Origin of the sequence: Halopseudomonas oceani, assembly GCF_963677335.1 — a bacterium.
Taxonomy (GTDB): domain Bacteria; phylum Pseudomonadota; class Gammaproteobacteria; order Pseudomonadales; family Pseudomonadaceae; genus Halopseudomonas; species Halopseudomonas oceani.
In genome coordinates this window covers 1,521,373-1,752,058 of record NZ_OY781932.1, presented here as the reverse complement: position 1 = coordinate 1,752,058, position 230,686 = coordinate 1,521,373, and the positions used below count along the sequence as shown (strand labels likewise).

208 protein-coding genes, 5 tRNA genes and 2 pseudogenes (2 of these 215 running past the window's edge) are annotated in these 230,686 nt (G+C 60.2%); 73 read left to right on the top strand and 142 right to left on the bottom strand.

The genetic code is table 11. The annotated features are described in order from the left end of the window. The 4 genes from ACKPCU_RS08270 to katG form a co-directional block, all read right to left on the bottom strand. A protein-coding gene (locus tag ACKPCU_RS08270) for a TonB-dependent siderophore receptor (protein WP_321351333.1) crosses the window boundary here: on the bottom strand, positions 1–2,215 show its 5' portion. Its footprint begins 56 nt before the window's first position; the window shows 2,215 of its 2,271 coding nt (coding positions 1–2,215); it begins with the start codon at positions 2,213–2,215; its stop codon lies beyond the left edge, outside the window. Positions 2,216–2,648: 433 nt separating this feature from the next. Beyond that, positions 2,649–4,673 carry a carboxylesterase/lipase family protein gene (locus ACKPCU_RS08265; RefSeq protein ID WP_321351331.1) on the bottom strand — a complete coding sequence of 675 codons (2,025 nt, stop codon included), beginning with the start codon at positions 4,671–4,673 and terminating at the stop codon, positions 2,649–2,651. Between the two features lie 100 nt (positions 4,674–4,773). Then, the gene (locus tag ACKPCU_RS08260; protein WP_321351329.1) at positions 4,774–6,756 is read right to left on the bottom strand and encodes a carboxylesterase/lipase family protein; all 1,983 of its coding nucleotides are present in this window, start codon (positions 6,754–6,756) and stop codon (positions 4,774–4,776) included. Positions 6,757–7,230: 474 nt separating this feature from the next. Then, the gene (gene katG, locus ACKPCU_RS08255) at positions 7,231–9,441 is read right to left on the bottom strand and encodes a catalase/peroxidase HPI (protein ID WP_321351327.1); all 2,211 of its coding nucleotides are present in this window, start codon (positions 9,439–9,441) and stop codon (positions 7,231–7,233) included. A 257-nt stretch (positions 9,442–9,698) separates the two neighbouring features. Between katG and ACKPCU_RS08250 the strand changes: the two genes are divergently transcribed. Next, positions 9,699–10,133: a GNAT family N-acetyltransferase gene (locus tag ACKPCU_RS08250; RefSeq protein WP_321351325.1), complete on the top strand. Its 435-nt coding sequence runs from the start codon at positions 9,699–9,701 to the stop codon at positions 10,131–10,133. Positions 10,134–10,148: 15 nt separating this feature from the next. On the opposite strand, the gene ACKPCU_RS08245 is transcribed toward ACKPCU_RS08250, so the two are convergent. From ACKPCU_RS08245 to ACKPCU_RS08220, 6 genes are all read right to left on the bottom strand, one after another. Then, positions 10,149–10,243: transfer RNA gene (locus ACKPCU_RS08245), tRNA-Sec, on the bottom strand. A 15-nt stretch (positions 10,244–10,258) separates the two neighbouring features. Continuing rightward, positions 10,259–12,118: a selenocysteine-specific translation elongation factor gene (gene selB, locus ACKPCU_RS08240; protein WP_321351324.1), complete on the bottom strand. Its 1,860-nt coding sequence runs from the start codon at positions 12,116–12,118 to the stop codon at positions 10,259–10,261. Next, a complete protein-coding gene (selA, locus tag ACKPCU_RS08235) occupies positions 12,115–13,494 on the bottom strand; it encodes an L-seryl-tRNA(Sec) selenium transferase (protein WP_321351322.1) in 1,380 nt (459 codons plus the stop codon). The genes selB and selA overlap by 4 nt, the downstream gene beginning before the upstream one ends. A 15-nt stretch (positions 13,495–13,509) precedes the next feature. Beyond that, the gene (locus ACKPCU_RS08230; protein WP_280527924.1) at positions 13,510–14,040 is read right to left on the bottom strand and encodes a UGSC family (seleno)protein; all 531 of its coding nucleotides are present in this window, start codon (positions 14,038–14,040) and stop codon (positions 13,510–13,512) included. After that, positions 14,037–15,473 (bottom strand): thioredoxin family protein, encoded by a 1,437-nt coding sequence (locus ACKPCU_RS08225; RefSeq protein ID WP_321351319.1) that lies wholly within the window; start codon positions 15,471–15,473, stop codon positions 14,037–14,039. The genes ACKPCU_RS08230 and ACKPCU_RS08225 overlap by 4 nt, the downstream gene beginning before the upstream one ends. 126 nt (positions 15,474–15,599) lie before the next feature. Beyond that, positions 15,600–16,622: a DUF2804 domain-containing protein gene (locus tag ACKPCU_RS08220; RefSeq protein WP_321351317.1), complete on the bottom strand. Its 1,023-nt coding sequence runs from the start codon at positions 16,620–16,622 to the stop codon at positions 15,600–15,602. A 590-nt stretch (positions 16,623–17,212) separates the two neighbouring features. Here ACKPCU_RS08220 and ACKPCU_RS08215 point away from each other — a divergent pair. Further along, the gene (locus ACKPCU_RS08215) at positions 17,213–17,524 is read left to right on the top strand and encodes a GIY-YIG nuclease family protein (protein ID WP_321351315.1); all 312 of its coding nucleotides are present in this window, start codon (positions 17,213–17,215) and stop codon (positions 17,522–17,524) included. A 24-nt stretch (positions 17,525–17,548) separates the two neighbouring features. Here ACKPCU_RS08215 and ACKPCU_RS08210 read toward each other — a convergent pair whose 3' ends face one another. Together ACKPCU_RS08210 and ACKPCU_RS08205 are read right to left on the bottom strand one after the other, a co-directional pair. Next, positions 17,549–18,916, bottom strand: a complete 1,368-nt coding sequence (locus tag ACKPCU_RS08210; RefSeq protein WP_321351313.1) for a diguanylate cyclase — start codon at positions 18,914–18,916, stop codon at positions 17,549–17,551. 42 nt (positions 18,917–18,958) lie between these two features. Further along, positions 18,959–19,309 carry a DUF7693 family protein gene (locus ACKPCU_RS08205; protein ID WP_321351311.1) on the bottom strand — a complete coding sequence of 117 codons (351 nt, stop codon included), beginning with the start codon at positions 19,307–19,309 and terminating at the stop codon, positions 18,959–18,961. Positions 19,310–19,423: 114 nt separating this feature from the next. On the opposite strand from ACKPCU_RS08205, the gene ACKPCU_RS08200 reads away from it, so the two are divergent. After that, on the top strand, positions 19,424–19,960 hold the full coding sequence (locus ACKPCU_RS08200; protein ID WP_321351310.1) for a hypothetical protein: 537 nt from the start codon (positions 19,424–19,426) through the stop codon (positions 19,958–19,960). On the opposite strand, the gene ACKPCU_RS08195 is transcribed toward ACKPCU_RS08200, so the two are convergent. The 14 genes from ACKPCU_RS08195 to ACKPCU_RS08130 form a co-directional block, all read right to left on the bottom strand. Continuing rightward, entirely contained in the window at positions 19,961–20,887 is a 927-nt protein-coding gene (locus tag ACKPCU_RS08195) for an acyl-CoA dehydrogenase family protein (RefSeq protein WP_321351308.1), read from the bottom strand. A 790-nt stretch (positions 20,888–21,677) separates the two neighbouring features. After that, positions 21,678–23,576, bottom strand: coding sequence for an alpha/beta hydrolase family protein (locus ACKPCU_RS08190; protein ID WP_321351306.1), 1,899 nt, complete (start codon positions 23,574–23,576; stop codon positions 21,678–21,680). After that, positions 23,542–24,684, bottom strand: a complete 1,143-nt coding sequence (pqqE, locus tag ACKPCU_RS08185; RefSeq protein ID WP_321351304.1) for a pyrroloquinoline quinone biosynthesis protein PqqE — start codon at positions 24,682–24,684, stop codon at positions 23,542–23,544. The genes ACKPCU_RS08190 and pqqE overlap by 35 nt, the downstream gene beginning before the upstream one ends. After that, positions 24,656–24,934, bottom strand: coding sequence for a pyrroloquinoline quinone biosynthesis peptide chaperone PqqD (gene pqqD, locus ACKPCU_RS08180; RefSeq protein WP_321351303.1), 279 nt, complete (start codon positions 24,932–24,934; stop codon positions 24,656–24,658). The genes pqqE and pqqD overlap by 29 nt, the downstream gene beginning before the upstream one ends. Further along, positions 24,931–25,683, bottom strand: coding sequence for a pyrroloquinoline-quinone synthase PqqC (gene pqqC, locus ACKPCU_RS08175; protein ID WP_321351301.1), 753 nt, complete (start codon positions 25,681–25,683; stop codon positions 24,931–24,933). Before pqqC ends, pqqD begins: the two co-directional genes overlap by 4 nt. A gap of 10 nt (positions 25,684–25,693) precedes the next feature. Further along, positions 25,694–26,605 (bottom strand): pyrroloquinoline quinone biosynthesis protein PqqB, encoded by a 912-nt coding sequence (pqqB, locus tag ACKPCU_RS08170; protein ID WP_321351299.1) that lies wholly within the window; start codon positions 26,603–26,605, stop codon positions 25,694–25,696. A gap of 56 nt (positions 26,606–26,661) precedes the next feature. Continuing rightward, complete coding sequence (gene pqqA, locus ACKPCU_RS08165) at positions 26,662–26,733, bottom strand: pyrroloquinoline quinone precursor peptide PqqA (protein WP_063607997.1); 72 nt, start codon at positions 26,731–26,733, stop codon at positions 26,662–26,664. Positions 26,734–26,952: 219 nt separating this feature from the next. Beyond that, positions 26,953–27,408, bottom strand: a complete 456-nt coding sequence (locus tag ACKPCU_RS08160; protein ID WP_321351297.1) for a hypothetical protein — start codon at positions 27,406–27,408, stop codon at positions 26,953–26,955. A gap of 172 nt (positions 27,409–27,580) precedes the next feature. Further along, positions 27,581–28,117, bottom strand: a complete 537-nt coding sequence (locus ACKPCU_RS08155; RefSeq protein ID WP_321351295.1) for a hypothetical protein — start codon at positions 28,115–28,117, stop codon at positions 27,581–27,583. A gap of 1,224 nt (positions 28,118–29,341) precedes the next feature. Then, complete coding sequence (locus tag ACKPCU_RS08150; protein ID WP_321351293.1) at positions 29,342–30,109, bottom strand: hypothetical protein; 768 nt, start codon at positions 30,107–30,109, stop codon at positions 29,342–29,344. Positions 30,110–30,861: 752 nt separating this feature from the next. Then, on the bottom strand, positions 30,862–32,382 hold the full coding sequence (gene exaC / locus ACKPCU_RS08145) for an acetaldehyde dehydrogenase ExaC (RefSeq protein ID WP_096006377.1): 1,521 nt from the start codon (positions 32,380–32,382) through the stop codon (positions 30,862–30,864). A 192-nt stretch (positions 32,383–32,574) separates the two neighbouring features. After that, positions 32,575–33,216: a response regulator transcription factor gene (locus ACKPCU_RS08140; protein ID WP_321351291.1), complete on the bottom strand. Its 642-nt coding sequence runs from the start codon at positions 33,214–33,216 to the stop codon at positions 32,575–32,577. After that, positions 33,213–34,490, bottom strand: a complete 1,278-nt coding sequence (locus tag ACKPCU_RS08135; RefSeq protein WP_321351290.1) for a sensor histidine kinase — start codon at positions 34,488–34,490, stop codon at positions 33,213–33,215. Before ACKPCU_RS08135 ends, ACKPCU_RS08140 begins: the two co-directional genes overlap by 4 nt. 7 nt (positions 34,491–34,497) lie before the next feature. Then, positions 34,498–34,935: a cupredoxin domain-containing protein gene (locus ACKPCU_RS08130; RefSeq protein ID WP_321351289.1), complete on the bottom strand. Its 438-nt coding sequence runs from the start codon at positions 34,933–34,935 to the stop codon at positions 34,498–34,500. A gap of 153 nt (positions 34,936–35,088) precedes the next feature. On the opposite strand from ACKPCU_RS08130, the gene ACKPCU_RS08125 reads away from it, so the two are divergent. The 5 genes from ACKPCU_RS08125 to ACKPCU_RS08105 all read left to right on the top strand — a co-directional run bounded on the left by ACKPCU_RS08125 (position 35,089) and on the right by ACKPCU_RS08105 (position 39,662). After that, positions 35,089–36,285 (top strand): ABC transporter substrate-binding protein, encoded by a 1,197-nt coding sequence (locus ACKPCU_RS08125; protein ID WP_321351287.1) that lies wholly within the window; start codon positions 35,089–35,091, stop codon positions 36,283–36,285. 11 nt (positions 36,286–36,296) lie between these two features. Next, positions 36,297–37,271 (top strand): YVTN family beta-propeller repeat protein, encoded by a 975-nt coding sequence (locus ACKPCU_RS08120; protein WP_321351285.1) that lies wholly within the window; start codon positions 36,297–36,299, stop codon positions 37,269–37,271. After that, a complete protein-coding gene (locus tag ACKPCU_RS08115) occupies positions 37,271–38,008 on the top strand; it encodes an ABC transporter ATP-binding protein (protein WP_407651836.1) in 738 nt (245 codons plus the stop codon). Before ACKPCU_RS08120 ends, ACKPCU_RS08115 begins: the two co-directional genes overlap by 1 nt. Beyond that, complete coding sequence (locus tag ACKPCU_RS08110; RefSeq protein WP_321351284.1) at positions 38,005–38,796, top strand: ABC transporter permease; 792 nt, start codon at positions 38,005–38,007, stop codon at positions 38,794–38,796. Before ACKPCU_RS08115 ends, ACKPCU_RS08110 begins: the two co-directional genes overlap by 4 nt. Positions 38,797–38,999: 203 nt before the next feature. Next, positions 39,000–39,662, top strand: a complete 663-nt coding sequence (locus ACKPCU_RS08105) for a response regulator transcription factor (protein ID WP_083724638.1) — start codon at positions 39,000–39,002, stop codon at positions 39,660–39,662. A gap of 768 nt (positions 39,663–40,430) precedes the next feature. Here ACKPCU_RS08105 and ACKPCU_RS08100 read toward each other — a convergent pair. The 8 genes from ACKPCU_RS08100 to pedF all read right to left on the bottom strand — a co-directional run bounded on the left by ACKPCU_RS08100 (position 40,431) and on the right by pedF (position 54,516). Next, the gene (locus ACKPCU_RS08100) at positions 40,431–43,031 is read right to left on the bottom strand and encodes a NahK/ErcS family hybrid sensor histidine kinase/response regulator (protein ID WP_407651835.1); all 2,601 of its coding nucleotides are present in this window, start codon (positions 43,029–43,031) and stop codon (positions 40,431–40,433) included. Beyond that, on the bottom strand, positions 43,015–44,175 hold the full coding sequence (gene nosP / locus ACKPCU_RS08095) for a nitric oxide-sensing protein NosP (protein ID WP_321351785.1): 1,161 nt from the start codon (positions 44,173–44,175) through the stop codon (positions 43,015–43,017). The genes ACKPCU_RS08100 and nosP overlap by 17 nt, the downstream gene beginning before the upstream one ends. A 549-nt stretch (positions 44,176–44,724) precedes the next feature. Continuing rightward, positions 44,725–45,891 carry a porin gene (locus tag ACKPCU_RS08090; RefSeq protein WP_321351278.1) on the bottom strand — a complete coding sequence of 389 codons (1,167 nt, stop codon included), beginning with the start codon at positions 45,889–45,891 and terminating at the stop codon, positions 44,725–44,727. 184 nt (positions 45,892–46,075) lie between these two features. Next, the gene (locus ACKPCU_RS08085) at positions 46,076–48,652 is read right to left on the bottom strand and encodes an insulinase family protein (protein ID WP_321351275.1); all 2,577 of its coding nucleotides are present in this window, start codon (positions 48,650–48,652) and stop codon (positions 46,076–46,078) included. Positions 48,653–48,830: 178 nt separating this feature from the next. After that, complete coding sequence (locus ACKPCU_RS08080; protein WP_321351273.1) at positions 48,831–50,609, bottom strand: PQQ-dependent methanol/ethanol family dehydrogenase; 1,779 nt, start codon at positions 50,607–50,609, stop codon at positions 48,831–48,833. A gap of 198 nt (positions 50,610–50,807) precedes the next feature. After that, a complete protein-coding gene (locus ACKPCU_RS08075) occupies positions 50,808–52,826 on the bottom strand; it encodes a TonB-dependent receptor (RefSeq protein ID WP_321351271.1) in 2,019 nt (672 codons plus the stop codon). A gap of 360 nt (positions 52,827–53,186) precedes the next feature. Continuing rightward, the gene (locus tag ACKPCU_RS08070) at positions 53,187–54,074 is read right to left on the bottom strand and encodes a substrate-binding periplasmic protein (protein WP_321351269.1); all 888 of its coding nucleotides are present in this window, start codon (positions 54,072–54,074) and stop codon (positions 53,187–53,189) included. 4 nt (positions 54,075–54,078) lie between these two features. Then, positions 54,079–54,516, bottom strand: a complete 438-nt coding sequence (gene pedF / locus ACKPCU_RS08065; RefSeq protein WP_104737106.1) for a cytochrome c-550 PedF — start codon at positions 54,514–54,516, stop codon at positions 54,079–54,081. A 378-nt stretch (positions 54,517–54,894) separates the two neighbouring features. Here pedF and ACKPCU_RS08060 point away from each other — a divergent pair, with 378 nt between their 5' ends. The 3 genes from ACKPCU_RS08060 to ACKPCU_RS08050 all read left to right on the top strand — a co-directional run bounded on the left by ACKPCU_RS08060 (position 54,895) and on the right by ACKPCU_RS08050 (position 59,895). After that, positions 54,895–56,751, top strand: a complete 1,857-nt coding sequence (locus tag ACKPCU_RS08060) for a PQQ-dependent methanol/ethanol family dehydrogenase (protein ID WP_104737105.1) — start codon at positions 54,895–54,897, stop codon at positions 56,749–56,751. 47 nt (positions 56,752–56,798) lie between these two features. Beyond that, positions 56,799–57,464, top strand: a complete 666-nt coding sequence (locus tag ACKPCU_RS08055) for a pentapeptide repeat-containing protein (RefSeq protein WP_321351265.1) — start codon at positions 56,799–56,801, stop codon at positions 57,462–57,464. Between the two features lie 97 nt (positions 57,465–57,561). Further along, a complete protein-coding gene (locus ACKPCU_RS08050; protein ID WP_321351263.1) occupies positions 57,562–59,895 on the top strand; it encodes a putative bifunctional diguanylate cyclase/phosphodiesterase in 2,334 nt (777 codons plus the stop codon). A 59-nt stretch (positions 59,896–59,954) separates the two neighbouring features. Here ACKPCU_RS08050 and ACKPCU_RS08045 read toward each other — a convergent pair whose 3' ends face one another. Next, the gene (locus ACKPCU_RS08045) at positions 59,955–60,656 is read right to left on the bottom strand and encodes a Crp/Fnr family transcriptional regulator (protein WP_321351261.1); all 702 of its coding nucleotides are present in this window, start codon (positions 60,654–60,656) and stop codon (positions 59,955–59,957) included. Positions 60,657–60,757: 101 nt separating this feature from the next. Between ACKPCU_RS08045 and ACKPCU_RS08040 the strand changes: the two genes are divergently transcribed. The 4 genes from ACKPCU_RS08040 (at position 60,758) to ACKPCU_RS08025 (ending at position 64,711) form a co-directional block, all read left to right on the top strand. After that, positions 60,758–61,546, top strand: coding sequence for an SDR family oxidoreductase (locus ACKPCU_RS08040; protein ID WP_321351260.1), 789 nt, complete (start codon positions 60,758–60,760; stop codon positions 61,544–61,546). A gap of 175 nt (positions 61,547–61,721) precedes the next feature. Beyond that, the gene (locus tag ACKPCU_RS08035) at positions 61,722–62,033 is read left to right on the top strand and encodes an EthD family reductase (RefSeq protein WP_321351258.1); all 312 of its coding nucleotides are present in this window, start codon (positions 61,722–61,724) and stop codon (positions 62,031–62,033) included. Positions 62,034–62,048: 15 nt separating this feature from the next. Further along, positions 62,049–63,683 (top strand): 3-(methylthio)propionyl-CoA ligase, encoded by a 1,635-nt coding sequence (locus tag ACKPCU_RS08030; RefSeq protein ID WP_321351255.1) that lies wholly within the window; start codon positions 62,049–62,051, stop codon positions 63,681–63,683. A gap of 212 nt (positions 63,684–63,895) precedes the next feature. Beyond that, the gene (locus tag ACKPCU_RS08025) at positions 63,896–64,711 is read left to right on the top strand and encodes an enoyl-CoA hydratase/isomerase family protein (protein WP_321351252.1); all 816 of its coding nucleotides are present in this window, start codon (positions 63,896–63,898) and stop codon (positions 64,709–64,711) included. 192 nt (positions 64,712–64,903) lie between these two features. Here ACKPCU_RS08025 and ACKPCU_RS08020 read toward each other — a convergent pair whose 3' ends face one another. The 3 genes from ACKPCU_RS08020 to ACKPCU_RS08010 all read right to left on the bottom strand — a co-directional run bounded on the left by ACKPCU_RS08020 (position 64,904) and on the right by ACKPCU_RS08010 (position 66,784). After that, positions 64,904–66,109, bottom strand: coding sequence for an amidase family protein (locus ACKPCU_RS08020; protein WP_321351250.1), 1,206 nt, complete (start codon positions 66,107–66,109; stop codon positions 64,904–64,906). A gap of 115 nt (positions 66,110–66,224) precedes the next feature. Then, positions 66,225–66,365: a YgaP family membrane protein gene (locus tag ACKPCU_RS08015; RefSeq protein ID WP_321351783.1), complete on the bottom strand. Its 141-nt coding sequence runs from the start codon at positions 66,363–66,365 to the stop codon at positions 66,225–66,227. Between the two features lie 107 nt (positions 66,366–66,472). Beyond that, positions 66,473–66,784 carry an ArsR/SmtB family transcription factor gene (locus tag ACKPCU_RS08010; RefSeq protein WP_321351248.1) on the bottom strand — a complete coding sequence of 104 codons (312 nt, stop codon included), beginning with the start codon at positions 66,782–66,784 and terminating at the stop codon, positions 66,473–66,475. Positions 66,785–66,936: 152 nt separating this feature from the next. On the opposite strand from ACKPCU_RS08010, the gene ACKPCU_RS08005 reads away from it, so the two are divergent. From ACKPCU_RS08005 to ACKPCU_RS07995, 3 genes are read left to right on the top strand one after another with little or no spacing between them, the layout of a single operon-like run. Next, complete coding sequence (locus ACKPCU_RS08005; protein WP_321351245.1) at positions 66,937–67,308, top strand: carboxymuconolactone decarboxylase family protein; 372 nt, start codon at positions 66,937–66,939, stop codon at positions 67,306–67,308. Beyond that, the gene (locus ACKPCU_RS08000) at positions 67,305–67,679 is read left to right on the top strand and encodes a DsrE family protein (protein WP_321351243.1); all 375 of its coding nucleotides are present in this window, start codon (positions 67,305–67,307) and stop codon (positions 67,677–67,679) included. The genes ACKPCU_RS08005 and ACKPCU_RS08000 overlap by 4 nt, the downstream gene beginning before the upstream one ends. 23 nt (positions 67,680–67,702) lie before the next feature. After that, the gene (locus ACKPCU_RS07995; protein WP_321351241.1) at positions 67,703–68,455 is read left to right on the top strand and encodes an SDR family NAD(P)-dependent oxidoreductase; all 753 of its coding nucleotides are present in this window, start codon (positions 67,703–67,705) and stop codon (positions 68,453–68,455) included. 1,242 nt (positions 68,456–69,697) lie between these two features. Here ACKPCU_RS07995 and ACKPCU_RS07990 read toward each other — a convergent pair. The 5 genes from ACKPCU_RS07990 to dapA form a co-directional block, all read right to left on the bottom strand. Next, positions 69,698–69,787, bottom strand: a tRNA-Ser gene (locus ACKPCU_RS07990). 53 nt (positions 69,788–69,840) lie between these two features. Further along, positions 69,841–70,554, bottom strand: a complete 714-nt coding sequence (gene purC, locus ACKPCU_RS07985) for a phosphoribosylaminoimidazolesuccinocarboxamide synthase (RefSeq protein WP_104737102.1) — start codon at positions 70,552–70,554, stop codon at positions 69,841–69,843. A 36-nt stretch (positions 70,555–70,590) separates the two neighbouring features. Continuing rightward, positions 70,591–71,352, bottom strand: coding sequence for an MBL fold metallo-hydrolase (locus tag ACKPCU_RS07980; RefSeq protein ID WP_321351238.1), 762 nt, complete (start codon positions 71,350–71,352; stop codon positions 70,591–70,593). Further along, a complete protein-coding gene (gene bamC, locus ACKPCU_RS07975) occupies positions 71,330–72,484 on the bottom strand; it encodes an outer membrane protein assembly factor BamC (protein ID WP_321351235.1) in 1,155 nt (384 codons plus the stop codon). The genes ACKPCU_RS07980 and bamC overlap by 23 nt, the downstream gene beginning before the upstream one ends. Before the next feature lie 36 nt (positions 72,485–72,520). Further along, positions 72,521–73,396, bottom strand: coding sequence for a 4-hydroxy-tetrahydrodipicolinate synthase (dapA, locus tag ACKPCU_RS07970; RefSeq protein WP_321351233.1), 876 nt, complete (start codon positions 73,394–73,396; stop codon positions 72,521–72,523). A gap of 227 nt (positions 73,397–73,623) precedes the next feature. Here dapA and ACKPCU_RS07965 point away from each other — a divergent pair, with 227 nt between their 5' ends. Beyond that, positions 73,624–74,181: a glycine cleavage system transcriptional repressor gene (locus tag ACKPCU_RS07965; RefSeq protein WP_104737098.1), complete on the top strand. Its 558-nt coding sequence runs from the start codon at positions 73,624–73,626 to the stop codon at positions 74,179–74,181. Between the two features lie 18 nt (positions 74,182–74,199). Next, complete coding sequence (locus ACKPCU_RS07960; RefSeq protein ID WP_104737097.1) at positions 74,200–74,667, top strand: peroxiredoxin; 468 nt, start codon at positions 74,200–74,202, stop codon at positions 74,665–74,667. 21 nt (positions 74,668–74,688) lie between these two features. Here the strand turns inward: ACKPCU_RS07960 and ACKPCU_RS07955 are convergent, their stop codons facing one another. Then, on the bottom strand, positions 74,689–75,783 hold the full coding sequence (locus ACKPCU_RS07955) for an AI-2E family transporter (protein WP_104737096.1): 1,095 nt from the start codon (positions 75,781–75,783) through the stop codon (positions 74,689–74,691). A 6-nt stretch (positions 75,784–75,789) separates the two neighbouring features. Further along, positions 75,790–76,041: a sulfurtransferase TusA family protein gene (locus ACKPCU_RS07950; protein WP_104737095.1), complete on the bottom strand. Its 252-nt coding sequence runs from the start codon at positions 76,039–76,041 to the stop codon at positions 75,790–75,792. 99 nt (positions 76,042–76,140) lie between these two features. Here ACKPCU_RS07950 and ACKPCU_RS07945 point away from each other — a divergent pair, with 99 nt between their 5' ends. Then, positions 76,141–77,589 carry a M48 family metalloprotease gene (locus ACKPCU_RS07945; RefSeq protein WP_407651834.1) on the top strand — a complete coding sequence of 483 codons (1,449 nt, stop codon included), beginning with the start codon at positions 76,141–76,143 and terminating at the stop codon, positions 77,587–77,589. A 39-nt stretch (positions 77,590–77,628) separates the two neighbouring features. Here ACKPCU_RS07945 and nadA read toward each other — a convergent pair whose 3' ends face one another. The 15 genes from nadA to aspS all read right to left on the bottom strand — a co-directional run bounded on the left by nadA (position 77,629) and on the right by aspS (position 90,036). Further along, entirely contained in the window at positions 77,629–78,687 is a 1,059-nt protein-coding gene (nadA, locus tag ACKPCU_RS07940; RefSeq protein WP_104737203.1) for a quinolinate synthase NadA, read from the bottom strand. Positions 78,688–78,842: 155 nt separating this feature from the next. Further along, positions 78,843–78,918 (bottom strand) — tRNA-Lys (locus tag ACKPCU_RS07935). Between the two features lie 73 nt (positions 78,919–78,991). Further along, on the bottom strand, positions 78,992–79,687 hold the full coding sequence (gene queC, locus ACKPCU_RS07930; protein WP_321351228.1) for a 7-cyano-7-deazaguanine synthase QueC: 696 nt from the start codon (positions 79,685–79,687) through the stop codon (positions 78,992–78,994). An 80-nt stretch (positions 79,688–79,767) separates the two neighbouring features. Continuing rightward, positions 79,768–80,553 carry a tol-pal system protein YbgF gene (gene ybgF / locus ACKPCU_RS07925; protein WP_104737092.1) on the bottom strand — a complete coding sequence of 262 codons (786 nt, stop codon included), beginning with the start codon at positions 80,551–80,553 and terminating at the stop codon, positions 79,768–79,770. 13 nt (positions 80,554–80,566) lie between these two features. Beyond that, entirely contained in the window at positions 80,567–81,067 is a 501-nt protein-coding gene (gene pal, locus ACKPCU_RS07920) for a peptidoglycan-associated lipoprotein Pal (protein WP_088275530.1), read from the bottom strand. A 43-nt stretch (positions 81,068–81,110) separates the two neighbouring features. Beyond that, positions 81,111–82,412: a Tol-Pal system beta propeller repeat protein TolB gene (gene tolB / locus ACKPCU_RS07915; RefSeq protein ID WP_321351224.1), complete on the bottom strand. Its 1,302-nt coding sequence runs from the start codon at positions 82,410–82,412 to the stop codon at positions 81,111–81,113. Beyond that, the gene (tolA, locus tag ACKPCU_RS07910; RefSeq protein ID WP_321351222.1) at positions 82,412–83,425 is read right to left on the bottom strand and encodes a cell envelope integrity protein TolA; all 1,014 of its coding nucleotides are present in this window, start codon (positions 83,423–83,425) and stop codon (positions 82,412–82,414) included. Before tolA ends, tolB begins: the two co-directional genes overlap by 1 nt. Next, positions 83,422–83,874 (bottom strand): protein TolR, encoded by a 453-nt coding sequence (gene tolR / locus ACKPCU_RS07905; RefSeq protein ID WP_373289796.1) that lies wholly within the window; start codon positions 83,872–83,874, stop codon positions 83,422–83,424. The genes tolA and tolR overlap by 4 nt, the downstream gene beginning before the upstream one ends. A gap of 11 nt (positions 83,875–83,885) precedes the next feature. Further along, positions 83,886–84,557, bottom strand: coding sequence for a protein TolQ (tolQ, locus tag ACKPCU_RS07900; protein ID WP_104737201.1), 672 nt, complete (start codon positions 84,555–84,557; stop codon positions 83,886–83,888). Between the two features lie 55 nt (positions 84,558–84,612). Further along, complete coding sequence (gene ybgC, locus ACKPCU_RS07895) at positions 84,613–85,050, bottom strand: tol-pal system-associated acyl-CoA thioesterase (protein ID WP_088275538.1); 438 nt, start codon at positions 85,048–85,050, stop codon at positions 84,613–84,615. A gap of 60 nt (positions 85,051–85,110) precedes the next feature. After that, entirely contained in the window at positions 85,111–86,172 is a 1,062-nt protein-coding gene (gene ruvB / locus ACKPCU_RS07890) for a Holliday junction branch migration DNA helicase RuvB (protein ID WP_321351220.1), read from the bottom strand. A gap of 47 nt (positions 86,173–86,219) precedes the next feature. Beyond that, positions 86,220–86,825 carry a Holliday junction branch migration protein RuvA gene (ruvA, locus tag ACKPCU_RS07885; RefSeq protein ID WP_104737088.1) on the bottom strand — a complete coding sequence of 202 codons (606 nt, stop codon included), beginning with the start codon at positions 86,823–86,825 and terminating at the stop codon, positions 86,220–86,222. Positions 86,826–86,849: 24 nt separating this feature from the next. Beyond that, a complete protein-coding gene (gene ruvC, locus ACKPCU_RS07880) occupies positions 86,850–87,377 on the bottom strand; it encodes a crossover junction endodeoxyribonuclease RuvC (RefSeq protein ID WP_321351216.1) in 528 nt (175 codons plus the stop codon). A gap of 76 nt (positions 87,378–87,453) precedes the next feature. Continuing rightward, positions 87,454–88,200, bottom strand: a complete 747-nt coding sequence (locus tag ACKPCU_RS07875) for a YebC/PmpR family DNA-binding transcriptional regulator (RefSeq protein ID WP_321351214.1) — start codon at positions 88,198–88,200, stop codon at positions 87,454–87,456. Between the two features lie 60 nt (positions 88,201–88,260). Continuing rightward, positions 88,261–90,036 (bottom strand): aspartate--tRNA ligase, encoded by a 1,776-nt coding sequence (gene aspS, locus ACKPCU_RS07870; RefSeq protein WP_321351212.1) that lies wholly within the window; start codon positions 90,034–90,036, stop codon positions 88,261–88,263. A 252-nt stretch (positions 90,037–90,288) separates the two neighbouring features. Between aspS and ACKPCU_RS07865 the strand changes: the two genes are divergently transcribed. Next, positions 90,289–90,759, top strand: coding sequence for a Dps family protein (locus tag ACKPCU_RS07865; protein ID WP_321351210.1), 471 nt, complete (start codon positions 90,289–90,291; stop codon positions 90,757–90,759). 148 nt (positions 90,760–90,907) lie between these two features. Further along, on the top strand, positions 90,908–91,543 hold the full coding sequence (locus tag ACKPCU_RS07860; RefSeq protein WP_321351208.1) for a cold-shock protein: 636 nt from the start codon (positions 90,908–90,910) through the stop codon (positions 91,541–91,543). An 11-nt stretch (positions 91,544–91,554) separates the two neighbouring features. Here the strand turns inward: ACKPCU_RS07860 and ACKPCU_RS07855 are convergent, their stop codons facing one another. Continuing rightward, positions 91,555–91,773: a SlyX family protein gene (locus tag ACKPCU_RS07855; RefSeq protein ID WP_104737084.1), complete on the bottom strand. Its 219-nt coding sequence runs from the start codon at positions 91,771–91,773 to the stop codon at positions 91,555–91,557. Beyond that, on the bottom strand, positions 91,770–92,201 hold the full coding sequence (locus tag ACKPCU_RS07850; protein WP_321351206.1) for an HIT domain-containing protein: 432 nt from the start codon (positions 92,199–92,201) through the stop codon (positions 91,770–91,772). The genes ACKPCU_RS07855 and ACKPCU_RS07850 overlap by 4 nt, the downstream gene beginning before the upstream one ends. 269 nt (positions 92,202–92,470) lie before the next feature. On the opposite strand from ACKPCU_RS07850, the gene ACKPCU_RS07845 reads away from it, so the two are divergent. The 4 genes and pseudogenes from ACKPCU_RS07845 to ACKPCU_RS07830 all read left to right on the top strand — a co-directional run bounded on the left by ACKPCU_RS07845 (position 92,471) and on the right by ACKPCU_RS07830 (position 96,889). Further along, complete coding sequence (locus ACKPCU_RS07845) at positions 92,471–93,724, top strand: OprD family porin (protein ID WP_321351204.1); 1,254 nt, start codon at positions 92,471–92,473, stop codon at positions 93,722–93,724. Positions 93,725–93,872: 148 nt separating this feature from the next. Beyond that, positions 93,873–95,606, top strand: coding sequence for a proline--tRNA ligase (locus ACKPCU_RS07840; RefSeq protein ID WP_321351202.1), 1,734 nt, complete (start codon positions 93,873–93,875; stop codon positions 95,604–95,606). 482 nt (positions 95,607–96,088) lie between these two features. After that, a pseudogene (locus ACKPCU_RS07835) lies at positions 96,089–96,310 on the top strand (hypothetical protein); the annotation flags it as partial. A gap of 3 nt (positions 96,311–96,313) precedes the next feature. Beyond that, a complete protein-coding gene (locus ACKPCU_RS07830) occupies positions 96,314–96,889 on the top strand; it encodes a lytic transglycosylase domain-containing protein (protein WP_104737079.1) in 576 nt (191 codons plus the stop codon). A gap of 11 nt (positions 96,890–96,900) precedes the next feature. Here the strand turns inward: ACKPCU_RS07830 and ACKPCU_RS07825 are convergent, their stop codons facing one another. Genes ACKPCU_RS07825 through ACKPCU_RS07815 form a run of 3 tightly spaced genes read right to left on the bottom strand, consistent with a single transcriptional unit; the run spans position 96,901 to position 98,895 of the window. After that, on the bottom strand, positions 96,901–97,173 hold the full coding sequence (locus tag ACKPCU_RS07825) for an acylphosphatase (protein WP_321351197.1): 273 nt from the start codon (positions 97,171–97,173) through the stop codon (positions 96,901–96,903). A 13-nt stretch (positions 97,174–97,186) separates the two neighbouring features. Next, positions 97,187–97,636: a TlpA family protein disulfide reductase gene (locus tag ACKPCU_RS07820; RefSeq protein ID WP_321351195.1), complete on the bottom strand. Its 450-nt coding sequence runs from the start codon at positions 97,634–97,636 to the stop codon at positions 97,187–97,189. Beyond that, positions 97,633–98,895: a YihY family inner membrane protein gene (locus ACKPCU_RS07815; protein ID WP_321351193.1), complete on the bottom strand. Its 1,263-nt coding sequence runs from the start codon at positions 98,893–98,895 to the stop codon at positions 97,633–97,635. Before ACKPCU_RS07815 ends, ACKPCU_RS07820 begins: the two co-directional genes overlap by 4 nt. A gap of 156 nt (positions 98,896–99,051) precedes the next feature. Between ACKPCU_RS07815 and arsC the strand changes: the two genes are divergently transcribed. The 3 genes from arsC to ACKPCU_RS07800 are packed head-to-tail and all read left to right on the top strand — an operon-like array spanning position 99,052 to position 100,416. Beyond that, the gene (arsC, locus tag ACKPCU_RS07810) at positions 99,052–99,402 is read left to right on the top strand and encodes an arsenate reductase (glutaredoxin) (RefSeq protein WP_104737075.1); all 351 of its coding nucleotides are present in this window, start codon (positions 99,052–99,054) and stop codon (positions 99,400–99,402) included. After that, positions 99,399–100,016: an NAD(P)H:quinone oxidoreductase gene (wrbA, locus tag ACKPCU_RS07805; protein ID WP_104737074.1), complete on the top strand. Its 618-nt coding sequence runs from the start codon at positions 99,399–99,401 to the stop codon at positions 100,014–100,016. Before arsC ends, wrbA begins: the two co-directional genes overlap by 4 nt. Continuing rightward, positions 100,009–100,416: a DUF2069 domain-containing protein gene (locus ACKPCU_RS07800; RefSeq protein ID WP_104737073.1), complete on the top strand. Its 408-nt coding sequence runs from the start codon at positions 100,009–100,011 to the stop codon at positions 100,414–100,416. Before wrbA ends, ACKPCU_RS07800 begins: the two co-directional genes overlap by 8 nt. 35 nt (positions 100,417–100,451) lie before the next feature. Here the strand turns inward: ACKPCU_RS07800 and hda are convergent, their stop codons facing one another. Next, on the bottom strand, positions 100,452–101,165 hold the full coding sequence (gene hda / locus ACKPCU_RS07795; RefSeq protein ID WP_321351188.1) for a DnaA regulatory inactivator Hda: 714 nt from the start codon (positions 101,163–101,165) through the stop codon (positions 100,452–100,454). A 154-nt stretch (positions 101,166–101,319) separates the two neighbouring features. Then, a complete protein-coding gene (locus ACKPCU_RS07790; protein WP_321351186.1) occupies positions 101,320–102,411 on the bottom strand; it encodes a DUF2066 domain-containing protein in 1,092 nt (363 codons plus the stop codon). A gap of 264 nt (positions 102,412–102,675) precedes the next feature. Between ACKPCU_RS07790 and purM the strand changes: the two genes are divergently transcribed. Genes purM through ACKPCU_RS07775 form a run of 3 tightly spaced genes read left to right on the top strand, consistent with a single transcriptional unit; the run spans position 102,676 to position 105,182 of the window. After that, a complete protein-coding gene (purM, locus tag ACKPCU_RS07785) occupies positions 102,676–103,740 on the top strand; it encodes a phosphoribosylformylglycinamidine cyclo-ligase (RefSeq protein WP_104737070.1) in 1,065 nt (354 codons plus the stop codon). A gap of 3 nt (positions 103,741–103,743) precedes the next feature. Continuing rightward, entirely contained in the window at positions 103,744–104,403 is a 660-nt protein-coding gene (purN, locus tag ACKPCU_RS07780) for a phosphoribosylglycinamide formyltransferase (RefSeq protein WP_321351184.1), read from the top strand. Continuing rightward, on the top strand, positions 104,400–105,182 hold the full coding sequence (locus tag ACKPCU_RS07775; RefSeq protein ID WP_321351182.1) for a DUF3108 domain-containing protein: 783 nt from the start codon (positions 104,400–104,402) through the stop codon (positions 105,180–105,182). Before purN ends, ACKPCU_RS07775 begins: the two co-directional genes overlap by 4 nt. Before the next feature lie 95 nt (positions 105,183–105,277). On the opposite strand, the gene ACKPCU_RS07770 is transcribed toward ACKPCU_RS07775, so the two are convergent. From ACKPCU_RS07770 to ACKPCU_RS07720, 11 genes are all read right to left on the bottom strand, one after another. Next, positions 105,278–106,501: a 3-hydroxyacyl-CoA dehydrogenase gene (locus ACKPCU_RS07770; RefSeq protein WP_321351180.1), complete on the bottom strand. Its 1,224-nt coding sequence runs from the start codon at positions 106,499–106,501 to the stop codon at positions 105,278–105,280. Between the two features lie 176 nt (positions 106,502–106,677). After that, positions 106,678–108,015, bottom strand: a complete 1,338-nt coding sequence (locus ACKPCU_RS07765) for a tetratricopeptide repeat protein (RefSeq protein ID WP_321351178.1) — start codon at positions 108,013–108,015, stop codon at positions 106,678–106,680. Between the two features lie 111 nt (positions 108,016–108,126). Next, positions 108,127–108,600 carry a winged helix-turn-helix transcriptional regulator gene (locus tag ACKPCU_RS07760; protein ID WP_321351177.1) on the bottom strand — a complete coding sequence of 158 codons (474 nt, stop codon included), beginning with the start codon at positions 108,598–108,600 and terminating at the stop codon, positions 108,127–108,129. Between the two features lie 52 nt (positions 108,601–108,652). Then, positions 108,653–109,624: an NAD(P)H-dependent flavin oxidoreductase gene (locus ACKPCU_RS07755; protein ID WP_104737064.1), complete on the bottom strand. Its 972-nt coding sequence runs from the start codon at positions 109,622–109,624 to the stop codon at positions 108,653–108,655. 165 nt (positions 109,625–109,789) lie between these two features. Further along, positions 109,790–110,494 (bottom strand): hypothetical protein, encoded by a 705-nt coding sequence (locus tag ACKPCU_RS07750; protein ID WP_321351174.1) that lies wholly within the window; start codon positions 110,492–110,494, stop codon positions 109,790–109,792. Positions 110,495–110,625: 131 nt separating this feature from the next. Beyond that, positions 110,626–111,852, bottom strand: coding sequence for an alanine racemase (locus ACKPCU_RS07745; protein ID WP_321351172.1), 1,227 nt, complete (start codon positions 111,850–111,852; stop codon positions 110,626–110,628). Next, positions 111,849–113,141: a D-arabinono-1,4-lactone oxidase gene (locus tag ACKPCU_RS07740; RefSeq protein WP_321351170.1), complete on the bottom strand. Its 1,293-nt coding sequence runs from the start codon at positions 113,139–113,141 to the stop codon at positions 111,849–111,851. Before ACKPCU_RS07740 ends, ACKPCU_RS07745 begins: the two co-directional genes overlap by 4 nt. 245 nt (positions 113,142–113,386) lie before the next feature. Next, positions 113,387–114,289 carry a carbamate kinase gene (gene arcC, locus ACKPCU_RS07735; protein WP_321351168.1) on the bottom strand — a complete coding sequence of 301 codons (903 nt, stop codon included), beginning with the start codon at positions 114,287–114,289 and terminating at the stop codon, positions 113,387–113,389. 1 nt (position 114,290) lies between these two features. Continuing rightward, positions 114,291–115,292 carry an ornithine carbamoyltransferase gene (gene argF, locus ACKPCU_RS07730; RefSeq protein WP_321351166.1) on the bottom strand — a complete coding sequence of 334 codons (1,002 nt, stop codon included), beginning with the start codon at positions 115,290–115,292 and terminating at the stop codon, positions 114,291–114,293. Positions 115,293–115,314: 22 nt separating this feature from the next. Next, positions 115,315–116,550, bottom strand: a complete 1,236-nt coding sequence (locus tag ACKPCU_RS07725) for an arginine deiminase (protein ID WP_407651833.1) — start codon at positions 116,548–116,550, stop codon at positions 115,315–115,317. 26 nt (positions 116,551–116,576) lie between these two features. Then, positions 116,577–118,025, bottom strand: coding sequence for a YfcC family protein (locus tag ACKPCU_RS07720; RefSeq protein WP_321351161.1), 1,449 nt, complete (start codon positions 118,023–118,025; stop codon positions 116,577–116,579). 1,046 nt (positions 118,026–119,071) lie between these two features. Between ACKPCU_RS07720 and ACKPCU_RS07715 the strand changes: the two genes are divergently transcribed. The 5 genes from ACKPCU_RS07715 (at position 119,072) to ACKPCU_RS07695 (ending at position 122,691) form a co-directional block, all read left to right on the top strand. Next, positions 119,072–119,350, top strand: coding sequence for a hypothetical protein (locus ACKPCU_RS07715; RefSeq protein ID WP_321351159.1), 279 nt, complete (start codon positions 119,072–119,074; stop codon positions 119,348–119,350). Continuing rightward, positions 119,343–119,876 (top strand): helix-turn-helix transcriptional regulator, encoded by a 534-nt coding sequence (locus ACKPCU_RS07710; RefSeq protein ID WP_321351158.1) that lies wholly within the window; start codon positions 119,343–119,345, stop codon positions 119,874–119,876. Before ACKPCU_RS07715 ends, ACKPCU_RS07710 begins: the two co-directional genes overlap by 8 nt. Before the next feature lie 41 nt (positions 119,877–119,917). Beyond that, the gene (locus ACKPCU_RS07705; RefSeq protein ID WP_321351156.1) at positions 119,918–120,880 is read left to right on the top strand and encodes a DUF2806 domain-containing protein; all 963 of its coding nucleotides are present in this window, start codon (positions 119,918–119,920) and stop codon (positions 120,878–120,880) included. 340 nt (positions 120,881–121,220) lie between these two features. Continuing rightward, the gene (locus tag ACKPCU_RS07700) at positions 121,221–122,126 is read left to right on the top strand and encodes a type II secretion system protein GspD (protein WP_321351154.1); all 906 of its coding nucleotides are present in this window, start codon (positions 121,221–121,223) and stop codon (positions 122,124–122,126) included. Positions 122,127–122,274: 148 nt separating this feature from the next. After that, positions 122,275–122,691 (top strand): ribbon-helix-helix protein, CopG family, encoded by a 417-nt coding sequence (locus ACKPCU_RS07695; protein WP_321351151.1) that lies wholly within the window; start codon positions 122,275–122,277, stop codon positions 122,689–122,691. A 398-nt stretch (positions 122,692–123,089) separates the two neighbouring features. Here ACKPCU_RS07695 and ACKPCU_RS07690 read toward each other — a convergent pair. Next, positions 123,090–123,180: transfer RNA gene (locus ACKPCU_RS07690), tRNA-Ser, on the bottom strand. Positions 123,181–123,382: 202 nt separating this feature from the next. Here ACKPCU_RS07690 and ACKPCU_RS07685 point away from each other — a divergent pair. From ACKPCU_RS07685 to ACKPCU_RS07675, 3 genes are all read left to right on the top strand, one after another. Continuing rightward, entirely contained in the window at positions 123,383–124,075 is a 693-nt protein-coding gene (locus ACKPCU_RS07685; RefSeq protein WP_321351149.1) for a crotonase/enoyl-CoA hydratase family protein, read from the top strand. An 84-nt stretch (positions 124,076–124,159) separates the two neighbouring features. Then, entirely contained in the window at positions 124,160–125,227 is a 1,068-nt protein-coding gene (locus ACKPCU_RS07680) for a metal-dependent hydrolase (RefSeq protein WP_321351147.1), read from the top strand. Between the two features lie 73 nt (positions 125,228–125,300). Beyond that, on the top strand, positions 125,301–126,527 hold the full coding sequence (locus ACKPCU_RS07675; protein WP_321351145.1) for an MFS transporter: 1,227 nt from the start codon (positions 125,301–125,303) through the stop codon (positions 126,525–126,527). Here the strand turns inward: ACKPCU_RS07675 and ACKPCU_RS07670 are convergent, their stop codons facing one another. The 4 genes and pseudogenes from ACKPCU_RS07670 to ACKPCU_RS07655 all read right to left on the bottom strand — a co-directional run bounded on the left by ACKPCU_RS07670 (position 126,528) and on the right by ACKPCU_RS07655 (position 131,928). Beyond that, positions 126,528–126,857, bottom strand: coding sequence for an AzlD domain-containing protein (locus tag ACKPCU_RS07670; protein WP_321351143.1), 330 nt, complete (start codon positions 126,855–126,857; stop codon positions 126,528–126,530). Next, positions 126,844–127,575: an AzlC family ABC transporter permease gene (locus tag ACKPCU_RS07665; RefSeq protein WP_104737053.1), complete on the bottom strand. Its 732-nt coding sequence runs from the start codon at positions 127,573–127,575 to the stop codon at positions 126,844–126,846. Before ACKPCU_RS07665 ends, ACKPCU_RS07670 begins: the two co-directional genes overlap by 14 nt. 121 nt (positions 127,576–127,696) lie before the next feature. After that, positions 127,697–131,193, bottom strand: a pseudogene (locus tag ACKPCU_RS07660) (hybrid sensor histidine kinase/response regulator). An 87-nt stretch (positions 131,194–131,280) separates the two neighbouring features. Next, the gene (locus tag ACKPCU_RS07655; RefSeq protein WP_104737051.1) at positions 131,281–131,928 is read right to left on the bottom strand and encodes a response regulator; all 648 of its coding nucleotides are present in this window, start codon (positions 131,926–131,928) and stop codon (positions 131,281–131,283) included. A gap of 179 nt (positions 131,929–132,107) precedes the next feature. On the opposite strand from ACKPCU_RS07655, the gene ACKPCU_RS07650 reads away from it, so the two are divergent. Further along, positions 132,108–133,043 (top strand): DMT family transporter, encoded by a 936-nt coding sequence (locus tag ACKPCU_RS07650; protein ID WP_321351139.1) that lies wholly within the window; start codon positions 132,108–132,110, stop codon positions 133,041–133,043. On the opposite strand, the gene ACKPCU_RS07645 is transcribed toward ACKPCU_RS07650, so the two are convergent. Next, positions 133,037–133,720 carry a tRNA-uridine aminocarboxypropyltransferase gene (locus tag ACKPCU_RS07645; RefSeq protein WP_321351135.1) on the bottom strand — a complete coding sequence of 228 codons (684 nt, stop codon included), beginning with the start codon at positions 133,718–133,720 and terminating at the stop codon, positions 133,037–133,039. The genes ACKPCU_RS07650 and ACKPCU_RS07645 overlap by 7 nt on opposite strands. A 170-nt stretch (positions 133,721–133,890) precedes the next feature. Here ACKPCU_RS07645 and ACKPCU_RS07640 point away from each other — a divergent pair, with 170 nt between their 5' ends. Together ACKPCU_RS07640 and ACKPCU_RS07635 are read left to right on the top strand one after the other, a co-directional pair. Continuing rightward, positions 133,891–134,289, top strand: a complete 399-nt coding sequence (locus tag ACKPCU_RS07640; protein WP_321351132.1) for a PA3611 family quorum-sensing-regulated virulence factor — start codon at positions 133,891–133,893, stop codon at positions 134,287–134,289. Positions 134,290–134,301: 12 nt separating this feature from the next. After that, positions 134,302–135,387: an LOG family protein gene (locus ACKPCU_RS07635; protein WP_104737047.1), complete on the top strand. Its 1,086-nt coding sequence runs from the start codon at positions 134,302–134,304 to the stop codon at positions 135,385–135,387. Here ACKPCU_RS07635 and ACKPCU_RS07630 read toward each other — a convergent pair. The 3 genes from ACKPCU_RS07630 to ACKPCU_RS07620 form a co-directional block, all read right to left on the bottom strand. Beyond that, the gene (locus tag ACKPCU_RS07630) at positions 135,347–135,790 is read right to left on the bottom strand and encodes a regulatory protein RecX (RefSeq protein WP_104737046.1); all 444 of its coding nucleotides are present in this window, start codon (positions 135,788–135,790) and stop codon (positions 135,347–135,349) included. The genes ACKPCU_RS07635 and ACKPCU_RS07630 overlap by 41 nt on opposite strands. 12 nt (positions 135,791–135,802) lie before the next feature. Further along, on the bottom strand, positions 135,803–136,840 hold the full coding sequence (gene recA, locus ACKPCU_RS07625) for a recombinase RecA (protein WP_321351128.1): 1,038 nt from the start codon (positions 136,838–136,840) through the stop codon (positions 135,803–135,805). A gap of 111 nt (positions 136,841–136,951) precedes the next feature. Further along, on the bottom strand, positions 136,952–137,473 hold the full coding sequence (locus ACKPCU_RS07620) for a CinA family protein (protein WP_104737044.1): 522 nt from the start codon (positions 137,471–137,473) through the stop codon (positions 136,952–136,954). A gap of 242 nt (positions 137,474–137,715) precedes the next feature. On the opposite strand from ACKPCU_RS07620, the gene mutS reads away from it, so the two are divergent. Both mutS and fdxA read left to right on the top strand, forming a co-directional pair. Beyond that, positions 137,716–140,295, top strand: a complete 2,580-nt coding sequence (gene mutS, locus ACKPCU_RS07615; RefSeq protein ID WP_321351125.1) for a DNA mismatch repair protein MutS — start codon at positions 137,716–137,718, stop codon at positions 140,293–140,295. 145 nt (positions 140,296–140,440) lie between these two features. Beyond that, positions 140,441–140,764 carry a ferredoxin FdxA gene (fdxA, locus tag ACKPCU_RS07610; protein ID WP_104737042.1) on the top strand — a complete coding sequence of 108 codons (324 nt, stop codon included), beginning with the start codon at positions 140,441–140,443 and terminating at the stop codon, positions 140,762–140,764. Positions 140,765–141,378: 614 nt separating this feature from the next. Here fdxA and glyA read toward each other — a convergent pair. The 6 genes from glyA to ACKPCU_RS07580 all read right to left on the bottom strand — a co-directional run bounded on the left by glyA (position 141,379) and on the right by ACKPCU_RS07580 (position 147,683). Beyond that, on the bottom strand, positions 141,379–142,665 hold the full coding sequence (glyA, locus tag ACKPCU_RS07605) for a serine hydroxymethyltransferase (protein ID WP_321351122.1): 1,287 nt from the start codon (positions 142,663–142,665) through the stop codon (positions 141,379–141,381). Between the two features lie 102 nt (positions 142,666–142,767). Further along, positions 142,768–144,000 (bottom strand): aspartate aminotransferase family protein, encoded by a 1,233-nt coding sequence (locus ACKPCU_RS07600; protein WP_321351120.1) that lies wholly within the window; start codon positions 143,998–144,000, stop codon positions 142,768–142,770. After that, on the bottom strand, positions 143,976–144,911 hold the full coding sequence (gene pdxK / locus ACKPCU_RS07595; RefSeq protein WP_321351118.1) for a pyridoxine/pyridoxal/pyridoxamine kinase: 936 nt from the start codon (positions 144,909–144,911) through the stop codon (positions 143,976–143,978). Before pdxK ends, ACKPCU_RS07600 begins: the two co-directional genes overlap by 25 nt. Next, entirely contained in the window at positions 144,908–145,630 is a 723-nt protein-coding gene (locus tag ACKPCU_RS07590; protein ID WP_321351116.1) for a glutamine amidotransferase, read from the bottom strand. The genes pdxK and ACKPCU_RS07590 overlap by 4 nt, the downstream gene beginning before the upstream one ends. Continuing rightward, on the bottom strand, positions 145,627–146,442 hold the full coding sequence (locus ACKPCU_RS07585) for a YggS family pyridoxal phosphate-dependent enzyme (protein ID WP_321351114.1): 816 nt from the start codon (positions 146,440–146,442) through the stop codon (positions 145,627–145,629). The genes ACKPCU_RS07590 and ACKPCU_RS07585 overlap by 4 nt, the downstream gene beginning before the upstream one ends. Beyond that, complete coding sequence (locus ACKPCU_RS07580; protein WP_321351111.1) at positions 146,442–147,683, bottom strand: benzoate/H(+) symporter BenE family transporter; 1,242 nt, start codon at positions 147,681–147,683, stop codon at positions 146,442–146,444. Before ACKPCU_RS07580 ends, ACKPCU_RS07585 begins: the two co-directional genes overlap by 1 nt. A 107-nt stretch (positions 147,684–147,790) precedes the next feature. Between ACKPCU_RS07580 and pdxR the strand changes: the two genes are divergently transcribed. Together pdxR and ACKPCU_RS07570 are read left to right on the top strand one after the other, a co-directional pair. Further along, positions 147,791–149,287 carry a MocR-like pyridoxine biosynthesis transcription factor PdxR gene (pdxR, locus tag ACKPCU_RS07575; protein ID WP_321351110.1) on the top strand — a complete coding sequence of 499 codons (1,497 nt, stop codon included), beginning with the start codon at positions 147,791–147,793 and terminating at the stop codon, positions 149,285–149,287. 30 nt (positions 149,288–149,317) lie between these two features. Next, positions 149,318–150,514 carry an MFS transporter gene (locus tag ACKPCU_RS07570; RefSeq protein ID WP_321351108.1) on the top strand — a complete coding sequence of 399 codons (1,197 nt, stop codon included), beginning with the start codon at positions 149,318–149,320 and terminating at the stop codon, positions 150,512–150,514. Between the two features lie 211 nt (positions 150,515–150,725). On the opposite strand, the gene groL is transcribed toward ACKPCU_RS07570, so the two are convergent. The 3 genes from groL to ACKPCU_RS07555 all read right to left on the bottom strand — a co-directional run bounded on the left by groL (position 150,726) and on the right by ACKPCU_RS07555 (position 153,366). Beyond that, positions 150,726–152,369, bottom strand: coding sequence for a chaperonin GroEL (gene groL, locus ACKPCU_RS07565; protein ID WP_321351106.1), 1,644 nt, complete (start codon positions 152,367–152,369; stop codon positions 150,726–150,728). 48 nt (positions 152,370–152,417) lie between these two features. After that, positions 152,418–152,711, bottom strand: a complete 294-nt coding sequence (locus tag ACKPCU_RS07560; RefSeq protein WP_104737032.1) for a co-chaperone GroES — start codon at positions 152,709–152,711, stop codon at positions 152,418–152,420. Positions 152,712–152,916: 205 nt separating this feature from the next. After that, positions 152,917–153,366: an FxsA family protein gene (locus tag ACKPCU_RS07555; protein ID WP_321351104.1), complete on the bottom strand. Its 450-nt coding sequence runs from the start codon at positions 153,364–153,366 to the stop codon at positions 152,917–152,919. Between the two features lie 191 nt (positions 153,367–153,557). On the opposite strand from ACKPCU_RS07555, the gene ACKPCU_RS07550 reads away from it, so the two are divergent. Further along, complete coding sequence (locus ACKPCU_RS07550; RefSeq protein ID WP_104737030.1) at positions 153,558–154,316, top strand: SDR family oxidoreductase; 759 nt, start codon at positions 153,558–153,560, stop codon at positions 154,314–154,316. A 62-nt stretch (positions 154,317–154,378) separates the two neighbouring features. On the opposite strand, the gene ACKPCU_RS07545 is transcribed toward ACKPCU_RS07550, so the two are convergent. Then, a complete protein-coding gene (locus ACKPCU_RS07545; protein WP_170062987.1) occupies positions 154,379–155,395 on the bottom strand; it encodes a DUF481 domain-containing protein in 1,017 nt (338 codons plus the stop codon). A 43-nt stretch (positions 155,396–155,438) separates the two neighbouring features. On the opposite strand from ACKPCU_RS07545, the gene ACKPCU_RS07540 reads away from it, so the two are divergent. Both ACKPCU_RS07540 and ACKPCU_RS07535 read left to right on the top strand, forming a co-directional pair. Beyond that, positions 155,439–155,813, top strand: a complete 375-nt coding sequence (locus ACKPCU_RS07540) for an MGMT family protein (protein ID WP_104737028.1) — start codon at positions 155,439–155,441, stop codon at positions 155,811–155,813. Further along, positions 155,810–157,186, top strand: a complete 1,377-nt coding sequence (locus tag ACKPCU_RS07535) for an AmpG family muropeptide MFS transporter (protein WP_321351096.1) — start codon at positions 155,810–155,812, stop codon at positions 157,184–157,186. Before ACKPCU_RS07540 ends, ACKPCU_RS07535 begins: the two co-directional genes overlap by 4 nt. 58 nt (positions 157,187–157,244) lie before the next feature. Here ACKPCU_RS07535 and ACKPCU_RS07530 read toward each other — a convergent pair whose 3' ends face one another. Both ACKPCU_RS07530 and ACKPCU_RS07525 read right to left on the bottom strand, forming a co-directional pair. Next, positions 157,245–158,078, bottom strand: coding sequence for a mechanosensitive ion channel family protein (locus tag ACKPCU_RS07530; RefSeq protein ID WP_321351094.1), 834 nt, complete (start codon positions 158,076–158,078; stop codon positions 157,245–157,247). A gap of 34 nt (positions 158,079–158,112) precedes the next feature. After that, positions 158,113–158,598, bottom strand: coding sequence for a YajQ family cyclic di-GMP-binding protein (locus ACKPCU_RS07525; protein WP_321351093.1), 486 nt, complete (start codon positions 158,596–158,598; stop codon positions 158,113–158,115). Positions 158,599–158,706: 108 nt separating this feature from the next. Between ACKPCU_RS07525 and ACKPCU_RS07520 the strand changes: the two genes are divergently transcribed. From ACKPCU_RS07520 to ACKPCU_RS07510, 3 genes are all read left to right on the top strand, one after another. Continuing rightward, a complete protein-coding gene (locus ACKPCU_RS07520) occupies positions 158,707–159,663 on the top strand; it encodes a GGDEF domain-containing response regulator (protein ID WP_104737024.1) in 957 nt (318 codons plus the stop codon). 7 nt (positions 159,664–159,670) lie between these two features. Further along, the gene (locus ACKPCU_RS07515) at positions 159,671–160,576 is read left to right on the top strand and encodes a 2-dehydropantoate 2-reductase (protein ID WP_104737023.1); all 906 of its coding nucleotides are present in this window, start codon (positions 159,671–159,673) and stop codon (positions 160,574–160,576) included. 109 nt (positions 160,577–160,685) lie between these two features. After that, on the top strand, positions 160,686–161,252 hold the full coding sequence (locus ACKPCU_RS07510; protein WP_321351089.1) for a cob(I)yrinic acid a,c-diamide adenosyltransferase: 567 nt from the start codon (positions 160,686–160,688) through the stop codon (positions 161,250–161,252). An 18-nt stretch (positions 161,253–161,270) separates the two neighbouring features. Here ACKPCU_RS07510 and ACKPCU_RS07505 read toward each other — a convergent pair whose 3' ends face one another. From ACKPCU_RS07505 to ACKPCU_RS07490, 4 genes are all read right to left on the bottom strand, one after another. Beyond that, complete coding sequence (locus ACKPCU_RS07505; RefSeq protein WP_321351086.1) at positions 161,271–163,289, bottom strand: methyl-accepting chemotaxis protein; 2,019 nt, start codon at positions 163,287–163,289, stop codon at positions 161,271–161,273. A 174-nt stretch (positions 163,290–163,463) separates the two neighbouring features. Continuing rightward, positions 163,464–164,294, bottom strand: coding sequence for a regulatory signaling modulator protein AmpE (ampE, locus tag ACKPCU_RS07500; RefSeq protein WP_321351084.1), 831 nt, complete (start codon positions 164,292–164,294; stop codon positions 163,464–163,466). Further along, positions 164,294–164,863, bottom strand: coding sequence for a 1,6-anhydro-N-acetylmuramyl-L-alanine amidase AmpD (gene ampD, locus ACKPCU_RS07495; protein WP_321351083.1), 570 nt, complete (start codon positions 164,861–164,863; stop codon positions 164,294–164,296). Before ampD ends, ampE begins: the two co-directional genes overlap by 1 nt. A 61-nt stretch (positions 164,864–164,924) precedes the next feature. After that, a complete protein-coding gene (locus ACKPCU_RS07490; RefSeq protein ID WP_321351082.1) occupies positions 164,925–167,198 on the bottom strand; it encodes a DUF1631 domain-containing protein in 2,274 nt (757 codons plus the stop codon). A 487-nt stretch (positions 167,199–167,685) separates the two neighbouring features. Here ACKPCU_RS07490 and ACKPCU_RS07485 point away from each other — a divergent pair, with 487 nt between their 5' ends. Together ACKPCU_RS07485 and nadC are read left to right on the top strand one after the other, a co-directional pair. Further along, the gene (locus ACKPCU_RS07485) at positions 167,686–169,050 is read left to right on the top strand and encodes an alanine/glycine:cation symporter family protein (RefSeq protein WP_321351080.1); all 1,365 of its coding nucleotides are present in this window, start codon (positions 167,686–167,688) and stop codon (positions 169,048–169,050) included. A 93-nt stretch (positions 169,051–169,143) separates the two neighbouring features. Continuing rightward, entirely contained in the window at positions 169,144–170,004 is an 861-nt protein-coding gene (nadC, locus tag ACKPCU_RS07480) for a carboxylating nicotinate-nucleotide diphosphorylase (RefSeq protein ID WP_321351078.1), read from the top strand. 34 nt (positions 170,005–170,038) lie between these two features. Here nadC and ACKPCU_RS07475 read toward each other — a convergent pair whose 3' ends face one another. Together ACKPCU_RS07475 and tesB are read right to left on the bottom strand one after the other, a co-directional pair. Next, entirely contained in the window at positions 170,039–170,617 is a 579-nt protein-coding gene (locus ACKPCU_RS07475; protein WP_321351076.1) for an HAD family hydrolase, read from the bottom strand. A 1-nt stretch (position 170,618) separates the two neighbouring features. Beyond that, positions 170,619–171,482, bottom strand: a complete 864-nt coding sequence (tesB, locus tag ACKPCU_RS07470) for an acyl-CoA thioesterase II (RefSeq protein WP_104737014.1) — start codon at positions 171,480–171,482, stop codon at positions 170,619–170,621. A 208-nt stretch (positions 171,483–171,690) separates the two neighbouring features. Between tesB and ACKPCU_RS07465 the strand changes: the two genes are divergently transcribed. From ACKPCU_RS07465 to ACKPCU_RS07445, 5 genes are read left to right on the top strand one after another with little or no spacing between them, the layout of a single operon-like run. Beyond that, complete coding sequence (locus tag ACKPCU_RS07465; protein WP_321351073.1) at positions 171,691–172,611, top strand: histone deacetylase family protein; 921 nt, start codon at positions 171,691–171,693, stop codon at positions 172,609–172,611. 29 nt (positions 172,612–172,640) lie between these two features. Beyond that, positions 172,641–173,888, top strand: coding sequence for a TIGR03862 family flavoprotein (locus ACKPCU_RS07460; protein ID WP_321351071.1), 1,248 nt, complete (start codon positions 172,641–172,643; stop codon positions 173,886–173,888). A 37-nt stretch (positions 173,889–173,925) separates the two neighbouring features. Beyond that, positions 173,926–174,633: a CsgG/HfaB family protein gene (locus tag ACKPCU_RS07455; RefSeq protein WP_321351069.1), complete on the top strand. Its 708-nt coding sequence runs from the start codon at positions 173,926–173,928 to the stop codon at positions 174,631–174,633. Between the two features lie 18 nt (positions 174,634–174,651). Further along, positions 174,652–175,014, top strand: coding sequence for a DUF4810 domain-containing protein (locus ACKPCU_RS07450; RefSeq protein ID WP_321351067.1), 363 nt, complete (start codon positions 174,652–174,654; stop codon positions 175,012–175,014). Continuing rightward, complete coding sequence (locus ACKPCU_RS07445) at positions 175,011–175,661, top strand: DUF799 domain-containing protein (RefSeq protein ID WP_321351065.1); 651 nt, start codon at positions 175,011–175,013, stop codon at positions 175,659–175,661. Before ACKPCU_RS07450 ends, ACKPCU_RS07445 begins: the two co-directional genes overlap by 4 nt. Before the next feature lie 33 nt (positions 175,662–175,694). Here the strand turns inward: ACKPCU_RS07445 and ACKPCU_RS07440 are convergent, their stop codons facing one another. The 4 genes from ACKPCU_RS07440 to dinG all read right to left on the bottom strand — a co-directional run bounded on the left by ACKPCU_RS07440 (position 175,695) and on the right by dinG (position 180,767). Continuing rightward, on the bottom strand, positions 175,695–176,525 hold the full coding sequence (locus ACKPCU_RS07440) for an SDR family oxidoreductase (RefSeq protein ID WP_104737008.1): 831 nt from the start codon (positions 176,523–176,525) through the stop codon (positions 175,695–175,697). Between the two features lie 83 nt (positions 176,526–176,608). Next, positions 176,609–177,250 carry a pyridoxamine 5'-phosphate oxidase gene (gene pdxH, locus ACKPCU_RS07435; RefSeq protein ID WP_321351062.1) on the bottom strand — a complete coding sequence of 214 codons (642 nt, stop codon included), beginning with the start codon at positions 177,248–177,250 and terminating at the stop codon, positions 176,609–176,611. A 103-nt stretch (positions 177,251–177,353) separates the two neighbouring features. Continuing rightward, positions 177,354–178,526: a serine hydrolase domain-containing protein gene (locus ACKPCU_RS07430; protein ID WP_321351059.1), complete on the bottom strand. Its 1,173-nt coding sequence runs from the start codon at positions 178,524–178,526 to the stop codon at positions 177,354–177,356. A 105-nt stretch (positions 178,527–178,631) separates the two neighbouring features. Beyond that, positions 178,632–180,767, bottom strand: a complete 2,136-nt coding sequence (gene dinG, locus ACKPCU_RS07425; RefSeq protein WP_104737005.1) for an ATP-dependent DNA helicase DinG — start codon at positions 180,765–180,767, stop codon at positions 178,632–178,634. 124 nt (positions 180,768–180,891) lie between these two features. Here dinG and ACKPCU_RS07420 point away from each other — a divergent pair, with 124 nt between their 5' ends. Both ACKPCU_RS07420 and ACKPCU_RS07415 read left to right on the top strand, forming a co-directional pair. Continuing rightward, positions 180,892–181,377 carry a DUF6231 family protein gene (locus ACKPCU_RS07420; RefSeq protein WP_104737004.1) on the top strand — a complete coding sequence of 162 codons (486 nt, stop codon included), beginning with the start codon at positions 180,892–180,894 and terminating at the stop codon, positions 181,375–181,377. Positions 181,378–181,381: 4 nt separating this feature from the next. Continuing rightward, positions 181,382–181,861: a YchJ family protein gene (locus ACKPCU_RS07415; protein WP_321351056.1), complete on the top strand. Its 480-nt coding sequence runs from the start codon at positions 181,382–181,384 to the stop codon at positions 181,859–181,861. 38 nt (positions 181,862–181,899) lie between these two features. Here the strand turns inward: ACKPCU_RS07415 and ACKPCU_RS07410 are convergent, their stop codons facing one another. Both ACKPCU_RS07410 and ACKPCU_RS07405 read right to left on the bottom strand, forming a co-directional pair. Further along, positions 181,900–183,936: a type VI secretion system Vgr family protein gene (locus ACKPCU_RS07410; RefSeq protein ID WP_321351054.1), complete on the bottom strand. Its 2,037-nt coding sequence runs from the start codon at positions 183,934–183,936 to the stop codon at positions 181,900–181,902. A 195-nt stretch (positions 183,937–184,131) separates the two neighbouring features. After that, positions 184,132–184,722, bottom strand: a complete 591-nt coding sequence (locus tag ACKPCU_RS07405; protein ID WP_321351051.1) for a hypothetical protein — start codon at positions 184,720–184,722, stop codon at positions 184,132–184,134. A 96-nt stretch (positions 184,723–184,818) separates the two neighbouring features. Here ACKPCU_RS07405 and ACKPCU_RS07400 point away from each other — a divergent pair, with 96 nt between their 5' ends. Both ACKPCU_RS07400 and ACKPCU_RS07395 read left to right on the top strand, forming a co-directional pair. Continuing rightward, positions 184,819–185,289, top strand: coding sequence for an LEA/WHy family protein (locus tag ACKPCU_RS07400; RefSeq protein ID WP_170062986.1), 471 nt, complete (start codon positions 184,819–184,821; stop codon positions 185,287–185,289). Between the two features lie 5 nt (positions 185,290–185,294). Next, on the top strand, positions 185,295–185,735 hold the full coding sequence (locus ACKPCU_RS07395; protein ID WP_321351049.1) for a DUF2489 domain-containing protein: 441 nt from the start codon (positions 185,295–185,297) through the stop codon (positions 185,733–185,735). A 66-nt stretch (positions 185,736–185,801) separates the two neighbouring features. Here ACKPCU_RS07395 and ACKPCU_RS07390 read toward each other — a convergent pair whose 3' ends face one another. Continuing rightward, complete coding sequence (locus tag ACKPCU_RS07390) at positions 185,802–186,584, bottom strand: SDR family oxidoreductase (RefSeq protein WP_096002939.1); 783 nt, start codon at positions 186,582–186,584, stop codon at positions 185,802–185,804. A 142-nt stretch (positions 186,585–186,726) separates the two neighbouring features. Between ACKPCU_RS07390 and ACKPCU_RS07385 the strand changes: the two genes are divergently transcribed. Continuing rightward, complete coding sequence (locus tag ACKPCU_RS07385; RefSeq protein ID WP_321351046.1) at positions 186,727–187,164, top strand: hypothetical protein; 438 nt, start codon at positions 186,727–186,729, stop codon at positions 187,162–187,164. Between the two features lie 263 nt (positions 187,165–187,427). On the opposite strand, the gene dinB is transcribed toward ACKPCU_RS07385, so the two are convergent. From dinB to ACKPCU_RS07365, 4 genes are all read right to left on the bottom strand, one after another. Continuing rightward, positions 187,428–188,429, bottom strand: coding sequence for a DNA polymerase IV (gene dinB, locus ACKPCU_RS07380; protein ID WP_229744366.1), 1,002 nt, complete (start codon positions 188,427–188,429; stop codon positions 187,428–187,430). A 94-nt stretch (positions 188,430–188,523) separates the two neighbouring features. Further along, positions 188,524–189,705 carry a GGDEF domain-containing protein gene (locus tag ACKPCU_RS07375; RefSeq protein WP_321351044.1) on the bottom strand — a complete coding sequence of 394 codons (1,182 nt, stop codon included), beginning with the start codon at positions 189,703–189,705 and terminating at the stop codon, positions 188,524–188,526. A 133-nt stretch (positions 189,706–189,838) separates the two neighbouring features. Further along, entirely contained in the window at positions 189,839–190,489 is a 651-nt protein-coding gene (locus ACKPCU_RS07370) for a response regulator transcription factor (protein WP_104736995.1), read from the bottom strand. A gap of 8 nt (positions 190,490–190,497) precedes the next feature. After that, positions 190,498–191,934 carry a sensor histidine kinase gene (locus ACKPCU_RS07365; RefSeq protein ID WP_104736994.1) on the bottom strand — a complete coding sequence of 479 codons (1,437 nt, stop codon included), beginning with the start codon at positions 191,932–191,934 and terminating at the stop codon, positions 190,498–190,500. 177 nt (positions 191,935–192,111) lie between these two features. Between ACKPCU_RS07365 and ACKPCU_RS07360 the strand changes: the two genes are divergently transcribed. The 7 genes from ACKPCU_RS07360 (at position 192,112) to ACKPCU_RS07330 (ending at position 200,076) form a co-directional block, all read left to right on the top strand. Beyond that, positions 192,112–193,731, top strand: coding sequence for an acyl-CoA synthetase (locus ACKPCU_RS07360; RefSeq protein WP_321351039.1), 1,620 nt, complete (start codon positions 192,112–192,114; stop codon positions 193,729–193,731). A gap of 161 nt (positions 193,732–193,892) precedes the next feature. Beyond that, a complete protein-coding gene (locus tag ACKPCU_RS07355; RefSeq protein WP_104736992.1) occupies positions 193,893–195,269 on the top strand; it encodes a solute carrier family 23 protein in 1,377 nt (458 codons plus the stop codon). 22 nt (positions 195,270–195,291) lie between these two features. Further along, entirely contained in the window at positions 195,292–196,530 is a 1,239-nt protein-coding gene (locus ACKPCU_RS07350; protein ID WP_321351037.1) for an OprD family porin, read from the top strand. 68 nt (positions 196,531–196,598) lie between these two features. Then, entirely contained in the window at positions 196,599–197,468 is an 870-nt protein-coding gene (locus ACKPCU_RS07345) for an MBL fold metallo-hydrolase (protein ID WP_321351035.1), read from the top strand. 77 nt (positions 197,469–197,545) lie between these two features. Next, positions 197,546–197,622, top strand: a tRNA-Met gene (locus ACKPCU_RS07340). A gap of 159 nt (positions 197,623–197,781) precedes the next feature. Continuing rightward, positions 197,782–199,008, top strand: coding sequence for an MFS transporter (locus ACKPCU_RS07335; RefSeq protein WP_321351033.1), 1,227 nt, complete (start codon positions 197,782–197,784; stop codon positions 199,006–199,008). A 12-nt stretch (positions 199,009–199,020) separates the two neighbouring features. Further along, a complete protein-coding gene (locus ACKPCU_RS07330; RefSeq protein ID WP_321351031.1) occupies positions 199,021–200,076 on the top strand; it encodes an enoyl-CoA hydratase/isomerase family protein in 1,056 nt (351 codons plus the stop codon). On the opposite strand, the gene ACKPCU_RS07325 is transcribed toward ACKPCU_RS07330, so the two are convergent. The 26 genes from ACKPCU_RS07325 to rpsB all read right to left on the bottom strand — a co-directional run. After that, positions 200,067–203,171, bottom strand: a complete 3,105-nt coding sequence (locus tag ACKPCU_RS07325) for an error-prone DNA polymerase (RefSeq protein ID WP_321351777.1) — start codon at positions 203,169–203,171, stop codon at positions 200,067–200,069. The genes ACKPCU_RS07330 and ACKPCU_RS07325 overlap by 10 nt on opposite strands. Next, positions 203,147–204,556: a Y-family DNA polymerase gene (locus ACKPCU_RS07320; RefSeq protein ID WP_321351029.1), complete on the bottom strand. Its 1,410-nt coding sequence runs from the start codon at positions 204,554–204,556 to the stop codon at positions 203,147–203,149. Before ACKPCU_RS07320 ends, ACKPCU_RS07325 begins: the two co-directional genes overlap by 25 nt. A gap of 7 nt (positions 204,557–204,563) precedes the next feature. Beyond that, positions 204,564–205,175 (bottom strand): translesion DNA synthesis-associated protein ImuA, encoded by a 612-nt coding sequence (imuA, locus tag ACKPCU_RS07315; RefSeq protein ID WP_321351027.1) that lies wholly within the window; start codon positions 205,173–205,175, stop codon positions 204,564–204,566. A 266-nt stretch (positions 205,176–205,441) separates the two neighbouring features. Continuing rightward, entirely contained in the window at positions 205,442–206,140 is a 699-nt protein-coding gene (gene ispD, locus ACKPCU_RS07310; RefSeq protein WP_321351025.1) for a 2-C-methyl-D-erythritol 4-phosphate cytidylyltransferase, read from the bottom strand. Next, entirely contained in the window at positions 206,137–206,367 is a 231-nt protein-coding gene (locus ACKPCU_RS07305) for a septum formation initiator family protein (protein WP_088273905.1), read from the bottom strand. Before ACKPCU_RS07305 ends, ispD begins: the two co-directional genes overlap by 4 nt. A 98-nt stretch (positions 206,368–206,465) precedes the next feature. Further along, positions 206,466–207,755 carry a phosphopyruvate hydratase gene (gene eno / locus ACKPCU_RS07300; RefSeq protein WP_321351023.1) on the bottom strand — a complete coding sequence of 430 codons (1,290 nt, stop codon included), beginning with the start codon at positions 207,753–207,755 and terminating at the stop codon, positions 206,466–206,468. A gap of 52 nt (positions 207,756–207,807) precedes the next feature. Further along, on the bottom strand, positions 207,808–208,653 hold the full coding sequence (kdsA, locus tag ACKPCU_RS07295) for a 3-deoxy-8-phosphooctulonate synthase (protein ID WP_104736982.1): 846 nt from the start codon (positions 208,651–208,653) through the stop codon (positions 207,808–207,810). A gap of 21 nt (positions 208,654–208,674) precedes the next feature. Further along, the gene (locus ACKPCU_RS07290) at positions 208,675–210,303 is read right to left on the bottom strand and encodes a CTP synthase (protein WP_104736981.1); all 1,629 of its coding nucleotides are present in this window, start codon (positions 210,301–210,303) and stop codon (positions 208,675–208,677) included. A 131-nt stretch (positions 210,304–210,434) separates the two neighbouring features. Continuing rightward, complete coding sequence (gene tilS, locus ACKPCU_RS07285; protein WP_321351020.1) at positions 210,435–211,766, bottom strand: tRNA lysidine(34) synthetase TilS; 1,332 nt, start codon at positions 211,764–211,766, stop codon at positions 210,435–210,437. Next, complete coding sequence (gene accA / locus ACKPCU_RS07280; protein ID WP_104736979.1) at positions 211,767–212,723, bottom strand: acetyl-CoA carboxylase carboxyl transferase subunit alpha; 957 nt, start codon at positions 212,721–212,723, stop codon at positions 211,767–211,769. Positions 212,724–212,821: 98 nt separating this feature from the next. Next, positions 212,822–216,355, bottom strand: a complete 3,534-nt coding sequence (gene dnaE, locus ACKPCU_RS07275) for a DNA polymerase III subunit alpha (protein WP_321351016.1) — start codon at positions 216,353–216,355, stop codon at positions 212,822–212,824. Positions 216,356–216,459: 104 nt separating this feature from the next. Next, positions 216,460–217,050: a ribonuclease HII gene (gene rnhB / locus ACKPCU_RS07270; RefSeq protein ID WP_321351775.1), complete on the bottom strand. Its 591-nt coding sequence runs from the start codon at positions 217,048–217,050 to the stop codon at positions 216,460–216,462. Positions 217,051–217,061: 11 nt separating this feature from the next. Then, the gene (lpxB, locus tag ACKPCU_RS07265) at positions 217,062–218,243 is read right to left on the bottom strand and encodes a lipid-A-disaccharide synthase (RefSeq protein ID WP_104736977.1); all 1,182 of its coding nucleotides are present in this window, start codon (positions 218,241–218,243) and stop codon (positions 217,062–217,064) included. Position 218,244: 1 nt separating this feature from the next. Then, on the bottom strand, positions 218,245–219,021 hold the full coding sequence (gene lpxA, locus ACKPCU_RS07260; RefSeq protein ID WP_321351014.1) for an acyl-ACP--UDP-N-acetylglucosamine O-acyltransferase: 777 nt from the start codon (positions 219,019–219,021) through the stop codon (positions 218,245–218,247). Beyond that, a complete protein-coding gene (gene fabZ, locus ACKPCU_RS07255; RefSeq protein ID WP_104736975.1) occupies positions 219,018–219,455 on the bottom strand; it encodes a 3-hydroxyacyl-ACP dehydratase FabZ in 438 nt (145 codons plus the stop codon). Before fabZ ends, lpxA begins: the two co-directional genes overlap by 4 nt. Positions 219,456–219,503: 48 nt before the next feature. After that, entirely contained in the window at positions 219,504–220,565 is a 1,062-nt protein-coding gene (gene lpxD / locus ACKPCU_RS07250; RefSeq protein WP_321351011.1) for a UDP-3-O-(3-hydroxymyristoyl)glucosamine N-acyltransferase, read from the bottom strand. Beyond that, positions 220,565–221,071, bottom strand: a complete 507-nt coding sequence (locus ACKPCU_RS07245) for an OmpH/Skp family outer membrane protein (RefSeq protein ID WP_104736973.1) — start codon at positions 221,069–221,071, stop codon at positions 220,565–220,567. The genes lpxD and ACKPCU_RS07245 overlap by 1 nt, the downstream gene beginning before the upstream one ends. 44 nt (positions 221,072–221,115) lie before the next feature. Further along, a complete protein-coding gene (gene bamA / locus ACKPCU_RS07240; RefSeq protein WP_321351008.1) occupies positions 221,116–223,467 on the bottom strand; it encodes an outer membrane protein assembly factor BamA in 2,352 nt (783 codons plus the stop codon). A gap of 75 nt (positions 223,468–223,542) precedes the next feature. Next, on the bottom strand, positions 223,543–224,904 hold the full coding sequence (gene rseP / locus ACKPCU_RS07235; protein ID WP_321351006.1) for an RIP metalloprotease RseP: 1,362 nt from the start codon (positions 224,902–224,904) through the stop codon (positions 223,543–223,545). Between the two features lie 36 nt (positions 224,905–224,940). Further along, a complete protein-coding gene (gene ispC, locus ACKPCU_RS07230) occupies positions 224,941–226,128 on the bottom strand; it encodes a 1-deoxy-D-xylulose-5-phosphate reductoisomerase (protein ID WP_321351004.1) in 1,188 nt (395 codons plus the stop codon). Continuing rightward, entirely contained in the window at positions 226,125–226,940 is an 816-nt protein-coding gene (locus ACKPCU_RS07225) for a phosphatidate cytidylyltransferase (protein ID WP_104736969.1), read from the bottom strand. The genes ispC and ACKPCU_RS07225 overlap by 4 nt, the downstream gene beginning before the upstream one ends. Next, entirely contained in the window at positions 226,940–227,692 is a 753-nt protein-coding gene (uppS, locus tag ACKPCU_RS07220; protein ID WP_321351001.1) for a polyprenyl diphosphate synthase, read from the bottom strand. The genes ACKPCU_RS07225 and uppS overlap by 1 nt, the downstream gene beginning before the upstream one ends. 23 nt (positions 227,693–227,715) lie before the next feature. Continuing rightward, complete coding sequence (gene frr, locus ACKPCU_RS07215) at positions 227,716–228,273, bottom strand: ribosome recycling factor (protein ID WP_321350999.1); 558 nt, start codon at positions 228,271–228,273, stop codon at positions 227,716–227,718. A gap of 3 nt (positions 228,274–228,276) precedes the next feature. After that, positions 228,277–229,011 (bottom strand): UMP kinase, encoded by a 735-nt coding sequence (pyrH, locus tag ACKPCU_RS07210; protein ID WP_104736966.1) that lies wholly within the window; start codon positions 229,009–229,011, stop codon positions 228,277–228,279. Positions 229,012–229,197: 186 nt separating this feature from the next. Then, positions 229,198–230,067 (bottom strand): translation elongation factor Ts, encoded by an 870-nt coding sequence (gene tsf, locus ACKPCU_RS07205; protein ID WP_321350996.1) that lies wholly within the window; start codon positions 230,065–230,067, stop codon positions 229,198–229,200. A gap of 138 nt (positions 230,068–230,205) precedes the next feature. Beyond that, positions 230,206–230,686: the 3' portion of a 30S ribosomal protein S2 gene (gene rpsB, locus ACKPCU_RS07200; protein WP_321350994.1), read on the bottom strand. 257 nt of this gene lie beyond the right edge of the window; only the last 481 of its 738 coding nucleotides appear in the window; its start codon lies beyond the right edge, outside the window; it ends in the stop codon at positions 230,206–230,208.

Sequence of the window (230,686 nt, the reverse complement as noted above, 5' to 3'; positions counted from 1 at the left end):
ACATCTCAGAGGTGCAACTCGCTACGTACTTCTTGTTGCCAAGATTACTGACATTCACCGACAGCACAGCCTCATCCAATGAGGAAGACAACAGCCCCAAATCGTAGCTTGCAGCCATGTCCACCAAGGTTGTCGCTGGTACCTTGAAGGTATTGGCCGGATTGCCCCAAGTCGATCCGAGATAGCGCGCCCCCATCCCCAACTGCGCTCCCCTCAGGGGGCCAGAGGCCAATCGATAGTCCAACCATGTCGACGCGCTATGGCGTGGCGTTTGCGTCAGGCTCTTGCCTTCATAGACAGCGTCTTTGACCAGCGTATTATCCAGATAGACATAGTTGGCAAGTAGATTTAGCCCCTGGATGACCTCGGCGGTCCCCTGCAACTCCAAACCACGAGAGCGGACCTTGCCCGATTGGGTCCAGTATCCCAAGTGCTGGGTATCGGACGTTTTCACGTTGGTCTGATTGAGCTGAAATACCGCGGCGCTTAGTAAGGTGGCCGATCCGGCCGGCTGGTATTTAATGCCCAACTCGGTCTGCCTGGCTTCCGTTGGCACGAACGCACTGCCATGAAAATCACTACCCAACACCGGATCAAAGGAAGTCGCGTAGCTGATATAGGGTGCCAAGCCATTATCGAAGATATAGTTAAGGCCTACCCGCCCACTCCATTTTTTTTCACTCTGCCGGGTCTTGGTCCATTGGGTCGAGTAGCTCCGCGACTCATCATCGAGTTTGGACCAGTCGTGACGGGCGCTAAGTGTCAATCGCCATCTATCATAAGAAATCTGATCCTGAAGATAGACACCCAGACGGTTGAAATCCTGACGTACGTTGTAGGGCCAGTTGGTTTGGCTGTCAGTAAAGTCGGGAATCGTATCAGGACGGTAGTTCGTGGGATCAAAAGGGTTGAATGCAACGGGATCCATTCTATAGGAATCATTGCGGATACTTCCCCTCGCGTAGTCAATGCCTAACAGCACATGATGAGAAGTAGAGCCGAATTCGAACTTCCCGGATAGGTTGTTATCGAATTGGAAAGTGTGGGAGCTGGATGGAGCCAGGCCATAAGTCCCTTCCAACCACAAATCCCCGCCCCTGTTTTGAAAACCATAGACTGAAGTGCGCTGAATATCCGAGTTTATGTACATGTAGCGCAGGTTGCTATTTAGCTTCCAGCCGTTGCTGAAAGTATGCTCGAACAAGGAACTCACCGAGTTTTGTTTACGTGACGATCCCTGAAAATCCATATCGGAATAATTCCGCCGGCGGTCAACCTCAGGGAAGCGACTTCCATTCAAGCCCAACGCTACTGCAGGCAAACTGTTGTAGTCGGGTATCTCAGGCTCTCGAGAGTACGTCGCCAACAGAGTCCAAGAGGTGTTTTCGCCAAGGCGCAAGGTCAAGGCCGGTGCCAGATATACTCGTTTATGGCGCACATCCTCCACTTGGCCATGCGAATCAAGCCCGGTGCCCGTAAACCTGTACAGCAACGTGTCCTCGCCATTGAGAGAACCCGTACTGTCGAATCCAATCTCCCGGCGATTGAAGCTCCCTGCTTGTATGAATATTTCATGGGATGACTCCCGCTGGGGGCGGCGGCTGATCTGATTCACAACTCCGCCACCGGTGCCCTGCCCATACAAGAATGAAGATGGACCGCGCAGAACTTCGATCCGCTCGAGCGTGAACGGATCAACCTGGGTAGACCATGTGGATGCGTTGCTGATAACCCGCAGCCCATCCAGATAGTAGTCAGCGTCTATGCCGCGAATGCGTGTGAGGTCCAGCTGGCCACCAAACCCACCAAAGCGCTCACTGTTCGCCCCGGCGGTGTACCGCAATGCCTGACTAGTACTGGACGGCCGCTGCACTTCGATCTGCTGCCGCGTAACAACGGAAACCGACTGAGGGGTTTCAAGAATGGACGTTTGAGTTTTTGTACCAGTACCAGCCTCTTCCGCGACGTAACCCATGACAGGTCCAAAGTCCCCAGGTCGCGTTGTAGTCACTGTTATGGCAGGAAGCGTCGTCAGGCTCGCGTCGCTATCAGTAGCCCCCTCCGCGGTCACTTCGTGTGAAGTGGCATCGGCATAGACCGGCGCGGCGTTACCAACAACCAACCCCGCGAAGATCGCTGCGCAAGAGACAGCGTGCAAGTTCGGCCTGAATTGGCGCAAAAGTACATCGACATACGGAGACGGATGACGGGGCATACTGACCTTTCCTCTAATGACAATGTTGTAGAAGGTGATCTGCCGGATTGTAAATACCAACCGACCGTCGGTCAATGTAAATGATTGTCGTTTATGAATGCGCCCCCATGCCCCAAAGCGCGCGCGTGCAAATCTGGTTAGTGCTCCCCACCCCACAGGAAAACCGGGCAAGCGGCTCCCGTTGATTCGCCGGCAAGGAAAAAAGAAGACTCGGCAACAGCGGGCACAGCGACTGTTCAGTATCTATTGGCCGTACATCACACCTTGTTTGCCGACGGTTGACTGCCTGCAAATAACATGTGGAAACCGCCAGCGCCGGCCAGCTATCACGCTAGTCCGTAAGTAAAAAAACCGGTGCCCACCAACGCGGGCACCGGTTGAGGCCATCTGGCCAGAAGGGCTGCTCTCACAGCCCACGCACGATACAAAAGGCTCAGGGCGCCTCGGCTACCCCCGTTGTCATCGCCGCGACACCGTTGTTGCCATGCTCCATCAGGGCATCGTTTGCCAGACTGTATGGCGTCCAGGCCAGCGACTCGGTACTCGGGTCGCCAGTACGGGCGAAGTTGCTCCACTGGGTCATCAGCAAATCGGCCATGGCCATATCCTGTGCGCCCCAGCGCATGGAGGCGTAGATATCCGCTGCGTCGCCCTGGGTCCCGGTCACACCGTTGTTGTTCAGGTCACCGATCTCCGGCCGGGTATAGGTATCGGTCAATACCAACCCCAGCAGGTAGTTCTGCACCATACCGGCCGGGTAATTGAACAGGTACGGTAGCTCACAGCCATGGCAACTGCTCAGCCCCAGATCATCCCAGCCCGGCGGCACCCGGCTGAAGCGATAGATGTACTGATTCGACTGATAGTCGGCACTACGCTGCTGCAACCAGATCGGCAATGCCCCGCGTATCGTGGTGTAGTCACCATTGGTCACCCCTGCCATCAACGGTACATCGCTGGGCATGCCCTGCTGAACATTGTCGTAATAGGTGTTGGGCAGATAGTAATTATCCGAGTTGGGGCGATAGGTCTGCCGCGGGATGTCGTTATCCAGATCCGCCTTGGCAAACGCCGTCCAGGGTAACGCCCTCGCTTGCTCCAGGGTGGATACCCCAACCCGCTCGAACAGTGCCTCACCAATGGCTTCAGATACCGCCAGGGAATCGGCAGGCGAGCTGTCGGTCTCCAACGGTGCGACGCCACTCTGCACGATCGCTTTGTGGAACAGCCCAACCGCCTGCGGCGAGTTCATCAACGAATAGACCTTACCGCCGCCGCCGGACTGGCCGAAAATGGTGACATTGCCCGGGTCACCGCCAAAGGCGGCGATATTGTCGCGAATCCACTCCAGCGCCATGACCAGGTCCATCTGGCCGTAGTTGCCAGAGGCGCCATAGCCACTCTCGGCACTCAGCAACGGATGGGCAATGTAACCGAATGGCCCCAGTCGGTGATTGACGCTGACCTGCACCACGCCCTTGGTGACCAGTCCGTTGGGGTTGTTGTACTGCGGCGAGTTGGCCGACAGGATGGCGAACGAACCACCGTGGAACCAAACCATGACCGGCAGGTTGTCAGCATCCTTGGGTGCGGTGATATTGAGGTAAAGCGAGTCTTCGCTCATGCCCCCTTCATTGACCCGCTCCAGGGTGTAGTCCTGCGCTGACTGGTCCGCCCAGGACGTCGCTTCACGCACACCTTCCCACGGCTCGGCCGGCTGCGGCGGGCGCCAGCGCAACTCACCCAGCGGGGGCTTGGCATAGGGAACCCCGAGGAACTGCCAGGTCGAGGCGTTGGCTTCAAATCCGCGCAAGGTGCCGCCGGTGGTCTCGACTTCAATACGCGCGCCGGTCGAACGCTGAAAATGCGCCAGAGCGTCAGCGGTATCAACAACCGCACGAGCACGCGGATCGGTATCGGTGAACGCACCGACGTCATCCAGCCGTTCCAGCATGGCCGTCAGGCTAGCGCGGAAATCAGCACTGGGTTGGTCAAAGTCAATATTGCCAGCATTGAACGAGACTTCCTGGCGGATCTCGTGGGTGATCTGAATACCGTTATTCAGGTTGCCATCGGCATCAATGCTCTGCAGCAGAATCAGCAGATTGGTGACCCGCTGATCAGTCGCAGACTCCGCTCCGGAGACAACACTCAGCGGCGTCAATTCCGGGGCACCGACTGCCGCCCCCAACGCCAGATCGCCGATGAAGAAGCGAATGGTTTCATCCGCCTGGTAGCGGAATCCCCCCTCGGCATCGGTCTGTCCGGCAGGCGTTTTACTGCCCTCGTAATCCAGTCCGGCGACCGGACTGTCAACAAACACCCCGGTGCGCGTGGCATCACCATCAGAGCCACCGCCACCACCGCCCAGACATCCCGTCAAGGCCAGAAACAGCGGGGTCAAACCGACTCCCAGCGCGGCTACACGCGCCGGTTTACGCAGTCTTGAAATAGCCATGTGATACTCCCTGTTGCATCTTCAGCGACCACACCGGGCTGCCGTTGCAGCCGGTGGGTCGAGAACCAACCTAAGATTGTTTGCGTTATCTGCGCTGCACTCAGTCATCGCTGAGCGCGTCCCCCAGATACACCTTGGCTTCGGCACCCTCGTTCAGCTCGACATAAGGCTCGGAGGCAGCGTTGTAGGCCGGATAGCTGATCTCGCCGTCAATGCTCGGGTTACCGGTTTTGGCGAAGTTGGTCCAGATGGTCATCATGCGGTCGATCACCTCCTCGTCAGTGGCATCGAAACCAGCTGAAGCCATGATGTCTGCCGGATCACCGCGCGAGCCAGTAACGCCGTTGTTGTTCAGATCACCAATCACCAATGAGCTGCCGGTCGCCGGATCCAGTACCAGACCAAGCTGGTAATGGGTCACCACGCTATCGAGCTTGTTGAACAGATAAGCCAGCTCTGCCGCGTGATAGGCCTGCATGCCGCGGGCGCGCCAGCCTGCCGGTTGGTGGGCAAACAAGGTCGCGTACATCGGCTGGGCTTTCAGCGGAGCCATCCAGGGGAACACGTTGATAGCCGTATAGGTCGGCTCCACAGTGTCGTTGGTGTTGACGCTGAACATGAACGGCACGTCGTTATCCTGACCGGTCTCGAACAGCGCACGCTCGGATACCGGCAGGTAGTAGTTGTCGATGTTGGTGTACTCGTTACCCGTCGCAGCTGCCGCCACCTGCTGCCAGGTCGCCTCACGCATCTCGGCCAGCGAATCGACGCCCATGCGCTCCTGAATTGTCAGGCCAAGGGCCTCGCCATCGGCCAGCGTGCGGGTATCCGGACGCAGGGTGCCGCTCTGGCTGATCGCGCGATGGAACAGTCCTGCGGCCTGCGGAGACGCCATCAGCGACAGCACCTTGCGACCACCACCGGACTCGCCAAAAATGGTCACGTTATCCGGATTGCCGCCGAACGCCTCGATGTTCTCCTGAACCCATTGCAGGGCCATGATCAGGTCCATCTGACCATAGTTGCCGGAGCCGCCGTAGCTGCTCTCGGCGGTCAGCTCCGGGTGTGCCAGGTAGCCGAAGGCGCCCAGTCGGTGGTTGACCGAGACCTGCACGACGCCCTTGCTGACAACCGCTTCCGGGTTGTTGAACGGGATGGTGTTGCTGGTCAGCGCGGTGAAACCGCCGCCGTGAAACCAGACCATGACCGGCAGGTTATCGGCGTCCTTGGGAGTGGTGACGTTTAGGTAGAGCGAATCTTCACTCATACCGCCTTCACCGAAACGCTCCAGTGCCGCGTTCTGAGCCGCCTGATCGCTCCAGGCGACAGCATCGCGGACGCCCTCCCACGGCTCAGCCGGCTCCGGGGCACGCCAGCGCAGCTCACCCAGCGGCGGCTTGGCGTAGGGCACCCCAAGGAACTGCCAGGTCGTGTTGCTGGACTCGAAACCGCGCAGCTCGCCACCACTCGTGGTGACGACGATACGCTCACCGGTCGAGCGGCTGAAGTGCTCACGGGCATCGTCAGCGGCTACCACCTTGCGCGCACGCGGATCGGTATCGGAGAACGCACCGGCAGTCTCAAGATCACCGATCAGGCCAGCAATGGCCGTGCGAAAGTCGGCCACCGGCTGATCAAAATTGATACCTGCCGCCGCGAGCGAGACCTCGGCCCGAATCTCCTCGGTAATCTGGATACCGTTGTTCAGGTTGCCGTCGGCATCCAGCGACTGCAGCAGAATAAGCAAGTTGTTGACCCGCGGGTCGGATGCGTCGGTTGCCCCCTGAATAATACTCAGTGGGGTCATCATCTCAGCACCTGCCGCGGCGCCCAGCACCAGGTCACCAATTGAAAAGGTGACCGTTTCTCCTGGCTGGTAGCTGAAGTCGCCGGTGGCGCTGGTAGTGCCAGTGCGGTTGCCAGCACTGTAATCGAGACCAGCCACCGGGCTATCGACGAAGGTACCGGTGCGACTATTGTCGTCACTTCCGCCACCGCCGCCGCCAAGGCAGCCGGCCAGCGGCAGTGCCAGCACCATAAGAGAGGCGCTCAGATAGCTGAGACGCAAAGGGGATTTTGCCATACCGGGTTTCATGCAACGCTCCATTTTATTTTTGTGAGGGCGTCAGACCAGTCGTGACCTGGCAGTCACAGGTCCGATCGCAACGAGCATAGGCAAGCGGGCAAGACCGCACAACGCAAAAATGAACGATCATTCCGACCGTATCAACAGCTCATTTCGATACATAAAGCAACTCCGTCTCAGCCATCGCTAGCGCACAGACATAGCGACATCAACGCAGCAAATAAATGACTGAACATTCATTCTTTAAATAAAAACAATCACCTGCGAGCAACGCAGCTACTGCGCCAAAACAGATAAATCACCCTGAAAAGGGGGCAGATAACCGAGCGCAACGAGACAGAAAATGACGCAGGAACAGTCACACTTCTTCCTGTGAAACGGTATTCACCAGCGTGATAGGTCGGTGCAGGTAACAGACACGCCACGGGCGCCTCGCGGCGCCCGTGGGTAGGAAGGATAACCTCGACGGGATCAGGTCAGATCGAACCGGTCCGCGTTCATCACCTTGTTCCAGGCTGCGACGAAGTCAGCAACGAACTTCGCCTTGGCATCATCCTGGGCGTAGGCCTCGACCAGTGCCCGCAGTTGCGAGTTGGAACCAAATACCAGGTCCACCCGGGTACCGATCCACTTTACTGCCCCGCTCTTGCGGCAGCGTCCTTCGAACACATCCCCATCGACCGAAGTCGGGAACCAGGCGGTATCCATGTCGACCAGATTGACGAAGAAGTCATTGGTCAGCGCACCCGCGGTGCTGGTAAACACACCGTGCTTGCTAGCGCCGTGGTTGGCACCCAGAACCCGCAGACCACCGACCAGCACGGTCATCTCCGGTGCACTCAGACCCAGCAGCTGCGCCTTGTCGACCAGCATTTCCTCGTCAGAGACGGTGAACTTGGTCCGGCGGTAGTTGCGGAAGCCATCAGCCTCGGGTTTGAGCGGCTCGAAGGATTCAACATCGGTCTGCTCGTCGGTGGCATCGGTGCGGCCCGGCGCAAAGGGTACGGACACGCTGTGCCCGGCATCCTGCGCTGCCTTCTCAATGGCGGCGGCACCACCCAGCACGATCAGGTCAGCCAGCGATACCTTCTTGGCACCGGCGGCATTGAAGTCAGCCTGAATGCCTTCCAGTACCTTGAGTACCCTCGCCAGTTGCTGCGGCTGATTGGCTTCCCAGTCCTTCTGGGGCGCCAAGCGAATCCGCGCACCATTGGCGCCACCACGCTTGTCAGAGTCACGGTAGGTCGAAGCAGACGCCCAGGCGGTCGATACCAGCTCGGCTACGCTCAGGCCCGAGGCCAGCAGCTTGGCCTTCAGCGCGGTGACGTCCTGCGCCTCGATCAGCGGGTGGTCAACCGCCGGCACCGGGTCTTGCCAGAGCAGATCCTCTGCTGGCACTTCCGGCCCGAGGTAGCGCACCTTTGGCCCCATGTCGCGGTGAGTCAGCTTAAACCAGGCACGGGCGAAAGCATCGGCGAACTCTTCCGGGTTCTTGTGGAAGTGCTCGGCGATCTTGCGGTATGCCGGGTCTTCGCGCATAGCCATGTCGGCAGTCGTCATCATGATGCCAACACGTTTGGCAGCGTCCTCGGCATCCGGTGCATGGTCCTTGTCCGCCAGCCCCTTGGCCTGCCACTGATGGGCGCCGGCCGGGCTCTTGGTCAGCTCCCACTCGTAACCGAACAACACGTCGAAGTAGCCCATGTCCCACTGGGTCGGGTTTGGCGTCCAGGCGCCTTCAATGCCACTGGTGATAGCATCGCTGCCCTTGCCACTGCCGTGGCTGCTCAGCCAGCCAAAGCCCATCGCCTCGATCGGCGCCGCTTCCGGCTCCGGCCCGACACTGGCAGCATCGCCGGCGCCGTGTGCTTTACCGAAGGTATGACCGCCGGCGGTCAAGGCGACGGTTTCATAGTCGTTCATCGCCATGCGGGCAAAGGTTTCGCGAATGTCACGGGCTGATGCCAACGGATCGGGGTTGCCATCCGGACCTTCCGGGTTGACGTAAATCAGCCCCATCTGCACTGCCGCCAACGGGTTTTCCAGGTCACGGTCACCAGAGTAGCGGCTGTTCGGCTTGTCGCTGGTGGCGAGCCATTCGCTTTCGGCGCCCCAGTAGATGTCTTCTTCCGGCGCCCAAATGTCAGCGCGACCACCGCCGTAGCCAAAGGTTTTGAAGCCCATGGACTCCAGCGCCACGTTGCCGGCCAGAACGTAAAGGTCAGCCCAGGACAGCTTGTTGCCGTACTTTTTCTTCACCGGCCACAGCAGGCGGCGTGCCTTGTCGAGATTGCCGTTGTCCGGCCAGCTGTTGAGCGGCGCAAAGCGCTGATTGCCGGTAGAAGCGCCGCCACGACCGTCAGCGGTACGGTAGGTACCCGCGGCGTGCCAGGCCATGCGAATCATCAACGGCCCGTAATGCCCGTAGTCGGCCGGCCACCAGTCCTGCGAGTCGGTCATGACGGCAGCGATATCCTGCTTGACCGCCGCCAGGTCGAGCGTCTTGAACTCGGCCGCATAGTCAAAGTCACCGCCCATCGGGTCGGATTTGGGGTTGTGCTGATGCAGGATCGCCAGATTGAGCTGGTTCGGCCACCAGTCCTTGTTCATGGTGCCGCGGCCAGTCAGCCTGGTATTGGAACCATGCATCACCGGGCATCCGCCAGTCTTCTTGTCGCTCATGTCATTCTCCGCTGCAGGTATGGGTATCATGGTCATCGCAGGGCAAGCCTGGTCGAACCGGGTTGCCGTATGTCTGCCACCTGTTGACAAGTTAAGCATGCGAGACAATTTGCGCCATTAACTAAAAACAAAGGTTCTCATAGAGCAGATCTATGACTAGAAGACCGGCGCAGAGGCAGCCGGGGCTTGCGGCGCCTTGCGCCCTGGCGCTGATCAGGTAGCATCGCCGCCTCAACATTTTGCAGGGAGCACGGAAGGTGATCAGAGCCGCTAGTCAGGGCGATACGAAACAGCTTGCCGACATCTGGCTGGCCGCCTCAATCAAGGCGCATGACTTTGTCGAACCGGCCTTCTGGCAGGCACGGCTGGAGGACATGCGCACGCTCTACATTCCTGCCTCGGAGTGTTTTCTGGAGGAGCATCAAGGCCGGGTTAGCGGTTTCTGCTGTCTGGTGGACGACTGTCTGGCAGCGCTGTTTGTCGCACCTGACCGTCAGGGCCAGGGCATCGGTTCTCGACTGCTCGATGAAGCCAAGCGGCGGCGCAAGTCACTGCAGTTGACCGTCTACAAGGCCAATCACGCCAGCGTCGGCTTCTACCAAAAACAGGGTTTCAGGATCACCGCCGAGCAAGTGGACGAGCACACCGGCCATGCCGAGCTGTGCATGCGCTACGACACCCAAGGCGAATAGCTCAGAGCGGAAAGTTGGCGGAAGGACATGGGAGTCGAACCCACCAGACACGCGTTGCGCATCTCACCGGAGTTGAAGTCCGGGCGCCCCACCGGGGACGATGTCCATCCATTGCGGCGGCAGGCTCAGCCTGCCACCAGAAAACGTTGCTCACGCACGAAGCGGGTCACGCCAGCGCGGTCCAGATACTCCAGCACCTGAATGGTCAGGTTGCGGCCGATGCCCGAGGCATCACGGTACTCGGCGGCGTTAAAGCTGCCGGACGGCGAGTCTGCCACCAACTGCCGTGCGACCGCTACCAAGCCTTCCACCTGTGATGGCAGGTAATAACGGTTGGGTGCCACCGCAATCAGCTCGCCGGCGCGCTGCATGCGCTGCAAGAACGCCTTGAGTTCCCCCAACTCCATGCCTAGTGCGGTGGCCAGTTCGCCGACAATCGGCGGTCGCAGCCCGCCCGGTGCCAGCTCGGCAGCCACCCGCGCCAGCAGCTCTGCATCACCCGTCTGCAACTGCGGCCGGTGATCTGGCAAATGTAACGCCCAGGCTGTGCGTTGCAGCCGCCCCTCGGCCTGCCAGCGTTGCAGCAACTGACGCGCCACCGGCAACGGCAGTTGCAGGCAGCCAACCAGCCCAAGCTGCCCTTCCCCCGGCCCGAGCAATTCGGGATGCTGCTGATGCCAGTCGGCCAGACGCTCGGCCAGCCGCTGCCAGCGTGCTTCGCCGGCCTCGACGGTCAGCGCGACCCGATGACCGGCCGCCGCCAGCACGATCAGGCCCTCAGCCGGCAGCAATTGCTCAAGCTGGTCGGCGGACAGATTCAGTTTCAGCGCCAGTTCCGGCAGCGCCACCGCACTCTGTCGCAGCGCTGCGGCCATGACCTCACCTGGCGTGCTGGCGGCCGCCCCGGCTGACAGCCATGCCAGCCGCTGCGGATGACTGCGGCCACGGCGCATACCCTGCGGGTCCAGCACCCGGCCGCCACCCAGCGTGGTGTTGGCCGCCGGATCGCGAATAATAAAACGATCTCCCCAGACCGCCGCCGCCGGCTGCTCCAGCATCAGCTGCGCCAGGCCCGCCGTCTCATCCAGCAGCACCACCCGCACCGAATGGATCGCCGTACCCAGATGCAGTTGCAGCACGCCCCGGTGCCAACGGCTGTCGGGCAATTGTGTAAGAGAAACGTCCAGCCGGTCACTCAGCGGCAGTACCTGCTCGCTCAGCCAGTCGCCACGCTGGGGCTGTTCCGCCGACACCGCGCCACCCAGATTGAGCGCGCAGCGTTGCCCGGCTTTAACCTCAGCGACCTCACTGGAGGCCCGCTGCAAGCTGCGCACCCGCACCTCCTGCCCATGCAGCCAGAGGTTCTGGCCCACCTGCAGGCGACCACTGACCAGCGTGCCGGTCACCACACAGCCCGCCCCGGCGATGCTGAAGCGCCGGTCGATCATAAAGCGCGCCGGGCTGTCGCTTGGCCGTACCTGCCGCCGTTCGGCTTGCCCCAGCAAGGCCTGACGCAAGACGTCGATGCCCTGCCCACTGGTGCTGGAAACCCGCCATACCTCCGCATTGGGCCAGCCCGCCTCGGCCGCCAGCGCCTGAACCTGTTCGGCAACGCTTTCGCACTGCGCGTCATCGACCAGATCGCAGCGGCTGATCACCAGCGCCAGCTCGCGTACCCCCAGCAATTGCAGAATCGCCAAATGCTCGCGGGACTGCGGCATCACGCCGTCATCAGCGGCCACCACCAGCAGCGCCATATCCACCCCGGCGACGCCCGCCAGCATGGTGCCGATGAACCGCTCGTGGCCGGGCACATCGATAAACCCCAGCGGCTCGCCGGTCTCGCTCGGCAGCCAGGCGAACCCCAGCTCGATGGTCAGCCCGCGGCGTTTTTCTTCGGCCAGTCGGTCGGTGTCCACGCCAGTCAGGGCACGGATCAGCGAGGTCTTGCCATGGTCGACATGCCCGGCAGTGGCGATGATCACCCGGCCGCTCCCAGGGTGGTGCGCAGCACTGCCGGGTCTTCCAGGCAGCGGCAGTCGAGCAGCAGGCTGTCTTCAGCGATACGGCCGATCACCGGCTGCGGCAGCTGACGCAGGCGCTCGGCCAATTGGCGCAGCGCGCGGCTGCGCTCACGGCGGTTGGCGCTGGTACTGCGCAACCGCAGCGCCGCGCTGGGCAACACGTCGAGTGGCAGCGAGCCGGAGCCGATCTGGCTGCTGACCGCACACACATCTACCGCACAGCCCTCCCCTGCCCAGCGCTGCAAATCAGGCAGCAGCGCCTCGCATGTCTGCTGAATCGACTCGGCACTGCGAGTCAGCAGACGCAGGGTCGGTACCCGCTGCACCAAAGTGTCCGGGTCGGCATACAAGCGCAGCACCGCTTCCAGCGCCGCCAGGGTCAGCTTGTCGCAGCGCAATGCGCGCTTGAGCGGGCTTTTGCGGATACGCGCGATCAGGTCCGCGCGGCCAGCGATGATGCCGGCCTGCGGCCCGCCGAGCAGTTTGTCGCCACTGAAGGTGACCACGTCGACGCCTTCGGCCAGCACCTGCGCGACAACCGGTTCGGCCGGCAGCCCCAGCGCCTGCAGGTCGATCAGCGAGCCGCTGCCCAGATCGACCGCCAGCGGCACCTGATGCTCACGGGCAATCGCTGCCAGCTGCGCCTCGTTGAGCGCGGTGCTAAAGCCTTCGATGCGGTAGTTGCTGGTGTGCGCCTTGAGCAGCAGAGCGGTACGCGGGCCCACGGCTTCACTGTAGTCGCGCGGGTGGGTACGGTTGGTGGCGCCGACCTCGCGCAGCTTGCAGCCGGCGCGGGCCATGATGTCTGGCAGGCGGAAGGAGCCACCGATTTCGATCAGTTCACCGCGCGATACCACCACCTCGCGGCGATTCGCCAGTGCATTGAGCACCAGCAGCACCGCAGCGGCGTTGTTGTTGACCACGGTCGCGGCCTCCGCGCCAGTCAGGCGGCAGATCCACTGCTCGACGTGATCGTCACGGTCGCCGCGCTGGCCGCTGGCGAGATCGAACTCCAGATTGCTCGCCCCAAGCGCGACCGCGTTCATCGCCGCCACCGCTTCCGGCGGCAAGGGCGCGCGGCCCAGATTGGTATGCAGCACTGTGCCGGTCAGGTTCAGCACCGGTCGCATGGACGGCGCCAGCGTCGCCAGCAGATGCTGACGCAGCCAGTGCACCAGCGCCTCGTCGTCGCTGATCTCGCCATCGCGCCAAAGCTGCAGCACGGCACGCACACCATCAAGCACCAGTGCGCGGCCGTGATCGGCAATCAGTTGCTGCACCAGCGGCCAGGTCAGTACCCGGTCGACCGCCGGTGGTCGATTGTGGGTGGCCGTCATGCGACCACCCTTGGCTCAGTCTGCGTCGCCGCTTTGCAGCAGGCGCAGAATCTCTGCCAGCGCGCCATCGGCAAGCGCGCGCATTTCATCGTCGGTGCGATCCTGAATCGGATGCGGGACAAAGACCATGGCCGGATCAAAGCCAAGGGCTTTCGACTGCAACGCCGCGGCCTGAACAAATTCACTGGAGGCAACCCCTACTCCCGGGATCTGACGTGACTCCAGGTCTGCGATGTCATGCATACAGCACGACGTGCAAGACCCTCAGTCGGCCAGACCTTCCACCAGCAGATCCACCTCGGTGGCCATCTGCTGCTTGAGTTCGGTCGGGGCAATACGGGTGAAGGTCGGCTTGTTATAGCGCTTCACCGCAATACCCATGGCTGCCAGCTGCTCCTCAATACGATCGAGAAAGACATTGCCGCGTGGTTTGGAAATGTCGAGCAGACCGACCACCTTGCCTTCAAGGCTGGCGGGACGAGCCAGACGCGCACGCTGCGCCGGCGCCTGTTCCGCGGTCGGATCGAGCACAATGCTGTGGTTCATGACGTTACCTCACGTGTTACCGGAGACGAACCGACCGGGCCTGAAGCGGCCCAGCCGGCAATAATGGCGGAGAACAGGCCGGCGGTGCCGCCAGCCCGGACAATCAGCAGCCCGCCCGGACGGAACTTGGGCACCTGCTGATCCTTGAAACGTTCGGGGATACCTTCGGCAATGCCCCCGGCACCGGCCACCAGTTCGGCACCCGGCGCCAGCAGCAGCTTTTCGAGTTCTTCGCGTAGCCGCTGTTTCGACCAGCCGGCCTCAATAAATACCCGCGCATGCTCAGGCGAGACCACCAGCACCGCGTCACCGGCCATCGCCAGCTTGGCGTGATCCACTGTGCGCAGCGACAGCGCAAAGGAGCGGGCCAGCGATTCGGGATCACGCGACTTCTGATCGACGATCCCCTGCACACCCTCACCGGGAAACAGCGTCACTGCCGAGCGCCCGGCTTCGACACCGCGCTCCTGCGCCAGCGGCAGCCAGTCGGCGTCTTCGGCCTCGGCAAAACAGAAACTGTACTTGCCGGGGTTGCCCAGGGTTGCGCGGTCAATCTCGCCCGGCCGGCCACCGCCGACGTTGCGGATAAGCAACTGCAGCGCGCGGCCAATGGTGGCGTTGGCGCGATTGCCCTGCCCCAGCGCGTTGACGCCGGAATTCATGCCGATGGCGCGGGCGGCCGGGCCGTTGACCACAATCATCGGGCTACCAAACATGGTGGTGCAGATCAGCCCGTGCAGGCCAAATTCATCGGTCAGTGCCGCTTCCAGCGCGGCCAGCAGCACCGGCATGTACTCCGGTTTGCAGCCAGCCAGCACCGCGTTGATGGCGACTTTCTCGACCGTCACCGGCACCAGGTCCGGCGGCATCAACCCAACCACGTCGTCGGGCTGGCGGCTGGTGCCCTTGAGCATCCGCAGCACCCGCACAGGGGTCGGCGGCACCACCGGCAGGCCATCGCTCCAGCCGCGTTCGAAGCAGGCTTCCATTGGGTCTTCGGCGCTGCCCATGTCGATCTCGCGCGACTGCAGGCGAATATCGCCAAAGGCCAGTTCCAGTTCCTCGACAATCCCCGGCTCCAGCGTCTTCGAGCCGCAACCCGGGCGCATCACCGGCAGCGCCTCGCCCAGCTCAGCCAGGCCGGTCAGCTGTCGCCAGTCTTCCTTGTGCCAGCCATAAGTCCGCTCGACCTCTTCGCCATTCTCGACCCGAATCAGGGTCGGCACAAACTCGATGCCAAGGTGGAAGGAGTGTTCGAGCGTCTTGTCATACAAGGAGGACGGCAGGTCGGCGGCGTAATCGGCCGAATCCTGCGCGTAGACAGTCAGCGGCCCGGCCTGGGCAATCTCGGCCAGCAGCGGCTCGACCAGTCGACAGGTCGGGCAGTCAGCCTTGGCGACGACGATCAGGCCGTCGGGAAGTGCAGGTTTCATGGGCAGCCCTTTGAGGGTCTTGTGTCTCGTTTAGCAGACAGAATAGGCAGGCTGCCGTCCAATTCCAACCGCAGACAGGCGTCATGGATGCGCTGATTGAAGGGGTATCAATACAAGCGAAGCAGCTCACCAGCGCGCGTAATGGTCCTCCACCAGCCCCCAGGCGCCATCCAGCGTCAGCGTCTCCCCGGCAATCCGCAACTCGCCGCTGAACTGGCCGAAGTGCTGCTTGAAATTGGACGCCAGTAACAGTGCATTGAGCTTTTCCTGACGGGTACCAGCCGGCTCGAACTGCAGATCAAGCTGCCCGTCGGCCGAACGCAGCTGCCAGGGCTCAAGCGGCTTGGCGCGGTCAAATTGAAAGTCGACCATATCGACCTTGATCAGTTGATCGTCCAGCCAGATGCCGTTCTCGGTAAACCCGGTTTCGTTGACCCCGGCCGCCAGGTTAAAGCCCAGCCGCCGGCCATCTGGCAAGCGGCAGGACAAACTGCCCCAGTTCCAGAATGTTTCCCGGCGCATAAAGCCCGTGGTCCAGTCGACTGCCGCCAGCGCGCCGAGCTGGCGCAGATCAAACTGCTGCCCGCGCCAGCTGACGCTGCCGGTGCAGACCCGCGCGGCGGTCTTGCGGGTGAATACCCAGCCCGAGTACCCCGCCCGCGTACACACCGACAACGGCTGCTGGCTCGCCCCCTCGTCAATCCGCGCTTCGACGCGCGTTCCGTCGGCCAGCTCAACCAGCAAATGCCGCACGCCAGCTTCACCAGCAGCATCCACAGTGATTCGGTTGCGCCCTTTCTCGAATACCGCCCGACCACTGCCAGGCCGCGACTCGAACGTCGTGCCACGGGCCAGCGGCTGGAGAAAGCTGAACTCGTCAAAACGCCGGGTATGTGGATCAAACAGGTAGACGAAGGCACTGCTGACCAGCTTCAGATCGACAATCGCCACCCCGACGATCAGTTCCGAGCTAAGCAGGCTGATGAACTGAAACTGGTTCGCGCCAAACCGCCGCGCCAGCTGCGAACGCGGCTTGTCCATCACCGTGCGCAGGTCAAAATCGAGGTAGTTGATCTCCTCCACCCCGTCGGGGAAGAGGCCATAACGGGGCTGACCGGATGCATCGATCAGGCGGGGTAACGCGGGCATTGGCGTGCTCTCTTGTTATTGGCAGAACCGAGCTCGACGAGCTGCGTTCAGTAAAGCAGATGCTGCGTGCCAACCTATCGCATTGACGGAAAAGTGCCAGCGTAATCACTGCGGGAAAAATAGACACTGCACCAACGCCAGCACGCAACTGGACCCCCGCCTGCGCGGGGATGACGTATGGAAGCAGATTTGAATGGGATAAGAGGGCTAGTGCGCTTCAAAGCTTGCATCGGCGCACGGCAGGCCGTGCGCTGTTGAATATCACGGTTATTGCGTATTCGGCAAAACAGATGCCCGTGCCACCCCATCGCATTGACGGAAAAGTGCCAGCGTAATCACTGCGGGAAAAATAGACACTGCACCAACGCGAACACGTATCTGGATCCCCGCCTGCGCGGGGATGACGAGGTTTATATATCAGCATTTCCAAGACCACGCTCCGGAGTTGGCCAGACGTAAGCGGCATTCAGAGTGGAGCCTACCACGGTAATCCAAACCTCCCCGTCATCCCCGCGCAGGCGGGGATCCAGTCACGCGACACCATCAGCCACCACCGCGACCTGCCACCCCACCAAAAGAAAGACACCTCAATGACCAAACACCCCTGCGTCTATATCCTCGCCAGCCAACGCAACGGCACCCTGTACGTCGGCGTCACCAGCAACCTGCTCAAGCGTATCTGGGAGCACAGGAACGGCGTGGTCAGCGGCTTCACCCAGCGTTACCAAATCCATCACCTGGTGTACCTCGAACAAGCCGCCGACATGCTCAGCGCCATCATCCGCGAAAAGCAGCTGAAGCGCTGGAAACGACAATGGAAAATCAACCTGATCGAGCAGGCCAACCCCGCATGGGATGACCTCTACACCACGCTCACGGCCCCCAAGCAGACGTTACCCTGACCACCACCACTTCGGGGCAGTGGTTTATTCGACCACCAGCACGCGATTGCGGCCACTGTGCTTGGCCTGATACAGCGCATCATCGGCACGACGCATCAACTGCTGGTAGTCCGGGTGACCATTGAAACACGCCACACCAACGCTGAGGGTGACACTGATAGTACGGTCCTGAGGCAAGCGAAACACTTCCTGCTCCACACCCCGACGCAATTTCTCGGCCACGCGACGCGCGCCGTCCAGTCCGGTATCGACCAGCAGCATGAGAAACTCTTCACCGCCCAGACGGAACAGGTAGTCCCCGGCCCGGCTACTGTTGACCAGAAGCGAGGCCAACTGCTGCAGAACCCGATCCCCGGCTTCGTGACCATAGCCGTCATTGATCTGCTTGAAGTGATCGATATCCAGCGCCAGCACGGAGAACGGCGTACCGTGGCTGCGGGCATGGCTGACTTGCCGGTTCAGCACCACCGGCAGAAACTTGCGGTTGAGCAGACGGGTCAGCACATCGCGCCCGGCCTCCAGCGCGTTATTCTGCTCGAACAGGTGATCCAGATTGAAGTGAATTGACTTCACCGTTTCCCGCAGCTCGCGCAGGCGTGCGATTCGCTCTGCCGAGTCGCTGTCGAACAACGGCAGGATGACGTCGTCAATCTGCTCCATCGCATGAATGATCTGCCGGGCTTCGGGCGCGCCTTCAAATGCATGCGAGCCCTTGTGTCTGAACCACAGACCAAACTCGGAAGCGAGGATACGCGGCAGATGCTCGCCGGGCTGACCGACCGCCTGATCGAACATCAACTGATTCTCCCAGTCGAACAGCGCAGCCCGTTGGCTTTCCTTCTCGCTGGCGATGTTCTGGGTGACCGAGAACAGCCGATAGGCTTCTTCGTTACGCGAATTGCGATCATGCGAGGTGGAATAGGCGTGGCTCATAATTTCCATGGCCAGATCCACGGTATCGGACATCAATCGCGCCGCATCCAGGTGCTCGCGATCAGACAACTCGCAATCCTCCTGCAACAGCGCGATGAAGCGGTCCTTCAAACAGCGTGCGCCACGCAGCACCAGATGGACCGGGATGTCGATGCGGGCGTGCACCTCTCCAACCTTTTTCTGCTCAGCGATGATCCGCGTCAGCGCGCCCTCACTCTCGCTGTCAAACAGACCTTCCAGCCAACGGCGCATGGACTGACTCAGGCGGCCCTGAACCTGATCATGGGACAGGAACAGTGTCGCCCCCGGATCAGCCAGCATCTCGGTATAGAAGGTCTCGGTCAGGTCGACCGCGTGCCGTATGCAGAAACTCAGGACAAAACGGCGGCTCTGCTCGCTGAAGCGCTGATTCAACAGACTCCATTCTTGTGACAGCTGCTCAACGGACAAACGCGGCATGATTCGAAACCTCAAAACAACGGGTCAGCGATTGTTTCACGCTCACCTGCTGCTGTCATCCGGCGACGGCAGTTGCTCAAGCGCAGCCAGCAACTGCGCTCGCTCCCAGACACTGAGCAACTCGAGCGGATCGGTGCCGGGGCTGTCCCAGGCCTCCTGCCCAACGAAGCGGCCATCGTCCAGCTCGCAGCCCAAACAGTGATGTAGCTCGCCCGCGTCCTTGAACAACGTCACACGGTGGGCATCGATACACACCCGCACCACGCCAGTGTCCACCTCCACCCAGCGCGGGCCACGGTCCATCGTCAGCGCTCTCTGCTGCAGGGCGACATCACGAAACAGCTGGTAAATCTCACGGGCCGCAACAGCGGCAGTGGTTGAATGAACGGACATGAAAATGGATATCTCTGATGATCAGCCATAGCCCTGCCTGCTTGTGGCCGGGTGCCCTGCGCAGTAGGCTGGCTGGCAGCGCTAACGTTCGACAATGATAACAACGAGACCCTCATGAGCAACTCGATACAGACGCACCTGAAAACCGAAGTTATCGCCACCTTTGTCATCAACGCCCTGCTCAACGGTGCCATCGCCTGGGCACTGCTGCACGGCAAGACCGTGCTGAACCTGCGCGGCGAGGAAGGCATCGCGGTTGATCTGGTGATCACCGCCTTTTTGCTCTGCCTATTGCTAAGCTGGATCACCATCGCGCTACAGCGCCGCAAGGTCAGCAGCGGCCAGTTTCCAGCGGTTCCCGCAGACCGCTTCAGCGTGCTGCGCCAGATCATTCGCTACCTGCCGGACCGCCCCTTCGGTGCGGCCCTGTGCATCGGTCTGATGGCAACCCTGGTGTTCGCCGCACCCACCATCGCTCTGTTGGGGCTAGTCGGTATCGAGCAACTGAGCGTCAGCCACTACCTGATCTTCAAGACCCTGTGGGCCGGCCTGATCGCAGCGCTGACCTGTCCGCTGGCAGTGCTGTTCCCGATGTTCAAGCACAACGCGATGGCAGCACCCGCACCATTGGCTGGCGAACCCGGCAACTGATCAGCTCTTGGCTGTCAGTGCCTGCCAGGCGCGGTCGCCGCGCTTGGCACCGAACGCAGCCCACATACGCTGCACGCTCTGATCACGGGTCCAGCGCTGCCCAGCCTCATCGCCCGGTTGCTCGGCCCACTGTGCCGTGGCTTGGTTCATCAGGCTGCGCACCCACTCCGTGGCACCGGCGAGCAATACCAGGCTTTGATCGGCCCCGGCCTCGGTAGCAATCCGCTCCAGTAAGGTGATCGCCGCCAGCATCTGCCGCAGCATCGCCTGCGGCCAGTCACGGGCACGCCCTTCGCGCAGCAAATAGCCCATCAGCGCCGCACTGACGTACAGCTCCTCCAATGCGCCAAAGGGTCGGGCGTAGTCGGTCCAGCCATCACCTGGCAGCATCGCCGTGGCATCAAGCACCACGTCCTGCAACTGCATGCGCGCGGCCGGCAGCTCCGGCATAAAAGCCGCCGGATTGCGCGGGCTCATCGTGACGCCATCGGCCATCGCCGGCATGCGCACCACACTCAGCGCGCCCTGCGGCCCACCGGCCCGGCAGACCACGAAGTAGGCTTCACAATGCTCCGGCATCGGCACCCAACCCTTGTTGCCGTTGAGGCGAATACCGCCGTCGCTGTCGGCCTGCCAGAGGGTCTGCAAATCACGCGGGCTGCGAACGCCCTCCTCGCTGAGACTGAAACCATGCAACCCGCCACCGCTGATCTGCGGAAACATCGCCCGCAACGCCGCCTCGTATCCGGCACTGAAGGCCCAGGCCGCACGATCGGCCTGAAAGCCGCCCATGACCGCCAGTGCGAACGGCGGCAGCTCATCCAGCGGCAACTGCCGCCAATTGGCCAGCCAGTCATCAGCCATTTCCATCGAAGGTGCCTCAACCGGCGCCTTCAGACACCACGGCACAGGGGAAAACGCGCTCACCGGATTTCTCCTCATATCGGTTTTGTTAGCAACGCAGCGAGACTAGCATGACGCACCACCTTCTGGCGCCCAGAAGCCCCTCGCCAGGCCGCCCCAGACCCAAACCTATCCATTCAGACGTCATTCCCGCGCAGGCGGGAATCCAGGGATGAGCCAGCACCCGCAATGGATCCTCGCCTTCGCGAGGATGACGAGGTTGAAGGAGAGGCAGCAGGCGGCTAGGCACGATTAACCGCACCCATAACCTCCCACTACACCGTCATTCCCGCGAAGTCAGGAATCTAGTGATAAGCCAGCACCCGCAATGGATCCTCGCCTGCGCGAGGATGACGAGGTTGAAGGACTGGCAGCAGGCGGCTAGGCACGATTAACCGCATCCAAACCCTCCCACTACACCGTCATTCCCGCGCAGGCGGGAATCCAGGGATGAGCCAGCACCCGCAATGGATCCTCGCCTTCGCGAGGATGACGAGGTTGAAGGAGAGGCAGCAGGCGGCCAGGCACGATTAACCACACCCATAACCTCCCACTACACCGTCATTCCCGCGAAGGCGGGAATCCAGTGATGGGCCAGCACCCGCATTGGATCCTCGCCTGCGCGAGGATGACGAAATTGAAGGACTGGCAGCAGGCGGCTAGGCACGATTAACCGCACCAATAACCTCCCCACTACACCGTCATTCCCGCGAAGGCAGGAATCTAGTGATAAGCCAGTACCCGCAATGGATCCTTGCCTGCGCGAGGATGACGAAGTAATGAGGCGTGCCGGTCGCGTCAGGGGCTCTCCGCATTACAACCACGCCTGATAAAACGCCAGCTCCTCTTCCAGCACCTGCGCCAGATGCGCAGCCTGGCGAAAGCCGTGGCGTTCGTCGGCGAAGGTGACGCAGTGCACGGGCACGCCGTTGTCGTCCAGCGCAGCGACCATCTGTTCGGTCTGGCTGGGCAGCACCACCGCATCGCGCAGGCCCTGGAAGAAGATCACCGGGGTGCGGATGCGGTCGGCCTGGGCCAGAGGTGAGCGTTCCACGTAGCGTTCGGGATGAGTTTCGGGGTCGCCAATCAACCAGTCGATGTAGTCGGCTTCAAACTTGTGGGTCACCGCGCGCAGCTGCAGCGGATCACTCACACCATACAGACTGGCCGCCGCGCGGAAGCACCCTGCCCCAGCCACCAGCGAGCACAGGGTGGTGTAGCCGCCAGCGCTGGAGCCACGGATAAACACCTGCGCCGGGTTGATCCTACCCTGCTGACCGAGATAGTCGACCGCCGCCAGCACGTCTTCCACGTCGGTCACGCCCCAATTGCCCTGCAGGCGCTGGCGATAGGCGCGGCCAAATCCGGTGCTGCCGCGGTAGTTCAGATCGGCGACGGCAAAGCCGCGCTGGGTCCAGAACTGGATGCGATTATCCAGCACCGGGTAGCAGGCCGAAGTCGGCCCGCCGTGGGTGAAGATCAGCAGTGGTGGCGGCTGATCCAACTGCTGGGCGTGATTGCGCGGCGGGTAGAAGAAGCCGTGGGCACTCTCGCCACCCGTGCTCAGATACAGTAGCCGCTCGGGACGCGACAGATCGGCGGCGTCCAGCGCGCTGTCTTCGCCCAGCAGCCGGGTCAGTTCACCGGTGGCCAGTTCGATGCGCAGAATGGCCGCGGTGCAGCTGGGCGACGCGCCGATGCAATACAGCGCCTTGCCGTCGCTGCACAGGTGACGAAAGCGGCTGTAGGCGTGCGCCAGCCGCCGCTCTTCGGCGCTGACCGAATGGCGCAGCGCCAGATGGCCGTATCCGGCCTCGCTCCAGCTCAGCGCCATCCAGCCCTCCTCCAGCGGCAGCCAGGTGTTGCTGCCCTGCTGCCAGGGCGCAGGCGCGTGGTCGGCGGCAATCGCCGGTAACTTGCGCGGGCCGTCAGCCGCAACCTGCCAGGGCACCCAATAGCCACTGCGGTCAGACAGACAACACAACTGGCCGGCACGATCAAAGCGCGGTTGCTGCCATGCGTCATCCGCGCCACCAACCGACTGCACCGCCGCGACACTGCCGTCGTCGGCCAGCGTTGCCCGCATCAGCCGGGTGCGCGTCCAGCTCAGATCGGGGCGATCCCATTCGATCCAGGCCAGCTGCGTGCCGCAGTCGCTGACCTGCGGGCTGTGGTAGAAGTCAGCGCCGCTGGCAAGCAACTGGCGAGCGCCGTCCAATCCGATGGCGACCAACCGGTGCTCCACTCGCCCCGGCAGATGCGCCTCTTCAACCGCCAGCACGCGGCGGCGCGCAAGGTCGGCGCAGAGTCCGCCGTAGCGGCATTCGGGGTGATTGGTCAGGGGTTCAAGGCGCTGCCCTTCCGGGCATTGCAGATACAGCTGCTGATCGGCTTCGTTGACGAATACCAGCAGGCAGTCCGGCTCGTACTCGCCGGGCAGCACGCAGAAGCTGCCGCCGCCGTACTCATACACGCGGCTGCGTACAGAATGGCCTTGGGGGGTAATGGTGCGGGTGACGCCGTCCTGCCAACGCTGCAGCACGCTGTCACCCTGCTGCGGGCGGAAGGTCAGCCACCAGAGCGCGCCGTCGGCACAGCACAGATCGCTGTAGTCAGCGCTGGCGGCGACCGCCTGCGCTGCACTGAAGTCGCTCGGCCAGCTGCCGGGCAGGGTTGCATCAGACCTTGCAGATGATCCTCGAGGTACGTTCATTACGGAAGGTCAACTCCTCTATCCCCAGCTGGGGCTGCTCTGCTTCGGCTCTGGCCTGCAGAATCTTGTGATGGTGTGGCGACTTGCTGCACACCGGGTCCGCCTGGGTGGCATCGCCGGTCAGCAGATACGCCTGACAACGACAGCCGCCAAAGTCCTTCTCCTTTTCGTCGCAGGACCGGCACGGCTCGTTCATCCAATCATAGCCGCGAAAGCGGTTGAAGCCGAAAGAGTCATACCAGATGTGTGACAGGCTGTGCTCGGTCACGCTGGGGAAGCTGACCGGCAGCTGCCGCGCGCTGTGGCACGGCAGCGCGGTGCCGTCCGGGGTGATGGTCAGGAAGATATTGCCCCAGCCGTTCATGCAGCCCTTGGGGCGCTCTTCATAGTAATCAGGGGTGACCAGAATCAGCTTGCACGGATTGCCCTGCTCGACCAGCTTCTCGCGCCATTGGTTAGTGACCAGTTCGGCGTGATCCAGCTGCGCCTTGGTCGGCAGCAGTCCGGCGCGGTTCAGGTGCGCCCAGCCGTAGTACTGACAGGTCGCCAGCTCGACAAAATCCGCCTCCAGCGCCACGCACAGCTCGATGATGCGGTCGATCCGGTCGATGTTGTGCCGATGGGTCACGAAGTTGAGCACCATCGGGTAACCCGCCGCCTTGACCGCACGCGCCATCGCCAGCTTCTGCTCAAACGCCTTGCGCGAGCCGGCCAGCATGTTGTTTATCTCGGCATCAGAGGCCTGAAAGCTGATCTGGATATGATCCAGCCCGGCCTCGCGGAAGGCCTCGATTTTGGCCTCGGTCAGCCCCATGCCGGAGGTGATCAGGTTGGTGTAAAAACCCAGCTCACGCGCCGCGCCGATCAACTCGGCAAGGTCTTCGCGCACCAGCGGCTCACCACCGGAAAAGCCCAGCTGCGCTGCGCCCAGCGCTCGCGCCTGGGTGAACACGTCGATCCACTGAGCCGTGCTCAACTCACCTTTGTGGTTGGCAAACTCCAGCGGATTCGAACAGTACGGGCACTGCAGCGGGCAGCGGTAGGTCAGCTCGGCCAGCAGCCACAGCGGTGGCCCCTGTTCAGCGGATGTGGAGCCAGTGTTGAGCATGGGCCACCTCGATAAAGGCCAGAACGTCTTCGTCCAGTCCCGGCACATTGGGAAACTTGTCTGTCAGCGTGTCGATGATGTCGGCGACCGGCCGCTGGCCATCCACCAGCAGCAGCACTTCAGCGGCGCTCTCGTTCAGCTTGACCATGCCCTCCGGGTAGAGCAACACGTGGCTGTTCTGCACCGGCTCCCATTGCAGACGAAAGCCGGGGCGCAGCACCGGCGTGTTGTCACGCACCACCGGGGTCATAGCGCGATCCCCCGGTGCCAGACCTTGTCGGCCGTGACCGTGTGATACGGCGGGCGCTCCAGCTCGTAGGCCATGGTCATGGCGTCGAGCATGCTCCAGAGCACGTCCAGCTTGAACTGCAGAATTTCCAGCATGCGCTGTTGCGCCTCCCAGGTGGTGTAGTGATGCAGGGTAATGCGCAGGCCGTGCTCGACGTCGCGGCGGGCCTCCTTCAGGCGCTTGCGGAAATAGTCGTACCCGGTCGGATCAATCCACGGGTAATGCTGCGGCCAGCTGTCCAGCCGCGACTGGTGAATGTGCGGGGCAAACAGCTCGGTCAGCGACGAACTGGCCGCCTCCTGCCAGCTAGCCCGGCGGGCGAAGTTGACGTAGGCATCCACCGCAAAGCGCACGCCCGGCAGCACCAGTTCCTGCGACAGCAGCACCTCGCGGTCCAGCCCCACGGCCTCGCCGAGGCGCAGCCAGGCCTCGATGCCGCCCTCGCTGCCCGGCTCGCCATCGTGGTCGATGATGCGCTGAATCCACTCGCGGCGGGTGTCGCGGTCCGGGCAATTGGCCAGAATCGCCGCGTCCTTCACCGGAATGCAGACCTGGTAGTAAAAACGGTTCGCCACCCAACCCTGAATCTGTTCGCGGGTTGCGCTGCCGTCGTACATGGCAACGTGGAACGGGTGATGAATGTGGTAATAGCGGCCCTTGTCGCGCAGGGCCTGCTCGAATTCGGCAATACTCATCGGCTCGCGCTGCATGGCGGCCTCCTTACAGAACGATCTGCATACCGTCATGGGCAACCTCGATGCCATGCGCCACCAGTTCGGCGCGCTCGGCAGAGTCCTCGTCCAGGATCGGATTGGTGTTGTTGATATGAATGAGCACCTTGCGGCTGGCCGGCTGCGCATCCAGCAGCTCGATCATCCCGCCCGGCCCACTCTGCTGCAGGTGGCCCATCTCACTGCCGAGCTTGTCGCCCACGCCAGCAAAGGCCATCTCGTCGTCACGCCACAGCGTGCCGTCCACCAGCAGGCAATCGGCATCACGCATGGTCGCCAGCAGCCCTTCATCCGGCTGGCCCAGGCCCGGTGCGTAAAACAGCACCCCGCCCGTGTTGGTGTCGCGCACCAGCAGGCCGATGTTATCGCCGGGGTGCGGGTCGTTGCGGTGCGGCGAATACGGCGGCGCCGCACTGCGCAGCGGAATCGGCAAAAACTCCAGCGCCGGGCAAGCCGGAATGCGGAACGGCTCGCCCAGGCCAATGCGCCGGCGCTGCAGGCCACCGTTCCAATGGCTCAGCATCGGGAACAGCGGGAAGCCGGTCTGCAGATCCTCATGGACCATATCGGTACACCAGACCTCGTGCGGGCAACCCTCACGCAGGGTCAGCAGCCCGGTCACGTGGTCAATCTGGCTGTCCATCAGCACAATCGCCCGGATCGCCGTATCACGCACCGCCCGCGCCGGTTGCAGCACAGGCGTCTGCTCCAGCTGGGTGCGAATGTCGGGGGAAGCGTTGCAGAGAATCCAGTTCACCCCGTCATCCGACAAGGCAATGGAAGATTGGGTACGCGCTTTCGCGTTCAGCGTGCCACGGCGCAGGCCGTCGCAGTTGCGGCAGTTACAGTTCCACTGCGGAAAACCACCGCCAGCAGCTGAACCAAGTATCTGTACATGCATGGGATATGTCCTCGGCCAGCGTGCCTAAACGCCCCGGAAACCGGGGCGCCCGGTACTCAGCGGTTGGCAAAGTACATGGTGACTTCAAAGCCAATGCGCAGGTCGGTATAGCTGGGTTTAGTCCACATGGGTCGATCCTCTTGTTATTGCGTGGGTTTACAGCGTCGGCAGGAACCGACGGACTCAGTTAAACACCGGGATCGGGGGGTACGAATGATACTTTGGGAGTAGATTTGGTCGTGATTTGGTTGGTGTGTGGGGCTTGCAACGCATCGCTCCGGGAGGAACGCCAGAGTACACCAAACCAGCCAACGACAATGACGTAGGCGTCCGGCCGTCAGGATTGCTCAGCGGATTATTCGATCACGGTGACAAGCTGCAACTCCCGCCTCACAAGCGTCAGTTGAGGTAACAGGCGCATCAACCTTTTGAAAAGTAAAACTACCGCAGCTCGCAATGGTGCAGCCATCCGGCAGGTAGGCCTCAAGTAGCCTGCGAACTCGCCGTTCGGCCAGATTAATCGTCCACGTATACACCGGAAAACGATGGTGATCTGAAATCGCGAAGGTACCGAAATCGTAAAGGTACCCGCCCTCCACCTTCTGATAGCTAAGTGACTTCTGGCATCCATCCTCGATGCATACAGCCAGTTGCAGGTCGCTCTGCTGCAACGTCAGACCAACTCTGTAAACGCTACTTGCAGACTCTGCGCGGGACACAGCAGCAACGCTCGACAGCATGAGCGCAGCGGCCAAAATCCCGAAATTGCGCCAACGCTGGCTGTGATTTTTAATATGAAACATTGCACTACTCCTTCCTTGGAGCCCAGCTAAACAGACCACGACAGCAGATACAGCATAGGCCCAATAGGACCCGATTCAAGCCGCCAGCGCAAAGGGCAAGACACTCATGCAGCCAGCGGAACTTTGCCCACCAGCCCGCAAGCGTGGGCATATCTGATCTGCCCTCTGCCACTCATCTTTCTGCAGCCTCCGACTTAGAAAGCACCTCAACAATGCGCTGCGCTTCGTAATCAGTTAACCCACGCTCCCCCACCCATGAAGGCGACAGCAACAGAAACCATGCTGCGAGACCAGATACAGAGGTGACGTTACTCTCAGAACTGGTCGCTAACAATGTTTTGCCTTCGCTGTCTGCCAGCTCGATTTTGTAGCCAGTTTCCGCACACCCAACGGATGGGATTAGCCCTAGCGTCAGCACCGTTAGCATGGGCTCCGAAAAGCACGCACCGGTCTGCATCGACTCTAACGACAGCAGGTAATCCGAAGGCGCTTCACCAGCTGATGGAGTGACGGAGGAAGCAAGGCCTTCTTCGACTAATGCTTCCGCAAGCCACTGCTCACCCAATCCCTGAGAGCTATCAACATCAACCTGTACAGTGCCAGCGAGCAGCGTTGCTGCGCTATTGGGCTGAGGGTCGACAGGGCGAATTTCGTAGGCTGAGCAAGCTGAGATTAAAAGGCAGGTTGTGAGCAGGGCTGTATTTTTCATTTGGTGACCGATAGGCAGCAGCAATTTCTTCTTGAGGCCCCCTAGTGAGCGAAGCGAACAACTAGCACCGGATGCTAGAGCACAGGGAAAGCAACGTCCGTACATGGTTTGAGTTTAAGTGCTGCTCTGCTCGCAGCGACAACGCTCGAAATGTGATTCCGAAATGCTGGCGCGTCGTTTACAAGGTTTAGCAGGCAATCACATTCTGTTTTGAGATTGTTAACCCACTCTACGTCTCTTTCTTCTGCTGCAAGGGCTGCACGAAGACGACGCTCGGATTCTGCCTGCCAGCCTACGAGCCCAGCAGATACGCCTGCATGGTAGTGGCTCCATATATCTCCCGGGCGCGTCTCTTTGCTATTTAGATGCTTGGCGACTGCGTGAAGCGTTGCAAAACGCTGGCGGAAGTGAAGCACTTCCTGCTTTGCCCGAGCGGCGACTCCTGCCACTGCACTCTCGAAGACCTCGAGGTTTTCCCCGCTCGTAAACGAGTCGACACGGTAGCCATCATCAAACGACAAGAAGTCCTTTGTATACCAGAGCCAGCATGCCCCCACATTCAAGTAGGTGCCTTTAGACCATCCGGAGGGCTGAAACTCAACGACCGTAACCCACCAGTGATGGTCGTCCAGCCATATGCGAGACCGCCCCTTTTGGATACATCCAATAGGGCGAAGCGCGGTCCGGGCTGCTTTGGTGATAAGAGTGTTGTGAGTAACCTCGGCCACGATCTTGAGCTCTAACGCCCCGCTAAACGGCGAGCGTTAGCGAGTCCGGTGGAGGCCACGCTTTTTGTGGCCGGAACGAATTTGAGCGGCTTGTTATAAGGCATTTTGGCACTCACTGTGAATTTGTCCGCACAAAGCCGAAGCCTCTTCATACGTGATACCTATAATTTCAGGCACTGCTGACCTGGAAACGGCGCTAGCACCATGTAACAGCTCTCGAAGGCTTCCAAGACATACTATTAAAGTGCGCTCCTCATTGGCATTTAAAGAGACCGGCCACCCCTTCACTATCTCTACTAAGTCGGACCTCTCCAGACCAAACAATGTAGGGCACTCAAAGTCCCACTTATCGATCCAATATTGAATCGAGTTAAGCAAAGCATCTTTTTCAATCACAGTGAAATTCGTCATGACTTATAACGCTTCAATAACCGGGCGTGCGCTTTTTGCGCGTCCGGCGCCGAAGGCGCGTAGTTGATTGACTTGTTACATGCAGCTAGCACGGAACTACCGAGAAAGCAGAGCCAACCGCATTTGCTATACCATTAATTATTTCGCTTGTGACCCTAGCTTTATTGAAAGTTATATCGATCAGAAACCCAAATATTATTACTATATAGAGTAGATATCCAAAACCCATGTAGTCGTTATATAGAATTGTATAAAACCAATCTTGGCCGAAGATATAGATGCTTGAAGCTGCTACTGTAGCTACCACTAGCAACAGACCAGGAAGGAATAAATGTTGTACTGCTCTTGGCTTTAGAAATGATATTGATATTAGAATAAAGAACATTGTTAAATTTGAGCCAAGAAATATTCTGAGATCAAACTTTAGGTTACTTACAATTTCAAGGTATTTCCCTTTTACTATGTCGCTTAACGTGCTTTCAGCGATTTGAATACTTTTAACTCTCTCCATGTAACCTGTAGCTATAGATTGAGCCAAGGCTTTCTTTTTTTCGCAATCATAACCACACATAGCCGCAACTATGTTGGCAATTCTTTCAGGTAGATTGTTATCTAAATCAGCTTGTATTTTCTCTTTTTCAAGACCCAGCCTACCGGCAATATTTAAAGCGGCTTCTGCTATTGACGATTCGCCCATAGCCTGTTGCTTTTCACGGATATCCTTTTCAATCTGGCTTTTTACGAACCCTTTAGCGGATTCCTCAACCTTCTCAGGTGAGACGAATGTCACTGAGAATAGGGCGCCAAAGAGTAAAACCCCGAATATGCCAATTAACTTTAATGTAATACTCATAGCTTCCTTAGCATGTAACAGTGATTAGATCGCACGCAGCACTAATACATAATTAGTGCGCTCGGTATAACGCCGAAAGTACATTCGGACATTTTTTAATGGAATCATGCAGTTATCGCCTTCCTTAGCGCTTTCGGCGTATTCGCGCTGCAGCAAAATTTGTGAGTTGCTTCCTACTTTAGCGAAAGGAGCACACACGGCAAGCTGATTTTTGGTTAGAGCGCAAACCATCTTGCTTGCACGGACCCCGGGCCCCCGTTTACGCGGGCGAGTAGCGCAGGGCTGGCGGGAAATAGGACGGCAGCATGTCTGAGGCTCGCAGAGCCGAGTTCTGCCGGCCCCCGTCAGACCGAGCAACGCAGCGAACCCGAAGGGCCGCGTAGTCGGGGTGGCCTAGGGGGTGCAGGGGGAAATGGCCATGCATTTCCCCCTGCTCGCCGTGAAGGCGAAAGGCAGAGGTGAGCTGCGCACAGGTCGTCCTGTCTAGCCAGTCACGTTGGTGCAGATGTCACCACGGGCACGGCATGCCGTGCCCCTACCGGAGATCGGGTCAGCAGCGGAGCGATAGAGAGCCCCCCCACCAAATCCCAGACAAAAAAAAGCGTGACCGAAGTCACGCCAAAGTTTCACGAACAGACTTGCAGAACGAGGGGCATGTTCCCTCAGGGGTACTACTCAGGGCCGATAACTCACCACCAGCCCCTAGCGCCCCGGCAGGTGGAGCAACCTGCGCGGGGTTTGCCTGGGTGGGCTTAGAAGAAGCCCAGTGGGTTAACGTCGTAGCTGACCAGCAGGTTCTTGGTCTGCTGGTAGTGGTCGAGCATCATTTTGTGGTTCTCGCGACCGACGCCGGACTTCTTGTAACCACCGAACGCGGCGTGGGCCGGGTACATGTGGTAGCAGTTGGTCCAGACGCGACCGGCCTGGATGCCGCGGCCTACGCGGTAGGCGCGGTTGATGTCGCGGGTCCAGAGACCAGCGCCCAGGCCGAACTCGGTGTCGTTGGCAATCGCCAGGGCTTCTTCTTCGGTCTTGAAGGTGGTGACGCTGACCACCGGGCCGAAGATTTCTTCCTGGAAGATGCGCATCTTGTTGTGGCCTTTGAGCAGGGTCGGCTGGATGTAGTAGCCGTTGCCGAACTCGGCACCCAGACGCTCTGCGCCGCCACCGATCAGGAACTCGGCACCCTCTTCGCGGGCGATTTCCATGTAGGACAGGATCTTGTCGAACTGCTGTTCGGAGGCCTGCGCGCCGACCTGGGTGTCGGTATCCAGCGGGTTGCCGCGCTTGATGGTACGGGTACGCTCCAGCACCATGCCGATGAAGTCGTCGTACATGTCTTCCTGGATCAGCGCACGGGACGGGCAGGTGCACACTTCACCCTGGTTGAAGAACGCCAGCACCATGCCTTCTACGGCTTTGCTGACGAAGGATTCTTCCGCCTGCATGATGTCGGAGAAGTAGATGTTCGGCGACTTGCCGCCCAGCTCGACGGTAGACGGGATGATGTTTTCCGCAGCGCACTTGAGGATGTGACGGCCAACCGGGGTGGAACCGGTGAACGCGAGCTTGGCGATGCGGGTGCTGGTGGCCAGCGCTTCACCGGCTTCGCGACCATAACCGTTGACCACGTTGAGTACGCCCGGCGGCAGCAGGTCGCCGATGACTTCCATCAGCACCAGAATGCTCAGCGGGGTCTGCTCGGCCGGTTTCAGCACGATGCAGTTACCGGCAGCCAGGGCCGGCGCCAGTTTCCACGCGGCCATCAACAGCGGGAAGTTCCACGGAATGATCTGACCAACCACGCCCAGCGGCTCGTGGAAGTGGTAGGCGGCGGTGTGCTCGTCCAGCTCGGCGGCACTGCCTTCTTGCGCACGGATGCTGCCGGCAAAGTAGCGGAAGTGGTCGACGGCCAGCGGGATGTCGGCGTTCAGGGTTTCACGCACGGCCTTGCCGTTGTCCCAGGTTTCGGTGACGGCGAGCAGTTCAAGATTCTGCTCGATGCGGTCGGCGATTTTCAGCAGGATGTTGCTGCGCGCCTGCACGGAGGTCTTGCCCCAGGCATCTTTGGCTGCGTGGGCGGCGTCCAGCGCTTTGTCGATGTCTTCTGCGGTGGAGCGCGGGATTTCACAGACAGCGTTGCCGGTGACCGGCGTCAGGTTGGTGAAGTACTGGCCTTTAACCGGCGCGACAAACTCGCCATTGATGTAGTTGCCATAGCGAGACTTGAAGGAAACGACTGAGCCTTCGGCTCCAGGTTGTGCATAGATCATTGTTGTTTTCCTCTGAGCGAAGCCTGACCCCGCACGGGTCAAGTCATGGTTCGATCTTAGTAACGGGTCTGGGGTGTCTGGTATGCGCCGTTGGCAGGGTTGACGTCGTTATTTAGTAGTAGATTGGCCGACCAACGACGTTCTCTCAGGCTAGCCGCCAGACGACGCGGCGGTGCGGAACCTGACCGGCGGTCAGGCGCTCTGCACCCGCAGCACGCCGGTATCAATCGCCAGATGCACCAGTTCGGTCAGCGAGCTGACGTTGAGCTTTTGCTTGAGCACGGTGAGGTTGTTGGAGACGGTCTTGCTGCTGATGCACAGGTTCTCGGCGATCTGCCGGGGTGGCACGCCGCGGGCGAGCATGACGAAGATCTCGAACTCACGCTGGGTGACGTCGCGCAGGCGCGGGTCTAGGCGTTCATCGCTGCCGGCGCAGGCCAGCTGGGTGGCCAGCTCCTGTTCGATGTAGCGATGGCCCTTGAGGCAGCGACCAACCGCTTCGAGCAGCACCTCGGGCGAGGCGTTCTTGGTGATATAGCCGAGTGCGCCGGTGGCCAGCGCCTGACGCACCAGCGGCAGTTCATCGTGCATGCTGAAGAACAGCACACGCAGCAGCGGCCAGCGCTGCAGCAGGCGGCGGGCGGTTTCGATGCCGCTGATGCCGGGCAGGCCAATGTCCATTATCACCAAATCGGGCACCCGCTGCTGGGCGGCGGCGATGGCGTCTTCGCCGCTTTCCGCGCCGCGCACCTCGGCCTGCCCGAGCATCATCGCCAGCAGGCTGGTATAGCCCTGGCGCACTACCGCGTGATCGTCCACCAGCAAGATGTTCATGCTGCCTGCCTCCAGGGAATGCTCAGTTCCAGTATCAGCCCGCCCTGCTCTGCGCCGCGCAGCTGCAGCGCGGCGCCCAGGCAGCGGGCCCGTTCGTGCATCGAGTGCATACCGATGCCCCAGTTGCTGCCCTGCTCCAGGCCGCGGCCGTTGTCTTCGATGCGCACCACCAGTTGATCGCCAACGCAGCCCAGCCAGAGCTGCACCAGCGTGGCGCGGGCGTGACGGGCGACGTTGTTGAGTGCTTCCTGCACCAGCCGGTAGAGATGCGCGCGGGCCTCGGGCGTGAGTTCGGGCAGGTCGTTGGTCAGCAGCAGGCGGCAGTCGATGCCGTGCTGCACCTGCCATTGTTCGCTCAGTTGGGCCAACGCCTGTTCCAGCCCAAGGCGCTGCAGCACCACCGGGTGCAGATCTCGCACCAACGCGCGAAAGCCCTGCTGCAGGCCGTCGCAGCTACCGATCAATTGCTGGCTGAGCTGCTCGATCTGCTCGGGCGAGGCGCTGCGGCTGTGCTGCAGCATAAAGGTCTGGGCGCGGATGCCGGTGAGGTACTGGCCCAGATCGTCGTGCAGCGCGTGGGCCAGCTGCGTGCGCTCATCTTCCTGCACGCTGAGCAGCCGCTCGGTCAGGTTCTGGTTACGCTGCTCGGCTTGCTGCAGCGCGCCGGTCATGCTGTTGAAGCGCTCGGCCAACTGGTTCAGTTCCGGTTGCTGGCTGGCGGCCAGCCGCGTGTTGAAGCGCCCAGCCGCGACCTCATGCAGGCCGCCAAGTAGTTGTTGATAGGCGCGCTGGCCACGCCCGAGCGCCCAATGAATGGCCAGCAGCGAGACCGCCAGCGCGGCGGCAAACACCAGCAGCAGGAGCTGCACCGATTCCCAGATTTCGCCGAGTTCATCGTGGGGGTCGGGGGTGATGTGCCACTGGGAGCCGTCGTTGAACGACAGCGTCAGCGGCGGGAAGCGCTCATCCACCGCCGGTTGCAGCCAGTTGACCAGCCAGCGCGGCACGTCCTCGGCGGTGGCCGCAGGCGGCACTTCACCTAGGCGGCTGATGCGCAGGTGGCGCAGGCCATCGAATTGCTGCGGGTCGGGTGAACTGGCGCTGCGCGACAGGCCATCGAACAGTTGCAAGGCCAGCGCGCGGCTGGCGTGCAGTTCGCGCACCAGATCCTTTTCGGCCTGCTGCAGCAACACCAGTAGCAGGCTGAGCAACATCGCGGCGAAGGCCAGCAGCACTCCCGCGTACAGGCGCGCCGCCAGCGGCAGAGTTTTCATCGGGGCCTCAGCGGACGACGAAGGTGCCCTGCATCCCCTTGCTCTCGTAGCCCTTGAGATAGAAGGCGTAGCGGCCGGGGATCAGCGGGGTGAAGAAAATTTCTGCCTCACCGGCCTCTTCGAATTCCAGCTCGTGCAGCACGGCGGGTTTGATTTCCACGTCACCGGCCTCGACTTTGCGCAGGTGCACGGTCTTGAAGAAGTCAGGTGCCTGGAAGGCGTATTCCTTCATCCCGGAGGAGATGACCATCAGTTGGTAGGCCTTGCCGGTTTCCAGCTCGTATTCGGTCTGGCTCAGGGCGAAGTCGCTCTCGTCGTTGCCCAGCACCAGATCAGGCAAGGGCGTGGTGCGACGGGTCAGATCACCAGCGGCAAACAGGCGGTCGGTGCCAATCAGGCAGACGAGCATGAGGCTGACGTGCAGCAGGGTGCGGGTACGCGACATGGAGGCAGTCCTTTTTTTATTGTGCTGCTGCCATGCTAAAGACCCTGTCGCGGGCCGAAATAGTACCTTGGTACCGGGCGATTGGTACTTTCTTCATATTTCCCCGCCGGCGGGCGGTTCCTATGCTGGGGCCACAACAAAAAGGAGGCCCCGATGCGCCCGCTGCTCACCCAAACTGCATTCTTCGTGCTCGCCCTGTGCGCGGCCACGCTGGTGGCCGAACAAGCATACGCCGAGCCGCTGGACGTGCGCATCGGCTACGTGACCTGGACACCCGACCCCGGCCCGGTGCTGTCGAACGTGATCCCCGAGCCAACCGATGCCGGGCTGCGCGGCGCGGAACTCGCCATCGTCGACAACAACACCACCGGCCGCTTCCTCAAGCACAACTACCAGCTGCTCACCGCCAGCGAGCCCGAGCTGGATGCCACCCTCGACGCCGCCCGTGCCCTGCATGCCGACGGCGTGCGACTGTTCATCAGCAACCTGCCGGCCAGCGCGCTGAGCGCCCTGTCTGCCGAGTTTGGCGACAGCCTGCTGTTCAACGCCGGCAGTTATGACGACGCCCTGCGCACCACCCAGTGCCTGCCCAACGTGCTGCACACCCTGCCCAGCCGCGCCATGCTGGCCGACGCGCTGGGTCAGTTTCTGCTCAGCCGCAAACTCAAGCGCTGGCTGCTGATCAGCGGCCCAAACGAAGCGGATCAGGCCTACGCCAATGCCCTCAAGCGGGCCGCCCAGCGCTACGGTATGCGCATCGTCGCGGAGAAAGAGTGGAGCTTTGATACCGACCTGCGCCGCGCCGCGCAGGCCGAGGTGCCGCTGTTCACCCAGACCGATGAGTACGACGTGGTGCTGGTGGCCGACGAGCGCGGCGACTTTGGCGAATACATCCCCTACAACACCTGGTATCCCCGCCCGGTGGCCGGCACCCAGGGCCTGACCCCGGTCGGCTGGCACAAGACCATCGAAACCTACGGCGCGGCGCAGTTGCAGAAGCGCTTTGAGGAACACGCCGGGCGCTGGATGAACAGTCTGGACTTCGCTTCCTGGCTGGCCGTGCGCTCGATTGGCGCGGCGGTCACCACCCTCAACACCACCGATGCCAGCGCCATTGCCGCACTCAGCGTCAGCGACCGCCTGCCGATGGACGGATTCAAGGGCCGCAAACTGAGCTACCGCACCTGGAGCGGTCAGCTACGCCAGCCGATTGCGCTGGTGCAGCCTCGCGCACTGGTTACTACCTCACCGCAGGACGGCTTCCTGCACCCCGGCACCGACCTGGACACCCTCGGCTACGACGAGCCCGAGAGCCAGTGCCGCATCGCCGAACACCTGAACAAGAGCTGATGGAGCTGCCCATGACTACCCTGCCCTTTCGCTACGCCCTGCTGGCCGCGCTGATCACCACCGCAAGCACCGCTGCTCTGGCCGAGACGGCCTACGTCTCCAACGAGAAGGACAACACCATCTCGGTGATCGACATGAATACCCTGGAGGTGACCGACACGCTGGAGGTCGGCATGCGCCCGCGTGGCATTCTGCTGTCGAGCGACAACAGCAAGCTGTTCATCTGCGCCAGCGACTCCGACACCGTGCAGATCATGGATCTGGCGACCCGTCGCATCGTGCAGGAACTGCCGTCCGGGGCCGACCCGGAGCAGTTCGCGCTGCATCCGAACGACCGCACCCTGTACATCTCCAACGAAGACGACGCGCTGGTAACCGTGGTCGACGTGCCGACCGCCGAGGTGCTGGCACAGATCGACGTGGGCGTGGAGCCCGAAGGCATGGCGGTCAGCCCGGATGGCAAGTGGGCGGTGAACACCAGCGAAACCACCAACATGCTGCACTGGATCGACACCACCACCAACGAACTGGTCGACAACACCCTAGTTGACCAGCGCCCGCGCCACGTCGAGTTCAGCCACGACAGCAAAACGCTGTGGGCCTCGGCCGAGATCGGTGGCACCGTCACCGTGCTGGACGTGGATTCGCGGGAAGTGAAGAAGGTGCTGACCTTCGAGATCAAGGGCATTCACCCGGACCGCATTCAGCCGGTTGGCGTGCGCCTGACCCGCGACGGCAAATACGCCTTCATCGCCCTTGGCCCGGCCAACCACGTGGCGGTGGTCGACGCCAACACCTTCGAGGTACTGGATTACCTGCTGGTGGGCCGCCGCGTCTGGCACATGGCGTTCAACACCGATGAAAGCCTGCTGCTGACCACCAACGGCATCAGCGGCGACGTATCCGTGGTCAACGTCCAGGACCTGGAGGTAGTGAAGTCGATCAGGGTCGGCCGCTTCCCCTGGGGCGTGGTGATTACCCCCTGATGAGCATCTGTGTGCAAGGAGTCAGTTTTGCCTATGGCGATCGCACCGCACTCGATCAGGTGGATTTCAGCTGTCAGCAGGGCTGCCTGAACGCCCTGCTCGGCCCCAACGGCGCGGGCAAATCCACGCTGGTCGCGCTGCTCAGCCGCCTCTACGACCTGCAGCAGGGCGACATCCTGCTCGACGGTTTGTCGATCCGCCAGCACCCGCGCGCGGCGCTGCGCCAGCTCGGTGTGGTATTTCAGCAGAGCACGCTGGATCTGGACCTCAGCGTGCGCCAGAACCTGGCCTACCACGCCGCCCTGCACGGCCTGTCGCGGCGCGAGGCGGCGCAGCGCATCGACGCCGAACTGGCCCGCCAACAGCTCGGCGAGCGCCAGCACGAGCGGGTACGCGCACTGAACGGCGGCCACCGGCGGCGAGTCGAGATCGCCCGCGCCCTGCTCCATCAACCGCGCATCCTGCTGCTCGACGAGGCCAGCGTCGGCCTGGATCAGGCCAGCCGCCGGGCGCTCAATCAGCACGTGCGTGCGCTGTGCGATGAGCAGCAACTGACGGTGATCTGGACCACTCACCTGCTCGACGAGATTCTGCCCAGCGACCCGGTGGTGATGCTCAACCGCGGCCGCGTGGTCGCCCAGGGGCAAGCCGACGCGCTGAGCAACGGCGCGACTCAGGAGAGCCTGAGTGATGCCTTCGAGCGGCTCAGCCGCGCCAGCGAGGAACCCGCCCTATGACCACCGCCCAGTACCTCAACTGCCTGCAGGGCGTGATGCAACGCGAGTGGCTGCGCTTCTTCCAGCAGCGCTCGCGGTTTCTCAGCGCACTGGTGCGCCCGCTGCTGTGGCTACTGGTGTTCGCCGCCGGGTTTCGCGCCGCGCTGGGCGTTTCGATCATCCCGCCGTACAGCACCTACATCACCTACGAGACCTACATCCTGCCCGGGCTGTGCTGCATGATTTTGCTGTTCAACGGCATGCAGGGCTCGCTGTCGATGGTCTACGACCGGGAGATGGGCAGCATGCGCGTGCTGCTGATGAGCCCGCTGCCGCGCCCCTTCCTGCTGCTGTGCAAGCTGCTGGCCACCGCGCTGGTGTCGCTGATTCAGGTGTACGCCTTTTTGGCGATTGCCTGGTGCTTTGACATTCGCCCACCGCTCTGGGGCCTAGTGGCCTCCGCGCCTGCATTGCTGTTGGCGGCGCTGCTGCTGAGTTCGCTGGGTCTGCTGCTGTCCAACGGCATTCGTCAACTGGAGAACTTTGCTGGGGTGATGAACTTCGTCATCTTCCCGCTGTTTTTCCTGTCGTCGGCGCTGTATCCGCTGTGGAAGATGCGCGAGTCGAGTGAGTGGCTGTATTGGCTGTGTGCGCTCAACCCGTTCACCCACGCGGTCGAACTGGTGCGCTTTGCGCTGTATCAGCAGTTCAACCTGACCGCACTGCTGGTCTGCCTTGGGTTGTGGCTGCTGTTTAGCCTGGCGGCGGTGCTGACCTTCAACCCGCAGCGCGCGGCGGTTCGGGGCTAAGTTGCACACCAAGCACCCGCGCCGCTTTTCGCTTGAAGCTTGCGGCTCCCGGCCCTCCGGGCCGGGATTACTACTTTAGTACCGGTTCGTTGTGCGAATGTATCATTTGCAAGACGCCCCACCGGGGGTGTAATACCAACTGATACCACCGGGCCAGCGTTGCCCGGCATGACCAAATACAACAAAAACAGGTTGCCCAAGCCATGTACAAGATACTGATAGCTGATGATCATCCGTTGTTTCGCGAGGCCATCTGCAACGTCATCAGTAGCGGGTTTCCCGGCAGCGAGCTGCTGGAAACCTGCGACCTGGATAGTGCTCTGGCCATAGCCCGGGAACAGGACGACCTGGATCTGATTCTGCTGGATCTGAACATGCCCGGCATGCACGGCCTTAACGGCCTGATCACGCTGCGCAACGAGTCGCCGTCGATTCCGGTGGTGATCGTCTCCGCCGAGGAAGACAAGCAGGTAGTGCTGCAGGCCATCACCTACGGCGCAGTCGGCTTTATCACCAAATCCTCGCCGCGCGCGCAAATGACCGAAGCGATCGAACAGATCCTCGACGGCAACGTCTACCTGCCCTCCGACATCATCCGCGCCAACCACACCATCACCCGCCGCAACCCCGAGGAATACCCCATCTCCCCGGAACTGCTCTACGCCCTCACCCGCAAGCAACTGCTGGTGCTCGAGCGCATGGCCAAGGGCGAGTCCAACAAACAGATCGCCTACCACCTCGACATCGCCGAAACCACGGTGAAAGCCCACGTGTCGGCAATTCTGCGCAAGTTGAATGTGCATAACAGGGTGCAGGCGATTTTGTCGGCCAGTGATGTGGATTTCAGTGCGTATTTGCGGCGCTGAGCGGGCGCTTTTTACCCTTCGGCCTACGTTTTAACGCCGCTTTCGTAGGCGCACGGCATGCCGTGCCCGGCTCCATCTCAACCCGGAGTTGCGGCCACTCAGATACCCCCCCCCTTCCACGTCATCCCCGCGAAGGCGGGAATCCAGTTAGCCGCCTGATACCTTCTTTGGATTCCCGCCTGCGCGGGAATGACGGGGTAGTGACGTAGGGTTGTCTCGGCCAAGCTACCTGCACTCTGCTCCCACGCCTTTCGCCTTCCCGGCGAGCCAAGGGGGGCTGCTTGCCCAGCCCCCCTTAGCGATCCCCCGGGGCACCCGACTACGCGGCCCTTCGGGTTCGCTGCGTTGCTCGGCCTGACGGGGGCCGGCAGAACTCGGCTCTGCGAGCCTCAGACATGCTGCCGTCCTTTCTCCCGCCAGCCCTGCGCTACTCGCCCGCGTAAACGGGATCTGGGGCCGTGCGCACTCGCCCCACTTCTCCGCAATCAAAACCACACACACGGGAAGGTCGAGCTCCCGCTCGACCAGCGAACCGCCGTGCAACGTCATGGCCGAGTTGGAACTCGGCCTTCCCAACCCCTTCACGTCATCCCCGCGCAGGCGGGGATCCATTGCGCTGTCTGATACTCCCTCTGGATTCCCGCCTTCGCGGGAATGACGGAGTGGAGGTCAAAGGACGAAGATATTCGTGAAGTCTGGGCAGCGCGCCCGGCATGCCGCCCAAGAAACGGAAAGCAGCACGCGCGCTATATCAGGGCACCCCAAAGATCACCCACTCACCGCCAACAAATGACTCATCGCCGTCTTCAACTTCATCGGTTTCACCGGCTTATGCAGAATCACATGCCCCAGCTCGCGCACCTGCAGTTTCAGCGCGTTGCTGTAGTTGGCGGTGATCAGCAGCACGGGCAGCGGTGAGCTGCGGCGGGCGTTGATGCGTTGGACGACGTCGACGCCGTTGACGTCGTTGTCGAGGTGGTAGTCGGCGATCAGCAGGTCGGCCTGGGCGTGGAAGTTGTCGACCTGGGCGGCGAGATCGTCTTCGGACAGCGCGGTGATGACGGTGCAGCCCCAGCCTTCCAGCAGCGTGCGCATGCCGGCGCAGATGGCGGCGTCGTTATCCAGCACCCAGATGGTGGAGCCCGGCAGGCGTTCGCCGATACGGGCGGTGACGGGCTCTTCCTGCACCACGGTCGGTTGCAGCCGGCCAAACGGCACATCGACGCTGAACACCGAGCCGCGGCCTTCGACCGAGCGCACGCGGATACGGTGGCCGAGCATGCGGGCGATTTTGTCGACGATGGCAAGGCCAAGCCCCAGCCCACGGTCGCGGGTGTTGGCGCTAGGATTGACCCGCTTGAACTCCTGAAAAATCTCCTGCAGCTTGTCTTCCGGGATGCCCATGCCGGTGTCCCAGACTTCGATGCGCAGGCCGTGGGCGTGGCGACGGCAGCCGAGCAAGATGCGCCCGGACGGCGTGTAGCGGATGGCGTTGGTGAGGAAGTTGCGCAGAATGCGCAGCAGCAGTTGGGCGTCGCTGCGCACTACCGCATTGCAGGGCACAAAGCTCAGTTGCAGGCCTTCGCTGGCGGCCAGCTGGCGGTATTCGTTGGCGAGGTTGTCGAGCAGGCTGTCGAGGCAGACGGCGTTGATATCCGGCTTGATGACCCCTGCGTCCAGTTTGGAAATGTCGACCAGCGTGCCGAGCAGGTTTTCAACATCCTCCAGCGAGTGGCTGACCTGCCGCACCAGCGATGCACTGCCCTCTGGCACCTGCTGCTCCAGCAGCGCGCCGGTGAATAGCCGGGCGGCGTTGAGCGGCTGCAGCAGGTCGTGACTGACGGCGGCAAGGAATTTGGTTTTCGATAGGTTAGCCTGCTCGGCTTCGCGCTTGGCTTCGCGCAGGCGCGCTTCGGCCTCGGCGCGCTCGCGGATCTCCTGGCGCATCTGGCTGTTTACTTCGGTCAGCTCCTGAGTGCGCTCGCGCACGCGCTGCTCCAGATGCTGATAGGCCTGATGCAACGCCTCGGAGGTGCGCCGCCGCTCGGTGATGTCGCGGATCATCACGAAGATACCGACCACCTCGCCGTCGCTGTCACGGTTCGGCACATAGGAGCGCAACAAGTAGCGCTGGTGGCCGTCCAGATTGGGTTCGGCAAACTCGAAGCTGACGCTTTCGCCGTTGAAGGCGCGGGCGATGTAAGGCTCCAGGCGGGCGTACTGCTCGGCGCTGTGCACCCGGTGCAGGCTGTGACCGAGAATCTCGCCGCGGGCCCAGCCGTACCAGTCTTCATAGACCTTGTTGGTGAACTGATAGGTCAGATCGGCACCGACGTAGGCGATCAGCGCGGGCACGTGGTCGGTAATCAGCCTGACCCAGCGCTCGCTGTCCTCCAGCGCACGGGCGTAGAGGTCGCGCTCGGTGATGTCGGTAAAGGTGTTGACGAAGCCGCCGGTGGGCATGGGGTGGGTGCGCACCTCCAGCACCCGGCCATTGCCCAGATGCTGCTCGCAGGTCAGCACCGGCGCGCCCTGCTCGGTGCGGCTGTAGGGCGTGAACAGCTCCAGTTCGCTGTCTTCCATCACCTCGTCGAACGGGCGGTGGGCTTCAATCGGCGCCAGCCCAGCTAGTTCCAGGAAGCGGCCGTTCCAGACTTCCAGCGCGCCTTCGTCATTCACCACCGCCACGCCCTGCGACAGGCTGTCGACAGTACGCTGCAGCAGCCGGGTCTTCTGCTCCAGCGCCTTCTCGCGCCGCGCCTTCTCAGACTGCTTGAGGTCGGTGATGTCGGTGTACATGATCACCAGCCCGCCTTCGCGGGTCGGCCGTTCGCTGACCTGCATCCAGCGCTGGTCACGCAGTTGGTGCAGCAGATGGCCGTCGGCAGCGGCGTCGGTATCGACGATCAGCCCGGCGCTCAACGCCATGCGCTTGACCTCACCCAGCGAGGTGCCTTCGGTGATGCGCACGCCGGTACCCTGCCAGAACGCGGCAAAGCGGCGGTTGTAGAGCACGATGCGCTTGTTCTCGTCGAACAGCACGAAGGCATCGGGCACGCTTTCGATGGCGTCGATCAGGTAGTGGTGGGCTTTCTCGGCGCGGGCACGGGCATCGCTCAGCAGGCGGTTGCTGGCCTGCAGCTCGGCCATGGTGTCGTTTAGCGCCTGGGTGCGTTCACGCACCTGTTCAGCAAGTTCCACCGAGTGCTGAAACGCGGCGTAGCTTTCGGTGCGCTGGCTGGAGCTGGATTCGACCCGCTCGATCAGCGCAGCGTTGATGCGTTTGAGTTTGCGGTTTTCCGCGCGCAGGGCTTCCAGCTCGGCCAGCAGCTCCGGGTCATGCAGCGGCAACTCAACGCGGGAATGCAAAGGCCACCCCGGTGAAAGTCTGGTTGATGTGCATGCCGTTGAACTGCTCGCCGTAGGTGTTGAAGCCGATCACCCGGTTGGCAGCGAGAAACTCGGACATGCGCTGGTCTTCACCGCGCAGCTCGGATTCCATGCGGCGCAGGAAGCAGTCGCAGCCGAGGATCAGCACCGGTTCACCGAGACGCTGGCGCAATTGCTCAAAACGCAGCCGCAGATTCGGCAGCAGCTCCCCCGGCGTCATCGCCGTGAGCACGATGCCGGTATCCACCGCGCAGTAGAAGGTCAGGCTGCGGTCCGGATTGACCCGCTGAATCGAGCGCACGTAGAACTGGTCGCGAATGCGCACGGCCAGCGCGTCGAGGGCGAAGTGTTTGCCGCTCAGGTCATCCACCGGCACGCCGACTAGCCGGGCGTATTCCTCGGCGGCGGGTTCGGCGTTCAGTTCCAGCACGGTGCGGGTGCTGCTGTCGGCGTCGGTCACCACCAGTTTGCTGTCGGTGGGTTTGAGGTGATGGGTGGTGAACACCTCAAAGTCCAGCCAGGTGTTCACCATCACCACCACTGCCGCGCCGGTAAGGAAGCGGCCCTGATAGTAGACGTGGGTATGGCTCAGGTGGTTGTCGTCGCCGGCTGAACCGCCGAAATGGGGAATGCTGCCAAGCGCGGCGCTCAGGGTGTTGAGCACCAATTCCTCGCGGCTGGACAGGCCATCGAGCATGGTCAGCGCGAAGGTGTGATCCTTGACCGGCGCCAGATTGACCTGCCGGCAGTGGCCAAGCATGCGCTCTACCGCCTGCTGGGCCTCAACCAGGCTGAAGCTGTCGAGCGCTCGGATCAGCGTGCAGTCAACCGCGAAGGTGCGCAGATCCAGCCCAACCGCGCTGATGCAGCCGCGGCCATACCCTGCGGCGCTGATTTCTCCGGCAGTGGTGCAGCCCAGCAGCATGACGCCGCCAAAGTGCTGATCCAGCGCGGTCGCCAGTTTGTCGAGGGGGTATTCGGCCGAGCAGAAGAACAGCACACAGCCCAGATGCGGGTGCAATAACTGGCGCGCCAGATCCTGCGCCGCAGCGTCCGGGTCGGTCGCCTCGGTCATGGCGGTGCGAAAGCAGTCGTCGAGCGGCTGGGTGCTGAAGTCGGGCATACCGGAAATCGGGTTCATGCCAACGATTCTAGAGAGCAGGCAAGCCCCGGCCCTATGCTACTTCAGTACTGAATTGGTAGGTCTTGGGAACGACGCCAGAGCTGGCGTAACCCGGACTCGCCATCACCCCACTGCACACCGTCATTCCCCTCACTACACCGTCATTCCCGCGCAGGCGGGAATCTACCGGGTCACTCAGGCACCGCGATGGATCCCCGCCTTCGCGGGGATGACGTGGAAGGACGCGACGTGCCAGATTTGGGCTCGGGTATCGCCTGATCGTCACAAACCAAAAGCCGCAGCTCCGTCTCTAGAATCCCTTCGCATGCGTCAGAGCCCCACCACACACCGTCATTCCCCCCACTACACCGTCATTCCCGCGCAGGCGGGAATCCAGTGGCCACTCAGGCCCCACGATGGATCCCCGCCTGCGCGGGGATGACGTGCAATTGAAATGGTGGGTTAGCACGACACACCACGGGTCCGGCGCAACAACATGCAAAAACCCCCGCCTGCATGCGCAAACGGGGCCGATACCAGCAGACGCAATTACCAGCTCAGCGCGACACCCAGCGCCACCGAGTCAGTCTCTTCGATGGTAAGGTTGTTGGTGCGATCTTCGATCTCGAACTGGTTGTACTCAGCCACCAGCGTCAAGTGCTCGTTAATGCTGTGGAACAGGCCGATGGCGCGGGTTTCGTAGTCAGCGGCAACGCCCAGACCATTGCCGTCGTCTTCGGTCTTGCCATAGGACAGCGCCAGCCGGGTCTTGCCGCCGAAGGTGTAGGAACCTTGCAACAGGTGTCCAGTGCTGTCGACTTCACGCAGAACCGCTTCGCCGGCGTTGTTGGTGAAGAACGGGTTGATGCCTTCGGCGTCAAAACCTGACGCGGTCACGGACAGGGCGCCCATCTTCGCCTGGACGCCGTAGCCAAAACCCTGGGAAGTCACGTCATCAACGGTGCTGTCGGTGTTCTTGGAGGTCTGGTAACCGGCGTTCACCCAGCTGTAGATGTCGGCGCCAGCCAGGTCGAACTGGTAGGTGACTTCGGTTTCGAAACGCGGTGCGTCCTGATAGTTCTTGCCAACAGCGCTGTCGTCACTGGTGTCGACCGGGTCCATGATACCGGCGGCAACACGCAGGCCGCCCATGACCGGCGAGCGGTAGGTGATCTGAGCGGTCGGGAACGGGTACGGGTAACCGCTGCCGATGTTGCCGAAGGACACACCGCCGCCGTCAACCAGGCCCAGGGTGTCGCTGACTTGGCCGTAACCGGCCAGCATTTCGTCGAGCAGGATATTGGAGCGGGCAAACAGGCCGAAGTCCTTACCGACCAGCACTTCACCCCAATCGCCGCCAATGGTGCCGTAGAACTGACGAACGTCGATGTCGGTCGCGGTGCTGTTGGTTTCGCTGTCGTTGATGGTGACCCAGAAGGACGAACGCGCACCCAGCTTCAGGTCACCCATGTCCTTGCCCATGTTGAAACCGATGTAGTTCGGCAAAAAGCCCATCTTGACGCGGGCCTGGTCGCGGTCCAGATCGTCGTTGATGTTGTCGGTGTCGGTCTGGACGTAGAAGGCGTTGACGTAGCCGTCAGCGGAGAAGGTCGTACCGTCTTCGTCGTACAGGGTGATGGCGGCGGACGCCGGGGCGCTCAGCAGTGCGAGGGCGATGGGGGTAAGCAGGGTGCAGGCAATCTTGTTCTTGTACATGGTGCTCTCCGATGTAATCAGTGACTAAAGCGTCACGCCGATTATCAGAAAGCCCCCTGCCCGCCCCCATTGGCCATGAGCGGCGGTTGCCTTGCCCTTTGGTGTCTGCGACCAAGCGACGAACAGGCGCGTCGGTGGCAGGTTGTATTTACAACCTACCGAGGTAGTAGAAGCGGTAGCCGCCTCAATCGGCCCCCGCCTGTCGGCTCACCAGGCGCCAGCGCGCACTGTGCGGCAAGCGACTGACAAAGGCGCTCCAGTGCGCACCGGTCAAGGCCAACAACGCCTGCTGCTCTGCCACCAACTGACCTTCACGCTGCCAAAGGCAATCATCCCAGTGCGCCTCGAAGCCCTGCTGCGGATGCTGCCGCTGCTGCTCCAGCAACCGCGACAGATGGGCAGCCTGTGCTTGCAACTGCTCGGCAGACAGCGCGACCAACGCCGGCATACTCTGCTCGAGAAATCCGTCGACCGCTGATTCGATGCAACGGTGCGAACGCTCCGGTGACTGCACCAGCAACAACAGACCGGACCGACCGGCACGCCGGTGCAGGCGCGCCACCACCCAGTATCCAAGCTGCTGGCGGGTGCGCAGTTCGGCAAAAAACGGATCAGCCAGCCGGTGATGCAGTAACCGCCAGCAAGCCGCTTCAAGTACGCTGTCGTCTTCGGCTGGCAGGTACAGTAGCTGCGCGCGATCGGTATGTTTGCTGCTGACCTCGCTGACCTGCAGCTGCCCCGGCTGCAGCTGCGGTAACGGGCAGCACCAGTCAAAGGGTTGCATCAAGCGCGGACAGAGGTTGAGCAGCAACTTGGCCATTTGCGCAGACTCGGCCTCTGGGCAGCCGTCAGGTTTGAGCCAGATGATCTGTGCTTCGGCGCACAACCGCCGCCAGAGTGCGAGGGGGTCGCGCAACCGCATGGCCCGGGTTGAGCGCTCGCGCTCCAGCGCTTGTAACAACCGCCAGGCTGGCAGCGCGTCAGCCTCCTCCTGCGCCCAGCGTCGGCTGCGCCGCTCGATAAGCGCCAACTGGCTTGTGGCTGGTGGGGTATGCAACTGGCTCAGCAGCTCGCGCATGAATCCCGGCAGCAGGGTCGGCGGGCCAGCAACATCCAGCACCAGTTGCCCCGCTGCCAATGACCATTGCAGGCTAATGCCAACACGGGCTCCCCATTGCTGCAGCGCCTCACTCTGCAATGTCCAGCAAGCCTGCAGCCAGCGGCGCTCGGCGATACTCGCTGCGGTATCGGCCCAGCACCAAGCGAGCCGAGTGCGTAGCGCGCCCGCACGGCCTGCATAGCGGCGCAGCCGCAAACCGGGCAGTACCGTGGACCAGCGTAGCCCTTTCGGGGCCTCGGCCAGCGGCCCGAGGCAGGAGCCAAGACGCCCTGCCAGATCGGCCGAGGGCGCCGGGGGTAGCTGCAGCGGTCGCGCCTGCCAAGGGGTGCCGGTGTGCGCGCATCGTTCACCTCCGTGCAAGCGGGGCTGACGCTGTAGCAGCAAACGCCTGGCTGGCAGGAGTTGATCAAGCAGCGCTTGCCAGTCAGACATACTGACGGTATCCAGCGCAACGCCAGCCACGTCCAGCACCTGTTCGGCGGGCAATTCCAGCAGCCTCAAGGCATAGCGTCGGCAGCTGTCGAGCAGGTCGCCCTGCGGCCCAAGGTCAAAGGCAGTCTGCGCCAGTGCCCGACGCGCCGCCTGCGGCCACTCGGCTGGGTCTTTGCTGCGCATGGCCTGCAGCCAGCCATCCAGCCCGGCCAGCACCTGCTCGGGCTCAGCGTCAGCGCTCTGCAGCTCAATACGCAGCAGAGCCTGACCACCGACATCCGCGTCCAGCGAGGCGTGCAGTTCATCGAGCAGCCCTCGGTCTCGCAGATACCCCAGCGCACCGCCCGGTGCCGGGCTGTTCAGCCAGTCACACAGCCATTTAGCCGCCGCACCATGCACATCACAGCCCATCAGCGGATACAGCAGGACGGATTGCGGCTGACCGCTGCGGCCCTGCCAATCCAGCTGCAGCGGCAGCTGTCCGCTGGCAAACAGCGGCTGGGCGAAGGGTTCCGGCGCGCGACCCGCCAGTAGTTGCTCTGCGCTCTCCTGTGCCAGCGCCAGCAGTTGCTCAGGCCGCTGCGGCCCATACAGCACCAATGCCATGCTGCCAGCGCGATAATGAATGCCGTGCCACTGACGCAGGCGTTCAGCCAGCCAGCCCGGGTCACCGGCAAGGCTAACGGCATTGCCAGCGCTGAAGCGGCTGAGCGGATGGTCCGGGTGCACCACTTCGGCCAGGACCGCCTGGGCATGAATAGCGTCGTCGGCCAGCCGGGTATGAAATTCGGCGTCGATTACCCGCCGCTCCTGCTCAACCTGGTCGGGCGCAAACAGCGGAGCCGCCAGCATGTCGGTCAGCTGCGCCAGACAGGGCTGCAGCCCCTGCGGGCTCACCGAGCAGAAAAAGCTGGTCGAATGCGGAGCGGTGCTGGCGTTGAAGCGCCCGCCCCACTCCGCCACCCGGGCGGGAAACGAGCCCGGCTCCGGCCAGCATTGCGAGCCCATAAACAGCATGTGTTCCAGCAGATGCGCCAGCCCCGGCAGGTCATCCGGTTCGGCATGACTGCCAGCGGATACCTGCAGGACAGCGCAGGCCTGGCTGGCTTGAGCGTCGTGAATCAGTAAACAGAGCAAACCGTTGGCGGCGCGGTACAGTTGGTAGTCACGCTGGTCGGCAGGCAGGGAGGCAAGAGGTATCGAGTACACGGCAGGTCACGCAGGGGAAAAAGCCAGCGCTCAGGTTAACGCAGGCAAAGGCCACCTCCGGAAAACCGGTACCAAAGTAGTAGAGCAGGGTGACAAATGGCGAAAAGCCATAACCAGGGCTTCCGGATGGCCCTGGCGGATAGAAAAAGGGAGTGCGCGGGCGCGCACTCCCGACTGCTTAGCGCTGGCTGACTGCCGCGCTGCTCGGCAGCTTGAAGGTCCACAGCGTGCCGCCCTGGGTGAAGTTCTTCACCCGCTCGGCAACGTGGCCACCCCACAGCGGCACCGCGCCACCCCAGCCGGACATGACGGAGACGTACTGCTCACCATCCATCTCCCAGGTAATCGGCGAACCGATCACACCGGAACCGGTGTTGAACTGCCAGAGCTTCTCACCGTTGCGGGAGTCAAAGGCCATCAGATAACCCTCGGGGTTACCGGTGAATACCAGATTACCCTGGGTGCTCAGCACACCACCCCACAGCGGGGCCGGGTTCTGGTAGCGCCAGATTTCCTCACCAGTTTTCGGGTCCATCGCCCGCAACACGCCGATGTAGTCGTCGTTCAGCGGCTTGATGGTAAAGCCAGCCCCCAGATAGGCGGCGCCTTTTTTGTAGGTGGTTGCTTCGTTCCAGATGTCCATGCCCCACTCGTTCGACGGTACGTAGAACAGGCCGGTGTTCTGGCCGTAGGACATCGGCATCCAGTTCTTGCCGCCGAGGAAGGCCGGGGCAGTGAAGACCTGACGGCCGGCATCGCCGGATTCGGTCGGCGCGCCCGGACGGTAGTCATCGGCGTAAACCGGACGACCGTTCTCATCCAGACCGGTGGCCCAGGTGATCTTGTCGACAAACGGGAAGCCGCGGATGAAATCACCGTTGGTGCGGTCCAGTACATAGAAGAAGCCGTTACGGTCGGCAGTACCGGCCGCTTTCACTTCCTTGCCGTCTTCTTCGTAGTTGAAGGAGATCAGCTCGTTCACGCCGTCAAAGTCCCAGCCGTCATGCGGGGTGGTCTGGAAGTGCCAGACGATCTGACCGTTGTCAGGGTTCAGAGCCAGACGCGACGAGGAGTAGAGGTTGTCACCAGGGCGCAGGTGCGAGTTCCAGGGTGCCGGGTTACCGGTGCCGAAGAACAGCAGGTTGGTTTCCGGATCGTAGTAGCCACCCAGCCAAGGCGCGCCGCCACCGGTCTTCCACAGGTCGCCCGGCCAGCTCTGGTTAGCCTCGCCACCGGAGATACCGGCCTCCACCGGCTGGCCGTCTTCATAGACGTAACCCATGTGACCTTCAATGGTCGGACGAGTCCACAGCAACTCGCCGTTGGTGGGGTTGTAGGCTTCGATCTTGCCGACCACACCGAATTCACCACCGGAGACGCCGGTGATCAGCTTGCCGTCCACCACCAGCGGCGCGGCGGTGATCGAGTAACCGGCCCGGTAGTCGGCCACGGTCTTGCGCCAGACGACCTTGCCAGTATCCTTGTCCAGAGCGACCAGCTTGGCGTCCAGGGTGCCAAAGATCACCAGGTTGTCGTAGAGCGCAACGCCACGGTTGATCACGTCGCAGCAGGGCATGATGCCGTCAGGCAGGCGGGCATCGTACTGCCACAATTTGGTGCCGGTGTGGGCGTCCACCGCAAAAACGCGCGAGTAGGAACCGGTGATATACATCACACCGTCCTTGATCATCGGCTGGGACTGCTGACCGCGCTGCTTCTCGCCCCCCAGCGAGAAAGCCCAGACCGGCTGCAGGCTGCTGACGTTGTCGGTATTGAGCATGTCCAGGGTGCTGTAACGCTGACCCTGCAGACCCATGCCGTTGGTGACCACCTGGCTGTTGTTGGTGGCGTCGGCACGGATATCGTCGTTGGTGACATTGGCTGCTGCCACGCCGGCGACGCTCATGGCGGCAACCAGCGTGGTCAACAGAAAGGAAGAGCGGGCATGTTTGGTCATTGCTGCTACCTCTGAGATGTTGTTGTATTGGCGCAGTCGGGTTGCGCTGAACGACACTCAGGTAGCGCTCAGCACGTCCCACACGATGAAACGGGAAAATTTCCTGCTTCTGGCCACGATTCTTGGCTCAGAGCCCAATACCAACAATTGCTCACAGGGGTGATTTCCTTACTCCCTTGGTAGCACTACCCGCCCTACTCAGAACACCAGACGCGCGCCAACCGTGAGGTTGCGGCCAGGCAACAGCACCTCATCCTTGATGAACGAGCTGTGCTGACGCGCCTTTTCATCAAGCAGATTGTTGCCGCGCAGATAGAGCAACACGTCGCTTTCGCCCAGCACGCCACGCCAGTTCACGCCAGCGCCCAGCAGGGTGTAATCGCCGGTCTCGGTCTCGTAGTCGGCGGTATGGTCCTGACGCATTACCTGACTCGCTTCCAGCTGCGCCGACAGGGCACCGGTCAGGCGCTGATTCAGCCGCACGCCCACCCGATCAGCCGGGATGCGCGGCAGATCACCACCGTCCTTCAGGCGACCACGCACGCTGTCGCCAAACAGGGTAAGACCGGTCGCTGCAGTCGCCTGCCAGCTGACACTGCCTTCAACACCCTGCAACACCGCATCGGCCTGGCGGTACTCCACCACCCGGTAACCGGCCCCTGGATCCGCGCCGGTATCAGCCGCGAAGATGAAGTCATCCACCTCGTTGCGATAGACACTCACATCAAAGGTCACCGCACCACGGGTACGACGCAGGCCCAACTCGGCGTTGATCGCAGTTTCCCGATCCAGATCCGGATCACCCAGTTCTACCGTACGGGTCGCCGCATGCGGGCCGTTGGCGTACAGCTCTTCAGCGGCAGGCAGGCGCTGCGAACGCGACAGTGAGCCGTACAGCGCCAGATCCGGCTGGAACTGCCAGGTAGCACCCAGTGAAACCGAGGTGCCGCGATGGTCGGCGTCGTCACTACCCTGCTTGACCTCCACCGACTGCCATTCCTGACGCAGGCCCACTTCATACAGCCAGTCGCCGGTCTCATAGCTTTCCAGCAGGAACAGCGCGCGGTTGTGGGTCAGTGTCGCCGGGACATAAGCCTCCTCCCCTTCCGCAGCAAAATCACGGCGGGTCAGCTGGGTGCCGATCACTCCGCGCCAGCCAGCAACCGGGGCGTGGGTAACCTCAAGGCGCCCGTCTGTACCGCGGTTGGTAAAGCGGGTTCCGACTTCGTCACCTTCCATCTCGACGTGGCGATAGTCGGTATCGGCAACGCGCAGGCGTACACGCTCTACGCCAGCAAACGGATTCTGATATTCGCCACGCAGATCCCAGCGGCGCTGCTCCATATCGATCCAGGCATCGGCGTGTTCATCGTCGTCGTGGCCGTGACCATGCCCATGACCACCGCAGTGCCAGTCCGGGCCGTGGGTGTGGCAGTCGGCGTGCTCATGTGCCAGCAGACCGTATTCGCGATCCTGGCGGCTGTAGGCCAGACCCAGATAGCCCTGCTCACCAATCCAGCTCAGCCCCAGCGAGCCGGTATCGGTATCGTTGTAGGCGCCTTCCTGACGGGACGGATGGCCCGGGATGCGGTAGGGATCAGCCTCACTCTTGCCGCCTTCGATACGCATCGCAAAGGCACCAGTGCCGAGGGTAAGTCCGGCAGAGCCGGCGCGCTCATCGGCGACCGTGTTAGCCCGCAGGTCAATCTCGCCTTCATAACCGCGTTCGGGCACATAGGTCGGTACTCGGCGATCAATCAGGTTGACCACCCCGCCAATAGCCCCGCCACCGTACAGCAGCGTGGCCGGGCCCTTGAGCACCTCCACCCGTTCAATCAGCGCAGTATCAGCGCTGATCGCGTGGTCTGGGCTGATGGTCGAAGCATCCAGCACATCAGCACCGTCGCTCAGCACCCGCACCCGCGCCCCGTCCAGACCGCGAATGACCGGGCGACTGCTGCCCGGCCCAAACCCGGCCGCGCGAACCCCCGGCAACGACTCCAGGCTGTCGGCCAACCCGGTTTCACGCAATGCAAACCAGTCCTCGCCCTGCAGCACCGCCGCCGGCTGAGTCATCTGCTCTGGCGTCTGGTTCAACGCACTGGCGCTGACCGTCAGCGTCGGCAACTCCAGCGGCGCATCCGCCGCCTGCACGGAAGAGACACCAGCGGCCACCGCCGCCAGCGCCAGAGTCAATGGCGTCTTGCTTGAAAACATGGCTGCTCCCTTTCGATTTGGTATTGGCAACGGCGTGGCTGGCACACCGCGGGGGCAGACTATAATTGTTATAACGTAACATTTGAAGCAGAAAACCGTTATTCGAATGTAAGTCGGTGGTAAGCACGTGCGCTCTACGCAAGAGCACAGGAACGGACTCCGCGCAGCCCAATGCAAATAGCCGTAGGGCGGACTAAGCCAAAGGCGTGTCCGCGCTTGGGATTCCGCCACCCGGCTACGTGGTTATGGGCCACATTTAGTACAAACGCGGACACGCCTTTGGCTTAGTCCGCCCTACTGTTTTTCCGCTTTCATAAACAAAAAAAGCCGGCCCAGAGGCCGGCAAAGGAGATCAGTCGATTACTGCGCGTAGCGATCAGGCGGCAAATACCGCAGCCCCTGCGCCGCATAGATAGCCGCCATCCGGCCATCGAGAATCATGCTTTCCACTTCATCGCCCAGTGCATAGGCCAGCTGACGGTTGGAGTCGTGGACCGCCATCCCCAACTCCCACACCTGCTTGCCGATGTTTGGGTAGACGTTTTCGGTCAGTTGCATGCCCGCTGCCGGGTGTTGAGCCAGCAGCCAGTCGATTTCTGCCTGGGTGCCCATCACCGCGTTGACCTCGCCCTTGAGCATGGCGTCGAAGGCTACGCTGAGTGTGCGGTAGTGGTGCGTCATGCCAGCGAGCCGACCATTCAGCACCGAGCCCAGATAGAACGACGGCACCGAGTCTTCCTCTACCCCGACCGGGTAGTACTGAAAGATCGCGATGCTGGGCACGGCATCGATCTTGTTCGGATCATAGGCCGCCTGCCAGCGTTCACGCTGGTAGGGCCCGAACATGTGCACCAGCTCGTTCTTCGGCAGCCCCAGCTCATCGCGGCGGTTGCTGAAGTCCTGATCGTAGGGCACCCGCAACATGACGTCGGCGACTTCGCCCGGGCGCAGGTAATGCCCTTTCCACAGGTGGTTGCGCAGGTCACCGTCAATGGTTTCATCCGCCAGCATCCACTGGATGCTGAGACGCACGCCGAGTCCTTCAGCCAGCGCCTTGGCCAGCGCCACATCAACCCCCGCGGGCTCGTCGCCCTGCATGAAGCTGTAGGGCGGAAAGTCCTGGTACAGGGCCACCCGCAGCTCACCGGAGGCGACGATTTCGTCGTAATCACGGATGTGGGTGATGTTGTAGGCCTGCGCTGGCAGTCCCAGCAGCAGGCAGAGACAAAACAGCCAGGCGCGGATCATGACGTTATTGCTCCACTGCCACACTTTCCAGCCAGGTACGAATGGACCAGAGTGCTTCCTGACTCAGGAAATCAGCCATCTTCGGCATATAGACGCGACCATCGCGGACCGAGCCATTGATGACCCGCTCCTTGAACCACTCATCGCCGTAGTCACCGACTTCCAGGTAACGCAGATCCGGTGTAATGCCGCCAGAGATGCCTTCCAGACCGTGACAGGCGGCGCAGTTCTGGTTGTAGGCCGATGCACCGACCTTGATCGCCAGCTCGTGCTGCGGATGCCCTTCACGGTAGGGGTTGGTTTCACGCCATTCCTCACCGAGTTCTTCCAATCCCTTGGTATCTACTGCCTGGGGCGTGACGTTGCCGTGGGCCAGCGCCTGACCGGCGACCAGCGCCAGGCCAAGTGCAGTCATTTTCAGTGTGTTCTTGTAATGGTTCATACTGCTCACCTCGTGGCCGAATCGATTACGCAAGTGCATTGCTGTCGATTGCCATGGTAGGAAGCCGCCACAACGGGCCCAATGCTGCTTTGGTGGCCGCGAGCTAGTTCGTTGGTAGTAGAAAGCCCTCCCCTTCCGGGCCGTATCCCCTATTCCAGAGCCTTTTCTGCTTTCCCGGAGAAATCCGCCCGATCCTTGGATCAGGTTATCTGCACCCTAAGTAGTCCTCCCTTCCACCCTGTACCAAGCGCCACCGGTACGGGCATTTTTCCCGCCGTATCCGGGCTGTTTTCCGTATCCCGTCTATTGGCACCACGCCCACCATGAGTCGTGGATCAGCCTCCGCTGAACATGCCAACGATCAACAGGAAAACTGCCATGAAAACAACAAGACTTCCCGCGCTGAAGCCCGTCAGCCAGGCGATCAAGAGCCTCGTGATCGCGGCCGGCCTCGGCCTCGCAGCCGGTCCCGTAGCCGCTACCCCAGTCACCTGGGAGGACATCGCCAACGACCACATGACCACCAACAACGTGCTGATGTACGGCCTGGGCACCAACGCCCAGCGCTACAGCCCGCTGAACCTGGTGAATGATGAAAACGTGTTCAAGCTGACGCCGGCCTGGTCTTTCTCCTTCGGCGATGAAAAGCAGCGCGGCCAGGAATCCCAGGCCATCGTCCATGACGGCGTGATCTACGTAACCGGCTCCTACTCGCGGATGTTTGCCCTCGACGCCAAAACCGGGCGGCGACTGTGGAGCTACTCGCATCGCCTGCCCGACGACATCCGCCCCTGCTGCGACGTCGTCAACCGCGGCGCAGCGATCTACGGCGACAAGGTGTTCTTCGGCACCCTGGATGCCGGCATCGTTGCGCTCAACAAGGACACCGGCAAGGTTGTCTGGCGCAAGAAGTTCGCCGACCACAAGGCGGGCTACACCATGACCGGCGCGCCGACCATCGTGCAGGACCAGACCACCGGGCGTACGTTGCTCATCCACGGTTCCTCCGGCGACGAATTCGGTGTAGTCGGCCAGCTGTTCGCCCGCGACCCGGAAACCGGTGAAGAAGTCTGGATGCGCCCCTTTGTGGAAGGCCACATGGGTCGTCTGAACGGCCAGGACAGCACCCCGACCGGCGACATCGAGGCGCCCTCCTGGCCGGATGACCCGAACTCGCCGACCGGCAAGGTCGAGGCCTGGAGCCATGGTGGCGGTGCGCCTTGGCAAAGCGCGAGCTTCGATGCGGCAACCAACACCATCATCATCGGTGCCGGCAACCCGGCTCCCTGGAATGGCTGGGCGCGGACAGCGGAAGACGGCGAGCCCGGCGACTATGACAGCCTCTATACCTCCGGTCAGGTCGGTGTCGACGCCACGACCGGTGAGGTCAAGTGGTTCTATCAACACACCCCGAATGACACCTGGGACTTCTCCGGCAACAACGAACTGGTGCTGTTCGATTACGAAAACGATGGAGAAAAGGTACCCGCTACCGCCCACGCCGACCGCAACGGCTTCTTCTATGTGGTCAACCGGAACGACGGCAAGCTGATGAACGCCTTCCCGTTCGTCGACAACATCACCTGGGCCAGCGGCATCGACCTGGAAACCGGCCGTCCGATCGAAAACGAGGGCCAGCGTCCTCCGCGTCTGGAGGAAGGTCAGGAGCGCAGTGAGGCGATTGAAGTGTCGCCGCCGTTCCTTGGTGGCAAGAACTGGAACCCGATGGCCTACAGCCGCGATACCGGCCTGTTCTATATACCGGCCAACCATTGGAAGGAGGAGTACTGGACCGAGGAGGTCAGCTACAACAAGGGCTCGGCGTATTTGGGGATGGGCTTCCGCATCAAGCGCATGTTCGACGACCACGTCGGCACCCTGCGCGCCATGGATCCCCAAACCGGCAACGTCGTCTGGGAACACCAGGAGTCACTGCCGCTGTGGGCAGGCGTGCTGGCCACCGGCGGCAACCTGATATTCACCGGCACCGGCGACGGCTTCTTCAAGGCCTTCAATGCCGAGACCGGGGAACAGCTGTGGCAGTTCCAGACCGGCACCGGGATCATCTCCCCGCCGATCACCTGGGAACAAGACGGCGAACAGTACATCGGCGTCACCACCGGCTACGGCGGCGCGGTCCCGCTCTGGGGCGGCGATATGGCCGAGCTGACCAAACCGGTCGCTCAGGGTGGTTCATTCTGGGTCTTCAAGTTGCCCAGCTGGGCCAACGAGTAACCCTGTCATGCCCTGCCCGCTCAACGGGCAGGGCTCTGGAGCTGAACATGAAACAGCTGATCTACCTGTCTGCCAGCCTGCTGGCACTGAGCAGCCCCGCGCTGCTGGCGCAAAGTGCAGACATCGCCGAAGAAGATATTCAGACCCTCAACGGCTGCGCCTTGGTTCCCGGCACCCGCTGTCCGGGGGTCGATCTGCGCGGCGCCGACCTGCGTCATATGGATCTGCGCAGGGCCGATCTGACCAGCGCCGACCTGCGTGGCGCGGATCTGCGTCATAGCATCCTGGATCAGGCAAAACTGGACAACGCCCGCCTGGAAAATGCCAACTTTACCCGCGCCAGCCTGCAGCAGACCGCCATGCGCGGCGCCAAGGCCGACGGGGCACGATTTATTGCCATCAACGGCTGGAATCTGACGGCCCAGGGGGCCAGCTTCAACGACGCCGACTTCACCGGCGCCAGCCTGGACTTCGCCCGCTTCAGCGGCGCGACCATGCACAACACTCATCTGCGCGCCGCCAACCTGGAAATGGCCTGGCTACCCAAGGCCGACATGGCCGGGGCCGACCTGCGCGATGCCAACCTGCAGGAGTCAAAGCTCAATCACGCCAACCTTGCCGATGCCAACCTGGAGGGCGCCCGGCTGCACTACGGAACCTTCCTGAACGTCAACATGACCGATTGCACCGCCTGCCCGTTCGGCTGGGAGTAACCGCCGTCACGGTCGCTCCCCTCTTGCACCGAGCCGCGACTGAACGCATTCTGCTAGTGTTTAAGCAGATACCGTTCAGTCAATCGGCAGGTACAGTTTGAAGCCCTATATCCAGACCTTCGATTCACTACGCAACGACATTGCGCTGATGTACAGCAGCGACGAACGCGAAGTGGCGCTGCTGCGCGGCGCCCACCTGACGTCGGTCATTCGTGTCACGCCGGCCATGATGTTTGCCAATTTTGGCGCGGGTGCCTGCATCCTGCTGAGTTTTTCACCCGAGATACCGAGCGGCTTGTGGGTCTGGTTCAGCCTGCTGACCATGCTCTGCATACTCGCTACCCTGAGCTGGAAGCGCATGCCTCAAAGCGGGCTGCTGACCTCAAGCGTACGCCGAATCAAACGCTCTACCCTGCACGCTGCCGGCCTGTCGGGAATCTGGGCGGTGATGATTATCCTCTGGTTTCCGAGCGGCGGCAGTCTGCAGCAAATGAGCATATCCACGCTGGTCACCGGCATGATTGGCGCCGGTGGTTTCGTGCTTAGCCCATTGCCAAGGGCGAGTGTCATCTATGTTGGCCTGTACACCGTTGGCTCGCTGATCGCCTTGCTGCTGACCGGCAAGCCTCACTACATCGCGCTTGCACTGCTGCTGTTTCTCTACTCGCCGATGGTGGTCATCGGTTCCCTGCTGTCCTGGCGCAAGTCGACAGACCTGATCAACGCCCAGCGACAGGCAGCAAGACAGGGAGAAATGCTGTCTGTGCTGCTGCAGGACTTTGAACTCGACGCCGGTGATGCGCTGTGGGAAACCGACCAAAATGGCATGCTTAATCACGTCTCCCCCCGGCTGACCGAGCTGCTTGACCTTGCCCCTGCCGAGCACCAGCGCAAGCGCTTTCTGGATCTGCTGATTGAGCGCTGCCCTGAGCTGAAGGAACAGGCTAACGAACTGATCGAGTGCCGCCAGAACTTCCGCTCACTGCCGCTGACGCTGGAGGACAGCCGGGGGGTACGCCACCTGACCCTGACCGGCAAAATCCTGCTCGATGATCAGGGGCATGTCATCGGCCGACGCGGCATCCTCAGCGACGTGACCGACAAGGTAAACAACGAACGCATGCTGCAAACCCTGGCCCACACCGACTCGCTGACCGGCCTGGCCAACCGCTTCAAACTGCGCGATACCATCAGCGGACTGGTCAAGCGCAACCAGTCACTGGCTCTACTGTCGGTCGACCTGGACCGCTTCAAGAGCATCAATGACAACCACGGCCACAGCACCGGCGACGCCCTGCTTCAGGTCATCGCCCGCCGCCTGATCAGTTGTGCCAGCGAGAGCACGCTGGTTGCCCGTCTCGGCGGTGATGAGTTTGCCCTGGTAGTATGGCCCTTTGAGAACACCGCAGAGATTACCGCCCTGGCCCAGCGGCTGGTCGACAGCCTCAGGGAGCCGGTCACCGTAGCAGAACGGGAGTTTCGCGTTGGCGCCAGCATCGGCATCAGCCTGCGGCGGCCGGACGGTCCGCATCTGGATGATCTAATGGTGCAATCGGATATGGCGCTCTACACCGCCAAAGCCGCCGGCCGCGGCTGCTGGTCACTCTACTCCACCGAGATGGGCGAGCGTAGCCGTCGCCGATTGGCCATTGAAGAAGGGTTGCGACAGGCCATTGAGCGTGGCGAAATCCATGTTCACTGGCAGCCCAAAGTCGACCTGACCCAATGGAAGATTGTCGGCGCCGAGGCGCTGATACGCTGGAGTCACCCACGGCTTGGCCGGATCGGACCGGACGAGTTTATCCCCATTGCCGAACAGGCCGGTCTGATTGAAAGTCTGGGCCACTGGGTACTTGAGGAGGCTTGCCGGGCCGCAGTCAACGAACTGCAAGGACTGACCGTTTCGGTCAATGTCTCGGCGATGCAGGTCCAGTATGGACATTTCCTGGCGGACCTCAAAACCCTGCTCCAGCGCTATCAACTCGCCCCACAGCGGCTGGAACTGGAGCTCACCGAGTCAGTGATTATGGATGACCCGGATCAGGCGCTGGCCATGCTCCACGCCATCCGTGAGACCGGCGTGCGACTGGCGCTGGACGATTTCGGCACCGGCTACTCTTCGCTGTCGTACCTGCGCCGTTTCCCGTTCGACACTCTGAAGATCGACCGCTCCTTCATTACCGAATTGCTGACTCGACAAGACGCCCAGGCCATCGTGCGGATGATTACCGAGTTGGCCATTACCCTCGGCAAGCGCACGGTCTGCGAAGGCGTTGAAACCGCCGAGCAGCTCGATGCTATCTGCGCCACCGGCTGCAACGAGGTACAAGGCTATCTGATATCCCCGCCAGTGCCGCTCTCAGCGTTCCCCCGCAGCCTGCCCGAGCGCCCCAACACCGTCACGGCGGCGACCAGCGAGCCGCAAAGCTGAACGCGGCAGCCCGCTTGCTATTCCATGCCCGTCACAGCGGCAACTCAGCCAGCAGACAGTCACTTGTGATTGGCGTGGTCCAGCAGAGCCGCCAAGTCCAGAATGTCGATCGACTTGTAACCCTGCTTCAACAGACCTAACCCCTCCAGCTTGGCAAGCCCGGTATTAATACTCTGGCGGGTACTTCCCAGCATTTGCGCCAGGTGCTCCTGAGACACCTGTAGCTGAAGCGATGGATTGTGAGCGCGTGATCCAAACCCATGCGCCATCAACCACAGCCTGCGGGCCAGCTTATGGTGGATCGTGCCAGGCTCACCAATGATCTGATAAGCCACACGCAACTTGTTGATGCTCAGACGGGCGATGTCTCGCCAGTATTTCGGGTTGTCGTTCAACCAGCGCTCAAAAGGCTGGCTTGGCACGCACAGCACCAGCGAATCGACATCGGCGACGGCATCACGGATGTAAGGCCTGCCGTCGATCAACGAGATATCACCGAACCAGTGACACGGCTGCAAATAGACCAGCAGCGACGGTGAGCCATCGTGCATTGAGCTGCTGAGGCGAATGGCCCCTTCAACAACGCAATACAGCGCGTGCCTGGCCAACTCCCCATCCCGATACACCGCTTCGCCTGCAGGGCACGGCTGAATTTTCGCATCGCGTAACAGAGCCTGCTTCAGCTCATCCGAGCACGAGGAAAACCAAGCGTCAGAACTGAGCCTATCCAGCAGCAAATCAGCGTCGAGCAGCGTATCCATAATTTCGATTCAAAATTCAATTTTTTGACAGACTGCCACTTTCCCGATGCTTAGGCTAGCGAGCAAATAGTGTTAACCGATAACTGGCGGGAGTAGTCACAATGTTGCAGCACAATGAGTTCACAGGAAAGACCGTATTCGTCGCTGGCGGTACCAGCGGTATCAACCTGGGAATTGCCAAGGCCTTTGCCGCCGCAGGTGCAAAGGTTGCCGTATTCAGTCGCTCACAGGAGCGGGTGGACGCAGCCGTGGCGACGTTGCGAGAGCTAACCTCCGACGCCATGGGATTCAGCGGCGATGTCCGGGATATGGCCAGTGTTCAGGAAGCGCTGTCCCAGACACATGAAGCCTGGGGAACCATCGACGTACTCTGCTCGGGTGCTGCGGGCAACTTTGTGGCTCCCGCAGCCGTAATGTCCCCCAACGGTTTCAAAAGCGTCATGGACATCGACCTGCTCGGCAGCTTCCACGTGCTGCGCGCAGCGCACGCCTACCTGACCAAACCCGGTGCCTCCATTATCAACATTTCTGCACCACAGGCTTCCCAGGCCACGCCGATGCAGGCTCACGTCTGTGCGGCCAAAGCAGGCGTCGACATGCTGACCAAGGTGCTGGCTATGGAATGGGGCCCGGAAGGCGTTCGCGTCAACTCCATCGTTCCTGGCCCGATTGCCGGCACCGAGGGCATGGAACGACTGACTCCCACACCCGAAGCCAAAGCAGCGGTGACCCAGAATATGCCGTTGCGCCGCTTTGGCGAGATCTCGGATGTCGCCAATGTCGCGGTGATGCTCAGCTCCAGCGTATTCGACTACGTCACCGGCGTAGTCTTGCCTGTCGATGGTGGTGCATCGCTGGCCGGTCCCGGACTGTTTGGCGGACAGCCGTAAAACCGAGGCCGGACAATATTGATTCACGCTGCGATCGTGGCCTCCACCCTGGACGCGATCGCAGCGGATTCATGTGCCGACGGACTGAGCCCCGCCGCACTCGGTCGCGATCATTTCACGACCTGCAGGAAACCAATCCAGCTATCCCGTCACAATAATAAGATCGGAGAACACCATGATCAGAGTCACCGTTTCCTACCCACCGCACGAAAACTGCACATTTGATCACGACTACTATCAGAGCGCTCACGCCCAGTTGATCCGTGACCGCCTTGGCGCCCAGGGACTGATCAAACTGGAGATCGACCAAACGCTGCCTGATGGCTCCGGTGCCCTGCCTGCCAGCGTGGCCGCAGCGCATCTCTTTTTTGCGGACGTCGCCAGCTTCCAGGCAGCAATGGCCGCTGCCGGCCAAGAGTTGGGCGATGACCGGGAAAACTACACGGACATCATTCCTGTAGTGGTTGTCAGCCACGTTATCCAATAAGTCAGGACGCTGCCCGTGAACGGATTAATGCAAGACAAGCCGTTGCTGATTTCGTCACTGCTGACCCACGCGGAGCGCTACAGCGGCCAGGTAGAAGTCGTCTCTCGCCGCATCGAAGGAGACCTTCACCGCTACACCTGGGCCGATGTTGCGCAGCGCTCGCGACAGCTGGCCATGGCGCTGGATGAACTGGGCCTTAAGCCGGGAAGCCGCGTTGCCAGTATTGCCTGGAACGGCTATCGCCACCTGGAGCTGTACTACGGTGTCAGTGGCTCAGAAAGGGTGCTGCACACCGTCAACCCGCGCCTGCACAGCTCGCAGATTGCCTGGATACTGCAACACGCCGAGGACGAAGTAGTCTTCTTCGACGAGAGCTTCGCCACCTTGGTAGAGAGCCTCAAGCCACTGGCGCCGGGCGTCAAGCACTGGGTCATGTTGTGTGAGCCAGACGCGCTGGATAACACTGCCGATAGTGAAGGACTGTTGAGTTACGAAGCCCTGATCGCCGCGCAATCTGGCGACTATGTCTGGCCGGAATTCGACGAGCGCACCGCCTCCAGCATGTGCTACACCAGCGGCACGACGGGCAACCCCAAGGCGGTGCTCTACTCGCATCGCTCAACCGTGCTGCATACACTGGTGCTGACCACGCCAAACGGATTGGGCGTCGGCAGCCAGGATGCACTGCTGCCCGTTGTTCCGATGTTTCACGTTAATGCCTGGGGCGTGCCCTACTGCGCCGCACTGGCCGGTGCCAAACTGGTGCTCCCCGGCCCGGCGCTGGATGGGGCGTCGGTATACGACCTGATTGAGCGCGAGGGTGTCACGCTCGCCCTTGGCGTACCCACTGTCTGGCAGACCCTGCTGGACCATATGGAACGCCATCAGCAAACCTTCAGCACCCTGAAGAAGACCTCTATCGGTGGCTCAGCCTGTTCGCCCAGCATGCAGCAGTGCTTCGAAGACCAGCACAACGTCGAAGTGATTCACTGCTGGGGCATGACAGAAACCTCCCCTCTGGGCACCACATCGAAGCTGATGACACAGCATCAGGAGCTCAGCCGCGAAGAGCAGCAGCGGGTGCGGCTCAAGCAAGGCAGACCGGTGTTCGGCATCGACATGCGCATTGTCGACGATCAGGGTATTGAGCAACCGTGGAACGGTAAGGCCGCCGGCCACCTGCAGGTCAAAGGCCCCTGGGTCATTAGCGCCTACTACAAGGATGAGTTCGACAACCGCCTGGATGATGGCTGGTTTGCTACTGGTGATGTCGCCACCATTGATGAGCATGCCTACCTGCAGCTGACCGACCGCAGCAAGGATGTGATCAAGTCGGGCGGCGAATGGCTGTCCACCATTGATATCGAAAACATCGCGTTGAGCCACAACGGCGTCGCCCTGGCAGCCGCGATAGGCGTGCCTCACCCCAAATGGGACGAGCGGCCGGTAGTCGTGGTGCTCAAAAAACCGGACGCCGAGGTCAGCGCCGAGGAGATTCTCGCGCTGTACCCTGGTCGCCTGGCGAAGTGGCAGTCCCCTGACGATGTCATCTTTGTAGATGAAATGCCCTTGGGCGCAACGGGCAAGGTGTTGAAGACGCAGATTCGCCAACAGCTGCAGAGTTACACATTGCCTGGTCTTGGTTCGTGACGATGAGTCATCCAGCGCGCAGCACAGCGCCAGTATCACGGCAACGTGATCTGGCCGCCTCATTCGCGCTGTCTCACTTGTCGACCCGCTTTAGCTCGTCAGGTTCGCCGCCGCGCGGTGGTGAACTTAAGTAGCTGAACAACGTTACGGTCAGACAGCGTTGTGCTTAGCGCCGCCTGACCCAGCAACCTTCCTCTCTAAGGAGAAATACCGTGAAAAATGATGCTCTCATAATAACTGAACTTCGCGGTGGCATTGCCTGGGTAACGATTAATCGTCCCGACAAACTAAACGCCCTGTCCGCCGCAGTGGTTACCGAATTACGAGAAAAAGTCACTGAACTGGAAGCCAACGACGAGGTGCGGGTCATCGTACTGCGTGGCGCCGGCAAGACTTTCTCGGTCGGCTACGATATTGCCGAAGGTATCGAGAAAGGCGTTTCCAGCGCAGAAGACTGGCATAACGCACTGACCCGCAACGTCGACCTGTCGATGGCCGTCTGGGCTTGCACCAAACCGACCATTGCCGCAGTCGACGGCTGGTGCCTGGCGGGCGCGTGTGAACTTGCCATGGCCTGCGACATGATCATCGCGTCGGACCGCTCGCATTTCGGTGAACCGGAAATCCGTTTCGGCTCCGGCCCTGTGACACTGCTAATGCCCTTCCTGATCGGGCAGAAAAAAACTAATGAACTACTGCTGACCGGCGACGTCGTCTCCGCAGAAGCAGCCGAAGCAATGGGGCTGATCAACCACGTCGTGCCGGCAACCGAGCTGGAAGAAACCGTCGACAAACTGGCCAAAAAAATCGCCATGACGCCTGCAGTTACCTTGCGACTGACCAAGCTGGCGTTGACCCGAGCCTATGAGGCGATGGGGTTAAGACAAGCCGTCACAGCCAACCTCGATGTCGTCTCCATCCTCAACTCCGCCTACTCCCCCGAGAAAGCCGAGTTTGGCGAGCGGGTCAAAAGCCACGGACTACGCGAAGCATTGAACTGGCGGGACTCGCGTTACGGTTCGCTTTAGCACAGGCGCTCGTTACGCAGCAAAGGCGCGCCCTGCTGCAGCACAGGTCAGTCCTGACGAAGGCTTTCACCGTCAGTTCGTCTGACAAATAAAAATGCCCGGCTTAGCTGGGCATTTTTATTTACTGAGGCTAGTTAAGTGAAGCTGGCTGGAGCGCGATTAGGGCTACAGGCCTAATACAACTGTGACACATCAGCAGACCAGTTCACGCACCGCATTCAGCAAGAACTCATCCCGATAGTGGCCTGCGACGAAAGATAGGCCCACCGGGCAACCGTCCACAGTCAACAGCGGTGCCGATATCTCCGGTAGCCGCGCGACACCGGAAAACGCGGTGATCGTCATGGTCGGATCGTAGAAATCCATCACCGCTTCAAGCGTGTTCAGCGAGCCCCTCACTGGAGCGATCTTCGGTGTTGTGGGAAAACAAACCACTGTATCCGGAGCGAAGAACGCATTGATTTGCGTGAAGAAGCGTTCACACCTTGCAATGTTGTCCAGCGCCGCGATGCGGTCGAACGTCCGGACATTTCCATAGGCCTGAGAAAACGTAAAGCCGAGCTCCGGCTTGCAGACTTCAATCCAATTGCCGACGGTGCTTTGAAATTCAGCCGTTTGCAGATCACGCAGCCCCTCAAGATTGCATGCATTCAGCGCGTACTGCGCCCCGACGATCTCGGAAAACCGTACCCACTCCAGAACAACGCCGGTATTGTCTGCTATTCGATCCAATGCGCTGCTGACTTGATCCTGTACAGCAGCATCAGCGATTTCCAGCGCATCCTGCAAGACGAAGATGCGCCTTGGTACCGGTGTTGACGTTGCAGCAGCGCTGAGCAAGACCCGCATCGCAGCATCGAGCACCTCAAACCGATCCGCCAGTACACCGACTGTGCTGACGCTGGGCTGAAACGGCAGAACTCCGGCCTCGGAAATCCGATGCAGGGAAGGACGCATTCCCCAAAGGCCGCACAGGCTTGCCGGGACACGGACCGAACCTCCCGCGTCCGTGCACAGCGAGAAGTCCGCAAGGCCATTGCCGACGGATGCAGCAGAACCGCTGGATGAGCCACCAGGAACCCGATCTGGGGCCTTCGCATTACGGGGAGTGCCGAAATAGAAGCTCTCCCCGTCCAGGCTATAGGTGAACTCGTCCGCGACGACCTTGCCGACGCACCGGGCACCAGCGCCAAGCAGTTGATCAACACAAAGCGCATTGTGTACCGGCGCCGGGTGCGCGTCTCGCCAAGCAGGACTGCCATAGGAGGTTCTGTATCCAGCAAGGTCGATGTTATCTTTCACCGTGAATCTCAGCCCATCAAGCAGGCCCTTCCGCAGTGGGGCGAGGTCCAACGGTTCAATCAGTCCGGCGGATGAGTCTGGTGCGGAGTCAAGCATGTTTTTTTCCCGGTACGCGAACCTGAACTGCATATAGCGTCAGAATGACCTGATACCCCGTCAGGGATTATTCGGCGCGGCGCGCCTCACCACTTCGCGGCCGCCTTCACAACAGTCAGGGTTTGCTTTTTCGTGAGCAAGTACTCACACCCAATATCGGGTACAGAGGGCAAAGACCCGCCAGCCCGTTCAGCAGCGGCACCACGCCCAACCACCCCCACCAACCCACCGTACCGGTGGCCGCCAGAGCCAACATAACCAAACCGACGACAACGCGCAGCACTCTATCCGCACCACCAACATTCCCTTTCATAAAAAACCGTTACTAAAAAAGATTGAAGATAAAACTGCCCACCAAACGCCCTAGGGACAGAAGATATCCTTGAGAGTGCCGATCAGTCTGGCGACCCTAGGGTCGTCAATGCGGTAATACAACATCTGCGACTCACGCCGGTACGTAACCAGGCCTTCTTCGCGCATCCTGGCCAAATGCTGCGACAGTGCCGACGGGCTCAAAGGCACCACTTCATTGAGTGCTCCTACAGTCATTTCACCTTCGGCAATCAATAGGCACAACACGAGTAACCGATGGGGATTCCCCACAACCTGAAGCAAGGCAGAAGCCTGTGCCGCACTATCCTGCAACTGCTCAATTTCGGACTTATTTTGACTCATAGGCTTCGCACGTTTTGATAATTATATTTTAGTTGAAACTAATTTAGCATGTGCTAAATTAAAAACGAAGGGAGAGGTAACCTGTCCTCGGAAGCAGTCCGTCTCTGGTATTTGCTCCAACGCTTTACCCATCATCATGCAGGAAAGCTGCCATGACAACGCCGTACAAAACCCTCACGCTGAACATCTCCGGTAACCTCACCCAACTGCACAAAACTCAACCGAACGTGATGAAGGGTTTTGCTGACATGGGCAAGGCTGCCATGGCCGCGGGTACCCTCGACGCTAAGACCAAGGAGTTGATTGCACTGGCTGTCGGTGTAGTAGCACGCTGCGATGGCTGCATCGGTTTCCACGCCAAAGCTCTGGCCAAACAGGGACCCGTCACCGAGGAAGTGCACGAAGCACTGGCCCTGACCGTTTACATGGGCGGAGAACCGTTGGCCATGTATGCGGCCAACGCAGAGGCTGCGTTCAATGAATTCACATCACCTGCCAAGCCCTTAACAGGAGCACCATCATGATTCCGAGCGCCGCTTTCGTCTCCACTCTGTTTCACGGCCAGAACAACCCGGACAAAGCGACCGTGGCCCTAACCATGGCGCTCAACGCTCGGCTCAAGGGGCATACCACCTGCCTGATACTGATGGCCGAAGGCGTGGCCATGGGTGTGCCTGGTGCAACCCACAACATGAACATCGGCCAGCCATTCGAGCCTGCTGCCGATCTGCTGCACCAGTACCTCAATGCCGGCGGCCGAGTCGCTATCTGCAAGTCGTGCATGCAGCACCACGGCCTCAGTGCCGAACAGATGGATAAGCGTTTCGAGATCATTACGGCACCAGACGTCATCGACTTACTAATGGGTGCCACGGGTTCACTGCAAATTGCTTAAATCACATAGAAAGGAGATTCATCATGTCAAAACGATTTGAAGGTAAAACTGCCCTCCTCACTGGCGCCGCTTCCGGCATCGGAAAAGCAACTGCCATCAAGCTGGCCTCCGAGGGTGCAGCGGTTGTCGTAGCGGATCTGCACGAGCAAGCTGCTCTTGCCGTAGTGGACGAAATCACAAGCGCGGGCGGCAAGGCGGTGGCATTCGGCGGAGATTTCACCTCACCAGCGGTGAATGAGGCAGCCGTGGCTTTTGCCATCGAAAAATTTGGCGCCTTGCATCTAGCATTCAATAACGCTGGCATTATTGGACCCCAAGGGCCGCTGCATGACGTTACTATCGATAGCTACAAGAAGCTGATCGATATCAACCTTGATGCGGTGTTCTATGGCCTGAAATACGAAATTCCCGCCATACTGGCGGCTGGCGGAGGTGCCATCGTGAATACCGCCTCCATCCTAGGCCTTGTCGGTACTCCGGGCTATGTTCCGTATGTGACAGCCAAGCATGCAGTATCGGGCTTAACAAAAAGCGCGGCGTTGCAGTATTCCTCGCAGGGTATTCGCATCAACTCCGTGCATCCTGGTTATATTGATACACCGCTGCTTAACGAACTGAGCCGCGAGGAATATAACTCGCTCGTTGCACTGCACCCGATCGGGCGGCTTGGCACGGCGCAAGAGGTGGCCAACGTGGTCGCCTTCTTGCTCTCCGATGAGGCGGCCTTTGTGAGTGGGTCACAATACACTGTCGATGGTGGCTACACCGCGCAGTAATCCGCAGCCAGCTATGAGCAACATCATCCGGGGTGTCCGGTGTCTCGCTGCGACATTGTTCCTCTTCCAGATGGGATGGAGCTACCGGCCCCTCGAGATGATGATTAAGCTGTCGAGCATTTTTCACACCTACCGCCGACAGCTGCTCAACCACGTGTTCAGCGCCCATACCCCCACTTTTGACCGTCCGACTGAGTAAAGAGTTAACCCTCCTGTAGAAGTCGGACTCGGGGTACTACCCCCATGGCCGAATTAGGCCATTCATAATTGCATTGTCACAGCAATTGAATAGCTAACAGCTGAGCACACGCCACTCGGTTGAAATCATGAAGATCCGGTCGTTAGTGCCGTGCTGTCTGGCTTCAGCGTTCAATGCAAGCACTCTTGATCAGCTTCTCAGGCAAGACGAGGAGGATCAGGGCCTCCTCAAGCCCCACCAAGAGCAAACACCTGCTTTCATCGGTGCAAGCCCGCCCAAGAGCCACCTTCCGCCTGTACGGTATACACCGTCGATACTGAAGGGTGAATCGAGCGCCCTGCCACCACCGCAGTCATAATTGGCCACCTTCAGTTGGTGCCCACCACGGCACAGATTCAAGCTCCCGCCCAAGCGCAAACCAAATTCAAAGTATGGGCTAGAGTATGGGCCAGCGAACCTCATAAACGACAAAGCCCCGAAATTCGGAGCCTTGAAGAACAACAATGCGGAGAGCGGAGTGGCCTGATACTCCGTCAGGTATTATTCGGCGCGGCGCGCCTCACCCCTCTTCGAAGGGCCGCCGTCGCGATGCTCCGGCGTTCCTCGCCTGCGCGGCAGGCTCGGTCGAACGAGGGTTCTCACCGAGAGTTCACCGGATAAACAAAAACGCCCAGCTAGCCGGGAGACTGTGCCGTCTGAGGCTTCGTCAGGGATTATTCGGCGCGGCGCGCCTCACCCCTCTTCGAGGGGCCGCCGTCGCGATGCTCCGGCGTTCCTCGCCTGCGCGGCAGGCTCGGTCGAACGAGAGTTCTCACCGAGAGCTCACCGGATAAACAAAAACGCCCAGCTAGTCGGGAGACTGTGCCGTCTGAGGCTTCGTCAGGGATTATTCGGCGCTGCGCGCCTCACCCCTCTTCGAGGGGCCGCCGTCGCGATGCTCCGGCGTTCCTCGCCTGCGCGGCAGGCTCGGTCGAACGAGGGTTCTCACCGAGAGCTCACCGGATAAACAAAAACGCCCAGCTAGGCTGGGCGTTTTTGTTTATTGGCGGAGAGTCAGGGATTCGAACCCTGGGTACGGTTGCCCGTACAACGGATTTCGAATCCGTCCCATTCGACCACTCTGGCAACTCTCCAAGTCGGCGCGCATCTTAGCAGGTTTTGCTCGGAATGCGGTAGCCGAAGATGCTCAGGATAGCGGCACGCCGAGGCGTTGGGCTACTTCCTCGTAGGCTTCGATCACACCGCCCAGGCCCTGACGGAAACGGTCCTTGTCCATCTTTTTACGGGTTTCCTTGTCCCACAGACGGCAACCGTCCGGGCTGAACTCGTCGCCCAGTACGATTTCGCCGTTGAACAGACCAAACTCCAGCTTGAAGTCGACCAGCAGCAGGCCGGCAGCGTCGAACAGGCCCTTGAGGATGTCGTTGATCTTCAAGGTCAGTTCCTGCATGCGCGCCAGCTGTTCGGCGGTCGCCCAACCGAAGGTGACAACGTGCGACTGATTGATGAAGGGGTCGCCCTTGGCGTCGTCTTTCAGGAACAGTTCGAAGGTCGGCGGGGTCAGCGCCATGCCCTCTTCCACACCCAAACGCTTGACCAGGCTGCCTGCGGCGAAGTTGCGCACGACGCACTCGACCGGGATCATGTCGAGCTTCTTGACCAGGCACTCGTTGTCAGACAGCAGTGCGTCAAACTGGGTCGGGATGCCCGCTTCTTCCAGCTTCTGCATGATGAAGGCGTTGAAGCGGTTGTTGACCATGCCCTTGCGATCGAGCTGTTCGATCTTCTTCCCATCAAAGGCGGAGGTATCGTTGCGGAACAGCAGGACCAGGCGATCCGGGTCATCAGTGGTGTACACCGACTTGGCTTTACCGCGATAGAGTTCGTTACGTTTTTCCATTATCGGCTCCCGCTGTCCGCAAAATGGTGATGGGTATTACTCGATGGACTGCCAAGGCAGACCTTGATTCTGATGTGCCATGAGCAGGTTGCCGGACCAGCCAGTCAGGGCATCCTGCATGGCGGCCAGAGCGAGCTCCGGCCGGTTGTTCTTTTCGCTGATATGCGCCACGGCAATATGCTGCAGTCGCTCCCGTCCTCCGGCAACCTGCAGAAAACCGGCTGCCTGCTGGTTGCTCAAGTGACCCAGATCACCGCCGACCCGCGCTTTCAGGAAGGCCGGATAGGGCCCGATCGACAGCATGTGCGGATCATAGTTGGCTTCGAGGAAAAGCGCATCCAGATCAGCATAGTGCTCAACAATCCAGGGGGTAATAGTGCCGGTATCGGTCAGCACGCCAAACCGTCGCTGGCCGTTGTCGAAAATATACTGACAGGGCTCTCTGGCATCGTGGGGTACCGCTACCGGAGTAATCTCCAGATCACCAACCTCGAAGCGTCCATGCAGATCAATCCAGCGCAGATCCAGGCCATCTTCACGCAGCTCAAACCCGGTACCCGGGGTCAGATACACCGGCAGGCCATAGCGCCGCGCCAGCTTGCCAACACCCTGGATATGATCACTGTGCTCATGGGTAACCAGAATGGCGCTCAGTTGGTCGCCACGCAGACCGGCTTCAGCCAGACGCTGCTCGGTGGAACGCAAACTGAAGCCGCAGTCGACCAGAACCCGCGTGGCACCCTGCTCAATCAGGGTGCCGTTGCCGCGGCTACCACTACCGAGGGAGCAATACCGCACCGCCGTTGGGCCCCTCGTTCAAGCCGCGCTGAATACGCTCAAGCAATTCGCGTGCACGTGCCGGATCTGCAGCCTTCTCAAAGCCGGCATCGACACTGACTTCAACGCGGTTGGCGCCAGAGGTGAGGCGTACCTGCAGCTGGTTCTCGTCGGGCGTCTGAGCCTTGTCATCGTCATCACCACCAAACCAGCGTGCGAAAAAGCCCGGCTCTTTCTTCTCGGAACGGGTCTGGTCCAGATCGACGTAATAGACACCGGAGCTGCGGTTGTAGTCGGTGACCAGCACATCGGCACGCGCCAGCGCATCACCCACATCGGACCACGCGCGGTTGAAGTCGGCGTTCATAAACAGCACGCTGTTGCCAGCGCCATCCAACTCCAGGCTGGTCTCAACCGGGCCGCTGTTGATGATGCTGGAAACCAGAGCACTGCCGCCCGCGCTGACACTCTGGTTCAGATAGGTTTCCAGCTCGGCCAACAGGCCGCGCTCGAAGTTGGCGCTATCGGAGCGCGACGGCCACTGACTGTCGTCATCACCAATATCACGGTTCTGATGGACAACCTTGATTTCACTGGTGCCGGCGTTGACGCCCGGCTCAAGCCGTACGCGGAAGCGCTGCTCTTCATCATCGATCCGGCGACCCTGTTCCAGCAGCGGCATCATGCGGCGAACCAGCGGGTTACCCGCTGCTTTGCTGAAATCAACCCAGTCGGTAGCGAATTCACTGAGGGCCTGGTCCTGCTCGGCCATCGACACCCGGTAGTCAGACCAGAACCGAGACAGCAGCGGCCAGACCTCATTGGCGGGCAACTGGGCCAGCAACCAGCGCTGACTACCCTGCTGCTGCAGCGAGAATACCGAACTGTCGGCACTGGCCAGCATGGGGCGTGGGCGCGGTGTTTCAAAACCATCCTCGCCAGTCGCCGCAGCCACTGCCTGACCAGGCACCGGCAACAAATCGCCGATCGAACGGGTCTGCAGGTCAGCAGGAACCGTCATCCGTGGCTCAACCTGAGCCTGCTGATAGTCACTGCCACGATCACGGAAGTATCCGTTATCGCCCATCAGATACCCACAGCCACTCAGGCTGGCCAATACCCCCAGAGTCAGTGCACTCAGCACAGGCTTCATAAACGTTTCCTTGGTCAACTGGTCTTCCCGGTTCGATTACAGCATCCCGCATTGGCGCAATGCGCCGTGCACAGCGTCATGGCAGCGGGGGCTAAGCGGTGTCAGCGGCAAGCGAATGCCATCGGCGATCAGCCCCATCTCCATCAACGCCCATTTGACCGGAATCGGATTGGACTCGATAAACAGCGCCTTGTGCAACGGCATCAAGGCTTCATTGAGACGACGGGCAGTTTGCTCGTCGCCGCGCAGTGCCGCAGCACACAGTTCGTGCATTTGCTGCGGTGCGACGTTGGCGGTGACAGAAATATTGCCCTTGCCACCCAGCAAAATCAGCTCAACTGCGGTCGCATCATCACCGGAGTAAACTGCCATGCGGCCGTCAACCCGCTCGATTACCTCACGGGCACGCTGCAGGTCGCCAGTGGCCTCCTTGATGCCAACGATGTTGCTGATCGCAGCGAGGCGTTCAACCGTCTCCGGCAGCATGTCGCAGGCAGTGCGGCCCGGCACGTTGTAAAGAATCTGGGGAATAGCAACCGCTTCAGCAATGTGCTTGTGGTGCAGATACAAGCCTTCCTGGGTTGGCTTGTTGTAATACGGGGTGACCAGCAACGTAGCATCAGCGCCGACGCTGCGCGCGGCTTCGGTCAGCTCGACGGCTTCACGCGTCGAGTTTGCGCCGGTGCCGGCGATCACCGGAATGCGACCGGCGACCTGCTGAACGACCCGACGAATGGCTTCCTTGTGTTCCACCATGTCGAGCGTCGCAGACTCACCCGAGGTACCCACCGCAACAATGCCATCGGTGCCCTTTTCCAAATGGAAGTCGATGAGACGCTCCAGTGCCTGCCAATCCAGGCCCCCGCTAGAATCCATGGGTGTTACCAGCGCCACCAGACTACCCGAGATCATGCAACTCTCCACTTGGAACAATAAACGGCAATGGTACTTTCGCGCCGCGGCCAGTACAAGGGAAGCACGGATTAAATCCACTGCCTGAGGCTCTCCGGCAACCCGCTGCAGGCAGGGCATAAGCAGCGGCCGGAAGCGACAGTTGAACCGCTCTCGACAGGCTGTGACAATAGGCGCTTGCTTCTCGCCCGCCAAGCGGGCGTTCCGCCGTCAGTCAGAGGAACCCAATGTCCAGCACCCCGAGTCACCGCGAGCAATATCTGGTCGTTCATGTCATGGGCCAGGAAACCACATCGCTTGCCAGCCTGCTGACTCGCCTGTGCACCGAGCACCGCTGCCAGATTATTAGCAGCCGCATGAGCCGCCACGGTTCCTGTGCCGTTCTGCTGCTTCAGGTCAGCGGCAACTGGGATGCTCTGGCTCGCCTCGAAGCACTGCTGCCAGCGTTGGCCAAACGCGAGCACTTCCAGCTGTCGATGAGCCGCAGCCACAGCATTGATGAGCGCCCGCAGGCATTGCCCTACAACGTTTTCGTCACCGCAGCCCAGCGCCCGGAACTGGTCGGCGAGCTATGCAACTTCTTTCAGCAACTGAGCATCGACATCGAAGAGCTGCAGAGCTTCACCTACCTGGCGCAACACACCGGCACCCCCATGCTCAACCTGACGCTGACCATCGCCATCCCGGTAAAAACGCAACTGAGCTGGCTGCGAGAGCAGTTTCTGGATTTCTGCGACGAACTCAACCTCGATGCCGTGATCGAACCATGGCGTCCGCTTCACTGACCATCTGGAGAGGTATCCATGCACGTTGAACTGAACAAGCCAGTACCCGATTTCAGCGCCCAGGCCACCGGCGACCAGACCATTACCCCCGCCAGCCTGGCCGGCAAGAATGTTGTCATCTACTTCTACCCGAAGGACAACACCCCCGGCTGCACCACAGAGGGCCAGGACTTTCGCGATGCACATGCCGACTTCGCTGCAGTCAACACGGTCATCTATGGGGTATCCAAAGACAGCCTGCGCACCCACGCCAACTTCAAGGCCAAGCATGAATTTCCGTTCGAGCTGATCAGTGATCCGGACGAGACCTTCTGCCGCCTGTTCGACGTGATCAAGCTGAAAAAGCTGTACGGCAAGGAATACGAGGGCATCGAGCGCAGCACCTTCCTGATCGACGCGCAGGGCGTACTGCGCCAGGAATGGCGCAAGGTGAAGGTATCAGGCCATGTTGCGGAGGTACTGGCTGCAGCCCGCACCCTCGGCTGAGCAACACCGCCGAATGAAACCTCAGGCCTCCCCGGCCTGAGGTCCCGCCGACTGACTGTCGTGTGCCGCCTCAATACCCCGCGGCCAGGCGTAGAGTACCGCCTTGAACAGGGTCGCTAGCGGGATCGCAAAGAACACCCCCCAGAACCCCCACAGGCCGCCGAAGATCAGCACGGCGGCGATGATCGCCACCGGATGCAGGTTCACCGCCTCGGAAAACAGAATCGGCACCAGCACGTTGCCGTCCAGCGCCTGAATAACGCCATAGACGATCATCAGCATCATGAACTCGTTGCCAAGCCCCCACTGGAACAAACCGATCACGGCTACCGGAATGGTCACGACCGTGGCGCCGATGTAGGGCACCAGCACCGACAACCCCACCAGCACCGCCAGCAAGGCAGCGTAGTTGACGCCAAGAACGGAAAAAGAAATGTAGGTCACTGCTCCTACGATCAGGATCTCGACCGCCTTGCCGCGGATGTAATTGGCAATCTGCTGATTCATCTCGGTCCAGACAACCCGCATCAGGCGACGCTCGCGCGGCAAATGGCTGACCGCCCAATCGGTAATGGTTTGACTGTCCTTCAGGAAGAAAAAGACCAGAATCGGCACCAGCACCAGATATACCAGCACCGTCACCACCACCGGCAGGCTCGCGAGCGACTGCGACAACGCCCACTGCCCGAAGGACCCGACCTCACCGTTGATCGACGCCATCAGGCGATCGATCTGCGCCGCCGACACAAACGAGGGATATTCCTCAGGCAGGTGCAGCAATTGATCGCGCCAGGAGGCAATCATGCCCGGCAGCTCGTTAAACAGGTTCAGCATCTGCTTCCATACCAGTGGCACCAGCACACCAAACAGCGCCGCCAGCGCACCGAGAAACAGCAGAAACACGATCCACACCGCCAGGCTGTGAGGCAACCAGCGCTGCAGGCGCGACACCAGCCCCTGCAGCAGATAGGCAAGTACCACCCCGGTCAGCAGTGGCGCCAACTTGTCACCAAAACTGATGACAATCGCAAACCCCAGTGCCAGCACAACGGCCAGTACGACCGCCTCTTCATCGGAAAAGTAACGCTGAATCCAGCTTCGAAAAACTTTTAGCATCGGAACCTAATCTGCTTTACGCAACCAATAGTGAAAATCGCCGTCCAATACCCGGGACTCCAGCAACAGATGCCCGGACAGCTCCGCGAAGCGTTGAAAGTCCCGTTGTGACCCCGCATCGGTAGCAACCACATGCAGCGTCTGGCCTGCTACCATGCCGTTCAATGATTGCTTTGCCTTGAGCAGCGGCAGCGGACAGGACAGTCCACGGGCGTCCAACTCAACGTCAACAGGTAGATGGGTGATTTCAACAGACATGCAGGGACTCCACAGCGAGTGGGCCACAGTATAGCCTTGACGACTCTCACTCCGACAACAGCTAGACACGGGTGCGCAACAAAAATGATGCAAAAAAGGATGTCCGTCAGATCGCTTGCCCAGGCCGTGACGCTCGCCGGGTCCCTGATACTGCCGGCTACAGCGGTGCCGGCCGGAGACGAATTCAACCTGCCGTCGCTGGGTGATACCAGTTCCTCGATCATGTCCCGCGAACAGGAGTACCAGCTCGGTCGCACCTGGCTGAACATGCTGCGCGGCGCGGTTCAAACCCTTGAGGACCCACAGCTCAAGGACTTTGTCGAAGACCTTACCCGTCGCCTGGCGGAAACCAGCCAACTGACTGACCGCCGTCTGGCCTTTGTGCTGATCGACAGCCCACAGCTGAACGCCTTCGCCGCACCCGGCGGCGTGGTAGGCGTCAACGGCGGCCTGTTCCTGCACGCACGTAGCGAGGCCGAGTTTGCTTCAGTACTGGCCCACGAACTGGCTCACCTGTCCCAGCGCCACTTTGCCCGCGGCCTTGAACAGCAACAGCGCATGCAGGTGCCGTTCATGACGGCCATGCTGGCCAGCATCGTGCTGGCTGCGGCGGGCGGTGGAGACGCCGGCTTCGCCGCCCTTGCGACGACCCAGGCAGCAGCGGTGCAGGAGCAACGTCGTTTTTCCCGCCAGAACGAACAGGAGGCCGACCGCATCGGCATCCTCAATCTGGAGAAGGCCGGCTACGACCCGAAAGCCATGCCGGACATGTTCGAGCGCTTGGCCCAACTCAGTCGCTACGACACCACACCACCGGAATTTCTGCTCACCCACCCGGTTAGCCAGGCACGTATGGCCGACACCCGCAACCGGGCAGAGCAGATGGGCGGCGGCAAGGAAGACTCACTGAACTACCAGATGATGCGCGCCCGCGTACAACTGAAGTACGAACAAAGCCCCGGCCTCTCAGCCAAGCGATTCCGTGCCTTGCTGGATGATAGCGGCGACGAACACCCGGCCGCCCGCTATGGTCTGGCGCTGGCCCTGAGCCGCGGCGGCGAGCACGCCGAAGCCCGCACAACTCTGGCGCCGCTGCTCGAGGCAACACCGGATGACCTGACCGTTAACCTTGCCCAGATCGAACTGGACACCAACGCTGGTCGCCTGGAGCAGGCCCTGGAGCGCAACCGGCGCCTGCAGCAGCGCTTCCCTGGCAACTTCCCGCTGGAGTTCTCTGAAGCCGACCTGTTGATGAAACAACAGCAATATGCCGATGCAGAGAAAGCCATCGACCGACTCGCCAGCCAACGCAAGGACGATCCTGATGTCTGGTATCTGGCGGCCGAGATTCGCGGTCTTGCCGGCAACATTCTGGGCGTGCACCTGGCACGAGCGGAGTTCTTCGAACAGACCGGGGATATGCAGCAGGCCGGCCAACAGCTTGACCTGGCACTGCAGCGGGCGGGGGGCAACTTTGTCATCAGCTCGCGCATCAAGGAGCAGCAGAACGAGCTGCAGCGTCAGCGCGAACTGATCGAATCACTCTGAAGCACGCCAAGCCCGCCGCGAAACGCGGCGGGCTTGGCGTCAGGCATTACCCTTGGCAGCCAGACTGGCCTGACGGGTAAAGTCGAGCATCCGATCCAGCGGCCGCACGGCCTTTGGAATCAGCTCAGGATCAACCAGAATCTCATCGGTGCCCTGCTCCAGACTCGCGAGCACGCGCGGCAACGTGTTCATCGCCATCCAGGGGCAGTGCGCACAACTGCGGCAGGTTGCGCCGTTTCCTGCGGTCGGCGCTTCGATCAACAGCCGATCCGGTGCCGCCTGCTGCATTTTGTAGAAGATGCCGCGATCAGTGGCAACGATAAAGGTCGGATTGGGCAGATCACGGGTCGCCTGAATCAACTGGCTGGTCGAGCCGACCACATCCGCCATCTCGACAACCGACTGCGGTGATTCCGGGTGCACCAGCACGGCGGCGTCAGGATAGACCTTGCGCAGATCTTCCAGCGCCTTGGCCTTGAACTCCTCGTGCACAATGCAGGAGCCCTGCCACAGCAGCATATCTGCACCGGTTTCGCGCTGAATGTAGTTACCCAGATGCTGATCAGGCGCCCACAGGATCTTCTCGCCCTTATCCATCAGGTGCTCGACGATCGGCAGCGCACAACTGGACGTTACGACCCAGTCAGCCCGCGCCTTCACCGCTGCCGAAGTATTGGCATAGACCACCACGGTGCGGTCCGGATGCTGATCACAGAAAGCGGAAAACTCATCGATCTGACATCCCAAGTCCAGCGAGCATGTCGCCTCCAGAGTCGGCATTAGCACACGCTTTTCCGGGCTCAGAATCTTGGCTGTTTCACCCATGAAACGCACACCGGCAACAATCAGCGTGGTGGCCGGGTGATCACGACCAAAGCGCGCCATTTCCAGCGAGTCAGAAACACAACCACCGGTTTCTTCAGCGAGTTCCTGCAGCAACGGATCGGTGTAATAGTGGGCAACCAGAACAGCGTTCTGGGCTTTCAGCGCAGCGGCGATGCGGGCCTTGAAGTCAGCCTTTTCTGCATCACTGAGCGGAGCAGGCGCCTTGGCATCCAGGTGCGCCTGAACGAGCAGACGCTCGGGAATCTGGGACATGTTTGCATCCATCAGGAGAACAACGGAGGCCGGCATTGTAGCACGCCTGCCAGAGCTGCCCAGCGCGACCGAATCGCAGGCGCGCGAACACCTCGAACCGATTCAAGGCAGTTACTTTCAAAAAAAGGGGATCACTTCAGAGGAGGGATCCAGAGTGGTGGGTCGTGTAGGATTCGAACCTACGACCAATTGGTTAAAAGCCAACTGCTCTACCAACTGAGCTAACGACCCCCTGCTGGACGCGCGCTATATTACTGATTTATCAGAGGAACTCAAGCTTTTTTTCACTCTCGGTGAAAATTGATTACCTGTACCGGGTCGGATCAGCCAGCCCTGCCGCGCGGAAACCCTCGGCACGCAAACGACAACTGTCGCAGCGGCCACACGCCCTGCCGTCAGCATCTGCCTGATAGCAGGACACCGTCTGACTGTAATCAACCCCGAGGGCCACGCCCGTCTGCACGATCTCCGCCTTGCTCATGTACTGCAAGGGCGCCCGAATACGAAACCCATCACCCTCAACGCCTGCGCGGGTAGCCAGATTGGCCAGACGCTCAAACGCCTCAACAAACTCCGGCCGGCAATCGGGATAGCCGGAGTAGTCCACTGCGTTGACGCCGATAAAAATCTCCCGGGCGCCCAACACCTCCGCCCAGCCCAGCGCAAGCGAAAGAAAAAGCGTGTTGCGCGCCGGCACGTAGGTTACCGGAATGCCATCCTGCGGCCCTTCGGGCACCGCGATACTGTCATCGGTGAGCGCTGAACCGCCTATCCCGTTGAGATTCATACCAACGACCTTGTGCTCGATAACTTCAGCGGCGCGGGCAACCCGCTCGGCGGCCTGCAGTTCGGCGCGGTGGCGCTGGCCGTAATCGAAGCTCATGGTATAGCAGCGCAACCCTTGCGCCTGAGCCATCGCCAGCACAGTGGCCGAATCCAGACCGCCGGACAAGAGCACGACAGCAGCCGGCAAATCCGAAACAGTGTTAGCGTTACTCATAAACCTCCCGGGCAGAAATGCAAAAGCGCCCGATGGGCGCTTTTGCAAAGACAGATCGGCGGGCTGGCTGCCCCCCCCCATCAGTTGAGCGTGTTCAGCTCACGGCCGGCCAGCTGCGCCGCCGACGAGTCGGGGTACTTGCTGATGACCTGCTGGAATAGATCACGCGCCTTGTCGTTATTACCAAGACGACGCTCGACGTCGCCCAGCTTGTACATCGCATCCGACTCCTTGCGGTGATTCGGATAACGGCTGATCACTTGAGCAAACGCCTTGCCGGCGGACTCCAGATCAGACTGAACCAGATAGACCTCACCCAACCAGTACTGCGCATTGCCCGCATACTGACTGTCCGGATAACGTCTGAGGAAAGCGTTGAAGGCCAGTGCAGCCTTGTCAAAATCCCGCGCTTTGACTAGGTCAAAGGACGCGTCATAAAGCAGTTTTTCCTGCTCGGGATCAGCCGGCGCAGTGCTGGCCGCAGGCGCCTGAGCGGGCGTTGTCGCAGTGTCACTGTCAGCAGGCGCACTACCGTTGGCGGCGGGAGCCGGCGCGGCGGTCAGGCCAGACAGTCGACGATCAATATCCTGATAGCGATCAAGCTGGTCCTGCTCCATCTGCTTGATCTTGTAACTCTGCTCTTCGAGCATACCCCGCAGCATGGTGACTTCCTGCTGCAGTTGGTACATCTGCTGAAACAGCTGGCCTTCACCAGAAAGGCCAGCCGGGGCCTGCTGGGTTACCGAGGAACCCGCGTAACTGGCAGACGACGTATTGCTCGAACTACCTTCCATTACCGGAACCTGAGCAACTGCCACCAACGGCGACAGCGCCAAGGCCATTACGATGCCTCTGTAACCCTTCATAAGACCTCTTCTATTACTTGCGCAGCTCTACGCGACGGTTCTGAGCCATGGCTTCTTCAGTAGAACCCATCGCTGCCGGCTTCTCTTCACCGTAGGATACCAGTTCCAGCTGAGCCGGAGACACGCCCTGCAGAACCAGGTAACGCTGTACGGAAGCCGCACGACGCTCGCCCAGAGCCATGTTGTACTCGCGGGTGCCGCGCTCGTCAGTGTGACCTTCCAGAACAACGCGGTTGCCAGCGGACTTCAGGTCTTTAGCGTGAACGTCCAGAGCGCGCATGGCTTCCGGCTTCAGCTCGGAGCTGTCGTACTCGAAGTAGAACGTGGTGATGGCGCGCAGAGCAGCTTCTTCGCTGTTCATGCCGTTGTCCATACCAGCGCCGTTGCTGCCAGCGCCGTAGCCAGCGTTCGGATCAACTGCACCAGAGGTGTCGCCACCTTTGGAGGAACAGCCAACAACAACGCCGAAAGCAACGACCAGAGCAGCGGCTTTGCCAAACTTGATAACTTGCATCATGAACTCCTATTAACCCCATATGGTTTAGTGTTGGTGCGCCCTATGGCAGGTATGGGGACCATGATGGTACGCGCAGGTCGTTGAACTGAGTCGGTATCACCGACCGTGCACGCCCGTTTGTTGATACCAGCATGAGTACACCCCGCCCCTGTTGACGGGTAGCATAAATTAACATAACGCCGTTGGGTGAGACCGTCGGGGACTCATCCAGTGACGTTTCTGTTAAAACTCTCAGGTTGCCGCGCTCAAGATCCTGCGTGGCAATCTGAAAATTACGGTAGCCCTCCTGACGGTGCACCATCACCATGGTGCGGCCATCAACGGACAGCTTGGCGTTGGCATTGTAGTTACCAACGAAGGTCAAACGCTCGGTAGTACCCGAACTCAAATTCTGCTTATAGATCTGCGGGCGCCCACCACGATCCGAGGTAAACACCAGCGTATCGTTACCCATCCAGCTCGGCTCGGTATCAATCGCAAAATGGTTGGTCACCCGACGCAGCTGCTTGCTGGCCAGATCCATCACATAGATTTCCGGATTGCCATCGCGCGACAGTACAAAAGCCAGTCGACTTCCGTCTGGCGACCAGGCCGGCGCGCCATTCAAGCCCTCAAAGCTGCTGATACGCTCGCGGCGGCCAGTCCGGATATAGTGAATGTAGATCTCCGGACGACGCGATTCAAACGATACATAGGCGATGCGCTCGCCATCCGGCGAGTAGCTCGGACTGAGAATCGGCTCACGGGACTGCAGCAAGGTTACAGCACGGGCGCCGTCGTAATCACTACGCTGCAGCGTGTACCGTGTATTGTCGACCGAAAAACGCTCGGCAGCGACGTACAGCAGCTTGGTGTTAAAGGCGCCCTGAATACCGGTCAGCTCCTTGAACACCTCATCACTCAGGTGATGGGCAATATCACGCAGCTGCGCACGGGTACCGCTGATCGAACGCGACAGCAATACCTGCTCGCGAACCACACTGTAAAGACTGTAAGTCAGCTCAAAGGCATCTGCGCTAGTGGCCGCGACCTGCCCGACCACCACATAGTCAGCCCCAATCATGCGCCAGTCCCGCGCATTAATCTCACCGTCACGGGTCGGATAGCTCAACATGTTGCCACGCGGAATCGGCGCAAACATGCCGGAGTTGCGCAGATCGTTCGCGGTAATCTCCGCCATGTCTTCCGGCAGCGGCGTGCTGCCCTGCCAACCAAAGGGCACCACCGCAATCGGGGTAGCCTTGTCGTTACCCTGCGTGATTTCGATATAGTTCTGCGCAAAACTCACTTGAGCAACACAGAGCAACACGATCAAACCAAGTGCTTTAGCAAATCTGCTCATTAGAAAGACAAGTCCTCTGGTTTGAAGCCCATCTCCAGACTTCTGAAATCCTGTTCAAACACCGCCGGGTGTTCACTCGAAAGTTTCTGTATTTCCGGAATACGGGCAACGTTCCTGACCGCCTGCACAGCAGACTGATCAAATCCTGCATCGCCGCTGGACTGCTTGACCGACACATCCGTGATTTGCCCTGTCGGCAGCATCCCAATTCGCAGCACTACCTTCATCCCATTGCGAGCAGTGGGCGGGCGGCGCCACTGCTGAGAAACGTAACGACGAATAAGATCGTTGTAACTGGCCGCAACCTGGTCACCACTGCGATCAGCCTGCGCCTGCTGATACTGGGCTTCCTCCGCCAACGCCTCGCTCAACGCACGCGCCTTGGCCTCTTCCTGCGCCTTGCGTTCGTTTGCCAGGCGCTCCTGCTCGCGGCGGCGCTGCTCGGCGGCCTCCGCAGCGCGACGCTCAGCCTCGGCCTTGCGACGCGCTTCTTCCTGAGCCTTGCGGCGGGCCTCTTCCTCAGCACGCTTACGCTCGGCTTCAGCCTGAGCCCGGCGAGCCGCCTCAGCCTCAGCCGTCTTTCTAGCCTCTTCAGCCTTACGACGCTCAGCCGCCGCAGCTTCAGCAGCCTTGCGATCAGCCTCATCCCTCGCCGCTTCAGCCGCAGCGGCTTCCGCCTGCTGCCGAGCCTTTTCAGCAGCGGCAGCCCTGGCTGCTTCTGCGGCTTGTTGCTGCTGCCGCTGAGCCTCCATCGCCTCTTCTTCATGGCGAGGCGCGGCGGTCTTTGGCGCCTCACCGGCAATTTTCTGGTCCGTCTGCGTCACAGCAGGACTCATCGAATCCAGCTGCACCAGCGTTGCCTGAACAATCGGCCGAGCCGGCTCAAAATCCGGCGCACGACTGAAAGAGGCGAACAGCAGAATCGCCACCGCCAAATGCAGAGCTGCGGCCTTCAGCAACGGAGCAGAGTAACGCTCGGACTCCGTTGGCCGGTGTTGATATCGCGTGCTCACGGCGCCTCGGTAATCAGACCTACATTGGGCACACCCGCTTGCTGCAGCGCACCCATTGCGGTAACAACCACACCGTAATTGGCTTGTTTGTCACCACGGATGTAGACCAGCGTGTCGGGCTTGGCGGCCATGATCTTGGACACCCCTTCCGTCATCTCAGCCAGCGAAACAACGCTGTCGGTGTGGTTTTCAGTGTCGACCCCATCACCCAGGTTCCAGTAGTACGTTCCGTCAGCCAGCACCGACAGCGTCAGTACCTGCTGATTGCTATCAGAGGGCAAGACCTCGCTGGATACCTGTGGCAGATCGACCTTGACCCCCTGATTCAGCATTGGTGCGGTCACCATAAAAATCACCAACAGCACCAGCATCACGTCGATGTATGGCACCACGTTCATTTCAGCGACCGGCTTACGCTTCTGACGACGCCCCTGCATGTGCATGCCCATAACGACTCCGCTTACTCCTCGCGTGCGTGAACGCGGCGGTGCAGAATGCTGGAGAACTCTTCTGCAAAGGTGTAGTAGCGGCCGATCAGCATTTCTGAACGGGCAGAAAAACGGTTGTATGCGACCACTGCCGGGATAGCAGCAAACAAGCCAATGGCCGTTGCCACCAGCGCTTCTGCGATGCCCGGCGCGACCGTTGCCAAGGTTGCCTGCTGTACGGTTGCCAGACCGCGGAAGGAGTTCATGATCCCCCAGACGGTACCGAATAGACCGATGTAGGGACTGGTCGAGCCAACGGTCGCCAAAAACGGCAGATGCAGGTCCAGCTTTTCCTCTTCACGGGAAATAGCGACACGCATCGAGCGCTGCACGGCATCCATTATCGCGTCCGGGTCGACGCCAGCCTGCTGACGCATGCGCGAAAATTCCTTGAAGCCGGCACGGAATATCTGCTCAAGGCCGGAGTTTTCATCCGGCGATCCGGTAACCTGTCGATACAATTGCGACAGGTCGACACCAGACCAGAAACGGTCCTCAAAATCATCCAGCGCGTTTTTGGCAGAGCGCATTACGCTGCCACGCTGGAAAATCATCACCCACGACGTTACCGACGCTGCCAGCAGCGTCAGCATTACCAGTTGCACCAGTACACTGGCGCCGGACACCAGGTGCCATATCGACATTTGGTCAGCCTGCACGCTCAGCTACTCCTCGCTTGTCCATCGAATTCTTGACTCATTACCCATTGATCTCGGCCCGCGCGGTATTCTCGAACGCCGTACGCATAGCTTCGGGAATCGCTCTCGGGCGATAGCGGTCGGCACTGACGCAGGCGACCAGCACCTCTCCTTCACACAACAACTCTCCCGCCCGAGTCACGCTCTGGCGGAAGCGAATACTTGCTCGCTTGGTTTCCAAGACAGTCGCAGTTACGACAAGTTCATCATCCAATCGTGCGGGCGCGTGATAACGTGCCGTGACAGAGTGCACAACAAAAATGACGTTTTCTCTCTGCAGAGCGCTTTGATCAAAGCCCAGAGTACGGACCAGCTCCGTCCGCGCACGCTCCATAAACTTCAGGTAATTGACGTAGTAGACGATGCCACCGGCATCGGTATCTTCAAAGTAGACGCGGGCTTTCAGCTCGAACGGCGGCCCAGAACGTTCAACGCGCATAATGTAGAGCCAAGCAATGATTTTGCATAGTGGGTGTCCTCGCTAAATGCAAAATATTTTTCAGGGTGAATCCGGCGCTGCCGGATCATCGAACAGGTCTGCCGCCGGTGAAACCATCCGCGAGGGCAACCTGAGTCCAAAGTGTTGGTACGCGTGGCGCGTCACCACTCGACCGCGTGGCGTACGCATAATGAAGCCCTGCTGAATCAGGTAGGGTTCCAGCACGTCTTCGATGGTATGCCGTTCCTCGCCGATGGACGCCGACAGGTTGTCCAGCCCGACCGGCCCCCCATCGAACTTGTCGATCATGGTCAACAGCAAACGGCGGTCCATGTGATCAAAACCCTGCTCATCCACATCCAGCAAGTTCAGCGCCTGATCCGCCACCGCTTTACTGATGATGCCGGCTTCGCGTACTTCGGCAAAATCACGTACACGGCGCAACAGACGGTTGGCAATTCGCGGCGTCCCACGGGAGCGGCGGGCAATTTCACGCGCGCCGCCATCGTCCATCTGTAGACCAAGGATCGCCGCAGAGCGCGCCACGATGGTGGCCAAATCAGTAACCGAGTAGAACTCAAGCCGCTGAACAATACCAAAGCGGTCGCGCAATGGATTGGTCAGCATACCGGCGCGGGTGGTGGCGCCGACCAGGGTAAAGGGCGGCAGGTCCAGCTTGATCGAGCGGGCAGCCGGGCCCTCGCCGATCATGATATCGAGCTGATAATCTTCCATCGCGGGGTAGAGAATCTCTTCAACAACCGGCGACAGGCGGTGAATCTCGTCAACAAACAGTACATCGCCGGCCTCAAGATTGGTCAGCAACGCGGCAAGATCACCGGCACGCTCCAGCACCGGGCCCGAAGTGCTCTTGATCTTGGCACCCATTTCCTGCGCAATGATGTTAGCGAGCGTGGTCTTACCGAGACCGGGCGGCCCGAAAATCAGCACATGATCCAGCGCTTCCCCTCGCCCTTTGGCCGCTTTGATGAACAGCTCCATCTGCTCACGCACGGTTGGCTGACCAATATACTCAGCCAGCTTCAGCGGACGGATTGCCCGGTCAATAACTTCTTCCTGCTGCCTGGGCGTTGCCGCGATCAGGCGATCTTCTTCCAGCATGTGTTATCCATCAAAAAGGGAGCAATGCTTCCCGGCACAGGTATGCGCTACACCATGCCCTTGAGCGCACGACGAATCAACTCTTCGCTACTGAGGCCGTCTTCTTCCACCGCCGCAACGGCCTTGCTCGCTTCTTGCGGCTTGTAACCCAGAGCGATCAGCGCGCTGACCGCATCGACGCTCGGTTTGATCGGCGCACTGGTGACCCCAGACGGAGCTGCCAACGACACGGCGCCCGGCAACGCGTCCCACGCCTTGAACCGGTCGCGCAACTCGATCAACAGTCGCTCCGCAGTCTTCTTGCCAACACCCGGAATCTTCACCAGGGCACTGACATCCTGATGCTGCACAGCCATCACCAGCTCATCGACATCCATGCCCGACATCAGCGCCAGTGCCAGCTTCGGACCGACCCCGTTCAGCCGGATCAGCTCGCGAAACAGCTCTCGACTGCGCTTGTCAGCGAAGGCATACAGCAGCTGCGCATCTTCACGCACGACCATATGGGTATGCAGGGTTACCTTCTCGCCAAGCGATGGCAACTGATAGAAGGTACTCATCGGCGCGTCCAGCTCGTACCCGACGCCCTGCACGTCCAGCAAAATATGTGGGGGCTGTTTTTCCAGCAAAATACCGCTCAAACGTCCTATCACCGGACCTACTCCCTGAAATTCAGATCAACGACGGCGCACGCGACCTGCGCGCATCGCCAACGCTGCATTGCCAAGCTGCTGCTGCACACCGCTCATGTGGGCATGACACAACGCAATCGCCAGAGCATCGGCAGCATCGGCCTGGGGCGTGCCACCCAGCCCCAGCAGCTGAGTCACCATGTGCTGTACCTGCTTCTTGTCAGCCGCCCCGGTGCCGACTACCGCCTGCTTGACCTGACGGGCACTGTACTCGTGAACGATCAGTCCGGCATTGACCGCCGCCACGATAGCCGCGCCACGCGCCTGCCCCAGTTTCAGCGCGGAATCGGGGTTGCGCGCCATAAACACCTGCTCGATGCTGACCACATCCGGCTGGTATTGCACAATCAGTTCGGACAGATAATGAAAAATCTTCTGCAGCCGCTCCGGAAATGCGCCGTCACCTGCCCGAATGCACCCGGACGTCACATACTCCTGACGGCCCGCCGCATGACGGACAATACCAAAACCGGTTATTCGGGAGCCGGGGTCAATCCCCAGTATCAGCGCCATGCATTATCCGCCAGCATACGGGCCATAGAAAAAAGGGAGGCCCGCGCCTCCCTTAACTGCATCAGTGTGCGTCGGCTCAACCTAGCTGTTCCATGATGTCATCGGAGATCGATGCATTGGAATAGACATTCTGTACGTCGTCCAGATCCTCCAGCATGTCGATCAGCCTGACGACCTTTTGCGCCGTATCCAGATCCAGCTCGGCCTGCGTCGACGGCACCATGGTGACCTCGGCAGATTCCGGGGAAAACCCTGCCGCCTCGAGGGCATCGCGCACCGCACCAAACTCCTCGAAACTGGTGAACACGTCAAAGGAGCCGTCATCGTTTGTGACAAAATCTTCCGCGCCCGACTCCAGCGCCGCTTCCATCAGCGACTCTTCATCCGCATCAGCGGCAAAGGCCAACTGCCCGCGCCGGGTGAACAGATAGGCAACAGAGCCATCGGTACCCAGATTGCCGCCGCACTTGCTAAACGCATGACGCACTTCACTGACAGTACGGTTGCGGTTATCGGTCATCGCTTCGACCAGCACCGCTACACCACCAGCACCATAACCTTCATAGGTCAGCTCTTCCATGCTGTCGGCATCGTTGCTGCCGGCACCACGGGCAATGGCGCGATCAATGGTGTCGCGCGTCATGTTGGCGCCAAGCGCCTTGTCGACCGCCGCGCGCAGACGCGGGTTGTCAGCCGGGTTACCGCCACCAACCTTGGCGGATACCGTCAGCTCACGAATCAGCTTGGTAAAGATCTTGCCACGCCTGGCGTCCTGAGCCGCCTTGCGATGCTTGATATTGGCCCATTTGGAATGACCGGCCATAAAACCAACTCCAGATAGCAGAATCCCCGCCAAACCAGCGGCATGACGGGGACGAAGGACTTACTCAGCCTTGGGCTGTTCCCGCAGACGGATATGCAATTCGCGCAGCGACTTGTTATCCACCTCACCCGGCGCCTGGGTCATGACACAGGCAGCACTCTGGGTTTTCGGGAAGGCAATGACTTCACGAATCGACTGCGCACCGGTCATCAGCATGACCAGACGATCCAGACCAAACGCCAGACCACCGTGCGGTGGCGCACCGTACTTCAGCGCATCCAGCAGGAAGCCGAACTTCTCCTGCTGCTCATCCTCACTGATACCCAGCACGCGGAACACCGTCTGCTGCATAGTCTTGTCGTGAATACGGATGGAGCCGCCACCCAGCTCGGTGCCGTTAAGCACCATGTCGTAGGCGCGCGACAGCGCGGCGGCCGGATTGGCCTCCAACTCAGCCGGGGTGCACTTAGGTGCTGTGAACGGGTGGTGCATCGCGGTCAGGCTGCCGTCGTCGTTCTCTTCGAACATCGGGAAGTCGACAACCCACAGCGGCGCCCACTCGCAGGTGAACAGGTTGAGGTCATGACCGAGCTTGATACGCAGCGCACCTAGTGCTTCAGACACGATATGCGCCTTGTCAGCACCGAAGAACACGATGTCACCATCAACCGCGCCAACACGATCCAGAATCACATTGATGTTGTCCAGCGGGATGTTCTTGACGATCGGCGACTGCAAGCCTTCTACACCTGCTGCGCGCTCGTTGACCTTGATGTACGCCAGGCCCTTGGCACCATAGATGCCGACGAACTTGGTGTAGTCATCGATCTGCTTGCGCGGCATGCTCGCACCGCCCGGAACGCGCAGTGCGGTTACGCGGCACTTGGGATCATTGGCCGGACCTGCAAACACCTTGAACTCAACATCCTTGAGCTGATCTTCAACGTCCACCAGCTCCAGCGGGATACGCAGGTCGGGCTTGTCGGAGCCGAAACGGCGCATGGCTTCGGCCAGCGACATGTGCGGCAGCTCGCCGAACTCGACGTCCAGCACTTCCTTGAACAGGTTGCGCACCATGGTCTCGGTAATATCCATGATGTCTTTTTCATCGAGGAAGCTGGCCTCGATGTCGATCTGGGTGAATTCTGGCTGACGGTCTGCACGCAGATCTTCGTCGCGGAAGCACTTGGCGATCTGGTAGTAACGGTCGAACCCGGCAACCATCAGTAGCTGCTTGAACAGCTGCGGCGACTGCGGCAGCGCGAAGAAGCTGCCGGCATGGGTGCGGCTCGGCACCAGATAGTCGCGCGCCCCTTCAGGTGTGGCACGGGTCAGGATTGGGGTTTCTACATCGAGGAAACCGTTGTCATCCAGGTAACGGCGGATGCTGGAGGTGATGCGCGAACGCAGCTTCAGCTTCTCGGCCATTTCCGGACGACGCAGATCGATAAAACGATAGCGCAGACGGGTTTCCTCACCCACATCAGTGTATTCATTGAGCGGGAACGGCGGCGTCTCAGCCTCGTTCAGAACCTCCAGCTCGTAACCCAGCACCTCGATGGCACCGGACGCCATGTTAGGGTTGCGCGCGCCTTCAGGACGCAGGCGGACCTTGCCGGTCACCTTGACCACATACTCGCTACGCGCACGGTCAGCCTTGGCGAAAGTGTCGGCACGGTCCGGATCAAACACCACCTGGGCAAGACCGTCGCGATCACGGATATCAAGGAAGATGACCCCACCATGGTCACGGCGACGGTGAACCCAGCCGCAAAGAGTTACTTCCTGATCCGCCAGCGATTCGTTCAGCTGGCCGCAATAGTGGCTACGCATCATGGTGTGGTGCTTCCTGTGGTCTGCAAATTCGGTGCGATGGGACGCAGTGCGCGGATAGACGCGGATGACGCCCAGATAAAACGCCATACTATACCGGAAACTTGCCTTACAAGGGAGCCTGCTCCTCTGTTCATGCAATCCTCGGGAACCTATCGCACCATCCGGGTATCGGAGTAAAAGGCGAGCCATAATAGCTATGCAAGAATAGTCTTAAACACGGCACGAACACTCTGATTCAAGCAAGGAGCCATGATGAAAATCGATATCGGCATCACTGAAAATGATCGCGCTCAAATTGCTGAGGGCCTGTCCCGCCTGCTGGCGGATACCTACACGCTGTACCTGAAGACCCACAACTTTCACTGGAACGTAAAAGGCCCGATGTTCCAGACCCTGCACCTGATGTTTGAAACGCACTACAACGAGCTTGCGCTAGCCGTTGACGACATCGCCGAACGCATCCGCACGCTTGGCTTCCCGGCCCCCGGCACCTACCGACAGTTCGTCGAACTAAGCAGCATTAAGGAAGAAGAAGGCGTGCCTGAGGCAAAAGACATGATCCGCCTGCTGGTGGAGGGTCATGAAGCCTGCGTACGCACCGCCCGCAGCGTTTTCCCGGTCTGCGATGAAGCTCACGACGAACCAACCGCCGACATGCTGACACAGCGCATGCAAATCCACGAAAAAACAGCCTGGATGCTGCGCAGCCTGCTCGAAAGCTAATCCACCACCGCTTCAGATCACACAACGCTCGGCCTCCGTTTGGAGGCCGAGCGTTTTCAGGTTAGAGTGCCTCGGCAGCTCTCATTGCGAGCTGCATCAATCATCACAACCATAAGACCAACACAGCACTCTAATCACGGTGAGCCTTTTGAAGACCCTTCGTTATCTGCACCTTTCCATCGGTGCTGCCGCCCTGCTGGCCGGCCTGTTTGCCAGCGCTCCATTCCTGACCCAATCAGCCCCAATCAACTACCCCGGCCTGCTGGCTATTTTCTGCGGCCTGATCAACCTGCAACAGTTCGCTCAACAGCGCACAGCAGAAACCGGCCTCGCAGGAGGTATAGCACTGCTCGGCTCAGCCCTGCTGATCATTGCTGCCTGCGTACCTTTCAGCGCACTGCTGATTAGCCCCCTGTTTGCCGCGTGGAGCATTTGGGCACTCAGCGCAGCCATCACCGGTGTCTGCCTGCATACCCTTATCGTACTGAAACAGGAGTTGAGCAGCATCGCTCGCGCACCGCGTCCGGCCAAACCTGCTCGTAAGCCCGCACCGGCCAAAGACGACGCGCGTGAAACCGGCACAGTAAAGTGGTTCAACACCAGCAAAGGCTTTGGCTTTATCACGCGGGATAACGGCGGCGACGTGTTCGTCCACTTCCGCTCGATTCAGGGCGAAGGTCATCGCGCCCTGCAGGAGGGGCAGCGTGTGTCTTATCAGGTTGCCAATCGAGACAAGGGCCTGCAGGCTGAGGATGTAGCCATCCTCAACAATCGCAAACGCTAAAAACTGGAACCTCAGTAATGGGGAGGCGGCGGCTCCTCCCCTGCCTCTCCCGGGATCTGCGTAGCCAAATCAGCCTGCCGCTTGGCCACCAGTTCAAGCGAACGCCGTAGCCGATCAAGCTCAATCTGCTGGACCGACAGCGCATCGTTCAACGCCTGGATAGTGTCATCCTGGAACGCCAGACGCATCTCCAACTCATCGATTCGCCGAACCAACTGGTCATGGCTCATTTACTACTCTCCACAAAACCCTGTTGACCGTTAAGCAACGTCCGCACCTTGACCAGCATCTGCTCCAATGCCTTCGCTTCATAAGGCACAGCCGGAACCTTGCCCCACACTGGCGCCGGCCAGGCGGCATCGGTGCGATAACGCGCAATATGATGAACGTGCAACTGCGGCACCATATTCCCCAAAGCTGCCACATTCATCTTGTCCGCCGAAAACGCTGTAGACAGCAGACCAGCGAGACAATCCGATTCGCGATGAAACTGGGCCCGATCATCATCGGACAGCTGAAAAACCTCACGCATATCGGCTCGACGCGGGACCAGAACGAACCAGGGATATTGACTGTCGTTCAACAGTAGAACTTGGCTAAGTGTAAAGTCGCCAACGACAAAACAGTCCGCTTGCAGCTGCGCGTGCAGTTCAAACATTCAGATAAACCTCAGCAGTAAAAATAAAAATAGTCTCACAAGCAGACAAACAGCGCCTTATTTCCGGTATAGCCGCACAATGCGTATAAAAAAATGCACACCGGGTATCGCCATTTACGGCGCAATATTCTATAAACAGTCCCCGACAAAATGCTGTTTTTTAAGGCACTTGCTTTCGCGCTCGGCACATCGGTGCTTAAATATAGGGCGAAAACAAGAGACCAGGCCAAAGAGCCTACAGGTTTTCTTTATATCAAAGGAGCACACCAATGAAGAACGCAGTTAAATGGAGTTCGCTGGCACTGGCAGTCGCCGCTGGTAATGGCCTGCTGGCTAGCCACGCAATGGCAGAGGGCGAAGGCTTCGTCGAAGGCGCTTCCGCCACCCTGTACAACCGCACTGTTTACTTCAACCGCGATTTCCGCGATAGCACTCCCGGCCAAAGCAAACGAGAAGAAACAGCTACCAGCTTCCTGCTGAACTTCGAGTCCGGCTTTACCCAAGGCCCGATCGGTTTCGGTGCTGATGTTATTGCAATGGAAGGTATCAAGCTGGATAGCGGCCGTGGCCGTGTCAACACTGGCCTCCTGCCTACCGACAACAACGGTAAGGCCAAGGACGAATACTCGGAAATCCGCGGCGCCGTGAAAATGGCCATTCTGGATGACACCGTTTTGCGTTACGGCGTTCATATGCCGGAAAACCCGGTTGTCGCCTATGACGATTCCCGCCTGCTGCCGAACCACTACGAAGGTTACAGCATCACCAACAGCTCCATTGAAGGCCTGTTTGTTGAAGCCGGTCGTCTGACTGACCGCGGTGAAATGGCCACGTCAAACGAAACTGACGGCGTTCAGGCAGACAACGAAGACCTGACCTACGCTGGCGGCTCCTACTCGTTCAACGACAACGTCAGCGTTTCGCTGTACGGCGCCAAGAGCGAAGATTCATTCAAGCGCGGCTTCGCCGGCCTTGACTGGACCGTTCCGCTGAGCGAAGGCACCAGCCTGAACACCAATATTGCCTACTACGATACCAGCGACTCTGACTCCAACGATGGCGCCGAGTGGGACAACCAGGCCGGCTCCATTGCCGTTACCCTGAACACCGGCAACCACGCCTTTGGTGTTGCTTATCAGCAAATGCGCGGTGACACTGGCTACAACTACAGTGACGGTGAAATCTTCCTGGCCAACTCGGTTCAGTACCTGGATTTCAACGCCAAGGATGAAAAGTCCTACCAAGCTCGCTATGACTACGACTTCGCTGGCATGGGCATTCCGGGCCTGAGCTTCATGACCCGTTACATCCACGGCACCGACATCGACAACGCCGTTGCTGGCGGCACCCGCGATTCTCGCTGGGAGCGTGACAGCGAACTGCGCTACACCGTTCAGAACGGCCTGCTGGAAGGTCTGAACGTGCGCTGGCGTAACGCTACCGTCCGTCAGGACGCGGCTATCGACAACGGCGACGTTGACGAGAACCGCCTGATCGTCGGTTACACCTGGACTCTGCTGTAAGCTTCCAGGTATTGAGGAAAACCCGGCTTCGGCCGGGTTTTCTGTTTCTACCCCTCTGATCAGACACCCGCTGCACGGACTGTACGGTTCACCGGCACAATCGTACAATACCGCCCCAATTGCCCGTTACATCAGGATCCGCTTCCCCATGCGTACCAGCCAGTATCTGATTGCCACTCTCAAGGAGACGCCCTCCGACGCTACCGTCATCAGCCACCAGTTGATGCTGCGTGCAGGCATGATTCGCAAAATCGCCTCCGGCCTCTACACCTGGCTGCCGATGGGCCTTCGCGTTCTGCGCAAGGTGGAAGCCGTTGTGCGGGACGAGATGGACAAAGCCGGCGCACTGGAAGTACTGATGCCAGCCATTCAACCCGCCGAGCTGTGGCAGGAATCCGGTCGCTGGGAGCAATACGGCCCCGAGCTGCTGCGCCTGAAAGACCGCCACGACCGAGACTTCTGTGTTGGCCCGACCCACGAAGAAGTGATCACTGATCTGGCCCGTAACGAGATCACCAGCTACAAGCAGCTGCCGATCAACATGTACCAGATCCAAACCAAATTCCGTGACGAAATTCGCCCGCGTTTTGGCCTGATGCGTGGCCGTGAATTCCTTATGAAGGATGCCTACTCCTTCCACCTGACCCAGGAGTCGCTGCAGCAGACCTACGATGGCATGTACCAGGCCTACTGCAACATCTTCAGCCGCCTGGGTCTGGAATTCCGCCCGGTAGTCGCCGATAACGGCTCTATCGGCGGTGAAGGCTCCCACGAATTCCACGTCCTGGCCGATTCCGGCGAAGACGCCATCATCTTCTCCGACACCGGCAGCTACGCCGCCAACATGGAAAAGGCCACCGCTCAGCTGCCGCAGGGCGACCGCCCAGCCACCAGTCAGCCAATGACGCTGGTCGACACGCCTGACCAGCTCACCATTGCAGCCGTCAGCGAATTCCTCAAGGTGCCGGCCGAGCAGTCGGTCAAGACCCTGATCGTGCTTGGCGCGGAAGAAGAAGGCAAACCCCAGCCGCTGGTTGCCCTAGTGCTGCGTGGCGATCATGAGCTGAATGAAATCAAGGCAGAACACCTGCCCGAAGTCCACGCGCCGCTGACATTTGCCAGCGAAGCCCAGATTGTCTCCACCATCGGCTGCAAGCCCGGCTCCATTGGCCCGGTCAAGCTGCCGATCACCGTCATTGCCGACCACAGCGCCGCTCATCTGGCGGACTTCGTCTGCGGCGCCAATGTCGACGGCAAGCACTACACCGGCGTGAACTGGGAGCGCGACGCGCAGTACACCCGCGTAGCCGACCTGCGCAACGTCGTCGAGGGCGATATCAGCCCGGACGGCAACGGTACGCTGGTTATCAAGCGCGGGATCGAGGTCGGCCACATCTTCCAGCTCGGCCAAAAGTACAGCCAGGCGATGAACTGCAGCGTACTCAACGAGCAGGGTAAGGCCCAAACCCTGATCATGGGCTGCTACGGCATTGGCGTTTCCCGCGTCGTCGCCGCAGCCATTGAGCAGAACTACGACGACCGTGGCATTCTCTGGCCGGACGCTCTGGCGCCGTTCCAGGTTGCCCTGATCCCGATGAAGATGGAAAGCTCTGAAGCGGTTCAACAAGCGACCATGGCGCTGTATGAAGGCCTGCAAGCCGCTGGCGTCGAGGTACTGCTCGATGACCGCGACAAGAAGACCAGCCCCGGCGTGAAGTTCGCTGACATGGACCTGATCGGCATTCCTCACCGCGTCGTCATCAGCGACCGCGGTCTGGCCGAAGGCCAGCTGGAATACAAGTACCGCCGCGATCAGGATGCAATCAGCGTCGCTAGCGACCAGATGCTGCCTTACCTGCTGGAGCGCATTCAGGGGAAATGATGCCGCGCCGACTTGATGCCCGCACGGGCAGCCACCTGTTGTGGGCCAGCGCCGTGCTGGCCACACTCCAGGCCTGCAGCGTAACCCAACAGCAGGAGGCCGCGTCCGGCCACATCGAACGCGAACTGCTCAGCCACACCTTGCACATCGAAACCGGCGAGCCGCGGGTACTCGATACCCCGCACCGCAGCATTCGCGTCAGTGAAAATCGACTGTTCCGGGTTAGCCAGTACGACGCCAGTGGCAACCTGCTCGACCAGCATCGGCAGTACCAGACCCTGCCCTGGGCGAATCACGTGATCGATATCCAGCTTGGCGAACTGAGCGTGCAACGTGAAACCGACAGCGAAGGGCATTTCCGCCTGAACCTGCTCGACGAAGATATCGTGCCGGTCGATTTCGAGCAGCTTCGCACTATCGAACTTGAAGCCCGCAACAGCGCCGAAGTACACGCTGAGGCAATACTACTGGTCGACCGTGAGCTGCGCGCGGTGCTGCACGAGGCCTCCGAGCTGATTTACGACAACCTTGAAGAAGATGACGTCGACCAGTGGGTCCAGCGGATCCACCGCCTGGGCGAGCTCGGACTCAAGGAAGAGGCCAGTCAACTGGAGAATATGCTTATCCTGTTGACCACAGGGGACCCACACCTGCAGGGCGACTTTATCCACGCCCTCGACCAAAGCAACCAAGCACAGGACTGAACCATGCGCCCAGGGACGGTGCTGTTTCTCCTGTTACTGGTGATCAGTGCTGCCAGCCACGCAACCACGGCCAGCCCGCCGGTTGACCCGGAGTTGCGCGCCGAGTTGATGCGTACCATCGCCAGCGCAGACAGCTTTCATGATCGCTTCGATGCCGAAGTCTGGCTGCTCGACATGTCGACCCGGATGGCGCCGTTCATACCCGATGAGCAGGCTCGACTGAGATTGCTGCGCCTGGCGCATCAGGCAGCCACCCGCGCAAAGCTCAAGCCCGATCTGGTCATTGCGGTGATGCACGCAGAAAGCCTGTTCGACCCCTACGCGCTGTCATCGGTTGGCGCTCAGGGCGTGATGCAGATCATGCCGTTCTGGAAGAATGAGATTGGTCGGCCAGACGATAACCTGATCGACCTGGCGACCAATCTGCAATACGGCTGCACCATTCTCAAGTTCTATCTGGACAAGGAAAACGGCAATCTGCGCCGGGCGCTGGCGCGCTACAACGGCAGCCTCGGCAGCAACCGCTACCCTGACCGCGTGCTGGACTACTGGTACAGCTACTGGTACGTCAAGGACTGATCAAGCGCCCGTCACAGCTGAACAAAGCCGGCGATATCCTGCCAGACACAGGCTTCCAGCTCGACACTCTCAACCTTTGCCTGTGCTGGGCCGCGCTGCAGCCAACCACTCATCGCCTCGAGTGCATCCTCCGAGCCACACAGCAGCAATGCCACGCTGCCATCAGCCTGGTTTCGTACCCAGCCGTTGATCCCCAGCCGCGAGGCCTCACGAACCGTCGCCTGCCGAAAACCAACACCTTGCACCTTTCCGACCACCCTTCCCTGCACGCAAATATCACTCATCAACGCCCCCAGCCTATTCGGTCGTCATCAACTGTTTCAGCTCATCGTAATGCTGCGGCCCCTGCAGGGTCTCAAGTATTCGCCCGTCACCATCAAGCAAATAGGTGGTGGGCAATACCTGCGGGCGCGGCAGCCCAAAGGCGCTGACAAACTCCGCCCCCAGTACCGGGAACCGAATATCCATCCGCTCCGCAGTTGCCTTGAGCTGCTCACCAGCAGCGCCGTCGTAATCGACACCGACCACGCGTCCGGTCGGCAGCTCAGCCGCCAACCGATTCAATTCCGGCAACTCGTCGCGGCAGGGGCCACACCACTCAGCCCAGAAGTTGACCAACACCCGCTGCCCCTGCAGCTGCTCACGCGCAACCGCATTGCCGTTATGATCCAGCCACACATCAGTACCATCGCAGGCACCGAGCAACAGCCCCCCGAGCAGCAGCGTGATTCGCCCGAGCAACCTCATACGCCCTCCTTAATGGTCTGTTCGGCAGCGGAGAACGAGCCGCCCAACAGCCATTGTTTCACGGTACCCCGCAGGTGAGTGCGCCGCGCCTCGTCCGCTTCGGCCAGTGCCTCGCTGAAGGCTGGATACCAGTCCTCCCCGGCGGGAAGTGCTGCGGGCAAGGCCTCATGGGCCACCATCGGCACCGGCATACGCTCGAGCAACCGGCTCAGCTCCATTTCATCCAGATCGCGGCACAACACATAGCAGCCATTCTGGGTGCGCGTTACCACCTGCTCACTTTCCAGCCAGTCGGTCAACTGCAGCCAGAGCTCCTCATGCATCGACCAGCCAGCGGCATTTACCCGTGCCAGATCAACCTGTTCACCACGTTGCTGGGCAGACAGAAACACCCTCAGCAACGCCAGCAAATTGATCATCCAAGGATACTCGGGACGACGCCAGGCGTGCCCATTACCCATATTGCTAACCAGCTCAGCGCCAAGCAGGATGATCAGCCAACTGACATAGATCCACAAAAGGAACAGCGGCACGGCGGCAAAGGCGCCGTAGATCAACTGATAACCTGGGAAAAGAGTAACGTAGACCCCAAAACAGGCCTTGGCAGCCTCAAACAGCAAAGCAACGAAGATGCCACCAGCCAGGCCATAGCGCACCGGTACGCGAGTATTTGGCACCGCCACAAAGATCAGGGTAAAAGCGGCAATGCTCAGCAATATGGGCAGCGCCAGCAGCAGCTTGTTCCAAACTGAGCCGAGCAGTGCGCCCTGCTGAAACAGCGAAATGGAAGCGATATAGGTACTGACAACAAAGCCGGCGCCAAGCAGCAACGGCCCGATACTCAGGACGGCCCAGTAGAGCAAAAAGCTGGATAATCCCCGGCGGGGCTGGCGAATACGCCAGATTGCATTGAATGCCTTCTCGATATTCACCAGCATCATCAACGCAGTGACCATCAGCAGGGCGATACCAACGCCAGTCAACTGCCGAGCCTGGGTTGAAAACGCGCTCAGATGGCGTTGCAGCGCCTCACCACTGGCGGGGAGAAAATTCTTGAAAATGAACGCCTCGACCTGACCACCCACCTGATCAAACGCCGGGATCGCCGCGAGCATGGCGTAAGCGACCGTCATTACCGGCACTACAGCGAACAGCGTGGTGTAGGTCAATGCAGCCGCATTCTTTATACAGTTGTCTTCGAGAAAGCGTCGCCCCAGATAGCGAACAAAATGCAAAAACAGATTCAGTTGGCGCGGCATCTTATCTCCCTGACAGCCTTAACTTTTAGTAGCCTGTTGCAAAACGTAGGCTAGGCAGCCAGCAGATGGCAACGCAGGTAGTTTTTCAACTGGCCGCTAGCGCTTAGAATACCCCCCAACCCTGCTTCAGGCCACCGTCACACGGAGCACTGCCCGATGACCACTACCATCTATCACAATCCGCGTTGTTCCAAATCCCGTCAGACACTCGAGCTACTCGAGCAACAGGGCATCAACCCGGAGATCGTTCGTTACCTGGAAACCCCGCCGGACGCCGCCACCCTGGTCGATTTGCTCGAACGCCTGGGCCTCAGCGCGCGCGAGCTCATGCGCAAGGGGGAAGATCCCTACAAGGAACTCAACCTGGCCAACCCGGATTTGAGCGAAGCGCAGTTGGTACAAGCCATGGTTGATTACCCGAAACTGATCGAGCGCCCGATAGTCATCCATGATGGCAAGGCAGTGATTGGCCGTCCACCGGAGCGCGTTCTGGAGCTGTTCGCATGAGTCAACCAGGTTACGTTCTGGTTCTGTACTACAGCCGCCATGGCGCCACCGCCGAGATGGCCCGCCTGATCGCCGAAGGGGTCGAGCAGAATGGCATTGAGGCGCGCATCCGCACCGTGCCGCCGGTTGCGCCGGAGACGACAGCCAGCCTGCCACCTGTGCCGGAAGACGGCGCGATGTACTGCAGCATCGATGACCTGAAGCACTGCTCGGCGCTAATTCTCGGCAGCCCGACCCGTTTCGGCAACATGGCAGCCCCGCTCAAGCACTTCATCGACGGCACCAGCAGCCTGTGGCTCGCCGGCAACCTGAATGGCAAACCCGCAGCCGTGTTCACCTCGACCGCCAGCCTGCACGGCGGGCAGGAAGCCACGCTGTTATCAATGCAGCTGCCGCTGCTGCACCACGGCATGCTGCTGGTTGGCTTACCCTATAGTGAGAACGCATTGATCGAGACCCGTGGGGGCGGTACACCCTATGGTGCCAGCCATCACGCTGGCAGCCAGGGCGAGCGTCGACTGGATCAGCACGAAAGCCAACTGTGCCGGGCACTCGGCAAGCGGGTCGGCAGCATCACCGCTCAACTGGCAGCAGGAGCACAGGCCCTTGGCTAGGAAGAAACCCTTACCGTCCCTGGACTACCTCCGGCCACGCTGCCAAATCAGTCGCGTGGTCGCACTGACCGGTTACGCTGGACTGCTGCTCGGCATGCTCGCCTACAACCTGCTGATCGCCGACCTGCACGGGGCCAACCCGGTCATCATCATCGGCGTGCAGCTGCTGCCACTGCTGATCTTCCTGCCCGGCATCATCACCGGCCATGTGCGGACTCACGCCTGGCTCAGCTTTGCCATCAACCTGTATTTCATTCAGGGCGTCCTGATCTGTTTCCAGCCCGGTCGCTTGGGCTACGGGTTGTTTATGGCCGGATTCAGCGTGCTGTATTTCATTGCAGCGCTCTACTACATCCGCTGGAGCTTCCAGGCGCAACGGGTAGAGCGGGGAGAAACCTGAGCGGGGCCACCCAGAGAACCCAGCGGGAGATTCGGCTACCAGCCCATCTCCCGCTTGACGAAGGGAATGGTCAATCGATGCTGATCACGCAGTGACGCCTGATCCAGTGTTTCCAGGGCGGCAAACAACTCCCCCATGCCGCGGGCTCCGCGACTGAGAATGTACCGGGCAACATCATCACCCAGTTGCAGACCACGCTGGGCGGCGCGCAACTTCAACACTTCCTGCTTGCCCTCGTCATCCAGCGGCTGCAGCTGAAATACCAGCCCCCAGCCTAACCGTGATTCGAGGTCAGCCAGCTTGAAGCCAAGGGCTTTTGGCGCCGCGGTCGCGGCCAGCAATAAACGCCCACCCTGCTCACGCAACCGGTTGTAGAGATGGAACAGGGCTTCCTCCCAGTCCGCACGGCCGACAATCGCCTCCAGCTTGTCCAGACAGAGCAGATCTACCGACTCCATGCCTTCGAGCAGCAACGGACCTTCGTCAACCAGTTCATCCAGCGGCAGGTACATGGCCAGACCACCTTCATCGGCGAGAGCATGACAGGCCGCCTGCAACAAATGCGTGCGACCAGTGCCTTCAGTTCCCCAGAGAAACAGGCAACACTCCGGCGCAGGCGTCTGCAAGGAGGCAAACGCCTGCGTCGCCGCCAGCACCGTCGCATTCGGGCCCGGGTAATAGCTGGCAAAGGTCGCTTCGTCGCGCAGCTTGATACCCAAGGGCAGTTGAACTGGTTGTCCCGCCGACATCAGTGTTGCTCTTCCTCATCCAACTCGACACGTACATTGTCGACTTCATAATTGCCTGGCGACCGCCCGTTGTAGAGGGCCAGAGCACGATACGGCTAACGAGATCACGCAGCGCAAAATGCCCGCAAGCGCCTGAGCGGCCCGCCGACGCTAATCAGCGCCAGCGATAATACAGCGTATTGACCTGTTCTGCTGGCTCGATTGGCTCTGCTACGTCGTCCACCAGCACCTCTGGTTCAGCTGTTTCGACTGGCTCGGCAGCTGGTGGAGCGACTTCAACCAGGCGCTGATCCAGCATCAGCATGCGCTCAAGCTGAGCACGGTCACCGGCAAAATCGACGCTGAAGTGCACACGATCACCTTCAACCGAGAGCAGGCTGGGTTGCTGCTCCATACCCAACTGCTGCAGCGTACGCTGCAGGTTGGCAAAGGCATCAACACTGTTAATACCGCTGACTTCCAGCTGCCAGCCAGATACCGGGGCAGCCGAAGACGCCCCGCCCACGGCGTACTGCCGATGAACCTCGGCAGCAATCGCCTGCATCAACTCGTCAGCAACCGCCAGAGGGTCCTCACTGCTGGCCTTGCCGGTCAGCTTCCGGTCATTCAGCCACAGGGTCCATTGGGCACCCCAGGTGTCCGCTTCATGGCTGACCGACAGCGCCAGCACACCCTCGCTGGAGTAGCGATCACTGGCGCTTTCCAGCACATCCTGGCTCGCGTCCACCACATCCTGCTCACTGACGCTGCTGCGATCTTGCAGATCGGCCAGCGGTTGCATAAGAGCAACACCACGGTAACGCCCGGCGGTTTTTAACGCCTGCCCCATATCACCGGAAGTACCGAGAAAATCACGGCTGTAATCATCTCCCTGCACTGCCCAGACCAGAATCCCCGGACGATTACGCCCGAGAACCGGCACACTGGCCTTCCCCAACGCCTCGCGCAGCAACACGGGATCAAACTCGACACGCAACGCGCCATCGTCGCCTAGCGAACCAACCTGGCGGGTAACCCGGGTTGGCTCCGCCAGCACATCGGCCAACGGGCCGCTATCGGTCTTTACGCCGGCGCCTGCCAGCCGCTCCAGCATCACCTTGGCTGCGACGGCCAACTGGGCAGACTGATCAGCCTCAGCGTGGGGCGGCACATCGACCTGATATAGGGATTCGACGACAGCCGCCTGGGAAAACAGCGGCAGACAGAATGAGACAAGACCGATACAGGCGTTACGCAACAGGGGCATGGACAGTTCCGTCGGATAGCTGGAAATTTTCACAGCCACGATAATGCTGCGATAACCCGCTACATTAACCAAGCCTCGCAGGCGCGGCAACCAACTTGCCGCAGACCAGCGCAGCATGCCGCATTCAGTACGTCGGGAGACCGCGTTCGGCATGGCTCTGCCGAGCATGAATTGGTAGACTATGCCGCTATTCGAAAGCGCCTGCCCGCACAGCACCCAAGGCGTGTCGAGCCCTATCCTTTTTCAACAGTTCGAGAACCGCTCATGAGCAGCCAGACGCCTTCCAAACCCTCGATCAGCTACAAAGACGCCGGTGTGGACATCGCCGCCGGTAACGCCCTGGTCGACCGTATCAAGCACGTTGCCAAGCGCACCGCGCGTCCGGAGGTAATGGGCGGCCTGGGCGGCTTTGGCGCCCTGTGCGAAATCCCTGAAGGCTATCGCCAGCCGGTACTGGTCTCCGGTACCGACGGCGTCGGCACCAAGCTGCGTCTGGCGATGGATCTGAACATGCACGACCAGATCGGTATCGACCTGGTCGCCATGTGTGTAAACGATCTGGTGGTCTGCGGTGCCGAACCGCTGTTTTTCCTCGACTACTACGCCACCGGCAAGCTGAATGTGGATGTTGCCGCTCAGGTTGTGACCGGCATCGGCGCCGGCTGTGAACTGGCCGGCTGCGCGCTGGTTGGCGGTGAAACCGCCGAAATGCCCGGCATGTACGAAGGCGAAGACTACGACCTGGCCGGCTTCTGTGTTGGCGTGGTCGAAAAGGCCGATATCATTGACGGCAGCAAGGTCATCGACGGCGACGCCCTGATTGCCCTGCCCTCCTCCGGCCCACACTCCAACGGCTACTCGCTGATCCGCAAGATCATCGAAGTCGCCGGTATCGACATCCACAGCACCCAGCTCGACGGCAAGCCACTGAGCGAACTGCTGATGGCGCCGACCCGCATCTACGTCAAGGCCCTGCTGCAACTGATCAAGCAGACCGGTGCCGTGAAAGCCATGGCCCACATCACCGGTGGCGGCCTGCTGGAGAACATTCCGCGCGTTCTGCCGGAAGGCTCACAGGCAATCATTGATCTGGCCAGCTGGCAGCGCCCCGCCGTATTCAACTGGCTGCAGGAGCAGGGCAATGTCGACGAAACCGAAATGCACCGGGTGCTGAACTGCGGCGTTGGCATGGTCATCTGCGTTGCAGAAGAGCAGGCCGAAGCTGCCCTCCAGAGCCTGCGTGACGCCGGCGAGCAACCCTGGATCATTGGCCGTATCGCCAGCGGCGCAGAAGGTGCTGAAGCTGTTGTTCTGCAGCACGGCAACTAAAAGGTGCGCAGCCGTATTGTTGTCCTGATCTCCGGATCAGGCACCAACCTGCAGGCACTGATCGACGACCTCGCCGGCGCGGATGCGCCGGCCGAGATCGTCGCGGTCATCTCCAACAAGGCCGAGGCCTATGGCCTGGTCCGCGCCAGCGACGCAGGCATTGAGACCCGCGCCCTGGACCACCGCAACTTCACCGACCGCGCTGCATTTGACCAGGCACTGATCGCCGAAATTGATGCATTCCAGCCTGATCTGGTGCTGCTCGCCGGCTTCATGCGCATTCTCACTGCCGATTTTGTGACACATTACCGTGGCAGACTACTCAACATTCACCCCTCACTGCTACCGCGACACAAGGGTCTGCAGACCCACCAGCGCGCACTGGACGAGGGCGATGAAGAGCACGGAGCCAGTATTCATTTCGTCACTGAAGAACTTGATGGCGGTCCAGTAGTCATACAGGGACGAGTGACCGTTCACCCGGACGATGACGCTGCCAGTCTGGCCGCTCGCGTACAGGTGAAGGAGCACCGTCTGTATCCGCTCGCAGCGCGCTGGTTTGCAGCCGGTCGCCTGCGCCTGGAGGGTGATCAGGCCCGTCTGGACGACGTGCCCGTTCCGCCCAGCGGGTTAAGACTGGAAGACATCGAATCCGGCAGATGAGACAAGACCAGATGCATGCCAACACGACCATTAAAAGAATAGCGCACCATCGTTTTACCAAACCCCTCGCAGGCCTGCTGCTCAGCTTAACTGCCAGCACCGCCAGCGCCCTCGAGCTGGAGCCATTCAGCGCCAGCTACGCCGCAGACATGAAAAACATCCCGGTCAACGGCGAAGCCATTCACAGCCTGCAGCCCAACGCCGACGGCAGCTGGAAGCTCTCCTTCAGCGCCAGCATGTTCGTTGCCCGGCTAACCGAGCAAAGCACCCTGCGGGTGGCCGACAATCAAATTCAGCCGATCGACTACCACTACGAGCGCCGGGGCCTCGGTCGGGGCAAGGAAATCCTGCAACACTTCGACTGGCCCCAGGCGCAGGTCACCGGCACCTACAAGGGCGAAGCGTTCAGCCTGCCGACCGAACCCGGCTTGCTCGACAAGACCACCTACCAACTGGCCCTGCAGGCCGATCTGGCTGCCGGCAAGAAGGACATGACCTACCGCGTAGTCGACGGCGACGAAGTAGAAGAATATGAATTCCGCGTCGTCGGCGAAGAACGGGTGACAACCCGTGCCGGCCAATTTGACGCCGTTGAAGTAGAGCGTGTGCGCGAGCCCGACGCACGTCGTGAAACCACCCTTTGGTTTGCCAAGGACTGGAACTACCTGCTGGTTCGCCTGAGCCAAATTGAAACCGATGGCCAGCACTATCAGATCATGCTCAAGGAAGCGACCGTCAACGGCCAGCCGGTTACCGGCATCCCGGTCAGCAACGACTAAGACCACAGCGCCGCCCCACGGAGCTGGCTTTGCCCGGATAACAGGCACAAAAAAACCGCGACAGCCCAGGCTGTCGCGGTTTTTTATTGACCAGATCAGGCCTTGGTGAAGCGACCACCCGCTTCAGCCAGCTTGACCAGACCGGCGGCCGGCTTCCAGAACTCGCCACGCTCGGCTTCCAGCGCACGGATCTCGGCCAGCACCTTGTCCAGACCCAGGCTGTCGGCGTAGGCCATCGGACCAGTGCGGTCGGCCGGGAAGCCGTAACCGAAGCGGTAAACGCGGTCGATATCTTCGGCAGACTCGGCAAAGCCTTCGTCCAGAATGCGCGCACCTTCGTTGACCAGCGCCAGGATGCAGCGGGTCACGATTTCGTCAGCGGATACGTCACGGGCGGTGTAGCCGGCTTCTTCCGCTACTTCACGGGCCATCATGTCGGTTTCCGGGTCGTGGATCGCCTGACGGCTGCCCGCTTCGTACTTGTAGAAGCCATGGCCGCTCTTCTGACCGAAACGCTCCATTTCACACAGCTTGTTGTCCAGCCATACGATCGGCTCGCCACGACCGACGCCGGCCAGCTGACGGGAACGCCAGCCCAGGTCGACACCAACCACGTCGTACATGCGGTACGGGCCCATAGCCATACCGAAGCCCTGCAGCGCCTGGTCAACTTCCCACGGAGTGGCGCCTTCCAGCACAACTTCGCGAGACTGGCGAGAGTACTTCTCCAGCATGCGGTTACCGATAAAGCCGTGGCAGTTGCCAGCCAGAACCGCTTCCTTGCCAATCTTCTTGCCAACGGCCAGACAGGCGTCCATAACGTCCTGAGCAGTTGCCTTGCCGCGAACGACTTCCAGCAGCTTCATGATGTGTGCAGGGCTGAAGAAGTGCAGGCCCAGAACCTGAGTCGGACGCTGGGTCGCAGAAGCGATTTCGTCGATATCCAGGTAAGAGGTGTTGGTGGCCAGAATCGCGGACGGCTTAACCGCCTTGTCCAGCTCGGCAAAGATCTTCTTCTTCAGATCCATGTTTTCATAGACAGCCTCAACCACCAGGTCCATGTCAGCCAGGTCTGCGTAGTCCTGAGTGGTGCTGATGCGGGCGACACGAGCCTGTGCTTCGGCGTCGTCAAAACGCTCCTGGGCAACCGAGCGCTTGTAGACCGCAGCGATTTCAACCAGCCCCTTCTCCAGCATCTCGCCGTTGACGTCCAACCAGGTGACCGGGTAGCCAGCATTGACGAAGTTCATCACGATGCCGCGACCCATGGTGCCAGCGCCGATAACGCCAACCTTCTTGATATCTTCAAACGCAGCCATGTCAGCTACCTCCGGATAATGTGAGCAAGATGAAGTACAAAGACTGTTCGGTATGCAAAGGCGGCCGACTGGCCGTTCTGCGGGGACCGATACAGTACGCAAATTGCGCCCGGAATGGACCCCCGCCACACTGATAAAGCTTATTCACAGCATGAATAAGGCAGAAACTACCGCACTCAGAGAACAGGCAGTGGGTCACCTACCGACCATTCAGCGGCCGCGCGCTGAGCCTTCTTGAGCTGACTGGCGCTAAGCTCATTGGCCACCACATCACGCGCCTCGCGGGCACCTTCCAGCCCCTGTCCGGCACTGAGCGCGAACAGCATGTAGGCCATCGCGTTGTTGGTGCGTATACCCTCACCGTTCATATACATGATCGCCAGGTTGAACATCGCACTGGGCTCACCCTGACTGGCTGCAGCGCCATACCACTTGATCGCCTCGAGGTTGTCCTCTGGCGTGCCCTCACCCTCGTCATACATGATCGCCAGGTTGTATTGGGCATTGCGCTCACCCTGCTCGGCGGCAGCGGTGTACCACTTGATCGCAGCCTGATTGTCTTCGGCGGTGCCTTCACCCTCGTCGTACATCAGCGCGAGGTTATACTGAGCCTTGGCATGGCCCTGTTCGGCTGCGAAGGAGTACCAGTTGATCGCCTCGGCGTCATCCACCTTGGTGCCTTCACCTTCGTCGTACATCAATGCGAGGTTGTACTGGGCATCCTTGTGGCCCTGCTCTGCGGCCTTGCGGTACCACTCGATGGCACGACGGTCATCGACCGGCACACCTTCACCCTCGTCATACATAATCGCCAGGTTGTATTGCGCTGCCGCGTCACCCTGCTCGGCAGCTGCGGTGTACCAACGGATGGCCTCACGATCGTCCAGCGGCACGCCTTCGCCACTGTCATACAGCAGCGCCAGGTTGTACTGGGCGTCGGCATGGCCCTGCTGCGCCGCCATCAGGTAGTACTCGGCGGCTTTGCGGTCGTTGGCCGGCACACCCTCACCCACGTCGTACATCAACGCCAGATTGTATTGCGCGTCGGCGTGACCCTGCTCGGCGGCGCGCAAGTACCAGTCGATGGCCTTGAGGTCATCCACTGGCACGCCTTCGCCTTCGTCATACATCAGCGCGAGGTTGAACTGCGCCGCCGCATTGCCCTGCTCAGCGGAACGCGTGTAGTACTCGATGGCCTTGAGATCGTCCAGCTCGACGCCCTCGCCCATGTCATACATGTAGGCAACAGAGAACTCAGCCTCGGCATCGCCCTGAGCAGCTGCTTCGCTGTACAGCTCGAAGGCCTTGGCGTAGTCCTGCTCGACGCCCTCACCATCGTAGTATCGCTGCGCGAGCTCCCGTTGGGCTTCGGCATCGCCATTGAGCGCCTGACTGATCCACTGGGTGATCTGGGCACGCAGATCGCCTTTCTTTTCGTATTCAGTAACCGCCTGCAGCGGTGTAGAGAGCAAAGCGCCGGTCAGACCCAGCGCAAGCAGTGAGGTAACTTTCATTCAATAACCGTCCCTGTAGCCATGAGGAGGCCGCGCAGTGCGCGGAGCGTCGGCAAATGATACCGAAGTGAAACGATATGCCTACCCCGAAACAGCGGATTCGTGACCGAATCAGATATCGCCGACCAGTTCGCGCACGTATTCATCAGCACCCGGCCCCGCCTGGACCTCAACTTCCCATGCTTTCAACGGCCGACCATCGGCCGACAGCACTTCAGCACCAAGAATGGGGCGTCCAGAGCGCTTCTCAAGCAGCAGCATTCGGTCGCCACGGCCGTTGGGGCGCCATTTCTCACCCCACTGCATGAGACTGATGATGACGGGATACAGGTCCATACCGGCAGGCGTAAGACGGTACTCGAAGGATCGTCCATCGGCGGCGGACGGGACTTTCTGCAGCACGCCTGCGGCAGTGAGTTTCTTCAACCGGGTACTCAGCACACTGCTGGAGATGTCCAGCTGGCGCTGGAAGGCATCAAAGGTACGCATGCCATGAAAGGCATTGCGCAGAATAAGCAGCGACCACCATTCACCGATGATCTCGGCAGTTTTCACGACACTGCAGTCGATATGGGTGGTCTGCATGGAGATATCCTGACAGGAAAACCGCCCGGCGCGGACCGGGCGGCGATCCGAGTTACAGCATCGACACCAGACGGGCGCGAATGATCTCTTCGGCCTGCTTCATGATGCGCTCGATCAGATCTTCACAGCTCGGGATGTCGTGGATCAGACCGGCAACCATACCGCAGGACCAGGCCCCCAGATCCATTTCACCGTTCTGCATGATGCGCGGGTAAACGCCGGCCACTTCGTCGATGATGTCAGCGAAGGTCAGCTTGTCGCCCAGCGCCTTCTCTTTCTCGACGATGCGGGCAACAGCGGCGTTGTTCAGCACGCGCTCGGTGTTGCGCAGCGGACGCATGACCAGGCGGGTATCCAACTCAGAAGCCGCAACGATAGCCTGCTTGACGTTCTCGTGAACCGGCGCTTCCTTGGTAGCGATGAAACGGGTACCCATGTTCATGCCTTCGGCGCCCAGCGCCATGGCAGATACCAGCGAGCGGCCGTCAGCCATGCCGCCGGAGGCAACGAACGGGATGTCCAGCTCTTCGGCAGCGCGCGGCAGCAAAATCATGTTCGGGATGTCGTCTTCACCCGGGTGACCGCCACACTCGAAGCCGTCAACAGAAACAGCATCGCAGCCGATGGACTGGGCTTTCAGCGAGTGACGAACGGAGGTGCACTTGTGGATGACCTTGATGCCGGCGTCTTTCAGCAGCGGCATGTATTCCTGCGGGCTGCGGCCAGCAGTTTCGACGATCTTGACGCCGCCCTTGACGATAGCGTCGATGTAGCCCGGGTAGTCAGGCGCGTTGACGGTCGGCAGGAAGGTCAGGTTGACGGCGAACGGCTTGTTGGTCAGTTCCCGGCACTTGGCGATTTCGTTGGCCAGATCAGCCGGGGTCTTCTGGGTCAGACCAGTAATGGTACCCAGACCGCCAGCGTTGGAAACGGCAGCCGCCAGTTCGGCAAAACCAACCCAGTGCATGCCGCCCTGGAGAATCGGGTGCTCGATGCCGAACAGTTCTGTAATACGTGTTTTCACTTTGTTTTCGCCTCTTGCTGGGAAATGACGGGTCGACCGTGCCGACCAGTGATTTAGCTTCGGATCGAGAAGCTAAATCCTCCATTCATAAAAAGCAAGGCGAAACCCGCCGGGCGGTAGTGCTGAAATATCAGCCCACAAGCAGGATGAATAACGACTGAACAGTCAGTGCGTGAAGCCGTTATGTGCATGGCAGTACATACGCTGCCGCTCGCTACCTACCCGATTGGCGTTGCCGCATCGCTCGCCCAGCCACGCCTTGGCTGCTTTGCGACAGGTGCGGTACTCGATGGAGCCACGGCGATAGTTACTGCAGAAACTGGCGTTATCGATCCGGCTGTTACGGTAAGTGTAAGAGGTCCGCCAACGGGTAACCCGCCGCCGGGCATCCTCCCACTTGACGGTCGCCTGACCTGTACCGTTCAGCCCCCGTGAACGAGGCGACTCAACCCGCCGTGACTCTGTCCGTGCGTACTCACGCACGTGACGAGACTCCATGACGTTAACATCGCGGCGCGGCACATAATTGTCATCACTGAACGATGTTTGCCGCTCATCCGACGCGGCTGCAGTTTGCCCCTGCGCAATCGACCGAGCAGCAGCCAGATCCGCCTCGGAGATAGTCGACTCGTACTCACCTGGCGGCTCCACGGGCGGCGGCGGAACGCTCACCGGGGCCGGTGGCGCGGCCTGCTGATGAGCGGGTGCAGACGCGAAAAACCGATCACGCAGCCGCGCAACCAACTCGGGCTGGGTGGTGTACAGGATCAGCGCGACAAGAACGCCCCAGAATCCCCAACGAATCAGCCGTTCGCCTGATTCACCTGCGCCACGGCCACGCTGCGGCCGCTCATCCCAATCTGCTCGCATGCAAACTCCCTGTTTCCTCGCAGCTCGTCCTGAGCTGTCGTAGCAGCAATGCAGGTCATGCTATCGAGCCATAGCATGTTAGGTGCCGATAAAGGCCTGAAATGTGATCAAGCCCAAATCGGCAGCAGCAATCAGTCAGCGAACACCGGCCATCGCTCGACCACCTGCCCGCCGCGCACCGCCAGCAGATCCCCAAACTGCAGCAGTACCGCTTCGCTCTGCCTGGGACGCAGGAACACCAGCTCATCAAGCTGCAGTGCCGTATTGGCGGGCGCCAGCAACAACTGCTGATTGGAGCTGCTGCCATAAAGTGAACTCGGCGCCAACCCGCCAGGCGAGACCGGATCAGCCAGCCAGTTGCCACCGTAGACAAACATCGCCTCACGGCCCCGAGCGGACAGACGGGACAGTAACCGCGGCAAGCGACCAAGGCCGGGCAAGGTCAGCGAAGGCGCACGTTTTAGTACCGGCGTAGCAATAAACAGCGCCGGCATGTGATCGGCCAAGCTCGGCAGATCAAAATGCGTGGGTTTGAGTAGCCCGCTGCCGAGCGCCAGCTCGTTGCTGATCCGCTCTTGATCATGCAAGCGATAGGTCGGGCTACCCGCGGTGTTGAGTGTCAGCGCGGGCTGACCGTCCGCTGCCAACGCCTGAGCCCAGAGGGCCGGCGCCTCACACTGCACCTGCTCCACCCGCGCCTGATAGGTCGCCATTGCCTGTGCGAGTAAATGCTCCGGTGCCCCCAACAGCCGCGGCACCATCGCCACATGCGGCTCGTAACCCATAAAACCGGTAAAGGCCAGATGTTGCGGGTGTCGTTGAATCACTAGCAGCAGCTCACGCAGCATCAGCACACCGGCCTCGCCTTCGGGAATGCCGCCACGATGCAGACCCACATCCAGCTCGATATTCACGTTCAGGCGAATCCCGCGCCGCTGTGCCAACGCCAGATACTGCAGCAGCCGCTCAGGCGAATCGATCAGCCACTGCAGTTGCCGCTGCGGATCAAACTCCCCCTGATGCAGCCGATAGAAACGTTCAGCCAACGCCGCCGGCAGCGGCTTGCCAAGCAGAATGTCGGCATCCGGCCAGTGCTGCGCGTCGAGGTTAAGAAAGGGTTGGTGAAACGACATTAACCGCCGGGTGCCCGCTCGCCGGGCAATATAATCAAGCAGTTGGAACGACGGCAGCGACTTCTCCACCAGCCGCAACGTCTTGCCGGTCTGCGTGGCAAAGGCCACCGCTTGATCAATATTGTGATCCAGACGATCCAGATCGACGATCAGCCGCGGCAGCAACTCACCTTCCTGCTGCAAGGCGGCCTGCAGTTGGCCGAAGTACGCATTGTGTCCTGTCATGGCATCACCAGCAGCGTGCGCAAGTGATCGTTGAGCATCCGCCCTTGCGGGTCCAGTTGCTCACGTACGCGGCGAGCGTCATCCCAGCGCGGATACAGCTCCGCCAGTCGCACCGCATCTAGCGAATGCAACTTGCCCCAGTGGGGACGCCCGCCGTACTTCCAGAAAATGGGCTCCACCAGGTTGAACAGCGGGCGGTAATCCGTGCAGACATGCTGATGAATCGAGATGGACGCGCTGTCACGCCCGTAGAACGGCGAGAGCCAAGCCTCATCTGCCGCCACCGTGCGGTACTCCAGCGGAAACAAGGTGCGCAGCGACGAGCGTTGCACCGTCGTCAGCACCTCTTCCACGCATTCCAGTCCGCGTGCCAAGGGCAGCTCGTATTCCATTTCATTGAAGCGCGACGCCCGCAGGCTAGGGAAAATCTGGTAGGAGCGCCCGACTCGACGCACCTCCGAGTGCAGCGCGATCAACAACCGCTGCATCAACGCATCTGCGCCTGCCACCCCGTGGGCAATCCGTGAGGTGATATCCAGCACCTTGTCGACCGGCAGATTAAAACGGGGCTGTGGGGTCGGCGGCTCGGTTGACTCGTTCAGTACCTTCACGACAGCCTTGTCGGTGCGGAAAAACGCCCAGAACTCGGCGTGGCGGTTATTCCGTGCAAGCCCCTCAAAACAGCTCAGCACCTCAGCCAGCGGCAGCAGGTACTCGCGCTCCGCCAGGTGATAATGGGGTCGGTTTTGCAGGGTGATCTGGGTGATCACGCCCAGCGCACCAAGCGAAGTTGCCCCCGCCTGCAGAATGTCCGCATTGCGCGAGGAATCAGCGTCGATCACCTCACCGCTCGGCGTCACCAGCCGCAGTCCACGCACCAGTGCAGAGAACGACCCCAAGCCCAGCCCGGTGCCGTGAGTCGAAGTACCGCAGGCGCCCGCCAGCGACTGCGCATCAATATCGCCCTGATTGATCAGTCCCTGCCCGAGCGGCCAAAGCACACAGCCCAACTCATGCAACGGCGTGCCAGCCATCGCAGTGGCCGTCAGCCGTTCAGCGTCGTGGGATACCAGCCCGCTCAGATGATCAAGAAAAACCAGATTCCCTGCCGTTTTGCACAGTGCACTGAACGAATGCCCCGCCCCGGTTACCCGAACCTCACCGGTCGAGCCCTGCAACAGCGCAACCAACTGGTCCTCGCTACCCGGACGCCACCAACGCCCAGGCATCGCACGCTGCGACCCTGACCAGTTGCGCCATTCACCCTGCGAACTCACAGCCGCCGCCATACCCACTCCTTGTCATTGGACCCGGACCAATCCAGGGACGCGGTACACTGCCGCGACAACCTGATCATTGCGCGAGATGGCGACGGGAACAAGGGTGAAAATTGAGGCAGAAAGCGGCAGCACAGGTAAATGATGCGCTGACTCGGTGCGACGCACAGGATTATCGCGAGGGTAACCAGAGCACAAAAAAAGGACCTTGGCTTGCGCCAAGGCCCTCTTTGTTTGACGGAGTAGCCCGATTACCGTCAGCCGATTCGCGTCCCGGCATTCCCTCGCAGAATGCTTGACGCATCCTCCAGGCGGCCGATAGCGGCGATCTTGCCGGTTCCTGCGAACCGCGCTGCGGCCTTTGCCTTTGGCAACATCGAGCCCGCCGGCAGGCTGATGTGGTCGAGATCATCCACGCTCAGAGCACTCACCCGTTGGGCCTGCGGCGTACCAAAGTCGCGGTATACCGCATCAACATCGGTCAACAGAAGCAACGCATCGGCATCTATCTGCTCTGCAAGCAGTGCGCTGGCCGCATCCTTGTCGATAACCGCCTCCACGCCAACAAGGCTGCCATCGCGCCGGCGTACCACGGGAATGCCACCGCCCCCCGCGCAGATGACAATCACATCATTGCGCAGCAGTATCTTCAGCACTGACAAGTCCGGAATTTCAAGCGGCGCCGGCGACGGAACCACGCGACGCCACTTGTCACCATCCTGCGCAATCGACCAGTTGGCGGCAGCGGCCCTGCGCTCAGCTTCGGCCTTTTCGTAGACAGGCCCGACAAACTTGGTCGGCTTCTGAAACGCCGGGTCAGCCAGATCCACCACTACCTGGGTCAACAGCGTTGCGACCGGCTTCTGGTGATTGATGGCATTTTCCAGCTCCTGCTCGATCATATAACCGATCATGCCTTCGGTCTCGGCACCCAGCACATCAAGCGGGTCGGCGCCAGCAGGTCGATAGGCCGCGCCCTGCAGGGCCAACAGGCCGACCTGCGGCCCATTGCCATGGGTGATCACTATCTGATGGCCTTCCTTGATCAGCTCCGCCAGCGCGGCAGCGGCCTTGTTCACGTTGGCCCGCTGGGTCTCTGCGGTCATGGCCTCTCCCCGCTTGAGCAGAGCATTGCCCCCCAGAGCGACGACGATCAGCATGCTAGCCTCCCAGGGTCGCGACCAGAACCGCTTTGATGGTGTGCATTCGGTTTTCCGCCTGATCGAACACAATAGATGCCGGGCTCTCGAATACCTCCTCCGTCACTTCCATGCAATCGAGGCCGAATTCACGCTGAATTTCAGCCCCGACAGCGGTTTCCGTATTGTGGAAGGCCGGAAGACAATGCATAAAGCAGGCGCGCGGATTACCGGTTTTCTCCATCACCTCGCGGGTGACCTGATAGGGCTTGAGCAACTTGATGCGCTCTGCCCATTTATCCTTGGCCTCGCCCATGGAGACCCAGACATCGGTGTAGATAAAATCCACCCCCTGCACAGCCTCATCCACGCTCTCGGTCAGCATGAGACGCGCACCAGTCTGCTTTGCGATTTCTTGAGCCTCACGCTGCACGCTCTCTTCAGGCCAGCAGGCACGCGGAGCACAGAGGCGCACATCCATGCCCATTTTGGCGCCACCGATCAGCAGACTGTCGCCCATGTTGTTGCCCGCATCGCCGAGAAAGGCGTAGGCAACCTGATGCAACGGTTTGTCAACATGCTCCTGCATGGTCAGGAAGTCAGCCAGAATCTGGGTTGGGTGAAACTCGTCCGTCAGCCCGTTGTAGACCGGAACACCCGAGTAATCAGCCAGCGTCTGCACCACCTCTTGCCCAAACCCCCGGTACTCGATGGCGTCATAGATTCGGCCAAGCACCCGCGCGGTATCCTTGACCGTTTCCTTGTGACCAATATGGTTCCCGGAAGGCCCGAGATAGGTCACTCTGGCGCCCTGATCGTAGGCGGCCACCTCGAACCCAACGCGGGTTCGGGTGGAGCTCTTTTCAAAAATGAGCGCAATATCCTTGCCCTGCAGACCAGGACGCTCGGTACCGGCGTACTTGGCCGCCTTGAGATCGGCTGCCAACTTCAGCAGAAAAGCGATCTCTTTCGGCGTGTAGTCGCGCAGCGTCAGAAAGCTGCGATTTTTCAGATTGAATGCCATAACCTGTTGTCTCCTGTCCTGTTCACAGCGGGTCACGTGCTGTTGGGCAGCTCATGCAATGGCCGCCGCCACGGCCACGGCCAAGCTCGGCGCCAGGAATCTCCAGCACTTCAATACCGGCTGCTTTCAGCTCAGCGTTGGTATCGTCATTGCGGTCGTAACCGATGACTACGCCGGGACGAATCGCCAACACGTTGTTGCCATCATTCCACTGTTCACGTGCCCGCTCCTCCTCGGTAGCGCCACCCGTGGGCACAATGTGCAGCTTGCTGTAGCCGAGCACCTCGGCCACGATCTCGAAGATCGGCCGCGGGTCCTGACGGAAATCCAGTGCACCTTCAACATTACCGGGGCGGATGTCGTAGCACACCAGCTCATCCGCCACTTCCTTGAAGGTTGTCACCACATCGCCACCGCACAGGGTAAAAACGGTGTCCAGGTGCATGGCCGAACGGGACTTGGGTATGCGGAAAGCCAGCACGCGCTCGACCACACCCTTGGCGAACAGGGCCTGCGCCAACTGGCCGACCGCTTGCGGCGAGGAGCGCTCCCCCATGCCAACCAGTACCGTCTTGTTGCCGACGGGCATGATGTCGCCACCTTCAAGGGTCGCCAGGCCATGATCGACTGTCGGGTCACCCCAGTGAATGTTCGTGCGGCCGGCGAAGTTCGGGTGGAACTTGTAAATGGCGGTATTCAGCAGAGTCTCCGGACGACGGGCGTTCCAGTACATAGGGTTAACCACGACACCGTCATAGATCCAGGCGCTGTTATCCCGGGTAAAGAGCGCGTTTGGCAACGGCGGCAATACAAATCCGTGGTGTCCGATGTAACTGCCGAACAGCCCCGAAGGCTCAAATGGCAACTCCTCTACCGTCAAGCCACCCAGCAGGTGCGTCGCCAGCAACTCGCTCGGAATCTCTTTCATCCAACTGGTCAGCTCCGCTTTCGCCCCCACCCCTACCTGGTCTGCGGTAATTCGGTGATCGAGCACCCAGCTGCGCGCCTCTGCATTATCGAGAGTTTCTGCCAGTAGGGTGTTGACGTCCAACACCTCTACCCCTTCGTTGCGCATCGCCTGGGTAAAGACGTCGTGATCCTTTTGAGCCTGCTTTACCCAAAACACATCATCAAACAGCAACTCCTGGCAATTACCAGGGGTCAAGCGCCGGTGCGCCAAACCAGGCCGGCAGACAACCACCTGGCGCAGACGCCCAGTTTCAGAATGCACACCAAGCTTTTGTACAGACATATCCATTTCTCCATATTCCATTGGTGAACCGCTCAAAGCAGGGTGGAAATGCTCAGAACGACGGTTATGAACAGGGTCAAAATAAGCAGCAGAGGCCAGATGAAAACCAGCCAGCGGTCATAGGAAACCCGGCCAATGGCAAGCCCGCCAACCACGACTGCAAATGTCGGATTGATGAAGTTCACCAGCCCGTTTGCAGACTGATAGGCAGTTACGACGAGGTCACGCCCTACGCCAGCGAAATCGGCCAAAGGAGCAAGAATCGGCATGGACAGCACGGCCAGCCCGGAAGACGATGGCACCAGAAAACTCATAGCCGCCTCAATCCAGAACATCAAATTGACAAAGGTCAGCCCGCCGACGCCGTCCAGCGCTTGTGCCGCACTGTGCAGCATGGTGTCTGCGATCAGGCCGTTCTCCATGATCACCACAATCCCGCGCGCCAGCCCAACAACCAATGCCACGCCCAGCAACTCTCTGGCACCGTCAACAAAATGATTGGTGAGGCCCTTCTCACCCAGCCGCGCAATCACGCCGATAACGATCGCAGCGCCCAGGAACAGCGCGCCCATTTGTGCCATCCACCAGCCTTGCGATGAAACGCCCCAGATCATCACCGCGAATGTCAGCGCAAACAGCACGAGCACAACCGACTGTATGCCAGTCAGGTGATCACTATGCTGCTCAGCTTCCTGACGCTTCAGGAAAAAGGCCTTGTGCTCTTCAAACTGTTTGGCAACAGCAGACCTGGACGGGTCCCGCTTCACCCGATGGGCATAGACCATTACATAGGCGATGCAGATCACCAGACCGCCGAGCAGAATCACGAACCGCGGGATAATCCCGTCAGTGAAAGGAATACCCGCCGCATTAGCGGCAATGACCGTCGCGAACGGGTTGATCGTCGAGCCAAGCACACCAATGCCGGCACCGACCAGAATGATCGCCACGCCGGTGACGGAGTCATACCCCGCCGCCATCATCACGGGAATCAGCAAGGCATAGAACGCCAGCGTCTCCTCAGCCATGCCATAGGTCGTGCCACCGATGGCAAACAGACTCATGAGTATGGGGATCATCCAGATTTCATGGCCCTTCAGGTGGACCATCGCCGATCGTATGCCGGTATCAATGGCACCCGTGGCATTCACTACCCCGAGAAAGCCCCCAAGAAAGAGCACGAACAGCGCCACATCAATTGCATTGGCAACATAACTATCCGGATCGTAAAAACCCGCACCGGGTGCCAGCATCACCTCTACGATGCCTTGCGGATTCGGCTCAACCTGATGGTAAGTCCCGGCGACCGCCACCTCACGTCCAACCGCCTCATTCATCTCGCGGTCATACTTGCCTGCCGGAATGATCCAGGTGAGGCCGGCCATCAGAATGATAAGAAGGAAAAGTATCGAATATGCAGTGGGAAAACGGGAAGCCAGATCCTGGCTCTTATCTTTCTCAAGCTCGGGTGCACTGTCCATTGGACACCTCCAGAAGAATGAAGCCCTGTCCGCATTCACCCCTGACACGACGCACAGGCAAGGGCAAATCCATTCAAACGACCATTAATAAACAGCCGTAAAGCCGAATACTGACACTATTGAATGTATCAGCACCTAGACATACGTTAGTTGATGCAAATCATTTTTTGAGAATTATTTTCAACTGGTTAACCAGATCATGTTTTTCTTGGCGTCGTTCGCGCCCCAAACCGGCCAATGAAAGCTCTCTGCTTCAGCCCTCCTGACTGCCAAGATTCTGGGCATGGTCGAGCAGATTCGAACAGGCTATCGTGCGCGGCATGAGCCTCGCCGGCGCGCTCGCGTTTTTGCGGCAAGCAGAAACCCTCAGCGATAGCGCTGATCACTTTGGCAGGAGAGAGAAAGTGGGGGCTGAAGATTGCGGGCATACCACGCTGGCGATGCCCGCACAGTGCGCTTGGTAACTCGCTGAAAAGTCTGCGCTGCAGATCCGCTCGACAGTTTCGGAGGCTAAAAAAGAAAAACCCCAGCTTGCGCCAAGGTCTTTCATTGTCTGGTAGAGAGGGATTACTCGGCGCTGAGCGCCTCGCCCTCGGCTGAACCAGCCTCGGGTCGTCGTCGCTCCGCTCCGACGTTCCTGCGCCAGCGGTGCTGGCTCCGGTCGAACCGTTAGGGTTCTCGGCCATCTTTTCACCGCACAAACGAAAGAGCCCCAGCTTGCGCTGGGGCTCTTTCGTTTGTCTGGCGGAGAGAGAGGGATTCGAACCCGTTTTATACGGCGTCATTTCTGGCCTTTCATAGCCTAAACCCTTGTACCACAAGGGGCTCCTCGTTTTCTTCCGGTCATAAAAGGACTTTTTGTGACAGTGTTTTCGACACATTTTCGACACTGTTTGAGCGACTATTACTTAAAGTCAGCAATCCTGTGGTCTGTATGCATACGAAACTGTAACCTGTCTTCACAGCTTGTGGGGTAGCACGCCACCGGTCAGTTGTCAGTTGACAACCTCATTTCATTTGATTAATTTTGCTTGTGGAACCTTTACATGCCGAGAAAAAAGCATCCAAAAAAGGAAATTGAAGAAGCTGTCTCATATGCTGAATCGAAAGGCTGGACTCTTCGGGCAGCTGCAAACAGCGCTCATGCTTGGGGAATGCTCTACTGCCCTAGCAATGACAGTAATTGCAGATGCGGCGAATTTTGCATCACAAGCGTATCAAGTACCCCAAGGTCGCCAAGCAACCATGCAAGGTTGATAAAGAGAGTCGTCAACAACTGTACTTCTAACAATGAAGACAATTTGGCGGAGAAAAAAGATGAATGAATTCGAATTTACGTTAAAATTTGCATTAACTGACACTGACACAGACGCCACCGTGTTCTTTGACGCCCTTATGGAAGCTGGCTGCGATGACGCTGTAGTTGGCTTCGGACAGAAAGGTAAGGTAGCTTTGAGCTTCTGCAGAGAGAGTGCAACTGCCTTTGACGCCATAACTTCTGCGATCCTTCAAGTACGTAAAGCTATACCTGGCGCAACCCTTATCGAAGCGTCTCCGGACTTTGTGGGTCTATCTGATGTTGCAGGGATACTCGGTGTGACCCGTCAGTATGTTAGGAAGATTATGTCTAATAACGTTGACTCCTTCCCTAACCCTGTTCATTCGGGTAAATCTTCGCTATGGCACCTGCATTCTATTTTGCTGTGGGTTTCAAAATTTAACTCTCGACCTATCGATCCAACCACTTTAGATATTGCAAAATTAACCATGGAATTAAACTTTGCTCGAGAGAGCGTCCAGCTTGCTGACAAACCTACACCGGAAATTTACTCACTCGTATCTAACGGCTAAATACCATTAATACTTGATATTGGATAATTATAGGCGCAGATATGGGCTTTCCAGGCGAGCAGCTAGTAATTAAGCTTTGGGAGACGCTAGCCGAGAAAGGTGTAGGCTCGTTACTAACACCTTGGCAAATTAAGCGGAATGGTGCAGCTCAAGCAGAAATTAGGCGCCGGGAAATGCTGCTGCTAGCCCAAACCGAACTCGATATAAAAGACCTTCGTGATGGTAATAAAACACTTTCGGAAATACCTTTAGATGTACCTTTCGCCTCACTCCCGCGATCTGCCTCTCTTCCTCAGCCTCAAGGCCGAATAGAGCCAACTCTGAATCTCGGACTTGCTTTAAAGAAAGCGTCCTCAATTAACATTTCAGACACCTTAAAAAGGGAGATTAATACCGCGCAAGCAATTTTCATAGCCGAAGAAGTTCTTAAGCACGATGACAACCCTCTTCCGCAAAATGATATTTCGGAAGACTGGCTTTACCGTTGGCGGGACTGTGCATCGGAATTCTCTTCCGAGACAATGCAAAAATTATGGGGCAAAGTTCTAGCAGGCGAATTGAAGTCTCCTGATTCTTTTTCCTTGAGGACTTTGGATTTCATTAGGAACTTGTCACCAACAGAAGCCATATCCATACAGAAAATATTTAAATACGATATAGATTATCGCGTCTGGAGAACTGAATTCTTAGAAGATGAATTGACCTTTGGTTACATCTTAGAGCTTCAAAATTTGGGGATTATTTCTGGAGTTGGATCTGAACACCTAATGGTTTTCTATAAATCAAAATCCTCTAAAACCTTCGACCTAACTATACAGGCATGCAATCTACACTTAAAAATAACAAACCCTAATCCAAAGCAAGAGCTTCACATCCCTATTTTCAACTTCACATCTCTTGGTAGAGAATTATTCAAGCTAGCCAACCCCGACCCAGACATCGATTACTTAAATAAATTTGCTGATTATGTTAGATCCTTAGGCTTTAAGGTTCTTATCTGCTGAGCGTCACAGCAAGCTATAATCTAATTTATCTGGCTTTCTTAGCTCCCCACTGAGACCGAGACTTTTAGTTATTAATTGCCAAAACTGAACCAACCTCCCTTTCTAAATAACTTACAAGTATTAAAATTATATTGCTCTTCCCTCTTTTATTCGTTAATCCTTATCGCTAACTTTTCTTACTTTTTCAAGCCGGATTAAACCGCAACCATCCACACTCCGCATTATGACCTCTATCAAGCTATTTCAATTTATCAGTCTTCCAGGAAAACCAGCGCGCAGCAGCTTCTTTAGTGATCGCTATCCCTCGCTTTGACTGTCGCGTACGGAAAACAGCGATTCAATGAACCTGTCCACCGTCACGCCGTCGCCAACCTCCAATGCTGTCATTGTCTCGGGTACTCAATCCCAGCTTGAAAGCGTGGCCGCTGTGCTTGCTGAAATAGACCGGCCTCGGCGTCAGGTTCTGATTACTGCCGTGGTGGCTGAACTGGCTGATGATGACTTTGAGGCACTCGGCCTGAACGTGGGGGCTGATTCAAGTCGCCTTGGCGTGGCAGGTTCAACGATCAGGCCGTCTGATCGCTCCGATCTGGGCTTTAGCGTTACCTTCTCCGGGCCTACGTTATCGGCCTTCCTGCAGGCGGTGAGATCGACCGGGCGAAACCGGATTCTATCAACGCCCCAGCTGCTCACCCTCAACCGGGAACGGGCCTCTATCGTCGTCGGCCAGAACGTCCCGTTCGTGACCGGGCAAACCACCAGCGGTTCTACACCTGCCGCCGATCCGTTCCAGACCATCGTGCGTCAGGATGTGGGGGTAACCCTTGAGGTCACGCCGTTTATCACGCCCGCCAACGCTATCGAGCTGCAGGTGATGCAATCCGCTTCAACGGTGGCTGATGACACGACTGCAGCCGACATCATCACCAACACCCGCAAGGTTGCCACGCGGGTACAGCTGCAGGATGGGGAAGGGGTGTTACTCGGCGGTCTGCGGTCCCAGCAGACGGATGAAAGTCTGTCCCGCGTTCCTGTGCTCTCTGCCATTCCTTGGATCGGTAAAGCCTTCCAGCACCGATCACAGCGCACCAGAGCCACCAACCTCGTCGTGCTGATCACCGCCCGTATCCATACCGAGGCTAACCCTGTCGCCGTGGCCGATCTGGAGCAGTTCCAGATACGCGCTAGCGCCGCTGCCGAGGGTTTCGGCGCAGCCGGTGCGCTCGGCAACGGCGCGGCGCGCTGACGTCCCTGTAACACGTCAGATAAAACCGTGTTGAAACGATCATTAGTGGCCTATTTCGGTCTTTCCAGTCATTCCAGATATATCTTTTTTGCATCTAAAATATATCGATGTTATATAAGATATATACCGATATTACACGAGACTATCCATGCGCATTACTGCAGACCAAAAGCGGCAAATCGTTTCAGCCTACCAAACCAAAGGCTACGGAAAAGAGCTAGGAAAACAAATAGTTAGACGCTCCCCTCCGGAGGTCCTCAACATGATTCTACGCCGCATCAGGGAGGGAGGAGTCTTGCCGCTACCGGACGCCCATGGTGTTGGACGTCCACTTGGCTTAGACCAGCTCAACGCAACGAGCGAAGCAAGGGCACTAGCACCTATTCCAGAGCTAGCCGAGGAAACCACGAAGGCTGAAACAAAGAACGTCCTATTCAGCTTCAAAATAGGGAGTGAGGATCTAGAGGCTCTTAGGAAGCTGAGTGATCGGGACGGCGAGTCAGTGGCGGTATTGATCCGCCAGGCGGTAAGAGGATATTTGATCAATCGTGGAGTGAAGAGATGAGTGAATTTAGCTCACAGCGACAAAACCCTGTTGAAGAACTCGACCTGATACTCAAAGCTTACGAATCGCTTCAGGTGCTCGCGGACTCCAGATCTTACGAGGGGGAGGTCATAGCAGATCTAGTAAGACAGCTAAACATGAGGCTGTCTGATGAGCTAGCCCGGCTTGAAGTCAATACTGCCACAACGAAGAGCTATCAACCTCTTCGCCCGGTGTAGACCGCCTTCCTTCGCCCCTGTAGCTGCTTTTCTACGGGGAGCTAGCGAAGTCTGCTCACTGTAGAAGAGCGGCATGCAAGCGAAGCGCGCAAGCTTTCGACACATATGTCGACACTTTCCGAATCTGAAAAAGAAAAACCCCTGAAATCTTAACGAAATCAGGGGTTTATCTATCGCGTCTGGCGGAGAGAGAGGGATTCGAACCCTCGATACGCGATTAACGTATACACACTTTCCAGGCGTGCTCCTTCAGCCACTCGGACACCTCTCCGGATCTCGGTCACAGGCTACCCTGCTACCGAGGCGCGCTAATGTATCGAAACGCAGGCGCTTTGGCAAACCCTTTTTCCATTGTTTTCAACCACTCGTGGCTGTGACTGCCGCGGACTCGCCAGTCATGAATTAGTTGGTAAACTGCCTGCTTTCTGCTGCGGCACTGATGCCGTAGGACTTTACTATGTGAGGACTTTCTGATGAGCGAGCTGGTCTCCTATCGTTTCGCTGACGGCGTTGCCCACCTGAGCCTGGACAATGGCAAGGTCAACGCCCTGTCGCCCGACATGATCGCTGCGATTAACGCTGCGCTGGATCAGGCGGAAAAAGACCGCGCCGTGGTGGTACTGAGCGGCAAGCCCGGCATTTTCTCCGGCGGCTATGATCTGAAAGTCATGACCTCAGGCCCGGACGCGGCCAAAGCGCTGGTCGCTTCCGGCTCGACGCTGTCGCGTCGCATGCTGTCGCATCCCTTCCCGATCGTGGCGGTCTGCACTGGTCACGCGATTGCCAAGGGTGCGTTCCTGCTGCTGTCCTCCGATTACCGACTGGGCGTTGAGGGTCCGTTCAAGATCGGTCTGAACGAAACCGCCATCGGCATGACCATGCACCACGCCGGTATCGAACTGGCGCGCGCCCGCCTGACGCCAGCAGCCTTCGGCCGCGCGGTGATCAATGCCGAAATGTTCGATCCGGCAGAAGCCGTAACCGCCGGTTTCCTCGACAAGGTAGTCGCTGCCGATGACTTGGAGGCGACAGCCATGGCCAAAGCCAAAGAGCTGGCAGCGCTGAATATGACTGCGTTCCGCCAGACCAAGGTCAAGAGCCGCAAAGCCTACCTGGAACTGCTGGACCAGTGCATTGAGCTGGACCGTCAGCACGACCTGAGCTGACACCTGCGGTAACCGTGGTGGAACTGCGCCGCCGGCGCAGATGCAGTAGTCTGTGCATCTGATTGCAGCGGAGCAGTTCCTACCATGGATTCAGTTACCCAGATTGTTCTCGGCGCCTCCATTCAGGGCGCGATGCTTGGCCGCTGGCAGGGCCGCAAGGCGCTGATCTACGGCGCTGCGCTCGCCACGGTGCCCGATCTGGATGTGCTGATCGACTACGGCGACGCCGTGGCCGATATGACCTACCACCGCGGGTTTAGCCACTCTCTGTTCGTGCTGGCAACACTTGCGGCGCTGCTGACATGGCTGATCCGCAAGCGCTGGCCGAACGCGGAATACAGCAGCCGACGGCTGTTTGCCACCCTGGCATTGGTGCTTTGCACCCACCCTCTGCTCGACAGTTTCACCACCTACGGCACCCAGCTGTTCTGGCCACTGCCGATCCCGCCGATCGCTATTTCCAGCATTTTTATCATCGACCCGCTCTACACCCTGCCACTGCTGCTGGCGATGCTGGTGGGGCTGTTTATCGGCCTTGGCCGCAGCGGTTTGCGCTGGCAATACGCCGGTCTGCTGCTCAGTTCGCTGTATCTCGGCAGCACGCTGATCGGTAAGCAGATGGCAGAACACCAGCTTCATGCAGCACTGGCACAGCAAGGTATCGAGCCGGAGGCGACCTTCAGCACGCCGACGCCATTCAATACCCTGCTCTGGCGGGTAATGGCGGTCGACGGCGATACGTATTATGAAGGGTTGGTCGGCTGGTTGGATCGTGAACCGCTCACCCTTACGGCGCTGCCGACCCATGCCAGTGAGGCGCAGCAGGCGCTGGCAGAATCACCGCAGGATCAACGACTGCGCTGGTTTACCGGCGAGCGTCTGCGCTACGACCTGATCGATGGGCAGTGGGTGGCAACCGATCTGCGCCTTGGCATGAGCGGCTACCATCCGTTCCGCTTCGCCCTGGCCACCGTTGACCCCGAAACCGGCGAGGTTCGACTGATCCCGCAGGTGGAGCAATGGCCACAACGACGACCGGATGTCGCCGCATTGCGCCTGATGGCCGAGCGGGCGCTGGACGCAAGAGCGCCGCTGTCGATTGCCGAGTTGTCACGCTCACTCGCCGAACCGGCGGCCCATCAGCAACGGTGATGGCCGCACTGGCTGTCCGCTGAGCCAGGGATTTTGCGATAATGCCCGCTTTTGCCCGAGGGGGAACGTGAAGATGTCAGGCCTTTCGCCAGCCAACACTGCAGCATCCCATCGCCACCTGGCGATGGTCGCCGCACTCATGGCGATCTTCACGACCATCTTCGCCAGCAACGTGCCCACCCCTCTGTACTCTGTCTGGCAGGCGAAAATGGTTTTTTCCTCCACCGCACTGACCGCCGTATTTTCGATCTATGTACTCGGCGTCGTAACCACCCTGCTCACCCTGGGCTCGCTGTCAGACAAGATCGGCCGCCGCCAGATGATGGTACCGGGCCTGCTGTTTATTCTGGCTGGCGCAGTAATGTTCATATCGGCCCGTGATATCTACGGCCTGGGAATCGCCCGGGTGCTAACCGGCATCGGCACGGGGATTGTTACCGGTGCATCCTCTGCCGCGCTGGTGGAGCTGGAGCCGGATGGCAACTGGACACGGGCCGCCACCCTGTCGGCGCTGTTCTTTACCCTGGGCGCCTTTGCTGGCCCGACCGTCAGTTCATTGATGCTTGGCCTGGGCGATGCCGCACTGGTATGGCCATTTGCGGTGACACTGATATTGGGCGGCATGACCGTTGCCCTGCTACTGCTCATTCCCTGGCCTGCCGATATAGGCCAGCGCCACCCCGATTTCCGCTGGCGCGCATGGCGCCCGACGACCATCAAGGTGCCACGGGAAATGCTCGGCGCGTTTATCTTTGCTGCTGCGGCTATCTGCCTGGCCTGGTCCACCGGCAGCTTATATGCCTCACTGGGCCCCTCACTGGCGACCAAACTGGTCGGCATCGATGACCGCACCAAGGCCGGGCTGTTCGCCGCCGGCTGGCAGTTGATGGCAGGGATAAGTCAATTTGCCTGCAAACGCCAGCCTCTGGATCGCCTGCTGCTGGTTGGCCCGACCACGCTGATCATCGGTCTGGGCGTCATGGCCGCCGCGGTGATTTACAGCTCACCCTGGATGTTCACCCTCGCCACTCTGGCGACGGCCAGCGGCGCTGGCGCGACCGGTGTGGTCGGCATCGCTTCCATCAGCAACACCGCACCGGCCGATCAGCGCGGTGGGATCAACTCAGCGTTTTACCTGATGGCCTACCTGACCATGGCCTCGGTGGTGTTGGGCGTCGGCTTTGTCAGCGACATGATCGGCTTTGCGCCGACCGTGCTGGGCTTTACCAGCGTCATCTCCTGTGCAGCATTGGCACTGATGCTGGTCGCACTGAGCAGCAAGCGCGTCTCGCTCTGGTGATCAGCCGAGCAGCCACCAGCGCCAGAGAAAGAACACCAGCATGCTGCCGAAGATGGTCAACAGCAGGTTGCGGCTGAACGCGGCAATCAGTGCAGCAACAATGCCACCGACCAGATAGGCGTTGTCCAGCGTCAACTGCAGCCCCTCTCCGTTCGGCATCAACATCGCCGGGACAATGATCGCCGTCAGCACGGCAACCGGAACATACCCCAGCCCCTGCTTCACCAGCGGGCTGAAGCGTACCCGGTCTCCAACTGCGAATAGGGTGTAGCGAATGGCAAAGGTAATGGTGGCCATGCCCAGCAGGAGGGCAATCTCAAACTGACTCATTGGCGACCTCCTCGGCTCGCTGTCCAAGCGCCCAGCGCTCAGCCAGCACACCGGTAGCCACACCTGCCAAAGCGGCAAGCATCAACCCCAGCTTCCAAGGCAGATCATAGGCCAGAACCGCGACAACACCGGCGACGACCGCAGCCAATAGCATCGGCCGGGTGCGCAGCAGCGGCACGACAATGCCGGTGAAAGTCGCGACCATGGCAAAATCCAGCCCCCAACCGGCAAGACCCGGCAGGGCGTTCCCCAGCAGGGCACCAATCAGCGTGCAGATAAACCAGTTGCTGTACATGGCAATGCAGGAGCCGAGGAAGTACCAGTGCTTGGTCTCGTCAGGCATCTGCGGATCCTGATAGTGACGATGTACCACAGCAAAACTCTCATCGGTCAACCAGAACGCCAGCGGAATCTTCCAGCGCTGCGGCAGATGACGGACATAAGACATCAGGCTGGCGCTGTACAACATATGTCGCAGATTGACGATGAAGGTGGTAAGCAACAACACGAACAATCCCGTGCCACTGGCAATCAGGCTGACCGCAATGAACTGGGAAGACCCGGCAAAGACCAGCGCCGACATCAACAGCGTTGCAGGCACAGAAATCCCGCTGGCAACGGCAAGCGTGCCAAAGATGATACCGAACGGCAAAGCGCCGATCAGCATGGGAACAGTGTCGCGCGCGCCGCGCAACAGGGCATTGGTTTTGGCAGACATGGGGCTAACCGGCAGGCTGAGGCAGTATCAGAATATTCAAAGCAACAGCCTATCCGGCCCAACAAAAACAGAACAGATACAGCTGTAACGTAACACCCTGCACAACTGTTACGGTCTGGGCTTATGCCAAAGCGATATGGCGACTGATCAGCGCTCTCAACGCCGCAGGCTTCACTGGCTTGGGCAGGTAGGACAGTCCCGCCAGCGAAATCTCGCTAAGCACGTCCTGACGTCCATCAGCGCTGATTACCACGCCAGGCAGATCGGAACCAAGGCGCTCGCGCAACCAGAGCATCAGTTGGGTGCCGGTGTCGCCGTCATCAAGGTGATAGTCGACCAGAACCAGTTCAGGTACAAACCCTTGATCCAGCACCCGCTGCGCCTCCTGCCGGTCACGTGCAACCGCCACGCGACACTGCCAGCGCCCAAGCAGACTCTGCATGCCTGCCAGAATGCTGCTCTCATTATCGATACACAACACCGGTGCCCCCTCGAACTGCGGCGGCAGTTCAGGCTGGACCGTCCGGCTGCGCACCATCCGCGGTGTACTCGCCATCGGCACGGTGACGCTGAACACACTGCCGTGGCCCGGCCAGGAACGTACACTCAGCTCGTGCCCAAGCACGCGGCACAGACCATCGGCAATCGCCAGTCCAAGCCCAAGCCCCTTTTCAGCCTGGGTACGATGACTGTCCAGCCGCTGAAACTCTTCAAAGATGAGCTGCAACTTGTCCTGCGGGATACCTGGCCCCTGATCCCAGACCTCGATCCGCACGGCACCTCGCAGGTGCCGTACACCGAGCACCACACGGGCGGCGCTGGCATAGCGGAAAGCATTGGTGAGGAAATTTTGCAGCACCCGCCGCAGCAGGCGCATGTCGCTGCGCACCCGCAGGCGGCTGCTGTGGATGCGCAGATCAATGCCCTGTTCGACCGCCAGCGCACTGAACTCAATGCGCAACGGGTCTAACAGCTCGCTGAGCGCGAAGTCGCCTAGCTCAGGCACAATACGACCGGCTTCCAGGCGCGAGATATCCAGCAGATCGGAAATCAGTTCTTCGGCCGAAGCCAGCGAGCTGTCCAGGTGGCGCACCAGCTCCTCGACCTCTGCCGGCATATCGGACTGATGCGCCAGCGAAGCAGAGAACAACCGCGCCGCATTCAGCGGCTGCATCAGATCATGACTGACGGCGGTCAGGAAGCGGCTTTTCGATTGGCTGGCCCGCTCGGTCTGCGCCTGCGCCTGTAGCAGTGCCTGATTCAGCTGCGACAGTTCGCGGGTGCGCTCATCCACCCGTCGCTCCAGACTCTCGTTGGCCTCCTGCAGCGCTTTCTCGGCCTCGCGGAAAGCTGAGATATCGGTAAAGCTCATGACAAAGCCACCGCCCGGCATCGGGTTACCGATGATCTCAATCACGCTGCCATCCGGGAACATGCGTTCAGAGCGATGCGGTGTGCCCTGCTGCATCCAGGAAATACGCTTATCGACATGCATCTGCGGGTCACCAGGACCACACAGCCCACGCTGGGCATTGTGCAGGATGATGTCGGCAATCGGACGGCCAATCGCAATCAGTCCGTCCGGGTACTGAAACATCTCCAGATAGCGACGATTCCAGGCCACCAGTCGCAACGACTTGTCGACCACGCTGATGCCCTGACTGATGTTCTCAATCGCGCCCTGCAGCAAGCCGCGGTTGAATTGCAGCACCTCGGAGGCTTCGTCGACGATGCGCACTACATCATCAAACTGCATGTCACGGCCTTCAATCGCGGCTTTCACCACCAGCCGGGCGGAGGACGCGCCAAGCACCCCGGCGAGCAAACGCTCGGTCAAGGTAATCCAGCCGGAGTCGGCCGTCTGGCTGCCGTGTAAACCGCCACCGAGACGCTTCGCATACTGGTTGAAGGCCGATTCGGCGCGTTCTTCACCAACAAAGCGCGAGGCCAGCTCGAGCAGATCGTCCACCCGAACGCGCAGCAACACCTTGCCCGGACCACCAATCCACGGCTCACTGTCCTGACTGACAAAACGGCTGGCCTGCCAGTGCTCCAGCACCCGGGTGCGACTGAACAGCGAGCCGGCAACAAAGACCAGGAAGTTGCACACCAGCGAAACCACACTGGCCAACGTCAGTGCGTCCACCCCCCAATCCGCCGCTGCATTGCGCACCGACTCGATGACCGGCAACTGGTGGGTATGCCAATGCAGCCCGGCACCGACCAGTGGCAACACCAGCAGATACAGCCATAGCACAATCCCTACCAACAGCCCGGCAAGCACACCGGTGCGGTTGGCCTGCTTCCAGAACAGCGCGCCAAACATTGCCGGTGCCAGCTGACCGATCGCGGCAAACGCCACCTGACCGATACTGGCCAGGCTGGTCTCGCTGCCAATCATGCGGTAGACGACATAGGCCAGCAGCAAAATAATCAGAATGCTGGTGCGACGCACATTCAGCAACCAGCCGCGGAATTGCTCGTAAGAGCGCTCGGGACGCACACGATTACGCAACAGAATGGGCAGCACCACATCGTTCGACACCATGGTACTGAGCGCAATCGCAGCCACGATGACCATACCTGAGGCCGCCGATGCCCCGCCAAGGAACGCTGCCATGGCCAGAACCGGACTTCCTTGCAGCAGCGGCAGGTTGATCACATAGGAGTCGGCCGACATACCGCCACCAAGCAGCATCTGCCCGGCCAGCGCAATGGGAACCACAAATAGACCGGCCAGCAGCAGATACACCGGAAATACCCAGCGCGCCAGGCGCAGATCACCCGGCTCACTGTTCTCCACCACGGCCACCTGGAACTGCCGCGGCAAGCAGATAAACGCAAAAATCGCGATGGACGTCTGCAGCAAAATGCCAACCACCGGCGTGTCCTGCTGCCAATAACCATCCAGTACCGCGCTGTCACGTGCCTGGTTGAACAAATCCACCGCACCGCCAAACAGACCAAACACCACGAACAGACCAACCGCCAGAAACGCCAGCAACTTGACCAGCGCCTCGAAGGCAATCGCCAGCATCATGCCGCGATGGTGCTCGGTGACATCCAGGCTGCGGGTGCCGAACAGCACAGTAAATAGCGCCAGCACCAGCGTCACAGCCAGCGCTGTATCCTCCGCCCCAAAGGCATTAGGCGTTGTTTCAGCACCTGCGGTCGAACCACTGAGCAGGCTGTAGCCAGCACGATCCCCTTGAGCTGCAAGGCAATGTAAGGCAGAACGCTGACCAGGCAGAGCAGCGACACCACTACGCCAAGGCTTTGCGACTTCCCGTAGCGCGAGGCGATGAAGTCGGCGATGGAGGTGATATTTTCCTGCTTGCTGATAGCGATCATGCGCGCGTACAGGCGCCAGCCGAACAGAAACAGTAGCAAAGGCCCGAGGTAGATAGGCAAGAAGCCCCAGAGCTGATTGGTCGCCATGCCAACCGAGCCGAAGAAGGTCCAGCTGGTACACCAAACCGACAACGAAAGGCTGTAGATCCAAACCCGCAGACGCGGCTTCAGCACACTTGCGTTTCGATCACCCCAAAAAGCGATGACAAACAACAAGGCCATGTAGAGCAGAAATATGAAGGCTACCAGCCCACCGGAAAGCATCATGAGGCGCGTTCAACCCGCAACAGTGTCACAACCTGCAGTCTGGCAGTGCCGGAAGCCTTTGCCCAGCAGACTTCCGTCGTAGCTGCGTTAGCTTGCGAGCTCCATCTGCTGCAGCACCAGCGCCGCCTGGGTGCGGGTGCGCACGTTCAACTTGCGGAAGATGGCAGTAACGTGAGCTTTGACGGTTGCTTCGGAAACATCCAGCTCGTAGGCGATCTGCTTGTTCAGCAACCCGTCGCAAACCATGGTCAGCACGCGGAACTGCTGCGGCGTGAGACTGGCAACACGCTCACTGATCTGCTGCTGTTCGTCACTCATGCCGGGCGGATTGTCGATCCCGGCCGGCCAGCAGATACCGCCATCAAGCACTGCCTGGACCGCGGCCTGAATGTCCTCCAGGCTGGCGGACTTGGGGATAAACCCGCTGGCACCGAAATCACGCGCACGACGGGCGATTGTCGGTTCTTCCTGGGCGGAAATCAGAATCACGGGAATCTGCGGATACTGGCCACGCATCTGGGCCAGCCCCGAAAAACCATAGGCGCCGGGCATATTCAAATCCAGCAGAACCAGATCCCAATCCGCTCGCTCAGCCATACGCTGCTGTAACTCACTGATACTGCCCACTTCGCTCAGGCTGATGGTTTCGCCCAGACCGTCGTGCAAGGCCTGGCGCAGAGCGCTGCGAAACAGGGGATGGTCGTCGGCGATCAAAATGTCATAGGTCAGACCCATGCGAGGTGTCCTGGCAGTCGTTTTTGTTATTGGCTGAGACAAGCAGGCTGAGACTGCCAGCCAGAGGCGTTCCAGTCAATGCCACCTTTGTTCCGGTACAGTCTGCACCAACAGCTGTATCTGGCAAATTCAGCCAGCCGCCGAGGATAATAGCGCTTTTGCCTGCCGAGCCTGCCTGAATGAACTTGCGCCACTATCGTGCCGATGTGCTGATGCTGATCACTGCTCTGATCTGGGGTAGTACCTTTGTTGCCCAGCGTCTGGGCATGGACCATATTGGCCCGTTCCTCTACACCGGCCTGCGCTTTCTGATTGGCGCCATCACAGTCATGCCGTTGATCTGGCTACTGCGCAAACCGGCCAAGAGCAACGCTCAACCACGTATGGGCAAAGCCATGCTGCTCGGCAGCATGGCCCTTGGTGCAGTGCTGACGCTCGGCATCAACCTGCAGCAGATTGGCCTGATGTTCACCACCGTCACCAACTCCGGCTTCATTACCGGACTGTACGTCATTCTGGTGCCGGTATTTGGTCTTTTTATCGGCATGCGCACCCATCGCGGCACCTGGGCCGGAGCCGTCATGGCACTGGTCGGCATGGTGCTGTTGAGTGTAACCAGTGAATTCACCGTCGCCCCCGGTGACTGGCTGCAGCTGGTGGGAGCCTGCTTCTGGGCAGTGCACGTGCTGCTGGTTGGCGCGTTGGCCAGCCGCTACGACCCGATTATCGTGTCGTTCATTCAGTTTTTGGTTTGCGCTGTGGTCAGCCTGAGCCTGGCACTGGTCTTCGAGCCCATCAGCCTGGCGGCCATCGGTGAAGCCCTGCCGGCCATCCTCTACGGCGGTATTCTGGCTGTGGGTGTGGCGTTCACCCTGCAGGTCGTCGCCCAAAAGGATGCAATCACCTCCCACGCGGCCATTATCCTCAGTCTGGAAGCCGTGTTCGCCGCCCTCGCTGGCTGGCTGATTCTGGGAGAAACACTCTCCCCGCGCGGACTGCTCGGCTGTGGGTTAATGCTGGCTGGTATGTTGACCGCGCAGCTGGTGCCGATCTATCTGGATCGGCGCAAGCAAGCCGCCGTTGCAGTGCAGCAAGAGCCAGCCGGGCATCACTGAGAACGCTGTCGGCAGGAGGCCATATAGCCTTGGCTGAATAGTTCGAAGTAATCGTCAAGTTGCTGCGCGACCAGCGCCTCCCCCGCCAATTCGAGACACGCCGCAGCCACTTCGACAGTACACAAATGGTCATCGCGGCTGGAGCGACGCAGTCGATAGCGGGAAAGTCGCTCGGTATGCAGGCTGAGCACAGGCAAGCTGGCCAGATACGGGCTCTTGCGAAACATCTTGCGTGCCTGCGTCCAGGTTGCATCGAGAACGATCAACAGTGGCCGGCGACCACCCTCGGGGTTAATCGAGCGGCACACCGGCTGCTCCGGCAACGCGTACTCCCCGGGAAAGACCACGTAGGGCTGATAGCGCGGGTCGGCTAGCACCGCCAGCAAGGCCGGATCCACCTCGGTACGGGCCCAGACAAAGGCACGGGTATCCGGCAGACAATCTGCAATCAACCGACCGGTGTTAGTCGGCTTCAGCGGTTCATAGGCATGCATCAGCAGGCAGAAACTGACTCCGCATTCCAGCGTTGGACGCTGCGCACAGATACAGGCCCAATGCGCCAGCTGACAACCGGGGCAACGCTGCACCCTTGCGCCACGCGCCTTGAACGGCCGGGTGGAGCGCGCAACCGCTTGTTCGCGTAAGCGATTGACCGCATGGCCGGGCTTATCCGACATCCCTTAACTCCTAGGCTAGACAGGTACAGCATCACAATGCCAGCATTCTACTCGATTCATTGCTGACCGATAGCGCGCTAACAGTGTGTTACCCACCGCGAACCAGTTGCCGGAGTCGTGGTCTGAAAGGGAAGTCGCAGCACCAAGATGATCTGATCTGGAGAAAGACAATGCGCTGGTTACCCCTGCTTCTCGCCGCGAGCCTGGCGGCCCCCATTCAAGCAGCCTCCCTGCGTGATATACGCCTGACGGAAACCCTGCAGCAGGTTGCCGCCCAGAGCAGCGAGAACACCCCGCGAGAGATTAACAGCAACATTACTGACCTTGGCTTCACTGCCAAGGGCGATGAATTGATCAACCGCCTGGCAGTCAATCCCGACTATGCCCAACGCATGCAGGAGGACCCGTTACTGATCCGCAGCCAGTTGCAGTCGAGCGTTTGCGCTGATCTGCGCTTCCGTCGCCTGCTGGATATGGGAGCGACCCTGACCTATCACTTCGTCCTTAAGGAAAGTCACCAGCCCGTGCTGACCCAGAGTTTTATTGCCGACCACTGCCAAACTCTCTAAGGCGTCCACCCAATGCAAGACAACGATCCGGCTGATTTTCTCAGTCGTCACTGGCAAACCGGTAGTAGCGAAATACCGGTCAAGGTCGACGAACTGATTCAACTTTGCGCCGCGGACAGCGAGAACGCACCGCTTTACCGCGACATGCTGCTGGATGTTATTCGCATGGCGCAGGCAGACCGCAATCGCTGGGACGCCAAGATCATGCTGCACACCATCCGCGAGATGGAACAAGCGTTTGCCCGCATGGAAATATTCAAGCGGCGGCGCAAGGTAACGGTTTTTGGTTCGGCACGCACGCCAACCGACCACCCCCTGTATGCGCTTGCCCGCGCGATGGGCGCGGAGTTAGCAGCCAACGATTACATGGCGATTACCGGCGCTGGTGGCGGCATCATGACCGCCACCCACGAAGGTGCTGGGTTGGATCATAGCCTGGGCTTCAATATCACTCTGCCCTTCGAGCAGCGCTCCAACAACGTAGTGCACGGCACCAGCCACGACCTGTCGTTTGGCTTCTTCTTTTTGCGCAAGTTGTTCTTCGTCAAGGAGGCCGACGCGCTGATCCTTTGTCCCGGTGGCTTTGGAACCCTTGATGAAGCGCTGGAAGTACTGACACTGGTGCAAACAGGCAAGAGCCCGATGGTGCCGATCATTCTGCTCGATCAGCCAGATGGTCAGTACTGGCAAGCATTCCTGCAGTTCGTCCAAAGCCACCTGGCAGACAGCCACTACATCAAGCCGGACGACATCAACCTGCTGACACCCTGTGCATCCCCCGCTCAGGCAATGCAGGTAGTACTGGATTTCTATAGCAACTATCACTCTTCCAGGCGCGTCGACGAGCAGTTCATGCTGCGCTTGAACCAGCCACTGAACGAACAGGCTCTGGCTCAGTTGGACGCCCGCTTCGGGCATATTTGCAAATCAGGTGGGTTTGTTCAGCAAGGCGTCTGCGCGATGGAACAGGATGAGCCCGAGTTAGGGTCGTTGACACGGCTGTGCTTTGACTTCAATGAGCGGGATCAGGGTAGCTTGCGAGCCTTGATCGACTTCGTCAATCAACCTGAAAACCACCAAAACCGCGGTACTGCATGAAGCGCAATTGCTTACCGCGCTCGGCAGCGTCACTGGCTCGACCTTCGGGAAACCGTTTGTTGAATACACGCTGGGCGAGAGCTGACCAGTCCTGATCAAACTCCGCCAACGTCCGCTCAACCAGCGACTCGGCCACACCACGCTGGCGCAGCTCCTCTCTCAAACGGGCAGGCCCGTAACCGCGCTGACTACGGGCATACAGATAGGCTTCACAAAAACGCGCATCGCTGAGCAAGCCATCTTCGACCAGACGGTCCAGCTCAATCTCTGCCGCCTCAGTCGGGGCGCCGCGCTGACGTAGCTTGCCCAGCAGCTCGCTGTAGCTATGCTCGCGCCGCGCCAGCAAATCCATTGCTGAGCGACGAATCGCCAGCGGACTGTCCAGCGCGGCGCGCGAACGCATCACACTCAGCTCTTAGCCTTCCAGTTCGGCGTCAGCCTCGGCTTCCGCCTTGGCCTTACTCGGCTTGGCCAGCAACTGATCACGGATAGCCTTCTCAATTTCGTCCGCGATCTGCTGGTTTTCCTGCAGGAACTTGGCTGCATTGGCCTTGCCCTGACCGATCTTGTTGCCTTGGTAGCTGTACCAGGCACCCGATTTTTCAACCAGACCGATCTGCACACCCAGATCGATGATCTCGGCGTTGTGGTAGATGCCGGTGCCGTACAGAATCTGGAACTCGGCCTGACGGAACGGCGGGGCCACCTTGTTCTTGACGACCTTGACGCGAGTCTCGCTGCCGACCACCTCATCACCGTCCTTCACTGCGCCGGTACGGCGGATATCCAGACGAACGGAGGAGTAGAACTTGAGCGCGTTACCACCAGTGGTGGTTTCCGGGTTGCCGAACATGACGCCGATCTTCATGCGAATCTGGTTGATGAAAATCACCAGACAGTTGGCGTTCTTGATGTTACCGGTGATTTTACGCAGCGCCTGGGACATCAGACGGGCCTGCACACCGACGTGGTGATCGCCCATTTCGCCTTCGATTTCAGCCTTGGGCACCAGCGCCGCCACCGAGTCGACGATAATCACGTCAACCGCGTTGGAGCGGACCAGCATGTCGGTAATTTCCAGTGCCTGCTCGCCTGTGTCGGGCTGAGACACCAGCAGGTCGTCAACGTTGACGCCCAGCTTGCCAGCGTACTCCGGGTCCAGCGCGTGCTCGGCGTCGACGAAGGCGCAGGTCGCACCCTGCTTCTGCGCCTGGGCAATGACAGACAGGGTCAACGTGGTCTTACCGGAAGACTCCGGCCCGTAGATTTCGACGATACGGCCCTTGGGCAGGCCGCCAATACCGAGGGCGATATCCAGCCCGAGCGAGCCGGTGGAGATGGCTGGAATAGCCTGACGTTCGTGATCACCCATGCGCATCACCGCGCCCTTGCCAAACTGACGTTCAATCTGGCTCAAGGCAGCCGACAGCGCCTTCTTTTTGTTCTCGTCCATTTCGCATCCTCTTGGCTTGGGGCGGGCACCGAGGCGACCGACCGATCAACTACTGTATATTTGGTCAGTATTATTCCACAGAAAAAATGGCCCGCCTACCCCCGATTTCACTCAGACTGACAACCGGTTCGCAGCCTGCTGCTGAGCTTCTTTTACCAGCCGCTCAAGCGCATGCAGAACCGTCTGCGCGCGCACTTCTCGCCGCCCCCCCTGGAAGCGCTTGCACTCGCTGACGACGCTACCGTCTGCCAGCGCCCAACCGAACCAGACCGTTCCTACCGGCTTCTCGGCGCTACCGCCATCAGGGCCGGCAATACCGCTGACCGCTACGGCCATCGCTGCCCCGGCAGCCTCCTTGGCCCCGGAAGCCATCGCTCTGACCACCGGCTCACTCACCGCGCCATGTGCGTCGATAACCTCTGCGTCCACCCCAAGCCAACGGCTCTTGCTGGCGTTGGCGTAGGTGACGAAGCCGGTCTCGAACCAGCGCGAACTGCCAGCAACCCGGGTTATCGCCTCGGCAATCCCGCCTCCAGTACAGGATTCAGCAGTGCTGACCTGCAACCCCAGCTGCTCCAGCACTTTGCCAAGCCTTGCAGCGGCAGAGTCGATCAGCGGGTCATAGTGCGACATGGTTCACTCCTGTACGCGTGGATATCAGACAACAGCATGCCAGTTGGCACGCTGCCTGCGAATACCCTGCGACCACATTCGGCAATCAGGGTTTCCCGCCATCGCCAACCACCTCCGGCGCTGCAGCAGACTACAGCGACGTGATACCCTTTGCGCCAACCTGAAACGGCGCTTCAGCCACCGTTCCCAGCGCATCCGCCGCGCCCGGTGACACCGCCTTTGCCGCATATTTCGAGTCATTGATGAAAAAGAGCAAAACCGAATCCACCGCCCACACGCCGATGATGCAGCAGTATTTCAGCATCAAGCAGCAACACCCCGAGCAGCTCCTGTTCTACCGCATGGGTGACTTTTACGAGCTGTTCTACGACGACGCCAAAAAAGCCGCCCGCCTGCTCGATATTACCCTCACCGCACGGGGCCAGTCCGGCGGTCAGCCGATCCCGATGGCCGGCATTCCGTTCCATGCCGCCGAGGGCTATCTGGCCAAACTGGTCAAGCTGGGTGAGTCGGTCGTCATCTGTGAGCAGGTCGGCGATCCGGCCACCAGCAAGGGCCCGGTCGAGCGCCAGGTTGCCCGCATCATTACCCCAGGCACAGTCAGCGATGAAGCACTGCTCGATGAGCGCCGTGACAACCTGCTGGCCGCGCTGGTGGGTGCCGAACGCGGCTTTGGTCTAGCTACGCTCGACATCAACAGCGGCCGCTTTGTGGTCATGGAGTTGCGCGGCTGGGAGACCCTGCTTGGTGAACTGGAACGTCTGGCGCCAGCCGAGCTGTTGATTCCCGATGACTGGGAAAGCAACACGCCAATCGAACGCCGCCGCGCCGTGCGTCGCCGCGCCCCCTGGGAGTTCGATCAGGACAGCGCCTTCAAGGCCCTCACCCAGCAATTCGGCACCAAGGATCTGGTTGGCTTCGACTGTCAGGACCTGACCCTCGGCCTCGGCGCCGCCGGTGCGCTGCTGAGCTATGCCAAGGAAACCCAGCGCACCGCCCTGCCGCACATCCGCAGCATGGCGCAAGAGCGCTTTGAAGACAGCGTGATTATCGACAGCGCCAGCCGCCGGAATTTGGAAATCGACCAGAACCTGTCTGGTGGCCGTGACAACACCCTGCTCGACGTGCTCGACCATACTGCAACGGCCATGGGCAGCCGCCTGATGGCGCGCTGGCTGAATCGTCCGCTGCGGGACCTGAAGGTCCTGGGCGCACGCCAGGACAGCATCAGCGCCCTGCTCGACCAGCAGTTCTATCTCGACCTGCAGCCGCAGCTCAAGGGCATCGGCGATATCGAACGGATACTCGCCCGGGTTGCCCTGCGCTCTGCGCGTCCGCGCGATCTGGCACGCCTGCGCGACGCGCTGGCCGCCCTGCCCGCGCTGCAGGACTGCATGCAGACGCTGGAAACACCACACCTGCGCAATCTGGCCGAACAGGTACGCACCTACCCGGAGCTGGCCGAGCTGCTGGAACGCGCCGTGATCGACAACCCGCCCGCCGTGCTGCGCGACGGCGGCGTAATCAAGGCCGGTTTCGACGCCGAACTGGACGAGCTGCAGAACATCAGCGAAAACGCCGGCCAGTATCTGATCGACCTGGAGACCCGCGAACGCGAGCGTACCGGGCTGAACACGCTCAAAGTCGGCTATAACCGGGTACACGGCTACTTTATCGAGCTGTCCCGCAGCCAGGCCGATCAGGCGCCAGCAGACTACATTCGCCGCCAGACCCTCAAGGGCGCCGAACGGTTTATCACACCTGAACTGAAGGCCTTTGAAGACAAGGCGTTGTCGGCCCGCAGCCGCGCGCTGGCACGCGAAAAACAACTGTACGATGAACTGCTCGACCGTCTTAACGAAGACCTTGCCGCACTGCAAACCAGCGCTGCCAGCCTGGCCGAGATCGACGTGCTCTGCACCCTCGCCGAGCGCGCCGGCAGCCTCGATTACAGCCGCCCGCGCTTTATCGAGGGCAGTCAGCTGCAGATCAGCCAGGGACGCCACCCGGTGGTCGAACAGGTGCTGGAAACACCCTTCGTCGCCAACGATCTGGACCTGGACGCCGACACCCGCATGCTGGTGATTACCGGCCCGAACATGGGCGGTAAATCCACCTACATGCGCCAGACTGCGCTGATTGTACTGCTGGCCCATATTGGCAGCTTTGTGCCGGCGGCAGAGGTCGAGCTGTCCTGCGTCGACCGCATCTTCACCCGTATCGGTTCCAGTGACGATCTGGCCGGCGGCCGCTCAACCTTCATGGTCGAAATGAGCGAAACCGCCAACATACTCAATAACGCCACCGCCGCCAGCCTGGTCCTGATGGACGAAGTCGGCCGTGGCACCAGCACCTTCGACGGTTTGTCGCTGGCTTGGTCTGCTGCCGAGTATCTGGCCAAGGTTCGCGCCTTCACCCTGTTCGCGACCCACTACTTCGAGCTGACCGGCATGGCCGATACTGACGAAGGCGTGGCCAACGTGCACCTGAATGCCACTGAACATAACGAGCGCATCGTGTTCCTGCACAACGTCCAGCCCGGTCCGGCCAGCCAGAGCTATGGCCTGCAAGTCGCCCAGCTTGCCGGTGTACCGCGTCCGGTCATCCTGCGTGCGCGCGAACACCTCGCCCGGCTGGAGCAGCAGAGTCTGGAGCAGCACGGCAGCAAGCCTGCAGGCACCAGCGAGCAACCGTTCCAGAGTGATCTGTTTGCCAGCGCACCTCACCCTCTGGTCGAACAGATGCAGTCACTGGAGCCGGATGATCTCAGCCCTCGCCAAGCGCTTGAGCTACTGTACAAACTGAAACGAGAGTGGTCGTAATTTCGGCAAATGATATTCATTTGCATCAAACGTGTCGCGACCTCGCTTTAATCTGCGCAAAACCCGGCGTTACTCTGTACCGCCGGTAAAAAACTGCTAGACTACGCGCCAGATTTTGCCAGCCTGATTCAATGGAGACCTCACCATGACCTTTGTTGTTACCGACAACTGCATCAAGTGCAAGTACACCGATTGTGTTGAGGTCTGCCCGGTTGATTGCTTCTACGAAGGCCCGAATTTCCTGGTCATTCACCCGGACGAGTGCATCGACTGCGCCCTGTGCGAACCCGAATGCCCGGCCAACGCCATCTTCTCTGAAGACGAGGTGCCAGAGGATATGCAGGAGTTCACCGAGCTGAACGCCGATCTGGCTGAAGTGTGGCCGAACATCACCGAGAAGAAGGATGCACTGGCCGACGCCGAAGAGTGGGATGGCGTACCGGACAAGCTGCAATACCTGGAGCGCTGAGCAGCCAGCTGCCACGCAATAAAAAAAACCGGCCATGTGCCGGTTTTTTTGTGCTGGAAGCTGGAAGCTGGAAGCTGGAAGCGCACCAGTGTGAGCCTGTTATGTGGTTTTAGCTTGGGGCTTGAGGCTTGAGGCTTGAGGCTTGAGGCTTGAGGCTTGAGGCTTGAGGCTTGAGGCTTGAGGCTCTGAATTCTGGGGTCAAATTTCAGGCAAAAAAAGGGGCGGGATAGCCCGCCCACTCTTTATTCCATATGTGCTTTCCGTGTCCAGCCATCCTGGCTTCATCTTCCTGAAAATCCCTGACTCAGCTCCCTGCCGAGTAGCGCTATCCGTCGCGCTTGAGTACATCTTAACGAATGCCGGATCGTCCGCAAGCCCCCTACAGCGACCAAAACAGGCACACCATCAAAAATAAAAATCAACATTTTCATGCACTTACCATTTCAAGCACGGGAAAAAACTCGTTCCACCCACATCTTGCAACGGCGAAGTCTCACACGCTTTGTAGGAAATTTCTTACAAAAAACAGCCCAACAAAATGTCATCAATCAAGAAGAGCGCTGAGTTTCTCCAGCACAACAGCGCTCGGCAACCCGAACCTCCTACTGCCGCAATCAATCACACGTGCATGGGCCGTATACCGGATAACGGCGGCACAACGTCACCACCTCCTCCCGGACCCGGTCACGCACTGCGGTCAGTTCGTCTACACCGGTTGCCATTGCATCCAGCACGTCGCACAACCAACCCGCCACCTGTTCGCACTCGACGATCCCAAAGCCACGCGCAGTCAAGGCTGGCGTACCAATGCGTATGCCTGAGGTGACGAAAGGTGAACGCGGATCATTGGGCACCGAGTTCTTGTTCGTCGTGATGTAGGCATCCGCCAGGGCCGCATCAGCCTCCTTGCCGGTGTAAGGCCTGGCGGAAAGATCGATGAGCATCAGGTGGTTGTCGGTGCCGCCCGAGACGATCTTGTAGCCACGCTGCTGAAGCACGGCCGCCATCGCCCGGGCGTTGGCAACCACCTGGCGCTGGTAGGTCTTGAACTCCGGCCGCAGCGCCTCCTTGAAGGCGATGGCTTTGGCGGCGATGACATGCATCAGCGGGCCGCCCTGGGTGCCCGGGAACACAGCAGAGTCGAGCTTCTTGTAAAAGTCATCACCCTGACCTTTGGCCAGAATGATGCCGCCGCGTGGGCCGCGGAGCGTCTTGTGGGTGGTGCTGGTGACGACATGGGCATAGGGCAGCGGATTGGGGTATTCCCCCGCCGCAACCAGTCCAGCTACGTGAGCCATGTCCACCCAGAAGATGGCGCCCACCTTGTCGGCGATCGAGCGCATGCGCGCCCAGTCCTTGTAACGCGAGTAGGCGGAGAACCCGCCGATCAGCATCTTGGGCCGGGTTTCCAGGGCGATGCGTTCCATCTCATCGTAGTCGATCAGCCCGGTCTCCGGGTTGAGCCCGTAAGGCACGATCTTGTAAAGGCGACCCGAGAAGTTGGACGGATTGCCGTGGGTAAGATGGCCACCCTGGGCCAGATTCATACCCATCACCGTATCGCCGGGATTGGTTAGCGCCAGAAATACAGCCGCGTTGGCCTGGGCACCGGCATGGGGCTGGACATTGGCATAATCGCAGTCGAACAGCCTCTTGAGCCGTTCGATAGCAAGGCGCTCAGCAACGTCCACATGCTCGCAGCCGCTGTAATAGCGCTTACCGGGGTAGCCCTCAGCGTACTTGTTGGTGAATACCGAGTTCTGCATGGCCATCACGAGCGGGCTAGCGTAGTTCTCTGACGCAATCAGCTCGATGTGGTCTTGCTGCCTGCGTTCTTCCTGTTTAACAGCATCGGCCAGCTCTGGGTCAAAGTCGCTGAGCGCCAGGGAGGTGTCGTACATGGGGTTGTTCCTTTCTCTGAAATTCGGGATTGGCCTATTCAGGACGGCGAGCGTCATTCAGCTCAACTACGCCCACCGTCACTTGCGGGTTCACTTCGCACATCAGGTCGCGGGCTCCAGCTCTGCGCTAGGTTGAACTTTCATCACACCCACCTCCGTGCCCGCCGACAGCAGGCGGGTAAGACGCAGCACAATGTCGTCGATTTGCTCGTCAGTGCAGGTAAGCGGCGGCAATAGCCGAATGACGGTATCTCGGGTCACCGTAATAAGCAGCTGCTGCTCGGACAGCGCGCGTCCCACCAGCTCCTTGCAGGGCCGATCCAGCTCGATTCCTACCATCAGTCCCTGACCACGGATGGCAGTGACATGCGGATGAGCGTCCAGCGCCTGCTGCAACCCCGCGAGCAAACGAGCACCCTGCACCGCAGCCCGTTCCGCCAGCCGCTCTCGCGCCATGATGTCGAGCACGGTAAAGGCCACCCTGCAGGCCAGCGGATTACCGCCAAAAGTCGAACCGTGCAGACCGGGAGAAAACAGATCAGCCGCCGCACCGCGCGCCAGACAGGCGCCGATAGGGAACCCGTTACCCAGGGCCTTTGCCAGCGTTATGACGTCCGGCTCGATGTCCGCTATCTGATAGCCGAACCAGGCGCCTGTGCGGCCCAGGCCGGTTTGAATCTCATCCAGCATCAACAGCCAGCCATGCTGGTCACAGAGTGAGCGCAGCTCGCGTAAGTAGTCAGCACTGGCCACCCGAATGCCGCCTTCACCCTGCACCGGCTCGATCAGCACCGCGACAATGTCCGGGCAGTGTTCGGCCGCCTCGCGTGCTGCGCGAATGTCGTTGTAGGGGACCCGCAGAAAGCCCTCGGGTAGCGGCCCGAAGCCCTGCTGGTTAGCCGGATTGTCTGTGGCGGCGAGTGTCGCCAGGGTGCGGCCATGGAAGGCATTTCCCATGACCAGTATCTGCGGCTGCAGGACCTGTTTACGATGGGCGTGCAGCCGGGCCAGCTTGATAGCCGTCTCGTTGGCTTCAGCACCCGAGTTGCAGAAAAAGGCGCTTTGCATCCCGGTCAACGCGCACAGTCGTTCTCCCAGCCGCTCCTGCCAGTCGATGCCAAACACGTTGGAGGTGTGAAGCAGCGTCTTTGCCTGATCGGCGATGACAGCAGCAATCTCCGGATGAGCGTGACCGAGGCTGGTGACCGCGACACCGGCAATCGCATCCAGGTACTCAACACCCTGTTCATCCCAGAGCTGCGCGCCGTTACCACGCACGAAGGAGACCGGTTGACGAGCATAGGCGCGCATCAGATGGGAAGTGACTGCTTGCATGGAAAAATCCTGTAGGTAAATTTGCTGACTGACGCATGATCCACCGCCCTGCCGGCATTGCATCGGCCGGTCAGGGGCAGCAGCAATTCAGCGCATTGCGCCTGCTGGGTACGCTGCAACGCGCTAACGACGTGGCGGCACGCGCGGGTGGCCGCCTCCGACAGATCGACACCATTGATCCAATGCCCGACCAAGCTGGCACAGAACAGGTCGCCAGTGCCCTTGGGGGTCGCAGTGAGGCGCGGATGCGCGATAACTTCGGCCTGGGTGCGGGTGACGAGCACGACCTGCATTTCGTCAGCGGCCCAGGTATCAGGTGCCGCACTGGTGACGGCAACCCATTGCGTGCGTCCGGTCAGCAAGGTGCGGGCGGCGGCAACCACGCTTTCAACATCATTCACCGGCCGCCCGGTCAGGCGCCCCAGCTCGAATCCGTTGGGCGTCAAGCCCTCGGCCAGCGGCAGCAGATCCCGGCGATACGCATCCACAAGACCCGGATCGACATAGATGCCGTGATCGGTATCGCCCAGCACCGGATCAATCACGACGCGCAAATCGGTCTGCTGCCGCTGCCGCGCCCGAATCCAGGGCGCCAGCGCATCAACCTGCCGGGCGTTACCAAGATAGCCGACCAGAATACCGCGCAAGGCGTGCAGAGCACCGCGAGCCGACAGGTCATTCAGGTAGCCACCGAACCACTCAAGGGGCAGCGCGCCACCGTGCATTGTCGGGTAATGCGGCGTATTGCTGAACATAACGGTAGGAACAGCAGCCACCGACAATGCCAGCGCTTCGAGCGTCGGCACGGCAACATTGTTACCAACCCGGCCATACACAACCTGTGACTGCACCGACACCACATCGACAGGCAAAGCTTGAACTGAGCAGGGCAAAGACAGAGAGGCGGTCATGGTGACATCCCCCCTGATGGCGCTGCTTCAACCTCATCCAGCCAAGCTGCAAATGCCGCCCGTGCGGCCTGCGGCAGATCGGACTGCAACGCCTGCGCCTCGGCACGCAGAGCACACGGATCGATGCCAGCGAGTGCCAGTTCGCATGCATGGCCGACCAGCCAGCGCTCAATACGCCGGGGGTCCGCCTCCAGGTGGCATTGCAGGGCCAGTACGTGGTTACCCACCCTGAAAGCCTGGTTGGCACAGATGGTTGTTCCCGCCAACCGCGTGGCGCCGGCAGGCATGTCGAAGCGATCACCGTGCCAGTGCAGCACCGGCACATCGCCCAGCGCTGCCAGCGGCGAAGCGTTCCCCTCCGCGGTGAGCGTCAATGGCGCGAAGCCGATTTCCTTGACCCCCATGCCGCTGACACTGGCGCCCAGAGCGCGTGCAATCAACTGTGCACCCAGACAAATGCCCAGCAGTGGGCGCTTACTCTCCAGGCGATGCCTGATCACCGCCAACTCATCAGTAATGAAAAGATAGGCGGGATCATCAAAGGCGCCGATGGGGCCACCCAGCAGCACCAGCAAGTCGGCCGATAGCGTATCGGCCGCATACAGACTATCAACGGTGGCATCCAGATAACGCACGGTATAGCCACGAGCCTGCAGCAGCGGCTCCAGCGTTCCGAGGTCTTCAAAAGCCAGATGGCGGATGGCAATGGCGGTTTTCATGTTTTCGGTTCCTTTGTGCTGGGTTCACCGGGCCAGTAATAGCTGTCCGGCATTGGACGGGCGCCAAAGATGGCCTGGCCGACGCGCACCACGGTGGCGCCTTCCTCAATAGCAATTTCGAAGTCACCCGACATGCCCATTGAAAGCTCATCCAGCACCATCCCTGGCGGCGCGTCCTGACGCAGGCGATCACGCAGTTCTCGCAGCCGCACAAAACACTGACGCACCCGTTCGGCATCGCTGGAGAACAGTGCCAGCGTCATCAGTCCACGGACCCGCAAGGTCGTGAATGCCGGTAGCGCCTGCAGGAAGGCCGGTACTGCGTCGGGGCTGAGCCCGTACTTGCTGGCCTCCCCCGAGGTATTGACCTGCACAAACACGTCCAGCGTGCGGCCTTCCAGCTGCAGGCGATGATCCAGCGCCGCAGCGACACGCACACTGTCCAGCGCCTGAAACTCAGTCGCGAAACGTGCGACCAGTTTGGCCTTGTTGGTCTGCAGATGGCCGATGACAGACCAGCGCAGATCGGTCAAATCCTGCATCGCCGTCCATTTGCGGTACGCCTCCTGTGGTTTGTTTTCACCCAGCATCCTGCAGCCTGCAGCATGGGCTAACCGTAAACGGGTTTCGGGCTTGGTCTTGCTGACGGGTAGCAGGCGCACCGTTGCCGGGTTTCGGCCAACGCGCTGGCAAGCGGCAACGATCCGCGCCTGCACCGCAGCCAGATTGCGGCGAACCTCCTCAACCGTCGTAGCTTCGGGGTAGCGACCGTGTTGGTCGTGGCTGGTTGGGGTCTCGGATACCATACTCATCAGCGTGTGCTCCCTTCAGTCGATGCCGGCGCGACAGTCGATGCCGCTGTTCGCTGGGGCAGCCGGCCGTGCAGCAGCGCATACGCCGCCAGCCCGATCACCAGCCCCCAGAAAGCACCACCAATACCCAACAGGTTGATGTTGGCGGCCGCAGCCAGAAAAGTGATCAACGAGGCTTCGCGGGTCTTGGTATCAGCCATCGCGCTGGCAAGACTGCCACCGATGGTGCCGAGCAACGCCAAGCCTGCCAGTGTGGTGATGAAAGTCGCCGGAAACGCCATGAAAACCGCAGCCAATGTGACCCCGAACACGCCGACCAGAATATAAAACACGCCCGCAGCGATACCGGAGATCCAGCGTTTGGATGGCTCCGCGTGTGACTCTTGGCCGGTACAGATGGCGGCCGTGATCGCAGCGATGTTAAAGGCGTGTGAGCCGAACGGCGCCATCAGCAACGAACCCAGCCCGGTGACTGTCACAATAGGGTTGGCACTGGTTTTAAAACCGTCGTTACGCAATACCAGCATGCCTGGCATGTACTGTCCGGTCAGCGTGATCAGGAACAGCGGCAGCGCCACGCTCAATAGCGCATTGAGGGAGAAGACCGGCATGGTGAAAACCGGTGTCGCCAGTTCCAGCCTCAGCTCCGACAGGTCGACGCGATCCTGAACCAGCAGAAAGCCAAGCCCTAGCAGCAGAATGCCGACCACCGCATAGCGCGCCGAGAACCGCTTGAACACCAGGTAAGCAACGATCAGCACCCCAGCCAGCAGCGGGTCGATGCTCATTCCACCGAACGCCCCGATACCGAACTGGAGCAGGATGCCGGCCAGCAAGCCGGCAGCCACGCCCGGCGGTATCAAACGGATAACCCGCTCGAACCAGCCCGACAACCCCAGCACCACAAAAGCCGCAGCCGAAACAAGGTAAGCACCCACAGCTTCGGCATAGGACGTAGTCGCCAGCGCCGTGACCAGGAAAGCGGCTGCCGGGGTGGACCAGGCGGTGATGACCGGCTCACGGGAAGCCCAGCTCAGAAGGATCCCCGTCACGCCCACACCAATGGAAATCGACCACACCCAGGAGGCGGTCAACTCAGGGCCAAGCCCCGCTACCTTGGCGGCCTGGAACACCAGGATGAAGGTACCACCGTAGTTGACGATAACCGAGATCAGACCTGCCAGAACAGGATGGAGCAAGTCGCTCCCGCGAACAGATGAAGGTGCAGAGACAGATGACATGGCCTGATGTTGGCTCCTGAAACATGACTGGGCGGGTTGTGAAATATATTTATACTCTTAAAATGGACTGGCGATACCAGCCAATTACGCATAGAGGATCAGACCAATTGTTCAAGCATGCCCAACTTGAATCAGTCAAAGCCTGGATCAGTGATCCGGCGCATGCCGCCTTGCCGCTGCATGCACGTGTGCAGCGGGCCATTCGTCAGCTGATCCTTGATGGCGTGCTCGATGTGGGCAGACCGCTGCCTGCGACACGTGCGCTGGCAAAGTCTTTGGGAGTGTCCCGCGACACGGTTGAGTCAGCCTACAGCCAGCTGCACGCGGAGGGCTTCATCGAACGGCGGGTGGGTAGCGGCAGCTTTGTCTCAGAGCGTGCGCAACGCCTGCAAGGCCTCGGCAATACAGCACGCCCCAGAACACAGCACGAGACAACACGTCTCAGCCAGCGTGGGAGCGCCCTATTTCAGGGTGGTGGCGTACGCGACTTTCTGCTGCCACGTGCCTTTGCGCCGGGTGTCCCCGAGACACGCAGTTTTCCACTGCAGACCTGGGAGCGGCTGGAGCGACAGGTGTTGAAGGATTACGGCACGCAGGCATTGCTGCATAGCCCGCCACAGGGCATGGAGTCACTGCGGCGCGCCATCGCCAACTACGTCAATCTTGAACGTGGGGCACGCGCCACGCCTGAACGCGTACTGGTGCTGACCAGCTCCCAGCAAGCCTTGACCCTGTGCGCCCAGGTATTACTCGACGCTGGTGACCGGATTTTTATCGAAGATCCGGCGTATCACGGGGCACGCAAGGCATTCGATGCTGCCGGCCTGGAGTGCGTGCCCATCCCTGTGGACTCGGACGGACTGCGCGTGGACCAACTGCTCGAGTCAACACAGGCACCTAATGGGGCGGCGAAGGCGGTGTTCCTTACGCCATCGCACCAGTTCCCTACCGGAGCGACACTGGCCCTGGATCGGCGGCTGGCAATCATCGACTGGGCCAGCCAGCAGCAAGGTTGGATCATCGAGGACGATTACGACAGCGAGTTTCACTACGCCGGCAAGCCTACCGCCTGCGTACAGGGGCTTGATCCGCACGATCGCACTATCTACATCGGCACCTTCACCAAATCGCTGTTTCCCGGGCTGCGCATCGGCTACATGGTGTTGCCTCCCGCATTGGTCGCCCCCATGACCGTGGCCCGCACCCTGCTTGACGGACACAGCGCACCGATTCCGCAACTCACGCTGGCACGCTTTATCGACGACGGTCACTTCGGCGCACATGTGCGAACCATGCGATCCATCTATGCCAAGCGACGCGATGTACTGGCCCAGTTGATAACAGAGCACCTGGCTGACTATCTGGAACCACGCGTGCCCGCAGGTGGCATGCAGATGCCCTGCCTGTTCACCCGTGACCTCCCCGAACATGAGGCAGTGGAATCTGCACGCCGGGCCGGCATCGACCTGCTGGGACTAACAGCCCTGCACGCGTCGAGCAGGCACCAGGCGGGTTTCCTGATGGGGTTCGCCGCTCATGCGCCCCATGAACTGGAAGCGGCAGTCAAAAAACTTGCAACCGTACTGGATACGCTCTGCGGCTGATCCCCGGCAGGGGAATAACGAGGGACTGAAATGAAGTCGTCACCCAATCTGTTATTGGGGCAGGTATCCACCGCCCATCTGGTCAGCCATCTGCACATCATGGCGCTCCCCGCGCTGCTGCCGCTGCTACCTGACACCATGCAAGTCGGCTTTGTCGAGCTGGGCTTTGCGATCGGTCTGTTCAATATCGTTTCTGCGCTGGTACAGGTGCCGCTCGGCTATCTGGTTGATCGACTGGGAGCCCGGCGGATGCTGATGGCCGCGCTCCTGCTGGGGGCGTTCAGCTTCGGACTGGTCGCCATATTCCCCTGCTACCCATGTCTGCTCGTCGCCATGACCCTTGCTGGCCTGGCCAACGGGGTCTACCACCCGGCCGATTACTCGCTTTTGTCACGCGGCCTGCCTATCGACAAAATGGGCAGAGCCTTCTCAATTCATACCTTCGCAGGTTTTCTGGGTGGGGCTCTGGCACCGCCGGTCATGGTTGGCGTTGCACTGCTTCTGGCCCCCCGCTGGTCCTTTGCCGTTGCCGCGCTGGCCGGGCTGGCTGCCTGGGGTGTGATGGTCAGCAGCACACCGACAAAAAACCACCATCCCGATGCCATTGCCGGTGGATCGCACAACGCCGGGGCCCGCCCGGTGTCCACATCGGTGATGACGCTGGCAGTTCTGACGTTGCTGTTCACTCTGCTCAGCCTGAGCACGGGCGCTATCGAGAAGTTTTCGGTATCAGCCCTGGTACAGGGCTTTGAGGTGACATTGCCGGCAGCCAACCTGGCACTGACAGTCTTTCTGTTTGCCAGCGCCTTTGGCGTGCTGGCCGGTGGTGTGCTGGCGGATCGCACCAGCCGGCATGGCTATGTCGCGGCGGGGGCCTTTGCGCTGGCGGCATTGATCGTCGTCCTGATTATCCAGGTAGCGCTACCCCCCATTGCCCTGACCATCGCCTTGGGGGCGACGGGGTTCCTGACCGGAATGGTGGCTCCTTCGCGTGACATGCTGGTGCGGGCAGCATCGCCCGCGGGTGCCGAGGGCAAGACCTTCGGCATCGTCTCCACCGGCTTCAACCTGGGTGGCGTCATCGGCCCGATCCTGTTCGGCCTCTTGCTGGATCGCGGGCTGGCCACCGGCGTGCTTTGGGCGGCCGTCGGCTTCATGCTAACAACCACCGCAGTGGTTCTGCTTCAGGAGAGACACCAGCGCAGCAGGTCCGCCTTGGCGAGTTAAGCAATAGCTGATGTGAATGAAGAGCGTCTTCACGCATACGTTTGACCAGCAGCGTCCGACTGCGGAGCGCTAGCCAGCACCTTTTCGCCTTCCTGTCCGGGCCTGCGGGACTGGTTGCTTCATACGCCCAACGTCAGGGACGCGCAGCACTTTTGACGCATAAAAAAACCCGGCTCTTTCGAGCCGGGTTTCGGGTTTGCCGGGAGGCTGATTACATCATGCCGCCCATACCACCCATACCACCCATGCCGCTCATGTCGGGCATAGCCGGCTTCTCTTCCGGCAGCTCGGCAATCATGGCCTCAGTGGTGATCATCAGACTGGCGACCGAGGCGGCAGCCTGCAGCGCGCTGCGGGTGACCTTGGCCGGGTCCAGGATGCCCATGTCGATCATGTCGCCGTATTCGCCAGTTGCAGCGTTGTAACCGAAGTTACCTTCGCCTGCCTTGACGCGTTCCAGCACAACGGCAGCTTCTTCACCAGCGTTGGTGACGATCTGACGCAGCGGCGACTCAACAGCGCGACGCAGCAGCTTGATACCGACGTTCTGGTCTTCGTTGTCACCAGCCAGACCTTCGATAGCCGCCAGAGTGCGGACCAGGGCAACACCGCCGCCAGGTACCACACCTTCTTCAACGGCAGCACGAGTAGCGTGCAGCGCGTCTTCAACGCGATGCTTCTTCTCTTTCATTTCCACTTCGGTAGCAGCACCAACCTTGATCACAGCAACACCGCCAGCCAGCTTGGCCAGACGCTCTTGCAGCTTCTCACGGTCGTAGTCGGAGGTGGTTTCTTCAACCTGCTTGCGGATCTGGTTAACGCGGGCTTCGATATCAGCCTTGGCACCAGCGCCGTCAACGATAGTGGAGTTGTCCTTGTTGATCTGAACGCTCTTGGCTTGACCCAAGTGCTCCAGAGTAGTGGTTTCCAGGCTCAGACCCACTTCTTCGCTGATCACGGTACCACCGGTCAGGATGGCGATGTCCTGCAGCATGGCCTTGCGACGATCACCGAAGCCCGGTGCCTTGACCGCAGAAACCTTGACGATGCCACGCATGTTGTTGACAACCAGTGTCGCCAGCGCTTCACCTTCAACGTCTTCAGCAACGATCATCAGCGGACGACCAGCCTTGGCAACGGCTTCCAGAACCGGCAGCAGCTCGCGGATGTTGGAGATTTTCTTGTCGACCAACAGGATGTAAGGCTGATCCAGATCAGCAGACATGGTTTCCGGCTTGTTGACGAAGTAGGGAGACAGGTAGCCACGATCAAACTGCATGCCTTCTACAACAGACAGTTCGTTGTCCAGACCGGAACCTTCTTCAACGGTGATCACGCCTTCCTTGCCAACGCGGTCCATGGCTTCGGCAATGATGCTGCCGACGGACTCGTCAGAGTTGGCGGAGATGGTACCAACCTGGGCGATGGCCTTGGAATCTGCACACGGCTTGGCCAGGTTCTTCAGCTCGGCAACGATGGCAGCAGTGGCCTTGTCGATACCGCGCTTCAGGTCCATCGGGTTCATGCCGGCAGCAACAGCCTTCAGACCTTCGGTCACGATGGCCTGCGCCAGTACGGTTGCAGTAGTGGTGCCGTCACCGGCGTCATCGTTGGCGCGGGAGGCAACGTCCTTAACCAGTTGCGCGCCCATGTTTTCGAACTTGTCTTTCAGTTCGATTTCCTTGGCAACGGACACACCGTCTTTAGTGATCAGCGGCGCGCCGAAGCTGCGCTCGATCAGCACGTTACGGCCCTTCGGACCCAGAGTGGCTTTAACCGCATCGGCCAGCGTGTTTACGCCGTCCAGCATCTTGTTGCGACCGGAAATACCAAATTTAACTTCTTTTGCAGCCATGTTTGCTTTCCTTCAAATGAATTCGTTAAGGGGTGTCGGGGTGGCGGATCAGCCTTCCAGTACACCGTAGATTTCGGATTCGCTCATGATCAGCAGGTCTTCACCATCGACCTTGATGGTGTTATTGCCGGAGTAAGGACCGAAAACCACCTTGTCGCCTTCTTTGACGGCCAGCGGACGAACTTCGCCGTTGTCCTGCAGACGCCCGGTACCTACAGCAACGATAACCCCGGTGTTCGGCTTTTCAGCGGCCGAGCCGGGCAGAACGATACCACCAGCAGTCTTGGTTTCTTCTTCGCTGCGACGAACGACTACGCGATCGTGTAACGGACGAATTTTCATCGTTGTGTGTCTCCCAATAAATGATCTTCAATGCCGGAAACCCGGCGCTTTCACGTTGTAATCCGGACCCGCAATGCGAATCCGAAGGACGAGCCTTGCGGCCCGTCGCTATTCGTGGCTCAGCCCTTTCACAGAGCCCGCCAAACCGGTGTGAACTAGATGGGGCTTGGCAAGGCCATTTCAAGAGGTAAGCGCAAGATTTTTTTCAATCTCGGTCGATACGGCGATCCGGCGACACCTGATCTGGATCATCGGGACGCCATTCGCCCTCGATAATGGTGGTGTTTCCGCGCCGCCACACGTTCGGGCCACCGGGCTCGCCCGGCCCCGGTTTGCCACGGGATACCAGCGCCAGCACCAGACAGGGCACCGCCAGCGCATCGGTTATCAAACCAGGGATCATCAACAGCACGCCGGCCAGCAGCCACCACATGCCGGTCTTCAACACGGCAAAAGGTGAGCGATTTTCCGCCATGCGGATTTGCAGCTGCTGCAGCATCGACCAGCCCTGGCGCTGGATCAGCACCAGACCCAACAGGCCGGTACCCAGCACCCACAGCAGGGTTGCGCCTACACCAATGCGCTGGCCAAGCAGGATCAGGGTAGCCAGCTCAAGCAGGGGCAGGAGCAAAAGGAAGAATCTGAACAGGGGCATACGCACCTCGTATTGGACAGGTTTCAAGTATATGGGTACGACCTCTTCAGCTTTCAACCGGCAGATCGACCAATGGCACCGCCACCAAGGTCAGAAAGTGACCAGAATGCGGCTTCAGGTATTCAAAATATCGAAAATCTGGTGCATGCTTGCGCACCTCATTTCCATCCCCCCCTTGCGAGGAGAGCCCAATGCAATTGCAAGACAGCGTTATCATCATCACCGGTGGCGGACAGGGCCTGGGTCGTTCCATGGGCGAATTCCTGGCTGCCAAAGGCGCCAAACTGGCTCTGGTCGACCTCAATCAGGAAGCGCTGGATGCTGCTGTTGCAGCCTGCAAAGCCGCTGGCGGCGACGCCCGCTCGTACATCTGCAACGTTGCCAACGAAGAGCAGGTCACCCACATGGTGAACCAGGTTGCCGAAGACTTTGGCGCCATTCACGGCCTGATCAATAACGCGGGCATCCTGCGCGACGGTCTGCTGCTGAAAGCTAAAGACGGTCAAATCCAGAAAATGAGCATGGCGCAGTGGCAAGCGGTTATCGACGTCAACCTGACCGGCGTATTCCTCGGCACCCGCGAAGTGGCTGCCAAGATGATCGAGCTGGGCACTCAAGGCCTGATCATCAACATCTCGTCGATCTCTCGCGCCGGTAACGTTGGTCAGTCCAACTACTCCGCCGCCAAGGCCGGCGTGGCCGCTATGACCGTCACCTGGGCGAAAGAGCTGTCCCGCTACGGTATCCGTGTTGCCGGCATTGCTCCGGGCTTCATCGAAACCGAGATGACCGGCAGCATGAAGCCGGAAGCGCTGGAGAAAATGACTTCAGGCATTCCGCTCAAGCGCATGGGCAAACCGGCAGAGATCGCTCACTCGGCAGCCTACCTGTTCGAGAACGACTACTACACCGGCCGCATCCTTGAACTGGACGGTGGTCTGCGTCTCTGATGCTGTCTGCGGATTGGTGGCCGCGCGCCGCCAATCCGCACGCTTCTTCTCCCCTGCCGTCCCTACCAGCCCACACCCAGTCCAAGGGTGTATCGGGTATCTCGATAGCCGCTGTCGTCGGTGGTATTCAGGTAATCCAGCTCTCCCTTGAGGCTTAGCGACGCCCAACTGGTAAGCCGATAGCGTATCCCCAGATCGGCATCCATGAGATAGCGAACCTTTGGATCGTCGGGGATTTGTGTCTCTGCGCTGTGGAACAACTCGAAGCGCTTGCCCAGCAGAAAACGCCGGTAATCCCACTGCAGGCCAAGGGCGTCATAGCGCGAACGATTGCCATCGCGCTCCTTGAGCCAGACCCGGTCCAGCCGCGCAGATGTCTCGAACCGCCCAAGGGCGGTATTCCACCACTCGTAACCGGGGCCCATGCCAAACTGACGCTGCTTGGCTATCTCGTTAATATGGTCACGCTTGTACTGCACGCTGCTGGCCCAAAACCACTGATCGGTGATAAAGCGATTGAGATCGTAGGAGACGTCGAGTGTGTGACTGGTCTTGACGTCGTTGCTGTAGTCCCGGTCGTAGTCCAGTGCCCAATCATGGCGCCAGCGACCGTGACGCAGGCGTGAGGTGACATCGATATCGATATCGCGCTTCTCGTTTCCGGAGGTGTCCTTAATATCGAGCGCCGCACTGGCATCGCCCTCCCAGACCGAGTCCTGAACCAATGGCCTGGGGACCAGCAACTGACGTATCGAGCCAATCTCGGTGGCGACCGGTCGCCGGTTAGGTACCCGCAGCAGCACCTGGCCATCCTGCTCCGACTCGGCCAACTGCACGGTGTGCTGGATGCCGTCGCGCAACTTGACCAGCACGGGCTCCTCGCTGTTGAAAGTTCTGATACGGGCGACACTAATGGTCAAGGTCCCGGCATAGGTTGTCTCCAGCACCAGCTTGCCACCTTCGAGGAACTCGACTTTGCCAGTCAGACGATCCCCATTGTCCAGCCACAGGGTATCAGCGACACTGCGCCAGGAAAGCAAGGTAAGACAGCACAACAAGACAACGCGGAACAACGGCATTGAACACCATCCAGCAGGCATCAGGTTAAACGGGCGATTATCCATGAAAGACCGGCAGATAGCGCCAGCGTTCAACCCTCCAGCAGGTGACGAACGCAAGGCGGTCTTTTTTCAGGTGCTGGCCAGCATCCCGCCCGGCCGCGTCACCAGCTACGGCCGCCTCGCGGAGCTGGCGGGCCTTGGCCGTGGCGCGCGCCTGGTCGGGCGCTGGCTTGGACAACTGCCTGAGGGTACAAACCTGCCCTGGCATCGCGTCCTCAACAGCCAGGGAAAGCTGTCACTCGGGCCCGATTCCCCCAGCGGCCGGGAACAACGCGAAAGACTGGCTGCCGAAGGCATACTGGTACGCAACGGTCGCGTGAATCTGCGACACTACGGCTGGCCAGAGTACCCCGCGCCATCACAAGGACAAGCATGAGTTCCAGCCCTTCCGACCCCAGTACCACTCCCCTGCCAGCTGAAGGCCTTCGGGTTTACCTCAAGCCACGCGTCATCGGCATGCTGTTTCTCGGCTTCTCCGCCGGTCTGCCACTGTTGCTGGTCGGCGGCACCTTCAGCGCCTGGCTACGCGATATCGGCGTCGAACTGGCGTCTATCGGTTTTCTCAGCTGGGTCGGTATGGCGCACTCGATCAAGGTTCTGTGGGCGCCACTGATCGACCGATTGCCCGTCCCCATATTGACGCGCCTGCTCGGGCGTCGGCGCAGCTGGATGCTGCTTGCCCAGTTGGTGATTGCCGGCGCATTGCTTGGCATGTCGATGACCAATCCGCTGGAGCATCTGGAATGGGTTGCGCTATGGGCAGTGCTGGCCGCCTTCGGTTCGGCCACTCAGGATGTCGCCATTGACGCCTACCGGGTCGAAGCCGAAGCCAAGCACCGCCAGGCCGCCATGGCCGCCACCTACGTCACCGGTTATCGGGTAGCCATCCTCGCTGCCGGCGCGGGCGCCCTGCACATCGCCGCCCTGCAGGACTGGAGCATGGCCTATGGGCTGATGGCCGGCATGATGCTGATCGGGCTGGTAACAACACTGATTATTGCTGAACCGAGCGTGGAAATTACCGATGCAACCCGAGCGCAGGAGGCCCGCCTGACTCAACACCTGAGCGAGTCGGTTCACAGTGGCTGGCGACTGCAGCTGTCCGGCTGGGCCTTCAACGCATTCATTGCGCCCTTTACCGAGTTCTTTGAGCGCTATGGCCGGGTTGCCTTCATCATTCTGCTGTTTATCGCGACCTTCCGAGTCAGCGATATTTTCATGGGCACCATGGCCAACCCTTTCTATCTCGACATCGGTTTCAGCAAGGAGCAGATCGCCAACATCGCCGCCGCTTTCGGTCTGGCCATGACACTGGCCGGCGCAGCCCTCGGCGGGTTGATGGTGGCCCGTTTCGGCATTGCGCCGATCCTGATTCTGACCGCGTTCATGGCGCCAGCGACCAACCTGATCTTTGCCTGGCTGGCCTTCATCGGCCCACAACCGGACGGGCTGATCGTCGCCATCATTGCCGACAACATTACTGGCGGGCTGGCTATCTCGGTGTTCATTGCCTATCTATCGAGCCTGACCAACACCGCCTACACCGCGACCCAATACGCCCTGTTCAGCTCTCTGATGACCCTGCCGGGCCAGTTTGCCGCCGGCTTCACCGGCGTTCTGGCCACCCAGTTGGGTTGGGTCCACTTCTTTATGGCCACCGCACTGACCGGGTTACCGGCGATCATTCTCGCTTTCGCCCTGCTCAGATACGCCCACCCGGATCGCTTGCGCCGCCCCGGCATAGACTGACTTACAGACACAAAAAAACCGGCCATGGCCGGTTTTTTTGTCACAGCGCCCGAGTAAATCAGGACGTCTGCTGCACCAGATGCACAGTTCGCTGCGGGAACGGAATGCTGATGCCTGCTGCATCAAACTCCAGCTTGGCCTTTTCCTGCAACTCGAAGAAAACGCCCCAGTAATCCTCTGTCTTGGTCCACATACGCAGCGACAGGTTCACCGAGTTGTCACCCAGCGATACCAGCCAGACTACTGGCTCTGGATCCTTGAGCACACGGCTGTCGCCTTGGGCCAGCCCCATCAGCATGTCCTTGGCCTGCTTGAGGTCATCGCTGTAATCAATACCGATATTCAGATCGACACGACGGGTCGCCTGACGGGAATAGTTGATGATATTGCCGTTGGACAGGCTGCCATTAGGCACGATCACAGTCTTGTTGTCAGGCGTTCTCAGTACGGTGTTGAAAATCTGAATGCTATCAACCGTGCCTGCAACGCCCTGCGCCTCAATATATTCACCGGCACGAAACGGACGCAGAAACAGAATCAAGGCTCCACCAGCGAAGTTGGCCAGACTGCCCTGCAGTGCCAAGCCTACAGCCAAACCGGCTGCACCCAGCACCGCGATGAAGGACGTTGTCTCGATACCCACCATGCCGGCAACACTGATCAGCAGGAGCACCTTGAGCGCGACGGATACCATTGAGCCGATGAAGCCATGCAGCGTTGGCTCTAGGTTGCGCTTGGTCATGACCCCGTTCATAGCTTTCATCAGACGACCAATCAGCCACCAGCCGATGAGCAGCGTCAGCAGCGCCAGTGCCAGCTTGCTGCCATACTCAACCAGCAGCGGCAGCAGCGTCTCTTCAAGCCCTTGCAGCTTGTTCATGATTTCATCCATTCGTGCCCCCTTTTATCAGCGATGGTTCGCGACCTTAGTCGCGAAAGTTGTTGTATTGCAGCGGCAACTCCAGCTCACTGCCGCGCAACAGTGCCATGACATCCTGCAAGTCATCACGCTTCTTGCCCGTTACCCGTACCTGCTCGCCCTGAATCGCAGCCTGCACCTTGAGCTTGGAATCCTTGATCAAGGCCACGATTTTCTTGGCAAGCTCCTTGTCGATCCCTTCCTTAAACGACACATCCTGCTTGACCTGCTTGCCAGAGGCAAATGGTTCACCCGCGTCCAGACAGCGAATATCGATCTTGCGCTTAGTCAGACTGAGCTCAAGAATCCCCATCATCTGCTCAAGCTGAAAGTCGGACTCCGCACTCATGGTGATCGTCTTCTGTTTATCGTTGAAATCGATCTCCCCTTTACCCCGCAGATCGTAACGCCGCTCCAGCTCTTTCTTAGCATTATCAACTGCGTTGGTCACTTCATGTTTGTCCAGTTCGGACACGACATCAAAGGATGGCATTGTGCTACCTCACAGAAAAACCCAAAATTATGATGTTCATTACAAAACGACGGTATAACCTCATGGCATTATACCTAGACCGGCCAACGTCCAGCAGGGAGCAACTACATGCCGAACCCCCAACTCAGCATCCTGGTAGTCGATGACACCAAGTTCAGCAGTGCTGTCATCGGCCATACCCTGAGTCAGGCCGGCTATAACAACATCCGTTTCGCCAGCTCGGCCATGGATGCCCTGCGCATGCATGAAGAGCAGCCGGCCAGCGTGATGGTTGCCGACTGGCTGATGCCGGAAATGGACGGCCTGGAGCTGACCACACGTATCCGTCAGCTGGACGAGCAATCGGTCCATTACACCTACGTGGTCCTGTTGACTGCACGCGAGGGCGACAACGTCCTCGGCGAAGCCTTTGATCGCGGCGTAGATGACTTCATCAGCAAATCGGCGATGAATGAGCAGTTGCTGCCGCGCATTTACGCTGCCGACCGCACCTCCCAGTTGATCAACCGTCTGTTGGATGAGAACCAGCTGCTGGCAACCAACAACGCGCAATTGGAAGAACACAACCTGGTCGACCGGCTAACGGCCATCGGCAACCGCCGCTACCTGATTCAGCGCCTGACCGAAGTCCTGCGCAATGTTGAATCACGCGGCGGTGCGTGCTGCCTGGTCGTCATGGGCGTACAGAACCTGCCCGCCCTGAGCGAACGCTTCGGTGACACCGTACAACAGGAAGTGCTGCGCGGCACTGCGCGACGCCTACAGCAGCTGGTGCGCCCCACCGACGTGATTGCCCGGGTTGACGACAACGCGTTCGCCATCGTCACCATCGCCGACCAGGCAGCCGATCTGAAACCGGCGAGTTTTCGCCGTCTGCACGACGGTCTCAATCTCAAAGCGTTCAAGACCAGCGAAGGCTACCTGTCAATCCGCGCAGGCATGGTTATCTGTACCCTGAGCAACCAACAGGCAGCACCCGAGGCCGAGGCGCTGCTGCAACAGGTAGAAAGCCATCTTAACGATGCTTACGAAACCAACCTGATCACCGAAGCCCGACTCGGCTAAGGACCGCATGCTGTATATCGTCGGGGCGGGCAGTCTCGGCCTGCTGTGGGCTGCTCGGCTGCGCCTGGCAAACAGGGATTGCCGCCTGATCCTTCGTAACAGCAGCCGACTGGAGCAGTGGAACCGCAACGGCGGTGAGCTTGGGTTCAACGATGGAGCCGCTGTGCATCGGTTACCGTTGGCGGCAGAAACAGCGGATGCCACCACGCCTATCCTGCGCCTTGTGGTGGCAACCAAATCCTATGCTGCCTTGCCTGCTGTCGAGTCAGTGCGCCACCGCCTGCAGCCCGATGCCGAGATTTTTTTGCTGCAAAACGGCCTGGGCTCGCAACAGGCGATTGCGGACGCCTTTCCCGCCTGCCGCGTGTACTGCATCAGCGTCACCGACGGAGCCTGGCGCCCGAGCGAGCAAGAGCTTATCTGGGCGGGCCGCGGCCACAACATCATTGGTCCATTGCATCCGGATATACCGGCGCCCGACTGGCTCAGTTCCCTTCCCGCCAGCATCGCAACCAGTTGGCAGCCCGACATCATGCCAGTGCTCTGGCGCAAGCTCGCGGTAAATTGCGCGATCAACCCTTTCACGCTGATTTATGATTGCCGCAACGGAGAGGTTCCAGAACGAGCCGACGGCTGGCTGACAGAGTGCCTAGCCGAACTGCAGCAACTCCTGACGCTGCAAGGCGTGCAGGGCGACCTCGACCAGCAGGTTCACTCCGTCATTCTGGCCACCGCAAACAACAGCTCCTCGACTCGCCAGGATCTGCACGCAGGCCGCCGCACCGAACTCGACTACATTCTCGGCTACGCCTGCCGTGCGGCACACGCTGCGGGTCTTGCGACACCAGCCCTGGACCGGCTGCACAGGGCCGCCCAAGACACACTGCGCACACACCGGCTGCCAGCCGACTGATGATCCTGCCGGCAACACCACTCGGCCCGCCCTGGGCCGGTGATATGGCTTGTGATAAAACCACAACAGCCCCTAGACTGGCGCGCACACTTTCGAGGAGACACACGCGATGGGCTACCGCCTGAGCAAACTGTACACCCGCACCGGCGACGGCGGAGAAACCGGGCTGGCCAATGGCGAGCGAATTCGCAAGGATCACCCCCGGGTCGAAGCCATGGGCGATGTGGACGAATTAAATAGCCATCTGGGCCTGCTGCTATGCCAGATGGACACTGCCCACATGACAGACCTCAAACTCGCACTCACCCCAATCCAGCACCGGTTATTCGATCTGGGTGGCGAGTTGGCCGTGCCCGGCCACGACCTGATTGAAGCAGCCGACGTCGCCCAGTTGGAGCAGTTGATTGACCACTACAACGCCAGCCTGGAGCCACTGAAGAACTTCATTCTGCCCGGTGGTTCAGTGCTTGTTGCCCAGGCCCACCTGACTCGCAGCGTGTGTCGTCGTGCCGAGCGCCATTATCTGACGCTGGCGGTTGAGGAAGAGGTAAACAATCAGTCGGCCATCTACCTGAATCGACTGTCTGACCTGCTATTTGTTGTGGCGCGAACGATCGCCATACTGGAAGGAACCGCCGAAGTACTGTGGGCGGCCAAGCCCAAGCCTGAGGCCTGAGCCTGGCAGCCCCTGCGGTCACACTTTGAAGGCGTTGATAATGCCTTGCAGCGAGTGGACCAGTTGCCCGAGGCGGCCGCTGGCTTCCTCGGCGCGCTGCGCGCCCTGCGCAGTGCGCTCGCCGGCCTCATTGATCTGCACGATGTTCTGATCGATATCGTGACTGACCACCGTCTGCTGCTCGGCAGCGGCGGCGATCTGCTGACTCTGATCAACGATCTGGGTAACCGCCTTGAGAATGCTGTCCAGCCCCTGCTGCACCTGCAGCGACGACTCCACAGTCGATGCCGTCATGCTGTGGCTGCTGCCCATCGCCTTGACCGCTGCTGAAACACCGTCTTGCAGCCGCGCGATCATCTGCTCAATTTCCTCGGTGGACTGCTGGGTACGTCGAGCCAGAGTGCGCACCTCATCAGCAACGACCGCAAACCCGCGCCCCTGCTCACCCGCACGCGCAGCTTCAATGGCCGCGTTGAGCGCCAGCAGGTTGGTCTGCTCAGCGACACCTTTGATCACATCAAGCACGCGGCTGATCGACGAGCTGTCGTCAGCCAGTTGATTGATCACCCGTACCGAGTTCTCGATTTCTCCTGCAAGCTTCTCGATACCGTCCACTGAAGACTCAACCATACGGCGACCATTCAGCGTCTCGGTATTGACTTGCTCGGCGTTGTTCACCGCCAGCGCCGCACTGCGCGCCACCTCCTGAGACGTGGCTGCCATTTCGTTCATTGCCGTCGCCACCTGCTCAATCTGGCTGCGCTGCGACGCGACCGCCTGACTGCTCTCTGTCGCGATATGCTCGACCTGACTCGATTGTTCCTGCACCTGACCAGAGGTATCGCTGACCTGACGGATCAGCTCGCGCACGCGCTGAACGGTATTGTTGAAGTCCGCCGCCAGCGCTCCCAGCTCGTCACGGCTGTCAACTTCAACCTGTACCGTCATATCGCCACGCGCCACCTGCCCCATCTGCAGAGACAGTCGCTTGAGTGTGCGGCGAGTAGCGAAATAGAAGCCGGCATAGAGGTAGATAATCAACAGACCAACCAGCGACAACGAAGCCACCAGGGCGAGCATGGTTCGCTTGTTACTCGCCAGACGGGTCTCGAGCTGGGCACCCAGATAATCGAAGATGGCCTCATCCAACGCATAGGTCGCATCCATTTCGCCAGTGATGCGGTCAAAAAAGGCGTCCCAGGTGCTGTCCAGAGAGGCCGCAATGATCACGTCGTCTTCAAAGATCGACATTGCGCTGTCGATGCTCTCACGACTGCTCTGCGCCGCGCCCTGCAACGCGCTGCTGCCGGTACTGGTCACCGCCTGATCCAGCGCCTGCGCATAATCGGTTCCGAGCTTCTGCAGCGAATTGACCAGGTCATCCATTTCCCGGCTGGCGTCTGAGTTGAGGAAACCCAGTCCCATGGAATACGAGCCGGTTGCACGGCCCTGCCCCAGCGCCGAGGTCACCTCTACCGTCGAACCAATCAGTAACTCGGTAAGCTGGCGAACGTTGCGGTCGAAGTCCTGCGGCAGACCCGCGTATGCGGCTGTCATTTTCAGCAGGCTTTCGGTTTCGTCCATCGCACGGACCGACATGGGACCACGGGAGGTGATCGACTCGGCCGCAATGTCCTTGTAGCTTTGCACCAGACCGTCGCGCATTTTTATCAGGTCTGCTGCGGCCGGATCGTCCGCTTCGAGCGGCAGATTGTTCAGCTGTTCGATCAAAGAGGAGCGCGCCTGTATCAGGCGTTGCTCAATACTATCGGCCTGGCCGCCCTGCCCCAAGCGGGTGTTGACCGCATCCAGGTCACGCACCAGTTCAGCGTTGCGTAGCACCCCCGAGGTCGCCTGCACCAGCGACAAGCTGTCGAGGGCGTGGGCAGTCACCTCGACACGGTCGTAGGCCTGCTGCACAAGCATGCTGCTGACAATACCGAGCGGGACAAAAAACAGGACGCTGATCAGGCAGAACTTCATGCCATAGCTCAGCCGGTTCATTAACGCAATGGCAGGGGAAAGCAGACTGTTCACCCGAGGTCTCTCCTAATAATAAACTGCCCTGCGGCAAGGGCTATGCGCTGACTGAACCAGCGCTGCTTTTTGTATTATCTACCGCGACGACGCGTTCTTGCTTCGCCACTGACTGTCTCATAGAAAAGCTATCGGCTCCAAGCAGCGCAACTTTAAGACAGTCAGCAAAGGAATCTAACCAAGTACGGCCAACAAGGCCAGTACGACGGCCCAGACCATCAACGCGCGCACCAGCAGCGTACGGGTATCAGCCAGCACACCCTCATCCCCTGCGTCGGCGAGCCGCTGCGACCCGCCCTGAAGCGCCGCTTCGGCCGCGCTATGTATCAGCTCATCAGAGGGCACGTCCCAGCTGAACAGGACATTCTCCAGCACAGCGCGAACATGGTCAAAATGGCCCACCAGCGCAAAGCTGGCGGCCAGCAGGCGCGCAGGAATCCACTCCAGCGCATGCACCAGAGCGGCGGCAGGTCCGGCCGCATTGGTGCCTGACGCGTCAGCCAGCACCCGCAACAGGCGGTAGCCCAGCGCACCAACCGGCCCCAGCAGCGCGAACCAGAAGACAGTCACCACATAACCGTGCAGCATCTCCCGAACGAGCACCGCCCTGACCTCTGCCAGCACCGACTGCTCGCCCTCCGCCACCACGCCCAGATCCTGCTCTGCCACCAGCGCAGCGGCGGCCTCATCACCGCGCGCCCAGGCGCGCTCAAATCCGGCCGCCAACTCGCCCAGTGGGTCCTGACGACCAACACAGGCAAGCAATACCAGGGCAAACAGCAGCAATCCGAAGAACCCCAGCCCATTGCGCTGCAGCCACCACTGCAGCAACACCAGCAGCAAGACGGGTAACAATACCAGCAACACTCCGCCAATCCGCGCCTGCCCCCCCCCATGACGCACGACCAAACCTACCCAGTATTTCGGCAGATCCAGCGGCAGCCCGGTCCGCAAAGGGGTGAGCCACATCAGTACAACAACCAGCAGCAAGGCAAGAAAGTGCATCAGTGCAGCTCCTGAGCAGGGGATGAACAAACCAACGCTCGCAGGTAGCGTCGCCAATCAAAGGCCGGTCCAGGATCGGTCTTGCGACCCGGGGCAATGAACTCGTGCCCGGTGATACGGTGATTTTCAATGGCGGGATAAGCACACTGCAGGGCCTTGGTCAAACGCACCAGAACGCGATACTGGGCGTCTGTATACGGCACCTCGTCTGCGCCCTCAAGCTCAATGCCGACCGAGAAATCGTTGCAGTTTTCCTGCCCACCAAAGCAAGACGCACCGGCATGCCAGGCGCGCTGATTACAGGAAACGAACTGGGTAATGGTGCCATCGCGCTCAATCAGGAAGTGTGCAGACACACGCAGATCAGCGATCTCGGCAAAGTAGGGATGAATGGATGGATTCAGTTGCCCGGTAAAAAAGGGCTGCACATAACCGCCGCCGAACTCGCCCGGCGGCAGGCTTATGTTGTGGATGACAAGCAGCGATACGTCACACTCGGCGGGCCGCTCGTTGCAATGACTGGACGGGCAGCGCGCCCCCCCTTCCAACCAACCCTCGCTTATGCGCATAAACGCCCCCTGACAGCCAAAACGCCATGCTAGCAGGTGGCAGCGTCTACTGCATCAGAGCTCAGGTACGCGCTTGCAACTGGCGCAGGTTGCCGATGACCGACTCCAGAGCGCGATCAAACAACTGATTCTCATCCAGCAGGCTGACCTGACCCCGGTCAAAACCGTGAGCCAGCTCCTGGCCGGACAACTCCGCAACCTTGACGCCGTTACGGTTGACGAAGATATATTTGCCACTGAAGCTGATGATTGCCGCCAGTTTACACCGCTGGGGCGCCTTGCCCTCAGCCACAACCAGTTGCAACCAGCAGCCAGTACCCAGACTCTCGACCCAGCGCTGCGCGCCAACGCTCGGCAGATCATCGATTGTTTCCGGCGGCGCCTCGACAGGCTCCTGCTCCAGCACCGGCTCCTCTACCCGCACGGCTTCGACCCGAACCGGCAACTCATCAGCAACAACCGTTGCGGGCTCAGCCGCAGCAACCTCAGCTGGCTCAGTTTCGCTCGGCACGTCAGGGGGTGTCGCAGCGGCCACCGCAGCGAGTACAGCACGCTGGGGCAAGACAATTGCCTGCACATGACGCTCAATCGAAGCTGCATCCAGCCCCAACAACTCCAGACCAGCCCGGACCGCAGCTTCGATCTGCCGATTCTGGGCCAGGCGCATCGCCACACCGGCCTTATCGACCGACTGGACGCTGTGCACCATGGCTTTGGCTGTGCCAAGCGCATGGCGCCACGCTTTGGATTCCCCACCTTCACGGAGGAATATCACCTGCATTACCTGACTCCAGGTATCGCGCAGCAGGTCGACCACAGTGACCGGCAAGGTCCGCCCCAACAGCAACTTGTTCATCTCACGAGCCACTTCTGCCCGAGCGGCCTTGATTCTGGCACGCCCCTCCTCCGCATCACGGGTGCGCTGCTCCACCCGCTCGGCACGGCGCTGCTCGGTGCGCAGGAAGTCGGTCAAGCGCTGATAAAGGGCATCAAACATGTCTGCATCGGGCTCTGCCTCTGCCAGCAACTGCTCGACAATCTGCTCGAGCAAGCCATGTAGCTGATCGCGGCGCAGGTCATCATGGTCATTCCAGCCCATGGTGGCCCGCGACAGTTCGTTCAGCAGGCGACGAGCCGGGTGAGAGGCCCGGCTGAAAAACGTTTTATCGATGATAGCGACCCGAAGCACCGGCAACTGCAGGCGGGCAATCAACGCCTTCACCGCGGCGGGCAGCTCCCGGTCTTCCAGAATGAAATCAAACAGCATGGACACCAAGCTGATGACATCATCATCAACTCGAGCAACTGTCTTGGCACCACCACTCTGCACTCGCTGCTCATGCAGCAACTGCTGGACATGGCGGCGCAAGCCGTTCTGCCCAGCATCTCCGGCAAAATTGTCGGCGGTCACGCCCGAAAGCACACGCAGCAGCTCGCTGGTTCCCATCGGCACACCACCAGGCGCAGTCAGCCCTGCAAGCGCAACATCACCGCTGGCAACCCGCCACTTGCCGATGAGATCACCGAACATGCCCAGAATTTCCTGCTGGTCACTGTTCTCGGCAAAACGACTGGATTCGGCGCTATCGCCACGACCGGCACCCGCCCCTGGCGCAGGTGCTGGTCGACGTGAGGACGCTGCTGTGGAAAAGCGCAGGTCTGGCATGACGCCTGCAGAAATAAACGCTTCGTTCAGGCTTTCATAGAGCCCGTCAATCCCGTTGAAGACGTAACGTTCGTACAACTTGAAGATAATCAAACGGACTTTGATATCCAGGTCCAGCGACTTCGTCGCCTCAGCAAAGTGCTCGGCAAGCGCCCCCGGCGCAAAAGGGTTGCTACGTTCGTCCAAGGACTTTTTTGCGAGGCTGTTTACCCTCATCAACAGGTGGGCAAGCGCTGTCTGATTACGACTGACAACCCGGTTGACCATTCCGTCAATAGCCACCGTCTCTTCCAATTCGTCCGGCTGAACTAGGCTCAAGGTATCCAGTTCGAAGGTAACAGCTGGCGCCGCTGAAGGCGCCTCCGTATTGATCTGCTCTGCCGCCAGTGCCAAAGCATCACAGGTGCGCTTGACGACATTATGTCGTTGCAGGCGAACATTGCGCATCGCCTCAAAGAACAACGCCTGATCAGCATTGTTGCCGGCCTTGTCGGCCATCTCGAACAGGTTGTCATCGGCCTTGTCGAACATCTCCCCCAGTGCGGACTGGAGATAACCCACCGTCAGATCCCGCACACTGATCAGCGGAGCAGGCAACGACGACACCCCTGCAGCGGCGCGGGCCGCGAGGTTCGGCTTGATTGAAACCACTTTTGGGTCTTGGGACATTATTGCTCTCCAGACAAGTCAAGCTTGTCATATGGTGCTGCACGCCAGCGGAGACCATCCTGCCGCGCTTTTCGCTATCCCTATGTCGACAAATTGGCGTCAAACTTTCACTAATTTTCAGTATACCGACTTACGTTGGCAACGCTGCCACCCTCGATCGAATTCTTGATCGAAGTCACAGTTCCCTTTCTGATATTAGGGGCTGTTGCCATTTCCTTCACCCGCCTGTTGCCGCCTGTAAAACCGCCACTCGGCGTCACTCGTCGCTTACGTGGAATGACCACACTGCAATCCCTCCGCCTTGCCTAGCCGAAAAATGGACTCCGGCAGGCGGATGAAGGAAATGGCAACAGCCCCTAGTACGGACATATTCTGTAACCGCTCCCGTAATCTCTGGTATATGCTCAATTGGTCAACATCTGCCTGACAGCACAGTAACGATGCACCAGTGAAGGCATCGAAAACACAACATCAGGAGCTGCATTTTATGGAAGCACTTATCTCCCTCATTGGGGAAATCAACGGGATCGTGTGGGGGCCGGCCATGCTGGCACTGCTGGCCGGCACCGGCCTGTATCTTACACTTGGTCTCAAGCTAACCCCACAACGCAAGCTGCTCTACGGTTTCAGTATGCTGTGGCGCGGCCGCAAAAGCACTGAAGAAGGCGACATCAGCCCCTTCAACGCGCTGATGACCGCGCTTTCGGCCACCGTAGGCACCGGTAACATCGCAGGCGTCGCAACCGCCGTGTTCCTTGGCGGCCCGGGCGCGCTGTTCTGGATGTGGGTCATCGCACTGGTTGGCATGGCCACCAAGTTCTGCGAAGCCGTCCTCGCCGTGCGCTATCGCGAGAAAGACGCCCTGGGCAACCACGTCGGCGGTCCGATGTACTACATCAAGAACGGCCTGGGCGAGAAGTGGAAATGGCTCGGCGTGCTGTTTGCGATTTTCGGCATGCTGGCCGGCTTCGGTATCGGCAACACCATCCAGTCCAACTCGGTTGCCGACGCCCTGAACAGCTCCTTCAGCATCCCGCCGCTGGCCACCGGCATTATCATCGCCGTGCTGGTCGCCCTGGTTCTGCTGGGCGGCATCAAGCGTATCGGAGAAGTGGCAGGCAAACTGGTGCCGATCATGGCGATCTTTTACGTTGGCGGCGGGCTGATCATCCTGATCATGCACGCCGACAAGATCCCGGAAGCCTTCAGCCAGATCTTCTACTACGCCTTCAACCCGAGTGCCGCTGCTGGCGGTTTTGCCGGCGCCACTGTCTGGATGGCCATGCGCTTTGGTATCGCCCGCGGCGTGTTCTCCAACGAGGCAGGTCTGGGTAGTGCGCCGATCGCACACGCCGCCGCGCAAACCAACAACCCGATCCGCCAGGGCACCGTTGCCATGCTCGGCACCTTCATCGACACTATCATCATCTGCTCGATCACCGGTCTGGTGATCATGGTGACCGGCGCCTGGCAAAGCGGCGAGAACGGCGCGCCGCTGTCGGCACTGGCCTTCAGTCAGGGGTTGCCGGGCGTGTGGGGGCAGTACATTGTCAGCATTGGCCTGGCTGTATTCGCCTTCACCACCATCATCGGCTGGAGCTTCTACTCAGAGAAGTGCACCCAGTTCCTGTTCGGTGAACGCTCCAACCTGCCCTTCCGCCTGCTGTGGATCATCGCTATTCCGCTGGGCACCCTGCCCGGCATCGATCTGAACAGCCTGTGGCTGGTGGCCGACACACTCAACGCGATGATGGCGATTCCCAACCTGATTGCGTTGTTGCTGCTGAGCCCCGTGGTCTTCAAGATGACCAAGGATTACTTCGCTGACCCGGCCAACTACCTCAACAAGTAAGTCGGCCCGCACAGAATGCCCGCCTCCCCGGCGGGCATTTTTTTTTGCCAATCGGTATACTCGCGGCACTTGCGACCAGACGCCGGAGCCTCTATGCCAAACCTCACACTCGACAGCCTGCAGACCAGCATCGTTGATGACGTCCGCCGCGCCCTGGCCGAAGATGTGGGCGACGGCGATATCACCGCCAGCCTGATTCCCGCAGATCGCCAGGCCGATGGCCGCATCATCACCCGTGAGGCCGCCGTCTTCTGTGGCCGCGCCTGGGCAGATGAAGTTGCCCGTCAGGTCGATCCGCAAATCGCCATTGAATGGCTGGTCAATGACGGCGACACCCTGCTCGCCGATCAGACGATTTGCCGCTTCAGCGGCCCAGCCCGCGGTCTGCTAACCGCAGAGCGCTCGATGCTCAACTTCATCCAGCTGCTGTCGGCAACCGCCACCCGCAGCCGTCACTTCGCTGATCTGGTTGCCGGCACCAACGTCAAGCTGCTTGATACCCGCAAGACCATTCCCGGCCTGCGCCTGGCACAGAAATACGCGGTGACCTGCGGCGGTTGTCACAACCACCGTATCGGTCTGTACGACGCTTTCCTGATCAAGGAAAACCATATCGCCGCCTGCGGTGGCATCGCCCAGGCCGTCAGCCGTGCGCACGACATTGCGCCAGGCAAACCGGTTGAGGTCGAGGTGGAAAGCCTTGAAGAGCTGAAACAGGCGCTGGAAGCGGGCGCCGACATCGTCATGCTGGACGAGCTAAGCGACGAGGACATGCGTACCGCCGTCAGCCTAAACGCCGGGCGCGCCAAGCTGGAGGCGTCTGGTGGCATAACCGAAGCGACCCTGCGCAGCGTTGCTGAAACCGGTGTGGACTACATCTCGATCGGCAGCATGACCAAGGACGTCAAGGCGGTCGACCTATCAATGCGCCTGCGCTTTCAGGCGGTAGACTGACCAACCAACCCTGCAGGCCAGTCGACAGCCCGATCTAGAGTCGAGCCAGCAGGGCACTGCAATCAGGCAGGTGCCAGTCTGCCAGCTCGGGCCAGGGATTATCGGGCAGGATCAGGCAGGTATGACTGCCCGCCGCACGCCCGGCCTCAAGATCAAAGCGAAAGTCCCCGACCATTACCGCCTCAGTCGCCGACAGCTGCCAACGATCCAGCAAACGGTGAATACCGTCCGGTGAAGGCTTGGGCGCAGCCTCCTCGCGCCCCAACACATCTTCGGCAGCAAAACAGTCGAGGATGCCCAGACAACTAAGCGTTGAGCGGGCAACCGATTGCAGGTTACGGGTCAGAATACCCAGTCGACGCCCCTCTTCGTGCAGCTGCCGAACCAGGGCAACCGCACCGGGTGCCGGTTCAACCTGCTCAGCCAGACGCAACTCAATGGCATCAAGCTGCGCTTTCATGGCGGTATATTCGGTTGCCGGCAAGGTCGACATAAACGTCAGAATATCTGCATCCGCCGGCACGCCCAGCTCGCGACGAATCGCTGGGAAGTCATGCTGAGCGACCGTCAGCGTGCCGTCCAGATCGAATACCCAGCCACGCAAATGCTGCATCTTAGCGCTGCACCCTGCGCATCAATGACTCCTGGGTTACCGAGGCTACCAGCTCACCGGCCCGATTGAAGATCTGACCACGCGAGAGACCGCGGGAGCCGCTGGCTGACGGGCTGTCCATCGCATACAGCAGCCAGTCGTCCATGCGCAACGGGCGGTGATACCACAGTGAGTGGTCGAGGCTGGCTACCTGCATGTCGGGCGACCAGCTGGAAATCGCATGGGGCTGCATCGCCGTACCCAGCAGGTGAAAGTCTGACGCATACGCCAGCAAATACCGGTGGACCTGCGGATCGTCCGGCAGAGTACCGTCGGCGCGATACCACATGTAGCGCACCGGCTCGCCAACCACTGGCTCGAAAGGGTTGAAATCACCAACCGGACGAATTTCGATCGGCTTGCCACACAGCACCTTGTCTCGCACCTTTTCGTGAATAAGGTGCTGATAGCGACGGGTCCACTCGGTCTCGTTGGGCAGGTCTTCAGGGCCAGGGACGTCTGGCATCGCCGCCTGATGCTCAAAGCCCTCCACATCGCCCTGGAACGAGCTGATCATGGTGAAGATCGGCTTGCCCTTCTGAATGGCCTGCACACGGCGGGTAGTAAAACTGCCGCCGTCACGCAGCGGATCGACCTGATAGACGATTGGCAGATCGGCGTTGCCCGGGCGCAGGAAATAGCCGTGCACCGAGTGTACGTGACGCTCAGGGTCAACCGTCTGACTGGCAGCCGACAGCGATTGCCCCAGCACCTGACCGCCAAACAATTGCTTGAAACCCAGATCCTGACTGCGACCCCGGAACAGGTTCTCCTCGATTTTCTCCAGCGCCAGCAGGTCTACCAGATCATCCAGCAATTCGCTCATAGCGGATCCTCACATAATGCCCATCCGCTCGCAGATGGGTACGTCTTGACTGTAATGGCGGCGCACTCGCCGCGGAAATGGCGGCCAGTTTAACCCGGTTTGTCTCGCTTTAGCAGAGCGAAACGTCAGGTGCATCAGCGCCGAGACTTGTTGGGCCAGGGCGCAATGCGCATACTCAGTTCGCCATCCACCGCCGTCAGGAGCCGTTGTGGATCTGCCGTTGATCTACCACCCGGACTACAGCTTCCCCTTCCCCGCACCCCATCGCTTCCCGATGGACAAGTTCGTGCGCCTGCACGACCACCTACGCGCCAGCGCCCTGCTGCACGACAGCAATCTGCACAGCCCGGAACGCTGCAGCCGCGAGTTGCTGGCACTGGCCCACGACCCAGACTACGTCGCCCGTTTCCACGACAACGCACTGGACGCGACTGCTCTGCGCCGCATGGGCCTGCCCTGGAGCGAGGCGCTGGTTACACGCACCACCCGTGCGGTAGGCGGCTCGCTGCTGACCGCCGAGCTGGCGCTGCGTCATGGCCTGGCCTGCCATCTGGCGGGCGGCACCCACCACGCCCACCGGGATTTCGCCTCCGGCTTCTGCATCTTTAACGATCTGGCGATCATCAGCCTGTCGCTGCTGGCCAGCGGACGCGTCGAGCGAGTAATGATCATCGACTGCGACGTACACCAGGGCGACGGTACCGCGCGAATTCTGGAGGACGTAGACGCGGCAATCACCGTATCACTGCACTGCGAGAACAACTTTCCGGCGCGCAAGGCAGCCAGCGACTGGGATATTCCCCTGCCGCGGGGACTGGATGATCAGGGCTACCTGCATACCCTGCAGCAGACACTGGATTACCTGTTACCACTGTACCAGCCGGACCTGGTGCTCTATGACGCTGGCGTCGACGTCCACTGGCAGGACGCGCTAGGTCACCTGCAGCTGACCGACCAAGGCATTGCTGACCGCGACAGGCTGGTAATCGATAGCTGTCTGGGCGGGGACATCCCCGTCTGCGCCGTCATCGGCGGCGGGTACGACCGCGACCGCAATGCCCTGGCCCGCCGGCACGGCATCCTGCACCACAGCGCCGCGCAGATTTGGCAGCAGCGCGGATTGGGCTAAACTGCGCGCCCCGCTTTCAGGATCGCACCATGACTGACACCGCCAACATCAATACCCGCTCCATTGCCATTATCGGTGGCGGCCCGGCCGGTTTGATGGCAGCCGAGGTCTTGTCAGCGGCAGGTCTGCTGGTCGACCTGTACGACGCCATGCCCTCGGTCGGGCGCAAGTTCCTGCTGGCCGGTGTTGGCGGCATGAATATCACCCATTCGGAGGCGGCAGCCCCCTTTCTGTCGCGCTACCGCGAAGCCTCGCCCTGGGTTGGCGAGTGGCTGGCTGAGTTCGATGCGCAGGCGCTGCGCGACTGGATTCACAGCCTGGGCATCGACACCTTCGTTGGCACCTCCGGGCGCGTTTTCCCAACTGACATGAAAGCCGCACCCTTGCTGCGCGCCTGGCTCAAACGCCTGCGCGAACAGGGCGTCCGTTTGCACACCCGGCACCGCTGGCTAGGCTGGGATGACAACGCAGCGCTGCGCTTCAACACCCCGGACGGTGAAATCAAAGCAAGGGCAGCGGCAACACTACTGGCGCTGGGCGGCGGCAGCTGGGCGCGCCTCGGTTCCGACGGCAGCTGGGCACCCCTGCTCAGTGCGCGCGGCGTTGACGTACGTTCACTGCGCCCCAGCAACTGCGGCTTTATCAGCGCATGGAGCCCATTTCTCAGCGAACGCTTCGCCGGTCAACCACTCAAGCAGATAGTCGCCAGCATCCGCAGCCCTGCGGGGGAAACCATCAGCCGCCGCGGCGAAGCCATCCTCACCCACGACGGACTGGAAGGCAGCCTGATCTACGCCCTGTCCGCCGTCCTGCGAGAGCAGCTGGAGGCACGCAACAAAGCTGAACTGACACTGGATCTGGCGCCGGATCATACCCAGGCACAACTGCAGCAAGCACTCAGCCAGCCGCGCAACGGCCAGAGCCTGAGCAATCTGCTGCGCAAGAAAGCCGGCCTGGACGGAGTAAAGGTCGCGCTCCTGCACGAGTGTCTGGACAAAGAGGTGATTGCCAATCCCGCCCTGCTCGCCGCCGGCATCAAGGCACTACCCGTCATCCTGACCCAAACCCGTCCGCTGGACGAAGCGATCAGCAGCGCTGGTGGTGTCTGCCGCAGCGCGCTGGATAGCCATCTGATGCTGAAGGCGCTGCCCGGTACGTTCTGCGCTGGCGAGATGCTCGACTGGGAGGCACCCACCGGCGGCTACCTGCTGACCGCCTGTTTTGCCAGCGGCCGACGCGCCGCAGAAGGCGTGCTCGCCTGGCTCGCAACACCCTGAAACAGAACACTGTGCGTCTATCCCTAGGGCTGATAGCATGACGCACATCACATCGAAAGGACTCGCCCCCGTGCTTCGAACACTCTCAATCTCCATCGCGATCACCGGCACCCTGCTGCTCTCCGCTTGTGCCACTGAATCGTCCCGTACCGTTGACGTACCTCGCGTCACCAGCTACGGCTCCAACTATCAGGGTGTGCGCACACCGATTGCCGTTGGCCAGTTCGACAACCGTTCCAGCTACCAGCGCGGTCTATTCTCTGACGGAGTGGATCGACTCGGTAATCAGGCCAAAACTACGTTGGTTACCCACCTGCAGCAGACCAATCGCTTCAATGTGCTGGAGCGGACCAACATGGCTCAGCTGGCAACGGAAGCGGGCTACAGCGGCGCGAGCCAGAACATCAAGGGCGCAAGCTACGTCATTACCGGCGACGTCACCGAGTTTGGCCGCAAGGTAACCGGCGATCAGCAGCTGTTCGGCATTCTCGGTCGCGGCAAATCCCAGGTCGCTTATGCCAAGGTCGCCCTCAATGTTGTCAACGTCAGCACCTCGGAAGTGGTGTATTCCACTCAGGGCGCTGGTGAATACAGTCTGTCAAACCGGGAAGTCGTCGGTTTCGGCGGCACCGCAGGCTACGACGCAACACTGAACGGCAAGGTATTGGACCTGGCGATTCGGGAAGCCGTAAACAATCTGGTGCAAGGCATCGAATCGGGCGCCTGGAACCCGGCCAGCAACTAGGCATAACAAGGACGTCACATGAAGTCGTTTCTGCTCAAGGGTGGCTGCCTCGCAGCCGCCGCAGTGCTGGGTGCCTGCGCACCGGTCAATCCACCGCTCTACTATTGGGGCGATTATCAGAACACCCTGTACCTTCACCACCAGGACGGCGTGACCGACTACTCCGCTCAGGTCTCAAGCATCGAGTCCATCCTGTCTCAGGCCGAAGCTCAGGGTAAGAGCGTACCGCCCGGCCTGCATGCGCACCTGGGCATGCTGTACTTCAATACCGGCCGCGAAATCGAAGCACGTGAGCAGTTTGCGATGGAAAGGAATCTGTTTCCCGAGTCCGCTCATTTTGTCGAGCAAATTCTGCATGAGCAGCCGGAGACAGCACAATGAACAAAAGAACGATACTCGCACTGCTAACCCTGGCTGCGATGCTGACCGGCTGTGCGGTGCAGCCCTACGACTACACCGCCTTCCGTGAGAGCAAGCCCCGCTCAATTCTGGTTTTACCACCAGTGAACGAATCACTGGACGTAAGCGCCAGCTACAGTTTTCTGACCCAGGTAAGCTATCCACTGGCCGAATCAGGCTACTACGTATTTCCCGTCGCGGTGGTCGAAGAAACCTTCCGCGAAAATGGGATGACCGATCCCCAGGAAATTCACTCGCTACCACTGGACAAGCTGAACGATGTATTTGGTGCCGACTCGATTCTATATATCAACATTACCCAATACGGCACCAGCTATCAGCTAATCGCCAGTGATACTCGGGTGACAGCGGAGGCATCGCTGGTGGACAGCCGTACCGGGCAGTTGCTTTGGAAAGGGGCCGCTACCGCATCCTCAACCGAGCAAAGCAACAATAGCGGCGGCGATCTGGTAAGCATGTTGGTCGTGGCACTGGTGGACCAGGTCATCAACACCAGCGTCGACAGAAGCTACCAGATCTCCGGCCTGACCAGTTTCCGCCTGCTGTCCAGCAACGTTCAGAACGGCATACTTCCTGGGCCACGTGCACGCGACCAGCAACGGCAATAGCAGATAAGCGTCAGCATCAAACGGCGCTGGCGCTCACTGCTCGCTCGCGGGCGCCGGCTTAACCCCCGACAACCGCGGCACCATCCAGCGTTCGAATAGCCGCGGAAAAAAGCGCGCAACCAGCCTCGCCTGCCAGTCCACATTGGACAAAATGAGCTGCCGCTTGCGCCGACAGGCACCCTGGTAAATCGCCTCAGCCACATCCGCCGGCGCCGCCACCTTGAACGGCATGGCTGTATTGGCCTGGGCGACCGAGCCGTCGCCGACCAGTGCATTCTTGCGAATATCCGTGGCGGTAAACCCGGGGGAAACCAGCATGACGTTGACGCCCTGCTCGCGCACTTCCATACGCAGGGTTTCAAACAGGCCGTGCAGCGCGTGCTTGCTGGCGTTATAAGCGCTGCGGTGGAGCAGCGGGGCGAAACTCGACAGCGAGCTGAGCACAATCACCTGACCGCGGCGCTCAAGCAGGCTGGGCAACGCATGACGGGTACAGTTGACAGCGCCGAAGTAGTTTACAGCCATGATCCGCTGGAACACCGACAAGTCGGTATCGGCAAAGGCACTGCGATGGGTGATACCCGCGTTATTGATCAGCAGGTCGATGCCCCCAAAACGCTCCACCACCTGCGCCATCGCCTCCGCACAGGCCTGGTCATCGGACACATCGCATTTGAGCGCCAGCACATCGGCATTGAGTTTATCGTGCAGTTGCTGGCGGAAGGCTGCCAGCGATTCGTCCTGCACATCGAGGATGGCCAGATGAGCTCCGGCCTGCGCGAAGCGCAGGGCCAGTGCCCGACCGATTCCGGCGCAGCCGCCAGTAATCACAACAACCTTCTGCTGAAACGCCCCTCTGCCCATGTCGCCTCCTGCTGTCGCGGTTGTCTTTCAGCGTAAAGCCGAAGCGCGGCAGCAGCAAGCAACGGGACCCGACAATGAGCAAATCAGGGTGCCAGTCGCTCCCGTACCCAGTTGCCCTCAACCAGACGGTAGCAGAGCCGGTCATGCAGGCGGCTGGGGCGCCCCTGCCAGAACTCGATCAGAGTGGGCAGCAAACGATAACCGCCCCAGTGCGGCGGCCGCGGCGCTGCGGCATCGGCGTATTGCTGCTGCACCGCATCTAGGCGCTGCTCCAACACCTCACGACTGGCGATAACCTGACTCTGTGGTGATGCCCAGGCACCCAGCCGACTGCCTTCCGGGCGGCTGTGGAAGTAAGCGTCAGACTCCTCGGCGCTGGTCTGCTCGACCTGACCTTCGATGCGCACCTGACGTTCCAGATCGTGCCACCAGAAGGTCATCGCCGCCGCCGGCTGATCAGCCAGCTGCTGTCCCTTGGCACTCTGGTAGTTGGTAAAGAAGACAAAGCCGCGCTCGTCAAAGCCCTTGAGCAAGAGGGTGCGAAGATGCGGCTGGCCTTCACCGTCGACCGTGGCCAGCATCATGGCATTGGCTTCGGTGCTCTCAATTTCGACGGCCTGGCCGAACCACTGCCCAAACAGAGCAAAGGGATCAGCGGGCGCCTGAGCTTCTGTCAGGCCATCGCGGGTATAGTCACGACGCAGATCGGCAATACTGGGTTTCATCAGATCAGTTTCCGGCAACAGTGAATGGAGACGATGGGAACGTATCCTATGCTAGCAGGCAAACTGCGCCGCACATTGATGCAGCGCAGGCTTTGCGCAGACGTCAGTCGATCGACTGCAGACAGCGGTACACCGCCTGGCTGAGCGACACCGCACGGGGGTCCATCAGCACGTAGGGCCCCATGGTATTGGTGACGTAGCCAAAGCCGACTTTCGCGTCCGGGTCACAGAAGCCCAGAGAACCGCCTGCACCGGGGTGACCGAACGCGTTCTTGCCCATACCGAAGCTGCCGCCGGGGCCGTCATGCTCCAGCATCACACCGAGACCAAAGCGGGTCTGACACAGCAGGGTACGATCGTCACCGGCGCTGTGCTCCTGCTGCATCTGCTTGACCAGCTCGGCATCCAGCAAGCTGACACCATCGAGCTGACCATCATTGGCCAGCAGTTGCCAGAAGCGCGCCAGTGAACGCGCATTGCCGGTGCCGTTGGCCGACAGAATATCGGCCTGCTGCCACTCGCGGCGGTTGGTGCTGGTCATCATGCTCGACGGGTTACCGAAGGCCTTGGCGGTCATGCTGTCGCCCTGCCCCATGGCCGCGAACAGGCGGCGAGCGCCGTCGTCCCCCATCTGGTTGCGAAGGCGGGAGACAGAGGCGATGCGTTCCAGATCCTGATCCGGCACGCCAATGAAGAAATCCATACCCAGCGGCTCGCAGATACTGTCGGCAATCGCCTGGCCGGGCCGCTTCCCAGTCAGGCGGCGCAGCGGCTCACCCAGCAACCAGGCGTAAGTAACCGGCGCGTAACCGTGATGCTCGCCCGGCGTCCACCAGGGCTGCTGCGCCGCCAGCGCGGCGCTCATGGCGTCCCACTCGAACAGCGCCTCCGGCGGCAGGGTTTCGCTGACGGCCGACAGGCCGGAGCGATGACTGAGGATCTGCCGCAGGGTGACTGACGCTTTGCCGGCCTGGGCAAACTCGGGCCAAACCACCGCCAGCGGCGCGTCCAGTTCCAGCTTCCCGGCCGCCACCTGTTGCAGCAACGCGACCGCACCGAGCGGCTTGGTGCAGGAGAATACGTTGACCAGAGTGTCCTGCTCCCAGACCGCCTGATTGTCCTTGTCACGTACGCCCTGCCAAAGGTCCAGCACGGTCTCGCCACCAACGGTGACACAAAGCGCCGCGCCGCGGGCCTGCTCATCCTGCTGCTGTTCAGCGAACAGCTCGCGTACCGACTCGAAACGGGGATCAAAGTAACCCTGGATAGTACTCATCATGCGGTCCTTGTTGTCTTGTTTTCTGCCATTAAACCGAAGCCGCCGACGCGTGGCAGCCATCATCAGTTCGCCTGTCGACAGCCCACCGCTCAGGCTGATGACTCAATCGATCTCGCGGCGGAACGGTGGCAACGCATTGAGAATCGCCTTGCCATAGCGCTGGGTAACCAGCCGGCGGTCCAGCACGGTGACGGTGCCACTGTCACTCTCGGTGCGCAGCAAGCGGCCGCAGGCCTGAATCAGCCGCAGACTGGCGTCCGGCACGGCGATCTCCATAAACGGGTTACCGCCATTCTTCTCGATCCACTCGGCCAGCGCCGCTTCAACCGGGTCATCCGGTACGGCAAAGGGGATCTTGGCGATCACCACGTGCTCGCAGTACTTGCCGGGCAGGTCGACCCCTTCGGCGAAGCTAGCCAAGCCGAAGATCACACTCTGCTTGTTATCATCCACCTGCTTGCGGTGCTGACGAATCAGCTCCTGCTTGGACAAATCCCCCTGCACCAACACCCGCTGACGAAACTCTGCGGGCACCCCGGCAAACACCTCCAGCATCTGCTTGCGCGAGGAGAACAGCACCAGGCTGCCGCGCTCATCCGCCAGAATCTCCGGCAGGTGTTCAATGATCGCCGCCGTGTGGGCGACGCTGTCGCGCGGGTCGGCGCCGTAATTCGGCACACGCAACAGGCCTGCTTCGCCATGTTTGAACGGGCTGGGTGCCAGCGCACAGACCGCGCTGCGCGGCAAACCAGCGCGGTGGCTGAAGCGGTCGAACTTGCCCAGCGCGGTCAGCGTTGCCGAGGTGGCCAGAGCTGCGAAGGCTGGATTCCAGAGGTACTGACGCAGGGTGTCGGCGGCCAGAATGGGGCTTACGTGGACTTCGATGTCGCCGCCTTCGGTCAGGGTCAACCAGCGCGCGGTCGGCGGTTTGCCCTCCGGGTCCTGCAGGCAGAACTGGGTCCACAGCGTCCAATTGGCCTCGGCTCGCGCCTGCAGCGCGCCAAACAGCGGATACCACTCCTCAGCCTGGGATTCGGAGACGCCAATGGTGGTTTCCCCATCCATCGCCTCCTTGAGCATATCGACGATCCGCTGCAACTGGTCACTCAGCCTGCCAAAACCCGATTTCAGCTCCATGCCCATGTCGCACAGCTCGGCGGGAACCTCACCATTCTCGAAACGGTACTGCGGACGAATGTTGCCGCCTCGATCCTCGGCGCTGGCAAAGTCGGCGACATCGCCCAGCGCCTGCTGCATGAACTGCTGATGCGGCTTCAGATCGCGGGCGGTGGTCGGCACCTGCTCCAGCACGCGGCCGAGATCACCGGGCAGCGGATGCTGGGCCAGCAACTTGCTAAGATTCTTGTCGATCTGGTCCAGCCACTCGGCGGTCGCGTGCAAGCGAGTATGGTGGGCGAAATGCCCGATGGCCTTGTCCGGCAGGTGATGCGCCTCGTCAAAGACGTACAGACAATCACGCGGGTCGGGCAGAATCGCGCCGCCACCCAGCGCCAGATCCGCCAGCACCAGGTCGTGATTGGTGACGATGACGTCGACCTTCTGCACGCCCTCACGGGCCTTGTAGAACACGCACTGCTGAAAGTGGCCGCAGCGGCGGTTGCTGCATTGGATATGGTCAGTGGTCAGCCGCGACCAGTCCTGATCCTCCAGCGCCTCTGGCCAGGAGTCACGCTCGCCGTCCCATTTGTTGCCACCAAGCGCTTCGACCATGCGGGTGTAGAGTTTGAGCCCGGCCTCGTCCACGTCGATACGAAAGCCATCATCGGCAAAGATCTGCTGCTGATCGGCCATGGACTGGTTTTCGCGCAGCAGGTTATCGAGCTTGGCCAGGCAGACGTAGCGACCGCGACCTTTGGCCAGCGAGAAGCCGAACTTGAGACCGGAGTTGCGCAGAATATCCGGCAGATCCTTGAGCACGATCTGCTCCTGCAGGGCAATCGTTGCAGTAGAAATGACCAGTGGCTTGCCCAAATGACGGGCAATCGGGATGGCCGCCAGGCAGTAGGCTACGGTCTTACCGGTGCCGGTGCCGGCTTCAATCACCGCCACCGCCGGATCACCAGCGCGATGTCCCTCCTCGTCCAGCGCAACGTTGCCGAAGACCTTGGCGACCTCGGCAATCATCACCCGCTGGCCGTAGCGCGGCTTCAGCGACTTGTTTTCCAGAAAGGTACGGTAGGCCGTCTGGATCTGGCCTTTGAGTTCGTCGTTCAGCATGCGGGCTCCGGATCAGCCGGCGATGATACCATTCAACGCCCCTCAGCTGGACCGTCGGTGCTTGCATCAACACCAGTCAGCCCCTACCCTGCTGCGCTGAATCCGTTCACAGTCGAGTCTCCCGATGAGCGCCACGCCGACATCCTCCCTGCTGGGCATCCTCCAGCACTATCGACCCGCCAGCCTGCTCTGCGTCAGCCGCAGCGCCATTCCGGCGGTTGAAGCCTGGCGCCAGCAACACCCGGACTGTCAGGTCAGCAGCACAGATGACGTCCCACTGAGCGACGACCTGCGCAATCAACGCTACGACCTGGCCATTGTCGCCGATCAGCTCGAGCACCTCGACAAACGCACCGCCACCGAACTGCTAGCCGGCCTGCGCAACCTCTCTGCCAGCCGGATTGCGGTGCTGGTCGACATAGAGCGCACCGACGACTGGCAGGAGAATGACTTCTACGCCCTCGCCCTGCAACGCCACGCACGCTTCAGCCAGGATGGCCAGAGTCTGACGCTTTACGCCTACGATCTGGCCGAATACAAGAGCGTCCCGGACTGGCTGAACTCCAAGTACTGGGCCAACCCGGAGATGTTCGACAAATATTGGTGGTAACGCGATGACTCCAACCATCACCGCCGCTGCGCCCTGCCCCTGCGACAGCGGTCGGCAATATGGCGAATGCTGTCAGCCCCTACATCAAGGCAACGCGGCCCCCAGCGCCGAGCGCCTAATGCGCTCGCGCTACTGCGCCTATACCCTCGGTCTAATCGATTACCTGGTCGCTACCACCGTTCCCGCCCAACAGGATTACCTGGACGTTGACGCCATGCGCCAATGGAGCCAACACAGCCGCTGGCTGGGGCTGACGGTGGAGAGCGCAAACGAGCTGCCGGGAGCGACCAGCGCCCAGGTAACGTTTATTGCCCGCTGGCAAGACCCGGACGGCAGCGCCCAGACCCACCGAGAGTGCTCGGACTTTCGCCTGATCCAGGGCCGCTGGTACTTCCTCGACCCCAACCACCCGATCAAGGCGGGACGTAACGAGCCCTGCCCGTGCGGGTCCGGACGCAAGTTCAAGCAGTGCTGCGCGCGGTAAGCCCCACAGCCCGCCGAAGCGTCCACTCCCAAAGCACTTCAGGCGTCGGAACCTGGCTCCTTACAGATAGCGCACAGTGGCTTTCCAAGCATTAGCGCCTGACGCTGCGCCGGCACCAGCAGGCTTCCCGCTTGACTCTGATCGGCGGCCGTTAAGTCGCCGGGCAAGCGCGGAGAAGCGCCCGTCCCCACCCCCGGCTTGCCGCCTGAGTTGATCCGCACCGCCGGGCCGCTAATGGTGACTCCGCTGGGGTCGAGTTTGATAAAGCTGCCACCAGCCTTGATGGTCAGCTCCATACCCGCTTCGATGACGACCTTGCGGCCACTGGCCAGATGAATCTCCTGGCCGACGTCGGCCAGCAGGGATTGACCGATACGGCAGTGTTGATTGCCGGCGATGCTGAGATGATCACTGGATTTGAGTTCCGTCAGACGGTCGCCGTGGACGGTGCGATGCAGTTCGGCGAGGTGGTCGCTGTAATGATTGGCCGTGGTGTGCTCGTGCCGCTCATTGCCTACATGCAGCCGCTGGTCATGTTCAATGCGCTGATCCCAGTCACGCTGTGCGTGGATGTAGACCTGTTCGGCCCCCTTGCGATCTTCAATGCGCAGCTCGTTGTAGCCCTCACCACCCGGTGAGCTGAGCGTTTTGAAAGAGCTGCGCGTCTTGTGCGCTGGCAGCTCGATCGGAGGTACGTGTTCGGCGTGATACAGGCAGCCGGTAATCAGCGGCTGATCCGGATCGCCTTCCAGAAAGCTGACCAGCACCTCCATTCCGATGCGCGGAATGGCGATGGCGCCGTAACGGTCCCCTGCCCAGCCGGACGCCACACGCAGCCAGCAGCTGGTGTGCTCGTCGGCCTGCGCTTCGCGGTCCCAGTGGAACTGTACCTTGACCCGGCCATGCTGATCGCAGTGAATCTCTTCACCAGCGGGGCCGGTCACCACCGCGCTCTGGCTGCCGGCAATGCGCGGCTTAAGATGCTCCAGTGGCGGCCGCCAGATCGCCTGCCACGGGGTGGCCACAAACCGATTGCGATAGCCTTGAACGAACCCGTCGGCAACGCTTGTGTCGCTGCTGATCGACTCTTCCAACGCCTGCGGCTGCTTGCCATGGTGATGCACTTCCGTGAGTAACCAGAGATCGTTCCAGTCGTCGCGTAGATGCCCCGTCAGCGGCAGAAAGTGTCCACTGCGCAGGTCCAACCGATCACTGTCGCCGCGCGCCTCGAGCTGATGGCTACGATGACGCTCCAGTTGAATCTGGCTAAGTTGCCTGCCGCGGCCGCGATCACTGAAGCGACCGGGATAGTCGTAATCCTCTAGCGCAGGCTGGGCTTGCGCACTCTCCAGTTGAGCCCCTGCTTCCAGCAGCAGATGCGGTGTTTCAAAGTTGTAGTCCCGACGGCTGACCCGGTCAGGCCGGGTGGCAGCGGTCACACTGAAGCGCTTTACCACCGGCTGGTCAGCGACCATGCCGGAGCCCTGACTGAAACCGATCGGCGCCAGTTGCGGGAAACTGGTCTGGTCGTCGCCAAACACCAGTACATGACCCTGACGGCTGTGCTCAAAGTGAAAATGCAGTCCCTCCTCTTCACACAAACGCTGGATAAAGTGCAGGTCGTTTTCATCATACTGGGTGCAATAGCGGCGCTCGCCGTGGTCGGCGTTCAGCTTGAAGCGCCAGGCATCACTGTGAATGGCATGCTCCTGCAGCACACAAGTGATGATCTGCTCTACCGACTGGTGTTGAAAGATGCGCTGGTTGGTGCGGTATTCAAGGTAACCGAGCTGGGGCCCCAGCCGGAGCTGGTAACGGGTCAGGCGACGGCCAGACTCGCCCTGGGTGAACTGGTTGATAAAACCGTGAAAACCACCGTCGGAGCCGGTTTCCAGCCAAGCCGGCAGATGCAACAAGCTAGCGGGATCGAAATCGGGCCGCTCGCTTACCAGCGTCAGTTCGATGCTGTAGGGCTGGTTAAGCCGCTCCACACCGGTGAATTCAAGCACGTTGAAATCATGCTCAACGCCGTCGATGTGCAACGCAAAATGGGCTTCATTTGCTGGTGAGAACATCCTTGTTCCTTGCTATGCGATCCGAGCCACGCCGGCCGACATCACGGCCAACGCTGGAGCAAAGCTTAAGGACAGAAGCGGTTGATGGCAGGAGAAAAAGCGACAGAAGTCGAAGGAGTCCGCATTTTGCGGCAAAAACAGCAACTCGGTTACGCTGTCACCGGGGCAGTGCAGGACTGACCCGGTGGCACACCCTCAGTCGTCGACCAGCTTCAGGTGGTCGATATTAGGCACAGGTGCGGCCTGATCCCGCGAAATCTCGCCCATATCACTCCCCACCGGCGCCAGGCTCAGCGCCGAAAGGTCAATCGGCAACGGCGTATGAGGGTCATACTCGTCCTGAAGATCGGCGCCCAGCGGGGCAATACCAAAATCAGGCGCTTCAACCTCGCTGAAGGCAGCCATGTACTCGTCTCGTGGCACAACACGCGACGATGATCCTGCCTCCGGCTCAGCGCTGGGCGTTACCGTAGGAGCCGGTTCAACTTGGGCTACTTGGTCAGTGCCCGGCGCTGCTGCGGGTGCAGACTGGCTCTCCGCGGTGGGCGCTGCCGGGTCGTCCATCGGGACGATGCTGCATTGAGCGCCAGCACGCTCAAGGGCAATGCGGTACTTCTCGGCGCCGACCTGATCCAGCCCCTGCTTGATCACAACTCGGCGACCGGAGAACAGCGTATCCAGCTGGGCTCCCGAGACCTGAAACAGCTTGCCGACGTTGGCCCGAACCTGCTCCGGCGCAGCGCCTTTCTGTACCTGACCTTGAAAAACCACCTCGAAACGGGTCATCTTGTCACTCCCTGTACGTAAATCAGGGGTAAAGTATGGTCCAGGCTGCGTAACAACTCCATACACAAAGCAGCCTGCATGGGGAGAGGGGACGCGATGAAAGCGCGGATGCTGGGGGTAATAACGCTGTTTTGCTGCGTACTGCTACACGGCTGCGCTGTTTTCAGCCCTTCCTACACCAAGCCCGACGTCAGCCTGGCAAATGTCGAGATGCTCAAGTCGAATCTCTGGGAGCAATCCTTTCGGCTCAAGCTGCGGGTCGACAACCCCAACGACCGGGTATTGCCGATTCGCGGCATGCACTACCAGGTCTACCTCAACGACATGAAGCTGGCTACCGGCGTCAGCGATAATCGTTTTGATGTGCCAGCCTACGGCTCGTCCTACTTTGAACTGGATGTACGCTCCAACCTGTGGCGCCATCTCGCCGACCTGATCAAGCTGGTAGATAAACAGCAGCCGGTCGATTACCGTATCGACGGCAACATCCGTACAGGCATGTGGCTGGCGCCCAGCATCAATCTGCACGAGGAAGGGACGCTGGATCCCTCACAACTGAGTTTCTGAACCCCATGCAAAACCATTACTGGCTGATTGCCGCAGGCACCCTGATCATTCTGGCGCTGGCCGCGTATGCCTTGACCCTTTGGCGCAGGGTCTGGCAGCAGGACGAAGCCCGCGCCAAGGCACTGGAAGCCCGTGACGACCGCCTCAGCGGAGATATTCGCATCATTGCCCAGAGCCTGCTGGACGGCCAGGTGCCGACCATCGAAGGTGCCATTCGCATCAAGGTGCTGCTGGATAACTACCAGGGCGAGCGCCGCGAAGGGCTGGACGTCACCGTCTTCGAACGTATCTACGACCAGACTGCACACATCCCTACCCATCAGGCGTGGAAGGACTTGAGTCGGGCTGAGCGCAAATTGCATCTGCGTCTGATGGAGACCCTGGAACGGGATCATCGCACTGAGGTTGAAGCTGCAGCTCAGGCTTTGGCCCAAGGGCTGAACTGAGCAGGCTTAAGCTGCCAGAGAGGGGCTGATGGGCGGTCGCGTGCATGGCGCGACCGCCCTCATGCATCAGACTACGGAGTTGCCGCCGTCGACGGCCATGGCCTGACCCGTTACGTGACGAGACATTTCAGTCGCAAAGAACACCGCAGCGCCCTTGATGTCCTCATCACCACCGATACGGCCCAGCGGCGTGCCTTCCTTGATCATCTCGCTGACCTTGTCCAGACCTTTTGCCAGCTTGGTTGGGAAGTAGCCCGGGCAGATCGCGTTGACGTTGATGTTGTAACGTCCCCACTCGCCAGCCAGTGCGCGAGTCAGGTTGATCGCAGCTGCCTTGGAGGTGTTGTAGGCAGACGTGAATACGCCGGAGTTGGCACGATTGCCCTTGAAGCCGGCGATGGAGGCGATGTTGATGATCTTGCCGGACTTGCGCGGGATCATGAAACGGCGCGCCACTTCCTGTGCAACCAGGAAGCAGACGTCCACGTTCAGGGTCATGACTTTCTGCCAGCCTTCGTAGCTGTGCTCTTCTGCCGGCTGACCCCAGGTGGTGCCCGCATTGTTGACCAGCACGTCAACGGTGCCGAAGGCTGCTTCACAGGCGTCGACCAGCGTTTTTACCGGGTTGCTGTCCAGCTTGCCCAGATCACAGGCGATACCGGCGGCTTCTACGCCCTGGCTCTTCAGTTCAGCGACGACCGCTTCGATCTCGGCAGCATTACGGGCGCTGATGAACACCTTGGCACCCAGTTCGCCGAAGGCTTCTGCCATTTGCAGACCCAGACCTTTGGTACCGCCGGTGATCAGGGCGACCTTGCCGCTCAGATCGAACATTTGCTTGACGCTCATGTGAACTCCTCGTTGTGAATACGTAAAAGACCGCGCCATGATAATCACTGACCCGTCCCGGACCGACCATCAGTGATGCGGGTGATATGCCGCTACACTCCGGTGTTATCATGCGCGCCCCACCGACCAGCGAGCCCCTACCATGGCAGAACACGACTTTCGCCGCACGGCACTGAGCCCGTCACACACCCTGATCGAATGTCGCACCCTGGGTGCCGGGCTGTTTCAGGTCACCGGTCAGGGCGGCGGCGTGCAGCCCGGCGACCAGCTGATCTGTACGATCAAGGGTAGTCGCGATCTACCCATGCGCCTGGTGGTCGATAAGATTCGCTACCTGATCAACCCGCCGGGCCAGTGGACTGCTTCAGCCCGCGGACCAGACCTGCGCGGTCAGAGCGTGCTGGGCTGGTCGATTACCTGTGACGAGTGTAGCCGCGAGCAGCCATTCGAGTTTCTTGTCGCCGACCGGGATGACCTGAACGCCCGCACCGCCAAGGCGGTCACACGTATCAGTGAGCTGGGCTGGCAGCCACGCGGCGACAACCACTTGTGCCCCAAGTGCGCCAGAGCGGCGGGATAGGGTCTGTTGCCGTTTCGTTCACCCGCCTGCCGGAGGCCATTTTTCGGCCACGCAAGGCGGAGGGAGTGCAGTGTGGTTAGTCCACATGAGCGACCGACAACGCAGCATGGCCGAAAAATGGCCCCGGCCCTACGGGTTGCGCCTGTAAAGCCGCCACTCGGCGTCGCTCGTCGCTTACGTGGAATGACCACGCTACGCTTCTCGCTCCTTGATTGGCGGCTTTACAGGCTGCAACAGGCCGGTGAACGAAACGGCAACAGACCCTAGAACAGCCTGAGCTGCTCGCCCAGTTGGCTGTGACTGCTGTCCAGCCGCACGCCCACGCCAATCAGTCGCACCGCACAATTGCCACGGGCAAACGCCTGAGCGCACAGCTCGGCGTAGCCAGCCGGGGTAATTGGCGCACCGGCCTGCTCCAGCGTGGTCTGGGTGAAGTCGTGAAACTTGAGTTTGATAAACGGCTTGCTGACCCGGTAACTGCCTTCCAACCTGCCAATACGCTCGGCCAGCTTGTCCAGTAGCGGCGGCAACGCCGCTAGGCAGGCGTCCAGATCGGGCAGATCATGCTCGTAGGTGTTCTCGACGCTGACCGACTGACGGCGGCTTTCGACCACCACCGGACGCTCGTCGATTCCCCGCGCCAACTCCCACAAGCGCTCACCGAAACTGCCGAACTCCCGAGCCAGATCCTGCTTGCGCCACGGCAACAGCTCGCTGCACACATCAACGCCCAGACGCTGCAGCCGCTCTGCTGTCTTGCGCCCAACACCATGCAGCCGCGACACCGGCAGGTCACGCAAAAAATCTTCCACCTGATCGGGCAGAATCACCTTCAGGCCATCCGGCTTGTTCCAGTCACTGGCAATCTTGGCGAGAAACTTGTTCGGCGCAACCCCGGCCGACACCGTGATGCCCTGGGTATCGCGCACCCGCTGGCGAATCTCCTTGGCCATCAGCGTTGCGCTACCGCGGCAGGCTGGACTGTCGGTGACATCCAGATAGGCCTCATCGAGCGACAGCGGCTGAATCAGCGGTGTGTAATCGGCGAAGATGGCCTGAATGGCCTGGGAGACCTCACGGTAGACGGACATCCGGCCCGGCACGATCAACAACTCCGGACACAGCTTCTTGGCGTAGGCCGAGGCCATCGCCGACCGCACCCCGTAGGCACGCGCCTCGTAGTTGCAGGTGGCGATGACGCCGCGCTTGCCCGGATCGCCGCCGACCGCCAGCGGCCGGCCGCGCAGGCGCGGGTCGTCGCGCATTTCTATCGCGGCGTAGAAGCAATCACAGTCGATATGGAGAATCTTGCGCACGGACCACCGACACAGCGGGTAGACAGGCAGGCAGTGTAACCGATCAGGCGGTCATTACCCGATTGCGCCCGGCACCTTTGCCTTCATACAACGCCTGATCCGCCCGGCGTATGATTACCTCAAGGTCGAAATCATCCGGCTGAACGGTGGTCACACCGAACGTGGCGCTGACCGGCAGCAGCTCCCCTTGCACCGGCACCGGCGTCTCCGCCAGCGCCTCGCGCAGCCGGTTAAGCACCGCGACAGCCTGCTCCAGGCCCGTATCGGGCAGGATCAAAATAAACTCCTCACCGCCAAAACGACCCACCACATCAGAGTGACGCAAAGCGCATGAGAGGTGCTGGGCGACATGCTTGAGTACCGTATCGCCGACATCATGCCCATACTGATCGTTGATCCGCTTGAAGTGGTCCAGGTCCATCACGCAGAGAGAGATTTCCTGCTGCAGTCGGCTGCAGCGTTCCCGTTCGCGCTGGAATAGCATTTCGTACTGACGCCGATTAAACAGACCGGTCAGCGGGTCGGTGGTGGCCTGCCGCTTCAGTTCTGCTTCCAGCGCCTCGCGCCGTTTGATTTCGTCCTGCAGATCCCGGTTGCTGCTGATCACCTGCATCAACAGGGCATACTGCTGCCGCTGGGCGAGCTGCCAGCGCAAGGCCGTAAAAAAGCCCACGGCGGTCGGCAGCGCCAGAATGAACCCCAGACCAATCACCTTGTCGGCGCCCATACCGCGTGCGGCAACACAGGCCATCATACCGATGCTGAGGAAGGCGGCCGCCAGCAGCGACAGATACACACGGTTGGGGATGAACATGAACAGCGCCAGCAATGAAATCGCAACTACCGCGATCACCCAGCTGACCATATCGTGACGCAGGAAGTAGAGCATGAAGAACAGCACACTGCCGAACACCTCGGCGGCGGTGACGGCATAGCCATCGCTGACCAGCGATGGCTTGCTGCGCAATTGCCAGTAAAGCAACAGCAGCACCGCCGCGGTTGCCAGGCGCCAGCCGAACAGCAGGAAGAAGTCGTACCCACCGCCTAGCGCGGAGTAATCCATCAGGCCGAACAGCAACAAAAGGGACGCCCAGACCAGCAGCGCCCGGCGCAGCGAACGTGCAGCATCAGCTTCGCTATGGCGACGAAATGCCTGCTCGATGGAGGGATGAACAAACTCGCCGCGCCAGCCGCTGAGCCTGTAATCGGTCGTAGCTGTATGCACCCGTGAGATCCTTTTTATTATTGTGCACGCCGCCTACCGGGAGCGGACGGCTCATCTCAAGAAGTGATGTCATTATGACGCCATTATTTTATCTGTCACCTCCTGTGACCCAACTCCACATCCTTGTTTGAACTCAGTCCTGCAAGGACCGCAGCGGTTGCAGCGTGAACGGATCGACCACACCCACCCCAACCAGCATGCCAACCAGCGCAGGCAGGCTATCGGCCTGCATCCGCTTCATCACCCGCGAGCGGTACAGATCAATTGTCTTAACACTGACGCCCAACTGCTCGGCAATCTCCCGATTACTGTAGCCCTGAACCAACGGTAGCACGATATCCTGCTCACGCGGCGTCAGCCGCTCCAGCCGCTGCTGGACCTCCTGCCCCTGCGGTGCAACCTGCGCGGGACGCTGACTCAGCGCACGTTGCACGCTGTCCAGCAGCAACTGCTCGTTATAGGGTTTTTCGATGAAGTCGACGGCTCCGCCACGGAACGCACGCACCACGATGGGCACGTCAGCATGGGCGCTGACAAAAATCACCGGCAGACCAATATCACGCTCGCGCATGGCATCCTGCACGGCCAGCCCACCCATTCCGGGCATGCGCACATCAAGCAGAACGCAGGCCGCAGCGGTGGGGTCGCAGGCATCAAGAAAAGCCTGACCGTTAGTAAATGGCAGCGCCTTAAGGCCCATCGATTCGAACAGCCAGACGGTCGAGTCCAGCATGCCCTGATCGTCGTCTACCACATAAACCAGTTGTTGTAGGTGTTCCGGCATTGCAGCCCCTAGTTGGAAACGGCCGGCAGCAGGCAACGCAGGCACAGGCCACCGGTATCAGCGGGCAGCGCATTGAGGCTGCCGCCAAAGCCCTCTACGATACCCTGACTCATCGACAGCCCCAAGCCCAGACCATCGGCCTTGCTGGTGTAGAAAGGTACAAACAGCTGCTCACGCGCCTCGGCACTCACCCCCGCACCCTGATCAATCACGTCAATACAGACCATCTCGTCAACCAGCTGGATATGCAGCTGCACCTGTGAGCTCTGCTCGGGATGCTGTTCACGGTTGGCGTCGATTGCGTTACGCAGCAGGTTCAACAGCACCTGCTGCAGCAAAATCGGGTCAACCTGCAGCTTGGGCAAGCCGGCCTCGGCCTGCTGAATGATCTGCACCTGATGTTGCGACGCCTCCCAGGCGCACAGCCCAACCGCCTCATGCGCCAGAATGGCGGCATCCACTTGCTGCAGCCGCCGCGTACCCTTGCGTAAAAAACCACGCAAACGGCGAATCACCGAGGCGGCGTGCTCAGCCTGCTCACTGATTCGCGCCAGTCCGTGTCCGACCCGCTCGGCCTCAGGCTCGGTACTCCCCATCTGCGCCAGATAGCGCTGGCTGGCTCCGGCATAGTTAAGGATTGCGGCGAGCGGCTGATTCAATTCATGGGCAATACCGGATGCCAGCTCCCCCAGAGTTGCCAGCCGTGCTGCGTGGGCCAGTTCGTCCTGCAACCGGCGGTTGTGCTCCTCGCTTTGCAGCCGCTCGGTGATATCACGGGAAACGCTGATCACTTCCACAACCTCCCCGGTGTAGGTCTCGCGGATCGCCCGGCTGGCAGTCTCAAACCAGCGGTACTCGCCGCTGGCGTGGCGAATGCGGTAGCTGTAGGTCAGGTAGCCGTCCTGCTCCAGCGAACTGCGAAATCGGGTCAGCAAGGCATCACGTTCCTGCGGATGAAACAGGCTATCGAGGCGCTCGCCGCGCAATTGCTCGGGCCACACGCCCAACAGGTTCCAGGACGCAGGAGACGCATCAATAAAGCGACCATCGGGGCGGTGGCGCGAAATCAGGTCGGTAGTGTTCTCGATGATCAGGTGATACAGCCGGCGGGCAACCGTCGCCTCCTGCTGATGCTGCAGCCAACGGGTAGCATCACGACCGCGCACCCAGACCTGCGCTGTCTCCACCAGCGGGATATAGCTCCAGAGCAGATGGCGACTGCCACAGCGGGTATGCACGTCTTCAATCGCCCGCTGCTGCTGAGCGGCAGCGGCCACCAGCTCGGCATGATTATGCGGCAGCCAGGCGGCTAGGTCGGCGTTGTCAGTCTGCAATTGCTGTAAGGCGGTGTTGCGAAACATCGGCTCGCCAGTTGCGCTGACCAGCATCATTGGCAGCGGGTCAGACTGCAGCAGGCCGTGCAATGTCGGCAGTGAATCGCTCATGGCTCACCATATAGTAAAAACACCATAATACCTTGGTGCATATTCCATAATTATGAAAAAAATTATATAAATCACCCTCGCGAGAATACGCCGGTCTCACCCGTACCGGCCAGATGAATATTCCAGGGCGTTTGCTTTGCCAGCGGCGCCATCGATAACTACAAGAAGGTTTTCGTCATGACGATCTATCAGGAAGGTCTGGCTCCCGCTGCCGTCAACCATATGGCCCTCTCCCCGCTGTCGTTCATTGAGCGCACCGCTGCGGTCTATCCGAACTACCCCGCCGTTATCCACGGCAGCCAGCGCCGCAACTGGCAGGAGACCTACCAGCGCTGCCGCCGCCTGGCTTCTGCGCTATACGGTCGGGGTATTCGTCAGGGCGATACCGTTGCCGCCATGTTGCCGAATATTCCCGCCATGCTGGAATGCCACTTTGGTGTACCCATGATCGGCGCCGTGCTCAACACCCTGAACGTGCGTCTGGACGCCGAAGCCATCGCCTTTATGCTCGACCACGGTGAAGCCCGCGTGCTGATCACCGACCGTGAGTTTCACGAGGTCATCCGTCAGGCGCTGGAATTGATCAAACGCCCTATTCTGGTCATCGATGTCGACGATCCCGAGTACGGCGAAGGCGAAGCCCTGAGCGATCTGGACTACGAAGCCTTCCTCGCCGAAGGTGACCCCGAATTCGACTGGCACTGGCCCGAAGACGAGTGGCAGGCCATTACCCTGAATTACACCTCCGGCACCACCGGCAACCCTAAGGGCGTGGTCTACCACCACCGTGGCGCTTACCTGAACGCCATTGGCAATCAGATGACCTGGGGTATCGGCATGCATCCGGTCTACCTGTGGACCCTGCCGATGTTCCACTGCAATGGCTGGTGCTACCCCTGGACCATTACGGCGATGGCCGGCGTACACGTCTTTCTGCGCCGGGTCGACCCGCAGAAGATCCTGCACCTGATCCACGAACACCGCGTCACCCACCTGTGCGGCGCCCCCATTGTGCTGAACGCCCTGGCCAGCATGCCGGATTCGGCCAAGGCCGCTATCGATCACCCGGTCAAGGCCATGGTCGCCGGTGCAGCGCCGCCGGCCAAGGTCATCGGCGCGGTCGAAAACATGGGCATCCAGATCACCCACACCTACGGCCTAACAGAGGTCTATGGCCCGGTGACGGTCTGTGCCTGGCACAGCGAGTGGGACGACCTGACGCTGGAAGAGCGTGCCGAGCTGAAGTCCCACCAGGGCGTGCGCTACACCACGCTCGAAGGCGTCATGGTAGCCAACCCAGATACCCTCAAGCCGGTCCCCAAGGACGGCAAAACCATCGGCGAGATTTTCATGCGCGGCAACACCGTCATGAAGGGCTACCTGAAGAATCCGGAAGCGACTGCCGAGGCCTTTGCCGGTGGCTGGTTCCACACCGGCGACCTCGCCGTCTGCCACCCCAATGGCTACGTGCAAATCAAGGACCGCCTGAAAGACATCATCATCTCCGGTGGCGAGAACATCTCTACCATCGAAGTCGAAGATACGCTCTACAAGCACCCGGCGGTCATGGAAGCGGCAGTCGTCGCCCGCCCGGATGAGAAGTGGGGTGAGACGCCCTGCGCCTTCATCACCCGGCGCCGCGAGCACGATGTCAGCCATGAAGACATCATTGCTTTCTGCCGCCAGCACCTTGCCGGATTCAAGGTTCCCAAGACGGTGATTTTCACCGAGCTGCCGAAAACCTCGACTGGCAAGATCCAGAAGTTCGTGTTGCGTGACTGGGCCAAGGCGCTCTGATCTCCAACACAAACCAGGGACAGCCGATTGATCACCACCACCACCACCGTGCCTCACCGGCGCGGTGGTGGTTGGTGAGCGCACGGTAACGCCCACCCATAAAAAAGCCGTTTCACAAAAACAACAAGCAGCCCGGTTTTACCCGGCTGGCGGAGCTACTCATGCAAATCTTCAAGCGCGCCGATGGCGCGGAACAACCTTTCTGGGCCTGCGGCCCGTTCAAGATTCGACTGCCGTTCGTGCACTACCGGTGGGAAACTGCCGAGATGCTGCAGGCGCTGATCATGTTTGTGGTCAGCCTCGGCATGATCCCGCTGCTGGAAAAATACCTCGGTCTGCCCTACGACGTGGCCCTGGCCTACGTGGTGGTCTGTGGCGTCGGTTTCATGCTGCCCGCCCTGCTCGGCGTGCCCATGGTGCCGGGCTGGATTACCCCGGCCATCCCGGTCGTACTGCTGTTTCTCGGCGACTTCGAGCCGGGCCCGCAGGCCATTCAGGCGCTGTTTGCCCTGCAGCTGCTGGTCTGCCTGATCTTCTTCGTACTCGGCATTACCCGTCTGGGCAGCGCCATGGTGCGCATCGTGCCCAACTCGATGAAAGGCGGCATCATCATCGGCGCCGGCATCGCAGCACTCATGGGTGAAATCTCAGCAGGCGGTCGCCTGGCCAACACCCCGATCTCGCTGACCCTGGGCACCCTGATCTGCCTGTATCTGATGTTCTCCGCGTCGTTCAAGGGTCTGACCGACCGCCTGCCGCTGATGCGCAAGATCGTTAACTACGGCATGGTGCCGGGCATGCTGATTGCCATCGTAGTCGGCATTGGCGTCGGCGAATACAAAATGCCGGACGTACGCTGGGGCATCACCGCACCGGCCTTCGGTGAGATGTGGAACTACCTGCCGTTTACGGTCGGCATTCCCGAGGCCAAGGTCTTCATGCTCGCTGTGCCCACCGCCGTGATTGCCTACATCATTGCCTTCGGCGACATCATCGTCGGCCAGTCGCTGATGCAACGCGCCGATGAGCTGCGCCCGGACGAGGTCATCGAAAACAACATTGACCGAGTACATCTGGTCACCGCTATCCGCAACGCCCTGCATGCTCTCTTTGCGCCCTACCCCGGTCTGGCTGGCCCGATCTGGACGGCAGTAGCCGCCACCATGGCCGAGCGCTACAAGTATGGCCGCAAGGCAATGGACTCGATCTACAGCGGCGCCGGCACCTTCTGGATCACCGGTTTCATCGCTCTGTTCATGCTGCCACTGGTGAGTTTCTTCCAGCCGGTGCTGCCGATTGCGCTGTCGCTGACGCTGGTACTAACCGGCTACATCTGCCTGATGGTGGGTTTCGAGCAACTGAGCAACAACGCCGAGCGCGGCGTCGCCGGCACCATGGGCGTGGTACTGGCCGTCTACGGCGCAGGCTGGGGCCTGGCCACCGGCGCGGTGTTATATCTGCTGATTGAGCGCACCAGCCTGCTGAGCTTTCGCAGCGCCCACCCGGATCAGAAAACTGATATTGAAACCGCTGAATAATCGATAAAAACAAGAGACTGCAATGAAAAAGATCCCTGTCTTCCTGCTGACTGCCCTTTCTGCCGCACTTGCGACTCCGGTCAACGCTGCCTTTGTCGACGATGCCCAGACACGAATCGAGCTGCGCAACTTCTACTTCAACCGCGACTTCCGCCAAAGCAATGCGGCCCAGAGCAAGGCCGATGAATGGGCCCAGGGCGTGCGCGCCTACTGGCAGTCCGGCTACACCGAAGGCCGTCTGGGCTTTGGTCTGGACGCCATCGGCCTGCTGGGCGTCAAACTGGATTCCAGCCCCGACCGCACCGGCACCGGCATTCTCAAGCGCGACACCAGCGAAAACCGCGCGATGGAGGAATACAGCGAGCTGGGCCTGACCGTCAAACTCAAGTTTGATCAGCACCTGCTGCGTGTTGGCACCCTGATCCCATCGCTGCCGGTCGCCATGCACAACGACAGCCGCCTGCTGCCACAAAGTTTCCGCGGCGGCTGGTTGCAAGCGCAGGGCAGCGACAGTCTGCAGCTGGAACTGGGCCGCTTCGACGCCATCAACCTGCGTGACTCCTCCGACTACCAGCGCATGCGCCCGGTACAGGGCGGTGCGCGCAACGTAGTCGTGAGCGGCAAACCCGACAGCGACGCCTTCGACTTTGCCGGTGCCACCTGGGATATAAGCGACGCAACCAAACTCAGCTACCACTACGGCGAGCTGCAGTCGATCTACCGTCAGCACTATCTGGTGCTCAACCACAGCCAGCCGCTGGGCAACGGCACACTGGCGCTGAACCTGCGTCATGCTGACAGCAGCGACGCCGGCCGCAGTAACATCGACAACCGCATGAGTAGCGCCACCCTATCGTGGCAGGCGGGCATGCATAAATTCACCGGCAGCTATCAGCAAATGGAAGGCGACACCGGCTTTGCCTACCTGAACGGCACCGACCCCTTTCTCACCCATCTGGTACAAATTAACGACTTCGCCAACCGGGATGAGCGCAGCTGGCAACTGCGGCACGACTACAGCTTCGCCGACCTGGGCCTGCCCGGGCTGAAAGTGATGAATCGCTATACCCACGGTAGCAATATCGAAGTCGCGAATAATCGCGGCCGCGAGTGGGAACGCAACAGCGATGTGATGTATACCGTGCAGAGCGGTCCACTACAAAACCTCTCGCTACACTGGCGCAACGCGACCTATCGCAGCACCTTCGGCAGCGACATTGACGAGAACCGCGTGATCATCGGCTACACCTTCAGCCTTTGATTGTTTTCAAAAAAGGCGGCCACTGCGCCGCTTTTTTGCACAAACACCCAACACAGGATTGATCAGCCATGCGCACAATCACGACACTGGAAGGCAACAGCCAACGCTTGGATGGCGGCGCCATGTTCGGCAACGCACCCAAGGCACTCTGGTCCCGCTGGGTCGAAACTGATGAACAGAATCGAATCGCGCTGAGCTGCCGGGCCATGCTGGTGCAGGAAGAGGACCGCAACATTCTGGTCGAAACCGGCATCGGCGCCTTCTTCCCACCGAATCTGAAATCCCGCTACGGCGTTGTCGAAGACCGTCACGTCCTGCTCGACAGTCTGGCCGACGTTGGCCTGACCGACGCCGATATCGACGTGGTGGTCCTGACCCATCTGCACTTCGATCACGCCGGCGGGCTGCTCAGCGCCTGGCAGGAAGACCAGCCGGCGCGGTTGCTGTTCCCCAATGCCACCTTCGTCACTGGTCTGCGCCACTGGCAGCGGGCACGTCGGCCGCACCCGCGCGATCAGGCCTCGTTCATTCCGGAGCTGTTGACCCTGCTGGAAGACAGCGGCCGACTGGAGCTGGTTGAAGATGGCAAGCAGTCGAAAACCCTCGGCCCGGACTGGCGCCTGCGCTTTAGCGATGGCCACACCCCCGGCCTGATGATCCCGATCATCGACATGCCCGACGGCCCTGTCGTGTTCCCGGGCGATCTGATTCCCGGCGCGCCCTGGGTGCACCTGCCGATCACCATGGGCTACGACCGCTTTCCGGAAACCCTGATCGAAGAAAAGGAAGCGCTGCTCGACAGCCTGATCGCCGTTAATGGGCGACTGGTTTTCACCCATGACCGGGACGTTGCGATGGCCTGCGTGAGCCGCGACGCCAACAGCGGACGCTACAGCGTCAGCTCACCACAGGCGCGCATAACCGGCCTTGCACGCTGACCCAGGCAAAATAAAAAAATCTTTTTCGTTCAATCGCTTGACAGCCATTCCTAAAACAGTAGAATGGCGACCTCTGACGCGGGGTGGAGCAGTCTGGTAGCTCGTCGGGCTCATAACCCGAAGGTCGTAGGTTCAAATCCTGCCCCCGCAACCAGGTTCAAAACCGCTGATTGGTTAACGCCAATCAGCGGTTTTTTTATTGCCTGACATTCATGGCCTCGCGCGCATTTTTCTCCCTTACCCACTCCCCTATACTGCGGCACTGAACATTGCCGTACCGGACAACGCCGGTCTCTCCTGCAAGAGAAACAACATGCACAGTACTATTAAAAAACCCTCACTGCGCTGGCTCGCCTTCACCTGCGTTTGTCTGTTCTTTCTCTTTGAGTTCGTCGTTCGCATCGAGCCTAGCCTGGCGGCATCCGATATCGCCCACTTTCTAGGCCTCAGCAACACCGAGTTCGGCGTACTCGCCAGCCTGTTTTTCTGGGTCTATGCCCCCATGCAGCTGGTTGTCGGACTCGCTCTGGATCGCTTCGGCGTGCGTCGCACCCTCGTACCTGCAGTACTGTTATGCGCATTGGGTGCCGCACTGTTCGCCGCAAGCGATCAGCTCGCGCTGACGGCAGTCGGCCGCTTGCTGACCGGCTTTGGTGCCTCCTTCGCCTTCGTCGGCGCACTTTACGTCGTCAACCACCAGTTCGCACCGGAGCGCTTCGCCGTGCTCTCCGGCATAGTCAATGCCATGGGCATGCTGGGTGCCGCAGTTGGTGCGGTGGCGCTATCCGGCCTGATCGAAGTCAACGGCTGGCGTCCGGTATTTCTGCTGACCGGTGCAGCGGGTGCCGGACTGTTTGTGTTGGCGTTCCTGTTTTTGCACGGTGTGCGCACCAATGAAAGCCGCAACAGCCACCTGCTCGCTCCGCTGCGTACCGTTTTCAGCAGCCGTCGAATCTGGCTTATAGCCGTGGTCGGCTCCCTGTTTTACATGCCGGTCAACGTATTCGCCGGGCTCTGGGGGCAGCAGGAAATGATCAAGGATCACACCCTGTCTCCGGTCCAGGCTGAGACTGCGGTCTCTATGATCTATTGGGGCATGGCCGCCGGCAGCGTTTTGTCCGGCATCGTCTCCGACTGGCTCGGCCACCGCAAATGGCTGGTAGTCGTTACCGCCCTGCTGGCCGCACTGACCTACAGCCTCGCCATTTACGGCCCCACCACCAGCGTACTGCAGAGCGCTGCACTGCTGTTCATGGGCGGACTGTTCGGCGGCGGCCAGATGCTTACCTTCGCCATGGCCAAAGAAGGCGAACCCACCGAGGTGTCAGGCTCCGTTATTGCATTCGTCAACATGGTCGGCATCGGCAGCGCGCTGATATTCCAGCCACTGCTGGGCTATCTGGTAGATCTGGAGCACGGCAGCTTTGCCATTGCAGCCAGCACCATTCCGCTCTGCCTGCTGGCCAGCGCACTGCTGGCGTTGCTGGTGCGCGAACAACGGCATCCCGACCACATTTCCGCTACCCGGGCAACGACCTGATGGAGATCCTGCATGTCTGATTCAACCCAACCGGTGCTGGCTGAACGCCGAGGCCACATTGGCCATCTGACCCTGAATCGCCCAACCGGACTGAATGCACTGACGCTGGAAATGGTGCGCCAGCTGCACCAACAACTGGAACGCTGGGCGAATGATCCCCAGATTGCAGCCGTGGTTCTGCGCGGCGCAGGTGAGCGCGCCTTCTGTGCCGGCGGCGACATTCGTCACATGTACGACAGCTATCTGGCCGGCCGCAGCCACGAGCCGGAAACCTTCTTCAGCGAAGAATATGATCTGGACGCTTACATCCACGCCTACCACAAACCGATTCTGGCGCTGATGGATGGCTTTGTTCTGGGTGGCGGCATGGGGCTGGCGCAGGGCGCGAGCATCCGTCTGCTGACCGAGCGCTCACGGCTCGGCATGCCGGAAACCGGCATTGGCTACTTCCCTGATGTCGGCGGCAGCTATTTCCTGTCGCGCCTGCCGGGTCAACTCGGCATGTACCTGGGTATCACCGGCAACCATGTTGGTAGCAGCGACGCCCTGTATGCCGGTCTCGGCGACCTGTGCCTCAACAGCGACAGACTGAGCGAGCTGAACAGCCTGATCGACAGCTTCAACCCGGCTGACGGCAGCCTGCGCGATCAGGTCGCCGCACTGGCCGACTGCACCCTGCCCGCCGCCGAGCTGGAGGCGCTGCAACCGGCCATCGATCTGCACTTTGCCCAGCCCGACATCGCCGCCATCCGCGCGTCACTGGCCACCGAACAGCGGGCCGAGTACCGCGACTGGGCCCAGCGCACCGTCCAGATCATCGACAATCGCTCGCCGCTGGCGATGGCCGTCACCCAGGCTATGTTGCTGCGTGGTCGCTCACTGCCACTGGCGGACTGCTTTGCCATGGAACTGCACATCGGTCGACAGTGGTTCGAAAAGGGCAACATCATGGAAGGGGTGCGCGCGCTGATCGTCGACAAAGACAAGCAGCCGCGCTGGCAACCACCGCATATCGACCAGCTTGATCCGGCGGAGGTCGAAGCCTTCTTCGACGGCTTTCAGCGGTAATCCCGGCTGCGGACATCCAGCTTGTGTAATAGCCCGGTCAGGTCGTGCAGCTGCCGGGCGATCACATGACGCACCCCGTCGCGCGCCTCAAACTGCCCGCGCACTTCCAGCAGGCGCGAGCCACGCAGTACCGAGCGCTGCCGCTCGGCCAGATCGCTCCAGACGATCACGTTGATCATGCCGGACTCGTCTTCCAGGGTGACAAAGGTCACCCCGGTGGCCGTCTGCGGACGCTGGCGACCGACCACCAGCCCGGCCACCCGTACCGGCTGGTCTGGCGACATTGCCAACAGCTCCCGAGAACTGCGGCAACCCAGCTCGCGCAGCTGATCACGCAACAGTCCCAGCGGATGCGGTCCCATGCTGGTACCGAGACTCGCGTAATCGGCTTCCATATCTTCCACCACCGAGGGCTGCGGAATCAGCGCCGGACTCTCGGCCTGATCGTGCTGCGCCTGAAGCAGCGGCAACTGCGGCTCGACGCCTGCCACTGCCCAGCGTGCCCGAAAACGATTGCCCGCCAGTCCGCGCAGCGCTCCGGCGTCAGCCAGCTGGGCGCGGGCACGGCTACCCAAGCCGCCACGCTGGGCCAGATCAGCGACATCGGCAAAATCCTGCTGGGCGCGCGCCCGCAGTAGCCGCTCGGCATCGTCCCGACTCAGGCCTTTCACCTGCCGCAGGCCAAGGCGAATGGCCGGTTGCACCCCCTCCTGCTTGACCGCTTCCAGCGAACAGTCCCAGTCACTGCAGCGCACATCCACCGGCCGGATTTCGATCTGGTGGCGGCGGGCGTCCTGCAGCAACTGGTCCGGACTGTAAAACCCCATCGGCCAGCTGTTGATCAACGCACAGGTGAAGGCTGCCGGCTCATGACACTTCAGCCAGCTACTGGCGTAACTCAGCAACGCGAAACTGGCGGCGTGGGACTCGGGAAAGCCGTAGCTGCCAAAGCCCTTAATCTGCTCGAAGATGCGCTCGGAAAAGGCCTGGCTGTAGCCGCGCGCCAGCATGCCCTCGGTCAACCGTTGCCGGTGGTGCTCCAACCCGCCGTGGCGCTTCCAGGCAGCCATTGAGCGGCGCAGTTCATCCGCCTCGCCCGGTGTGTAGCCAGCAGCAACAATCGCCAACTCCATCACCTGCTCCTGAAACAACGGCACGCCCAGGGTGCGCTCGAACACCTTGCGCAGCTCAGGTGAGGGATAGTCGACCGCCTCCTCGCCGTTTCGGCGGCGCAAAAAGGGGTGCACCATGTCACCCTGAATCGGGCCGGGCCGCACGATCGAGACCTGAATCACCAGATCGTAGAAACAGCGCGGGCGCAGCCGCGGCAGCATCGCCATCTGCGCCCGCGACTCGATCTGAAACACGCCGACGGTATCGGCACGGCTGATCATCTCGTAGGTCGGCAAATCATCCTGCGGAATAGTTGCCAGCGTCAGATCACGGCCACGGTGGCGCCGCAACAGGTCGAAGGTGCGACGCAGCGCGCTGAGCATCCCCAGCGCCAGCACGTCGACCTTGAGCATGCCGACCGCGTCCAGATCGTCCTTATCCCACTGGATCACCGTGCGGTCGGCCATGCTGGCGTTCTCCACCGGCACCAGAGTATCGAGCGGCGCATCCGACATGACAAAGCCGCCCGGATGCTGCGACAGGTGCCGGGGAAAACCGATCAGCTCGCCCGCCAGCGTCAGCACCCGGTGCAGCCAGGGATTGTTTACGTCGAACCCTGACTCGGCCAGCCGCTCGGCACTGGGCAGCTGCTTGCTCCAGCGACTGCAACAGCGCCCGAGCTGATCAATCTGCTCCTGCGGCAACCCGAGTGCCCGTGCCACATCGCGTACCGCGCCCGCCGACAGGTAACGGGTAACCACCGCGGTCAGCGCGGCGCGCTCACGACCGTAACGGCGAAAGATGTACTGGATGACCTCTTCGCGCCGCTCGTGCTCAAAGTCCACGTCGATATCCGGCGGCTCATCCCGTTCACGGGAGATAAAACGCTCGAACAGCAGGTTGCTGCGGCCTGGGTCCAGCTCGGTGATCCCCAGCGCAAAACATACCGCCGAGTTGGCAGCAGACCCGCGCCCCTGACAGAGAATGTGCTGCTCACGGGCAAAGGCGACGATGTCCTGCACAGTGAGGAAGTAGCTGTCGTAGGCCTTCTCGGCGATCAGCGCCAGCTCGTGCTCCAGCTGCGTACGCACCTTGTCGCTGACCCCGTTCGGCCAGCGCCAGGCCGCACCGCGCCAGGTCAGCTCGCGCAACCAACTGGACGGGGTGTGCCCCTCCGGTACCAGCTCGCGCGGATACTGATAGCGCAGCTCACTCATGTCGAACCGGCAGCGGGCCGCGATACGGCGGCTTTCCTCCAGCAGCGCTGACGGGTAGATCGCCGCCAGCGCCGACAGGCTGCGCAGGTGACGCTCACCGTTAGCAAACAGCCGACTACCCGCCTCCATCACCGTGCAGTGGTGACGCAGCGCGGTCAGAGTGTCCTGCAGTGCTCGTCGCCCGCGTACGTGCATATGCACGTCACCGCTGGCGACACAGGGCAGACCGAGCCGCGCAGCCAGCCCCTGCAGTTGATCGAGCTTGCGCGCATCGTCCGGCCCGCGGTGCAGCTCGACTGCCAGCCACAAACGCCCCGGCAGTAGCGGCTGCAGTTGCCGGCCGTGCTCTTCATCCTGACCGTGGCGCGGCAGCCATAGGCCCAGCAAACCGTCGAGTCCATCGGTCAGATCCTCAAGCCGCAGACAATACTCGCCCTTGCCAGCCCGGCGACGAGCCAGGGTCAGCAACCGACACAGGCTTTGATAGCCGGTCAGGTTCTCGACCAGCAACACCAGTTTGGGGCCGTTCTCCAGCTGAATCTCGCTGCCAACAATCAGTTTCAGCCCCACTTCCTGCGCCGCCTGCCAAGCACGGACGATTCCCGCCAAGCTGCCTTCGTCAGTAATCGCCAGGGCGTCATAGCTGTGCTGGCGGGCGCGGGCGAACAACTCCTGCGCACTGGACGCCCCACGCTGAAAGCTGAAGTTCGACAGGCAATGCAGTTCCGCGTAGCCCACGCTCATGCAAACCACCCGTGTACCCAGAACGGGCCGGGGCGGCCGGCGGCATGAAAGGCCCAGGCCCGACGCCCATCGCGGGTTTCGATCAGGTAGTAATCACGCCGAACGTCGTCGCCGTCCCACCAGCCGGATTCGATTCGCTCCGGCCCGGCCAGTACCCGCGGGAACAGGTCATTGAGCAGCTCCGGCTCGGCCAGCAGCCATCCCGGCCGCGGCCCGGCCGGGCGCGCTGCGGTGTCGCCCCGCTCCACAGCCAGCCAGCTGTGCTCGGGCCGGTGTTCATCCACCGCTGCCAGCGGCTGCACCAACTTATCGCCAAGACGTGAACGCAGCCGCTCACAAACCTGCAACCAGCTCTGCGACTGCTGCGGCCGGTTACTGAACAGCTCTGCTGCTGCGGGTACAAAGCGCGGCAGATCTTCGGCCAGCAGGGTCAGCGCCTGTACCGGCGCGGCCAGCTCGATACGCTCCAACCGTCCCCGCGCCAACTCGAACAGCCGTTCGGAGTCACGCTCGGCCCCAAGCAAGCCGACCGGCACCTCGCAGGCAGGCTGGCGACGGTGCTCCAGAATCAGTACAAAGCGCTGCACCCCACAGTCACGCCCGGCCAGAAAGGTCGCCAGATCACTGATCAGGCGCCGCAGCGGGAACAGCAGCGAGGTGTTCGACTCGACGTCAAAGTTGAATTCGATGCGCTGACGAAAATGATCTGGCGGCTGATAGCAGCTCAGCGCCAGCGGATGATGCCCCTGCAACTGATCAAGATGCGCCAGCAACTGGGGCGGGAAGCGTTTGGCTAGGCCGTCACGGGGTAATTCCAGCACCTGCTGCAGTCGGCGCAGGCCCATGCGCTGCAGGCTCTCAACCAGCTCGCCCGGCAGGCCGCTGCGCGCCACCGGCAGACGCAGCAGCTCGGTCTGCAGCGCCTGCTCGTCCACCGCCAGCCCATCCGCCACGTTGGTCAGCACCCGCGCCGCCAGCGGATTGGGCGCCAGCACCAGCCGATGCTGAAAGCCCAGCGCCTGGAGCTCAGCACGCAGACGCAGCTCAAGTTCAGGCCATGGACCGAACAGACGCAGACTGGACGCCACCTCCAACAACAGGGTATGGGGGAAATCCAGACTCACATGACCACTGAAGCCGTACGCCCAACTGGCCAGAAACTGCTGCCAGTGCTCGGTCTGCGCCGGGTCATGCTCAACCGTGTCAAAGCGCTCCAGCAACATGCGCGCGTGGGTCAGACTTTGCCCTGATCGCAACCCCTCGGCACGCGCCGCCCCATTGACCGCTTGCAGCACCCGCCGTTGTGGGGGGCCGCTGAGCAGCGCCAAGGGCACAGTTGGATCATCGCGGCTACGCAGCACCGCATCCAGAGCCAGCTGGGGAAAGAGAATGCAAAGCCAGCGCATGATGACCTCAGAATGCCACTGGGAGTGGCCGTGCCGGAGGCACGCCACCACGGCACTTGAGAACCCGCCACTGCCGAGGCTGGTTATCCAGCAGCAGACGCAGCGCAGCCGGTGACGGGTTGTCGGCAGCACGCCGATGGCGCAACACAAAGGCCAGGGTCTGGCCGCTGTCAGCCGCCACCTGCAGCCGTCGCAGGGCTCGGTCATCGGCCTGCTCCGGCCAGCACAGCACAGCACCACAGCTGCCCGAGCGCAGACACTGCTCCGCCGCCCATAGCCGCTCAGCGCCACTGACCTGCAGCAGCGATACCTGCGCCAACACCACACCCGCCGCCTGCCAGGCCGGGGCAAAGGGAATCGCCGGCGCCCCCACCAGTACCACCCGCTCACCTGCCTGGGTCAGTCGTGCCAGCAGCGGCCACAATAACTGCAGCTCGCCACTGCCGGGTTGCCCCAGCAAAATCTCGTTCAGCGCAGCCAGCTGCCAGCCACCACCGGGCAATACCGCATCCAGTTGCGCATGCCCAGTCGGCTGTTCGGCAACCGGCTCACTCTGCTGTCGCCCGCGCCAGACACGCCGCGTCTCCAGCAACCGATCAAGTGCAACCACCGCGCCCATGGAAACCTCATAAATGTACTGTACATATGTACAGCTTATTTATTCGCATGGTATCGGTCAATTGCAAACACACAGGCACGACCAACGGCGTTTAAGATGACTGCAATCACGGCGCTCGGGGTGGCATGCGCGCGGTATTATCTATTGCGGGCGCGACATGTCGCGCCCAGCGCAGGTTCCAGAAATTGGCGTAGGGGCACAGCATGCTGTGCCCGAAAGGCATCGATACCACGCAAGGAAGCCAGCTCAGACGCTAGCAAGAAAGATCAACAGTCGCGCTGACGCAACCACTCCAGATCCTCAGGACGAGTAATCTTCAGGTTATCGGCCCGCCCCTCAACCAACAACGGCGCCTGGCCGGCCCACTCCATGGCTGAGGCTTCATCGGTAATCAGCGCACCCGCTGCCAGCGCATCAGTCAACGCCTGCTGCAGCGCCCCAAGGCGAAACATCTGCGGGGTATAGGCCTGCCAGAACTGGCTGCGATCCGGCGTTGCCGTAACCCGGCCATCCGGGCCAATCTGCTTGAGGGTGTCGCGCACTGGCACCGCCAGCAGGCCGCCGACCGGATCATCACCCAGCGTGTCCAGCAGCTTGTGTAGATCGCCATCGGTCAGATTGGGGCGAGCCGCATCGTGCACCAGCACCCAGTCGTCATCAGCCGCACCCTGCTCGCGTAACGCAATCAGGCCATTGAGTACCGAGTCCGCACGCTCGCGTCCGCCGACTGCGCGGGTGATACGCGTATCCTGCGCACAGGGCAGCGTCGGCCACCAGCCATCATTTGCAGATAGGGATACCACCAACCCGCGCAATCCCGGCTGATCCAGGAAGCAGGCCAATGTGTGTTCGATCAGGGTGCGTTCACCCCAGAGAAGGTATTGCTTCGGACGGTCTGCCTGCATACGCGCGCCGACACCGGCGGCGGGCAGAACGACCCAGAAATCGGGTGTAGCGACGCTCATTGGTCGCTCAGTTGGAACAGGGTTTCGCCCTGCTTGACCATGCCCAGCTCACGACGGGCACGCTCTTCGACAGTTTCCAGCCCCTGCTTGAGTTCGATGACTTCCGCCGTCAGCACACGATTACGCTCCAGCAGCTGCTCGTTCTCGCGCTGCTGCTCGGCAATCTGCTGCTTGAGCTGGGAAACGTGGGCAAGACTGCCCTCGCCGACCCAGAGTCGGTACTGCATCGCCGCCAACAGCGACAGCGCAATGAACCAGAGCCATTTCAAGCCGGATGCTCCTGTCGAGGAATGGCGGGTACGTTCGAACGTACCCGCCAGACCGATCAGCCGCGGAACTCGGCGCGACCCTTGTAGGGCGCCTTGTCACCCAGCTGCTCTTCGATACGCAGCAGCTGGTTGTACTTGGATACGCGGTCGGAACGGCACAGCGAACCGGTCTTGATCTGACCGGCAGCGGTACCCACCGCCAAATCGGCGATAGTGCTGTCTTCGGTCTCACCGGAGCGGTGCGAAATAACCGCAGTGAAGCCGGCAGCCTTGGCCATCTGGATCGCTTCCAGGGTCTCGGTCAGCGAACCGATCTGGTTGAACTTGATCAGGATGGAATTGCCGATCTTCTCGTCGATACCGCGCTTGAGAATCTTGGTGTTGGTCACGAACAGGTCATCACCGACCAGCTGCACCTTCTCGCCGATCTTGTCGGTCAGGACTTTCCAGCCAGCCCAGTCGGACTCGTCCATGCCGTCTTCGATGGAGATGATCGGGTAGCGCTGGGTCAGACCCGCCAGGTAGTCGGCAAAACCGGCCGCATCGAACACCTTGCCTTCACCGGCCAGATCGTAATTGCCGTCCTTGTAGAACTCGCTGGAAGCGCAGTCCAGTGCCAGAGTGACGTCGTCACCCAAGGTGTAACCGGCGTTGGCAACAGCCTCGGCGATGGCAGCCAGCGCGTCTTCATTGGAAGCCAGGTTCGGCGCGAAGCCGCCTTCGTCACCCACAGCAGTGTTCAGGCCACGGGCCTTCAGAACGGCTTTGAGGTGATGGAAAATCTCCGCCCCCATGCGCAGCGCATCGGCGAAGTTCTTGGCGCCAACCGGCTGCACCATGAACTCCTGGATGTCGACGTTGTTGTCGGCATGCTCGCCGCCGTTGATGATGTTCATCATCGGTACCGGCATGGAGTAGACACCGGGGGTGCCGTTCAGGTCAGCGATGTGCGCGTACAGCGGCACGCCCTTGGCTTGGGCAGCCGCCTTGGCAGCAGCCAGGGAGACGGCGAGGATGGCGTTGGCGCCCAGAGTGGCCTTGTTCTCGGTACCGTCCAGCTCGATCATGGCGCGGTCCAGATCGGCCTGGGCTGTCGCATCGCGGCCAACCAGCAGCTCGCGGATGGGGCCATTGATATTGGCGACGGCCTTGAGCACGCCCTTACCGAGGTAACGGCTCTTGTCGCCATCACGCAGTTCCAGCGCTTCGCGCGAACCGGTAGAGGCGCCGGAAGGAGCGCAGGCGCTGCCCATGATGCCGCCTTCCAGGATTACATCCGCTTCAACGGTCGGGTTACCACGCGAGTCCAGAACCTCACGGCCCTTGATATCAATGATTTTTGCCATCTTTACTTGCTAGCTCCGTATATCGGGTCAATCGAGTGAAATCGGTAGCGGCTCAAGCCGTTTCCAGAACCGGGAAGCTCTTGACCAAGTCGTCAAGCGCCTTCAACTGGCCAAGGAACGGCTCCAGCTTGTCCAGGCGCAGGGCACAGGGGCCGTCGCACTTGGCGTTATCAGGATCAGGGTGCGCTTCGAGGAACAGACCCGCCAGGCCCTGGCTCATACCCGCCTTGGCCAGATCGGTAACCTGAGCCCGGCGACCGCCGGCCGAGTCACTGCGACCACCCGGCATCTGCAGGGCGTGGGTCACGTCGAAGAACACCGGGTATTCGAACTGCTTCATGATGCCGAAGCCCAGCATGTCGACGACCAGGTTGTTGTAACCGAAGGACGAACCGCGCTCGCACAGCACCAGGCGGTCGTTGCCGGCCTCTTCACACTTGGTGAGGATGTGCTTCATTTCCTGCGGAGCAAGGAACTGGGCCTTCTTAATGTTGATCACAGCATTGGTCTTGGCCATCGCCACAACCAGATCGGTCTGCCGGGACAGGAAAGCCGGCAGCTGGATGATGTCGCAGACCTCGGCAACCGGCGCGGCCTGGTAGGGTTCGTGCACGTCGGTAATGACCGGCACGTTAAAGGTGCGCTTGATCTCTTCGAAGATCTTCAGCCCCTCTTCCATGCCGGGGCCGCGGAAGGAGTTGATCGACGAGCGGTTGGCCTTGTCGAAGCTGGCCTTGAACACGTAGGGAATCCCCAGCTTGCTGGTGACTTCAACGTAGCGTTCACAGATCTGCATTGCCAGATCACGCGATTCCAGTACGTTCATGCCACCGAACAGAACGAAGGGTTTGTCGTTGGCCATCTCGATGTCACCAACGCGCACGATTTTCTGTGCCATAAGCCAGCCTCTTCCTTAATCTCAGCCGTTCTTGTGCTGACGCAGCGCGGCGCCGATGAAACCACTGAACAGCGGGTGGCCGTAACGCGGCGTCGAGGTAAACTCCGGGTGGAACTGGCACGCCACGAACCACGGGTGATCCTTGACCTCAACCACTTCAACCAGTGCGCCGTCGCCGGAACGACCGGAGACGTTCAGACCGCCTGCCTGCAGATCGGGCAGCAGGTTGTTGTTGACCTCGTAACGGTGACGGTGACGTTCAACGATCACGTCCTTGCCGTAGCAGTCGTAGGCCTTGGAGCCCTGCTCGAGCGTACACTCCTGCGCACCCAGGCGCATGGTGCCACCCAGATCGGAGGCTTCGGTACGCAACTCGGTCTCACCGGATGCGTCCTGCCACTCGGTGATCAGACCGACAACCGGATGACCGGAGGTCTTGTCGAACTCGGTAGAGTTGGCATCGCTCCAGCCCAGCACGTTACGGGCATACTCAATGACCGCGACCTGCATGCCCAGACAGATACCCAGGTACGGAATCTTGTTTTCGCGGGCGTAACGCACGGCAGTGATCTTGCCCTCGACACCACGGGAGCCGAAACCACCCGGAACCAGAACGGCATCAACGCCGTCCAGCAGGCCAGTGCCCTTCTGCTCAATGTCTTCGGAGTCGATGTAGCGCACATTGACCTTGGTGCGTGCCTGAATGCCGGCGTGGCTGAGGGCTTCGATCAGCGACTTGTAGGCATCGAGCAGTTCCATGTACTTGCCGACCATGGCGATGGTGACTTCGTGTTCAGGGTTGAGCTTGGCGTCAACCACACGGTCCCACTCGGACAGGTCAGCCTGACCGCATTCCAGGCCAAAACGCTCGACGACGAAGTCATCCAGGCCCTGGGCGTGCAGTACAGACGGAATTTTGTAAATGGTGTCGACGTCTTCCAGGCCGATGACCGCACGCTCTTCCACGTTGGTGAACAGCGCGATCTTGCGGCGCGAGGACAGGTCGATCGGATGATCGGAGCGGCAGATCAGCACGTCGGGCTGCAGGCCGATGGAGCGCAGTTCCTTGACCGAGTGCTGGGTCGGCTTGGTCTTGGTCTCGCCAGCAGTGGCGATGTACGGCACCAGCGTCAGGTGCATCAACATCGCGCGCTTGGCGCCGACTTCTACCCGCAGTTGGCGGATGGCTTCCAGGAACGGCTGGGACTCGATGTCGCCCACGGTACCGCCGATTTCGACCAGCGCCACGTCGGCATCGCCAGCACCCTTGATGATGCGGCTCTTGATCTCGTCGGTGATGTGCGGGATGACCTGAATGGTCGCGCCCAGATAATCACCACGGCGCTCCTTGCGCAGCACGTCGGCATAAACACGGCCGGTGGTGAAGTTGTTGTTCTGGCTCATGGTCGCGTTGACGAAACGCTCATAGTGACCCAGATCGAGGTCGGTTTCCGCGCCATCATGGGTCACGAAGACTTCGCCATGCTGGAAGGGACTCATGGTGCCCGGATCCACGTTGATATAGGGATCCAGCTTGAGCATGGTGACCTTGAGGCCACGCGCCTCGAGAATCGCCGCGAGGGACGCAGAGGCAATGCCCTTGCCCAAAGAAGAAACAACACCACCCGTGACGAAGATGTAGCGCGTCATGAAAAACCCATAGATTGAACAGTTAAGCGGCTTGCACCGCGAGGAAATCGAAGGGAGTCAGAGGCGACCTGAAGGGTCAGCCAAAGTCTCGTCAAGATGGGAAGTCAGGATACCAGACAGGCCCCGCTTGCTCAATCCGAAACAGGCTTCCAACTGACCGTAAAACCACTCTGTATCCCGTCCACCAGAGCCTGCTCGGCATTCCAGCGCCCAGCCACCGAAACCAGCTCGCCGCCTGAGTATAGCAACGGCACCGAAGCCCGCAGCCAGGCGGGCACACGGGCCTGCTGGAGCAGCTGCTTAACCGATTGTGTCGGCCGCCCAGGCAGCTTTATCTGCTCGCCCCCCTGTCGGTAACGAACCTCCCAGCCAGCCAGCCCCGGAGCCCGCAACCCGCTTGTTGACGGCGCACAACAGAGCACACCGTTCCCGGCCTGCAAGGGCTGCTCAATCAGCGGGCACAGCGACTCCGGTATACCTCGTTGCGGCCAGCCGCCACTAACCAGCCAGAGACGATCTGACGAACGGTACAGGCGGCAATCCGCCAGCAGCAGCTCCGGCTGCGCATCGGCAGGGGCAACCAACTGCTGCAGCCATTGATCGAGGTGCCGTCGGTCAGGCATCAACACCCCGTGTTCACGCAACCAGTACCGCAGCACATTTCGCTGCCTGGCTGGTGACAGTGCCTGTAGCGGCGCCAGCAAAAGACCCGGCCATGACCGCAACCAGGGATCCTGCTCGGTGACGGCAGTAGCACGCAGGTCAGAGAGCGCCAGCTCATCCAGCAACTCGCCGGCTTCACGGGCATGATCCGCCAGCCGCAGCAGGCTTTGATCAATCTGCGGCCAGCCGTCTCGCAGACGTGGCAACAACTGATGACGCAACGCGGTACGGGCAAAGCGCGCATCCTGATTGGCCGGATCATCAATCCAGCTCACCCCCTGCCGCTGCGCCCAGCTGGCCAGCGCTGCACGCGGCGCATCCAGCAATGGCCGAGACAACCAGCCGCACCCCAGTTGTCGCCGACGCGGCATGCCAGCCAGGCCACGCACACCCGTACCCCGCAGCAACCGAAACAGCAGGGTTTCCAGCTGGTCGTCGGCGTGATGCGCCAGCAACAGCTCAGCGCCGTCTGGCAACACCTCGGCAAAGGCTGCGTAGCGCGCGTCGCGGGCGGCCTGTTCGATACTAGCACTCTGCCCCACTCGCACCCGGACCACCGTCAGCGGCACACCGCGGGCGTCGCAGGCACGCTGACAATGCGCCGCCCAGGCGTCAGCCTCGGGGTGCAGTCCGTGATGAACATGAATCGCGTGCAACGGGGGGAGATCAAAGGATTGGCGAGCTTGGACCAGCAGCTCAAGCAGAACCATGGAGTCCAGACCACCAGACAGCCCCAGCCACCAGGCCGGGGCGCCCATACAGGGGCTGAGCTGCTCGCGCAGCCCCTGCGGTGTCAGCATTTACTGGATACCGAAGGACATCAGCCGCTGGTAGCGGGTTTCCAGCAGTTGCTCGGGGGTGCGCTCGTCGAGCTTGGCCAGTTGCTCCACCAGTTGCTGCTTGAGGCGCTCGGCTGTTTCCTGAGGCGAGCGCTGCGCGCCACCCAGCGGCTCGGGAATCAGGGTATCAACCAGTCCCAGTTCCTTCAGGCGTTCGGCGGTGATGCCCATGGCAGCCGCCGCGTCAGCGGCCTTCTCGGCGCTCTTCCAGAGAATGGAAGCACAGCCCTCAGGCGAGATCACCGAATAGGTCGAGTACTGCAGCATCATCAGATGATCGCAGACACCAATGGCCAGTGCACCGCCGGAGCCACCCTCACCAATAACGGTGGCGATGATCGGCGTTTTCAGACGCGACATAACCTGCAGGTTCCAGGCAATCGCTTCGCTCTGGCCACGCTCTTCGGCATCGATGCCCGGGTACGCGCCGGGGGTGTCGATAAAGGTCAGGATCGGCATCTTGAAGCGCTCGGCCATTTCCATCAGGCGACAGGCCTTGCGGTAACCCTCCGGCTTGGGCATGCCGAAGTTGCGGCGTACCTTTTCCTTCACGTCACGGCCCTTCTGGTGACCAATGATCATCACCGGGCGGCCATCCAGTCGTGCGATACCGCCAACAATGGCCGCATCATCGGCAAAATGACGATCACCATGCAGCTCTTCAAAATCGGTGAAGATGTGACGGATATAGTCCAGCGTGTACGGACGCTGCGGGTGACGCGACATCTGGGCGACCTGCCAGCTGCTCAGGTTGCCGAAAATGCTCTCGGTCAGGGACTTGCTCTTCTCCTGCAGCCGAGTGATTTCTTCGGTGATGTTCAGCGCGTTGTCACTGCCGACCAGACGCAGCTCTTCGATCTTGGCCTGCAGGTCCGCAATTGGCTGTTCAAACTCCAAGTATTTCTGGCTGTTGCTCATAGGCATCCATCATCCGCTTGCGCCCGAACCGGGCATCCAAAAGTTTCGCAAATAACCTTACGGGATTGCCGGGCGCCCGTCGAGCACCCGGCTTTGCGCTATCTATAGTGCAGAGAGACGCTGTCTTTGCCCAACTGGTCACGCAGGCTTTGCAGCAGATCATCTGCTGGCTCCACGCGCCACTCGTCACCGAGGCGCAGCAGCGCTGCCGCATCGGCCCGCTGATACTCGACCGTAACCGGGCAGCCGCCGCGATACTGCTGCAGCAGCCCTGCCATTCGGCTCAGCGCGGCGGCGTCGTGACGAGTGCCATCGAGGTTCACCCTTACGCTATCGAGCAGCCCGGTACGCGCCTCCTCCAGGCTCATCACGCGCTTGGCACGCACTCGCATGCCGCCGGAGAAGTCATCAACCGCGACCTCCCCTTCGACCACCAGCATGGCGTCCTTCTGCAGCAACGCCTGCGCCGCATTGTAGGCTTCGGAAAACAGTGACACCTCGATTCGCGCCGAGCGGTCATCCAGGGTGACAAAGCCCACCTTGTCGCCGCGCTTGTTTTTCATGACCCGCAGGTCAAACACCAGACCAGCGATGGTTTGACTATCACGGGAGGGCTTAAGGTCAAGGATGCGCTGGCGGGCAAAGCGACGAATCTCGCGCTCATACTCATCAATCGGGTGACCGGTGAGGTACAGACCGAGGGTTTCCTTTTCGCCGCGCAGGCGTTCCTTGAACGTCCACTCGCGCACCTTGCGATAGGGCTCGTAGACATCGCGCTCGGTCGAGGGTCCAAGCAGATCGCCAAACAGGTCATCATGACCGCTGTCGGCACTGCGTGCGGTCTGCTCGGCAGAGGCGATTGCCTCTTCCATGGCGCTCATCAGGGCAGCGCGATTGCGATCAATCTGCTTCTGATAGGCCTGAACTTCCTCGGCAAAGAACGGACCCAGGCGATCCAGTGCACCGCTGCGAATCAGCGCTTCCATGACCCGCTTGTTGATCCGCTTGAGGTCTACCCGGGCACAGAAGTCGAACAGGTCATTGAACGGGCCACCAGCTATGCGGGTTTCAACGATGGTCTCCACTGGGCCTTCACCCACGCCCTTGATCGCGCCAAGGCCATAAACCACATCACCGGCATCATCGACGGTGAACTTGAATTCCGAAACGTTGACATCCGGCGCCTTGATCCGCAGCTTCATGCTGCGGCATTCCTCGATCAGCGTCACCACCTTGTCGGTGTTGTGCATATCTGCCGAGAGGACCGCTGCCATGAACGGCGCCGGGTAATGGGCCTTCAGCCAGGCGGTCTGGTAAGACACCAAGCCGTAGGCAGCCGAGTGCGACTTGTTGAAGCCGTAACCGGCGAATTTTTCTACCAGATCGAAAATGTTACCAGCCAGATCAGCATCAATGCCGTTGTTGGCGCAGCCCTCGATAAAGCCACCGCGCTGCTTGGCCATTTCTTCCGGCTTCTTCTTACCCATTGCGCGGCGCAGCATGTCCGCGCCACCCAGGGTATAGCCCGCCATGACCTGGGCAATCTGCATCACCTGTTCCTGATACAGGATGATGCCGTAGGTCGGCTTGAGCACCGGTTCCAGGCCGGCGTACTGGTAGTTCGGGTGCGGGTAGGAAACCTCCTCGCGCCCGTGCTTGCGGTTGATGAAGTCGTCCACCATGCCTGACTGCAGCGGGCCCGGGCGGAACAGGGCCACCAGTGCGATCATGTCTTCCAGGCAGTCGGGCTTGAGCTTCTTGATTAGCTCCTTCATACCGCGCGATTCAAGCTGGAAAACCGCGGTGGTTTCCGCCTTCTGCAACATGCTGTAGGTCGGCGCGTCATCCAGCGGAATCAGGTCAATGTTGACCAGCTCCTCGTCAGTTGCACCCTCTTCGCGCTGTTTTCGATGGATGGTTTCCATCGCCCACTTGATAATGGTCAGGGTCCGCAGACCAAGGAAGTCGAACTTCACCAGCCCCGCCGCTTCGACGTCGTCCTTGTCGAACTGGGTAACCAGACCGCCACCGGATTCGTCGCAATACAGCGGCGCAAAGTCGGTCAGCTTGGTCGGCGCGATTACCACCCCCCCGGCGTGCTTGCCGACGTTACGGGTAATCCCTTCCAGCTTGAGCGCCATGTCCCAGATCTCCTGGGCTTCCTCGTCATTGGCGAGGAAATCACGCAGAATCTCTTCCTGTTCATAGGCCTTGGTCAGCGTCATGCCAACCTCGAACGGAATCATCTTCGACAGCTTGTCGGCTAGGCCGTAGGACTTGCCCTGCACCCGCGCCACGTCGCGCACCACCGCCTTCGCCGCCATGGTACCGAAGGTGATGATCTGCGATACCGCGTTACGACCGTAGGCATCGGCCACATAGTCAATGACCCGGTCACGCCCTTCCATGCAGAAGTCGACGTCGAAGTCGGGCATGGAAATACGTTCCGGGTTGAGGAAGCGCTCGAACAGCAGATCGTAGGCCAGCGGATCGAGATCGGTAATCAGCAGCGAATAGGCAACCAGCGAGCCCGCCCCGGAACCCCGGCCCGGCCCTACCGGCACGCCGTTACCCTTGGCCCACTTGATAAAGTCCATCACGATCAGGAAGTAGCCGGGAAAGCCCATCTGATTGATGATGTCGAGTTCGAAGTTGAGACGGTCGATATAGACCTGGCGCTTGGCCTCATAGTCCGGTGTGTCAGGCGGCAGAATCACCTTCAGGCGCTCTTCCAGCCCCTCAAAGGACACCTTCTTGAAGTATTCCTCGATGGTCAGACCATCTGGAATGGGAAACTCCGGCAGGAAGTAGGTACCCAGCTGGACATCGATATTGCAGCGCTTGGCAATCTCAACACTGTTTTCCAGCGCCTCGGGGATATCGGCGAACAGCTCGGCCATCTCCTCCGACGTTTTCAGGTACTGCTCCTCGCTGTACTGGCGCACTCGGCGCGGATCGTCCAACGCCCTGCCCTCACCAATGCAGACACGAGTCTCGTGGGCCTCAAAATCAGCGCGCTTGAGAAAACGAACGTCGTTGGTCGCCACCACTGGGCAGCCAGTACGGGCAGCCAGTGCAACGGCGGCGTGCACGTGCTCCTCGTCGTTGACGCGGCTGGTGCGCTGTAGTTCGAGATAAAAGCGATCAGGGAAGACACCCATCCAGTAGGCCAGCAGCTCATCGGCCCGTTCGGGGCTGGAAGACAGCAACGCGATACCGATCTCCCCTTCCTTGGCTGCCGACAGGGCGATCACTCCTTCGCTGGCCTCGGCAATCCACTCCCGACGAACCGTAACAACGCCGTTGCGCTGGCCCTCGGTATAGCCGCGCGAGACCAGCTCGGTGAGATTGCGGTAGCCCTTGGGGTTCATCGCCAGCAGGCTGATACGGGTCAGCACGCTGTCGTCTTCGGCATCGGTCAACCACAGATCAACCCCGGAAATCGGCTTGATGCCGCCGCCCATCGCGGCCCTGTAGAACTTGACCAGACTGCACATATTGCTCTGGTCAGTAATCGCCACCGCCGGCATGCCCGCCTCGGTAACAGCCTTGATCAGGGGTTTAACCTTGACCAGTCCGTCGACCAAAGAGTACTCACTGTGGACACGCAGGTGAACAAAGGAAAATGACATGGAGATCCTGTTTCAGATGGCGAAGCGTCAGGCAGAGAATTGTAGCGACGGGGAGCTGCTGCGGCCAGTCGCAGCATACAGAACGATGTGACCGCTGCAGCCTGTTACTGTTCCAGCGCCCTGCGTACCGGCGCAAAGGAACGACGATGAATGGGTGTCGCGCCAAGCTCACGTAGCGCGGCGAGATGAATTGGCGTCGGATACCCTTTGTGACCGGCTATGCCGTACCCGGGATATTGCTTGTCGAGCTCTTGCATCTCACGATCACGCGCGACCTTGGCCAGGATCGACGCCGCCGCAATCGCCGGCACCCGGCTATCACCCTTGATCACCGGTTCACTGCGCATCGGCAACGCCGGACAGCGGTTGCCGTCCACCAGCACCAGGTCGGGGCGAATCTGCAGACCCGCCACTGCGCGCTGCATCGCCAACATGGTGGCGTGCAAAATATTCAGCCGATCGATTTCTTCCACCTCGGCGCGGGCGATGCACCAAGCCAGCGCCCGTTCCTGAATAAGTGGGAACAGCGCTTCTCGTCGCGCCTCGGTCAACTTCTTGGAGTCATTGAGCCCTTCGATCGGGCGCGCTGGATCCAGAATGACTGCGGCGGTAACCACCGCGCCGCAGAGCGGACCGCGCCCTACCTCATCAACCCCGGCGACCAACTCCTCGCCTGCTGACAACGACCAGTCCATGCTGAGCTGACTCACAGACGTCCGCGCTCGTCCATCAGATCGGCAACCGCATCAGCCGCGCACTGATCGGCGTCACGACGCAGCATCTGGTGCAACTCCATAAAGATCTGTTCGGTTTCGGCGCGCTCTGCGGTCGGCAGCAAGCGGGCCAGCAGCGCCTCGCCCATAGCCTCGGGCGTCGCCGCATCCTGCAGGAACTCGGGGGCCACTTCGCGCCCGGCCAGCAGATTCGGCAGCGACACATGCCCCACTTTGACCAGCCGCTTGAGAATACGGAAGGTCAGCCCCGCCATACGATAGGCCACCACCATCGGACGCTTGAACAGCATGGCTTCCAGCGTGGCGGTGCCCGAGGCGATCAATACCGCATCACAGGCAGCCAGCACCTCGTGAGCCTGACCGTCGAACAGGGTCAGCGGCAGCTCAAGTCCGCTTTCAGTCAAAATCGCGTCCATCTGCTGACGGCGTTCGGGGCTGGCACAGGGCATGATGAACTGCAGGTCAGGCTGGCGTTCAAGGCACCAGGCTGCAGTCTCAAGAAACAACCGCCCCAGCTTGCGCAGCTCACCATTGCGACTGCCCGGCAGCAGCGCAACCACACGTCCTTCTGTCGGCAGGCCAAGCGTCTCCCGAGCACCGGCACGATCCGGCTCCAGCGGAATACGATCAGCCAGCGTGTGGCCTACGCAGCGCACCGCAACGCCGTGCCGGCGGTACACGTCCTCTTCAAAAGGAAACAGCGTCAGCATCAGGTCAGTTGATTGAGCGATACCCAGAACCCGCTTCTCACGCCACGCCCAGACCGACGGACTGACGTAGTGCACAGTCGGAATCCCCACATCGCGCAGGCGCTGCTCAACGCCAAGAGCAAAATCCGGCGCATCGATACCGATGAACACATCCGGCTGTTGCTGCTTGAGATAATCCACCAGCTCGCGGCGAATACGCAGCAGTTCGCGCAGACGCCCAAGCACCTCGATCAGGCCCATGACCGACAGACGCTCCATCGGCACGCGCGTCTGCATGCCTTCAGCCAGCATGCGCGGACCGCCAATACCGATAAAGCGTGCGTTAGGGAAGCGTTGCTTGAGCGCGGCGATCAGACCCGCACCAAGCGTATCGCCTGAGGCCTCACCAGCGACCAGCGCGATACACAGGGGTTTGTCCGAACGAACCGAGGCGATACCAGCCATATCAGCGGGTGATGCCGCGGGTCGACTCGGTGATGGAGGTGCAGAACAATGCCACTTCCGGGAACTGCTCAGCCGCTTCGGCAAGTTGCGCCATGGCCTCGCTGGTGGTCAGGCCCTGACGATAGACCACCTTGTAGGAGCGGCGCAGCGCGCTGATCAGTTCGGCGGAATAGCCGCGACGACGCATGCCTTCGAAGTTCATGCCGTGGGCGCTGGCGGGATTGCCCCCCACCATGACAAACGCAGGAATATCCTTGAACACCGCGGTATTGGCGGCGCTCATGGCAAAGGAGCCAATACGACAGAACTGATGCACCGTCGTGTAGCCTCCCAAAATAGCGCCATCACCTACATGCACATGACCGGCGATAGTCGCGTTGTTGGCCATGATGATGTTATCGCCCACCACGCAGTCGTGCGCAACGTGAACATACGCCATCAGCAGGTTGTTGCTGCCGATACGGGTGATGCCCTGGTCCTGCACGGTGCCGCGATGCAGGGTGCAGCCTTCGCGGATGATGTTGTTGTCACCAATCACCAGACGGGTAGGCTCACCCTTGTACTTCTTGTCCTGACACTCCTCGCCCACCGACGCAAACTGGAAGATCCGGTTCCCGCGTCCGATGGTCGTCGGCCCCTTGATAACCACATGGGAAGCCACCTCAGTACCGGCGCCGATTTCGACGTCAGCACCGATATAACTCCAGGGACCTACCTCGACGTCATCGGCCAGCCGCGCGGCCGGATCAACAATCGCCAGAGGGTGAATACGACTCATATCTTGCGTTCCGCACAAATAATTTCAGCTGAACAGGCTTCTTTACCGTCAACGGTAGCACGGCAGGCAAACTTCCAGATGCCACGTCGGTCACTCACATAACTGGCCTCCAGCTGCAACTGGTCACCGGGCACTACCGGCTGGCGGAAGCGCAGCTTGTCGGAGCCCACAAAGTAATAGAGCGTGCCATCGGCTGGCTTGACGCCCATCATCTTGAAACCGAGCAGACCAGCCGCCTGAGCCATCGCTTCGATGATCAGCACACCCGGCATGATTGGGTGCTGCGGAAAGTGACCGTTAAAAAAAGGTTCGTTAACCGAGACATTCTTGTAAGCGCGAATACGCTTGTTCTCAAGATCCAGCTCCTGAACCCGGTCCACCAACAGGAAGGGGTAACGGTGGGGCAGGTATTCTTTGATTTCGTTAATATCCATGTATAGCTGGCCTTGCTGAAAAGGATAAAAGCACCCGTGGGGCGCTGCTCAGGCGTTTGATGAGTCTGAAGCCTGCTGAGTCACCTGCTCGAGCTGTTTCTCGAGCTGCTGGAGGCGCTTGGCCATACCGTCGAGTTGACGGATACGTGCTGCGCTCTTCTTCCATTCGCCAGCTGGCTGCATCGCGGTACCGGAGGAATAGGCACCGGGCTCGGTGATGGACCGCGTGACCATGGTCATGCCACTGACAAAGACATTATCACAGACCTCGATATGACCAACCATGCCGACGCCACCGGCGATCATGCAGTGTCGACCGATTTTGGTACTGCCGGAAATACCGACACAGGCCGCCATTGCCGTGTGATCACCAATCTGCACGTTATGCGCAATCTGGATCTGGTTATCGAGTTTGACGCCGTTGCCGATCAGGGTGTCTGCCAGCGCGCCGCGGTCGATAGTGGTATTGGCACCGATTTCGACATCATCACCAATACGAACCCCGCCAATCTGGGCAATCTTCTGCCACTGTCCACCGTGGTTGGCGAATCCGAACCCCTCGGAGCCAAGAATCGCACCCGATTGGATGACCACTCGCTCGCCAATGTGAACGTCGTGATACAGCGTCACCCGCGGCGCCAGCCAGCCGCCCGCACCGATACTGGAACGAGCGCCGACATAGCATTGGGGGCTCAGGGTTACACCGGCGCCGATGATGGCGCCCTCCTCAATGACCACGCCCGCGCCGATACTGGCACTGGGGTCTACTTCAGCGCTCTCCGCCACCACAGCGGTCGGATGGATACCGGGCAAGGCCTTCGGCTTGCGATCAAACCGATGCGACAGACGCGCGTAGGTCAGATACGGGTCAGCCACCACCAATGCGTTGCCAGCGAACCCTTCGGCATCGCGCTCGGTCAACAGCACCGCGCTGGCACGCGACTCAGCCAGATACTTGCGATATTGCGCATTGGCGAGAAACGCAAGCTCGCCAGGACCAGCGTCCTGCAGCGTTGCCAGGCCGCTGATTTCAATTTTCGGGTCCCCAATAAGCTGCGCGCCGAGCTCTTCAGCCAGGCGCGCAAGGGACAAAGACAGATTGTTGGCCATCAGCGCGTGCTATTCAGACGCTCGATAACCTGACGGGTGATATCAAATTGAGGCTTCACCTCAATCACACCGCCACGGTCCAGGACCAGATCATAACCACCGGCAGACAGCACACCTTCAACAGCGGCATCCAGACGGGGGCGCAACGTTTCCAGCATCTGGCGATCAGACTGGGCTTTGGCTTCGTTCAACTCACGGGATTGAAGCTGATACTCACGCGCTTTCTGGCGGAATTCCAGCTCCAGCTTTTCGCGTTCGCTCTGTTCCATCTGCTCACCATCGCGCTGCAAACGCTCCTGCAATCGCTTGGCTTCGGCTTCCAGGTTCTTCACACGCTGCAGCTGCGAGCCGAACTGTTTTTCGGCGTCAACCGAGTACGCCTTGGCCGCGTCGGATTCCAGCAGGGCCATTTGATAATCCAGAACGGCGATCTTCATCTCCGCGGAAGCCTGGAAACTGGCCAGGGCCAGCAGGGACATTACCGCTACACGCGTAAACTTACCCACTCTAAAACTCCTGATTTCTATACCACGTTGTTATTGGTCTGACGTCAGAACGTCTGGCCGAGAGTGAACTGGAAGACCTGAGCGTCGTCAGCCGAATCCGCATTCAACGGCATCGCCAGACTGAAACCCAATGGGCCAAGTGCAGTGAGCCAGGACAGACCTACACCCACACTGTAACGCAGCTCACCGAGGTCGACATCGCCACAGCCGGGATTGTTGTCACCTTCAACCGTCTTGGTCCGTGTGCACTGGGTATCGTATATGTTACCTACATCGAAAAACAGGGCCGTACGCAACGAACGCTGATCCTTGACGAACGGAGCGGGGAAAATGACCTCCGCACCACCAGTCAGCTTGATGTTACCGCCGAAGGGCAGTGAATCCTGATCCGGATCATTCGCATTCGGGGTACTCTTCGGACCCAGCGTGCTGTCTTCAAAGCCGCGAACAGAACCGATACCACCGGCGTAGTAATGCTCATAAAACGGCATGCGGTCGGTACCGCCAAATCCGCGACCGAAACCCAGATCCGTGTGCAGACGCAGGGTCAGATCTTCGGTCATCGGGAAGAAGCGCTGACCACGGTAGTCCATGGTGTAAAACTGCAGGTCACTGCCCGGCACGGTTACGTGCCAGCTCAGGCTCTGGGAATGCCCGCGATCAGGGAATACACCGCGGTTCAGGGTGCTCTGGGACCAGGATGCATCGAAGAACAGGTTGGTGAAGTTATCACCCTCGGAGTCGAGGAAGCCGAGAATCTCCTGCACCGTGTAGATACCGCTCTTGATCTTGTCGTGCTGGGCACTCATGCCGAATGAAAGGCGTGAAGTGTCGCTAATCGGGTAGCCGAAGTTGAAGCCGGCGCCGTAGGAGTCAACCGCATAGCTGGTTACGTCGACATCCAGCTCATCGTAGTCAGTCGTACGATAAAACGCGTTATAACCAAAGCTCATGCCATCCACGGTGAAATAGGGATCCATGAAGCCGAACGACAGCGAGGTCTGATAATCCGAACGGTTGGCACCGATACTGACGCGGTTACCGGTACCGAAGAAGTTGTTCTGACTGATCGAGCCGCCGAGGATAATACCGGAGCTCTGGGAGAAACCGAGACTGGCCGTCACCGAGCCTGACGGCTGCTCTTCGACGCTGTAGTTCACATCAATCAGGTCGTCGGTGCCCGGCACCGGAACCGTCTCAACGTTGACTTCCTTGAAGAAGCCCAGACGCTCGAGACGAGTTTTGGACTGGTCAATCAGATAGGTCGACGCCCAGCCACCTTCCATCTGCCGCATCTCACGACGCAGCACCTGGTCTTCAGTCTTGGTGTTGCCACGGAAGTTGATGCGGTTGACATAGGCACGCTTGCCCGGATCAACGTAAAAGGTAACAGCAACCGTCTTGTCTTCCTCGTTGATTTCCGGAATGCCGTTAACGCTGGCAAAGGTGTAACCCTCATTACCCAAACGACGGCTGATCAGATCGGAAGTCGAGGTCATCACCTGACGGGAGAAGATCTGACCCGGCTCGATCAGCATCAGGCGTTTGATTTCGTCTTCGCTGACCACGAGGTCACCCGACAGACGCACGTCGCTGATGCTGTAGCGTTCACCCTCGGTGATGTTGACGGTGATGTAGACGTTTTTCTTGTCCGGGGTGATGGACACCTGGGTTGAGGCCACATTCATGTTGATGTAGCCACGGTCCAGATAGTAAGAACGCAGACGCTCCAGGTCACCCGACAGTTTTTCACGAGAATACTTGTCGTCGTTGCGCAGGAACGAGAACCAGCCAGAGGTCTTCAGCTCGAACAGATCAACCAGGTCTTCGGTCGGGAAGACCGTGTTACCAACCACGTTGATGTGGGAGATAGCGGCGACAGAGCCCTCGTCGATGACGATCTTCAACGCCACCCGGTTACGCGGCTCAGGAATTACCTGCGCTTCGATATCAGCCGAGTAACGCCCCTGCGATACGTACTGGCGGAGCAGTTCGTTGCGCACCCCTTCCAGAGTGGCACGCTGGAAAATCTCACCCTCGGCCAGACCCGCAGCACTCAACCCCTTGAGCAGGTCTTCACTCTTGATCGCCTTGTTGCCCTCCAGCTCGATGGAGGAAATCGACGGACGCTCAACCAGATTGATCACCAGCACATCGCCATCGCGGCCGAGCTGGATATCCTGGAAGAAACCGGTGCGGAACAGGGAGCGTGTCGCCTCAACCAGTTCCGGGTCATCCACTTCGTCACCAATATTCAGCGGCAACGCACTGAATACGCTGCCGGCGGACACCCGCTGCAAACCGTTGACGCGAATATCGGAAATCTGGAAGGCAGCGGCGTAAGCCCCCTGCGCCATGAGCATCGAAAAAAGCGCGGGCAATAGGTAACGTTTCATGAAATCCGTTCTGATTCAGCTGATTGAATTCTTATCTGCCATCAATGGCAGGTCGTGTTCAGGCAGTGCTCTTGGTCAGCCGCCCAGGCGGCTTATATCGTTATAAATGGCAAACAGCATGACTCCGACGATCAGGCTCAGGCCGATCTGCAGCCCCCAAGTCTGAATTCGCTCGGAGAGAGGCTTCCCCCTGATCCACTCGGCCACGTAGTACACCAGGTGACCGCCATCCAGAACCGGTATAGGGAGAAGGTTCAAAACCCCCAGACTGATACTCAAGTACGCGATAAAACTGAGAAAACTCTCTAGCCCCGACTTGGCAGAGGCGCCCGCCACTTTAGCAATGGTTATCGGGCCACTCAAGTTTTTTGCCGAGACCAGGCCTGTGAGCATTTTCCAGAGCGAATCCAGCGTCAACGCTGTCATCTCCCAGGTTTTCTGCATGGCGACCGGTATCGCGACCACCGGGTTGTAGCTTATTTGCCGTTGCATGTTCGGTGGCAACTCGACCGGCTCTGCACCCGCACCAACGTACCCTACGACCATATCGCCGGAGGCCTTGGGACGGGGCGTCAGCGCAATATCAACGACGCTGCCGTCGCGTTCAACCTGCAATTGCAGACGCTGTTGCGCGCTAGCCTGAATGGCCGGAACGACATCAATCAACCAGTCCGATACCGGCTTACCATCAATCGAGAGAATCAAGTCTCCGGCCTGCAGTCCCGCTTCTGCGGCTGCACCGTCCGCTGCCACTTGCCCGATACGCGGCGGAATTTGCGGCTGCCAGCCAGTCAGGCCAAGCGCCTCCATGGGGTCCGGCGCTTCTTCGCCCTTGAGCCAGTTATCCAGACGCAACCGATAAGACTGCTCTGCTCCACCGTCAAACGGCTTGGCAACCAATTCAATACTGCCGCTTTCGCCGAGGCGACGAATCAACTGCAGGTTAATGTCATGCCAACTGCGAATCGCGCTGCCATCAACCGACGTAATCTCCAGCCCTTCATGCAGACCGGCCTGCGCCGCAGGCGTACCTGCCGGAACTGGCCCAAGCACCGGCGCAACGGTACTGATACCGACCACCGCCACCAGCCAGAAGGCGAGAATAGCGAGCAGAAAATTGGCGATCGGACCTGCGGCAACTACGGCAATGCGCTGCTTAACACTTTTGCGGTTGAACGCCTGGTCCAGCTCGTGTTCGGCAACCGGAGCTTCGCGCTCATCAAGCATCTTGACGTAGCCGCCCAGCGGGATAGCGGCAATGGCGTACTCGGTACCGCGACGATCATGCCAGCGCAGCAGCGCCGGACCGAAACCGATGGAAAAACGCAGGACTTTAATGCCGCAGCGACGCGCCACCCAGAAGTGGCCATATTCGTGAATGGTGACCAGCAGACCGAGCGCAACCACGGTAGCCAACAACGTAGACAGCAGTTCCATTCAGAACCTCACAGGGCCGCAGAGCCGCCCGTTAACTTACTTTCCGTTTGCCTCTACCCACGTTGAGGCGTGCTCGCGTGCGCTCTGATCAGCCTGAAGAATATGCTCCAGATCACGCACCGACTCACTGGGCAAGCGGTTCAATGTGTTTTCGATGATAACAGGGATATCTACAAAGCCAACGCGCCCAGCGAGAAATGCCTGGACCGCAACCTCATTGGCCGCGTTGAGCAAGGCACAACTGGTCCCCCCGGCCTCCGCAGCCTCCCGAGCCAGACGCAGGCAGGGAAAACGCTCAGGGTCCGGCGCCTGGAAGTCGAGCCGGGCGGTAAGCAGCAGGTCAAGTGCGCTGACACCGGAATCGATGCGCTCCGGCCATGCCAACGCATGCGCAATTGGCGTGCGCATATCAGGGTTGCCGAGCTGGGCGAGGACCGATCCGTCGACATAATCCACCAGCGAGTGGACTACGCTCTGCGGATGCACCACCACCTCCACCTGCTCCGGGCGCGCATCGAACAGCCAGCAGGCCTCGATCAACTCAAGCCCCTTGTTCATCATGCTGGCCGAATCAACAGAGATCTTCTGCCCCATTGACCAGTTCGGATGCGCGCAGGCTTGCGCCGGGGTCACCTGAAGCAGCTGCTCGTGAGTAAAGTTGCGGAAAGGGCCGCCCGAGGCGGTAAGAAGAATGCGGCGAACTCCGGTCTGGCTCAGCCCATCCGCGAAGTGGCTGGGCATACACTGAAAGATGGCATTGTGCTCACTGTCGATCGGCAGCAGCTGCGCGCCGGAGTCCTGCACCGCGCGCATGAACAAGGCCCCGGACATCACCAGGGCTTCCTTGTTGGCCAGCAGCACGCGCTTGCCCGCCTCAACTGCCGCCAACGTCGGGCGCAGGCCGGCAGCGCCGACGATAGCAGCCATGACCACATCAACCTCGACATCGGCGGCAACCTGCGCCAATGCGGCCTCGCCAAACAGCACTTCGGTAGCCAGTCCCTCGGCAGCCAACTCAGCCTGCAGCACATCGGCCTGGACCTCATCGGCTACGACCGCATACCGGGGGCGATGCTGACGACACTGCGCCGCCAGCACACTCATTCGACTGTATCCGGTCAGCGCGAAGACCTGATAACGCTCCGAATGACGGGATACGACATCAAGCGTACTGACGCCAATGGACCCCGTCGCACCCAGAACAGTAATTTGCTGTCGGGTCACGCCAGACGGCTCCCGAGCACCAGCCAGACCCCAACATACAGCGGAATCGCAGCAGTCAGGCTGTCGATACGATCCAGCACCCCACCATGACCCGGCAGCAGGTTACTGCTGTCCTTCAGCCCGGCTTCACGCTTGAACAGACTCTCGGTCAGATCGCCAACCACAGAGATCAGCACCACCAGGGCGGCACCCGCAAGACCAAGAACAATGGATTGCAAACCCCAGCCCAGATACAGCATCGCAGCCAGCGCCAACGACAGGCTCAACAGCATACCACCGAGCAACCCCTCGCGGGTCTTGCCCGGGCTGACAGCGGGCAGCAGTTTGTTGCGGCCAAAGGCCTTGCCAGCAAAATAGGCGCCGATATCAGCACCAAATACCAGCACAGCGAGCCCCAGCAGCATCCACAAGCCATGCTCCTGAGCCCGCAACCAGACCACCCCTGCCCAGGCTGGCAGCAGGATCAGTAGACCAAACAACTGTCGCAGGAAACTACCACGCCACAATCCGCTACCGTTCGGGTAGCGCAAAATCATAACCGTCGCCATGCACCACCAAACCAGCGCCGGTGCAACAAAGAAGATGATGGCAGGCGCATCGCGATACAGCCCAACCATGAACAGGCCGAGGGTAGCCGCATAGACGACCCGGCCGCCTTGACGACTTTCGCCGCACAGTCGCATCCACTCCCAGGCAGCCAACATCACCACCGCGCCGATAAACGCCGCAAACCAAGCACCCTGCAAGCCGACAAAGCCTGAAACGGCAATCACCGCCAGAATGACACCTGTAATTACCCGTTGCTTCAGCATCAGGACTCCGCCGCAATTTGCTCGCTGGTTTTGCCGAATCGGCGTTGACGACCCGCGAAGTCATGCATCGCATCGCGCAGGGCTGCCTGCTTGAAGTCGGGCCAGTAAAGGTCGGAGAAATACAGCTCGGCGTAAGCCAGCTGCCACAACAGGAAGTTGCTGATGCGCTTTTCGCCCCCGGTACGAATACACAGATCCGGCAGCGGCAGACCCGAAGTGCTCAGGCGCTGCTCAATAGCCTGCTCGTCAATGGAGCTCGGCATGCGTTCGCCACGCGCCACATCCTCAGCCAAGCTTCGGGCCGCCTGCGCCATATCCCACTGCCCACCATAATTGGCGGCCACAACAAGGGTCAGACGGGAGCAATGCGCCGTCTGCTGCTCAGCGTCGGCCATTGCCTGCTGAATGTCGCGCGAGAAGCGACTGCGATCACCAATGATACGCAAGCGCACGCCGTTCTCGCCCAGCTTGCGAACTTCACGGCGCAGCGCGCCGAGAAACAGCTCCATCAGCGCACCGACCTCTTCCTCGGGGCGCTGCCAGTTTTCACTGGAGAAAGCGAACAGCGTCAGTACTTCGACCCCGTCTTCGACGCAGACCTCGATCATCGCCTTGACGGCATCGACACCCGCCTTATGTCCGGCGACACCGGGCATAAGGCGCTTGCGAGCCCAGCGATTGTTGCCATCCATGATGATAGCAATATGACGGGGAACCACGGCCGGGCTTCCAGCAGGATTTTTTTTGTTCATGGGGAAGCGGGTCACCAATGGCCTCAGATGGCCATCAGGTCCTTTTCTTTCACTTCCAGCGCCTTGTCGATTTCGGCGATGAACTTGTCCGTCAGCTTCTGCACGTCGTCCGCCGCGCGGCGCTCTTCGTCTTCGCTGATTTCCTTCTCTTTCTGCAGATCCTTCAGCTGGCTCAGGGCGTCACGACGGATGTTACGCACCGCTACGCGGCCACCCTCGGCTTCTGCCCGAGCCTGCTTGGTATACCCCTTGCGAGTTTCCTCGGTCAGCGCCGGCATGGGCACCCGAATAGTGGTGCCGGAGGTAGCCGGGTTAAGACCCAGATCCGACGTCATGATGGCCTTCTCGACGGCCTGAATCATGCCCTTGTCGAATACGCTCAGCGCCAGCGTGCGCGAGTCTTCAACGATAACGTTGGCGACCTGACGCAGCGGCGTATCGGAACCGTAATAAGACACCATGACGCTGTCCAGCAGAGCCGGGTGAGCGCGACCAGTACGAATCTTGGCGAACGCATGTCCCAGCGCTTCGACGGACTTCTTCATGCGCTCCTGCGCGTCTTGCTTGATTTCGTTGATCATTACTCAACCCTCAATCAGTGTTCCTTCGGCGCTGCCAACAACTGCATTGAGCAACGCGCCTGGTTTGTTCATGTTAAACACCCGCAGGGGCATATTGTGGTCACGGATCAGGCAGATTGCCGTCAAGTCCATAACTTCAAGCTTGAGATCCAGCACCTGGTCATAGCTGAGCTTGTCGAAACGCTCGGCGTTCGGATCTTTCATCGGATCAGCGTTATACACGCCATCTACCTTGGTCGCCTTGAGCACCAGATCGGCATCGACCTCGATACCGCGCAGACAGGCTGCCGTATCGGTAGTGAAGAAGGGGTTACCCGTGCCGGCGGAGAATATTACCACGTCACCACCAGCGAGGTAGCGCATCGCCTTGCGACGATCATAATGCTCGGTCACGCCTTCCATGGTGATGGCTGACATCACACGCGTCTGGATATTGGAGCGCTCAAGCGAGTCGCGCATCGCCAGCGCATTCATTACCGTCGCCAGCATGCCCATATGGTCACCGGTAACACGATCCATACCAGCAGCGCTGAGCGCCGAGCCACGGAACAGGTTGCCACCACCAATAACCAGGCCAACCTGAACACCAATCCCGATCAGCTGACCGATTTCCAGCGCCATCCGATCCAGCACCTTGGGATCGATACCGAAGTCCTCGGTTCCCATCAGCGCTTCACCGCTGAGCTTGAGAAGAATGCGCTTGTACTTGGGTTGGCGGCTACTGGGCACCTGGGCCATGTCTGAATCTCCTGGACTGGAAGGGAGAAATACTCAACGAGTTTCACCCAGACCACGCGGGCGCAAACTTGTTCAGTATTTCTTGAAAAAGAGGCTTCACGCCTGCGCGGGAAGCCTCTCGGATCAACCTTGTCGCCCCCACCGAACAGCAGGGACGGTGCACTGGTCAGCGTGCACTATAGCGTATTACTGCTTGGCAGCAGCCAACTGGGCAGCAACTTCGGCAGCAAAGTCGGTTTCGGCACGCTCGATGCCCTCACCCACTTCGAAGCGCACAAAGGAAATCACTTCAGCACCGGCTTTCTTGGCCAGCTCGCCAACCTTGACGTCCGGATCCTTGACGAAAGGCTGCTCAACCAGGCTACCTTCGGAAACGAACTTGTTGATACGACCCTTGATCATGTTCTCAACAATGTTTTCCGGCTTGCCGGCGATCTTGTCAGCATTCAGAGCCAGGAAGATTTCCTTCTCTTTGGCAATCGCTTCTTCAGACACCTGAGAGGAATCAAGGAACTGCGGGTTGCTGGCAGCAACGTGCATGGCGATATCACGGGCCAGTTCTTCGCTACCACCATTCAGGGTAACGACAACACCGATGCGGTGACCGTGCAGGTAAGCACCAACTACATCACCTTCAACGCGGGTCAGGCGACGGATGTTGACGTTCTCGCCTGTCTTGGCAACCAGCGCCTCACGCGCAGCTTCCTGATCAGCGATCAGCGGTGCAGCGTCGGTGTAACCAGCCTCAACAGCCTTTTCCAGACTGGCAGCAACGAACGCCTTGAAGTCGTCCTGAAGAGCCAGGAAGTCGGTCTGAGAGTTGACTTCGATGATGACCGCGGACTTGTTGTCAGCCGCGACCTTGACAGCGATGGAGCCTTCAGCAGCGATGTTGCCGGCTTTCTTGGCTGCCTTGATGGCGCCGGAAGCACGCATGTCGTCGATTGCCTTTTCGATATCACCTTCAGCGGCAACCAGTGCCTTCTTGCACTCCATCATGCCCTGACCGGTGCGCTCGCGCAGTTCTTTGACCAGTGCTGCAGTAACTTCTGCCATGGATTCTTCCTCACATAACTGGATTAGTTCCTGCTTCCGATAATCAGCAGGAAGCAACAAATCATCTTGCGGTAAACACATTGCAAAAAGGGGGCATCGCCCCCTTTTTGCTACGGCAACAAATCAGCCGTATGCACCTTAGCCTTCAGAGGCTTCCGGAGCAGCTTCTTCTACGAACTCGTCAGCAGCACCAGCGTCGCCTTTGCCGCGCATTACTGCGTCAGCCATGGCAGCAGCGTACAGCTTGATGGCGCGGATGGCGTCATCGTTACCGGGGATAACGAAATCAACACCGTCCGGGCTGCTGTTGGTATCAACAATGCCAATAACCGGGATACCCAGCTTGTTGGCTTCGGTGATCGCGATGCGCTCGTGCTCGACGTCGATAACGAACAGAGCATCAGGCAGACCGCCCATATCCTTGATACCACCCAGGCTACGATCCAGTTTTTCCAGATCGCGCGAACGCATCAGCGCTTCTTTCTTGGTCAGCTTGGCGAAAGTGCCGTCCTGAGACTGAGTCTCCAGGTCACGCAGACGCTTGATGGACTGACGGATGGTTTTGTAGTTGGTCAGCATGCCGCCGAGCCAGCGGTGATCAACATAGGGCTGACCAGCA

Coding starts and splice junctions, on each gene's coding strand:
- ACKPCU_RS07580 (WP_321351111.1), bottom strand. CDS start 147,683: ATGTCATCTGTCTCTGCACCTTCATCTGTTCGCGGGAGCGACTTGCTC.
- pqqB (WP_321351299.1), bottom strand. CDS start 26,605: ATGCATGTACAGATACTTGGTTCAGCTGCTGGCGGTGGTTTTCCGCAG.
- ACKPCU_RS07715 (WP_321351159.1), top strand. CDS start 119,072: ATGCCGAGAAAAAAGCATCCAAAAAAGGAAATTGAAGAAGCTGTCTCA.
- ACKPCU_RS08060 (WP_104737105.1), top strand. CDS start 54,895: ATGAAAACAACAAGACTTCCCGCGCTGAAGCCCGTCAGCCAGGCGATC.
- ACKPCU_RS07820 (WP_321351195.1), bottom strand. CDS start 97,636: ATGAGGTTGCTCGGGCGAATCACGCTGCTGCTCGGGGGGCTGTTGCTC.
- ACKPCU_RS07510 (WP_321351089.1), top strand. CDS start 160,686: ATGGGCTACCGCCTGAGCAAACTGTACACCCGCACCGGCGACGGCGGA.
- ACKPCU_RS07710 (WP_321351158.1), top strand. CDS start 119,343: ATGAATGAATTCGAATTTACGTTAAAATTTGCATTAACTGACACTGAC.
- wrbA (WP_104737074.1), top strand. CDS start 99,399: ATGAGTCAACCAGGTTACGTTCTGGTTCTGTACTACAGCCGCCATGGC.
- ACKPCU_RS07845 (WP_321351204.1), top strand. CDS start 92,471: ATGAAGAACGCAGTTAAATGGAGTTCGCTGGCACTGGCAGTCGCCGCT.
- ampE (WP_321351084.1), bottom strand. CDS start 164,294: ATGCACTTTCTTGCCTTGCTGCTGGTTGTTGTACTGATGTGGCTCACC.
- ACKPCU_RS07355 (WP_104736992.1), top strand. CDS start 193,893: ATGCAAATCTTCAAGCGCGCCGATGGCGCGGAACAACCTTTCTGGGCC.
- ACKPCU_RS07850 (WP_321351206.1), bottom strand. CDS start 92,201: ATGTTTGAACTGCACGCGCAGCTGCAAGCGGACTGTTTTGTCGTTGGC.
- ACKPCU_RS08125 (WP_321351287.1), top strand. CDS start 35,089: ATGCGCCCGCTGCTCACCCAAACTGCATTCTTCGTGCTCGCCCTGTGC.
- ACKPCU_RS07410 (WP_321351054.1), bottom strand. CDS start 183,936: ATGTTCTCACCAGCAAATGAAGCCCATTTTGCGTTGCACATCGACGGC.
- imuA (WP_321351027.1), bottom strand. CDS start 205,175: ATGGGCGCGGTGGTTGCACTTGATCGGTTGCTGGAGACGCGGCGTGTC.
- ACKPCU_RS07450 (WP_321351067.1), top strand. CDS start 174,652: ATGAAGTCGTTTCTGCTCAAGGGTGGCTGCCTCGCAGCCGCCGCAGTG.
- ACKPCU_RS07320 (WP_321351029.1), bottom strand. CDS start 204,556: ATGCGCTGGCTTTGCATTCTCTTTCCCCAGCTGGCTCTGGATGCGGTG.
- ACKPCU_RS08110 (WP_321351284.1), top strand. CDS start 38,005: ATGACCACCGCCCAGTACCTCAACTGCCTGCAGGGCGTGATGCAACGC.
- ACKPCU_RS07945 (WP_407651834.1), top strand. CDS start 76,141: ATGTCCGTCAGATCGCTTGCCCAGGCCGTGACGCTCGCCGGGTCCCTG.
- ACKPCU_RS08040 (WP_321351260.1), top strand. CDS start 60,758: ATGTTGCAGCACAATGAGTTCACAGGAAAGACCGTATTCGTCGCTGGC.
- bamA (WP_321351008.1), bottom strand. CDS start 223,467: ATGAAACGTTACCTATTGCCCGCGCTTTTTTCGATGCTCATGGCGCAG.
- ACKPCU_RS08210 (WP_321351313.1), bottom strand. CDS start 18,916: ATGCCGCGTTTGTCCGTTGAGCAGCTGTCACAAGAATGGAGTCTGTTG.
- recA (WP_321351128.1), bottom strand. CDS start 136,840: ATGGACGAGAACAAAAAGAAGGCGCTGTCGGCTGCCTTGAGCCAGATT.
- tolQ (WP_104737201.1), bottom strand. CDS start 84,557: ATGTCGATATGGCACCTGGTGTCCGGCGCCAGTGTACTGGTGCAACTG.
- tolB (WP_321351224.1), bottom strand. CDS start 82,412: ATGAGCAGATTTGCTAAAGCACTTGGTTTGATCGTGTTGCTCTGTGTT.
- uppS (WP_321351001.1), bottom strand. CDS start 227,692: ATGAACAAAAAAAATCCTGCTGGAAGCCCGGCCGTGGTTCCCCGTCAT.
- eno (WP_321351023.1), bottom strand. CDS start 207,755: ATGGCAAAAATCATTGATATCAAGGGCCGTGAGGTTCTGGACTCGCGT.
- ACKPCU_RS07955 (WP_104737096.1), bottom strand. CDS start 75,783: ATGCTAAAAGTTTTTCGAAGCTGGATTCAGCGTTACTTTTCCGATGAA.
- katG (WP_321351327.1), bottom strand. CDS start 9,441: ATGAGCGACAAGAAGACTGGCGGATGCCCGGTGATGCATGGTTCCAAT.
- ruvB (WP_321351220.1), bottom strand. CDS start 86,172: ATGCTGGAAGAAGATCGCCTGATCGCGGCAACGCCCAGGCAGCAGGAA.
- ACKPCU_RS08160 (WP_321351297.1), bottom strand. CDS start 27,408: ATGTTTCATATTAAAAATCACAGCCAGCGTTGGCGCAATTTCGGGATT.
- lpxB (WP_104736977.1), bottom strand. CDS start 218,243: ATGGCTGGTATCGCCTCGGTTCGTTCGGACAAACCCCTGTGTATCGCG.
- arsC (WP_104737075.1), top strand. CDS start 99,052: ATGACCACTACCATCTATCACAATCCGCGTTGTTCCAAATCCCGTCAG.
- ACKPCU_RS07395 (WP_321351049.1), top strand. CDS start 185,295: ATGCAAAACCATTACTGGCTGATTGCCGCAGGCACCCTGATCATTCTG.
- ACKPCU_RS08220 (WP_321351317.1), bottom strand. CDS start 16,622: ATGCCCGCGTTACCCCGCCTGATCGATGCATCCGGTCAGCCCCGTTAT.
- ACKPCU_RS07485 (WP_321351080.1), top strand. CDS start 167,686: ATGGAAGCACTTATCTCCCTCATTGGGGAAATCAACGGGATCGTGTGG.
- ACKPCU_RS07950 (WP_104737095.1), bottom strand. CDS start 76,041: ATGTCTGTTGAAATCACCCATCTACCTGTTGACGTTGAGTTGGACGCC.
- argF (WP_321351166.1), bottom strand. CDS start 115,292: ATGGCATTCAATCTGAAAAATCGCAGCTTTCTGACGCTGCGCGACTAC.
- ACKPCU_RS07345 (WP_321351035.1), top strand. CDS start 196,599: ATGCGCACAATCACGACACTGGAAGGCAACAGCCAACGCTTGGATGGC.
- ACKPCU_RS07705 (WP_321351156.1), top strand. CDS start 119,918: ATGGGCTTTCCAGGCGAGCAGCTAGTAATTAAGCTTTGGGAGACGCTA.
- kdsA (WP_104736982.1), bottom strand. CDS start 208,653: ATGGCACAGAAAATCGTGCGCGTTGGTGACATCGAGATGGCCAACGAC.
- ACKPCU_RS07545 (WP_170062987.1), bottom strand. CDS start 155,395: ATGCCGTTGTTCCGCGTTGTCTTGTTGTGCTGTCTTACCTTGCTTTCC.
- ACKPCU_RS08260 (WP_321351329.1), bottom strand. CDS start 6,756: ATGGCAAAATCCCCTTTGCGTCTCAGCTATCTGAGCGCCTCTCTTATG.
- ACKPCU_RS07665 (WP_104737053.1), bottom strand. CDS start 127,575: ATGTCTGCCAAAACCAATGCCCTGTTGCGCGGCGCGCGCGACACTGTT.
- ACKPCU_RS08120 (WP_321351285.1), top strand. CDS start 36,297: ATGACTACCCTGCCCTTTCGCTACGCCCTGCTGGCCGCGCTGATCACC.
- ACKPCU_RS07490 (WP_321351082.1), bottom strand. CDS start 167,198: ATGTCCCAAGACCCAAAAGTGGTTTCAATCAAGCCGAACCTCGCGGCC.
- purM (WP_104737070.1), top strand. CDS start 102,676: ATGAGCAGCCAGACGCCTTCCAAACCCTCGATCAGCTACAAAGACGCC.
- ACKPCU_RS08130 (WP_321351289.1), bottom strand. CDS start 34,935: ATGTCGCGTACCCGCACCCTGCTGCACGTCAGCCTCATGCTCGTCTGC.
- ACKPCU_RS07600 (WP_321351120.1), bottom strand. CDS start 144,000: ATGCAAGCAGTCACTTCCCATCTGATGCGCGCCTATGCTCGTCAACCG.
- fabZ (WP_104736975.1), bottom strand. CDS start 219,455: ATGGATATTAACGAAATCAAAGAATACCTGCCCCACCGTTACCCCTTC.
- ACKPCU_RS07995 (WP_321351241.1), top strand. CDS start 67,703: ATGTCAAAACGATTTGAAGGTAAAACTGCCCTCCTCACTGGCGCCGCT.
- ACKPCU_RS07590 (WP_321351116.1), bottom strand. CDS start 145,630: ATGAAAACCGCCATTGCCATCCGCCATCTGGCTTTTGAAGACCTCGGA.
- pqqD (WP_321351303.1), bottom strand. CDS start 24,934: ATGACCCCGGTGGTGCGTGACAACACGCCGGTGCTGCGCCCCGGCTTT.
- ACKPCU_RS08005 (WP_321351245.1), top strand. CDS start 66,937: ATGACAACGCCGTACAAAACCCTCACGCTGAACATCTCCGGTAACCTC.
- ybgC (WP_088275538.1), bottom strand. CDS start 85,050: ATGCGCGTTGAACGTTCTGGGCCGCCGTTCGAGCTGAAAGCCCGCGTC.
- ACKPCU_RS07740 (WP_321351170.1), bottom strand. CDS start 113,141: ATGGCGGCGGCTGTGAGTTCGCAGGGTGAATGGCGCAACTGGTCAGGG.
- purC (WP_104737102.1), bottom strand. CDS start 70,554: ATGGAAAAACGTAACGAACTCTATCGCGGTAAAGCCAAGTCGGTGTAC.
- ACKPCU_RS08020 (WP_321351250.1), bottom strand. CDS start 66,109: ATGCTTGACTCCGCACCAGACTCATCCGCCGGACTGATTGAACCGTTG.
- ACKPCU_RS08035 (WP_321351258.1), top strand. CDS start 61,722: ATGATCAGAGTCACCGTTTCCTACCCACCGCACGAAAACTGCACATTT.
- pqqE (WP_321351304.1), bottom strand. CDS start 24,684: ATGCTCAACACTGGCTCCACATCCGCTGAACAGGGGCCACCGCTGTGG.
- ACKPCU_RS07680 (WP_321351147.1), top strand. CDS start 124,160: ATGGATTCAGTTACCCAGATTGTTCTCGGCGCCTCCATTCAGGGCGCG.
- ACKPCU_RS08150 (WP_321351293.1), bottom strand. CDS start 30,109: ATGAGTATTACATTAAAGTTAATTGGCATATTCGGGGTTTTACTCTTT.
- ACKPCU_RS07385 (WP_321351046.1), top strand. CDS start 186,727: ATGGCAGAACACGACTTTCGCCGCACGGCACTGAGCCCGTCACACACC.
- ACKPCU_RS08015 (WP_321351783.1), bottom strand. CDS start 66,365: ATGTTGGCTCTGGCGGCCACCGGTACGGTGGGTTGGTGGGGGTGGTTG.
- ACKPCU_RS07540 (WP_104737028.1), top strand. CDS start 155,439: ATGAAAGACCGGCAGATAGCGCCAGCGTTCAACCCTCCAGCAGGTGAC.
- nadA (WP_104737203.1), bottom strand. CDS start 78,687: ATGTCCCAGATTCCCGAGCGTCTGCTCGTTCAGGCGCACCTGGATGCC.
- ACKPCU_RS07825 (WP_321351197.1), bottom strand. CDS start 97,173: ATGAGTGATATTTGCGTGCAGGGAAGGGTGGTCGGAAAGGTGCAAGGT.
- ACKPCU_RS07865 (WP_321351210.1), top strand. CDS start 90,289: ATGAAAATCGATATCGGCATCACTGAAAATGATCGCGCTCAAATTGCT.
- dnaE (WP_321351016.1), bottom strand. CDS start 216,355: ATGTCATTTTCCTTTGTTCACCTGCGTGTCCACAGTGAGTACTCTTTG.
- ACKPCU_RS07330 (WP_321351031.1), top strand. CDS start 199,021: ATGTCTGATTCAACCCAACCGGTGCTGGCTGAACGCCGAGGCCACATT.
- ACKPCU_RS08105 (WP_083724638.1), top strand. CDS start 39,000: ATGTACAAGATACTGATAGCTGATGATCATCCGTTGTTTCGCGAGGCC.
- ACKPCU_RS07460 (WP_321351071.1), top strand. CDS start 172,641: ATGACTGACACCGCCAACATCAATACCCGCTCCATTGCCATTATCGGT.
- ACKPCU_RS07620 (WP_104737044.1), bottom strand. CDS start 137,473: ATGTCGCACTATGACCCGCTGATCGACTCTGCCGCTGCAAGGCTTGGC.
- ACKPCU_RS07630 (WP_104737046.1), bottom strand. CDS start 135,790: ATGCGTTCGCGCGCCGCGCTGGACAGTCCGCTGGCGATTCGTCGCTCA.
- ACKPCU_RS07775 (WP_321351182.1), top strand. CDS start 104,400: ATGAGACAAGACCAGATGCATGCCAACACGACCATTAAAAGAATAGCG.
- ACKPCU_RS08055 (WP_321351265.1), top strand. CDS start 56,799: ATGAAACAGCTGATCTACCTGTCTGCCAGCCTGCTGGCACTGAGCAGC.
- ACKPCU_RS07655 (WP_104737051.1), bottom strand. CDS start 131,928: ATGGGTCTGACCTATGACATTTTGATCGCCGACGACCATCCCCTGTTT.
- ACKPCU_RS08090 (WP_321351278.1), bottom strand. CDS start 45,891: ATGTACAAGAACAAGATTGCCTGCACCCTGCTTACCCCCATCGCCCTC.
- ACKPCU_RS07585 (WP_321351114.1), bottom strand. CDS start 146,442: ATGAGTATGGTATCCGAGACCCCAACCAGCCACGACCAACACGGTCGC.
- ACKPCU_RS07965 (WP_104737098.1), top strand. CDS start 73,624: ATGTCCAGCACCCCGAGTCACCGCGAGCAATATCTGGTCGTTCATGTC.
- ybgF (WP_104737092.1), bottom strand. CDS start 80,553: ATGAAGGGTTACAGAGGCATCGTAATGGCCTTGGCGCTGTCGCCGTTG.
- ACKPCU_RS08070 (WP_321351269.1), bottom strand. CDS start 54,074: ATGATCCGCGCCTGGCTGTTTTGTCTCTGCCTGCTGCTGGGACTGCCA.
- nadC (WP_321351078.1), top strand. CDS start 169,144: ATGCCAAACCTCACACTCGACAGCCTGCAGACCAGCATCGTTGATGAC.
- ACKPCU_RS07305 (WP_088273905.1), bottom strand. CDS start 206,367: ATGCAGTACCGACTCTGGGTCGGCGAGGGCAGTCTTGCCCACGTTTCC.
- ACKPCU_RS07645 (WP_321351135.1), bottom strand. CDS start 133,720: ATGTCGGATAAGCCCGGCCATGCGGTCAATCGCTTACGCGAACAAGCG.
- ACKPCU_RS07695 (WP_321351151.1), top strand. CDS start 122,275: ATGCGCATTACTGCAGACCAAAAGCGGCAAATCGTTTCAGCCTACCAA.
- dinG (WP_104737005.1), bottom strand. CDS start 180,767: ATGCTGAACGACGAACTCAAAGGCCAGATCCAGACGGCCTACCGTACC.
- ACKPCU_RS07360 (WP_321351039.1), top strand. CDS start 192,112: ATGACGATCTATCAGGAAGGTCTGGCTCCCGCTGCCGTCAACCATATG.
- ACKPCU_RS08190 (WP_321351306.1), bottom strand. CDS start 23,576: ATGAACGTACCTCGAGGATCATCTGCAAGGTCTGATGCAACCCTGCCC.
- ACKPCU_RS08155 (WP_321351295.1), bottom strand. CDS start 28,117: ATGAAAAATACAGCCCTGCTCACAACCTGCCTTTTAATCTCAGCTTGC.
- frr (WP_321350999.1), bottom strand. CDS start 228,273: ATGATCAACGAAATCAAGCAAGACGCGCAGGAGCGCATGAAGAAGTCC.
- ACKPCU_RS07700 (WP_321351154.1), top strand. CDS start 121,221: ATGAACCTGTCCACCGTCACGCCGTCGCCAACCTCCAATGCTGTCATT.
- ACKPCU_RS07455 (WP_321351069.1), top strand. CDS start 173,926: ATGACGCACATCACATCGAAAGGACTCGCCCCCGTGCTTCGAACACTC.
- mutS (WP_321351125.1), top strand. CDS start 137,716: ATGAAAAAGAGCAAAACCGAATCCACCGCCCACACGCCGATGATGCAG.
- ACKPCU_RS07830 (WP_104737079.1), top strand. CDS start 96,314: ATGCGCCCAGGGACGGTGCTGTTTCTCCTGTTACTGGTGATCAGTGCT.
- ruvC (WP_321351216.1), bottom strand. CDS start 87,377: ATGGCGCTGATACTGGGGATTGACCCCGGCTCCCGAATAACCGGTTTT.
- bamC (WP_321351235.1), bottom strand. CDS start 72,484: ATGAAGCCTGTGCTGAGTGCACTGACTCTGGGGGTATTGGCCAGCCTG.
- groL (WP_321351106.1), bottom strand. CDS start 152,369: ATGGCTGCAAAAGAAGTTAAATTTGGTATTTCCGGTCGCAACAAGATG.
- selA (WP_321351322.1), bottom strand. CDS start 13,494: ATGACGGCCACCCACAATCGACCACCGGCGGTCGACCGGGTACTGACC.
- rseP (WP_321351006.1), bottom strand. CDS start 224,904: ATGGAACTGCTGTCTACGTTGTTGGCTACCGTGGTTGCGCTCGGTCTG.
- ACKPCU_RS07445 (WP_321351065.1), top strand. CDS start 175,011: ATGAACAAAAGAACGATACTCGCACTGCTAACCCTGGCTGCGATGCTG.
- ACKPCU_RS07430 (WP_321351059.1), bottom strand. CDS start 178,526: ATGAGTACTATCCAGGGTTACTTTGATCCCCGTTTCGAGTCGGTACGC.
- ACKPCU_RS07635 (WP_104737047.1), top strand. CDS start 134,302: ATGCAAGACAACGATCCGGCTGATTTTCTCAGTCGTCACTGGCAAACC.
- ACKPCU_RS07335 (WP_321351033.1), top strand. CDS start 197,782: ATGCACAGTACTATTAAAAAACCCTCACTGCGCTGGCTCGCCTTCACC.
- aspS (WP_321351212.1), bottom strand. CDS start 90,036: ATGATGCGTAGCCACTATTGCGGCCAGCTGAACGAATCGCTGGCGGAT.
- tilS (WP_321351020.1), bottom strand. CDS start 211,766: ATGCTGACACCGCAGGGGCTGCGCGAGCAGCTCAGCCCCTGTATGGGC.
- nosP (WP_321351785.1), bottom strand. CDS start 44,175: ATGCCCGACTTCAGCACCCAGCCGCTCGACGACTGCTTTCGCACCGCC.
- ACKPCU_RS07290 (WP_104736981.1), bottom strand. CDS start 210,303: ATGACGCGCTACATCTTCGTCACGGGTGGTGTTGTTTCTTCTTTGGGC.
- ACKPCU_RS07365 (WP_104736994.1), bottom strand. CDS start 191,934: ATGAGCGATTCACTGCCGACATTGCACGGCCTGCTGCAGTCTGACCCG.
- pdxK (WP_321351118.1), bottom strand. CDS start 144,911: ATGACCGCCTCTCTGTCTTTGCCCTGCTCAGTTCAAGCTTTGCCTGTC.
- rnhB (WP_321351775.1), bottom strand. CDS start 217,050: ATGGACTGGTCGTTGTCAGCAGGCGAGGAGTTGGTCGCCGGGGTTGAT.
- pqqC (WP_321351301.1), bottom strand. CDS start 25,683: ATGCAGCGCGAGCCGATGAGTATTGCCGAATTCGAGCAGGCCCTGCGC.
- ACKPCU_RS07415 (WP_321351056.1), top strand. CDS start 181,382: ATGACTCCAACCATCACCGCCGCTGCGCCCTGCCCCTGCGACAGCGGT.
- ACKPCU_RS07670 (WP_321351143.1), bottom strand. CDS start 126,857: ATGAGTCAGTTTGAGATTGCCCTCCTGCTGGGCATGGCCACCATTACC.
- ACKPCU_RS08075 (WP_321351271.1), bottom strand. CDS start 52,826: ATGTTTTCAAGCAAGACGCCATTGACTCTGGCGCTGGCGGCGGTGGCC.
- pyrH (WP_104736966.1), bottom strand. CDS start 229,011: ATGGCCCAGGTGCCCAGTAGCCGCCAACCCAAGTACAAGCGCATTCTT.
- ACKPCU_RS07390 (WP_096002939.1), bottom strand. CDS start 186,584: ATGAGCGTCAAGCAAATGTTCGATCTGAGCGGCAAGGTCGCCCTGATC.
- hda (WP_321351188.1), bottom strand. CDS start 101,165: ATGTCGGCGGGACAACCAGTTCAACTGCCCTTGGGTATCAAGCTGCGC.
- ACKPCU_RS08215 (WP_321351315.1), top strand. CDS start 17,213: ATGACCAAACACCCCTGCGTCTATATCCTCGCCAGCCAACGCAACGGC.
- pedF (WP_104737106.1), bottom strand. CDS start 54,516: ATGAACCATTACAAGAACACACTGAAAATGACTGCACTTGGCCTGGCG.
- ACKPCU_RS07560 (WP_104737032.1), bottom strand. CDS start 152,711: ATGAAAATTCGTCCGTTACACGATCGCGTAGTCGTTCGTCGCAGCGAA.
- ACKPCU_RS07790 (WP_321351186.1), bottom strand. CDS start 102,411: ATGCCCCTGTTGCGTAACGCCTGTATCGGTCTTGTCTCATTCTGTCTG.
- glyA (WP_321351122.1), bottom strand. CDS start 142,665: ATGTACGACACCTCCCTGGCGCTCAGCGACTTTGACCCAGAGCTGGCC.
- ACKPCU_RS07225 (WP_104736969.1), bottom strand. CDS start 226,940: ATGCTGAAGCAACGGGTAATTACAGGTGTCATTCTGGCGGTGATTGCC.
- ACKPCU_RS07550 (WP_104737030.1), top strand. CDS start 153,558: ATGCAATTGCAAGACAGCGTTATCATCATCACCGGTGGCGGACAGGGC.
- queC (WP_321351228.1), bottom strand. CDS start 79,687: ATGAGTAACGCTAACACTGTTTCGGATTTGCCGGCTGCTGTCGTGCTC.
- accA (WP_104736979.1), bottom strand. CDS start 212,723: ATGAGCAACAGCCAGAAATACTTGGAGTTTGAACAGCCAATTGCGGAC.
- ACKPCU_RS08225 (WP_321351319.1), bottom strand. CDS start 15,473: ATGAAACCTGCACTTCCCGACGGCCTGATCGTCGTCGCCAAGGCTGAC.
- ACKPCU_RS07405 (WP_321351051.1), bottom strand. CDS start 184,722: ATGACCCGTTTCGAGGTGGTTTTTCAAGGTCAGGTACAGAAAGGCGCT.
- tsf (WP_321350996.1), bottom strand. CDS start 230,067: ATGGCAGAAGTTACTGCAGCACTGGTCAAAGAACTGCGCGAGCGCACC.
- ACKPCU_RS07745 (WP_321351172.1), bottom strand. CDS start 111,852: ATGACAGGACACAATGCGTACTTCGGCCAACTGCAGGCCGCCTTGCAG.
- pdxH (WP_321351062.1), bottom strand. CDS start 177,250: ATGAAACCCAGTATTGCCGATCTGCGTCGTGACTATACCCGCGATGGC.
- ACKPCU_RS07475 (WP_321351076.1), bottom strand. CDS start 170,617: ATGCAGCATTTGCGTGGCTGGGTATTCGATCTGGACGGCACGCTGACG.
- ACKPCU_RS07750 (WP_321351174.1), bottom strand. CDS start 110,494: ATGCGAGCAGATTGGGATGAGCGGCCGCAGCGTGGCCGTGGCGCAGGT.
- ispD (WP_321351025.1), bottom strand. CDS start 206,140: ATGAGCGTCGCTACACCCGATTTCTGGGTCGTTCTGCCCGCCGCCGGT.
- ACKPCU_RS08135 (WP_321351290.1), bottom strand. CDS start 34,490: ATGAAAACTCTGCCGCTGGCGGCGCGCCTGTACGCGGGAGTGCTGCTG.
- ACKPCU_RS07720 (WP_321351161.1), bottom strand. CDS start 118,025: ATGGACAGTGCACCCGAGCTTGAGAAAGATAAGAGCCAGGATCTGGCT.
- ACKPCU_RS07520 (WP_104737024.1), top strand. CDS start 158,707: ATGCCGAACCCCCAACTCAGCATCCTGGTAGTCGATGACACCAAGTTC.
- ACKPCU_RS07370 (WP_104736995.1), bottom strand. CDS start 190,489: ATGCCGGAACACCTACAACAACTGGTTTATGTGGTAGACGACGATCAG.
- ACKPCU_RS07640 (WP_321351132.1), top strand. CDS start 133,891: ATGCGCTGGTTACCCCTGCTTCTCGCCGCGAGCCTGGCGGCCCCCATT.
- ACKPCU_RS08080 (WP_321351273.1), bottom strand. CDS start 50,609: ATGACCAAACATGCCCGCTCTTCCTTTCTGTTGACCACGCTGGTTGCC.
- ACKPCU_RS07530 (WP_321351094.1), bottom strand. CDS start 158,078: ATGGATGAAATCATGAACAAGCTGCAAGGGCTTGAAGAGACGCTGCTG.
- ACKPCU_RS08010 (WP_321351248.1), bottom strand. CDS start 66,784: ATGAGTCAAAATAAGTCCGAAATTGAGCAGTTGCAGGATAGTGCGGCA.
- ACKPCU_RS07515 (WP_104737023.1), top strand. CDS start 159,671: ATGCTGTATATCGTCGGGGCGGGCAGTCTCGGCCTGCTGTGGGCTGCT.
- ACKPCU_RS07650 (WP_321351139.1), top strand. CDS start 132,108: ATGAACTTGCGCCACTATCGTGCCGATGTGCTGATGCTGATCACTGCT.
- arcC (WP_321351168.1), bottom strand. CDS start 114,289: ATGCTGATCGTCGTCGCTCTGGGGGGCAATGCTCTGCTCAAGCGGGGA.
- ACKPCU_RS07685 (WP_321351149.1), top strand. CDS start 123,383: ATGAGCGAGCTGGTCTCCTATCGTTTCGCTGACGGCGTTGCCCACCTG.
- ACKPCU_RS07400 (WP_170062986.1), top strand. CDS start 184,819: ATGAAAGCGCGGATGCTGGGGGTAATAACGCTGTTTTGCTGCGTACTG.
- ACKPCU_RS08000 (WP_321351243.1), top strand. CDS start 67,305: ATGATTCCGAGCGCCGCTTTCGTCTCCACTCTGTTTCACGGCCAGAAC.
- ACKPCU_RS07855 (WP_104737084.1), bottom strand. CDS start 91,773: ATGAGCCATGACCAGTTGGTTCGGCGAATCGATGAGTTGGAGATGCGT.
- tolR (WP_373289796.1), bottom strand. CDS start 83,874: ATGGGCATGCACATGCAGGGGCGTCGTCAGAAGCGTAAGCCGGTCGCT.
- ACKPCU_RS07760 (WP_321351177.1), bottom strand. CDS start 108,600: ATGCAGACCACCCATATCGACTGCAGTGTCGTGAAAACTGCCGAGATC.
- dapA (WP_321351233.1), bottom strand. CDS start 73,396: ATGATCTCGGGTAGTCTGGTGGCGCTGGTAACACCCATGGATTCTAGC.
- ACKPCU_RS07350 (WP_321351037.1), top strand. CDS start 195,292: ATGAAAAAGATCCCTGTCTTCCTGCTGACTGCCCTTTCTGCCGCACTT.
- ACKPCU_RS07725 (WP_407651833.1), bottom strand. CDS start 116,550: ATGGATATGTCTGTACAAAAGCTTGGTGTGCATTCTGAAACTGGGCGT.
- ACKPCU_RS07675 (WP_321351145.1), top strand. CDS start 125,301: ATGTCAGGCCTTTCGCCAGCCAACACTGCAGCATCCCATCGCCACCTG.
- ACKPCU_RS08205 (WP_321351311.1), bottom strand. CDS start 19,309: ATGTCCGTTCATTCAACCACTGCCGCTGTTGCGGCCCGTGAGATTTAC.
- fdxA (WP_104737042.1), top strand. CDS start 140,441: ATGACCTTTGTTGTTACCGACAACTGCATCAAGTGCAAGTACACCGAT.
- ACKPCU_RS07960 (WP_104737097.1), top strand. CDS start 74,200: ATGCACGTTGAACTGAACAAGCCAGTACCCGATTTCAGCGCCCAGGCC.
- ACKPCU_RS07555 (WP_321351104.1), bottom strand. CDS start 153,366: ATGCCCCTGTTCAGATTCTTCCTTTTGCTCCTGCCCCTGCTTGAGCTG.
- ACKPCU_RS07840 (WP_321351202.1), top strand. CDS start 93,873: ATGCGTACCAGCCAGTATCTGATTGCCACTCTCAAGGAGACGCCCTCC.
- ACKPCU_RS07535 (WP_321351096.1), top strand. CDS start 155,810: ATGAGTTCCAGCCCTTCCGACCCCAGTACCACTCCCCTGCCAGCTGAA.
- tesB (WP_104737014.1), bottom strand. CDS start 171,482: ATGAGCGAATTGCTGGATGATCTGGTAGACCTGCTGGCGCTGGAGAAA.
- ACKPCU_RS07570 (WP_321351108.1), top strand. CDS start 149,318: ATGAAGTCGTCACCCAATCTGTTATTGGGGCAGGTATCCACCGCCCAT.
- ACKPCU_RS07770 (WP_321351180.1), bottom strand. CDS start 106,501: ATGGCTGCGTTTGAAGATATCAAGAAGGTTGGCGTTATCGGCGCTGGC.
- ACKPCU_RS07875 (WP_321351214.1), bottom strand. CDS start 88,200: ATGGCCGGTCATTCCAAATGGGCCAATATCAAGCATCGCAAGGCGGCT.
- ACKPCU_RS08265 (WP_321351331.1), bottom strand. CDS start 4,673: ATGGCTATTTCAAGACTGCGTAAACCGGCGCGTGTAGCCGCGCTGGGA.
- pal (WP_088275530.1), bottom strand. CDS start 81,067: ATGCAAGTTATCAAGTTTGGCAAAGCCGCTGCTCTGGTCGTTGCTTTC.
- lpxA (WP_321351014.1), bottom strand. CDS start 219,021: ATGAGTCGTATTCACCCTCTGGCGATTGTTGATCCGGCCGCGCGGCTG.
- ACKPCU_RS07420 (WP_104737004.1), top strand. CDS start 180,892: ATGAGCGCCACGCCGACATCCTCCCTGCTGGGCATCCTCCAGCACTAT.
- ACKPCU_RS07765 (WP_321351178.1), bottom strand. CDS start 108,015: ATGAAAGTTACCTCACTGCTTGCGCTGGGTCTGACCGGCGCTTTGCTC.
- ACKPCU_RS08115 (WP_407651836.1), top strand. CDS start 37,271: ATGAGCATCTGTGTGCAAGGAGTCAGTTTTGCCTATGGCGATCGCACC.
- ampD (WP_321351083.1), bottom strand. CDS start 164,863: ATGCGCATAAGCGAGGGTTGGTTGGAAGGGGGGGCGCGCTGCCCGTCC.
- lpxD (WP_321351011.1), bottom strand. CDS start 220,565: ATGGCCAACAATCTGTCTTTGTCCCTTGCGCGCCTGGCTGAAGAGCTC.
- exaC (WP_096006377.1), bottom strand. CDS start 32,382: ATGATCTATGCACAACCTGGAGCCGAAGGCTCAGTCGTTTCCTTCAAG.
- ACKPCU_RS07815 (WP_321351193.1), bottom strand. CDS start 98,895: ATGCCGCGCCAACTGAATCTGTTTTTGCATTTTGTTCGCTATCTGGGG.
- ACKPCU_RS08045 (WP_321351261.1), bottom strand. CDS start 60,656: ATGGATACGCTGCTCGACGCTGATTTGCTGCTGGATAGGCTCAGTTCT.
- ACKPCU_RS07440 (WP_104737008.1), bottom strand. CDS start 176,525: ATGGGCAGAGGGGCGTTTCAGCAGAAGGTTGTTGTGATTACTGGCGGC.
- ACKPCU_RS08140 (WP_321351291.1), bottom strand. CDS start 33,216: ATGAACATCTTGCTGGTGGACGATCACGCGGTAGTGCGCCAGGGCTAT.
- ACKPCU_RS08200 (WP_321351310.1), top strand. CDS start 19,424: ATGAGCAACTCGATACAGACGCACCTGAAAACCGAAGTTATCGCCACC.
- dinB (WP_229744366.1), bottom strand. CDS start 188,429: ATGCGCGACGACCCGCGCCTGCGCGGCCGGCCGCTGGCGGTCGGCGGC.
- ACKPCU_RS07525 (WP_321351093.1), bottom strand. CDS start 158,598: ATGCCATCCTTTGATGTCGTGTCCGAACTGGACAAACATGAAGTGACC.